Here is a 227,665-nt window from a genome sequence, read left to right on the forward strand (position 1 = left end):
GCGGCGGGCAAAGCTGTCGCCGAAGAAATTCGAGATATCCCGCGCCGGGATCGATGTCGCGATCTCGCCGGTGCCGCTCCAGGGCAGGAGCAGCACAGCCAGCACGACGCCGGCGGCGGGCGCCGCGATGGCCGCTGTCCACACCGTGCGCAGCATCCGGGCGCGGCGCATCGCAATGAGATCGCCGGCCACGACGACCATGGCGAGGCCCGACATAACCAGCACCACGCCGGCACCGCCGACGACGCCATCGAGCCCGAACAGGCCGGAGATCAGGACGCCACCGAGCGCCGGCGCCAGCACGAAAAAAGACGAAGTTGCGCGCCAGCGGCTCGACCGGCGGTCGGTAGATGATCGGCGCCTCCTCGCTCTTGCCGGCGAACAGGGTGTGTTGAGGAAGCTCAGCACCGGGACCGCCACGGCACCGACTCCGAGCCCGCCGAGCAGCCAGGCGGCGTGGAGCGTGCGGGCGCCGAGGTCGGCAATTTGCGGGAGGGCCGGCAGCGCAAGGGCTTCGGCGCGCATCAGCCAGACGGCATAGGGCAGCGCCAGCACAGCGACGACGACGAACGCGAACAGCGGATCGAGCGCGCGCAGCGTACGTCGGCCAGCGGCGGTCGAGAGCGCAAAGACGACGAGCAGTGCGAGCAGGAAGATCGCGGCCGGCGTGGTCAGGAGCAGCAGGCCGGCCTCGATCGACCAGGCGAACCAGGCATTCCCGCGGCGCTGGCCGATGATCTGCCAGGAGTGCAGCAGCAACAGCGCCCAGAGCGGCCGCGCGAGCACAAGGGGGCCGAACTCGAGCGCGGACGAGGAGAAAGCCAGCACGGTCATGGTTAGAAGAACGGCGAGCACGGCCTGCTGAGTCCCGACCACGGCGCGCGCCAGATGATAGAGCGCAATGAAGGTCGCGACCTCGCAGAGCTCGGCCAGGACGTAGACGCCGAACATGTGGCCGCCGGCTGCGCGATAGGCAATATCGGCGAGCCAGACCGACAGCGGCGGGCCGAGATCTGTGCCGACCTGGTATTCCCTGCCGAAAGCCAGCAGGGTCGCGAGGTTGCCGGGCGGACTGCGATAGAACAACAGCGCCACCAGCAGCCACATCGCGGCCTGCAACAGCACGGCGATCCAGACGATCAGCCGCGGCCGGGCGCGAATGAGCTCGATGACCAGGGAGGTAAACCGCATGCAACGCCCGCAAGATGCAGCCAACCCGTCCAGCCGGCCCTATTCGCTCACGCCTGTTTTGATAAAGGGCGCCACGCGTCGTGGCAACGACAGTCTACGCTAGAGACCTGTTGAAGCATCGATTTCAACGGTGGTCTGCACCTGCATCTCGACCTCGGTGACCTCGAACAGATCCCGCACCGGCTCGACGGTCCAGGGCATGTGCTTGGCGCGGGCGGCCGCGACCGGGGCGAAGAAACTGCGATGGTGGATTGTGGGGCCGAGGCGATCGAGCGCGTCGAGATGCTCAGGCACGCCATAGCCCTTGTGCTGCTCGAAACCGTAGCCCGGGCAGTCCTGCGCCAGCGCGCACATCAGCCGGTCGCGCGTCACCTTCGCGACGATGGAGGCGGCCGCGATCGACAGCACGATGCCGTCGCCGCCGATCACGGCCTCGCACTCGCATGCGGTATCGAGCCGGTCGCGGCCGTCGACGAAGACGTGCTTCGGCGTCTCGGGCAACGCAATCACCGCGCGCTTCAACGCCCAGAGCGAGGCGCGCAGGATGTTGTCGCGGTCGATGCGGGAGCGTGAGGCGACCGCGACCGAGACCTGGGCGGTGGCACAGATCTTATCAAAAGCTTCTCGCGCTCCTCCGCGCTCAGCCGCTTGGAATCGTCGATGCCGCGCGGGATGCGGTCGGGGTCGAGGATCACGGCAGCCGCCACGACTGGCCCTGCCAGTGGCCCACGGCCGGCTTCGTCGCAGCCTGCGATCGGCCAGACGCCGCGCTTGATCAGCGCGCGCTCGCGGCGGAAGCTTGCCTTCGCGGGCGTGGCATTCCTGGCCACATCCTTCCTCGCATCTTTGGTGGACTTATCCCGAATCATGCCGGGGATCCTGCGCAAGCCGACCCGCTCGCGCAACCGGGAACCCCGCGCAATTCCCGCTATTCAGCGGACTGCCTACTCCGCCAGATGCACCCGCCGGTCGTCGCCGACCTCGATGCCGGGCGCGACCACGACATCCCAGGCATGGCTGTCGGGATCGGCAAAATAGCCGGAATAGCCGCCATAATCGGCACACACCTCGTTCGCTCCGCGCCTCAGAACAGGCTGAGCTGCTCGCCGTTCTGGTTCGGCCTGGCAAAATGATCCGTGGTCAGCTTGGCGCGCCGCTTGTTCAACCCGAGCCGGTCGCAGGCGATCTCGAAGCGGCGGCCGATGGTCCAGGCCATCGGTCCCGTACCCTTCATGCGCTCGCCCCATTTGGCATCGTAGTCGCGGCCGCCGCGCATGTCGCGGATCAGCGTGAAGACGTGGCGGTAGCGGTCCGGATAGTTCGCCATCAGCCATTCGCGGAAGAGACCGCGCACCTCCAGCGGCAGCCGCAGCAGCACGTAGGAGGCTTCCTTGACGCCGGCATGCGCTGCGGCATCGAGGATGCGCTCAATCTCGGAATCGTTCAGCGCGGGTATCACGGGCGCCACCATCACCGTGGTCGGAATGCCGGCGTCCGAGAGCTGCTTCAGCGCCTCAAGCCGCTTCGGCGGGGTCGAGGCCCGCGGCTCCATCGTGCGCGCGAGTTTTGGGTCGAGCGACGTCACCGATATCGCGACCTTGGCGAGGTTGCGCTTGGCCATGCGCGCGAGAATGTCGATGTCGCGGACGACCAACGCGGATTTGGTGACGATGCCGACGGGATGGCCGGTGCGCTCCAGCACCTCCAGAATGCCGCGCATGATTTTGCGCTCGCGCTCGATCGGCTGATAAGGATCGGTGTTGGTGCCGATCGCGATCATCCGCGGCTCATAGCCTGAGGCCGCAAGCTCCTTCTCGAGCAGCGCCGGCGCCTCGGGCTTCGCGAACAGCTTTGACTCGAAGTCGAGCCCCGGCGACAGGCCGAGATAGGCGTGCGTCGGCCGCGCGAAGCAATAGACGCAGCCGTGCTCGCAACCGCGATAGGGATTGATCGAGCGGTCGAAGCCGATGTCGGGGGAATCGTTGCGGGTGATCACCTTGCGCGAGGTGTCCACACCCACCGTGGTCTTGAATGGCGGTAGCTCTTCCAGGCTCTGCCAGCCATCGTCGAAGGCGACGCGCGCCTCGGCCTCGTAGCGGCTGCTGGCGTTGGATTGTGCACCCCGCCCTCGCCTGCGCGCGCGGTCGATGGCGACGCCAAGCTCGGGGAAATCAGAAGGCGCACCCGCCGGCTCGGAGGGCGCCGTGACCGGCGGGTGCTTGAGAGCAGAAGACGAAGCTGGACTCATGAAGCCAAGATAGCACGCCGGAGGAACAAATCAAGAACAGAAATGAAAACGCGAAAACAACCCCATGCACAGTAGGCTGCCCAAACTTCGCGCACCGACCTTTGACGTCACGCAACTCCCCGTGACCTCGATCCCGTTTGATGCGGCTGAAGGATCAATCTAGCCGGAACCCGGTTGGTGACGATCCCGGGTGAAGGTCGGCAGCAACATGACAAATCAACGACAATCGGCCGCTGCGCGCAGCGACCTCGATCTTCTCGATCGCTACTGGCGCGCGGCGAACTACCTCTCGGTCGGGCAGATCTATCTTCTCGACAATCCGCTGCTTCGCGAGCCGTTGCGGCCCGAGCACATCAAGCCGCGCCTGCTCGGCCATTGGGGCACGACGCCGGGGCTGAACTTCATCTACGCCCACCTCAACCGCATCATCCGCGCGCAGGACCTCGACATGATCTATGTCTGCGGTCCCGGTCATGGCGGCCCGGGCATGGTCGCCAACACCTATCTGGAAGGCAGCTACAGCGAGATCTATCCCAACATCCCGCGCGATGCGGACGGATTGCGAAAACTTTTCAGGCAGTTCTCCTTTCCCGGCGGCATTCCGAGCCACGCGGCGCCGGAAACGCCGGGCTCGATCCACGAAGGCGGCGAGCTCGGCTATGCGCTGGTGCACGCCTATGGCGCGGCATTCGACAATCCCGATCTCATCGTCGCCTGCGTCGTCGGCGACGGCGAGGCCGAGACCGGCCCGCTCGCGGCGTCCTGGCACTCCAATAAGTTCCTCAATCCCGCCCATGACGGCGCGGTGCTGCCGATCCTGCATCTCAACGGCTACAAGATCGCCAATCCGACTGTGCTCGGCCGGATGCCGGATAGCGAGATCGGCGATCTCTTCCGCGGACTCGGCCACGAGCCGCTATTTGTCGAGGGCGACGATCCCGGATTGATGCACCGGGCCATGGCCGACGCGCTCGATGTCGCGCTCGCCAGCATCCGCTCGATCCAGCAGCACGCCCGCGACGGGCGCACAAGCGTCGAACGGCCCCGCTGGCCGATGATCGTGCTGCGCAGTCCGAAGGGATGGACCGGCCCGAAGCAGGTCGATGGCAAGAAGGTCGAAGGTTTTTGGCGCGCGCATCAGGTTCCGGTTGCAAGCTGCCGCGAGAATCCGGCGCATTTGAAGATTCTCGAGGACTGGATGCGCAGCTACGAGCCGGAAAAGCTGTTCGACGCCAATGGCGCGCTCATTCCCGAGCTTCAGGCGCTGGCGCCCGAGGGTAACAGGCGCATGGGCGCCAATCCGCATGCCAATGGCGGGCTGCTCAACAAGGAGCTGAAGCTGCCGGACTTCCGCAGTTTTGCCGTCGACGTGCCACAGCCCGGCGGCGTCACGGGAGAAGCGACGCGGGAACTTGGCAAATTCCTTCGCGATGTCATCCGGCTCAACGCGCAAGGGCGCAACTTCCGCCTCATGGGTCCGGACGAGACCGCGTCAAACCGTCTCGACGCCGTATTCGACGCCACCGAACGGGTCTGGATGGAGCCGATCGAACCTTATGACGTGCATCTCGCGCAGGATGGCCGCGTGATGGAGGTGCTGAGCGAGCATCTCTGCCAGGGCTGGCTCGAGGGCTATCTGCTCACCGGCCGCCACGGCTTCTTCTCCTGCTACGAGGCCTTCATCCACATCGTGGATTCCATGTTCAACCAACACGCCAAATGGCTGAAGGTGACACGACACCTGGCCTGGCGGCGTCCGATCGCCTCGCTCAATTATCTGCTGACCTCGCATGTCTGGCGGCAGGACCATAACGGCTTCAGCCATCAGGATCCCGGCTTCGTCGACCTCGTCGCCAACAAGAAGGCCGACATCGTCCGCATCTATTTCCCACCCGACGCCAACACGCTGCTGTGGATCACCGACCACTGCCTGCGCACTTACAATCGCATCAACGTGATCGTCGCCGGCAAGCAGCCGGCGCCGCAATGGCTGTCGGTGCAGGAAGCCGCCACGCATTGCGATGCCGGCATCGGCATCTGGACCTGGGCCGGCAACGAGGACGCGGACGGCGAGCCCGATGTGGTGATGGCCTGCGCCGGCGACGTCCCGACGCTGGAAACACTCGCCGCTGTCGGTCTCCTGCGCAAGGCGCTGCCGGACCTCAAGATCCGCGTCGTCAACGTCGTCGACCTCATGACGCTGCAACCGAACGAGCAGCATCCCCATGGCCTGAGCGATCGCGACTTCGATAGCCTGTTCACGCGCAACAAGCCTGTCATCTTCGCCTATCACGGCTATCCTTATCTGATCCACCGGCTGACCTACAACCGCACCAACCATGACGGCCTCCATGTGCGCGGCTTTGCCGAGGAAGGCACCACGACGACGCCGTTCGACATGGTCGTGCTCAACGGGCTCGACCGCTATCACCTCGCGATCGAGGCGATCGAACGCGTGCCGGGGCTTGCCACAAAGGCCGCGCAGGTGAAGCAGCAGTTTCGCGACAAGCTGATCGAGCATACGCGATACGTGCGCGAACACGGCGAGGACATGCCGGAAATCCAACAATGGGTCTGGCAAAACAGTGCCGGCGGCAACACACCGGCTGAAGCCGGTGATTGAAGGCAGCCATGTCCGACACTGTCCTCGTCCTCAACGCGGGCTCGTCGAGCATCAAGTTCGGCCTGTTCGAGATCTCGGGCAGCGAACCCGCCATGCTCTGCAAGGGTCTGCTCGACGAGCACGAGGCCAAGCCCCGGCTGGTGGCAACGAGCCCATCCGGCGAGACGCTGTTCGAGAGGCAGAGGAAACGTCGGACGCGGATGGCGGCCATCTGTTCGCCGATGTGCTCGGCTTCATCGAGGACCACTTTGGCCAAGGCCGCTTGCGCGCCGTGGGGCACCGGATCGTCCATGGCGGTCCCGACTATGCCGGCCCGATCGCGCTGACGGACGATGTCTGTGCGGAGCTGGAAGCACTCACACCGCTGGCGCCGCTGCATCAGCCCCGTTGCCTGGCGCCGGTCCGCGCCGTCACGGTGCTCCGTCCCGCACTGACGCAGATCGCCTGCTTCGACACCGCCTTCCATCACGGCGTGACGCCGCCCGCGAGCCGCTTCGCCATTCCGAGACGCTACGAGGCGCAGGGCCTCCGGCGCTACGGCTTTCACGGTCTCTCATTCGAATATGTCGCGGGCCGGCTCGCCGACATCGCGCCGGAGCTTGCAGCCGGGCGCACGGTCATCGCCCATCTCGGCAATGGCGCGAGCCTCTGCGCATTGCGCGACGGCGGCAGCATCGACACCACGATGGGGCTGACGCCGCTCGACGGCCTCGTGATGGGCACGCGCTGCGGCACCATCGATCCCGGCGTGCTGCTCTACCTGTTGCAGCACGAAGCGATGACCGTCGAGGATTTGCAGCACTTGCTCTATCACGAGTCCGGCCTGCTCGGCGTTTCCGGCATCTCCGCGGATATGCGCAAGCTGCTTGCGAGCCGCGAGGCTTCGGCGCGCGAGGCGGTCGATCTCTTCGCCTTCCGTGCGGCACAGGAGATCGCGGTGATGGCGAACACGCTGGGCGGACTGGACGGCCTCGTTTTCACCGGCGGCATCGGCGAACATGCCAAGCAAATCCGCAGCGCCATTGGCGAGCGGCTCGCCTGGCTCGGCGTGCGCATCGATGCCGCCGCGAATGATGCCGCGCGCGAGCGCATCAATGCCGGCGACAGCACCGTCGAAGTGTTCGTCATCCCGACCGACGAGGAACTGACGATCGCACGGCATTGCGCCGCGGTGCTGCAAGCGATGACCGGATAAAATGCGGTCGACCTTCCCTTCTCCCCTTGTGGGAGAAGGTGGCGCGACGCGCCGGATGAGGGGTTTTCACCGCGCTCGCATGTGCAAATGAGTATGCGGAGACGACCCCTCACCCAAGTGAGTCTGTATCGACCTGCGGTGATGCCCACTCCCACAAGGGGCGAGGGCACAGTCATGCGCAGCTCGCTCGCGGCGCGTTGTTGCGGTCCGCGCTTGTTCGACCAAACCTCACCCTGAATTCAATGAATCCCGGCAAAAATCTGGAAGCATCCGATCGCGACCTCGATCACGATCAGCACCACCACCGCGATCTCGAGGCGCAGCGAGCGCTGGGTGTCGATGATGTCGGTCAGCGCATCGGCCGTCTCCGCGACGACCGTGAGCTTGCGCTCGAGCGTGTCGAGACGCTCCTTCAGCTCGTACTCGTCTTCGAGACGCGCATAGAGCCGGTCGAGCTGCGGCTTTTCCCAGAGCGCGTCCGGTTTTTCGGCGACCGCAACGCGGCCGGCGACGCGCTGCTGGACGAGCAACGCGTTGCCGATGAGCTGCAGGATGCCCTTGCGCCGCCGCGACGTACGGCCTTTCTCGGCGAGCTCGCGGGCAAAAGGCTCGATGACGTCGAAGACCGCAGCGACGCGGCGCTCGTCGCGCGCCAGCGACGTGCTCTTGGCGAGTGCGTCCGCGATCAGCAGCAGCCGCTCGTCGGAAAACTTCGAGAGGCAGATCGGCCCGCCGGGCTGGATCGCCTCGGCGTTTTCGTCGTGACAGAGCTGCGCCTGCGCGGTCTCCTCCTCATAGGGGCTGAGCTCGCCGGTCACGCGCGACTTGAGACCGTCGATGAGGACCTTCTCCTCCGAGGGCAACAGCCCGATCAGCACCACGACGCCGTAGCGAAAGATCACGGCGAGGCCGCCATGGACCCGGAAGGCGGCCGGGGTCGAGGACACCAGCGTGCCGATATCGAGCCCCGACGGATTGATGCGTTCGCCCAGCATCACGGCGCGGATCCGCAAGGTCGGCGCGGCGTCCGGCTTTGGCGAAATCGGCATCGCGCCCATGGGAAGTTGATCGGCGTTCATTGGGCACATCTCGCTTTGCGCAACCGCGGCTGCACGTTTTCCCGTCCGCAAGCGGAACGGCGCTGTCACCTAACGATATCGGCGGAGAAAGACCCCGTTTGAAGCTCACGAAACCGAAAATCGCCCGAAACATTCGGCAATTTGGCCCCCTGCGCGCGACATATTCGGCCGGTCCCGACGCGCACCGGTTTACCATCGCACGCCGAGCGGCTTTCCGAAAAGTTGCACTCGGCAGCGCAGCATGTTTATGACAACATCATAACGCGTTGCGCTTCTCCCGAATTGCGGACATCGAAGTCTCAATCATGCTGAGCGTCATCATTCCGACCGAAGGCGTCGAGCAGACCGCGGTCGCAACTCTGGCCGCGCTGGTCCCCGGTGCCGCGGCAGGCATCATCAAGGAAGTTCTGCTGGTCGACGGCACCGGCAACGGCGTCATCGAGCGCGTCGCCGACGTCGCCGGCTGCCGCTTTGTCGGCTGCGAGGATCCTCCCAAGGCGCAGCGCTGGCGGCCGGCGCGCTTCAGGCCCGTTCGCCCTGGCTGATGTTCCTCCCTGCCGGCGCCGTGCTCGACACCGGCTGGATCGAGGAGACCACCCAGTTCATCCAGGCCGTCGCGGCCAGCGGACGGGATCGTGCGGCCGTGTTCCGCTACGCCCGTTCGCCTTACGCCGATACCGGCTTCCGCGACGTCATGTGGTCCGTCGCGCGCAAGCTGATCGGCCCGCTCGGCGACCAGGGGCTTTTGATCGCGCGCGATCATTACGACCGGATCGGCGGCTATCCGCCCCAGGCCCGCCGGTCCGAGGCGCGCCTGCTCAGGCGGCTCGGGCGCTCCTCCCGGACCTTGTTGCGCAGCCGGATCGTCATGGTCGCGTGAGGCCGCCCATATACTTGCCACAGTCAAATAATTATTTGACAATGGCAAGAATTGAGGTGACCCATGCCAATCGACGGTACCGAGGATCAGATCGCAGCGGTTCGCGCCTTCAACCGCTTCTATACCCGCAAGCTCGGCGTGCTCGACCAGCACCTGGGAAATAGCCCGTTTTCGCTCAGCGAGGCCCGCGTGCTCTATGAGCTCGCGCATCGCGACGACCTTGCGGCAAAGGAGATCGGAAACGAACTCGGACTCGATCCCGGTTATCTCAGCCGCATCGTCCAAAGCTTCGACGAGAAGGGACTGATCACACGACGGCCGCTGCCGGCAGACCGCAGGCAGTACCAGCTCAGCCTCACAGCCAAGGGCCGCCAGACGTTCGCCAAGCTGAGCCTGAGCTCGCAAAACGAAGTCGCCGCAATGCTGGCTCGGCTTTCGCCCAGCGATGCAAGGCGACTGACGCAGGCCATGGCGACCATTGAGACCTTGCTGGAGCAACGTCGAAGCCAGCCCGCTTCCGTCGTGCTGCGCAGCCACCGCGTCGGCGACATGGGCTGGGTCATCTCCAGGCAAGCGGCTGCTTATGCCGCGGACTACAACTGGGACATCAGCTACGAGGCGCTGGTCGCCGAGATCTGCGCTCAGTTCATCAAGAATTACGACGCCGCGCGCGAGCATTGCTGGATCGCGGAAGTCGATGGCGAGCCGGTCGGCTCGATCTTCCTGGTCAAGGCCACGGACGAGATCGCCAAGCTCCGCCTGTTGCAGGTGGAGAAGAAGGCCCGTGGGCTCGGTGTCGGTCGCGCGCTGGTCGAGCAATGCGTCCAGGGCGCGCGCGAGCGCGGCTACAGCCGGATGACGCTGTGGACGCAGAGCATTCTGGTCGCCGCACGCGGCATCTATCAGAGCGCAGGATTCAAGCTGGTCGCGACCGAGCCGCATCGCAGCTTCGGGCAGAATCTGGTCGGCGAGACCTGGGAACGGGATCTCTGATCATTTCGCAGCGAGCGACATGCGCATGAATGTGCCCTCGCGCCTTATCGGAGAGGGCAGCAACCGTGGCGAATACAGGCTCCGCTTGGGTGCGGGGTTTCTCTCTCCGGGTCTGGGATCGTAGGGTGGGCAAAGGCGCGCGAGCGCCGTGCCCACCAATCCAGCATTGCGACAGAAGTGGTGGGCACGCTTCGCTTTGCCCACCCTACAAGACTGTCCGCGCTCACACCGTCGCGCCCTGCGCCTTCGGCCTGCGCAGATGCTCGTCCAGCCGCGGCATGATCTCGACGAAATTGCAGGGACGCGTGCGGTAGTCGAGTTGAGCGGCGAGGATGCCGTCCCAGCCGTCCCGGCAGGCGCCGGGCGAACCTGGCAGGCAGAAAATGTAGGTCGCACCTGTTACGCCCGCGGTGGCGCGGCTCTGGATCGTCGACGTCCCGATCTTGGCGTGGCTCAGCATGTGGAAGGCGATCGAGAAACCGTCCATGCGTTTCTCGAACAGCGGCTCGATCGCCTCCGGCGTGACATCGCGCCCGGTAAAACCTGTGCCGCCGGTGGTGATGACGACGTCGACGCCGGAATCTGCGACCCAGCGCCGGATCACGGCGCGGATGGCCTCGACATCATCGGTAACGATCTCTCGCGCGGCGAGATGATGGCCGGCCGCCGTGAGACGATCGGTCAACGTCTGGCCGGACTTGTCATCGGCGAGCGCACGCGTGTCGGAGACGGTGAGCACTGCAATGTTGAGCGGGATGAATTGTCTGGTTTCGTCGATCGAGGCCATTGCTGTTTCCTCTCGTTCCCGGACGCGCTGCAGCGTGAAACGCTGCTGCGCAGAGCCGGGACCCATTTGGAGGTTTGAGTGACCGGCAATGTGGGCCCCGGCTCTGCAGCGCACCGCTGAAAACGCGCCGCGCCGCGTCCGGGGCACGACTACGGCCCGCCGCCGCCGAACGTGTTACAGGCCTGCAGCGTGCCCTGCTGATAGCCGGTCATGAACCACTGCTTGCGCTGCGCGGCCGAGCCGTGGGTGAAGGAATCAGGCACGACGCGCCCGGTGGCCTGACGCTGCAGCGTATCGTCGCCGATCGCGCTCGCCGTGGTCAGGGCGGCGTCGATGTCGCCGGGTTCGAGGAAGTTCGGACGCTTCTTCGCCTCACGATTGACCCAGACACCGGACAGACAGTCGGCCTGCAATTCGACCTTCACCTGGAGCGCATTGGCCTCGGCCTTGCTGCTGGCCTGCTGCTGCAATCGCGTCACTTTCGGGATGATGCCGAGCAGGTTCTGGATGTGATGGCCGGCCTCGTGCGCGATGATGTAGGCGGTGGTGAAATTGCACGCCGACTTGCCGGAGCAGCCGTGGAACCGCGTCTCGACCTCGCGGAAGAACCCGGTGTCGAGGAAGATGGTGCGATCCGGCGGGCAGTAGAACGGACCCATCGCCGACTCCGCCCGGCCGCAGCGGCCGCCATTGGTGGCGTTGCGGAACAGCACGACCTTCGGGCCGGTGTAGGATTGCCCGCTGGCCTGGAAGATCTCGCTCCAGCGATCGTCGATCTCGCCGAGGATGCCGGAGATCATGCTGCCCATCTCGTCGGTCGGCGCGCCACGCTTGGCCTGGGAAGACGGACGGTCGCTCTGGTAGCTCGGCGCCTGGCCGCCGCCGGTAAGAATCTCGGCGCCGCCGATCAGGATGCGCGGATCAATGCCGAAGGCATAGCCGACCAGGCCGAGCACGATGATGGTGCCGATGCCGAGGCCGCCACCACCCATCGGCAGGCCGAACCCGCCGCCGCCTCCACCGCCGCCAAATCCTCCACCACCATCGTCGCGACGATCCTCGACGTCGTCGCTGCGGCGGAAATCATCGTAGCGCATGGCGGGCTTCCCTCAGGTCGGCGATTGCATGGCGTGGGTAGCGGAAACGCGAAAACCTCAACGCGCCACAGACGTAGAATTTCCATTGCGTTAATCAATATCCCGCTCGGCAATTATTGCCTAGTGCGGCAGCGTGCGACGCCAGCAATTTTTTCCGAGGGCCAAGCATTTTTTTCCGAGAGAAATTTGGAGTCTTTGGCAGCTTCAGCCACTCCCGCAACGCGAAGAAACGCGAAACACACTGCAAAACACGGCAAATGCGCGCATCCGCCCGCGCGCGACACGCGATCGCCGGCCTGCTCACGAAAGCTGCGGGTTAAGTCGATTTTTACTTTGCCGCTTCATTGTAACGGTCAGTCGGTTGTTTGGTCCCGCGTCGCCGACAGCGTCGCCTGAGTCAGAGTTCTTGAGTCATGGTAGTGTCGCGTCGCGGGGCGTCTGCAAGGGCGCCCCGCACAAATTTTGAGTCCGCTTCGCACAGCATCGTCCTCGGTGATTGCGTCGCCGAGATGTCGAAGCTTCAGGCTGGTTCGGTCGATCTGGTGTTTGCCGATCCGCCCTACAATCTCCAGCTCAAGGGCGATCTCAAGCGCCCCGACGAATCCCATGTCGATGCCGTCAACGACGACTGGGACAAGTTCGATTCATTCTCCGCCTACGACGATTTCACCCGCGCCTGGCTGTTGGCCGCGCGCCGCGCGATGAAGCCGTCGGCGACGATCTGGGTGATCGGCTCCTACCACAACATCTTCCGCGTCGGCGCGATCATGCAGGACCTCGGCTTCTGGCTCCTGAACGACATCGTCTGGCGCAAGACCAACCCGATGCCGAACTTCCGCGGCCGCCGTTTCACCAATGCGCACGAGACCATGATCTGGGCCGCGCGCGACGAGAAGGCCAAGGGCTACACCTTCAATTACGAAGCACTGAAGGCGGCCAACGAAGACGTGCAGGCACGTTCCGACTGGCTGATCCCGCTCTGCACCGGCGAGGAGCGCCTCAAGGGCGCCGACGGCAAGAAAGTGCATCCGACGCAGAAGCCGGAAGGCCTGCTCGCGCGCGTGCTGCTGTCGTCGTCGAAGCCCGGCGACCTCGTGATCGATCCCTTCAACGGCACCGGCACGACCGGCGCCGTCGCCAAGCGCCTCGGCCGTTCCTATATCGGGTTCGAGCGCGACAAGACCTACGCCAAGGCGGCTCAGGCGCGCATCGCGGCGGTCGAGCCGCTGCCGGAAGAGAGCCTCGCCCCGTTCATGACCGCGCGCGAAGCGCCGCGCGTGGCGTTCTCCGAGCTGATCGAGCGCGGCATGATCATTCCCGGCACAAAGCTGTTCGACGCCAAGAAGAAGCTTGGCGCGCTGGTCCGTGCCGACGGCGCCATCATGTTCGGCGACAAGGTCGGCTCGATCCACCGCATGGGCGCGGTGGCGCAGGGCGCGCAGGCCTGCAACGGCTGGACCTTCTGGCACGTCGAGACCAAGAAAGGCCTCAAGCTGATCGACGAGCTCCGCGCCGAGATCCGCGCCGGCATGGCGGCGGAATAGCCGAGGCCCGTGCTCTCGTAGAGTGGGCAAAGGCGCGAAGCGCCGTGCCCACCATCTCTCCTACAAACTGATGGAATTGGTGGGCACGCTTCGCTTTGCCCACCTACGGCACTGGCGGGCGTGGGTACGAAAGCGAACGGCCTTTGTTACGCCGGCCGGTCTGCGCCCGGCGCAGACACCATCTGTCAATCTCATCCCTTGTGCGACCAGCTTCACTTCAGGCATGACAAAGGCCGCCGCGCGGCAATGAGGCTGCCTCAGCTCTCGGCCACCGACACTTGCACCAACTTGGGAGACGCCCGATGCTCAAATTCTATTTCAACGGATCGCCGAACCCGACCAAGGTCGCGCTCTTCCTCGAAGAGGCTGGCCTGGCCTACGAGCCCGTGAAGATCGACACCCGCAAGGGCGAGCAGTTCACGCCGGACTATCAGAAGATCAACCCGAACGCCAAGGTGCCGGCGATCGACGACAACGGCACGGTCGTGTTCGACTCGAACGCCATCCTGCTCTATCTCGCCGAGAAGACCGGAAAGTTCCTGCCCGCGAACCGCGCCGAATTGCTGTCCTGGCTGATGTTCGTGGCCACCGGCGTCGGACCGTATTCGGGTCAGGCCGTGCACTTCAAGCATTTTGCGCCGAAGGACCAGAACCACGACTACGCCCACAACCGCTACCAGTACGAGACCGATCGCCATTACAAGATTCTCGACGGTCACCTCAAAGGCCGCAGCTATATGGTCGGCGACAGCTATTCGATCGTCGACATGGCGCTGTGGGGCTGGGCGCGGATGGTGCCGTTCAAGCTCGGCGATGACGCCTTCGCGCGCTACCCGAACGTGAAGCGGCTGATCGACGAGATCTCGGCGCGGCCAGCAGCCGCCCGCGCGATCGCGCTGAAGGACAGGTTCACCTTCAAGGCCGAGATGGACGACGAGGCCCGCCGCAACATGTTCGGGCACATGACGACGAAAGTGGCCTGATCACACCTTGCCACGATGAAAGGCCACGCACATGGGCGTGGCCTTTTGCTTTCAGGCGTTTGTCAGCCCGTCGCCTGCTGCAATCAGCTCGCGGCCCTCACACCCGTTTGCGGAAACGGACCCAACGCCTTCTCGGTCAGGACCGAGTCACAGTACTCGCGGATCTCCTTGATCTTGCCGCCCTCGAGCCGAAACACCAGACAATAGTCGTTGTCGTAGCGCACGCCCTCGGGCGTGACATTGTCGCCCTTGGCCTCCACCACGACGAGGTCGCCATCGGCGATGAAGCGCTCGGCGAGTGTGCGCGTCCGGTCGCGCAGGCGGGTGCGCACATAGCCGTGCAGGTCGTTGAGGATCGCCTCCTTGCCCGAGAAGGTGCGCGACCAGGAATACTGGCCGGTGACGATCCATTTGGCGTCGTCGGCGAGGCTTGCGGCGAATAGCGCGCGGTCGCGCACCGCCGGATCGGGGTTGGCGGCGGCGGCGAAAATATCCTGCATCAGTTTCTTGTTGGCGCTTGCGCTCATGGCGGCATCTCCGTTTGGTGACAACGGGGAGAACATCGCCGCCCCAGCGTAATTCTTCAAATCGATAGTGAATATGATATCTATTCACGCTATGAATTTGAATTCGCTCGACCTCAATCTACTGACCGCACTCGACGCGCTGCTGCGCGATGCCAATGTCAGCCGCGCCGCGATGCGCATCGGCCTGTCGCAGCCGGCCACCAGCCACGCGCTGCAACGCCTGCGCGACATCTTCGGCGATCCCCTGCTGGTGCGCACCGGCGCGCGGATGGAGCTGACCCCGCGGGCGCAAGCGCTGCGCGCGCCGCTGGCGCAGGCGCTCGACCAGGTGCGCGGACTGTTCGTGCCGGAGGAATTCGACGCGGCGCGCAGCGAGCGGCCATTCCGCGTGATGATGCCGGACCTCGCCGTCGAGCTTCTGATGCCGCCGCTGATGGCGAAGGTGACGCGCCTTGCGCCCAACGTTCGCATCGACGTCGTGCCGTGGCGGGGCCCGGCGATCTTCCACGCCGAGTTCGCCCGTACCATCGATCTCGTGATCTCGATCGGCAACGCGTTCAAGGGCTTTCACCGCCAGCTGCTCTACACCGACAGCGATGCCCTGGCGGTGCGGCGCGGCCATCCCATGGCTGCGAAGCTGAAGCGGCGCGAGACCTTCCTCGCCGCGCGCCATGTCGGCGTCATCATCCGCGGCAACAGCGAGGATCTGATCGACACCTGGCTCCGCACCAAGGGCATCGAGCGGCACATCTCGCTGGTGGTGTCAGGCTATCTCGAGGCGCTGCACGTGGCCGCTCGCACCGACCTTGTCGCCTTCGTGCCGCGCCGGCTGATCGCGGCCCTGTCAAAACAGCTCGCGCTCGTCACGGTGACGCCGCCGCTCGACCCCGGGATCGACGAGCAGTTCATGTTCCATCCGACGCGGGCGCAGATGGATCCGGGATCGATCTGGCTGCGGCGGCTGATGCTGGAGACGGGACGGGAGTTGGAGCAAGCCAAACGCTAGCTGCCGCAGGGTGGGCAAAGCGAAGCGTGCCCACCACTTCCTTCATCACGTGGAAAGATGGTGGGCACGGCGCTTTGCGCCTTTGCCCACCCTACCAGACTCTCACGCCTTCTGTGCGTCCATCACCTTGCGCACGGCCGGGCGGTCCGACATGCGCTTGAAGTGATCGGCGATCTTTGGCGTGGCATTGATGTCGACGCTGTCGCCTTGAAGCCAGTGCGAGATCGTGTGGAGGTAGGGATCGCAGATCGTGAACTGGTCGCCCATCACCCAGGGGCCTTTGAACATCTTCTGTTCGATCAGGGAGAAGCAGGCTCCCATGGTCTTCGGGACCATCTCCTTCATGTCGGCGAACGAGCTCTCCTGCGTCGCCCAGCGCGCGCCGCGCATCTTGTGGGCGTGGTTGATGTGCACGGTCGAGCAGAGATAGGAGTTGAACGACTGCACCTGGGCGAAGTCGAAGGGATCGTCGAGCGGCGCGAGTTTCGCCTTGGGGAAGGTCTGCGCGATGTAGGCCAGCATCGCAGGCGTCTCGGTGAGGACGCCACGATCGGTCACCAGCGCCGGCACGCGGCCCTTCGGGTTGATCGCGAGATAGTCCGGGCTGTTCTGCTGGTTGTCCTTGAAGCTCAGCCGTTCAGCCGTGTAGTCCGCACCGGCCTCCTCCAGGGTCATGTAGGTGGCGAGTGCGCAGGTGCCGGTGGCGTAGTAGAGCTTGAGCATGTCGGACCTCATGGGAAAACTGGAAATTAGCGGCTGCGGGCCGCCAGGTCCATAGCACGGCATCCTCGGTGCTTTTGCTGTTCGCAGTTGCCCACCGCGGCCCGCCTATGCCAAGACGCTCGCAACTGGAGGGGCTTGGTCATGACGGTACTCGTCGCCGGGGGCGGCATCGGCGGGCTGACGCTTGCGCTCAGCCTGCACGGAATCGGGGTTCCCGTGAAAGTGTTCGAGAGCGTCGCGGAATTGAAGCCGCTCGGCGTCGGCATCAACGTGCTGCCGCATGCCGTGCGCGAGCTGATCGAGCTCGGGCTGATGGACAAGCTCGATGCCAGCGGCGTGCGCACCCGCGAGCTCGCCTATTTCTCCAAGCACGGCAAGCCGATCTGGAGCGAACCGCGCGGGCTGGAAGCCGGCTACAAATGGCCGCAGTTCTCGATCCATCGCGGCACGCTGCAGCAGCTCCTGCTCGACACCGCGATCGCGCGGCTCGGCCGCGACAACATCATGACCAGCCACCATCTGGCCGGCTGGACCGAAACGGCCGACGGCGTCCGCGCCGAGTTCATCGACCGAGCTACCGGCAAACCGGCCGGGACTTACGAAGGCGCCATCATGATCGCCGCCGACGGGATCCATTCCGCCGCGCGAGAAAAGCTCTATCCGCATGAGGGCCCGCCGCTCTGGAACGGCCGCATCCTCTGGCGCGGCGTGACGCCCTCAAAGGCCTTCTTGACCGGCCGCACCATGATCATGGCCGGCCACGAGATCCTGAAATTCGTCTGCTATCCGATCTCGAAAGAACCTGACGCCGCGGGTAACCATCTGATCAACTGGGTCGCCGAGCGCCACATGCCACCGACCTACCAGTGGCGGCGCGAGGATTATAACCGCACCGCCCGGCTGGAAGAGTTTTTGCCATGGTTCGAAAGCTGGCAGTTCGACTGGCTCGACGTGCCCGGCCTGATCAAAAACTGCCCGCACGCCTACGAATATCCACTGGTGGACCGCGATCCGGTGTCGCAATGGACTTTCGGCAAGGTCACGCTGATGGGCGACGCCGCGCATCCGATGTATCCGATCGGCTCGAACGGCGCCTCGCAGGCGATTCTCGATGCCCGCACCATCACCCGCGAGATTTTGGCCCATGGCCCGACGCAAGCCGCGCTGCTCGCCTATGAAGCCGAGCGGCGGCCTGCGACGACCGACCTTGTGCTGCTCAACCGCAAGAACGGCCCCGAGCAGGTGATGCAGCTCGTCGAGGAACGCGCGCCGGATGGCTTTGAGGTCGTCACCGACGTGCTGTCGCAAAAGGAGCTGGAAGACATCGCCGCGAACTACAAGCGCGTTGCGGGCTTCCAGGTCGAGGCGCTGAACGCGAAGCCGCCGATCGTGAGTGGGAATGCGCGCGCGAGGGCGTGAGCGCCCAAGAAACGAGATGCGCGTTAATGCGCCCTCGCCCCTTGCGGGAGAGGGCAGCTCCGCTGGTAGACACGAACTCGCTTGGGTGAGGGGTATGTCTCCGCGAGTCCAACTGGCTCTGAATTCGCGGAGAGATACCCCTCATCCGGCGCTACGCGCCACCTTCTCCCGCAAGGGGAGAAGGGAAGTGGAGTGCGCGGCTCGGCTATTTGCCCACCACTCTCGCCGCCTCCAGCAACCGTTCGCTCGCGCTGGCCGTCGCCAGCACGGTGCCGTCCTCACTCATGAGCTTGGCCTCGACGAACGCAATGGTCTTGCCGAGTTGCGTCACCCTGGCCTCGCCGATGATCGGACCCGGCCTTGCGGGGCTGAGGAAATTCACGGTCATGCTGATGGTGGTTGTGTAGAGCCGGCCCTCGCTCATCACCAGCACAGCCGGGCCCATGGTGTCGTCGAGCATGGCAGAGAGCAGGCCGCCCTGAATGAAGCCGGCAGGATTGCAGAACTCGGGCTTGCCCTCGAAGCCGAGCTTGATCCAGCCGTCCGCGGGACGGGCATCGAGCAGGCGCCATCCCAACAGCTCGGCGCAGGGCGGTTTCTTGAAATCGTCGAGCGCGGTCTTGACCATGCGAACCTCCGTGACCGTCAAGACCTAGCATAGACCTGCTGACACCCACATGGCAGCAGGCGCGCCGCCTGGGCCTCAGTCCAGCGCGCGTGCGATCACTTTGCGCATGACGTTGGGCAGCGCCTCGCCGGCCAGGGTTGCGATCGGCACCCAGCGCATGCCTTCGGGCGCGCGCGTGCGAGGCTCTGCCCTCGCGGTGTAGACCACGAGCTCCAGCGGGAAATGCGTGAAGACGTGGGTGACCACGCCGAGCTTGCGCTGCCATCGTGACAGCCCTTTTAATTCCGGGGCCTGCTGTTTTGCCGCCGCGTCCTCTTGTCCGGCGCGCCAGTCGGAACCCGGCACCTCGGTCATGCCGCCGAGCAATCCCTTTTCAGGTCGGCTGCGGACGAGCAGTTCGTCACCGCGCGTGACGACGAAAGCGGCACCACGCCGCAGCGTTCCGCTCTTCTTCGGCGCCTTGCGCGGAAACGTCTCCTGCGTACCCAGCGCACGCGCCGTGCAATCCTCATTCAACGGGCACAGCGAGCAGGCCGGCCTTTTCGGCGTGCAGATCGTGGCGCCGAGATCCATCAGCGCCTGGGCGCTGTCCCCGGCGCGCGAGTTGGCCAGCAGCGTCGCTGCCAGTTGCTGGATCAGCGGCTTGGCCTGCGGCAGCTCCTCCTCGACCGCAAACAGGCGCGACACCACCCGCTCGATATTGCCGTCGACGGGCATGGTGTGGCGATCGAACGCGATCGCCGCAATCGCCGCCGCCGTGTAGGGCCCGATGCCCGGAAGAGTTCGCAACCCCTCCTCGGTGTCTGGAAAGACACCGCCATGTTCGCGCGTGACCGCCACCGCACAGGCATAGAGATTGCGTGCACGCGAATAGTAGCCGAGCCCGGCCCACATCCGCAGCACGTCATCCTGCGAGGCATTCCCCAACGCCGTGACATCCTGCCAGCGCGCAACGAACTTCTCGAAATAGGGCCCGACCGCCTTCACCGTGGTCTGCTGAAGCATGATCTCCGACAACCAGACGCGGTAGGGATCCGACGTCTCGCCGGGCGCGGCGCGCCAAGGCAGACTGCGGCGGTGGCGGTCGTACCAGGCGAGCAGCGCGACCGGGCGCGACACGGTCTCGGACTTACTGGATTCCGATTTCGCCTTCAGGGCAGATTTGGGGCTCATGTCCTTACTGTAACGACAATACACTGCCCTCTCCACGTCATGCCCGTGCTCGTCGCGGGCATCCACGTCTTTCTTCGCTGCGAGGAATCTGCGGCTCGCCCGCCGAAGTGCTATAAGGCCCCATGTCCAAATTCCCTCCCAGACCCGGCCCCATCAGCGCCAAGCCGCTCGGGATCCTGCTCAACGACGTCTTTGCCGAGGCCTATGCCAAGCAGGGTTTTGCGGCGCGCGAGCTGGTGACGCGGTGGGAGCAGATTGCCGGGCCTGAGATCGCCGCCCATGCCGAGCCGCTCAAGATGCAATGGCCGCGGCCGGTCGAGGGCCAGCCGCAGGAACCGGCGACGCTGGTGTTGCGGGTCGAGGGTCCGATGGCGCTGGAGATCCAACACTCGGCCGACGTGATCCTGGAGCGGGTGAACCGCTTCTTCGGCTGGAGCGCGGTCGGCAAGCTCGCCTTCCGCCAGGCCCCCCTGTCGCGCCCACGGCGCCCGGTGCGGCCCGGCCCGCCGGACCCCAAGGCCATCGCCAAGGTGGCGGAGAGCCTGGGAGATATCGAAGATGAGGAATTGAAGACGGCGCTGGCGCGGCTCGGGGCCGCCATCAAGCGAAATTGAGCCTCATTTCGCGGCCAATCTGGACCCGCCCCTGTCGTCCGCCATTGCCTCAAACCACGTTTCAAGCTAGCGACAGGCCGCCCGGGAACCTTCATATGCCTCGGGGCGAGACCACGCCAATCCGGGAGCCGACCTTGATCATCACCCGCCGCGCCTTCACCATGATGCTGTCGCTGACCGGGCTTGCCGCGTTCGCCGGACTTTCCCCGCTGCGGTTGATTTCTGAAGCAATGGCGCAGAGCGCTGCCGATGTCGCCAAGCCGGTCTCGCTGCCTGACATGGCCTTGGGCTCGAAGGATGCCCCCGTCACGATCACCGAATACGCCTCGATGACCTGCCCGCATTGCGCGGCCTTCAACGAGCAGGTGTTCCCCAAGATCAAGTCGGAGTACATCGACACCGGCAAGGTCCGTTACATTTTCCGCGAGTTCCCGCTCGACATCAAAGCCGCTGCCGGCTCGATGCTGTCGCGCTGCATCGCCAATGGCGACGCGCCGAAATACTTCGCGGTCACCGACATGCTGTTCCGCCAGCAGAATGATTGGGTGACGAAGAACACCACGGAGACGCTGACGCGGATCGGCAAGCAGGCCGGTCTCACCCAGCAGCAGGTGGAAGCCTGCCTGAAGGACCAGGCGCTGCTCGACAAGATCGCCGCCGACCAGAAATATGCCAGCGACGTTCTGAAGGTCGATTCGACGCCGACGTTCTTCATCAAGGGCGAGAAGATCAAGGGCGAGGCCTCGTTCGAGGAATTCTCCAAGAAGATCAATCCGCTGCTGAAGAGCTGATTCGCTCGTCAAGATCCTGATTCGCATCTCGAAAGCCGTATCTTTCCCGGCAGAAATCCCTTGGGAAAAGCAGCTTTCGCAGGTTGCCCTCCCGGCGCACCGCGGCCATTGTCCGCGGCATGAGGCGCCCCGCGCGACTCGCCCAGACAGCGACATTGCCTTCCATGCTATTGTCCGGGCAGGGGGATTCGCGCCTGCCAACAGAGATGCGTGCTTATGAAAATCACCCGCCTGCGCCTACACGGCTTCAAGTCCTTCGTTGAGCCCACGGACTTCGTCATCGAGCCTGGCCTGACCGGCGTGGTCGGACCGAATGGCTGCGGCAAGTCGAATCTCGTCGAGGCGCTGCGCTGGGCGATGGGCGAGACCTCGTACAAGTCGCTGCGCGCCGCCGACATGGACGCGGTGATCTTCGCCGGTTCCGGCAACCGTCCCGCGCGCAACCACGCCGAAGTGACGATGACGATCGACAATGCCGATCGCACCGCGCCGGCGGCGATGAACGACAGCCAGCTACTCGAAATCTCCCGCCGCATCGAACGCGAAGCCGGCTCGGTCTATCGGATCAACGGCCGCGACGTCCGAGCCCGCGACGTGCAGATCCTGTTTGCGGATGCCGCCACCGGCGCGCGCTCGCCCGCCCTCGTCCACCAGGGCAAGATCGGCGAGATCATCCAGGCCAAGCCCGAGCAGCGCCGCCGCGTGCTGGAAGACGCCGCTGGCGTTGCCGGCCTGCACGCCCGCCGCCACGAGGCCGAGCTGCGGCTGAAAGCGGCCGAGACGAACCTCACCCGCGTCGAGGACGTGATCGGCCAGCTCGCCGGCCAGATGGAAGGCCTGAAGAAGCAGGCCCGCCAGGCCGTGCGTTATCGCGAAGTCGCGGCCAAGGTCCGCAAGGCCGAAGCCACGCTGTTCCATCTGCGCTGGATCGGCGCTCACGCCGACGTCAACGAATCCGGCCATACCCATAACCTCGCCGTGCGCGAGATGGCCGAACGCACCCAGCACCAGGCCGAAGCCGCCCGCATCCAGGCGATCCGTGCCGCCGAAATGCCGGCGCTGCGCGATGCCGAAGCCCGCGCCGCGGCGGGCCTTCAGCGCCTGACCAATGCCCGCGAGCTGCTTGACCGCGAGGAAGAGCGCGCCAAGGAGCGCGTCGCCGAGCTCGAGCGCCGCCTCGCCCAGTTCGAAGGCGACATCTCGCGCGCCCAGCAGCAGACCATGGATGCCGACGTCGCGCTGCAGCGGCTCGACACCGAAGATGCCGAGCTGAAGGAAGAGATCAAATCACGCGTCGAGAAGCGCTCCGGTGTCGACGAGCGCGTCGGCGAAGCCGAGGCGGTGCTGACCGAGACCGAGCAGCAGTTCGCCGAGCTCACCACCGCGCTCGCCGACCTCACCGCCAAGCGCAACCAGCTCGAGGCGAACGTCCGCACCCACCGCGACAAGCTCGCCCGTCTCGACCAGGAGATCGCGAACGTCGCGGCCGAAGAGCAGAAGCTCGCCGCCGAGACCGGTGGCTTCGGCGATCTCGACGAGCTGACCGCAACGGTCGAAACCGCCGAGCAGACGCTGGCCGCTTCGGAAGCCGCGGCACAGGCGAGCGAAGCCGCACATGTCGCCGCGCGCCAGACGCTGGAATCCTCGCGCTCGCCGCTCAATGAGGCCGACAAGCGCGTGCAGCGGCTCGATACCGAGGCACGCACGATCTCAAAAATCCTCAACGGCGAGACCAAGAATCTGTGGCCGCCGATCATCGACGGCATCACCGTCGACAAGGGCTTCGAAAAAGCCATCGGTGCAGCCCTCGGCGACGATCTCGATGCGCCCGTTGATCCGTCAGCGCCGATGCGCTGGACCAATGCCGGCGTCACCGAGGGCGATCCGGAATTGCCCGAAGGCGTCACCCCGCTCGCCAACCATGTTCAGGCGCCGGCCGAGCTGACGCGCCGCCTGGCTCAGATTGGCGTGGTGCCGCGCGAGCGCGGCGCCGAGCTGGTCTCGCAGCTCAAGACCGGCCAGCGACTGGTCTCGCCCGAAGGCGACGTCTGGCGCTGGGACGGCTTTGTCGCCGCCGCTCACGCCCCGACCGGCGCCGCACGGCGCCTCGCCGAGCGCGCCCGCCTCGTCGACATCGAGAACGAGCTGGAGCAGGCCCGCATCGACGCGCAGATCAAGCGCCAGGCGCTGGAGAATGCCGAGTCCGAATTGCAGATGGCGGCCAGCACCGAAGGTGCCAGCCGCGAGGCCTGGCGTGCCGCGCAGCGCGAGCTGAACGTCGCGCGCGAGCGCCACGCCGCCGCCGAGCGCGAGATCAGCCGCCACGCCGCGCGCAAGGCGACGCTGTCGGAAGCGCACAGCCGTCTCGCCGCCGACCGCGCGGAGGCCGAAGCCGCGTACGAATACGCCGAGGCCGGCATCAGCGAGCTGCCGTCCAGCGAGGACACCGAGACCCGTCTCGCCGCCGTCCGCAGCGACATCGAAGGCCATCGCCGCATCGCCGCCCAGGTCCGCGCCGAGGCGCAGGCGCTGGCGCGCGAAGCCGAGCTGGCCGACCGACGCGTCCAGGCGATCCTCGCCGAACGGACCGAATGGCAGAACCGCAAGGAGAGCGCGGCCTCCCATATCGACACCATTCAGGCTCGTATTGCCGAGCTCACGATCGAGCGCAGCGATCTCGAAAACGCGCCCGCCGTCTTCGCCGAGAAGCGCAGCGCCCTGATCACCGAGATCGAATATGCGGAGAACGACCGCCGCATGGCCGCCGACGCGCTCGCCGCCGCGGAAACCGCGATGGCCGAGACCGATCGCGTTGCCAAGCTGACACTCGAGGCGCTCTCCAGCTCGCGCGAGGCCACCGCCCGCGCCGAGGAGCGCATGGAGAGCGCGCGGCGCCGGCTCGAGGACATCGAGCGGGAGATCCGCGACATGCTCGAAGTCGAGCCGCAGGCCGTCGCCGGCCTCGCCGAGCTCGAGCCCGGCGCCGAGCTGCCGCCGCTGCACGACATCGAGGAAGATCTCGAAAAGATGCGCCGCGACCGCGAGCGCCTGGGCGCGGTCAATTTGCGCGCCGAGGAAGAGCTGCGCGAGGTCGAGACCCAGCACACCGGTCTCGTCACCGAGCGCGACGACCTGGTCGAAGCCATCAAGCGGCTGCGGCAGGGTATCCAGAGCCTCAACAAGGAAGCGCGCGAGCGCCTCCTGACCTCGTTCGAGGTCGTCAACAACCACTTCAAGCGCCTGTTCGTCGAGCTGTTCGGCGGCGGCGAAGCCGCACTGCACCTGATCGAGAGCGACGATCCGCTGGAAGCCGGTCTCGAAATCATCGCAAAACCGCCGGGCAAGAAGCCGCAGACGCTGTCGCTGCTCTCGGGTGGCGAGCAGGCGTTGACCGCGATGGCGCTGATCTTCGCGGTGTTCTTGACGAACCCCTCGCCGATCTGCGTGCTGGACGAAGTCGACGCGCCGCTCGACGACCACAACGTTGAACGGTACTGCAACCTGCTGCACGAGATGACCGGCTCGACCGACACGCGTTTCATCATCATCACGCACAACCCGATCACGATGGCGCGGATGAACCGTCTGTTCGGCGTCACCATGGCCGAGCGCGGCGTCTCCCAGCTCGTCTCGGTGAACCTGCAAGAGGCCGTGGACATTCTCGACCAGAACGTGGCGTGATATCTCTGCCATCATCCCGGGCTCGCGGAGCGAGAACCCGGAATGACGGTAGGCAATTATGATTTCCCCAACCCTTCCCGCCGAACTCAAAGCCGCGCTCGACGCGAAGCTGCAGGGCTTCTCCCGGACCGAGGCTGCCCAGCGCTCGCAGAAGATCTCGACCACCTATCGCGCCGGCGGCGGCTCCGGCTCGATCAAGTCCGAGGCCGATGCGCTCGCCTATGCGCTCGCGCGCATGCCGGCGACTTACGCTGCCGTCGCAGCAAGCCTGAGCGCGCTCACCGAGATCGCGCCGGACCTTGTTCCTCAATCATTGCTCGACGTCGGCGCAGGCCCGGGCACCGCGAGCTGGGCCGCCGCGGAGGCGTTTTCGTCGTTGCAGGATTTTACGCTGCTCGACGCCAACGCCACGCTGAGCCGGCTCGCGCTCGAGCTCGCGCGCGACAGCTCGCGGCTCTCTGATTGCCGCTATCTGCCGGGCGATGCGGCCACCAACCTCGCCGAGGTCTCGCTGGCCGATCTCGTCGTCGCGAGCTATGTCATCGGCGAGCTCGGCGAGAGCGATCAGCACAGGCTCGCCGAGACGATGTGGGCCAAAGCGCGCCACGCGCTGGTCGTGATCGAGCCCGGCACGCCTGCCGGCTATGCCCGCATCCTCGCACTGCGCCGGCAACTGATTGCGGCAGGTGCCTTCGTCGCCGCGCCCTGCCCGCATGAAAAGCCCTGCCCGCTCATCGCGCCCGACTGGTGCCATTTCAACCAGCGCCTACCGCGCTCGCAAGCGCACCGCCAGATCAAGGGCGCCGAGGTGCCGTTCGAGGACGAACGCTTCATCTACGTCGCCCTGACCCGGTCGCCGCCTGCGGCCCGCGCCGCGCGCGTGCTGGCGCCGCCGGATGTCGGCAAGGCCGAGATCACGGCCAAGCTCTGCACCGGCGACGGTGTCGCCATCACCAAGGTGCCGCGGCGCGACAAGGCCGCCTATGCGGGCGCCCGCCGCTGGTGCTGGGGTGATGCCGTTCTGTCCGAAAGTTAAGCCCGTTCGGCGCTTTTGCCTTGAACGCGGATGGGCTCCAATCCGACCAAGTCTTACCTTTCCTCCGCGCGGGGCTCTTCCCCGACCCGATTTTGGTTTACGCTGCCCACCCCAATTCCCTTCAGGAGTTTTCCATGTCGACCGGCTGGATCGTTCTCGGCGTCATCGTCGTCCTCGTGCTGTTCGCCTTCAGCGCCTACAACCGGCTGGTGGCGCTCGGCCAGCGCGTCGGCCAGGCCTTTGCCGATGTCGACGTGCAGCTCAAGCAGCGCCACGATCTGGTCCCGAATCTGGTCGAGACGGTGAAGGGTTATGCCTCGCATGAGCGCGGCACGCTCGACGACGTCATCAAGGCGCGCAATTCGGCGATGTCGGCGCAGGGGCCCGCGCAGGTGTCCGCCGCCGAGAACCAGCTCTCCGGCGCGCTCGGCCGGCTGATCGCGCTCTCCGAGGCGTATCCCGACCTCAAGGCCAACACCAATTTCCAGCAGCTCGCCAGCGAGCTCTCCGATCTCGAGAACAAGATCGCGGCGAGCCGCCGCTTCTTCAACAACGCGGTCCAGGAATACAACACCGGCATCCAGCAGATGCCCGCCGCTCTGTTCGCCGGCATGTTCGGCTTCACCAAGAAGGACTTCTTCGATCTCGGCGCGAGCCGTACCGAGGTCGAGGCTGCGCCTCAGGTGAAATTCTGATCTGAGCCAATAGGCCGGCAGGGCAACGCGTCATGGCCGCGTATGGTCTCTACACGCACATCGCCTCGAACAAATTTCGTTCGATGCTGCTGCTCGCCGGCCTGTTCGCGCTGGTCTATGTGCTGGTCTACGCCGGCGCGCTGGTCGCCGAGGTCGTCATCAACGGCAACGAGACCGTCGCCTATTACCTGAGCCGCGCCTTCACCGATTTGCTCAAAGCCGCACCCTTCGCGACGGTCGCGGCAATCGCCTGGATCATCATCGCCTATTTCTTCCACCAGTCGATGATCGACGCGGTGACCGGCGGCCACGATGTCACCCGTCAGGAAGAACCGCGGCTCTACAATCTGCTCGAAAATCTCTGCATCTCGCGCGGCATCACCATGCCGAAGCTGAAAATCATGGACTCTCCGGCGCTAAACGCGTTCGCGACCGGCCTCAACCCGCGGCAATATGCCGTTACTGTCACGACGGGTCTGCTGAAGGCGCTGAACGACCGGGAGATCGAGGCGGTGCTCGGCCACGAGCTCACCCACATCAAGAACGGCGACGTACAGCTGATGGTGGTCGCTGTCATCATCGCCGGCGTGGTCGGCTTCTTCGGCGAATTGTTCTTCCGGCTGTTCACGAATTTGAGCTGGAGCTCCGGCGGCTCGTGGTCGTCGGGCTCCTCCTCGTCATCGCGGTCGTCCTCGTCCTCGAGTGACAGCAAGAGCTCGGGCGGCGGCGCAATCGTCGTTATCATCATCGCGGTCGTGCTGATCGTGGTCGCCTGGCTGGTGTCGCAAGTGGTCAAGCTCGCGCTGTCGCGCTCGCGCGAATATCTGGCGGACGCCGGATCGGTCGAACTCACCAAAAATCCCGATGCCATGATCTCGGCGTTGCGCAAGATCGAGAACCGCGGCGAGCTGCCGGGCGCGACCTCGGCCGTGATGGAGCTGTGCGTCGACAATCCGCGCGAGGGCTTTGCCGATCTGTTCGCGACCCACCCTTCGGTGCAGTCCCGGGTCGATGCGCTGGTCAAGTTTGCCGGCGGTCACGATCCCGGTCCGCTGCCGGACCCCACTGATGAAACGAAACAGCCCGAAGCACAGGACGCCCCGCCGCCGCTGCCGCAAGGACCATGGAACGATGCAAGCAACCCGGCCAGTCCGCCGCCTGTGCCGGCTCCCAGCCCCTCCGGAACCGCGGCCGGCAACCCGATCGGGAATCCCATGGGCCCGTGGGGCCGCCACTAAACGCAGCCCGCGGCGAGTTTCACGGCGATCTGGAAAAACCTAGGGAATTGGCGCAACCGCTGCCTGTGGAATTGAATTCTCCCTTGTTTCTGCCATGTTCGCGCCCAACAGCAGACTTGGGACATCCTTGGGACATCGATTTGGGGCCCGGCCGATTGCGACCTCGCGATCGGGGGCGCGCGTTAGGGGACAGCAATGGCAAAGCCGGCAGTGGTTGTGGTGGGCGCGGACAAGGGCGGGGTTGGCAAGACCACGGTGTCGCGCACCTTGCTCGATTATTTTTCCGCCAACAACGTGCCGACCCGCGCCTTCGACACGGAATCCCCGCGCGGCACGCTGAAGCGCTTCCACCCCGACATCACCGAGATCGTCGACATGACGACGACGGCCGATCAGATGAAGATCTTCGATACGCTCAATGCGACCAGCCCATCGGTCACCGTGATCGACGTTCGCGCCGGCCTGCTCTCGCCGGCCCTGGCCTCGCTGCGCGACATCGGTTTCCTCGACGCCGCCAAGGCCGGCCAGATCACCTTCGCGGTGTTCCACATCCTGGGACCCTCGATCGCCTCGCTGGACGAAATTGCCGAGACGGCCGGTTTCATGACCGGCGCCAAGTATTTCCTGGTGAAGAACTTCATTAACGACACCCAGTTCTTCCAATGGGACCAGGCGACCTACAATTCCTACTTCCACCGCATCAAGGATGCGACCGAGCTGACCATCCCCAAGCTCAACGAAATGGCCTATGAGCAGGTCGAGGTCTCCTCTGTTCCGTTCCTGAAATTCGTCGCCAACAAGGGCATCAACGACGAGGCCGCGAACTATTCGTTCGTGCTGCGCGGTTATGTCCGGCACTGGCTGGCGAACGTCTGGAGCGAGTTCGACCGCATCCGCCTCACCGACATCGTCGGCTCCAAGCCGGGCGGCCGCAGCAGCGAAAAATAGTTGCAGAGTATGGGTGGATACGGCTGGATTGGGCGGTGAGTTCGCTCAGATAATAGCCCGTGATGCCCGCAACGCCCCTCTACATCATCTGCTCGCCCCGCCCGCAGGTCGGCAAGACCTTGCTGGCGCGGCTGCTCGCCGAACTCCTGCTGCTCAAGAACGGCAATGTCGCGGCCTTCGACGTCAATCTGAAGGAGCCGTCGCTGCTGGATTACCTGCCGAAGGTCACCGAAACCGCCGACGTGATCGACACCTACGGCAAGATGCAGCTGATGGACCGCGTCATCGTCGATGACGGGCTCGCCAAGGTCATCGACCTCGGCTTCCACGCCTTCGACGAATTCTTCAAGATGACCGACGAGATCGGCCTGCTCAAGGAAGCGGCGCGCCGGCACGTCACGCCGATGATCCTGTTCGTCGCCGACACCGACCGCGTCTCCGCACGCGCCCATGAGATGCTGCGCCAGCAGATCCCGCGGATGAACCTGATCACCGTCGACAACGAGTTCATCATCCGCGGCGAGCTGCCGCCCGCAATGGCCGGCGGCCGGCTGTTCCGCCTGCCGGCGCTGCCCGGCTTCCTCAAGACCTATATCGACCGGCTGAACTTCTCCTTCACCGGCTATCTGCGTCAGGAAAAGGACTCCTCGACCGAGCTGCACCAGTGGATCCGGCGGAATTACCTCGCCTTCCGCGAGCTCGAGCTCAGCCTGATCCTGCAACGGTCCTGAAGATTTTATCCGGGTAATATTGACGCTAAACGCCCTTGCTGCTACGCAGACTGCGCAACAGCGTCAGCAAGGCCCCTCCCCGTGAGCATCGACCGGAAAGCAGCCATCGCCGCCTACAAGGAGCGGAAGACCATCGCAGGCATCTACGTGGTCCATTGCGCGGCCTCGGGCGAGGCCTGGGTCGGCCAAGCGCCGAACCTCGAGACCATCCAGAACCGCACCTGGTTCACCCTGCGCCAGGGCAGCCACCCCTGCCGCAGCCTCCAGGCCGCCTGGAACGCGCATGGCGAGGCCGGCCTGACGTTCCGCGAATGCGAGCGTCTGGAGGATGAGGCGAGCGGCTATGTCAGGAGCGCGCTGCTAAGGAGCGCGTGGCGCACTGGCGGACCGAGTTGAAGGCGGAGGCGATCTGACGATCGCAGCGATCGCTCAGTGCCCCTCGAACGTCATCAGCGTGCGCACCGGAACGTCCATGGCGCGGAGCTTGGCGGCGCCGCCGAGCTCGGGCAGGTCGATGATGAAGCAGGCCGCGACGACATTGGCGCCGATCTGCCGCAGCAGCTTCACTGCGCCTTCCGCGGTGCCGCCGGTGGCGATGAGATCGTCGACCAGAATGACGCGCTCGCCGGGCGAAATGGCGTCAACATGCATCTCCATCTCGTCGATGCCATATTCGAGGGAGTAAGCGATGCGCACGGTGGTGTGCGGCAGCTTGCCCTTTTTGCGGATCGGCACGAACCCGGCCGAGAGCTGATGCGCCACGGCGCCGCCGATGATGAAGCCGCGCGCCTCCATGCCGGCGACCTTGTCGATCTTGTTGCCGGCCCAGGGATTGACCAGCTCGTCGACCGCGCGGCGGAAGGCGCGCGCGTCCGCCAGCAAGGTCGTGATGTCACGGAATATGATCCCCGGCTTGGGATAGTCAGGGATGGCGCGGACGCTCGCCTTCAGATCGTGATCAATGGTCATTGGTGCCTCTCAATTGACCGGCGCATCCAGCCGGAATGCATTCTCGACGATACGCAACCCAACCTCGTTGCCGAGCGACATCAGCGATTCCGGGTGGAATTGCACGCCGGCGACCGGCAGGGTCTTGTGCTCGAGCACCATGGCGACGCCGTCCTCGGTGCTGGCGGTGACGGACAAAACCTCCGGCATGCTGTCGCGCTCGACGAAGAGCGAATGGTAGCGGCCGATCACGATCTCGTTCGGCAGATTGCGCATCAGGCGCCCGCCGCGCACCTGCACACGCGAGGGCCGGCCGTGCGCGGGATGGGTGAGCTGGCCGAGTTCGCCGCCGAAATATTCGCCGATCGCCTGGACGCCGAGGCAGACGCCGAACACCGGCAGCTGGTTCTCCAGCGCCGCGTCGATGGTCGTCTTGATCCCGAAATCTTCCGGCCGGCCCGGGCCCGGCGACAACACCAGCAAATCCCACCTCTTCTGCTTGAGCATGTCGAGCGCATGCACATAGCGGACCACGGTGACGCTGGCGCCGACCTGACGGAAATAATCGGCAAGCATGTGCACAAAACTGTCATCATGGTCGATCAGCAGCACGCGCTTGCCCGAACCGGTGGCATCCGGGGCAAACGCCGACAGCGGCTTCGGCGGGTCGCCGCGCAATGCCTGGAACAAGGCTGCGGCTTTGACCTGACATTCGCGATCTTCCGCGGCGGGATCGGAGTCGAACAGACAGGTGGCGCCGACGCGGACCTCGGCGAGACCATCCTTCATGCGGATGGTGCGGATGGTGAGACCGGTGTTGATGCTGCCGTCGAAGTTCACCGCGCCGATCGCGCCGGCATACCAACGCCGTGGCGACCGCTCGTGATCCTCGACGAACTGCATCGCCCACAGCTTTGGTGCACCGGTCACGGTGACGGCCCAGGCATGGGTGAGAAAGGCGTCGAGCGCATCGAAACCGGGACGCAGCATGCCTTCGACGTGATCGACGGTGTGAAAGAGTTTTGAATAGGTCTCGATCTGCCGGCGCGCCAGCACCTTGATGGTGCCGGGGACACAGACGCGCGCCTTGTCGTTACGATCGACGTCGGTGCACATGTTGAGCTCGAACTCATCCTTCTCCGAGTTCAGGAGCTGGCGGATCTGCTCGGCATCGCCGATCGCATCGGTGCCGCGCGCGATCGTGCCTGAGATCGGGCAGGTCTCGACGCGGCGCCCGTCCGAGCGTACGAACATTTCCGGCGAAGCGGAGACGAGGAATTCGCCCTCGCCGAGATTCATCAGCGCGCCGTAGGGCGACGGGTTGATGACGCAGAGGCGCTGGAACACCTCGGCCGGCGAACGGTCGCAAGGCTCGGCGAAGAGCTGGCCCGGCACGGCCTCGAACAGATCGCCGCGGGCAAAGGCCGCGCGCGCGGTCTCGACGGTGGCCTGATATTCGCCGGGCGCGTGATCGGCAAAGCCCTGGCGCCCCGTCTTCAAATATGGGCTCTCGGCCGTCTCGCGCGACAGGCCTTCGGTCGATTTGCCCTTCCACCCGAAATCGTAGCTGAGCACGACGCCTCGCCCCGTAGCGCGGTCATAGGCGAGCAGGCGGTCGGGAACGTAAAGCACGATGTCGCGCTGGTCATTCTCGCGCGGCCGCTTCTGCACGAGGTCCTCGATCTGGAACACGAGGTCGTAGGCGAAGGCGCCGAACAGCCCGAGCAGCCCGTCGTCATTGGCGGAGAAGGCAGCGACGAGATCGCGTACCAGCGACATCACGCTGGCGCGGCGCGTGCGCTGGTCTTCCTCGATCGGCGCATCGCCGCGGATGATGTGCCCGGCAAGGCACGAAGCGGTTTTCTCGGAGACCACCACGCAGGGCTCGTGCAGGACGTCAGCGAGGAACGCGATCAGCACCTCGCCACGTGCGTTCAGCGCTTCCAGCTTGAAATTGACGCCCGTGGTTTCGAGTTTGAGCGGCGGATCGGAGAAGCCGAGGTCGAAGCTCTCGTAGCGGCCCGGCACGGTCGTGCCCGAGGACAGCACCACGCCGCGGCGGCGGTCGAGCAGGCTGACGAGATCGTCGAGCCGGTTGGCGCCGCCGCTAAACTGTTCGGCCACGCGCGTGATCGCGACACCGCCGCGGGTGACGTAGTCGCTTCTGGCCGGGAGGGCAAAGACAGTCCTGTTCATGGTGTCCTCTTACGAAACTTGCCGAGGGAACGCCACACAGGACAAACGATCAGGCCGCCGCGCTGTGCTGGCGACCTTCGACGATTTTGGGAAAAGAAATCGCACCGGCCACCTCTTAGGAGGTGCGCCACCAACGACGGGATGGGCGGGCAGCGGTGCTCATGGGCAGGATACTCACCATGGCGCAGGGACGGCGTCAAGGGTGGCTAGGCGGCCGTAGCCCGGATGGAGCGCAGCGCAATCCGGGGTTCAGTCCCACGATAGACGGCCCCGGATTACGCTGCGCTCCATCCGGGCTACAGGTGATCAGCCCAGATGCTTCCTGAAAAACTCCGTTGCCCTGCCCCAGGCGAGTTCGGCGGCTTCGCGGTCGTGCACGGCCTGGCGCTGCTCGTTGACGAAGGCGTGCTCGGCGTCATAGCGGAACAGCTCCAGCGACTTGCCAGCGGCCTTCATCGCCTTCTCGAAGCCGTTGACCAGATCCGGCGTGCACCAATCGTCCTTGTTGGCGAAATGGGCTTGAAGCGGGATCTTGACGTCGGCGGGCTTGGCCGCCTGCTCCGGCGGGATGCCGTAGAACACGACACCGGCGGCAAGCTCGGGCACGTGCACCGCGCCGATGATGGTGACGGCGCCGCCGAGGCAGAAGCCTGTTAGCCCGACCTTGGCGCCGTTGCGTGACAGATATTGCGTGGCGCCGCGCACGGTCTGGGTGGTGGCGTCCATGAAGTCGAGCGAGTTCATCTCTTTGCCGGCCGCATCCGTGTCATGATACGGCACCACCTTGCCCTTGTAGAGATCGGGCGCCAGCGCATCGAAGCCGGCGAGCGCAAACCGGTCGCACAAACCCTTGATCTGGTCCGACAGGCCCCACCATTCCTGGACCACGACCACGCCCGGCGCGTTGCCGCGTGCGGCGTTTGCAAGATAGCCTGAGGCGTCCTTGCCATCCGGACGCTTGAAGGTGATGACAGTTCCCATGGTAGTCCTCCGATGGGTTTCTGGGGAGCGGTTGGCGGTATTTTGGCTGCTGCGCGCACGATAGGCAATCGCTCCGAACAACACACGCGCGTGTGCAACAAAAAAGCCCCTTGCGGGGGCTTCTTCAATTTCGCCTCGCGCGCGCGGCTCAGTGCGAGTCGGCCCAGACCTTCTTCTTGGTGAAGTACATCAGCAACGCGAAGATGATCAGGAACACGAACACCTGGAGGCCGAGGTGCTTGCGCGCTTCCATGTGCGGTTCGGCGGTCCACATCAGGAACGTGGTGACGTCCTTGGCGTACTGCGCAACCGTCGCCGGCGAGCCATCGTCATAGGTCACCTGGCCGTCGCTGAGCGGCTTCGGCATCTTGATCGCATGGCCCGGGAAGTACTTGTTGTAGTAGGAGCCTTCCGGGATGGTCACGCCTTCCGGCGCCTTGTCCTCGAAGCCCTGGAGCACGGCCGCGACATAGTCCGGGCCCTGCTCCTGATACTGGCTGAAGAAGTCGACGAGGAACATAGGGAAGCCGCGACCATACGAACGCGCCTTGGTGATCAGCGACAAATCGGGCGGCGCTGCGCCGCCGTTCGCCGCACGAGCCGCCTGCTCGTTGGGGAACGGCGAGGGGAAGTAATCAGCCGGCCGGCCCGGGCGCTCGAACATCTCGCCCTGGTCGTTCGGACCGTCCTTGACCTTGTAGTCGGAAGCAAACGCTGCGACCTGCGCCGCCGAATAGCCGGGGCCGCCGGGATCGCCGAGATTGCGGAAGGCAATGAAGGACAGAGCGTGACAGTTGGAGCAGACTTCCTTGTAGACCTTTAGGCCGCGCTGGAGCGCACCGCGGTCATACTTGCCGAAAGGGCCCGCGAACGACCAGCTGTTGCCCGGCGGCTTGGTGCCGCCTTCCTCGGCGCGAGCTTTACCGGCCGATCCCGCGAACAACGCGCCTGCCAGGGCAAGCACAATCGCAGTCGAGACCATCGGCGTCGACCTGCTGCCGGTCTTGGCAAGCACTGCGTCCGAGATCGAGTTCGGCACCGGCCGCGGGGTCTCGATGCGCGCGAGCAGCGGCAGCACGATCAGGAAGTAGGCGAAGTAGCAGACCGTCAGGACCCGGCCGGCGATCACGTAAATGCCTTCCGGCGGCTGCGCGCCGAGGTAGCCGAGCAGGATACAGACCGCGACGAAGATCCAGAAGAACTGCTTGGCCAGCGGACGGTACTTCGACGACCTGGTCTTGGCGGCATCGAGCCAGGGCAGGAAGCACAGGATGATGATCGCCGAGAACATCCCGATCACACCCGCGAGCTTGTTCGGGATCGAGCGCAGGATCGCGTAGAACGGCAGGTAATACCATTCCGGCACGATGTGCGGCGGCGTCACGCCCGGGTTCGCCGGAATGTAGTTGTCGGCGTCGCCGAGGTAATTCGGCATGTAGAAGATGAACCAGGCGTAGAGCAGCAGGAAGCAGGCGACGCCGAAGCCGTCCTTGATGGTCGCATGCGGCGTGAACGGCACCGTGTCCTTTTCCGTCTTCGGCTCGACGCCGTCAGGATTGTTCTGGCCGGCCACGTGCAGCGCCCAGACGTGGAGCACGACGACGCCCGCGATCAGGAAGGGCAGCAGGTAGTGCAGCGAGAAGAAGCGGTTCAGCGTCGGGTTGCCGACCGAATAGCCGCCCCACAGCAGCGTCACGATGCTCTCGCCGACATAGGGAATGGCGGAGAACAGGTTGGTGATGACGGTGGCGCCCCAGAAGCTCATCTGGCCCCACGGCAGCACGTAGCCCATGAAGCCCGTCGCCATCATCAGGAGGTAGATGATGACGCCGAGGATCCACAGCACCTCGCGCGGCTCCTTGTAGGAGCCGTAATAGAGCCCGCGCAGCATGTGGACGTAGACCGCAAAGAAGAACATCGACGCGCCGGAGGCGTGCATGTTGCGCAACAGCCAGCCGTAATTGACGTCACGGACCAGAAGCTCGACCGACTTGAAGGCGAGATCGGCATGCGGCGTGTAGTGCATCGCCAGGATCACGCCGGTCAGGATCTGCATCCCGAGCATGAAGGAGAGGATGGCGCCGAAGGTCCACCAGTAGTTCAGATTACGCGGGGTGGGATAGATGACGAAGGAGGAATGGACGAGACCCAGGATCGGCAGACGCCGCTCGATCCATTGCAGGGCCGGATTGCTCGGCTGGTAGTCGGATGGTCCGCTCATGATGCGATCCTGAGGAAATAATACGACGAGACGGTTCGAGGCTTCGGACGCGGGTCCGAAGCTCAGCCGATCTGGATTTTGGTGTCGGAAACGAACTGATACGGCGGCACTGCCAGGTTCGCGGGCGCGGGCCCCTGGCGGATGCGGCCGGACGAATCGTACTGCGAACCATGGCAGGGGCAGAAGAACCCGTCGTAATTGCCTTCATGGGCGATCGGGATGCAGCCGAGATGGGTGCAGATGCCGATCACGACCAGCCACTGGTCATGGCCGGATTTGACCCGGGCTTCGTCGGACTGCGGATCGGGCAGGCTCGCTACCGGAACGGCGCGCGCCTCGTCGATCTGCTTCTTGGTGCGGTGGCTGATGTAGATCGGCTTGCCGCGCCAGAACACCTTGATGTCCTGCCCCTCGGCGACCGGGCTCAGATCGACCTCGATCGGCGCACCGGCGGCGATGGTCGAGGCGTCCGGATTCATTTGGGAGATAAAGGGCCAGAGCGCGGCTGCGCCCCCTACTGCTGCAGCTGCCCCCGTGGCCACGAATAAGAAATCACGGCGTGTCGGATGGTCCGCCGAAGACGCTGTCGTCACGATTCCAACCCTTTCTTCTTATGCTGCCAACGGAACCGTTCCGGGAGCCCCCAAGGTCCCCGGAACAGTCTGCCGGCGCCCGCGGCCCCCCGCGGCGGCAGAACTTGGCTAGTCTCCACCAAAACAAGGCGAAAACAGCAGTCCAGAATCGTTCTATTGGCACCCTTGCAAGGCGAGCGCAAGCCCGCTAACCGCGCGGGAGCGTGCAATGCACGAATTCCGCGGCCGGCGATGTTTTATTGAGACATTCCCGGCCCACAGCTGACCGATCACCGCCCATGCAGATCGCACTTTTCCAACCCGACATCCCGCAGAACACGGGCACGATTCTCCGCCTGTGCGCCTGTCTGGGCATCGCCGCCCACATCATCGAGCCGGCCGGCTTCCCGGTCTCCGACCGGCATTTCCGCCGGGCGGGAATGGACTACCTCGACCATGTCAGCATCGTCAGGCACGATTCCTGGGCGACGTTCGAGGAGTGGCGGGCCGGCCAAGGTACCCGCCTGCTGCTGTTCACCACCAAAGCCGCGACCGACTACCGCGATTTCCGTTACCAGACGTCGGACATCCTGCTATTCGGGCGCGAGAGCGCCGGCGTCACCGATGCGGTGGTCGATGCCGCGGATGCGCGGCTGGTGATCCCGATTACGCCCGGGCTGCGGTCGCTCAACGTCGCCATGAGCGCGGCGATGGCCGCAGGCGAAGCGTTGCGGCAGGTCCGGAACCCGCTCGGTTGATATGACGAGGAGAGAGCAGTGAGTTACGCGGTCAAGGAAATCTTCCTGACCCTGCAAGGCGAAGGCGCCCATGCCGGGCGCGTATCCGTGTTCTGCCGTTTTGCCGGCTGCAACCTCTGGAGCGGCCGCGAGGCCGACCGCAGCGAGGCCATATGTCAGTTCTGCGACACGGATTTCGTCGGCACCGACGGCACGCTCGGCGGCCGCTACGCCACGGCCGTGGAACTCGCCGACACCGTCGCCGCGCAATGGACCGGATCGGCCTCCAACCGCTACGTGGTGCTGACCGGCGGCGAGCCCCTGCTCCAGGTCGATGACGCGCTGGTCGAGGCGCTCCATGCCCGCGGCTTCGAGATCGGCGTCGAGACCAACGGCACGGTCGTGCCGCCGGAGGGACTCGACTGGATCTGCGTCAGCCCCAAGGGCGGCAGCGAGCTGGTGCTGCGCCAGGGGCACGAACTGAAGCTGGTCTATCCGCAGGCCCTGGCCGCACCCGAAACTTTCGAAAGCCTCGCCTTCGAGCGCTTCTCGCTGCAGCCGATGGACGGACCCGAGGTCGCAGAGAACACCGCGCGCGCGATCGACTATTGCCTGCGCCATCCGCAGTGGCGGCTCAGCGTACAGACGCATAAATCGCTCGGCATCAGATAGGACGGGTTGACGGACAGATGTGGGAATTGACGAAATCGTTCCGCTTCGAGGCGGCGCATACGCTGTCGGGAACGACCTTTGGTGCGGCGAGCGAAGAGATCCACGGCCACTCCTTCCGCGCCGAGGTGACGGTGCGCGGCACGCCGGACCCTGCGACCGGCATGGTGGTCGACCTCGGCCTGCTCGAGCGCGCCATCGAGGAGGTGCGCCTGACGCTCGACCACAAGTTCCTCAACAAGATCGAGGCACTGGGCACGCCGACGCTGGAAAACCTGTCGCGCTTCGTCTGGGAGCGGCTCGCGCATATCGGCAAGCTCACCCGTGTCAGCATCCATCGCGACAGTTGCAACGAGAGCTGCGCCTATTACGGTCCGCAAGCATGAGATCTCGTGGGGCGGGCAAAGCGCAGCGTGCCCGCCATTCAAGACGACAGTGAAAGCTGGTGGGCTGCGCATGGCGCCTTTGCCCACCCCTACGGCAGGTTCGTTCGGGAATAGAATATGGACGCAGCGACGATCGAAGACCGCAAGGCCCGCGCCCGCAGCTGGTTCGAGCATCTGCGCGACGACGTCTGCGCGAGCTTCGAGCGGCTCGAGGACGAGGCGCCGCAAAACCTCTATCCCGGCGAGGCCGGCCGCTTCGCGCGCACGCCCTGGCAGCGCACCGATCACAGCGGGGCCGCCGGCGGCGGCGGCGTCATGTCGATGATGTCGGGCCGCCTGTTCGAGAAGGTCGGCGTGCATTGCTCGACCGTGCACGGCGAGTTCGCGCCCGAGTTTCGCGCGCAGATCCCGGGCGCGGCTGAGGACCCTCGCTTCTGGGCCTCCGGCATCTCGCTGATCGCGCACATGCGCAACCCGCACGTACCGGCGGTGCACATGAACACGCGCTTCGTCGTCACCACCAAGGCGTGGTTCGGCGGCGGCGCCGATCTCACGCCGGTGCTCGATCGCCGGCGCACGCAGGAGGACGCGGACGCCCTCGCCTTCCACGCCGCGATGAAGGAAGCCTGCACAGGGCCGAACGGCGTTGCCGACTACGACAAGTACAAAAAGTGGTGCGACGAATATTTTTATCTGCCGCACCGGAAAGAGGCGCGCGGCATCGGCGGGATCTTCTACGACTGGCACGACAGCGGCGACTGGGAGGCCGACCTCGCCTTCACGCAAGATGTCGGCCGCACCTTCCTGAAGATCTATCCCGACATCGTGCGGCGCAATTTCGCAACAAGCTGGACCGCTGACGATCGCGAGGAGCAGCTGATCCGCCGCGGACGCTATGTCGAGTTCAACCTGCTCTACGACCGCGGCACCATCTTCGGCCTCAAGACCGGCGGCAATGTGGATTCGATCCTCTCGTCGCTGCCGCCGGAGGTGAAATGGCCATGACGACGATCAAGCCCGCGATCAGCCCGCTTCCCCGCGCCATGCTGATCGATATGGACGACACCATCCTGTCGGCCTATGGCCGGCCCGAGATCGCCTGGAACACGATCGCGGAAGAATTCGCCGAGGAGCTCGCGCCACTGCCGCCGCGAGAGGTCGCCGCGGCCGTGCTCGCCTATGCCAGGCAGTTCTGGTCGACCGCGGAGGCTGCGTGGCGGATGAAGCTCGGCGAGGCGCGACGGCTCACGGTGCGCGGCGGCTTCGCCACGCTCGAAGCCCGCGGCCACCGCGCCCTCTCCGACGATCTCGCCGCGCGCCTTGCCGACCGCTTCACCACCTATCGCGAGGAAGCGATCTTCGTTTTCCCGGGCGCGCATGATGCGATCGATGCGTTGAAGGCGCGCGGCGTCAAGCTCGCGCTGGTCACCAACGGCGCCGCCGACATGCAGCGCGCCAAGGTCGAGCGCTTCGAGCTGACCCATCGTTTCGATCACATCCAGATCGAGGGCGAGCACGGTTTCGGCAAGCCCGAGGAGCGCGCCTATCTGCACGCGATGGAGGCGCTCGGCGTCACCGCCGAGGACACCTGGATGATCGGCGACAATCTGGAATGGGAAGTCGTGACGCCGCAGCGGCTCGGCATCTATGCGATCTGGATCGACGTGCACGGCGACGGCCTGCCCGCAGGCTCGACGGTCAAGCCCGACCGCATCATCCGCTCGCTGACTGAGCTCGTGCCGGGATGAAATCTCCAAAACAACCCCATGCACAGTAGGCGTCGCTCGCGAATTCGACGGCCAGCCGCAAAACACGTCGGGACTGCTGATTTTACGAAATCATTTGACGCGTCGGGCAAAACAGGCGCATGATGCCATCATCGCCGCGCCTGGGACGGAACAATCCTGAAGCGAATATCGAGCGATCTCCCACGCGAACTCTGCCATCGACGTTTCGCAGTCTACGCAAGCCGGCGCAATTCACGGGTCACGCAGCCCGTGATCGGCGTGTCATCACGGCTTGCCGGCGTACGCTCCCGTCGATCAACCCGAAAGGATCATCCATGGAACTGAAAACCGGCGACGTCGTGATGCTGAAATCAGGCGGCCAGCCGCTGACCGTCGCAGAGGTGAAAGGCGACGACATCGTCTGCCTCTGGATGGGCTCGGAGGGCGATCTGTTCCGCGAGACGCTGCCGCTGGCGACGCTCGAGCGCCTGGAAATCGACGACGAGGACGACGAAGACGAGGAAGAAGACGACGAGGACGACGACTAGGCGCACCTAGCATCGCATCGTCGTTAGATCGGAGCGCTTCGCTCCGCCCCCGATGTCCGCTTCTCTGCCAACAACGGTGCGATAGCGGACATCGCTGGATGTCGCAGGAAGGGCGCGAGCAGAATCTCTGCAGGTCTTATGCGGCGTCTGTCGCGCTACGCATTTGTCCCTGATGACGCATCTGCCTGAGAATGGCGTGCGATACGAGGACGAGCACGGCGAGGAGCGCTCCCCCGAAGCGGCCCCCTGGAGAGACCGTCCCACACTGCTGCCGGGACTTCCCGCAAGGAGCGCGGTTTGCAGCAAGCCCCAGCCGCCGGCAAATCCCAATAGTCCATACGTGAGGCCACGCTCCCGCAAACTTGCGCAGGCGAACAGGTCCGGCAACAGCAAGGCTAAAGCGATTCCCACAATGGGCAGGTCGTAGTCATAAGCGTAAGGACTGATCATGACGGATGCAAGAACGGCCACCCCCAGCGCGAACCGGGGCGACGGTCCTTTCACGACGCTGAGCGTGAGTATCCCCATGGCGAAGCAAGCCGTCAGCGCCTGCCCCCAGGCGGCAGCGGTGCTCGATCCTCCGATGGGATAGAGCAGAGCGTACGTCGAAATCATCCGGAACAACGGATACCGGCCTTCTTCAAGAAAGGAAGCAGCTTCCTTCACGCCCTCCAACCAGGCGCCCCAAATTGGTGGGCCAAAAAGCATCGTACAGACAAGTGCACTTAGAATGAACGTCACACCGGCTGCAGCGACCAGCGTCCATCGCCTGGTCAAGAGCATGTAAACTCCGGCAGCAATGGCCAGATGGGGCTTGATGATCATCGCCCCGAGCGCGATTCCGGCAACAAGCGGCCGTCTCTCGATATTGATGCAAACAAGCCCCATCAATGTGCCGGTTAGAAAGCCGTTCTGTCCGCTGCCGATCGTTACAACGATGGCCGGAAAGGTAACGATCAGCGCGAGCGCGAAATTTTTTGCCGCGAGCACCCGCAGGGTCGCCAGATAGGCTCCCAACGTCAGAGTCGTGAACATGAAATAAGCCGCCCAATCAGGCAGGAGAGCGAGCGGCGCCAGAAGCAGATCAAATTGTGGCGGGTAAGTCCATGGCATAAAGCTGGTCGCGCCGGCAGCCAGTTTGGCCTGCATCGCGGCAAACGATTGAAACCGATAGGTCAGATCGACTTCGCCCAGCCACACCTTTTGCGCGACAATGTAGAACGCAGAAAAATCGGTGCCCTGGTCCACTTCCCAAAATCCGTGTTCAAAGAAACGGAAGGTTTTGGAAAGGACAATTGCAGCAAATCCGGCGACTATGATGCGCACATAGGCCGCTTGCCTTTGCGGGGCAAAGGTTTGAATCCGCTCCAACGTTGTGGCGAGCATTCGGCACGACCTCCGACGATCACTCCCGTTCAATTTTCCCGATCCAGGCTGCCGTCTGAATCTCAGCGGCGGTGACGAGAATACCGAATCTATCGAACAGCATCAGGAGCGCATCTACGCTCGGCACAGCTGGAGCGACCTCTGGGATGTGGCCTCGCCCAACTATCCAGTTCAATGCTTTACGGGTAATTAACATATCTGAGATGCGGAGCCCTACGTGTAGCTCCAGTGGGTCCTCGATCGAACCACCTCATTCCCTGGTCGCGAGGTGATCAACAGACCGCAAAGGGAGGCGCACCGAGAATTCATCAGCGATAAAAAATCAAAAATCGTGCTTCAGGTTGGGGTGCACGCTGGCGTTGTGAATCTATTAACAGTTGTGATGCCATTTCCATTCCCGCAAGGCAAGGAGGGGCAAATGGAGCTGGCTTCTGATGCGATGTCGTCAAACACCAAGCGCAGGAACTTGACGCGAGACGAGATTGTCTGTCTCCGGCTGTTCCAGCTGAATTGGGCTCTCATCGCCGTCGCCTTGGTCAGCTTCTGTTTCAGCCTTTTGCTTACCGACTTCCGCATCGCGTGCGGCAGCTATCTCATCATGCTCGGTGTGGCTGCTCTCTACGGCATCGTCGGACATCTCAATGAGAGGTCCGGGTCCAGAGATCCGCGGATCTACGCCACCTTCACGATGCTGGCGCAGATCATCTTCGTGATCGTGCTGATCACGTCGCTTGGTTACGTCGCGGCTGCGGCAAACCTGCCCATGCAGGAGGCCAATCTACTCGCGCTCGATCGCAAACTGGGACTTGATTTTCGTGCCTATCTCAATCTCGTAAACGACTGGGTTTCACTTCACTGGCCGTTCATGCGAGCCTATAATTCCATTCATCGACAGCTCATCGTCCTAATTCTGATCTTGCCGCTGTTTGGCCACCATCGACGCGCGGCAGAGTTCGCCCTGGCCTTTGCAATCGCGCTAATCGTAACGACCATCATTTCCACGCTGGCCCCTGCAACCGGCGTCTATCACGCTCTCGGGATCGCACCGGCCGAGCATCCTAACATCGATCCGGTCGTCTACTACGATACCTTGAAAGAGCTTCCGCTTGTGCGCGACGGAACGACGAGACTGCTCGATGCCCTTTCCCTGGGGCCGCTTCTGACGTTCCCGAGCTTCCACGCAATCTCCGCGGCCCTCTACATCTGGGCCATATGGCCATTCCGCTGGCTTCGCATCGCTGGATTGTTATTGAACGTCGTCATGCTCGCGGCGACCCCGATTTGGGGAGGACATTTCTTTGTTGATGTCGGCACCGGGCTGTTCGTAGCCGTGGCCGTGATCTACGCAGTGCATCTGATTGGAAAACAGCTCGCGGGTGACCCGCAGCCCTTGCGAGAGGATCTGGTAGGGGCAGTTCCTCTGAACTCACCGGTTTGAACGCAAGGAGCGCCTCCCCCGCCAAAATTGCAAGGAATGCGTCCGGTGATGCCACTGTTCAGCTGGATCAGATCGGCTATTGCGGTGACAATGCTGGACTGCACCCCGGCCTGCCAATGTGGGTGGATCCAGATGTGTTTGCCGAGATGGTCGTAGAGCGGCAGTCCGGCATATTGGTGCAGCGCCAACACCGGACATTAGCAACGCAACGCCGCCGAGCGTTGAAACGATCGCTGGCGGCGCTGAATCTCTTCCCGGAAGGAACTAACAAAATCCCGGATGTGCATAGGTCGCGACGGGCGCTGCAAAGGTTCACACAGATGCGACGGTTGGCAACCCGAAAGCTGAGCCTGCCTGAGACCTCCTCATTCCTCCCTTGTTTCGGAATGAAGCGCGGCTTTTTCCCCTATCATTTTTCGATCAGCCCTGAGATCCGTCCTGGGCAAGCTGCTCGCTGATTTGATATGCGATGCGCTGGTAGCGCACGATCCTCAGTTCGATGTCGTCGCATTTTCTGCACATAGGCCACCCGTGCTTCAGGCAGGCGGCAGCCAACCGGGCCGCCTGAATCTAACAAAGATACGGTCAGGAATTTGGTTCTCCCGCGCCATAGAACGCCATAGGCCCGCAGTCAGATCAGCTTGGCCGGACGGTACGGGCGGCAGCCAGAACCGCACCAAGGCGCTTGCGTGATTTGGGATGTCTAAGGTCGCCAACCGGAGCGGCCTTAATCCGCGCCTAGAGTGGTGCGCGCAAGCCCGGTGACGAAAGCCATTCGTTGGTTTCCGCGGCGACACCAAGCTGACGAAGCTTCTGCAAAAGCGCGTCGCGTTTCGGTCCGGGTGCGAGAAGGGCCATCGCCGCTTGAATACGCTTCTGTTCAACAGCAAGGCGTTCGTGCAGTGTTGGGGATTCGTTGATAAGCCAGGTCATAGTCACTCCTTCCAAGCGTTGGGCGGGAGCATTACCGGACTCTCAGTCACCGATATGAGCCATAAGGCAGCGCGGTGATGGCGGCACTAGGCGCCTATTGCGTTGCGATGTCCATTCAATTCGTTCGCTCTGCGAATGTCTCCCAGCGGCGCTCAGCTGTGTGGCCCGACATGGAGCTCCAAGAACAATGGTCGGGGGGCAAAACAAATACAAGTTGCTCTCCCGGAACCATCATTCATCATGGTTGTTGTCATGTCGGCCCCCGAAAGTGGCGGGACCGAAGATCAAAAAGTCAGCAGCCCAAAATGATCAGATTACTCTCGGCGATGGCGATGTTCTCGCTCCTCGGAGCTTTGGTTGTCGCTCTACCGGGTTTTACCCCACGGTGCAATCGAGTGAGGTCGTCGCGATGGCGAAGGGTGACCGGCTTGAAGTCCGGGCCGCAGCTTCGCATTGCTCAACACAGATCTGGCCCGATTTCTCAGCTCCTTGTTTGCAAGGCAGGAGCTCGGGAGGCAAAATCGTGGAAGCTCGTCTTGTGACAGCCCGCCGATAGGCCGGAGTCCTCTCATCCCTTCATCGAAGAGGACGCGGTGAGGGAATCCGGGAACGCTTCTTGTTCTCGTGTCAAGGACGAAGCGGACCGTGCCGTGCCGCTGAGTGGCCTTGCAAATCGTCTGCGGCGTTCGCGAAACATTTGCGGACCAATCCATCCGCTCCCCTTCGAATGAGTGAGGCCATCCATGTCAGCAGATCCAGGTTCGTTGCCGAATGTGCTTGTCGTCGAGGATGAGATGGTCCTGCGCATGCGCGCGGTCGACATCGTGGAGGATGCCGGCTTTCATCCTGTCGAGGCCGTCAACGCCGACGAGGCAATATCGATTCTCGAGTCCCGCTCGGACATCTCGCTGCTATTCACAGACATCCAGATGCCCGGAAGCATCGACGGCCTGAAACTCGCGCACGCGGTGCACGAGCGCTGGCCTTCGATCAAGATCATACTGGTTTCGGGTCAAGTGAAGCCATCTGACGCGGAAAGGCCGGAGAACAGCCGCTTCTTCGGCAAACCACTCGGCGTCGCGGAAATGATTGCCGAATTGCAGAACATGGTTGGCGCGGGTGCACTCAGGATCGTTCCGGGGCCTACCGCCTGGGCGGCGGATCATGCGCTTCACGGCCCAGCGACGGCTGATTCGGCGTCCCGAACCGCGCAGGATGCCGTCCTTTCCGCGGAGAACGACAGCCTCCGCCTGCTACTCGAACAGGCCGGAATTGACGCGCAGGCGCTCCTTGTCCAGGCCGGGATCGATGCTGAGCAGCGACAGGCCGCAGACAAATTGCAGAAGCTGATCCTCGGTGAGCTCCATCATCGGGTCAAAAATACTCTGGCGATGGTCAGTGCTATTGCGTCCCAGAGTTTCCGCGCAGCGCCCAGTATCGAGCACGGACAAAAGGCAATGGAAGGCAGGCTTGCTGCGTTGGGACGAGCCCACGACCTGCTGATGCAGGTCAGTTGGGCGGATGCCAGCCTTACTCACACGCTGAGCAGCGCGACGGAGCCCTACGACGGTCAGGGCGACAGACGCTTTCATTTCAACGGGCCGGATATCAGGATCACCTCCGCAGCGGTCATCGCGCTTGCAATGACCTTCAACGAGCTGTGCACCAACACCACGAAATTCGGCGCGTTGTCAGTCCCCGCAGGCCGCGTCGAAATTGCATGGACCATAGACGAGCTGAAGCAGCGACTCCGCTTGGTCTGGACGGAAAGAGGAGGTCCAGCGGTCGAGCCCCTTCGAGGCGAAGCTTCGGCACCCGAATGATGGAGTCGCTCGGCCAGCAACTGACCGGTCGGGTGCAACTCGCCTACCAACCGGGTGGATTCATCTATTCTTTGGATGTGCCGCTTAGCTCAATCGCGGTGCCGCCGGAAGCACTCCTCCTGCGCTAGCGGCAACAAAACACGATCTTGTCCGAACGGGAACCTGATTAGCATCACGGCATTACGGTGCCAGGGCTGCACCGTAATTCCGGCCCTCTACATCTGGGCCACACGGCCATTCCGCTGGCTTCGCATCGCTGGACTCCGGTGGTGCCGCTGTTCAGCTCAGCCGTAATCCAGAGACGGGCTTATTGCAGACTTGGCGATCAAGAAGTCTCCTGTGGTGCCGCTCAAGATGTGAAGAAGAGATAGTTCAGCCAACTATTGGCCCTTATCACGGCCATCCTGATCACGCCCGCAATTTGGACTCTGCCACTGAATACGGCGGCGCTCCCTTGTGTTCCTGCAGGCAATCGCAGCTCGTCTGCGTCGTCGAGCTTGATGCGCACGGTAAAGCGTGCGTTGTGCGGGGCATCGATGCCGGGAAACAGGCCCGTGGCCACTAATTGGCCCTCGGCCGCGAGATCGATGGTGGTAAGCACCTTGCCCGGAAACACCCGGCCCGGATACATCGGAAAGACAACCTCGGCATAGGCGCCGGGTCTGATCGCGAGATACGGCCCCTGCATGAACGTCGCGACGACGACGCCGCGGTTGCTGTCATCACGGTCGCAGACGAACGGCATCACGGCCGCAGCGGCGCTGACGACGGCGCCGGGCAGGAGCTGCAGATTCGTCACGTAGCCGTCGCAGGGGGCGCGGACGGTGGCCTCGTTGAGATTGTACTTGGCCTGGTCGAGCTGCTGACGCGCCTGGGCCACAGTGGTGTTCTCGTCGCCGATGTTCGATTCGTAGGCGAGCCGCGCCTTGGTCTCGACCGCCTTCGCGCCCGTCACTGCCTGTTGGGCAGCCTCGACGTTGCGCTGGTACTTGTCGAGCGCGGCCTGTGCGACGTCGCCCTTTGAAAAGAGTTGATTCTGACGGTCGAAATCGGCCTGCGCCAGGTTGAACTGCGCTTCCGCCCGTTCGACAGCGGCGGAAGCCTGCTGCAGGGCCGCCTTCAGTTGCGGGACCGACTGGTTGGCGGCCGCGAGCGCGGCCTCGAGGCGATCAACCTCAAACTGGAACGGCCGGGGATCGATGGTGAACAGGACGTCGCCCTTCTTCAAGGGCGTATTGGGCTCGGCCACCACGCTTTGGACGCGGCCCGGGATGGTGATATGCGGCGTGATCTGGACGACTCGCTGGAACACCCGGGCATCGGTCGACGACGGGTGATAGTTGTTCATCGACAGGATGACATAGAAGGCGAACAGCGGGCCGACGGCGGCCAGCACGGTGGCGACCGGCAATGTCAGGCGGACGAGCTTGAGCTTGGCGAAGACGAGCCAGACGAGCGCGGCATATCCTCCGAAGATCGCGGCCATCATGATTTGGCGCCTCCGCCGCCTGTGCCGGCGATCCTGTCTTCCAGCTTGGCAATCTGCGCGGTCAGCGCCGCGATCTCGGCTTCGACCGTGCCGGCGGGGGCGGCTCCGGAGCGAGGCGTTCTGGCGGCTTTCAGCTTGCGGTAGAGATAGAGGATGAAGACCGAGCTTGCGATGGCCCAGAGCATGTCACAATCCCACGTGCCGCTGCGGCAGTCGCTCTTGAAGTATCACGAGCCGCTGCCGTGCCTCCTGCAACTCGGCGATCAGCGCCGCGTCGCCCGCCGCCGGACCGCCGGCCACTGGCCTGTCCGTCCTGAGATAGGCCCAAACCAGCGCCAGCGGCCACAGCACCAGCGTAAGCAGGCCCATCCAGCCGCAGATGTTGATCGCATCCGCTTGAGGATGGTTGCGCGCACGTGCGATCGCGCCGGGAAGCCCGCCGAGGCGATAGAGCGCGTAGGCCGCCACGATTGGCATAACGCAGAGGACGATCAGCGTCAACCAATGCAGGAATGGCCCGAACGCCTGAAGCTTGAACTCCATTCCATCTCTCCGCTCGCGCCGTCAGGCGACCAACTCGAAGTCCGGCAGCTTGAACGTCTTGTCGTTCAAGGCTGCCGTCGGTCCGTAGCAGCGCATCGCCGGCAGCGGCCGCTTGCCCGCTGTCGGAATCCAGTTGGACTCGAGGCCATCCGGCGCCTTTGGGCCGGTGTAGATGGTGACGCCGCCATCAGCGTTCCTCTTCATCTTGTCGAGATCGTAGGACGACAGCGTGGTGCGGTTGGAGTTGCTGTAGATAAAGGAGCACGTCGCGCGATCATAGACGGTCAGGGCCCAGAATTGCTTGACCGGCATGTCCTTCGGCACGTCGATCTTGTAGGTCCTGCCGGCCTCCAGCAGCTTTCCGTCCTTGTCGGCCAAGGCCATGAAATATTGCGTGCCGGGATTGTCGGTCAGCACCTTCGGCATATAGGTGCACCAGAAATATTCGGCGGCGCGTTCGGTGAGGTCGATGCGATCGTCGTAGGTGAAGGTGAACGTCCTGTTGTCGTCGGCCTGCAGCAGCGATGCGTAATGTCGATCCGGCCAATAGAGCTTGTCAGCCGGAAAATTGTCGTACCACCATTGCAGGTAATACCAGGCGTCGATCGCGGCTTGCCGCATCGCGCGTTTTGCCGTCCCGTCCGGCGCGAAAGGCTTGCCCTTCTCGATGCCGAGCGACTTGATCATGCCCATCATGACCTTGTCGTGCTCCCTCACCGGCTCGACGCTCAGGATGGCATGCATGTCTTCGAAATGCCGCTCGTCGTAGAACGGTAGCGTCGGATAGCGCTCGTTCGCCGGATCGACGAATTTCTGCTGGGGCGGATTGGCGGCCTCGGAGAGATAATACATCCGCAAGCGCTTCGAATATTGGTAGGCGTCGGCCGTGGTCTTACCCGGCGCGGGAATCGAGCGGAACGCGAAGGCGACGCGATAGTTCGGCGACGGCACATGAATGTAGCCGTCCGGGACCATGCCTTTGAAGTCAGGCGCCGTGAACAGCATCTTGCCGCCTTGGCCCTTGTCGAGACCGGTGGGGCCGACGTCGGCGATGGTGAACTGCCAGGCATCGACCACCTGGCGTAGAGGCTGCCGTCGGGTCCGGCGACCGGAAGTTCAAGGACGACCGGTCCCTTGCGCAGGTCCGTAAAGGCGGTGATGTAGGGCGTGGTGCTGTTCGCGGTGATTGCCTCCAGCTTCGGCGTGGCGGTCGCCGAATAGGCGATGATATCGTTGTCCTTCATGCCGAGATCGGCGAACGCGGCACGGCGGAAGGAATAGATTGCCATCGCGGGCATGTTCCACAGCACCGCCTCGAAAGCGCGTTGATGCTTGATCTGATAGTCGAAATCTTTGATCGAGCAGGTTGCGCCCTGCGGCGGCTGCCCGCCGAGCGGCTCCCGCCCGTCCTGAGCGAACGAGGCGGTCGGCCCAAGCAAGGAAGCCGCGTAAGCGGAAGCAAGCGCGCCCGCCGCCGTCGGAACGAAAAATTCCCGTCGGTTCATCGAAACCTCCTGCCTGCACTATTTCACCTTCCGCAACTGCGGCAGCTGGTAAGTGCCGTTCAGGATCTCCTCGCTGGGCTGGTAGAGGCGCAGGATCACGTAGAAACTGCCCTTGGGTGACGGCAACCAGTTCACCGCGTCATCGCCCTGCGGCGGATCGGCCTGGATCGGAATCGTGATCGAACCATCGGCGGCGTGCTTCAATCCCTTGGTGTCCGTTCCGACCTTGTAGCGGCCAATGGAATTGGGGACCAGCATCTTGTCCGCGTCATCGTACATCGTCAGGGACCAAAAGGCATCGACCGGCGGATCGCGATCGAGTTTCACGACGTAACGGTTTGCGCCGTTCAAGGCATTGCCGTCGGCATCGGTCGAGCGAATAGGATACATGGCTTCGCGTTCGCCGTTACCGCCGAGATAATCTCCGGCGACCACCGCCCGCGGCGGATAGTTGAAACCAAAGTTGTCGAGTCCGTTCGCCCAGGTCCATCCGTTGCGATTGACGCTGGTGCTCGGGAGCGACGAGACGACGACCGACGGTGCATCAGCAAGTCCACGCAGCAAGCCCTTGCGTGCCTGCTCCGACAGCTTGGATGGATCGAAGCCGTCCTTGGTCAGGCCGATTCGAGCGAATTGGCCGAACAGCGCCGCATCCACTGGTTTGACCTTGTTGTCCTTCAGCGCGAAAAGAGATGCTTGAAGAAACCCAATTCGTCACCCGAGATCGAGGGCAGCGGCGGCAGGCTTGCTTCTTTGTCTTTGGCGGTAAAGCCCCCGAGCGGTTCGAGCTTGAACTCCTTCTGCAACGCCAGGACTGGCCCCTCCGGCTCGCCCTGCGCGATCCTCAGGCGCCCCCAAAGCCAAACCTTGTCGGTGGTCACATCAAGGCGCTTGACGTCTGCCGGGAGTTCACCCTGCCATCCCGGCGGAACGATGGCGTAGCGGCCTGCCTTGGTGCCGGTGGTGCGGCGACCGATATAGTGCTCCAGCTCCTGCCACATGTTGAAGACGTTGACGACGTAGTAGCGGTCGTGCGTGTCGGGGACCGAGAGGATATAAGGCCGATCGAGCTTCACCACCGCGCTCATGTAGAACGTATCGTTGTTGGCCGTCGGCATGTCCTTGGCCTCGGGCGTCGCGAGCTGGGACGCCCAGCCGATCTGGTTCAGCGGCGCGCGGTAGCTGGTCGGGGGCTTCGGGCTCGGCACGTCGATGTACTGCCTGGCTATGCGCTCCATGCGCACAAGCGGATAGCCCCAGGCATACGCCGATATGCCGAGCTGATATCCATCCGCTTCCAACCCCTTGGCGACGACGTCGAGCGTTGTGGGAGTTGTCAGGAGCCTGTCGGGAAACGCTTCTTCGGCCTTGAGGGATGGTGCCAGGAAGATCGCGGCAACGGCGATGAAGCAGGGAGTCGAAACCGGGCCGTCATCGGATGTCTCCTGACATTTTGGCATCCCTGCGCCGGATCGTCGTGGTCGGGGATGAATGGGTAGCTGAACATGAAGTCTGGAAATTGGATCAGGACACCCGCCGCGGGCCAGACCTCGGCGGGCGTTCTGAGTCGAAAACGATGGTGCTCAAGTCGAGTCCGCTCGCGCGGCGAGCTTGGGGCGGAAACCTCCGCCCCAAGCGATACGATCATTTGCCGCTCGGTTCGGCACTGATCATCTGCTGGATCATCTGATCGACCGAGAGTGAGGATCCCCTCTGTGTCGGCGGATACTCCTTCAACGTCTGCAAGTGCGCGCTTAGCCGGGCGAGGATGGTATTGAACGTCCAGGATTTGTGCTGAGGCAACTGGCCTAGCGTCCGCGGAAACTGGTCGTAGCTTTCGAACGGATCCTGGTGGAGGTTATAGAGGCGAACGATCTCCATCTTCTGCTTTGTGCCGTAATAGCCGTCACGCTCGGAGAAATGCGCCTTCCATTGCTTGACGCGCAGCGCATCGATCGAGGACTCGTTCCAGTAGATGTACTCGTCGCGGGGGGACTCCTTGGCCTTGCCCGTCCAGTAGTCGAGGCTGTTGAGACCGTCGAGATGGACCTTTTTCTCGGTGTCGGTCCCGAGCTTGTCGCCCGCCATCAGCCGCTTCTTCAGGTCCTCGTAATCGACACCCGCCGCGACGCTCAGCGTCGCAAAAACGTCCATCAGCGTCTGAATGCCGTTGATCTCCGTTTTCGCGGGAATCTGGCCCGGCCAGCGGACAAAGAACGGGACGCGCGGCCCGCCCTCCCACGTAGTCATCTTCTCGGAGCGGAAGGGTGTCGTGCCGCCATACGGATAGGTGCTGTGCTCCGGCCCGTTGTCGGTGGTGTAGACGACGATGGTGTTATCCGCGATGCCCAAGCTGTCGAGCTTGTCCAGCACGGTCCCGATATCTTCGTCATGCTGGATCATGCCGGCCCCGTGCGGATCGTCGTAGCTCGTGTACTCGCGTGCCTTCTCCTTGTATTTCTCCGGCACGAAGGAAAAGACGTGCATCCGCGACGGGTTCAGCCACACGAAGAATGGCTTGTTAGCCGCGACCGCCTTCTCCATGAAACCGAAGGCCTTCTCGTTGAAATCCGTATCGAGCGTCTCAAATTGTTTTTCGCTCGGGAGACCGGTGTCCTCGATCTTCTGCTTGCCGACCTCACCGAAACGTTCATCGGGAATGCTCTTATCATACGTGTCGGTGGCGACGCTGTGTATGATGCCGCGCGGCTTGAACTTGGCCTCGAACCGAGCGCTCCTGGGATAGTCGTTGTCGAGCGGCTCCTGGAGCACGTTGAGATGGTAGAGGAAACCATAGAACTCGTCGAATCCATGGACCGTCGGCAGATGTTCGTTTCGGTCGCCGACATGGTTCTTGCCGAACTGGCCCGTGGCGTAGCCTTGCTGCTTCAGCACTTCGGCGAGAGACGGCACGTCCGCCTGCATTCCCTGCTTGTCGCCCACCATGCCGACTGTCGTCAGGCCGGAGCGGATCGGATACATGCCGGTGATGAATGACGCGCGGCCCGGCGTGCAACTCGGCTGGCCGTACATCTCGGTGAAGAGCGCGCCCTCGTTCGCAATCCGATCGATGTGAGGCGTCCGGTAGCCCATCACGCCACGGTTGTACGCGCTGAGATTCCAATAGCCGATGTCGTCCGGCATGATGACGAGAATATTTGGCTTGCGGCCGGTCGCCGGTGCTGCGGCACGTTGCTGTGGTGCAGTAGGGGGCTGCTGGGCCTGTGCGATCGACGCACCGGTGCCTAATGTTGACGCCGCTGCAAGTATCGTGCTGCCCAGCAGGATCTTGCGACGGTCCAATCCAGCGTTGTCACCCGTGATGTTGTTGCGGTCGCTCTCGTCGTTCATGTCTTACTCCCTTTCTAACGACACATCGAAACCCGACATGACTCGTCGACGTATCTACGGCCTCGGCATGACGCGCGGCCGGGCGATAGCGCCGGCAGTAGTTCGGCGCGCACAGATGCGAGCCGCCCTTGATGACCTTGCGGGGAATTTTGATCTGCGGCTGACGAGGATCGAAGCTGCTCTCCTCGCGCCCGCCGCGCGGATTTTCCGGAATGCAACAAGCCTTCGGCGCGTCCGCCTCGTGCTGCGAAAACCAGTCGGTCGTCCATTCCCAGACATTGCCGATCATGTCGTGGACGCCGTAGCCGTTCGGCGGAAACGCGGTCACCGGCGAGGTGCGCGAAAAGCCGTCCTCGTTGAGATTGTGCCGCGGGAACTCGCCCTGCCAGGTGTTGGCCATGTGCTTACCGCCCGGGGTGAACTCATCCCCCAGGCGTACTCGGCGCCGTCCAGCCCGCCGCGCGCCGCGAACTCCCATTTGGCCTCGCTCGGCAGATCCTTGCCGGCCCATTCCGCGTAGGCGAGCGCATCGTTGAATGCGACATGCACAACCGGGTGATCGTCGAGGCCATCGATGTCGCTGTCGGGACCGTAAGGATGCCGCCAGTTTGCGCCCTTCTTGAAGCTCCACCATTGGCTCCAATTGCGCAGGTCGACGGCGTGGGACGGCGGGGTGAACACCAGCGAGCCGGCATAAAGCATGTGCGGAAGCGCGCCCGGGTAGTCTTTTGGATCGGGCGGAATCTCGGCGAAGGTAACGTGGCCGGTCGCTTGGACAAATTCCTTGAACTGCCGGTTGGTGACCGGCGTGCGGTCGATCAGGAAATCGTCCACCGCGACGCGGTGCACCGGCGCCTCTTCGCGATAGTGCCTGTCGGAGCCCATGCGGAAAGTGCCGCCGGGGATCCGGACCATGTCATCTGTCCGATCGGAGTTCCCCGGCCGACGCTGGATTGAACGTCACAGTTCGACATCGTGCCTTTGCTGGAACCTGCAGGGGACGCTGCAGCTTAGGCGTGTCAGATGGCTTCGTGTATCTCGATGCAATTCCACCTCACGGGAGAGGCAATATGAATCGCTCGGCAGTCAGGATGGTGGCGTTAACGTTGGGCCTCACGATTTCCGCTGTGATCGCACCGAAGACGTACGCTCAAGATGCGGTGGCGAGCGACCAGGCCGATGAGAACATCGCTTACGCGATCGGTATGGACGCGGTGTTTTACGGCTTGGCGCCCGTGCTGATGCAACTTGGTCTTCGAAGCCAGACTGATGCCGACAAACCTTATGACAATGGGCAGGCGCCCGTGAATCAGATGGGGCACGCCCGGCGCCTGTACGGCGCAAAGGGCGGCACGTTCGCCATCGTCGGCCCCGGTTGGAAGGGAACGTTGCCGCCCGAAATGGTGCAGATCAATTCGCCGACACGGCAGGTCTACGTCATTGGAAGAACCGGAGTGGATAGACGATCGCTGACCACGACTTCCCGGGAATTGTTGAGAATCATAGCGGTATCATCACCGTCGACAACGACGGCACCGTCTACGGCAACGGCATGTACGACGGCCGCTTCAACACAGACCTAAAGTCCGATCGCAATGGCATCATCCGCCCCTATGCGCTGAGTCTCTTCCACCCCGCACCACGACGGGTTCTGATGATCGGTCTCTCCTCCGGTTCATGGGCCCAGGTCATTGCCAACAATCCCGACGTGGAATCGCTCACTGTCGTCGAAATCAAGCGCGGATATCTTGAGTTGATCGCAAAGCACGACAACGTGAGGTCGATCTTGAACAATCCCAAGATCAGAATTGTTGAGGATGACGGACGCCGTTGGCTCCGCAATCATCCCGACGCGCATTTCGACGTGGTGGTCTCCAACACGACGTGGCATTTCCGTGCCAACGCCACAAATCTGCTTTCGTCGGAATTCCTGGGCCTTGTGCAGCAACACCTGGAGCCCGGTGGAATTGTCTTCTACAGCACCACCGATTCGCGGCGCGCGCAGCGCACCGGCTGCATCGCATTTCCCTACGGGGCCCGGTTCTTGAACCACATGGTGCTGTCGCAGACCCCGATTGTCTGGGATCATGCTCGCTGGCGACGAACGCTGGAAACTTACAGCATTGACGGCAAACCCGAGTTTGCTTCCGATGACACTGACCGCGCTCGGCTCGACGCACTGATGGCCGACTTCGGTCAAGATGGCCCCACGATTGAACCATGTCCTCAGCTTCTGAAGGCTACCACCGGCCAAACGCTCGTTACCGACGACAATATGGGCACGGAGTGGCGCTACTTTCTCGGCTTGAAGTGACTTAGCCGTCGGTGTTAGGAGCCGCCAGATCGAGACCTCTGGTGCCCTGGCATCGGCAACATTGGCAACAACATCGGCCAACGTGCTTTTATCAGAGCTACCGTATTGATACTGTGCGGCCGCAGGTTCAGTCATTTGAGCCACCGATCTTGGTGCTCGTTGTCATGACGAATGGAATTCTATTGTGAAGGTTTTCGGATGCCGGCCCCATGAAGGTGACGCCGCGGGCACGGAGCCGGCATCCGAAAACCTTCACAATAGCCGACATTGCAACCGCTCCGCCCTTGTTCTGCGAAGGGCCCCATGAGCTGCCTTGAAAGCGACGACCTGAATTGCCTCCTTGTCCTCGGGTTGCAGACCGAGGACCGAGGATTGAACTACTGCGCCTCGGCGATCTCAGGTCCAGGTGACAGCATCTGCGCGTTGGTTGCCGAAGGCCGGTTCGACCGGGATGCCGGGTCCGGCGACCGGAATGCGGCGTCGGGCGGCGCCTCCCGGGATGGCCGACGGGCGGCGGTTGCCGGAAGCACGATCACTTTCGCTCCGACTTTCACGCGGTCATAGAGGTCCACGACGTCCTCATTGGTCAGCCGGATACAGCCGGACGAAACCCGCCTCCCGATCGTATCGGGCTTGTTGGTGCCGTGAATTCTATATTCGGTCTCGCCCAGATACATCGCCCGGGCGCCGAGCGGGTTGCCGGGACCGCCTGCCATGAACCGCGGCAGATAAGGCTGACGCACAAGCATCTCTGCAGGCGGACGCCAATCCGGCCATTCTGTCTTGCGAGCGACAGTCTGTTCACCGGACCATGTGAAACCTTCGCGGCCGACGCCGATGCCGTAGCGCAGTGCCTGGGTGTCGTTCAGAACGAGATAAAGGAATGTGTTCTTGGTATCGATGATCACGGTGCCCGGCGTCTGGTGGCTGGCGTAGTCGACCACCTGCCGGACAAACGCTCCGGGAACGTCAGCGGCTTTTGGTGTTTCGACCGAAGGCACCGGGACAGACATGGCAGCCGGAGCCGGAGCCGGCGCCGATGCATGAGCTGGCGTTGACACGTAAACCGGAGTTGACGACGCCAGGGCCTGGTGCGCGGGGGACTTTCGCGTCGGTTGCACGCTCGCCGGGCGAGACAGCAAACCGTACCCCAGTGCGGCGACGGACACAGCGCCGATTGCAACTCTCCCGACCATTGGGAGCGCGAGCGTCTCTGCCTTTCCACGTTTGGCCCGCTTACGCATATCTTTTCCCCCAGATCACTGCCTGGAAGACGTACCCAGCAAATTTTAACAAACTTCCAAGCGATGCCGCTCAGACTGGAATGGTTAAGCGCCGTTAACGCCAACCCTTGTTCGATCGAACAAAACTTGACAGTCCCGGTCCGAATGCAAGGGCGGCCAGCCGACCCGGTGTCGCGGATTTCGGCTGCGCCAAGACCGCCAGCGGACTTGCAACGACGACCGCCGTCAGGCCTTTCGACGTCTGGATCGTCAGCGCAGCCACCGACACGCCAGCGATCACATCCACGAAGTAATGCCCCCCGACCAGCGGAGTGGCGACGAGCATTCCCGCATTCAGCATCAGCAAGGCGGGACGCAGCCACCAGATGCTCCATAGGCTCCAGATGGTGAGAAGCGCCGTGGCGGCGTGCAAGCTCGGGAAGGTGAGGATGCCGCCGAGCTTGAGGAGGTTGAGAGCTCGCAACGTGCCATCGCGCAGCATCGGTATGTCGTGCGCCTGTCCTCCATATCCGTTCGCGTTGAACAGCTCGGTGTCGAAGGGCAGTCCGAACTCGAAATAGGTGCCGATCGCCGGAAGCAGGGAGGAAACGACGATCACCACGCACAAAGTCAATGTCGACGCCATCACGAACTGCTGCAGACGGATGAATTGCCCCGTCAGCCCCAGTACGACCGGAACGCCAAAGGCCGGCACGATGATCATTGCGTAAAAGAACTTGGCGTAGACCAGCAATTCCGGACGGGCCATCGCAAAATGGAAATATGCAGGCCAATCCAGGCCGAGCAATCGGTCAAGCTCGGCAAATCTCGCGTCCTGCAGCGGCATCGCGGCGCCCAGGCCGATATACGACAGCGGGCCCGCGCAGATCGCGACAAAACCCATCTGCGCAAATGCGAGCATGGTGAACGCCGGCCGCTCGCCCCAGCCCCGCCGCATGAGCCACAACCCGGCAACCGCCAGAGCCGGCGCTGTGACGGCCTCCGTCGTCATCAAACCGTCCAGCGTGAAGGTTGTCACGGCGAGCCCGACGCAGAGCGCCAGCGCCCATCCAGCCACAAGACTCCAGTTGACCAATTGCAGCCTGGTCGCAATGCGTCGTTCCGTGCGACCGACCAAGCGCCGCTCCTCCTCGACAGCACAATTTGCTGTCGCAAAAGGCGGCGCACCGAACATTCCCATTCCCATTCCATCGCACGTGCAGTTTCGAACAGTACTCCCGGAAGTTTAGCTCTCGCGCGGTCCGGTTGCATCTCATGACGGGTGCTATCGTTATTGTTGGTGAAAACTTCGTTTCCAAATGTTGCTGGCAGCGTTCCAATGAATTGGTTTGGCCGAATTGAATGCACCATCACCGTAGTTCCGCCCGGCGATACCGACCCGCCTGCCGCCATTGAGGTCAAACGTATAGAGGTCCGTGTGGTGGCATGGCCAATCCTCCGCACGTCGAGCCCGTCCATCCCGCTTCAGTCTGCGAACGATGTCGCCGTCAGGATCGAGCGCGCAAACGTCCGGTACGGACTTGAACTCGAGTTGCTTCTGTCGTCTTGCTTCGCGAAGCAGGGCTCCTGCCTCGAATACCGAAGCCGCCGCGGAGTTCTTGTTGTCGAGAATCGGAATACCCATACTGCGCAACCGGAGGAAGCTGGAGGAGGACCGGCATGTCAGCCGTGGATCGTGAGGCGCATTGGCAAAATGTCTACATCACGAAAGGCGAGAAGGAAGTCAGCTGGTTTCAGGAAAAGCCCTCAAAATCGCTTGAGTTGATCGCACGTTGCGGTGCGGATCCGGAGACTGCCATCATCGACATCGGTGGCGGCGCGTCCCGTCTTGTAGACGAATTGCTGAACGCGGGATATCGCAAGCTGACCGTCCTGGATTTGTCGGAGGCTGCACTCTCTGCATCGCGAGAGCGGATTGGTCCCCGATCGGAAGAGGTCACCTGGATCGCAGCGGACGTGACGACCTGGCAGCCTTCCGAGCAGTACGACATCTGGCATGATCGGGCCGCGTTTCACTTTTTGACAGGAGCGCAAGAAAGGCAAGAGTACGTCGCGCGGCTCAAGTCGGCCCTTCGCGGTGGCGGAAAAGTCATCATCGGCACATTTGCGCTGAATGGCCCCGAACGGTGCAGCGGACTTCCGGTGCAGCGCTATGACGGTGACAGTCTGGCCGCCGTGCTCGGTCCCGATTTCCGCCTAGATTCGCACAGCTTGGAGGAGCATCGGACGCCCTCGGGGGCCTTGCAGATGTTCCAGTTCAGTAGCTTCTGGTTCAGTCCTCAGGGAGGGGATCGCGCTTGCAGCTCGAATCGACCCTGACATGCCCCCATTGCGGCTACAGCAGCCTGGAACTAATGCCCCGGGATGCCTGCCAGTTCTTCTACGACTGCAACGCCTGCGGGATCCGATTGAAGCCGAAGGCCGGCGACTGCTGCGTGTTCTGCAGCTACGGGTCGGTCCCGTGTCCGCCGGTCCAATCCGGAGATGCGGACGGCGGGGCGTGCTGCGGTTGAAGTCCGGCAGGTTGGGCTGGCGAACATGTGAACCCGGCGGGCTTCCATAGTTCCGCCGTCCGTGGGATGGTCGCGGCATGCGGCGACTGCTCAAAATCGCGTTCGCGGTCTTTGTGACCCTCGGCTTGGTGTTGGCGCCCTTGACGGCGCCGGCAGCTGCCGCGCAAGTTCGCGCGGACGGCATGAGCGACATGTCGATGTCGACCGACATGCCCTGCTGCCCCGACCAGCAAAAGAGCACGGACTGTCAGGACTGCCCGCTCGTGGCAATGTGCATTCTGAAGACGGCGCAGGCTGGACCGTCCATGGCCGCCGCCCTCCCGCTGCGGTACGCGATCCGTACCGCTCATCTCGTCACGGACGACGTGCCCGGTGACGACCTCGACCGTCCACCGCCCGAGCAGCCCCCTCGAACCCTGGCCTGAACGGCGCTTGACGCCGATTGTGTCCGTGCGCTCGCGCGTGCGGATGACGCACGCCGCCTCGGCGGCGGATTCCAGGACATCGAGGACACCGAAAAAATGAAGCCTTTCACCTTCGCGCGCGCCGTTCGGGCGGCGCTGATCGCTGCCGCTGTCGCCGGCACAAGCACAGCCGCATTGGCCGACATCAAGGATTACAAGTTCGAGCTCGTCGACCAGTCGGTCCAGACCGGGCCTGACAAGGTCATCACCGTCAGGCTCGTGAACACGAAAACCGGCAGGCCGATACCGGATGCCGTGATCTTCGCCAGCCGTTTGGACATGGCTCCGGATGGCATGCAGGAAATGGCGACCAAGCTCACGGCCATGCCGGGGACCGAGCCGGGCACCTACCGCTTCAAGGCGACCTTGAGCATGGCGGGACGCTGGCAGCTCTCTCTGGGCGCCAAGGTTCAGGGCGAGACCGGCACCGTCGAAAACAAGCTCGTCATCACGGCGCAGAAATGACCCGCGCCCCCGCTGCAAGCCTGGCCGCCGCGTTGATCGCGGCGGCTGGCATCGCATTCGTCGCCGGCCCGCAGCGGCCGGCGGCGCGAGCGGTCGTGATCGGCCCCGCCGCGGCAGAGCAGAGCGGCGCCGCCCCGATTTACTACAGGGATCCGGACGGCAAGCCGTCGTACTCGCTTCTGCCGAAAAAGACTCCCGACGGCCGGGACTATCGCCCCGTGCCCGCTGGCGCCGACATCAACTTCGAGGGCGAGCAGACGGCAGCCGCGCCGCCGGAGGCAACCGCCGGCGGCGAGCGGAAGATCAAATATTACCGGAATCCCATGGGCCTGCCGGACACCTCCCCGACACCGAAGAAGGATTCGATGGGGATGAACTACATCCCGGTCTATGAGGGCGACGACAGCGACGACGGATCCGTCAAGCTGTCGCCCGGCAAGATCCAGCGGACCGGCGTCAAGTCGGAGCCCGCAGCGAGGCGGGTGATCCGGACCATCGTGAGAGCGCCGGGAACCATCGCGCTGGACGAGCGGCGAATCTCGGTGATCGCCATGCGCTCGGAGAGCTTCATCCTCAAGGTCGCAGACGTCACGACGGGTTCGCATGTGGTCAAGGGCCAACCTCTGATGGAGGTCTACAGCCCGTCGGTTTCCTCGGCGGCGGCCGAGTACCTCACCACCCTCACCTCGAAGACGACCAGCGGCGATGTTCAGTATGGACGCGGCTCCCGGCAGCGCCTGATGAACCTGGACGTGCCGGATGCTGCGATTGCGGCCATCGAGAAGAGCCGAACTGTGCCGACCTCGATTGAGTGGACTTCGCCGCGCGACGGCATCGTGCTGGAGCGTAATGCCATCGAGGGCATGCGCGTGCAGCCGGGCGGCGTCCTGTTTCGGATCGCCGACCACTCCGTCGTCTGGGCTCTGATCGACGTCGCCGAACGCGATCTGGGCCTGATCTCCACGGGACAGCCAGTCACGGTGAAGGCACGGAGCTTTCCCGGACGTGATTTCAGCGGAAAAGTTCAGGTCATCTACCCGGAGATCAACAAGGAGACGCGAACGGCGCGCGTCCGTGTCGAGTTGCAGAATCCGGATCTGATCCTGCTGCACGACATGTACGTCGACGCCGAGATCGACACCGGCAGCGGTGAGGCCGTTCTCAGCGTGCCCGAGAGCGCCGTGATGGACACGGGCAGCCGGCAGGCCGTTTTCGTCGACAAGGGGCAGGGTCGGCTGGAGCCGCGCGAGGTCAAGCTCGGCAATCGCGGCGGCGGCTTCGTGGAGATCAGGCAGGGCCTGGCGGAGGGCGACGCCGTGGTGGTCTCGGCGAACTTTCTGATCGATGCCGAAAGCAACCTGAAGGCCGCACTGAAGGGCTTCGCGGAGGGAGCGCAGCAATGATCGCCCGTCTCATCGGCTGGTCCGCCCGCAACCTGCTGCTGGTGCTGTTCGGGACCGGCTTCGCCGCCGCTGCGGGGCTCTATGCGCTTCTGCATCTGCCGCTCGATGCGATCCCGGATCTCTCGGACACCCAGGTCATCGTCTACACCGAGTACCCCGGCCAGGCACCGCAGGTGATCGAGGACCAGGTCACCTATCCGCTGACGACGGCCATGCTGACCGTGCCGAAATCGAAAGTTGTCCGCGGCTTTTCGTTCTTCGGCGTCTCTTTCGTCTACGTCATCTTCGAGGACGGCACCGACATCTACTGGGCGCGCTCGCGCGTGCTGGAATTCCTCAACGGCGCGAGCGCACGCCTGCCGGCCGGCGTGACACCCACGATCGGTCCCGACGCGACCGGCGTCGGCTGGGTCTACCAGTACGCCGTGATGTCCAAGGAACTGAACCTCGCCGACACGCGCACGATCCAGGACTGGAATCTGAAGTTCGCCCTCGCCAAGGCCGAGGGCGTCGCGGAAGTCGCCAGCGTCGGCGGCTTCGTCAAGCAGTACAACGTGATCCTCGATCCGCAGCGGATGCGCGACCGGGGCATCACCATGCAGAAGATGCGCGATGCCATCCGCGCCAGCAATGCCGATGTGGGCGGCCGGACGGTCGAATTGTCCGAGTTCGAGTACGTCATCCGCGGCAAGGGCTACATCAAATCGATCAACGACCTCGGCGACATCGTGCTGAAGACGAACAACGGCACGCCCGTGCTGCTGCGCGACGTCGCACGGGTCGAACTCGGCCCCGACGAACGGCGAGGCATCACAGAGCTGAACGGCGAGGGCGAGGTCGCCGGCGGCATCGTGCTGCAGCGCTTCGGTCTCAACGCGCTGGAGGTCATCCAGAACGTCAAGAAGCGCTTCCAGGAGATCGCCTCGAGCCTGCCGAAATCCGTCGAAATCGTGCCGGTTTACGACCGCTCCAACCTGATCTATGCGGCCATCGACACCCTCAAGCACACGCTGTTCGAGGAAAGCGTGGTGGTCGCGCTGGTCTGCATCGTATTCCTGCTGCACGTCCGTAGCGCGCTGGTCGCCATCCTGATGCTGCCGGTCGGCGTCTTGATGGCGTTCGGCGCCATGAAGCTGCTGGGCCTCGGCTCCAATATCATGAGCCTCGGAGGGATCGCGATCGCGATCGGCGCCATGGTGGACGCGGCCATCGTCATGATCGAGAACGCGCACAAGCATCTCGAACGCGCCGAACCGGGCAAATCCCGGATCGACGTCCTAATTGCTGCAGCTTCAGAGGTGGGGCCGGCGCTGTTCTTCAGCCTGCTGATCATCACGGTCTCGTTCATGCCGATCTTCACGCTGGAATCGCAGGAGGGCCGGCTGTTCAGCCCGCTGGCGTTCACCAAGACGTTCTCGATGGCGGCCGCCGCGCTGCTGTCGGTGACGCTGGTGCCGGCCCTGATGGTGATCTTCGTGCGCGGGCGGATCGTTCCGGAGCACAGGAACCCGATCAACCGGTTCCTGATCTGGATCTACCGCCCGGTGATCAAGGGCGTGATGCGGGCAAAGATTCTGGTGATCGTGCTCGCGCTGGCGGCCCTCGCGGTGAGCATCTGGCCCGCCCGACAGCTCGGCACGGAGTTCATGCCGAACCTCAACGAAGGCACGCTGCTCTACATGCCGACAACGCTGCCGGGCATCTCCGTGACGAAGGCGGGCGAACTGATGCAGGTCCAGGACCGGATCATCCGGTCGTTTCCGGAAGTCGCCTCGGTCTACGGCAAGGCGGGGCGCGCCGCGACCGCCACCGACCCGGCCCCGTCCGAGATGTTCGAGACAATCGTCAACCTCAAACCGAAGGAGGAGTGGCGGCCCGGCATGACCATCGACGGTCTGATCGCCGAGATGGACAAGGCGCTGCAGTTTCCGGGCGTTTCGAATGCCTGGACCATGCCGATCAAGGCGCGCATCGACATGCTGTCGACGGGCATCCGGACTCCGATCGGCGTCAAGGTCATCGGCACCGATCTGGTCGAGATCGACAGGCTCGCCAAGGAGATCGAGCAGGTCCTCAAGGCGGTGCCGGGCACCTCCTCTGCGTATGCCGAGCGCGGCATCGGCGGCTACTATCTGGAAATCACGCCGGACCGGACTGCGATGGCTCGCTACGGCATCATGATTCAAGACGTGCAGGATACGATCGCGACGGCGCTCGGCGGACAGACGGTGACCACGACGGTCGAAGGCCGGCAGCGCTTCACCGTCAACATGCGCTATCCGCGCGATCTGCGTGACAACCCACAGGCCATCGCCAACGACGTGCTGGTGCCGATGCCCGCCGGCGGCGCGGTGCCGCTCGGCGAGGTCGCGAAAGTCGCGCCGGCACGCGGGCCGACCTCGATCCGGACCGAGAACGGCCAGCTCGCGACCTACATCTACGTCGACATTCGCGACCGCGACCTCGGCGGCTACGTCGCCGACGCGAAAACTGCCGTGCAGGCCAGCATTCACTTCCCGCCCGGTTACTACGTCATGTGGAGCGGCCAGTACGAATACCTGGAGCGGGCCACCGCGCGGCTGAAGATCGTCATTCCCGTGACTCTGCTCATCATCTTCCTGCTGCTGTACCTGAACTTCCGATCTATGACCGAGACGATGATCGTCATGCTCTCGCTCCCGTTCGCGCTCGTCGGTGGGCTGTGGCTGATGTGGTGGCTGGGCTTCAACCTCTCGGTGGCCGTGGCGGTCGGCTTTATCGCGCTCGCGGGCGTCGCCGCCGAAACCGGCGTCGTCATGCTGATCTATCTCAACCAGGCGCTGGCGGAAATCAGGTTCGAGTGCGACATGGAAGGCCGGGCGCTTACCCGCGGCGACCTTTACGACGCCGTCATGGAAGGCGCGGTGGAGCGCGTCCGTCCCAAGATGATGACGGTGGTCGCGATCATGGCGGGGCTGCTGCCGATCATGTGGAGCACCGGGACCGGCTCGGAGATCATGCAGCGCATCGCGGTGCCGATGATCGGCGGGATGATCTCCTCCACGCTGCTGACGCTGATCGTGATCCCGGCGATCTTCGGGCTAGTGAAGGGCTTCGGATTGCCGCACGGCGACCATCGGCCTCCGTCGCAGCTACGCAAGCGGATCAAACGTCTCGAACCTGTTGCGGAGCCAGCTCAATGAGGTTCCGGCGATCATGCCGGCCGGCATGATGGGAGACCGCGCCGCGCGTGCTGCTGCCGCGCATCACAACTGGCCCGGCAAGACGCCATCGTAGGAAAGAAGCTGCCGAGCGGGGCTCGGCAGCCTCCTTTTTCTTGTCAGGGCACGAGGCATGGATGTCAGCGACCGGTGGGATCGTTGCTCCTGCCGGGACGAAGTGTCTGGGGGCCGCCCTGGCCGCTGCCGGCGGACCCACTGGATCCGGCCCCGGCACTGCTACCGCCAGCGCCGCCGCCCATGCCGCTCGTGCCGCCAGCCGATCCCACGGACCCGGCTCCCCCCACGCCAGCGCCACCTGCTCCAGCGCCGGCACCTGCGCCCGCTCCTCCAGCGCCACCCGCCCCTCCACCTGCACCGCCGCCCGCCTGCGCGTGGGCGAAACCGATCGAGGCACCGGCAAGCAAGGCGCACACGGCCACCGAGAAAATTGTCTTTCGCATTTTGCAACTCCGTTTGAGGTTGAGCGTGCCGGTCAACCGAAGTTGCATGTTGGCGTTCCTAAAAGCTGACGATAAGCTTCCCGAAATTCGTCAGGAACGATGTCGCGCAACGACGGATTGGTGCTTGCCGAGGGGGCAACAACTCGTTAGCCAAAGTCAGCGATCGGCGACCGCCGTTCGGCTGACATGCTGGAGGATCTCATGCGAATCGCCGCGCTGGTTGTCTTGATGGTGGCGGGACTTGCTCCCGCAGCGCACGCTGAGGCTGACTACCCCTGGTGCGTCTTTGGCGAGCAGCTCGGCGCTTCCGGCGAGTGCATGTATTCGACGCGAGAACAGTGCCTGGCCTCGGCATTTGGGCGGTGGAACACCTATTGCGATGTAAACCCGCGCGTGAGGTTCAAGCAGCAGTCGGCTCCGCCGCGGAGGCGCGGAACGGCGCAATAGCTGAGATCGCCGGATCTCGGCCAAACACGACGTCGCATCGGGACCGGCGGGTCATACGCCGACAACCAGCCCTGCGAGGTCGACGAGCGAGCTTTGCCAAATCGCACGATCGCTCGCCCCAAGGCGCGTCCTTGATGCCGGGGATGTGACCAGCCGTGAAGCCGACACCGGTTGGGGCTCTGCCGCCGAGCCTTAACTAAGGAGCCGGGGACAGCTGGAGAAGAAGGCGATGCGTTCCATTTTGGCTTTGAGCGTTTTGATCGCTCTGTGCGGTGTTGCGAACGCGGCGCCGGCGCACCACGCCCACCGGCACGCTGTGGTTCGCTCAATCAGGGCACGTTCGCACCAGGCTCCGCCTCGAGCTTTGCGTACGCGCCCCCTCGGCCGCCCGCCGAGATCCCGGTCCACCTCCTCCTGTGACCAACCAGAAGCGTATTACGGCGCTTGTCAGGGTTATGCCCCTGGCGAAAAGGAACACTTTCTCCACAGCCTGTTCAGCCCATAAATGACGCTCGAGCGACGCCGTCTGGCTTCGACCGTCAATCCAGCGGCACGTTCAGACTGGTACCTTTGGTGATAATGCCACCACGGTTGCCGATCTCGATCGAGCCATAGCGTTGCCTGAAGCAATCGGGCAGCGGCCGGTCCTTTTCCATGCTGAGCCAAAGGCGCAGCAAATGACGTTTTTGGCTCGCATTGGGCCAATCACGAAATCCGGTCCGGTCATGCAGCAAAGCATGGTTGTAGACGAACTGCATGTCGCCCGGCTGAAGCCGCATGCCGAAATGCAGTGCGGAGTCATTTGCGAGCGCGTCAAAGAAATCGAGCGCCTCGACGTGAGCCGGCGTCAGTCTCGGCGCATCGGCAAAACGCTGCGCACTGTCGATATACTGGCGCTGATAGAACCCGGTCAGGAATCCCGCGTGCCAATTCAGCACCGGGATTTCAAGATACGGCTTTTCATTCTCCGGCACCTCGCCGCGCCGGTCCGTCGCGATGGGATCAAACAGGAGCGCGGCAAGATCAGGGCGTCTGTCGAACATTTCGTTGTAGATGGTCGTCGTACTGACGAGGAGGGAAGCGCCGCCCTCCATGGCTTCGCGAATGCATAGCAATCCAACCACGTCGCAGGAATCCGTGTGGAAGGTTTGCCGTTCCGACGTTTGATAAATCCGGGTGTTCGGATCGCTGGCATCGGCGCCGGTGTCGCGGACGTGACCGAGAATGTGCCCCGCCGCATTCTGGGACCGCGCCGATCCCAAATGCGCGCCCACCCCGCAAAAGATCGTGGCGGCGAACTTCTGGCTGTAATTTGCCACCGGGAGGCCGCGGATCACTTCAAAGCCAAGGCCAGAAAGCAGCCTCGTCTTGAGCCCTTCCAGATGCGCGCCGAAGCGGGGAAGCGGAAAGCTGTCCCTGGTGATCCCGGCGATCTCTTTGCCCCGGCTAAGATAGGATTCAGCCGCGTTCTCAAGCTCCGTGATCTCGCTGGCCGCAAGCGATATCAGCCATCGATCGGGATTGGCCTTCATCTCAGCGCCCAGCCAGGCCGACGGGATGTCGATCCTGCCTGGAGGGCGATTGATCCCGCTGCGCGCTGAGACCACGTTCATGTTGATGGCTCCAGAGGATGGGTCGTTAGACAGGGCGTCAGACCGTCAACGATATTGTGCCGAGCAATTGTTTGCAACTTGGCGGAGCCGGATGCTCGGAGCTGAGCACGCTCTTTTGGTCGGAGTTGCTCCTCGAATGGTTCATCAGCGAGCGTTGCTACGCGACGAGTTGCCTCGCCGCCGCCGAGATCATGACCAACCCGCCGGTGATCACGGCGACATCGAGGATCGCGGTGTGGATGTGCACCGGCATCCGCTCGACGAAGGCCTTTGCCAGGAACGCGCCGGGGATGGCGATGCCGCCGATCAGAAGCGCGAAGGCGAGCACCTGCGCGGTCACGACGCCGGCGAGGCCGAACACCGAAATCTTGATCAGACCGGTGCCGAGCGAGATCATCGCATCGGTCGCGATCACGGCGGCGCCTTCGAGGCCCGCGGTCATCAAGAGCGAGAGCAGGATCACGCCGGAGCCCGACGTGCCACCGACCAGCGCGCCGTAGCCGACCGATCCCGCGGCGAGACCGGTGTCGCCGATCTTGACCTGGCGGCGGCGGAGCGCGCGCCGCAGCGGCACGCTCAGGATCAGCATGGCGCCGATCACGAGCGCAGCTCCGACATTGGTGAGGCGCGAGTAGCCGTAGGCGCCGAGCGCGGTCGTCAGCGCCGCGCAGGCCAGCACGATCAGCGCGCGGCGGCGGTCGGCATAGCGGAGATAGGCGACCGCACGGCTGGAATTGGTGAAGAGCGCGGAGATCGCGATGATCGGCACCACCGGCTCGGCGCCGACCAGCGGCACCAACACCAGCGGCATCAGCGCGCCGGTGCCGTAACCGGCGAGACCACCGATGACCGAGGCAAACAGCGCCATCAACGCGACCAGCAGCAGCTGCAACATCGAGATGTCGGCGAAGCCTGAGACGATGGTCACGTTCTCTCGTCGCGGCTGATGCGTGCCGCAGCTTGATCGGCGATGAAAGCGAGTGCGGTTTCCTCTAGTGGAAAATCCGCCGCAAGCCAAGCGTCCTCGGCCAATGTCAACACATGTCCGAGCGCGGGCCCTTCCGCCATGCCGCGCGCGATGAAGTCGGCGGCGCGCAGCGGGAATTTCGGCGCTGTCCAGCGCTGTGGCAGCTCCGCGAGATCGCGCCAACGCGGCGACGTCACGTCGCCGCCCGCCCTCGCCCAGCCCAGCAACACACGGTCGTGATAACGCTCGGGCCCCAGCCGATAGAGGAGCCGGCGCGCAGTGGCCTCGTTCTTGGTGGCGAAGCGCCACCAGCGATGCCCCATCGAGTCCAGCGCTTTGGCCTCGGCATTGGAGAGCCTCAAACGCGCGGCGACACGCTTGGCGTCTTCGGTGACGGCCACCGTCAGCGCAGCGAGACGGCGCGTTACGCTCGCCGGCAGGCCAAGTTCGCGCTCAATCGCGATCATCGCCGACAGCGGACCGGTGTAGGCGACACCGCCGATCAGCGCCTGCAGCAATCCGGCATCGGCCATCGCAAGCGTGGCTGCGGATGCGCCACCCGCCACCAGCAATTTCAGCATCTCCATGCGCACGCGCTCGGCCGACAGGGCCGCAAGGCCCGCGCGCCCGCGGATGCAGGCGAGATAGCCGTCGCGGTCGGGCTCGCCGGCGCCGAACGCGGCATGGATGCGGAAGAAGCGCAGGATGCGCAAATAGTCTTCGGCGATGCGCTGGTCGGGGTCGCCGATGAAGCGCACGCGCCGCGCCCTGGCATCCGCGATGCCGCCGACATAGTCGTGGACGACGCCGTTGGCGTCGACCGACAGACCATTCATGGTGAAGTCGCGCCGCTCGGCGTCCTTCACCCAGTCGCGGCCAAAGGCGACCTTGGCCTTGCGGCCGAAAGTTTCGGTATCCTCGCGCAGCGTCGTGACTTCGTAAGGCACGCTGTCGATGACCAGCGTGACGGTGCCGTGGTCGATGCCGGTCGGCACGCTCTTGATACCGGCAGCCTTCGCGCGCCGCACCACCTCCTCGGGGCGCGCCGTGGTCGCGATGTCCATATCGCCCGGCGGCAGGCCGAGCAGCGCGTTGCGGACGGTGCCGCCGACCACGCGCGCCTCCTCGCCATCCGCATTGAGCAATTGCAAGACGCGCGCGGTCCCGCCCGAGGTCAGCCAGGGCGCATCGGCAAGAATCGGTTCAACAATCGGCTCGACAATCGGCTCCGCGCTCATCGTCCGGTCCCTATTTTTCCGTGCCCGGCACGAGCTTGCCGTTCACGACATGGGCGGGAACGTAGGTCGAGTTCGGTGCGGCGCCGGAGAAATGCGCCAGCCCGATCAACCCCGCGATGACAAGCACCAGCGCCACCAGGATGAGGCGCGCGACGACGGTGATCGGCCACGACGATTGCACGAACAGGCCCGATCGCGTGGCGGCCAGGAACAGCGCATAGACGGCAAAGGGAATGAGGAAGATTCCGATCTCGGTCAGAACCGGCCGGATCATGACGAGTAGATCCGCTCATACAGCACACGCAGCATCCCGGCCGTCGCACCCCAGATGTAGCGCTCTGCAAACGGCATCGCATAGTAAAACCGCTCCAGCCCGCGGAATTCCTTGCTGTGCACCTGGTGGTTCGCCGGATTCATCAGGAAGGACAGCGGCACCTCGAATGCGTCATCAACCTCGGAATGGTTAATCGTGAGCTGAAAGCCCGGCCGCACCCTGGCGACCGTCGGCAGGATGCGGAAGCCGAACGCGGTGCCATAGAGATCGAGATAGCCGATCGGGTCGACGAAATCGCGCGGCAGCCCGACCTCCTCCTCGGCCTCGCGCAACGCGGCGTCCAGCGGCGAGGAATCGGTCGCGTCGATCTTGCCGCCGGGAAAGGCGATCTGGCCGGCGTGGTCGTTGAGATGCGCCGAGCGCTGCGTCAGCAGGATGGTCGGCTCGGGATGGTCGACCACCGCAATCAGGACCGCTGCGGGACGCACCGGCTGCTCGCGCGCGACGATCTCGAGCATCTTGTCGGTGCCGGGATCGCCGGAGGCCGGAATGATGTTCGGATCAAACAGGCCCGGCGGAACGTCGAAGCCGAGCTTCGCCCTGGAGCGGGCGAAGAAATCCGCCGCACTGATCGCGACGGGCTCGCTCTTCTCGCTTTTGGAGACAGGCTTGTTCAAAGCGCGGCCCTCACCTGCTCCGCGTCCGCCATGGCGAAGAATTCGCGGGCCGACTCGACGCCGAACATCAATTGGCCATCGACCATCCGCTCCTCGCCCATGTCAACCAGATCGTAATAGAGCGCGCGGGTGACCTTGGCCCAGAGATCGGCGCGGACATGCAGGTAGGGCGTCAACCCGCCGTCCTTCGCCTGCTCGAAGCGCAGCCGGTGCGCGGCATCGCAGGTGATCCAGTCGTCGACATTGGTGCGGAAGCTCAGCACGGGATGGTTGTCCTCGCTTCTCTTTTGCATCTCGACCGCCATGAACGGCGCGTCGTCGACGCGGATACCGACCTTCTCCACAGGCGTGACGAGGAAATGCTTGTCGCCCTCGCGCTTCAGGATAGTCGAGAACAGGCGGACCAGCGCGTGACGCCCGATTGGCGTGCCCATGTAGAACCAAGTACCATCGGACGCGATTCGGATGTCGAGATCGCCGCAAAACGACGGATTCCACAGATGCACCGGAGGCAGGCCCTTTTTGGCACCTTCGGCATTGGCAGCAGTTTTGGCAGCGGCAGTCAGCCCCTCAAGACCGCGATCGGCGCTCTGCCCTTGGTTCGCCATGGTTTGCCCTGACTTTGTCATTTCGCGTATGTCATTTGGCACGATTGGTGCAGGTCTGATTTGTAAATCTACGTTGTAGATCGGTGCGCGGTTCCATCCCGCATTAGTCCGGTGTGGAGGTCGCCACTTCGTGATGCCCTACATAACCCTAAGCCGATAAGGTGGGGATAGGTTAATTCAACGAATACATGGCCTTCCTGCAAGTCTAGCATGGGGCCCGAGATGACGTGACGACAGACTATTTGACGACGCAAGATAGCCGCGTGGCAGGCTTAAGGAGCTAACGGATGGCGGAAAGTGTCGAGAAGCTCGAAGACGGCATCGTCCGTTCGGCCGAGCAGGTGTCGAGCCAGGTGCGCGCGGCGAAAGAAGCGATCGCATCGGTGATCTTCGGCCAGGATCGCGTGATCGAGAACACGCTGGTCACCATCCTCTCCGGCGGCCACGCGCTCTTGATCGGCGTGCCCGGCCTCGCCAAGACCAAGCTGGTCGAGACGCTCGGCGTCACGCTCGGTCTCGATGCCAAGCGCATCCAGTTCACGCCTGACCTGATGCCGTCGGATATTCTCGGCGCCGAAGTGCTCGACGAGAGTACCGCCGGCAAGCGCTCGTTCCGCTTCATCTCCGGCCCGGTCTTCGCCCAGCTGCTGATGGCCGACGAGATCAACCGCGCCAGCCCGCGCACGCAATCGGCGCTGCTGCAGGCGATGCAGGAGCAGCACATCACCGTGGCCGGCGCGCGCCACGATCTGCCAAAACCGTTCCACGTGCTCGCGACGCAGAACCCGCTGGAGCAGGAAGGCACTTACCCGCTGCCCGAGGCGCAGCTCGACCGCTTCCTGATGGAGATCGACGTCGATTATCCCGATCGCGATGCCGAACGTCGCATCCTGTTCGAGACCACCGGCGCCGAAGACACGCTGGCCAAGGCCTCGATGACCGTCGATGCGCTGATCACCGCGCAGCGACTGGTGCGCCGCCTGCCGGTCGGCGATTCCGTGGTCGAAGCGATCCTGTCGCTGGTGCGCTCGGCCCGTCCGGGCGAGCAGAGCGGCGAGGCCGGCAAGTTCATCGCCTGGGGCCCCGGCCCGCGCGCCAGCCAATCGCTGATGCTCGCCGTGCGCGCCCGCGCGCTGATCGACGGACGTCTCGCGCCATCGGTCGACGACGTGCTCGACCTCGCCGAGCCGATCCTGAAGCACCGCATGGCTCTGACGTTCCAGGCGCGCGCCGAGGGACGTACGATTCCGGACGTGATCCGGCAATTGAAGACACGGATCGGTTGATGGCCGCAGAGACCGGGCACACAGCAAAGGAGGTCATCGCGATCCGACGTGCCGATGGCGAAAGCCGTACGCTCGCCGCTTCGCTGCCGCGCCTGGTGCTCGAAGGCCGCCGCATCGCCGCCAACGTCATCCACGGCCTGCACGGCCGGCGCCGCGCCGGCTCCGGTGAAAATTTCTGGCAGTACCGCCGCTTCGTCTCCGGCGAGCCGGCGCAGCGGGTCGACTGGCGCCGCTCGGCGCGTGACGACCATCTCTATGTCCGCGAGCTCGAATGGGAGGCCTCGCACACGGTCTGGATCTGGCCTGATCGTTCGCAGTCGATGGCGTTCGCCTCGAAGACCGCGCGCGAGTCCAAGCTCGAGCGCACGCTGATCGTTGCGTTCGCGCTGGCCGAGCTGCTGGTCGCGGGCGGCGAGCGCGTCGGCATCCCCGGATTGATGGCGCCGACCGCAAGCCGCAGCGTCATCGACAAGATGGCTCAGGCGATGCTGCATGACGATGCCGACCGGCTCAGCCTGCCGCCGTCCTTCGTTCCTGCCGCGCTGGCCGAAACCATCGTGCTGTCGGATTTCTGGTCGCCGATCGCGGAGATCAGGACCACGCTCGCAGGGCTCTCCGGCTCCGGCGCGCATGGCACGCTGGTGCAGGTGGTCGACCCCGCCGAGGAGAGTTTTCCCTATTCGGGCCGCGTCGAATTCGTCGAACCGGAAGGCTTTGGCGTGATCACCGCCGGCCGCGCCGAGAGCTGGGCGGAAGATTACACCGCGCGGCTGGCGCTGCATCGCGACCAGATCCGCGCCGAGACCAACAAGCTCGACTGGCTGTTCACGACGCACGCGACCGACCGCTCGGCCGCCGAACTCTTGCTGTTCCTCCATGCCGGCCTGCAGGTGAGCAAGTCGGGTGCCCGTACCACTGCGATCAAGGCGGGGCCGGCCGCATGATGGGACTGCCGCTCGCCTTCACCGAACCGCTGCTCCTGATCGGTCTTGTCAGCCTGCCGGTGCTGTGGTGGCTGCTGCGCGTGATGCCGCCGCGGCCGCGCCGCATCGAGTTTCCGCCGACACGCCTGTTGTTCGACATCGCACCCCGAGAAGAGACGCCCGCGCGGACGCCGTGGTGGCTGACCGCGCTGCGCCTCCTCGCTGCGGCGCTCGTCATTTTCGCCGCCGCCGGCCCGATCTGGAATCCGCAAACGGGCCTTGCCTCCAGCAAGGCGCCGCTGATGATCATGCTCGACGACGGCTGGAGCGCTGCCTCGAACTGGGACACGCGGATCCGGGCCGCCGACGAGCTGATCGCCAATGCCGACAATGATCGCCGCGCGATCGCGCTTGTGCCGCTGTCGGAGCCGAACCGCGACATCACGCTGATGCCGGCGGGCGCCGCGCGCGTTGCGCTGCGGCAGATCGCGCCAAAGCCCTATTCGGTCGAGCGCGTTGAAACCCTCACCGCGATCGATCGTTTCCTGAAAGCGACCGGCGACTGCGAGATCGCCTGGTTGTCTGACGGCGTCGACACCGGCCGCGGCGAAGAGTTCGTGCAAGCGCTCGGCAGGACCTTAGGGGATCGCAGCTTGACGGTGTTCGAAGGCGGCACCTCCTCCCCGCTGGCACTGGTCGCGGCGGAAAACGCGGCTGCGAAGATGACGGTGAAGGTGCTGCGCACCGACAGCGGCATTGCTGCCGGCACCGTGCGGGCGCTGGACCAGAAAGCCTCGCCGATCGGCGAGGCGCACTTTACCTTCGGCCCGCAGGACAAGGAGGTCGAGGCGGCGTTCGACCTGCCGGTCGAGCTGCGCAACGACATCTCGCGCCTCGAGATCTCCGGCGAGCGTTCGGCCGGCGCGGTGCAGCTACTCGACAAGCGCTGGCGCCGGCGCGCCATCGGCATCGTCTCGGGCGCGAGCAGCGAGACCGCGCAGCCGCTGCTGGCGCCGAGCTTCTACCTGACGCGCGCGCTGGCGCCGTTCGCCGACGTGCGGCTCGCCGACAAGGGATCGCCGCAGCAGGGCATCACCCAGTTCCTCGACCAGAAGCTGCCGATGATCATCCTCGCCGATGTCGGCACGGTTGCGCCCGAATTGCGCGAGCGTCTCAACGCCTGGATCGACCAGGGCGGCGTGCTGGTGCGGTTCGCAGGCCCCGGCTGGCGCAGGCCGAAGACGATCTCGTTCCGGTCAAGCTGCGCAAGGGCGGCCGCACGCTCGGCGGCAGCCTGACCTGGGAGAAGCCGCAGCATCTCGCATCCTTCGCCGCCGACGGTCCGTTTGCCGGGGTTGTCGTGCCCAAGGATGTCACCGTGAGCCGGCAGGTGTTGGCCGAGCCGGACGCGGTGCTCGCGACCAAGAGCTGGGCGTCGCTCGAAGACGGCACGCCGCTGGTGACCGGCGAGCATCGCGGCAAGGGCATCGTCAGCCTGTTCCACGTCAGCGCCGACATGCGCTGGTCGGATCTGCCGATGTCCGGCACCTTCGTCGAAATGCTGCGACGGGTGGTCGACATGTCCGGCTACACCGCCAAGCCCGGCGCCGGCGTTGCCGGTGAAGCCAGCACCGAAACGCTGGCGCCATTGCATCTGCTCGACGGCTTCGGCGCGTTCGGACCGCCGCCGGCCACCGCCAAACCGCTGACGGCTGATTATCGCGACCGCGCCACGCCGGATCATCCGCCCGGCTTCTACGGTCCGGCAGAAGGACCGCTCGCCGTGAACACGCTCGCAGCCGCCGACCGCATCGCAGCCCTCAATACCGCGGGCCTGCGCGCCCGGCACGCCACCTACACCAACGCCGAGCCGCGCGATCTGCGCGGCTGGCTGCTGTCGACGTCGCTGGCGCTGTTTCTGGTGGACGCCATCATCGTGGCGCTGCTCGGCGGCGGCCTCGCCGCAGTGCTGCGCCGGCGCGCCGCGCCTGCCATGATCCTGCTTGGCTTCGTGCTCGCAGGCATCGCCGTGCTTGCGCCGACGCCATCGCGCGCCGACAGTGCGTCCGACGAGTTCGCGATGAAGTCGACCTCGCAGACCCGCCTCGCCTACGTCGTCACCGGCAATGCCGACGTCGATTCCATCGTCAAGGCCGGCTTGTCGGGCCTGACGCTGTTCCTGGCGCAGCGCACCGCACTCGAGGCCGGGGACCCCGTCGGCATCGATCCCGCGCGCGACGAGCTCGCGTTCTTCCCGCTGATCTACTGGCCGATCGTGCCGGGCGCACCGAAGCCGCCGCAGGACGCCATCAACAAGATCGACGCCTATATGAAGCAGGGCGGCACCGTGATCTTCGACACCCGCGACGCGGTCGAAGCGCCGCCCGGCGAGAACGGCGCCTCGCAAACACCGGGCATGCAGGCCTTGCGCGAGATCCTGTCCTCGCTCGACGTGCCCGAACTCGAGCCGGTGCCGCGCGAGCACGTGCTGACCAAGACCTTCTATCTCTTGCGCGACTTCCCCGGCCGCTTCAACTCGGGCCAGACCTGGGTTGAAGCGCTGCCGCGCGAGGACGACGACGAGAGCGCGCAGCGGCCCGCGCGCGGCGGCGACGGCGTTTCGCCGATCATCATCACCTCCAACGACCTCGCGGGCGCCTGGGCGCTTCGTCCCGACGGCCAGCCGATGCTGCCGCTCACGCCCGGCGAGCCGCGCCAGCGCGAATTCGCCTACCGCGCCGGCGTCAACATCGTGATGTACACGCTGACCGGCAACTACAAGGCCGACCAGGTGCACGCGCCGGCGCTGATCGAGCGACTCGGGCAATAGGATCAATATGAATTACGGCATCGCGTTCACGCCGCTGGTTCCCGCGATCGTCCTGTGGATCGCGCTCGCTGCCATCGTGGTCATCGCGATCGTGCTGCTGGTTGCGCGGGCGCGCGGCGCTGCGGTGCGCGTGGCGGCGCTGGCGCTGTTTTTGCTGGCGCTCGCCAATCCCTCCTTCACGCGCGAGGACCGCGATCCCCTCACCTCGGTCGCCGCCGTCGTGGTCGACAAGAGCCCGAGCCAGAATTTCGGCAAGCGCAACCAGGAAGCCGCGAAGGCGCAGGAGGCGCTGGTCGACAGCCTGAAGAAGATCAAGGGACTCGAGGTACGCGTCGTCGATGCCGGACAGGCCGACGGGGAGACCAACGGCACGAAGCTGTTCGGCGCGCTGGCCTCCGCATTGTCGGACGTGCCGGTCGACCGTGTCGCCGGCGCATTCCTGATTACCGACGGCCGCGTTCACGATATCCCCGCGAACGCCGCCGCGCTCGGCTTCCAGGCGCCGGTGCAGGCTCTGATCACGGGACAGAAGGACGAGCGCGATCGCCGCATCGCGATCACGGCGGCGCCGCGCTTCGGCATCGTCGGCCAGAATCAGACCATCAGCTACAAGCTCGACGACCAGGGCGTCACCGGTGAGCGCGCCAAGGTCACGGTCCGCCGCGACGGCGAGGTCATCAACGAGCGCACGCTCTCGAGTGGACAGAGCGCCAGCGTCGACGTCGAGATCAAGCATGCCGGTCCGAACATCGTCGAGATCGAGGCCTCGCCGCTCGAGCGCGAGCTGACGCCGGTGAACAATCGCGCCGTCGTCGCCATCGACGGCGTGCGCGACAAGCTGCGCGTGCTGCTGGTGTCCGGCGAGCCGCATTCCGGCGAACGCACCTGGCGCAATTTGTTGAAGTCCGACGCCAGCGTCGACCTCGTGCATTTCACGATTCTAAGGCCGCCGGAGAAGCAGGACGGCACGCCGATCAACGAGTTGTCGCTGATCGCGTTTCCGACCCGCGAGCTGTTCCAGCAGCACATCAACGAATTCCAGCTGATCATCTTCGATCGCTACGCCCGCCAAGGCGTGCTGCCGATCGCCTATTTCGACAACATCGCGCGCTATGTGCGCGGCGGCGGCGCCGTGCTGGTGTCGGCCGGCCCCGACTATGCCTCGACCACCAGCATCTGGCGCACGCCGCTCGATACGGTGCTGCCGGCAGAACCCGTCGGCGTCACCGAGAAGCCGTTCTATGCGCATCTCTCCGATATCGGCAAACGTCATCCCGTCACGCGCGGGCTGGAGGGCTCGGGGTTCGAGCCGCCGCACTGGAGCCGGTTCTTCCGCACCGTCGAGACCCGTAACTCGGTCAACCCGCCGGTGATGACGGGTGCGGACGGCAAGCCGCTGCTGTTCCTGTCGCGCTTCGGCGAGGGCCGCGTCGCGCTGCTGCTGTCCGACCACATCTGGCTGTGGGCGCGCGGCTATGAGGGCGGCGGCCCGCATCTCGATCTGCTCAGGCGGATGTCGCACTGGCTGATGAAGCAGCCCGACCTCGACGAAGAAGCGCTGCGTCTTCAGGTCCAGGGCAAGAATCTCGTCGTGGTGCGCCAGACCATGGGCGACAGCGTCCAGCCGGTGACCGTGACATCGCCCTCCGGCGTTGCGCATGATCTGACGCTCAGCCCCGGCGATCCCGGCGAATGGCGCGCGAGCCTTCCCGCCAGCGAGCTCGGGCTGTGGCAGGCGACCGACGGCACGCTGAAGGCGCTGATCAATGTCGGCCCGACCAATCCGAAGGAATTTTCGGAAGTCACCTCCACCACCGAGACCTTGAAGCCGCTGACCCAGGCGACCGGCGGCAGCGCCGTGCGGATCGCGGACGGCGGAAGCGTCGAGTTGCCGCGCATCGTCCCGGTGCGCTCGACCAGCGTGTTTGCCGGCGACGGCTGGATGGGCGTGCGGATGCGCGACGCCAGCGTCGTCAAGGGCGTCGGCGTGCTGCCGATCTTCGCCGGCCTGATCGGCCTGCTGCTGCTGCTCGGCGCTTTCGCCGCGACCTGGGTCCGCGAAGGACGCTAGTTGCAGGAACGACACATCGCGCGATCACACCGCGCGATGTGGTGCTCCTCAGTTGACATCCATGAACCGATCGGGCGATGTTACAATGTAACATCGCGGCGCCCGGTCGGCGCCTCGCGCTGCGGGGTGGCGTTTCCAGATGAAGTGGTTCCGGTCGAAGATCAGGCACGGCGCCCGGCTCGCGTTGTTCGCGATGCTGGTGCAGTTCGCGCTGACCTTCGGTCATGGCCACTGGTTCGCGCAGGCTGCGCCCCTCGCCCAGTCTCAGCTGAACGACAGCGCCAAGAGCGTCGCGTCGACCGACCGCGCGGCGATCCAGAAGCAGTCGCCGACAAATCCCGATCGCGAACGGCCGGGCGAGGACAATTGCGCGATCTGCGCATTGGTCGCGATGGCCGGCACGGTGACGTTCGCGACGCCGCCCCTGCTGTTGCTGCCGCAGGCAGTCGAGTTGCTCTACCGCGCCACCGACGCCGAATTCATCCACCTGGAATCGGCCACCACCGCGTTCCAGCCGCGCGCTCCTCCCGTCTCCTGATCCCCATCGATTGAGCTGCCTTCGGCATCGGCCGTACGCATAAGCCGATCCCGCAAGGCTATCGAAATTGATCCGTCGCGTGTCGACGGCGCGCATCGTTCGCAAACCCTCCAAAAATGAGCGGCGGTGCGCGATCGGAAAATCAGGACAATGGTGTCTTCAAAAACAATATTGGCGGGCTCGAGCCTCGCCGCACTCACGCTGTTCCACGCCGGCGGCAACGCCATGGCGCAGACGACGGCTCCCGCCACGACGCTTCCCAGCGTCGAAGTCGATGCGCCCAAGCAGAGCCAGGCGCCGCGCCGCCCCAAGGTTCGCGTCGCCGTCGCCAAGCGGCGCGCGGCGCCGCAGGCGCGGCCGCAGACCGAGGCGCCCGCCGCCGTCGAGGGCCCGAGCGAGCGGTTCGACGCGGCGCGCCAAAGCCTGCTTCCGCCGGGCGGCGCTACAGCCCATACGCTCAATCACCAGGCCATCGAGGCGCTGCCCCAGGGCGCCAACGCCTCACTCGACAAGGTGCTGCTGCAATTCCCCGGCGTCACGCAGGATTCGGCCGCGAGCGGCGATCTGCACGTCCGCAACGAGCACGCCAATCTTCAGTACCGCATCAACGGCATCATGCTCCCCGACGGCGTCGGCGCGTTCGGGCAAATTCTCGACACCGGCATCGTCGGCAGCCTCAGCCTGCTCACCGGCGCGCTGCCGGCGCAGTACGGACTGCGAACGGCGGGCGTACTCGACATCACGACCAAGGCGGACGCCTTCAACAATTCCGGCGTCGTCGGCGTCTATGGCGGCAGCCACGGCACCATCTCGACCAACGTGGAATATGGCGGGACCGCCGGGCAGACCCAGTATTTCATGTCGGGACGCTTTCTCCAGAACAATCTCGGCATCGAGAACCCGACCCCGTCCGTCAATGCGATCCACGACCGCACCAACCAGGAGAAGGGATTTCTCTATCTCTCGACGGTGCTCGATCCGACAAGCCGCCTCACCTTCATGAGCGGCGTATCGAACGGCACGTACCAGATTCCCAACAATCCAGGCCAGACGCCAAGCTTCACGGCTTTCGGTATATCGGACTTCAACTCGACGCAGCTCAACGAGCATCAGAACGAGTTCAATCAATTCAACGTCGTCACCTACCAGAAATCGGTCAACGACATCGATTTCCAGGTCTCGTACTTCAACCGGTATAGTCAGTTGCACTTCTACCCCGACCCGATCGGCGATCTGGTCTTCAACGGCGTGGCGTCGAACGTGTACCGTCAGAGCTTCGTCAATGGCATCCAGGAGGATACGGCCTGGCGCGTCGGCTATTCCCATACGCTGCGGTTTGGATTCTCCGTCAGCGCCGAGCGCTCCCTGGTCACCAACATCTCCACGGTTCTGCCGCTCGTCGATCCGACCGATCCACGGCAGGCACTATCGATGCGCCGTTCTCCATCTTCGATTCCAGCGCCAAGACCGGTTGGCTGGTTGGCAGCTATGTCCAGGACGAGTGGAGAATCAACAATCAATTGACCCTGAATGCGGGTTTGCGTTTCGACCAGATGTACCAATATGTCGATGCGAACCAGCTCAGCCCGCGGATCAGCCTGACCTGGAAGCCCTTCGATGGGACCACGTTCCACGCCGGCTATGGGCGCAATTTCACGCCACCTCAGCAGGTGATCGCGGCCCCGACCAACCTCGCTTTGGTGCAGGGCACCTCACAGCAACCCGCCGTATCGACCAACGATCCGGTGCTGCCGGAACGTTCTCACGTGTTCGATGTCGGCGTCGTCCAGAAGATCTACCCCATCCCCGGCCTCGAAGTCGGCGTCGACGGCTACTACAAGAAGGCGCGCGACCTGCTCGACGACGGCCAGTTCGGTGCGGCGTATGTGCTGAGTGGCTTCAACTACGAACGCGGCGAGAACGTCGGCGTCGAGGTCAAGGCGAACTATACCAACGGCAATTTCAGAGCCTATGCCAACCTCGCCTGGGCGAAGCAAATTGCGACCAATGTCGTGTCGAACCAATATCTGTTCGATCCCGATGAACTGGCCTACATCGCCAGCCACTATATCTATACGGATCACGCCCAGATGCTGACGGGGTCGGCCGGCGCCTCCTATCTCTGGGAGGGCACGCGCTACAGCGTGTCGATGATTTATGGCAGCGGCCTGCGCGCGGGCTTTGCCAACACCGATCATCTGCCCGGCTACACACAGGTCAATTTCGGCCTGTCGCACGATTTCAACATCGTCGCGCCGAACAAGCCGACGACAGTGCGCTTCGACGTGGTCAATGCGTTCGACACGATCTACCAGATCCGCGACGGCTCCGGCATCGGCGTGTTCGCCCCGCAATACGGACCGCGGCGCGGCTTCTATTTCGGCGTCTCGCAGCGATTTTAGCCGCTCGGCTTGCGTGCGTCGGGGCCTGCGCGGCGCCGACGCACGCATCGGCGATGCAGGGGATTGGTCTCCGCATCGGGCCGCCCGTACAGATGCACCCCGAAATGCGGCAGCGCTTCCAGGAGATCGATGGTCCGATCAATCCCGTTCTGGCGTTCCGCGGGCAGAGCTTATAGTCGGGGGCCGGTCAGGAGCCCTGCATATAGCGAACGGGGTTTTCAGGATCCGCTTTGAAGATGCCGGCAACCTCCGCGAAGAGGGTCGATACAGCATCGTGCTTGAGAGCATCGAACCGCTCGAAACTGAAGTTGTTGCCTCCCATCCGTAGTTCACCGAGCTCTCCCGCATAACGGGAGACGATCGGCGCACTTTGCCTGGTCACCGCCACGTACACGCTGATGTAGTTCTTCTGAAGCGCAACACCGATCACCGGCCAATCCGTGCTTTTTCCCGATTTGACGGCGTAGCGAAACTTGCCATAGCCGATCATCTTCATGCGCATTCCAGCCTCTCCCGCGGGCGTTCCTCGATGGAAATAGCGCTTGAGGGTCGGCGCAGCCGAGACGACCAGCTTGTGCAACTCTGTCAGATCTCGCCTGCGCTCCGGATCGAAATCGAGGTAGGCCTGCAATGTGTCGGCAGTCACCCGGAACATGTGAGCCTACCCGCGCGCCTTGCTCCAGTCGGGAGCGACTTTGCCCGAGACGCCTTCGAAGGCGCCGTCGACGAGGTCGAACACCAGGATGCGAGCGGCATCGACCGGGCCCGGCATGGTCACGCGCCCCTTAGGGACAAGCTTGAAGCCGACGCGGCTGTAATAGGGCTCGTCGCCGACCAGCAGCACGAGGCGATGGCCTTTGTCCCTGGCGTCCTTCAACGCCCGCTCCATCAGCATACGGCCGATGCCGCGGCTGCGAAACGGCGGCTCCACGGTGAGCGGCCCGAGCAGCAGCGCCGGCGTCTCACCGATCATGATCGGCAATTGCCTGACGGAGCCGACCAGCAGCGTTCCGATGCGGGCGGTGAAGGAGACGTCGAGCAGATGGTCGACGTGCTCGCGGATGCGGTAGGCGCTGAGCACGAAACGGCCGGGGCCGAAGGTGCGCTCGTGCAGCCGCTCGATCGCCTGGGCGTCGCCCGGGGCTTCGGGACGGATGGTGATTGAGAGATCGTTCATGTCATTTCGCGGAGTAGCATCTGGACGTTCGGCAGTCCATGGGAGCGCCCGACTTCAGCTCTTTTTCGGCACCGGCTGGGACAAATAGGCCAGCATCTTCATCTCCCGCCGCCCCCGGGTCACGGTGTCGAGCACGAGGCCCGACGAGACCGACAGCATCGCCACGATCGTCAATCCCATCGACAGCACCGCAGTCGGCAGGCGCGGCACGAGGCCGGTTTCGATGAATGTGAAGACAATCGGGATCGCAAGGATGATCGCGGCCAGCGCCAGCAGGATCCCGATCACGGTGAAGAAGCGCAGCGGGCGCTCCGAGCGGTACAGCTTCAGCATGGTGCCGAGAATGCGAAAGCCGTCGCGCCAGGTATTGAGCTTCGAGAACGAGCCTTCCGGCCGCGCGTAATAGGGCGTCTCGACCTCGGCGACCGGCAGCGACAGCTCCAGCGCGTAGACCGCGAGCTCGGTCTCGATCTCGAAGCCATCTGACAGCACCGGGAACGATTTGACGAAGCGCCGCGAGAACACGCGGTAGCCGGACAGGATGTCCTTAAAGGCGTGGCCGAAGGTCGAGGACAGAAAGCCGGTCAGCATGCGATTGCCGGTGCGATGACCGAGACGGTAGGCGGCCTGCGACTGGTCGATGCGCAAGCCCACCACCATGTCGAGATGCTCTTCGAGCAGCTTGTCGATCATGCGGCGGGCGCTCGGCGCGTCGTAGGTGGCATCGCCATCGACCAGCACGTAGATGTCGGCCTCGACATCGGCGAACATGCGGCGCACGACGTGGCCCTTGCCCTGCCGCCGCTCGCTGCGCACGATCGCGCCGGCCTCGCGCGCGGCGGCAGCGGTGCGGTCGCGCGAATTGTTGTCATAGACATAGATCTCCGCCTCGGGCAGCGCCTTGCGGAAGTCGGCGACGACCGTTGCGACCGCCGCCTCCTCATTGTAGCAGGGCACCAGCACGGCGATGCGCGGTTGAGCTGATGTCATCGCGGCAGAGCTCCCAGACTGGCCGGCTCACGCCGGACCGGTGCAGCCTCGCGCATCTCGGCCGGCCGAAGCAACCAGGCAAACGACAGCGTCCACAGCGACAGCATCGCGATCGGCACGACGTAGTATGGCGTGAAGATCGGATGGCTCAGGAAGAAGCCGAGATTGACGACGAGGTTGCCGGCAACGATGAAGGCAGCCTGCCGCACATGCTCCTCGCCGGACCACAACAGCGAGAGCATCGCGCCGATCGCAAGCACGATCAGCACGATCTGCATGTCGCGCAGATACTGGCCAAGTACGGCGAAGTCCAAACCCGGCGCAACCAAATCGGCGCTGCCATAGGTCGTTCCCAGCGCACTGCCGGCATTGACGGCCTGGGCGGCCAGCGTCGGCGCCATGCCGACGAGCACGCCGGCACCAAAGGCGAGGCCCTGCATGAAAGTTGAAAGCGAGCGGGTCCACAGAAAGGGAACGCCGAGGAAGAGAAAATAGCCGGCCGCGAGCAAGACATTCGGCAGTCTCAAATTGACGGATGCACCGAGCAGGAGACCGATCAGCGCGATCAGCAGGACGCTGCGCTTCTCCCTGGCCAGCCACAACGCCGTCAGGAAGCCCGCGACCGCGCAGAGCGCCATGGTCGGCGCAACCGAATAGCTCGCTTTCGCCGGATTGATCATGAGATAGAGGGCAAGCGCGCCGAACACCCCGGCGCCCAGGACCGACGGCAGCGTCCGCGCCATGGCAATGCCTGACAGCGCAAGGCCGCACACCATCAGGCTCGCGGCAATGTAGAGCGGCACGACCTGATGGCCTTCCGGAAACAGCGCCAGCAGAAAGCCGGTGCCCGGTGGATATTGCAGCACGATCTTGCCGCCCGGCATTGGATTGTGGCAGGGCCAGCGGATCGGGGCCTGCCATTCGCCGAAAGCAATTTCCTTCAACTTGCCTTCGAAATAACGGTCATCGTCCCTGACCGCGTCGGTGTCGAGCCCGCCGGCGCCGAAGCGCTGGAACAGATGCGCCTGCCGGAGATAGCAGATGTCGTCATACACCCCGCGTACCTCGCTCCAGCGCGACATCGTCGCAATGTTGCTGGCGAGGATCGCAAGGCAGATCAGGCCGAAGGCGAGTTTTGCGGCTTTCATCAGGTTTCCGTGGCGCCCGTTCGGACTGGTACTAGCATAGCCCGCCCTCAGCGCCACGTCGCAGTCAGGGGCTTGCCGTGCAGCACTTCCGCAATCCGCAGCCGCGTGCCGGGGGTCGTCTCCTCCGGCAGCGCGGCGGTGTCGAAGAAGCCGCATTCGATGATCTCGCGGTTGGGCGCCGGCAGCCGGTCCTGCCGGAAATGCCTGACCACGTAGACCGCGACATGGTCGCGGCGGGAGACGTGGCTGTTGAGGAAGATGCCGTGCAGCACGGCTTCTCCGGTGAGATCGATATCGCCCTCCTCCTTGAGCTCGCGGCGCATCGCCTGTTCCATGGTCTCGCCATGATCGACGCCGCCGCCCGGCAGAAACCAACCCGAGACGTAGCTGTGCTTGACCAGAAAGACCTTGTTGTCGGCATCGAGCACGACGGCGCGGACGCCGAGCGTCATGCCGCGGACCAGCAGGAAACCGGCGTGGAAGACACGCTGCCGCAGCGGCTCGAATATCCGTCGGATCTTGTCCAGGCGCTCCCCCATCAGGCTCTCCTGAAGCGCCCTTTCAAGCGTCCCTTGCACGTTGCCGGCGACCTTGCCATTACAGCAAGCGAATAGCGAGGCAATCGCGCGTCATGGCACCTTTCACGCTCGCCCATCTGTCCGACCCGCATCTGCCGCCGCTGCCGAAGCCGCGGCTGAGCGAGCTCGCCGGCAAGCGCGCGCTCGGCTACATCAACTGGACACGCAACCGTCATAAATACCACCGCCGCGAGGTGCTCGACGCGCTGGTCGCCGATATCAAGGCGCAGGCGCCCGACCACATCGCGGTCACAGGCGATCTTGTCAATCTGGCGATGGAGGCGGAGTTCGCGCCGGCGCGCGCCTGGCTCGACGGGGTCGGGCCGCCCGATCGCGTCACCACGATTCCCGGCAATCACGACGCCTATGTCCGCGCCACGCGCCATCGCTTCGGCGAGACATTCGCACCCTATCTTGCGAGCGACGACGGCAGCGCCGGCTTTCCCGGCGTGCGTCGGCGCGGGCCGCTCGCGCTGATAAGCCTCTCCACCGCCGTGCCGACGCCGCCCTTGATGGCGACGGGCACGCTCGGGCGCGATCAGCTCGACGCGCTCGCGCAGGTGCTCGAGCAACTCGCGGCCGAGGACGTCTTCCGCGTGCTGCTGGTGCATCATCCGCTGAAGTCCGATGCGCGCCAGAAGCGGCTGACGGATTCCGCCGCGCTGCTGGCGCTGCTCAAGCACCACGGCGTCGAGCTGATCCTGCACGGGCACGACCACATCCATTCGACGATGTGGTTCGAAGGTCGGAACGGCAAAATTCCCGCGATCGGCGTGCCATCGGCCTCGGCGCTCGCGCACGGGCGACATCCGGCGGCGGCCTACAATCTGTTCGCGATCGAGAGGACAATGCCGGCTGGCGCTGTGAGCAGATCGTGCGAAGTATCGATCATGGCCTGCAGCTGCGAGAGATCAAGCGCGCCCGGGTGGTTTAGTTTCTTCGTCATTGCGAGCGAAGCGAAGCAATCCAGAAGCTTCCGGCAGTGACAGCCTGGATTGCTTCGTCGCTTCGCTCCTCGCAATGACGAAATCTCACCAGCTCCGCAACGCCGCGAGCACGGCGACGCCGAACAGCGCGGCGGCACCGAGGATGAAGCCGAACACGAACGGCCACACGCGCGAGCGGCGGGGCGGCTCGGCGCCCTCGGGCTTCGGCTCGGGCAACACCACCATCGCCCGCTCGCGCTCGATCATGCGGCGGGCGACATAGTCGGTCACGGCGTCCACGATCACCGCCGTGTCGTGGGATTCGGCGAGCACGATGCGACCGAAGCGGGTGTCCTGGACGAATCGGTAGAGCCGCTTGTCGCGCCCCATCATGATGTGGGCGACGACGTCGATCCAGAGACGCGGCGTATCGCCCTGGCTGATGCCGCGGTCGAACAAATCGATGTTGTCGGGCACCTGGGCGAACAGCGGGTCGAGCGTGTCGTTGAGGATCTCGAGCCGCGCCACCTCGGCATCCCTGAGGTCGACGACGACGCCGGTCCGGTCGGCGGCCTCGATCCGCGCGCGCAACAGCGCATCGCGCAGCCGCACCGGGCGCGGCTGGCTGGGATGGGTCCCGCTGGTCTCGGGCTCTGACATTGTCGGCCTGGTCCTCGACTTTCCTCCATTAACCTATCAGCAACCTAAGCGTCCGCAAAGGGCCTATCATTCCAGATACTTACGGCGCCCACAGGCGGTCGATGTGTGCCAAAAACAGACGATCCCACCCGGCTTGCGCCGGATGGGACCCTCCGTCCTTGGACGTCTTCTTGGATTTGTCAGGCAGCCGTCAGGCCGAGACCCGCGACGGCTCTTCCACGATCGAGAAACGGACGCCGGCCTTGTGGCGGTTCTCTTCCGAAACCGAGCGCCAGGCGTCTTCGGCTTCCTTGCGGGTCTTGAACGGACCCTGCACCTGGGCCGAGCCTTCGACCAGCTTGTGGAAGTTCATCGAGCCGAACTCGCCGCCGATCACCCAGAAATTGCTGCCTTTGGTCATTGTCAGTCTCCTGTTGCGTGGCGTTAGCCGAACTGGTTCATCGTGTTGTGGGCGCCGCCCGCCTTCAGGGCAGCTTCACCTGCGAAGTATTCCTTGTGGTCGTCGCCGATGTCGGAGCCGGCCATGTTCTGGTGCTTGGCGCAGGCGATGCCCTGACGGATCTCCTGGCGCTGCACGTTCTTGACGTAGCCGAGCATGCCCTGCTCGCCGAAATACTCGCGTGCGAGGTTGTCGGTGGACAGCGCGGCCGTGTGATAGGTCGGCAGCGTGATCAGGTGGTGGAAGATGCCGGCGCGCTTGGCCGAATCCGCCTGGAAGGTGCGGATGCGCTCGTCGGCCTCAATCGCCAGCGGCGTATCGTCGTATTCCGGCTTCATCAGCTCGGCACGGTTGTACTTGCTGACATCCTTGCCGGCTTCCTTCATCGCGTCGTAGACCTGCCAACGGAAGTTGAGGGTCCAGTTGAACGACGGCGAGTTGTTGTAGGCGAGCTTCGCGTTCGGAACGACCTTGCGGATGCGGTCGACCATCTTGGCGATCTGCTCGATATGCGGCTTCTCGGTCTCGATCCAGAGCAGGTCGGCGCCGTTCTGCAGCGAGGTGATGCTGTCGAGCACGCAGCGGTCTTCGCCCGTGCCGGGGCGGAACTGGTAGAGATTCGAGGGCAGCCGCTTCGGACGCAGCATCTTGCCGTTGCGGTTAATGATGACGTCGCCGTTGCGGGCGTTCTCAGCGGTGATTTCCTCGCAATCGAGGAAGCTGTTGTACTGGTCGCCGAGGTCACCCGGCTTGTGGCTGACGGCGATCTGCTGCGTCAGGCCTGCGCCGAGCAGGTCGGTGCGGGTGACGATGACGCCGTCTTCGACGCCGAGTTCGAGGAAGGCGTGGCGGCAGGCGCGGATCTTCGCGATGAACACCTCGTGCGGCACGGTGACCTTGCCGTCCTGGTGACCGCACTGCTTCTCGTCGGAAACCTGGTTCTCGATCTGGAGCGCGCAGGCGCCCGCTTCGATCATCTTCTTGGCAAGCAGATACGTTGCCTCGGCGTTACCGAAGCCGGCGTCGATGTCGGCGATAACGGGCACGACGTGGGTCTGGAAGTTGTCGATCTTCGCGATCAACTCCTTCTCGCGGGTCTTGTCGCCTTCCTTGCGCGCCTTGTCGAGGCTACGGAAGATATCGTTGAGTTCACGGGAATCCGCCTGACGCAGGAAGGTGTAGAGCTCCTCGATCAGCGCCGGCACCGAGGTCTTCTCGTGCATCGACTGGTCGGGCAGCGGTCGAATTCGGAGCGCAGCGCCGCGATCATCCAGCCGGACAGGTACAGGTATTTGCGATCCGTCTTGCCCCCGAAGTGCTTCTTGACCGAGATGAGCTTCTGCTGGGCAATGAAGCCGTGCCAGCAACCCAGCGACTGGGTGTACTTGGTCGGATCGGCGTCATAGGCCGCCATGTCGCTGCGCATCAGCGCCGCGGTGTAGCGGGCGATGTCCAGACCGGTCTTGAAGCGGTTCTGGATGCGCATGCGCGCGACGGCCTCGGCCGACACCCCGTTCCAGGTCGGCTGATTCTTGAGGAGCGCCTGGGCCGCCTCAACCTCGTTCTGATACGAGGCTGGGGCCTGAAGGTTGGTGATGCCACGGGGCTGGTAGTTCATGTGCTGCTCTCTCTTCTCGACATTTGTGACAATGCAATGCGAAACGCGCGTCATGAGCTAAACGCGAGAAAGCGAAGTTCGTATAGAGGCCTTGTATCTGAATGGTGATGTCATGTAACATCGGAACATGTGTGAGATGTTATTTTGTCAATCTTGTAAATACAGGTCAGCAAGACTGCCCTTAGCCCCTGGAGATGTGAGAAATGCCCGCCGCATCCGCTGTTTTCTCCCTGTCTCCGTTCTCACCGGGCGAGGGTTGGGGTGAGGGGCTCTCTCCGCGAGCTCATCTCTCAGCTTCCCCGCGGAAGCCCCCCTCGCTCGCCACGCTTCTCGTGTCGGCCTCTCCCCGCATGCGGGGAAAGAGGAGCGCCGCTAATGCCCGCGCAGTCCGGGAAAAAGTTATTCGTCGGTCCACGCTTCCGGCGGATCCGGCAGCAATTAGGGCTGTCGCAGACGCAGATCGCCGAGGGGCTCGGGATCTCGCCGAGCTATGTCAATCTCATCGAGCGGAACCAGCGCCCGGTGACCGCGCAGATCCTGCTGCGGCTGGCCGAAACCTACGACCTTGATCTGCGCGATCTCGCCACCGCCGACGAGGACCGCTTCTTCGCCGAACTCAACGAGGTCTTCTCCGATCCGTTGTTCCGCCAGATCGAAGTGCCCAAGCAGGAGCTGCGCGACCTCGCCGAACTCTGTCCCGGCGTCACCCATGCGCTGCAACGGCTCTACGCGGCCTATACCGAGGCGCGCCAGGGCGAGACGCTGGCGGCAGCGCAAATGGCCGACCGCGACGTCGGCACGCGCTACGAGGCCAATCCGGTCGAGCGCGTGCGCGAGCTGATCGAGGCCAACCGCAATTATTTCCCGGAGCTCGAGCAGGCGGCCGAAAATCTGCGGGACGAATTGAACGTGCCGGCCGAAGAGCTTTATGCCGCGCTCGCCGCGCGCCTGCGCGAAAAGCATTCGATCCAGACCCGCATCATGCCGGTCGACGTGATGCGCGAGACGCTCCGCCGTTTCGACCGCCACCGCCGGCAGCTCCTGATCTCGGAGCTGGTCGACCCTCCAGGTCGCGCCTTCCAGCTCGCCTTCCAGCTGGGCCTCGCCGAATGCACGCAAGCCCTCGAGGCCATCATCGGCCGCGCCGGACCGCTCGACGACGCGCCGCGCCGGTTGTTCCGCATCACGCTCGCCAACTACTTCGCAGCGGCCGTGATGATGCCCTACCCAGCCTTCCTGGCGGCGGCCGAAGCGCTCAATTACGACATCCACGTGCTGGCGCAGCGCTTCAATTCCGGGTTCGAGCAGGTCTGCCATCGTCTCACCACGCTGCAGCGGCCGAACGCACGCGGCATTCCGTTCTTCCTGCTGCGCGTCGACAATGCCGGCAACGTGTCGAAGCGCTTTTCGTCGGGTACGTTCCCGTTCTCGAAATTCGGCGGCACCTGCCCGCTGTGGAACGTGCACTCGACCTTCGACACGCCCGATCGTCTGCTGAAGCAGGTGATCGAGCTCTCCGACGGCACGCGGTATTTCTCGATCGCGCAGATGGTGCGCCGGCCCGTCGCGCCGCACCCGCTGCCGCAACCGCGCTTCGCCATCGGCCTCGGCTGCGAGATCCGCCACGCCGCGCGCCTGACTTACGCCGCCGGCATCGACCTGGAGAAGACGGAAGGCACGCCGATCGGCGTCAACTGCCGGCTCTGCGAGCGCGAAAACTGCGCCCAGCGCGCCGAACCGCCGATCACGCGCACGCTGATCCTGGACGAAACGACGCGACGGGTGAGCTCGTTCGCGTTCTCGAATGCACGGGAGTTGTGAGGGGCGTCCGTTTGACGGAAACCGCACGCCACACCCAATGCTATCATGCTCCGCGAAAGCGGGGCATCCAGTACGCCGCGGCCCATCGGTTCAATCACGGCCGACTCGGAGTGCTGGATCGCCCGGCTCAAGCCGGGCGATGACAGCTCAATACGAGGCGACAGCCTGACGTCTACGCCAGCGTATGCACGATCACCGGTCCCGCCGCGGCACTCGCATGTCCTGCCAGCAACGACCCCAAATCCTTCTCGATCCAGGCGATGGCGCGCTTGTTCGCTTCCTCGGCCTGCTCGAACTTGTCGAAGATGGAGATCGCGGTCACCGTGTCATCGCCGGCATAAACGACGTAATAGGCCCTGAAGCCGTCGACGTCGCTAATGATCGGAACGGCACCGTCCTTGATGCGGCGCGCCAGCTCTTCGGCGCTTCCGCTCTTCGCCTTGGCCTGACGGATGGCGGCATACATGGCATCCTCCCTTCGGCTTCTGATCCGGGCTTGACGCCCGAGCGGCATGGTACGCCCAAGCGCGCGGCCGATCCACCGCTTGGTTAATCCCGACCTAATCCGCCTTCGCGATCTGCAACCAAGGATTAAGCACGCCTCAACATCGCTGCCTTACTGTCGCCCCACTCACTTTTCGCAAACAAGGGCAGCCTATCCTGCCGCGTGAAGTGACATCAGGGGGTTCATCATGCGCATTGCGTTGCTGCTGACCGCGACCATTGCCGGCGCGCTGTTCGCCAATCCGTCCACCGCCGGCTCGCTCGACGCCGCGTCCGCCGATGCCGCCAAGGCGCTGCCGCCCGGCTTCCAGAGCTACCGCGGCTACATGTTCGACGTGTCGGAGAATTCCGAGCGCAAGGACGTCGACAAGCTCACCGAGAACCTCAAGCAGCAGATCGACGTCGTCGAAGGCGCCGGATTCTCGCCGCGCGTGCTGCGCTTCTTCCGGACCGTCCCGATCATCGCGAGCGAGTTGGCCTGCCTCGATGAAGGCGCCGCAACCGCCTGCTACGGCCGGGTCACGCCGGATATCCAGCGCACCACCCCGCGCACCCTGACGGTGTGGGACCACGACAAGCAGCGCTGGACCAACCCGAACGCCGTCGACCTCGCGGTCGATTCCGGGCTCGGCGTCATCATGGTCCGGCCGGACATGATGCGTTACGAGAAAGAGGCCGTGCTGCTCCACGAGATGCTGCATGCCTATCACGCGCGGCTGTTGCCGGACGGCTACGCCAACAAGGGCGTGATCAGCTATTACGCCTATGCCAAGTCCAAGGATTTCCTGCCCAAGGAATCCTATGCGCTGAAGAACCACATGGAGTTCTTTGCGGTCACCGCCAGCATCTTCCTGGCCGGCAAGAGCGAATTCCACGATCCCAAGACCCGCGAGGCGCTCAAGGAGAAGATGCCGGATTATTACAAATATCTGGTCGGCGTGTTCGGCTTCGACCCCGATCCGGCAGCAAGCTCAAGCGGACCGGTCGCCTCGCTGAAATAACGCCGACACGGCGCACCTCGCGCCAAGCCAATGCCAAAAGCCGCGCGAGATGCGCGGCTTTTTTGTTTTGATAACCGGAAGCTGCGGATGACGCCCGGGCGGGAATTGCCAAGGCGGGGCCTGATCTGCATAGTCCCGCCGCATCGAGTGGGACTGTTTCGAAGAGGATAGAAGACATGGCGGACGCCGACCTGGATGTCGTGATCCGGCAACTGGCCAGACAGCTGCAGACGGGCCTGATGACCCGCGCCAAGCAGCGGCGGGATCGCTTCAGCGGCCTTGCGGCCAAGGCCAAGGGCAAGGAGACCGGCGCCCGCTTCAAGATGATGGCCAAAGCCACCATGGAGCAGGCCAGCGCCGCTGCAAAGCGCCTCCAGATGTCTGCCGACAACGTCGCCGACAGCTACGCGCGCGCCATGCGGCTGGCCGCCAGCACGCCTGTCGAGGCGAAGGCCGAGAAGCCGGCCAAGGACAAGCCGGCGAAGAAGGCCGCGAAGGCCAAGAAGGCCAAAGCCAGGAAGGCGAAGTAGCCGGCTTTCCTTCTCCCCTTGTGGGAGAAGGTGGCGCGAAGCGCCGGATGAGGGGTTGCTTCCACGAATTCAATGCAAGAGATTTGCACGCGGTGAGATACCCCTCATCCGTCTCGCCGCCACGCGGCGAGCCACCCGCTCCCACAAGGGGAGAGGGGAAAAAGCACGGGAATTTCACCGCCGCGGCGTCGACACCCGGGTCGGCTCGGCGCGGGCAAGCTCGTCGAGTCTCTCGCGCGCGGCGTCGCGTGTGCGGCCGTTCTTGCCGGACGGCAACGCAACGGCGGCCTCGAAATCTGCACGAGCATCGTCAGCCTGGCCGCGGGCGAGGAACGCAAGGCCACGGTCGAGGCGGGACTGCGGGTCCGTCGGGTCGAGGCGGACCGCCGTGCTGTAGCTCAAAATCGCGCGGTCAAGATCACCCTTGGCAGCGAGCGCGAGGCCGCGCTCGCGATAGGGCACCGCCGGCCTGGGATCGAGCGCGATCGCCTCGTCATAGTCGGCAATCGCGAGGCTCAGCTCGCCATTCTGACGGTACGCCTGTGCGCGATCGCGATAGAGCGAGGCGCGGTTGGGATTGAGATGGATGGCCTCGTTGAAATCGGCGATCGCCCGGCCGTTGTCGCCGTGGCGCAGCGCGATCCGTCCGCGCCCCTCATAGGCGAAGGCGATCAGGGAGCCGCGAAACGGCGAGAAGCCGATCACGGCCGAGCAGATGTCGGGCTCGTCCTCGTCGCCGCAATTCACGACCGTATGCGTGGACAGGCCAATGGCCACGCCCAGGACGATCAACAATGGCACGGCAGCTCTGGTCATCTTCGACGGCGACCGGCGACGGGCCGGCCACGCATCCCCTTTCGAAGGAACACTCTCCGTGAGGTGTTAACACCGGCGAGGCCGGCCCTGTGTGCGCCAGGTCACAACGCCAGCCAAAATCCGGCGGATTCCGCATCAGCCCCAAGGGCCGCGCGGGGATGAGCGGCCCCAGGGCCTCGCGGCGGATAATTCTCGTTGGCGCCGACCGACGGCGTCGCTCGCGTGCCGAGTTCGGCCGCGAGCTGCTGGAGCGCCGCGATGCGGTTCTGCGTCGAGGGATGGGTGGCGAAGAGGTTGTCCATGCCATGGCCCGACAGCGGGTTGATGATGAACATATGTGCGGTCGCGGGATTTCGTTCGGCGTCATAGTTCGGCACCTGATGCGCGGCGCCCTCGATCTTCACCAGCGCCGAGGCCAGCCACATCGGCTGTCCCGCGATCCGCGCGCCGAGATTGTCGGCGGCGTATTCGCGAGTGCGGCTGATCGCCATCTGCACCAGCATGGCTCCGAGCGGCGCCAGGATCATCATCAGGATCGAGCCGACGACGCCGGGGCCGTTGTTGTCGCGGTTGCCGCCGAAGAACATGCCGAACTGCGCCAGCATCGAGATCGCGCCCGCGATGGTCGCGGTGATGGTCATCAGCAGCGTGTCGTGATGCTTGATGTGCGCGAGCTCGTGCGCGATCACGCCGGCAAGCTCCTCGCGGCTGAGCTGGTTCATCAGGCCAGTGGTGACGGCGACGGCGGCGTTCTCGGGATTGCGGCCGGTCGCGAACGCGTTGGGCTGTGCTTCGTCCATCACGAACACGCGCGGCATCGGCAGGCCCGCGCGGCTCGCAAGCTCGGCGACGAGCCCGACCAGCTCCGGCGCGCTTTGACGGTCGACCTGATGGGCACCGTACATCGACAGCACCGCGCGGTCGGAGTTCCAGTAGGTGAAGAGATTGGTCGCCGCCGCAATCACGAGCGCGATCATGGCGCCTGAGGCGCCGCCGATCAGATAGCCCACGCCCATGAACAGGGCGGTGAGGCCTGCGAGAAGCATTGCGGTACGAAAATAGTTCATGGCCGTCTCCAAGCCGGCCATGGCCGCTGGGGCACTGCTGACCGGCAAGGGTGAAGTAGGGATGACCCGGGCCCGGATGCAAGGTTTCAGGGTGCGTCGCGGAGCCGCGGCACTTGACCCGGCCCGGAACAGCCGGGCACGATCGAAGCCATGCAATTCGAGATTCTCGGCGACATCACCGAGGTCGAAACCTTCGCCAGCGCTTCGGGCATCCGCGAGATCGCACGGCTGCGGCGGATTTATGGGCGGGGACGTTGCCGCAAGCGCAAGGGCATCGCACGGGTGCGATTATCCGATGGCTCTACCCACCTTGCTGAGATACATTGGTATGAGGCTGCCGGCATCGGCCGCAAGGAATTCAAGATCAAGAGCCTGCTCTGACCAACATGACGAAATCGCGAAATAAGCAACTGGTGATCTGCGTTGACAATGAGGGCTACGAGGCGTCCCTCGAAAAGCGCAAGATTTACGTGGCGCTGCGCGATCCGGCAGCCGATAAACTCGACATGCTGCGGATCGTCGATGAGTCCGGCGAGGACTACCTCTATCCGAAGACATTCTTCCGCGAGATCGCCCTTCCCCTCGCTGTGAAGCGCGCCGTATTGGCGGCCTAGCAGCCCTCCGACAGCACCAGAGATATAGATGCCGATGAACTGCTTTGGTTCTCGCCTTGCGGTCGCAACGATCGCGATCGCGCTCTCGCTTCCCGCCTCCGCCCAATTTCTGCCACCACCCGCCAAGCCCGCAGCCCCCAGGGCGACCACGCCCTCGCCGCGCGCGGCCTCGTGCCACAATGGGCAGAACTTCGATCGCTTCCTCGCCGACGTGAAACAGCAGGCGGTTGCGGCGGGCGTGTCGCAGCGAACGATATCGGAGGCTTCGCCCTACCTCGTCTACGACCAGGGCATCGTCAATCGCGACCGCGGCCAGCGCGTTTTCGGCCAGCTCTTCACCGAATTTGCCGGCCGCATGGCCGCGCCCTATCGCATGCAGAACGGCCAGCAGCACATCAAGAAGCACGCGGCGGCGTTCGCGCGCGCCGAAAAGGAGTACGGCGTTCCGCCGGCGGTGATCGCCGCGTTCTGGGGCCTGGAGAGCGACTTCGGCGTCAACATGGGCAATCTGCCGACGCTGAAATCGCTGGTGTCGCTCGCCTATGATTGCCGCCGTTCGGAAATGTTCGTGAACGAGACCATCGCCGCGCTGAAGGTGATCGACCGCGGCGATCTCACGCCCGACGAGATGATCGGCTCCTGGGCGGGCGAACTCGGCCAGACCCAGTTCCTGCCGACGCATTACGTCAACTATGCCGTCGACTATGACGGCGACGGCCGGCGCGACCTCCTGCGCAGCGAGGACGACGTGATCGGCTCGACCGCGAACTACATCGCCAACGGCTTGAAGTGGCGGCGCGGCGAGCCGTGGCTGGAAGAGATCAAGGTGCCGCAGAACCTGCCATGGGATCAGACCGATCTCAGCGTGCAGCTGCCGCGCTCGAAATGGGCGCAGTTCGGCGTCACCTATCTCGACGGCCGTCCGCTGCCGAACGACAATCTCGCGGCGTCCGTGCTGCTGCCAATGGGACGCTTTGGGCCGGCCTTCATGGCGTATGCGAATTTCGCGGCCTACACCGAATGGAATAACTCGCTGATCTATTCGACCACCGCGGGCTATCTCGCTTCGCGCATTGCGGGCGCGGCCCCGATGCGCAAGCCGGCCGGGCAGGTCGCACAGCTGCCGTTCAACGAGCTCAAGCAATTGCAGCAGCTTCTGGTCCAAGCCGGCTTCAACGTCGGCAAGGTCGACGGCGTGCTGGGCCAGCAGAGCCGCGCCGCCGTGAAGGCGATGCAGATCAAATACGGCCTGCCCGCCGATTCCTGGCCGACCGCGGAGCTTCTGGCCCGCATGCGCGGCAGCACGGCACAGGCGCAGCCCCAGGCGACGATCCGGTAGAATTTTCGCACCGCACAAGCCGCTTCGGCGATTGTATTATTCCATGAGACTCCCATGTGAGTGGCTCAGGTTTTCTCCTGATATCTCCCACCATTGAAGCGAGCATCACATGTCCTTCCACGACGCCGTCGTCCCCGCCTATCTGCAAATGCTGAACAGCCTCATCGGCCTGCTCACCAAGGCCGAGGCGCATTGCGCGGCCAAAAAGATCGACCCGAGCGTGCTGCTCGGCTCGCGCCTGTTCCCGGACATGCTGCCGCTATCGAAGCAGATCCAGCTCGCCAGCGATTTCGCCGCCAAGGGATGCGCCAGGCTGACCCATAGCGAGGTGCCGTCGATGCCCGACACGGAAAAGACGTTCGAGGAGCTGAAACAGCGGCTCGCCAAGACGATCGACTACGTGAAATCGTACAAGCCGGAGCAGTTCGAAGGTGCCGACACCAGGGACGTGACCTTCCCGGCGGGCCCGGACCGGACCATGACGCTCAAGGGCCAGCAGTTCTTCAGCGCCGTCTCGCTGCCGAACTTCTATTTCCACGCCACCACGGCGCACGGCATCATGCGTCACAACGGCGTCGAGATCGGCAAGCGCGATTTCCTCGGCGCAAGCTGACTTTGTCAGTTCGCACGCCGGGCAGTGAATTCGCGCTGCGGCAGCCGAAAATGCACATCAATTATGCTGCGCGGGCCCTGCCGCGCAGCATGCCTGCACTTTCCGTATGGCTCATCCCTTGCGCCTGATATCGCAATGCACAAGTGTTCCGGACCTCATAACCGCTGGAAGCACCCCAATGAGCCGTCCGACCAAATTGTTTGAGACCTACAAGCTCGGCCCGATCACGCTGGCGAACCGTTTCGTGATGGCACCGCTGACGCGCAACCGCGCCGCGCCCGGAACCTTCGTCCCCTCTCCGCTCGCCGCCGACTATTACAGCCAGCGTGCCTCTGCGGGCCTGCTGATCACGGAAGCGAGCCAGGTCTCGCAGCAAGGCCAGGGCTACCAGGACACTCCCGGCATCTATTCGAAGGATCAGGTCGCGGGCTGGCGCAGGGTCACCGACAAGGTGCATGAGCGCGGCGGCAAGATCTTCATCCAGCTTTGGCATGTCGGCCGGATCTCGCATGTCGACCTCCAGGCTAACGGCGCGGCCCCGGTGGCGCCGAGCGCGATCCGCGCCAAGGGCAAGACTTTTGTGAACGGCACCTTCGCCGACGTCTCCGAGCCCCGCGCGCTCGAGCTCTCCGAAATTCCAGGCATCATCGACGACTTCAAGCGCGCCGCGAAGAACGCGCTGGAGGCCGGATTTGACGGGGTCGAGATCCACGGCGCCAACGGCTATCTGCTCGACCAGTTCGCCAAGGACGGTGCCAACAAGCGCACCGACGCCTATGGCGGCTCGATCGAGAACCGTGCGAAACTGATGCTGGAAGTCTCCAAGGCCGTCGTGGCCGAGGCCGGCGCCGACCGCACCGGCATCCGCATCTCGCCAGTGACGCCCGCCAACGACATTGCCGATTCCAACCCGCAGGCGTTGTTCGATCACATCACCGACGGCCTCAGCGCGCTGAAGCTCGTCTACCTCCATGTCGTCGAAGGCGCCACCGGCGGCCCGCGCGACTTCGCGCCGTTCGACTATGCGAGCCTGCGCAAGCGCTTCTCGGGCGCCTACATCGCGAACAACGGCTACGATTTGGATCTCGCGACCAAGGTGCTCGACGCGAACGCGGCCGATTTGATCGCCTTCGGCAAGCCTTTCATCTCCAATCCCGACCTGGTCGAGCGGCTGAAGAAGGGTGCGGCGTTGAACGATTGGGACAAGAACACGTTCTACGGCGGCGGCGCCAAGGGCTACACGGACTACCCGACGCTCGCCACCGAGCCGGCGGAGTAGTCTCCTCCCCGCTGCCCACTTCCGGAAGAAATGAAGAAGGGAAAAAGGTCGGGATCGCTCCCGGCCTTTCGTTTTGGCAAGAGCAAGCGAGCGTCCACGCTTGCCGTAGCGTCCGTCACGAGACTGGCGGCGTGACCGCCCTGTATTGCTGCCTCGTCGCATCCTTGCTCTAATGCGGCGATGGATGACACTGAGACACTCGTTCGCCGCGCGACTGAAGCGTTCAATTCGGGCAAGCCGGATGAGGCGCAACGTCTGTGCGAACAAGGCCTCGCACGCGTGCCCGGCGATCCGATGCTGCATCATCTGCTGGCCGCGGTGTTGTTCTCCAGGAATGCCATCGCCCCAGCTCATGCGCATATCGACGTGAGCCTGGCCAAGCGCCCCGGCAATGCCGCAGCCCGGCTGCTTGCCGCCCGCATTGCACGCAGCGAAGGCAGCTTCGACGTCGCGCTCGCACATCGATTCCGCAATCGCTATCAGCCCGCAACGCGAATTCTTCGTCGAGAAGGCGAGAACGCTCGATCAGGCTGGCATGAGGGCTCAAGCGCGCAGATCCTGGCGAGCGATCCTGAAGGTCATTCCCGGCCACCAGGAAGCCGCAGCACGACTCGGTCGGCTAGCGTGGGAGGATGGCGATCCCGCCACCGCCGCAAGTCTGCTGGCGCAAGCGGCAGCACCGGGCGCGCCCGCTTCGGTGTGGTTCGATCTTGGCGTCGCGCGACAGGATTTGCGTGACCACGCCGGCGCCGCAAGCGCCTACCAGAAGGCGTTCGAACTCAGGCCCGATCATGCCGAGGCCGCACTCAATCTCGGCATCGCCTTGCAGGAGAGTGGAGACGTCGACGCCGCCATGCGCGCCTTTGCGCAAGCCTACCGCCTGCGCCCGCAGCTCATCGGCTCCATTGCGATGGCGTTGACCTCGGCGTCGCACGGCCGGCTCTGGCTGGACGAGGATGGATTGCGTCGCGCTTTAGCGAGTTAGCCGCCCACGCTTCGCGCGAAACTGCTTGCGGTAGACGTTGGGCGCAGCCAGCACTTCGGCAACGACCTTCGCATAAGCTTGCTGGTGGGCGTCATCAAAGCCCTCGAACACGAGCTCGGGCGCCTCACGCGGCACCGCAAAACACTGCGCGACCGGCGTGCCCTTTTCGAGGACGCCCGAAAAATCGGGCCGGGTCCATACGGCCGGAAAATTGATGCCGCCGTCATGAAACCGGTCGGCATCGACCAAACCCGACACGAGCCGGAATGGCAGATCATCGCGGTTGACGGGATGCGTCGCGAACAGCGACCAGCCGGGTTCGAGCTCGATGGTCCAGAAGCTGTTGAACTTGATCGCGGACCGTCCGTTCGCGAACGGCGCAGCAGCGAATTGCGCTGCGGGGTGAAAGCTCAGAGGCGCACGTGGATGTCCCGACGTCGCCGGCTCGGGAATGTCCCAATCCACGTGAATCGTCCAGCCTCAATCCTGATGTCGCACGGCAAGGGAATCATGATCCCATAAGCCATCGCATCGACAAACGGCGGACATTGCTTGACGGTGCGGATGTCCCGGCCGTGGATCTCCGAATGCGCCTTCGCGGGCATCGCGCGCAACCAGTCGGGCAAGGCCGTGCGTGCGGGATAGGGCCGCGCCAGACGGTCGGCCAGATTGGGATCGCAACGGAACATCATGCGCATGGCGAAGTCTCGCTTCCGGATCTCGGCTCGCCAATTCAGATCAAGGCCGCCGATAAGGCAATAGGCCAACAAGACAAAAGGCCGGGATCACTCCCGGCCTCCTGCTTCTGGGTGGCCGGGACGAACCCGGCCATCATGACGTCCGCGAATTACTTCGCTTCAGCACGCTTCGGCGGAGAGGCCGGCCACGACTTGATCAGCGTGTCGTAATCGACGGTTTCGCCCTTCGGCTTTTCGTTCGCCAGCTTGCGCTGGGGCGCGATGTTGCCGTCCTTGGCCGACTTCGCGAACCAGTACTCAGCCGTCTCCTTCTTGTTGAGCTTCGGTCCGCAAGCGCCTTGCACGCCGGATTTCTCCAGACGCTCCATCACCGAGTCCTGGGCAGCAGCAAGCGAGTCCATCGCAGCCTGCGGCGTCTTCGCACCGGACGACGCATCGCCGATGTTCTGCCACCACAATTGCGCAAGCTTCGGGTAGTCAGGCACGTTGTTGCCGGTCGGGGTCCACTGCACGCGCGCGGGCGAGCGGTAGAACTCGATCAGGCCGCCGAGCTTCGGCGCACGTTCGGTGAACGACTTGTCCCAGATGTCGGATTCACGGATGAAGGTGAGACCGACATGGCTCTTCTTCGCGCTCACCGTCTTGGAGACGATGAACTGGAGATAGAGCCAGGCTGCCTTGCGGCGATCGACCGGGGTCGACTTCAGAAGCGTTGCCGAACCCACGTCCTGATAACCGAGCTTCATGCCTTCCTTCCAGTAGGAGCCGTGCGGCGACGGAGCCATGCGCCATTTCGGCGTACCGTCCGCATTCATCACCGGCAGACCGGGTTTCACCATGTCGGCGGTGAAAGCGGTGTACCAGAAGATCTGCTGGGCGATATTGCCTTGCGACGGCACCGGACCGGATTCGGAGAAGGTCATGCCTTGCGCCTGCGGCGGGGCATACTTCTTCATCCAGTCGAGATACTTGACGATCGAATAGACCGCCGCCGGGCCGTTGACGTCGCCGCCACGTTCCACTGACGAGCCGACCGGCCGGCAGCCCTCCATGCGGATGCCCCATTCGTCGACCGGCAGGCCGTTCGGTAGACCCTTGTCGCCGTTACCGGCCATCGACAACCAGGCGTCGGTGAAACGCCAGCCGAGCGAAGGGTCCTTCTTGCCGTAATCCATGTGCCCATAAACACGGACGCCGTTGATTTCCTTCACATCGTTGGTGAAGAACTCGGCGATGTCTTCATAGGCCGACCAGTTCACGGGAACGCCGAGATCGTAGCCATATTTGGCCTTGAACTTGGCCTTGTAGTCCGGGTTGGTGAACCAGTCGTAGCGGAACCAATAGAGGTTCGCGAACTGCTGGTCGGGCAGCTGATAGAGGTGACCGTTCGGCGCCGTCGTGAACGACTTGCCGATGAAGTCGTTGATGTCGAGCATCGGATCGGTGACGTCCTTGGCGTCCTTGGCCATCCAGTCCGTCAGATCGACGGCTTGGCCGTAGCGGAAGTGCGTTCCGATGAAGTCGGAGTCGTTGATCCAGCCGTCATAGACATTCTTGCCGGACTGCATCTGGGTCTGGATCTTCTCGACGACGTCACCTTCCTGGATGATGTCGTGCTTGACCTTGATGCCGGTGATTTCCTCGAACGCCTTGGCGAGCGTGCGGGATTCGTACTCGTGGGTCGTCAGCGTCTCGGAGACGACGTTGATCTCCATGCCCTTGAAGGGTTCAGCGGCCTTGATGAACCACTGCATTTCCTTCATCTGGTCGTCTTTCGACAGGGTCGACGGCTGGAATTCGCTGTCGATCCACTTCTTGGCAGCGGCTTCGTCCGCGCGCGCCGGCGCGGCAATCGTCATCGAAGCCGCGATCAGCGCCACCGCGCTGGTCATGGTCAGAAGACTGTCCTTGGTCGTCAAGTGTCGCATCTAATTTCCTCCGGTTGCAGCGACAAACTAAATCCAGGCCCGGGTAGACCCCGGATCTGCTCTTTCTCGCCTGCCTCAGACGGTGCGAAAAATCACCGCGCCTGAAACAAGCGAAATCACGGTTGCGAGCCACAGGCTCGATATCTCAATTCCCTCTCCTCCGACCGGAATCGTCGCGATCGGATCGGTGCCGACGAGGCCAATCCACAACAGGTGGATGACGGCGGCCATGATCAGCGAAATGAACAGGCGGTCGCCGCGCGTGGTCGGGATGCGCAGGATCCCGACGCGCTCGGCCTCGGGATAGGCAGCAGCGAGCCAGGTCATGACGGCCAGCGTGCACGCGAGCGCCGCAAAGAAGATTGCGGTCGGCAGCGTCCAGGCCATCCATGCAATGGAGTCCATGAAAACCTCCTACACCCGGCCGAGCGCGAAGCCGCGCGCGATGTAGTTGCGGACGAACCAGATCACGAGTGCTCCCGGAATGATGGTGAGCACGCCGGCAGCCGCCAGCAAGCCCCAGTCCATGCCGGCCGCCGACACCGTGCGCGTCATCACGGCGGCGATCGGCTTGGCGTTGACCGAGGTCAGCGTACGCGCGAGCAAGAGCTCGACCCAGGAGAACATGAAGCAAAAGAACGCCGCGACACCGATGCCGCTCGCGATCAGCGGCACGAGGATCCTGATGAAGAAGCGCGGGAAGGAATAGCCATCGAGGAAGGCGGTCTCGTCGATCTCGCGCGGCACGCCGGAGACGAAGCCCTCGAGGATCCACACCGCCAGCGGCACGTTGAAGATGCAATGCGCGAGCGCCACCGCCCAGGGCGTATCGAACAGGCCGATCGCCGAATAGAGGTTGAAGAACGGCAGCGCATAGACCGCCGCCGGCGCCATCCGGTTCGACAGCAGCCAGAAGAACAGATGCTTGTCGCCGAGGAAACGGTAGCGCGAGAACGCGTAGGCCGCCGGCAGCGCCACCGAGATCGAGATAATGGTATTGATAACGACGTATTCCAGCGAATTGACATAGCCGGAATACCAGCTCTCGTCGGTGAAGATACGCCTGTAGTGCTGAAGCGTCGGGGCGTGCGGCCACAGCGTCATCGTCGAGATGATCTCGCCGTTGGTCTTGAAGCTCATGTTGACGAGCCAGTAGATCGGCAACAGCAGGAAGATCAGGAACAGCCCCATGATGAAACGGCGGCCGGGGATCGAGTGCATCACGCGGCTCCTTCCTGGGGTTTCCGTTCGTTGCCGGCATTTGTCATGACGGTGTAGAAGATCCAGCAGACGATCAGGATGATCAGATTGTAGACCAGCGAGAGCGCGGCAGCCTTGCCGAGGTCGAACTGGCCGAGCGCGATCTTGACGAGTTCGATCGAGACGAAAGTGGTCGAGTTACCGGGCCCGCCGCCGGTGACGACGAACGGCTCGGTGTAGATCATGAAGCTGTCCATGAAGCGCAGCAGCACCGCGATCAGCAGCACGCGGTTCATCTTCGGCAACTGGATCGCCTTGAACACGGCCCAGCGCGAGGCGCCGTCGATCTGGGCGGCCTGGTAATAGGCCTCCGGGATCGACTTCAGGCCGGCATAGCAGAGCAGCGCGACGAGGCTGGTCCAGTGCCAGACGTCCATCACGATGACCGTGACCCAGGCGTCGATGTCGTTGGACACGTAATTATAGTCGATGCCGATGGCATTCAGCACGTAGCCGAGCAAGCCGATGTCGGGACGGCCAAAGATCTGCCAGATCGTGCCGACGACGTTCCACGGAATCAGCAGCGGCAGCGCGAGGGTCACGAGGCAGGCCGCGACCGTCCACCCCTGGCGCGGCATCGACAGCGCCACCACGATACCGAGCGGCACCTCGATAGCGAGGATGACCAGCGAGAAGAACAGATTGCGGCCGAGCGAAGCCAGGAAGCGACCGCCGAGATCGGTCGAGGGATCGAGCAATTCCTTGAACCAGCCGACGCCGTTCCAGAAGAACTGGTTGTTGCCGAAGGTGTCCTGCATCGAATAATTCACCACCGTCATCAACGGCAGCACCGCCGAGAAGGCGACGACCAGGAAGACCGGCAGCACCAGGAACCAGGCTTTTTGGTTGACGGTCTTGTCCATCAGGCGGCTCCTTCCACCAGAAGGCTGTCGGCATAGACGTGGATGTGCGCCGGATCGAGTTTCAGCCCGGCCGTGCCGTCGGAGCTGGTGAAGCCCGCAGGCGCCCGCGCCGCGAGCTTGGCGTCGCCGAGACGCGCGCGCGCAAAGCGGATGCGGCCGAGATCGTCGATGCGCTCGATCTTCGCGGTGAGCAGGCCGGGTGTCGGCGCGACGACGTCGACGAATTCCGGACGCACGCCGATCTCGATCTTGGCGTTTGCCGGCAGATTGTCGTAAGCGCGGTTGAGCGCGATGACGTGGCCGCCGACCTTGGCCTCGCGTCCTTCACTTCGGCCGGCAGGATGTTCATGCCGGGCGAGCCGATGAAATAACCGACAAAGGTGTGGGCCGGCTTGTCGAACAGCTCGGCCGGCGTGCCACTCTGCACCACGCGCCCGTCATGCATGACCACGACGGTGTCGGCAAAGGTCAGCGCTTCGGTCTGGTCGTGGGTAACGTAGATCATCGTGAGGTCGAGCTCGCGATGCAGCGCCTTCAGCTTGGAGCGGAGCTGCCATTTCAACTCGGGATCGATCACCGTCAGCGGCTCGTCGAACAGCACGGCGGCGACGTCGGAGCGGACAAGGCCGCGGCCAAGCGAAATCTTCTGCTTGGCGTCGGCGGTGAGCCGCGTCGCCTTGCGGTTCAGATAGGGCTCGAGGTCGAGCAGGCGGCCGATCTCGGCGACGCGCTTGTCGATCTCGGCCTTCGGCACGCCGCGGTTCTTCAGCGGAAACGCCAGGTTCTGCCCCACCGTCATGGTGTCGTAGATCACCGGAAACTGGAACACCTGGGCGATGTTGCGCTTCTGGGTTGACAGGGGTGTGATGTCCCGGCCGTCGAACAGGATTTTCCCCCTCGACGGCGTGATGATGCCGGAGATGACGTTGAGCAGCGTGGTCTTGCCGCAGCCGGACGGGCCGAGCAGCGCATAAGCGCCACCCTGCCGCCAGGTCATGGTCACCGGCTTCAGCGCAAAGCTTTCCTGCGGCGCATCATTGCCGCCGTAGGAATGAGCGAGATCGACGAGGTCAATGCGAGCCATGGCGCACCTCCCTCACGAGCTCGGCGCAGCGACCAGACGGTCGGCCGCGTCGAACACGAAGACATCGTTGGGATCGAGCACGGCATCGATGGTCTGGCCGGGCTCGAACTCGTGCACGCCGTGCAGCACCGCAACCCAGTTCGATCCGTCACGGGTCAAATGCACGAAACTCTCCGAACCGGTGATCTCGGTCACCGTCACCGTGGCATGGAAGGCATGGCGGTCAGTCTCGCCATTGGCGAGTGCAAGCTGGTGCGCGCGAAAACCGACACGATAGGCACCGTCGGCGAGAGAGGAATAAAGACCAGACGCCGGCGCGGCGATGCCTCCCGCATATTGTACGGAACCGTTCTTCTTCTCGATGCCAACGAGATTGAGCGGCGGATCGGAAAACACCTGCGCGACGCGTAGCGTCTGCGGACGGCGGTAGACCCCGGGCGTTTCGCCGATCTGGAGCGCCCGGCCCTCCCACATGCAGACCGTGTTGCCGCCGAGCAGCAAGGCCTCGGTCGGTTCGGTGGTGGCATAGACGAAGATCGCGCCGGAGGCCTCGAAGATGCGCGGCAGCTCGGTGCGCAGCTCCTCGCGCAGCTTGTAGTCGAGATTGGCGAGCGGCTCGTCGAGCAGCACGAGATCGGCGCCCTTGACCAGCGCGCGGGCCATGGCGGTGCGCTGCTGCTGGCCGCCGGAGAGCTGGAGCGGCGTTCGCTCCAGGAACGGTTCGAGCCGGAGCAGCCGGGCGGCTTCCGCCACGCGCGTCTCGATCTCCTGGCGCGGCTTGCCCTGCACGCGCAAGGGCGAGGCAATGTTTTCATAGACCGTGAGCGAGGGGTAATTGATGAACTGCTGATAGACCATCGCGACCGAACGCTGGCGCACGTCGACGCCCGTGACGTCCTTGCCGTTGACCAGCAATTTGCCCGTGCTCGGCTTGTCGAGGCCGGCGAGCAGCCGCATGATCGACGTCTTGCCGGACAGCGTCGGCCCGAGCAGCACGTTGAGCGTGCCACTCTCCAGCGTCAGCGAGACGTCGCGGATGTGCTCGATGCCATCGACGGTCCGGGTCACGTGATCGAGTGTCACGCTCATGAGCGTCCTCCTGCTTCCAGCAGAGGACTTTGCGATACAATGTGGGTCCTGATCCAGTCGTCCAGGGCGGCAATTTCGTCGGCAGATAGCCGCAGTCCGAGCTTGGAGCGGCGCCAGACGATATCCTCGGCGGTCACCGCCCATTCGTTGGTCATCAGGTAGCGAACCTCACGTTCGCTCAGAGTTGCGCCAAAGGCCTGGCCGAGATCCGCGGCCGATCTGGCGTCGCCGAGCAATTTGATGGCGCGGGTGCCATAAGCGCGCGCGAGACGTCGCGCATGCTCATGGCTCAGGAAGGGATAGCCGCGCTGGAGCTCGCCGATCAGGCCCTCGACGGCCGACACATCCATGTCGCCGCCCGGCAGCGGCCATTTGCCGGTCCAGCCTTCGCGCGCTTTCGCACTGCGAAGATAGGGCGCGAGCCGTTCCAGCGCCTCTTCGGCGAGGCGGCGATAGGTCGTGATCTTGCCGCCGTAGATCGACAGCAGCGGCGAACCGCCGGGCGTGTCGAGCTCGAACACGTAATCGCGGGTCGCCGCCTTGGCCTCGCTGGCGCCGTCGTCATAAAGCGGCCGTACGCCGGAATAGGTCCAGACCACGTCCTCTGATGTCACCGGCTTGGCGAGATACTCGCTGGCAGCAGCACAGAGATATTGGATCTCTTCCGCTGTCGCCTTCACCTTGGAGGGATCGCCGTCATAGTCGCGGTCGGTGGTGCCGATCAGCGTAAAATCGTCCTGATAGGGAATGACGAAGATGATCCGGCCGTCGGCGTTCTGGAACATGTAGGCGCGGTCGTGGTCATAGAGCTTCTTCACCACGATGTGCGAGCCCTGCACCAGGCGCACCTTTGCTTTCGCGTCGACGCCGGCGCCGCGGCCGAGCACGTCCTCGACCCAGGGGCCGCCGGCATTGACCAGCGCGCGGGCCTGAACCTGCGAGCGCGCGCCGGTCAGCGTGTCGACCATGCCGACGGTCCAGACGCCGTCGGACTGCTTGATATCCGTCGCACGGGTGCGGGTGCAGATCTCGGCGCCCTTGTCGGCGGCGTCGCGCGCATTGAGCACGACGAGGCGGGCATCATCGACGAAGCAGTCGGAATATTCGAACGCGCGACTATAGCGATTCGGGATCAGCGGGCGGCCGACCTCGTCGCGCCGGAGATCGACCGAGCGGGTCGCCGGCAGCAGATGACGACCGCCGATGTGATCATAGAGAAACAGGCCAAGGCGCAGCAGCCAGGCCGGGCGCAGGCCCGCGTGGTGCGGCAGGACGAAACGCAAGGGACGGATGATGTGGGGCGCGATGCCCCAGAGAATCTCGCGCTCGATCAGCGCTTCACGGACCAGCCGGAACTCGTAATATTCGAGATAGCGCAGGCCGCCATGGACCAGCTTGGTCGACCAGGACGACGTCCCGCTGGCCAGATCGCTCATTTCGCACAGGAAAACAGTGTTTCCCCGGCCCACGGCATCGCGCGCGATGCCGCAACCGTTAACACCGCCTCCGATGATGGCGAGGTCGAAAATTCGCTCCAACAGACGCTTCCCCCGGCGACCACTCGTTCCGTCGAGTGGCTACTTTCGTTTTTGATTAGATCATACCGAAAAACGAAAGCAAGATGAAAGAGGGGCCAAGCGAAGCGAAAGTGGAACTTTTTCCTCGCCAGAATGGGGAAGAGATCGGCAGGCTAACAGGGGGGATTTCAGCGCGATCGGCGTGATTGGACGGCATGCCGACAGGACCGCCCCAACTCACGCACCAGCAACCTTGAATGTAGAAACATATCTACATATACTTTGCCTGCATATGACGCCGCCCGCAGCGAGGAGGGCTGACAATGGTGACCACTCTCACCAGCCGAGAATTCAATCAGGACACCAGCGGCGCGAAAAAAGCTGCATCGCAAGGACCAGTCTTCATTACGGATCGCGGCCGCCCGGCCCATGTGCTGCTGACGATCGAAGATTATTTGCGTCTCAGCGGCGGACACATGAGCCTTGCCGAAGCTCTGGCGCAAGCAAGCGCGGACTTTGAATTCGACCCGCCTCGCGTGTCCGGCGGGGTCTTCAAGCCCGCCGATCTCGATTGATGTTTCTGCTGGACACCAATGTCATTTCCGAACTCAGACGACCGGAAAAAGCCGATCGCAATGTCGTCGCTTGGGCCAATGCAGTTCCGGCGACGAATTTCTTCATGTCCGTCATCTCGATTCTCGAGATTGAACTTGGCGCGCGTCTGATCGAGCGCAAGGACGCTGCGCAAGGTGCCATCTTGCAAACGTGGATCAACACTCAAATTCTGGTTCGCTTCGAAGGGCGGATCCTGGTGATCGATACGGCCGTAGCGCAGCGCTGTGCCCAACTTCAGGTTCCCAATCCGCGGGCTGAACGCGACGCTCTCATCGCAGCAACCGCGCTTGTTCACGGCCTGACGGTCGTGACGCGCAATGTGGGGATTTCGAACCTACGGGCGTTGCGCTGCTCAACCCGTGGGACGGCGCATAGCGTCCTATCGCAGCCGCACCACAGGTGCCGCTTCAGGCGCGGCGTCCTGCGCTTCGGCCTGAGCATCATCGATATCCGCCGCTCCTTTCGGCATCGCCGCCACCACCTCGATGCCCTTGCTGTGGCAGAGGGTGGAGAGGCGATCCGGCAGTTCCTGGTCGGTGACGAAGGTCTGGATTTGGCTGATATGGGCGATGCGGACCGGCGCGCTGCGGCGAAGCTTTGTGGAATCAGCCACCAGCATGACGCTGCGGGCGTTGGCGATGATGGCTTGCGCCACCTGCACCTCGCGATAGTCGAAGTCGAGCAGCGCGCCCTCCTCGTCGATCGCGGACGCGCCGATGATGGCGTAGTCGACCTTGAACTGGCCGATCAGCTGCGTTGCGGTCGAGCCGACCACCGCGCCGTCGGCCCGCCGCACCGTGCCGCCGGCGACCACCACCTCGATGCGGGGATGGCGGTAGAGCAGCATGGCGACGTTGAGGTTGTTGGTGATGACGAGCAGGTCCTCGTGCGAGGTCAGCGCGCTCGCGACCTCCTCCGTGGTGGTGCCGATGTTGATGAAGAGCGAGCAACCGTTCGGGATCAGCGAGGCGGCGGCCGCGCCGATCGCCTTCTTCTCGTCGGCGGCAACGAAGCGGCGCGCCTCGTAAGCGAGATTCTCGACGCCCGAGGCGATGATTGCGCCGCCGTGGACACGGGTCAGCGAACGGCGCTCGCAGAGGTCGTTGAGGTCCTTGCGGATGGTCTGCGCCGAGACTTCGAACCGGCGTGCCAGCTCCTCGACCATGACGCGGCCGGAGGCGCGGGCGATATTGAGGATTTCGGCTTGGCGATGGGTCAATCCGGTCACGGCAATGGCCTCAAATCAGAACGATGCATGGTGCGGCGGTTCGCGCGCGCGGTCAATGCGCGCGCCGATCACGGTTAATGGATGAAGTCCTCACCACGCCATTGCAGCTGCGAGCCGCCCGAGCAACTCGGGATCGTCAAAGGCGCTCGCGGAGGCAACCGCGCCGGCGCCAACAAGGTCAGCGTCGCTGAGGCTGGTCCGGATGCCGATGGTGGGAATGCCGGCCGCGGTCGCCGACTGCACGCCGGAGCGGGAATCCTCGAAGGCGATCGAGGCAGCCGCGCTGGCGCCGACGAAGCGCAGCCCCTCCTGATAGGGCAGCGGATGCGGCTTGCCGTGCGGCAGCTCGTCGCCGATCACCAGCGCCTTGAACCGCTGCCTAATGCCAAGGCCCGACAACAGCAGCTCGGCATTGAGACGCGGCGCGTTGGTGACGGCCACCATCGGGATGCCGGCGGCATCCGCGCGGTCGAGCAGCCCCATCAGGCCCGGCAGTGGCTCGATCTGCCCTGCGACCAGCGTGCGGAACACTTCTTCCTTTTCACCGAGGATCGCTGCGCGCCGCTCCAAGGTTTCATCGGGCAGAAAACGCTCACCGATCGACACGTTGGCGAAGCCTTGCAACTCCTTTGAGAAACGCGCGTGGTCGAAAACATGACCGCGAGGACCGAGCACCTGGTTGAACGCCTTCAGGTGCAGCGGGTCGGTGTTGGCAAGCGTACCGTCGATATCGAACAGCAATGCCCTGCCGAGAGTCTCGATCATGTCCGTACCTTCCCGAATGCGCGCCGCATCAATGCCGAACACGTATCAATAGAGCCTCGCGCGCGCAATGACGCATGCGCATGACCATCGCGCGCCACTCGACAAAGCCGCGTGCGGCTGCAACACTCCACGCAAGATCAAAAAGGAGGAAACGATGACGATCAATCGACGCGATCTGGCTCTCTCGACTCTCGCTGTCTCCGCGCTTGCGCTCTCGACACCGGCGCTCGCTGCTTCGGCGGACGAAGAAGCCGTAGCGAAGCAGGTCGAGGCCTTCCGCCTCGCCCAGATCGCGGCCGACCCCAAGGCGCTCGCCGCGCTATGTTGGGACGATCTGAGCTACAGCCATTCCAGCGGCAAAGTCGAGGACAAGGCGACCTTCATCACCAACGCCACCGACGGCAAATCGAAATTCCTGTCGATTGCCTATCAGGACCCGACCATCAAGGTCGTCGGCCCCGCCGCGATCGTGCGCTTCCACTGGGTCGCGGAACAGGAAATGGCGGCCGATGGGAAAAAAGTGCCGACCAACCTTCACATCCTGATGAACTGGCTGAAGCAGGGTGACGAGTGGAAGCTCTTGTCGCGCGCTGCGACGAAGTTGTGACCAACGCGGTCATTCCGGGACGCGCCGAAGGGCGCGGGCCGGAATCCATCGATCGACTTGTGCTCAGGCGAAATGGATTCCGGGCTCGCGCTTTGCCCGACCCGGAATGACGAGGCTACGCCGCTTCCTTCACATCGCCGTTGACCAACTTGCGCGCAGCGCGCTCGGCTTCGCGCGCGTTGCGGAAGAGCTGGCCTTCGAGGCGATTGAACTGGTGGGACGAGGCGAAGAAGCAGTAGCCTCCGGCGCCGCGAACGACGATGCCCGCGGTCTGAGAATTAACTTCGATGATGTAGCTGTCCGGCATGGCCCGTGGATTCCTCAGTGCGGGCAAATAACGACGATTTTGTCCAAAGGTTCCAAGGGCAAATCGGCCGTTTCCACCCAGATCGACGCGCTCTTGAGTACGCCGGGACCTCATCCGTTTTATGACTGGTTGTTGGCAAAGCCGCGGCACGCTCGCCCGCCTGCGCCACGTTTCACGGTGCTGCAAGTTTTGTGATGGGACAAGGCGCCGCGCGAAATTATGTCGCGATCGACGACGCGTCTCGCTGGATCGCTTGCGGATGACCGTTATCGTCGATCGAAACATAGGTGAAATTGCCGTCGGTGACGAGGATCGGCTGCAGCTCGCGCCGCCGGAGCGCCCAGGCTTCGAGATGGACGGTGAGCGAGGTGCGGCCGACGCGCACGAGGTTGGCGTAGACCGAGACGAGATCGCCGACATAGACAGCTTTTCGAAAATTCATGGCCTCGATCGCGACCGTCACGGTGCGCGACTTCGCGAGCTTCGACGCAAACACGCCACCGCCGACATCCATCTGGCTGAGCAGCCAGCCACCGAAGATGTCGCCATTGGCATTGGTGTCGGCGGGCATCGCCAGCGTGCGGATGCAGAGATCGCCGCTCGGCTCGGTAGTCCCCTGTTCGCTCATGCTTCTCTCGCGTGACATCTGCTCACTTGAAATTGTCCCAGCCAGGATCGGGTGCGAAGCGTTCGCCGAATCGTTCGGCCAGCGCGCGCATGGTGGATACGACATTCTCCACGCCGCGTGCACGCGCATAGTTCAGTGGCCCGCCGCGGAACGGCGCGTAGCCGGTGCCGAAGATCATGGCGCCGTCGACCGCATCGGCATCGTCGACGATGCCTTCACGCAGGCACGCAACGCAGACGTTCGACATTGGCAGCACCAAGCGGTCGATCATCTGGTCGGTCACGCGCGGACCGGTCTCGGGCAATGGCGTCTTCTCTGCCTTGCCGTCCTTCCAGGTATAAAAGCCCTTGCCGGTCTTGCGGCCGAACTCACCCTTGGCGACCTTGTCGCGCAGCCAGGCCGGCGTCGGCGGCAGGAGATCGCCGAACCTGGTGCGCAGCATGTCGCCGACATCGAGACAGATGTCGAGGCCGACCTGGTCGGCCAGCTCGATCGGCCCCATCGGCATGCCGAACTGTTCTGCGGCAGCATCGATCAGGCGCTGGTCGATCTTCTCGTCCAGCATCACCATGGCTTCCAGCATGTAGGGCGTCAGCGCGCGGTTGACGAGGAAGCCCGGCGAGCTCTTCACCGAGAGCGGCAGGCGGTCGATCGTGCCGACGAAGGCGAGCGCTTCCTTCAGCACTTGCGCGTCATTGCCGTCATGGCTGACGACTTCGACGAGCTGCAGCCGCGACACCGGATTGAAGAAGTGCAGGCCGACGAGCCGCTCCGGCCGGGCCAGCGTCGTGCGGAGGTCTTGAAGCGGAATGCTCGACGTGTTGGTGGCGAGAATCGCGCCCGGCTTCATCTTCGGCTCGAGGCCGGCATAGACCTTCTGCTTGAGCTCGAGCTTTTCCGGCACCGCCTCGATGATGAGATCGGCATTGCGAACGCCCTCCCCATCCATATCGGGGATCAGGCGATCGAGGGCATCGCGCACCTCGGTCGGCTTGCGGATGATCTTGCCGTAGAGATCGGCAGCGCGCTTGACCGCAGCCGCAATCGGCTCGGCTTTCATGTCGGCGAGCGAGACGCGGAGCCCCTGCCCTGCACACCAGGCCGCGATATCGCCGCCCATGGCGCCGGCGCCGATGACGTGGACGTGCTTGACCGCGTTGCCGGAGCCGGTGGCCTTCTTCATCTGCTCGCGCAGGAAGAAGACGCGGATCAGATTCTGCGCGGTCGGCGTCACCATCAGTTTGGCGAAGGACGCTTGCTCGGCCTTCAGCATCGCGGACTTGCTGCCGCCATGGGTTTCCCAGAGATCAATCAGCGCATAGGGCGCTGGATAGTGCTCGCGGGGCGCGGCCTTTGCCGCCTCGAACGCATGCGCCTGGCGAGCAGCCCGCGCACGGGACCGATATTGGCCGCGCGGGTGAGCAGGCCAGGCCTGGCTCGCTTCAGGCGGCCGAACAGCACGTCCTTGACGGCATTGCGGACGTGGCGCTCCTGCGTCACGGTGTCGACGAGGCCGAGCGATTTGGCGCGACGTGCATCGATGGTGCGGCCGGTCAGCATCAGCGCCATCGACTGGGTCGGATTGACCAGCGCGGTGAAGCGCGCGGTGCCGCCGAGACCGGGATGCAGGCCGAGCATCACCTCCGGGAAGCCGAAGCGCGCGCCTTCGATGGCGATTCGCGATTGGCAGGCCAGCGCGACCTCGAGCCCACCGCCGAGGCAGAAGCCGTGGATGACCGCGACCGTCGGCAGCTTGAGCGCTTCCAGATGATCGACCACCGCATGCGCGGCGCGGATGCGGGTTTCCACCATCGCGGGATCGGTAGCGCCACGGAATTCGTTGACGTCAGCGCCCGCGATGAAGCCGGACCGTTTTGCGGAGCGGATCACGAGGCCCGCGGGCCGTTCGGTCTCGATCGCCGCGAGCACGGCATCGAACTCCTCCATCACGTCGGCCGATAGCGTGTTGGCGCTGGCGTCGGCGCGATCGAACAGCAGCCAGGCGACGCCGTCGGCATCGCGCGTCAGCTTGAAGTTGTTGTACGGACTGGCAACCGCGGGCTGAGGCCCGAGCGAGAGCACGCGGTCGCCGAGCGCGGTCATGATCTTGGAATCCATGGTCACATCGCCTCGATCAGCATGGCGCCGCCGAGTCCGCCGCCGATGCACTCAGTGGCCACACCACGTCGCGTGCCCAGCCGCTTCATCGCGTTGACGAGATGCAGCACGATACGGTTGCCGGAGGTGCCGACGGGATGACCGAGCGAAATCGCGCCGCCATCGACGTTGAGTTTTTCACGGTCGATCTCGCCGGCGGCACCGTCGAGGCCAAGAATCTCGCGGCAGAAGGTGTCGTCGTTCCAGGCGGCGAGGCAGCCGAGCACCTGCGTTGCAAAGGCTTCGTTCAGCTCCCAGGTCTCGACGTCCTGGAGTGTGAGGTTGTTGCGCTGGAGCAGCGGCGTGGCCGACATCACCGGACCAAGACCCATGACAGCAGGATCCAGCGCAGCCCAGTTGCTGTCGACGATCGCAGCCTTCGGCCTCAGTCCGTGCTTTGCGACGGCCGCATCGGAGGCGAGGATCACCCAGGAGGCGCCGTCGGTGATCTGCGAGGAATTGCCGGCCGTGACCTGTCCCCAGGGACGTTCGAATACCGGCCTGAGTTTTGCCAGCGTCTCGGTCGTGGAGTCCGGTCGCACGCCGTCATCATGATCGAAGAATTTTCCGTCGCGGGAGAAGGCGGTCTCGACCTCGCCCTTCAGAAAGCCCTCGGCCTGTGCGTGCGCAAGGCGTCGATGGCTCTCGGCCGCATAGGCATCCGACTGGGCGCGGGTGATGCCGAAGAGATGGCCGACGACTTCGGCGGTCTGCCCCATGTTCAGGTCGGTGATGGGATCGGTCAGCCCACGTTCCAGCCCGATGATCGGCTTGAGATAGCGTGGACGCAGCTTGAACGCTGCGGCGAGCTTCGCGGCCACGCCCTTGGCACTGGCAAGACCGGCGAACCAGCGCACACCGGAATTCGGCCAGACCAGCGGCGCGTGACTGAGCGCCTCGGTGCCGCCGGCCAGGATCATGTCGGCATGGCCTTCGCGGATGTAGCGGTAGGCGGTGTCGATCGACTGCATGCCGGAGCCGCAATTGATCTGCACAGTGAAGGCGACCATGTCCTCACCCATGCCGAGCCGGAGCGCTGCGACGCGGGCCGGGTTCATCTCGTCGGCGATCACGTTGACGCAGCCGAGGATGACCTGATCGAAGTCGGTTGGCGAGAACGGCTGGCGTGCCAGCAGCGGCCGACCGCATTGCACGGCAAGATCGACCGGCGTGAACGGGCCCGGCCCCGAGCGCGCCTTCAGAAACGGCGTCCGGCTGCCGTCGACGATGAATACCGGTCGTGCCATCAGCTCGCCGCCCTCTGTTCACCGAGTTCCTGGAAGAACTGATGCACGTCACCGGTTTTCTTGTAAATCGGCGACAGCGCCTCCGGCGCAAAATCGTCGACCTCGATGACTTTTGTGACGGCTTCATGAGCAGCCGCGAGCTGCTCGCCTTCGGCCTGCGTGATCACGCCCCTGGCGACGGCGTCCTTGGCGTCGCGGATATGCGCAGCGCGCATGCGCTTGGCGATGGCATCGCTGCTCGTGACCAGCTTGAACGCGCGCTCCAGCCGAGCAAAGCCGCTGTCGTCGTCGACATGGGCGAGATCCGGCGTGAGACGCTCCCGCGCGGCCGACGGCTCCAGCACGAGGCTCGCGCATTGGTGCACGACGCGGTCGGACGGGCCGAGCACGCGGGCACCGAAGGGCTGGACGATGAGCTTGAGAATCACCGCAACGAAGCGGTTCGGCAGGTTGGCGAGGATCTCGGCGAACCGGTTCTCGATCGTCCGGAAGCCCGTCGCCATGCACCATTCCAGCGCGGCAAAGTCTTCCTTCTGCCGGCCCTCGTCCTGCCAGCGCTTGAGCGCGGCCGAGAGCAGGTACAGCTCGGAGAGGATATCGCCGAAGCGCGCCGACAGCATCTCCTTGCGCTTGAGCGCGCCGCCGAGCGTCAGCAGCGCCATATCGGCGCAGAGCGCGAACGCCGCGGAGTAGCGCGAAAGCTGGCGATAGAACGGCGTGGCGTCGCCTGCATCAGGCGCAAGCGCAAAGGCGCCAAAGGTCCAGCTTCGGCCGAAGGCGCGGAACAGCGTCTGAAAGCTATGCCCGACATGCTTCCAGAACGCCTTGTCGAAGGCGCCGAGACCGCGTTCGCGATCGGGGTCGGCGAGCGCATTCATCTCGTCGAGCAGATAGGGATGGGCGCGGATTGCGCCCTGCCCGAACACGATGAGATTGCGGGTGAGGATGTTGGCGCCCTCGACCGTGATGCCCACGGGCACGGCGCGGTGGAGATTGCCGAGATAGTTTTGCGGACCGTCGATCACGGCCTTGCCGCCGTGGATGTCCATGGCGTCGTCGACTGCGGTGCGCATCCGCTCGGTCGCATGCAGCTTCATGATGCCGGAGATCACGGCGGGATGAACGCCGGCGTTGAGCGCGGCGCAGGTCAGCCGCCGCGCCGCATCGAGCTGATAGGCGGTGGCGACGATGCGCGCCAGCGGCTCCTCGACGCCTTCAAACTTCGAAATGGAGATGCCAAACTGCTCGCGGATGCGGGCATAGGCGCCGGTGGTGCGCGCCGCGTAGGCCGCGCCCGCAGCGGAGAGCGACGGCAGCGAGATGCCGCGGCCGGCGGCGAGTGCCGTCATCAGCATCTTCCAGCCCTGCCCCAGCCGCTCCTGGCCGCCGATGACATACTCGAGCGGGATGAAGACGTCGCGGCCCCGGTTCGGGCCATTCTGGAACACCTGCATCGATGGCAGATGGCGATGGCCGATCTCGACGCCAGGCAGATTGGTCGGGATCAGCGCGACGGTGATGCCGAGTTCTTCCTGATCGCCGACGAGATGGTCGGGATCGTAGGCCTTGAAGGCGAGACCCAGCAGCGTCGCGACGGGACCAAGCGTGATGTAGCGCTTGTGCCAGTTCAGCCTGAGGCCCGTGACCTCGCAGCCCTCGAAGTTGCCCTTGCAGATGATGCCGGTGTCGACCATCGAGGCGGCATCGGATCCAGCCTCCGGGCTGGTGAGACCGAAGCAGGGAATGTCGCGGCCGTCGGCCAAGCGCGGCAGCCAGCGCTCCTGCTGCTCTTTAGTGCCGAAGCGCATCAGCAACTCGCCAGGGCCGAGCGAGTTCGGCACCATCACGGTGACGGCGGCGGCGATCGAGCGGGTCGAAATCTTGCGAACCACTTCCGAGTGGGCATAGGGCGAGAAGCCGAGGCCACCAAACTCCTTCGGGATGATCATGCCGAAGAATTTCTCGCGCTTGATGAAGGCCCACGCCTCCTGAGGCAGGTCACGCCATTCCCAAAGATCTTCCACTCGTCGAGCATGGCGCAGAGTTCGTCGACCGGACCGTTGAGGAAAGCCCGCTCCTCGTTCGTCAGCGTTGCCTGCGGAATCCTCAGCAGCTTGGACCAGTCGGGATTGCCGGTGAAGAGATCGGCGTCCCACCAGACGTCACCGGCCTCCAGCGCTTCGCGCTCGGTGTCGGACATCGCCGGCAGCACGCCGCGCGCCCAGGAGAAGATCGGCTTTGTCAGCGTGTCGCGGCGGAAGCTCATGGCGGACCTCTTGCGTCGGCGTGGGTATCGGCATTTTAGCGGAAAGTGGCCGGCGGAAGTGAACACTTCGCCTGCAAAATGATGCGAATTGACGCGGCCGGGCGGCCGCCCCGGGGACCATAACGGCGGGGGTGTCGGGGCGGTTCCGGGGTCGCAGGCTTCGTCCGCCCCTCACCGTCATTCCGGGGCACGCGACGCGTGAACCCGCAAATCCATGTATCCGCGGGCGCATGGATTCGGGCTCGCGCCTGACGGCGCGCCCCGGAATGACGTGTGGAGAGAGCGGGGTTAGATCAATCCGGCCGGACCATCTCGAACATGTTTTCCGGCTTGATCTCGAAATAGTCGCCGCGGCGGCCGGCGCGCACAATGGGGCGGGCGGCGGCGGTCTGGTAGACGCCGTCCTTGATCATGGCCTTGTCGATGTGGACGGCGACGACCTCGCCCAGCGTCAGCCAGGCGTCGGCCTCCTTGCCGTCGGCACCCTTGAGGCGGACGATGTCGGACACCTTGCACTCGAAGGCGACCGGGCTCTCAGCCACGCGCGGCACGTTGACGAGCTTGCCCGGCTCGGCGGCGAGACCGGCGATCTCGAACTCGTCGACCTCAGGCGCAACATGCGCGGCCGTCGCGTTCATGTGCTTCGCGAGATCCATCGTCGCGAGATTCCAGACGAACTCGCCGGTCTGCTGGATGTTCTCGACCGAGTCCTTCCAGTTGGTGGAGGAGAAGCCGATGATCGGCGGCACGTAGCAGAAGGCGTTGAAAAGCTGTAGGGCGCCAGATTGACGTGGCCCTTGCTGTCGCGCGAGGAGATCCAGCCGATCGGCCGGGGCGCGATGATGGCGTTGAAGGGATCATGCTTGAGGCCGTGGCCCTTGGCGGGCTCGTAGAAGTACAGGTCTTTGTCGGTCACGCGCTGCTTCTCCTGATCGTCGTTGCGAGCGCAGCGAAGCAATCCGGAATCCCTTCGCAGGACGCAGACTGGATCGCTTCGCTGCGCTCGCAACGACGGAGATTATTGATCCGTCCTTGCCCGTCATCGTCTCGCGAGGGCCGCAGATCTACTTATAGGAGAGATTCCAGGGCCCGTCAGTGGCGCGGCGACAGACCCGCGATGACGAAATCGATCATCTGATCGATGCTCGGGCCCGGCTTGGTGGCGCACTGGGCTATCATCTGGGGGTGGAAGAACCGCATCATGGCGGTGCAGGCACACAGCGAGGCCAGTTGCAGGTCAGGCGCGTCGAACTCACCGGTGGCGGCGCCCTGGGCGATCATCTGGCCGATGACCCTGGCAATGCACTCCATATGGGTGACGCAGACGTCCCAGTCCTCCTGCATGGCGATCTCGACCATCTCATGCAGCTTGGAATCCCCGACATAGCGCTCGGTGTTCATGCGGTTGATGGTGGTGAGCAGTTCGCGGAAGCGTTCGGGCACCGGACCGGGCCTCGCCACGATCCGCTGCGCCTCCAACTCGACCTCACCCATCAAGCTCCGCGCCACCGCCTGGTGAATCGCCTTCTTCGATTCGAAGAAGCGATAGACGTTGGCAGGGCTCATCCGGAGCTCTTTGGCAATGTCCCCGACCGTGGTCTTCTGGTAGCCGATGACGCGGAACAAACGCTCAGCCACCTCGAGAATACGATCCCGGGTGTCGCCTTCGATATGTTCCGCAACCAGTGTCATGTGTCAGGACTCGTCCGTCAGTAGTCTTCTCATTTATTCAGCCGCTTCAGCAAGCGGAATTGCGTCTTGGTCATCGCTCCCATGCTGCGGCGCGGCAGGCTGCTCGGGGGTACCTGCCTCGTCGAGGCTCTTGCGGAACCACAGGGCGTAGAGGCCCGGCAGATACAGCAGCGTCAGGAAGGTCGCGACGAACAGGCCGCCCATGATCGTAATCGCCATCGGGCCCCAGAAGGCCGAGCGCGACAGCGGGATCATGGCGAGGATGGCGGCGAGCGCCGTCAGCACCACCGGGCGGGCGCGGCGGACGGTTGCTTCCACGATCGCCTCCCGCCGGGTCAGCCCGTGCGAGACATCGGTCTCGATCTGGTCGACCAGGATCACCGCGTTGCGCATGATCATGCCGGCAAGCGCGATCAGGCCGAGCAGCGCCACGAAGCCGAACGGCGCGTTGGCGACGTTGAGCCCCAACGAGGCGCCGACGATGCCGAGTGGTGCGGTCAAAAACACCAGGATCAGGCGCGAGAAGCTCTGCAGCTGGATCATCAACAGCGTCAGCATCACCATGACCATCAGCGGGAAGAGGATGAAGATCGAGGCATTGCCCTTGGCGGACTCCTCGAACGCCCCGCCCGGCTCGATCCGGTAGGCCGGCTCGAGCTGGTCCTTGATGGCTTCCAGTTTCGGCGCGATCTGCCCGGTGACGTCGGGCGCCTGCACGCCGTCAACGACGTCGGAGCGCACGGTGATCGCCATGTCGCGGTTGCGCCGCCACAGGATCGGCTCCTCGTGAGCATATTCGATCTTGGCGATCTGCTGCAGCGGTACGGCGACGCCATTGCGCGAGGTGATGGTGAGATCGCCGACACGGCCGAGGTCGAGACGCTCGGACGGGATCGCTCGCGCAACCACGCCGACCTTCTCAATGCCGTCACGCACGGTCGTCACCTGCGCGCCGGAGATCAGCATGGACAGCGCCTGCGAGACGTCCTGCGGGGTCAGGCCCATGGCGCGGGCGCGATCCTGGTCGACCACGAGCTTGAGATAAGGCGACTGCTCGTTCCAGTCGAGCTGGACGTCCTTGACGTTCTTGTTCTCGCGCATGACGTCGCGGACCTGGTAGGCGATCTCGCGCACCTTGTTGGCGTCGGGACCGATTACGCGGAACTGGACGGGGAAACCGACCGGCGGACCGAAGTTGAAGCGGTCGACGCGCACGCGCGCTTCCGTCAGCATGCCGTCGGCGACCGCACCCTCGATCTTGTCCTTGACCCGCTCGCGCGCCTCGACGCCCTTGGCGACGATGACGATCTCGGCAAAGGCCTCGTTCGGCAGCTGCGGGTTGAGACCGAGCCAGAAGCGCGGCGAGCCCTGGCCGACATAGGACGTATAGGTCTCGATATCCTTGTCGTCCTTGAGCAGCGTCTCGGCCTTCTTGACCGCCTTCTCGGTGACGTTGAAGGCGGTGCCCTCGGGCAGGCGAAGCTGCAGGAACAGTTCAGGCCGCTCCGACAGCGGGAAGAACTGCTGCTGGACGTGGCCGAATCCGACGATAGACGCGATGAAGACACCGACGGTCGCGACCACCACGGTGATGCGGTGATTGACGCACCATTGCACGATGGCACGCAGGCCGCGGTACATGCGGGTCTCGTAGACCGCGTGCGGATCGTGATTGTGATGCACCTTGATGTTGGGCAGCAGCATGACGCCGATATAGGGCGTGAAGATCACCGCCACGAACCACGATGCGACCAGCGCGATCGCCACGATCCAGAAGATGCTGCCGGCATATTCGCCGACCGCGGAATTGGCAAAGCCGATCGGGAGGAAGCCAGCGGCCGTGACCAGCGTTCCCGTGAGCATCGGAAACGCAGTGGATTCCCAGGCAAAGGATGCTGCGCGCATGCGGTCCCAGCCCTGCTCCATCTTCACCACCATCATCTCGACCGCGATAATGGCGTCGTCGACGAGCAGGCCGAGCGCGATGATCAGCGCACCGAGCGTGATGCGATGCAGGTCGAGCGACATCGTGTTCATGACGATGAAGACGATGCCGAGCACCAGCGGCACCGACAGCGCGACCACGACGCCGGTGCGCCAGCCGAGCGCGAGAAACGACACGAACAGCACGATCACCAGCGCCTCCATGAAGGAGTGCACGAATTCGCTGACGGCGTGCTCGACCACCTTGGGCTGATCGGCGATGAGCTTGACGTCGACACCCTGCGGCACGGCCTTCATGAATTCGTCGGTTGCCTTCTCGACCTCCTTGCCGAGCTCGAGGATGTTGGCGCCCTTGGCGGTGACGACGCCGATGCCGATCGCCGGCTTGCCTTCCTGGCGCACGATGAAGCTCGGCGGATCGACATAGCCGTGGGTGACGGTGGCGATATCGCCCAAGCGGAAGACGCGGCCGTCGCTCTCGACCGAGGTCTCGGCCACGGCCTTGGCGCCGTCGAGCGCGCCGGTGACGCGCAGCGGCACGCGCTGCGACGAGGTTTCGACCGTGCCGGCTGGCGTCACGTTGTTCTGCTTGGCGAGCGAGTCGAACAACGCCTGCGGCGTGATGCCGAGCGTCGCGAGCTTCGCATGCGAGAATTCGACAAAGATGCGCTCGTCCTGGTTGCCGTAGACGTCGACCTTGGTCACGCCCGGCACCTTCAGGAGGCGCTGGCGGAATCCTTCGGAGATCTTCTTGAGCTTGGCATAATCGGCGCCGTCGCCGGTCATCATGTAGAGGATGGAATCGACGTCAGAGAACTCGTCATTCACGACGGGGCCCAGGATGCCCGAGGGCAGCTGGCCCTGCACGTCGACCAGCTTCTTGCGCAGCAGATAGAAGAGATAGGGCACGTCCTTCGGCGGCGTGGAGTCGCGGAAGGTGACCTGAAGCGCGGTGAAGCCGGGCTTGGAATAGGTCTGCACCTTCTCGAAATAAGGCAGCTCCTGGATCTTCTTCTCGATGGGGTCGGCGACCTGCGCCTGCATCTCCTGTGCGGTCGCGCCCGGCCACATCACGGAGACGTTGACCACCTTCACCGTGAAGAACGGATCCTCGGCGCGGCCGAGCTTCTGATAGGAGAAGAAGCCCGCGACGCCGAGCACCAGCATCAAGAACAGGACCAGGGTCGGATGGCTGACGGCCCAGGCCGAAAGGTTGAAGCGCTTCATCGCACTCTCCGGAAAAAACGATCCAATTGCCAAAAACGACAGCCGCTCTGTTCAAGGCGTCGTCGCGAGGCAGCGAAGCAATCCAGGGGGCTGGGCAGGTTCTGGATCGCTTCGTCGCTTCAGCCTTTGCGTAGGGGCACAGGGCGAAACTCACCTCACACGACGTAACTCGCAAACTCTAGAAAGACAGTGACGACACGACCCGCACCTTCTGGCCGGGATCGAGCTTCTGCACGCCGAGCGTGACGATCTTGGCGCCCTCGTCGACACCGTTGGTGATGATGACGTCGTTGCTGTCGTAGGACTTCACCGCGACAGGCTTCAGCGTGACCGCGCCGTTGTCGTCGACGACGAAGAAGGACGGCTTGCCGCCCTCGTTGAAGAGCGCGGACAGCGGCAGCCGCGCGACGCGCTCGGTGGCGGCGTCCGACAGCGTCAGCGTCGCGGTCATGCCGAGCGAAACCTTGTCGTCGGCCTCAGGCAGCGAGAATTTTGCGAGATAGGTGCGCGTCGCGGAATCCGCGGTGGGCGCGATCTCGCGCAGCTTGGCCGTGTACCTCTTGTCCGGCTCCGACCAAAGAGTGACGCTGGCGGCGCCCGACTTGGCACGTCCGACCAGCGTCTCAGGAATCGCGACGACCGCCTCCTTTTCGGCAAAGCGGGCGACACGGATCGAGGTCTGGCCTGCGGCAACCACCTGGCCGGGCTCGATCAGCGTTGCGGTGACGACGCCATGGGCGTCGGCGTTGAGCGTCGCGTAGGAAAGGGAATTCTTGGTCAACTCGACCGAGCGGACGGCGCGGTCCAGACGCGCGCGGGCCTCATCAGCGGCGGCGCGGCTCGAATCCATCGCCGCATCCGTGGTCCAGCCCTTAGCCTTCAGATCCTTGGCGCGCTGCTCGGCGGCGGCAGCCTGGGCCAGCACGCCGGTGGCAGCGGTCTGCTCGGCGACGGCTTGCTCGGCCTGGAGCTTCAGGTCGACCTCATCGAGAGTGGCGAGCGGCTGGCCGATCTCGACGGTCTGGCCGACTTCCACCAGGCGTTTTGCGACTTTGCCGGCGACGCGGAAGCCGAGGTCGCTCTCGATCCGGGGCTTGATGGTGCCGACGAAGCTGCGCTCCGGGGTCTCGGCATCATAATGGGCGGTTGCGACCAGGACGGGCCGCGGCGGCTCGGCCTTTTGCGCCACGGTATCGTTGCATCCGGCCAGCGCGGCGGCCATCAGGACCAGCGACACACCCGCCAAGAGCTTGGAATAGCTGGACAAAACGGACCGAACGAACATCGGAGGACACTCCTGCATCTCTGATGAGAGGAATGTCGACTAATCACTGATGAAAGTCAATAATCGTCAGTCATCAGGAATATGTGATCGGGGTGATAACCCTTCCCGTCGCCTTGGCAAAAGCCAGGGCTCGTTCCCCTGAATTCGGTTGCTAGAAGAATACGTCTCCCCGCGTGCCCCAAGAGGAGCCGCAGGGCATGGGCCCTGCTTTCGCCAGGGCGACGTAGATTCACCGCCCCTGTTCGGCGAACTCGTGCTTGGTCTCGTGGCCGCCGACGAAGACCAAAATGCCGGCGAGCAGCGGCAGCACCGCGAGCACCAGCAGGCCGGTCGAGGTCTGGCCGGTGGCTTCCTTGACCCAGCCGATCAGATACGGGCCGCCGAAGCCCGCAAGATTGCCGATCGAGTTGATCAGAGCGATAGCGCCCGCGGCCGCAGTGCCCGACAGCCATGAGGTCGGCAAGGTCCAGAACACGCCGAAGACGCAGAACACGCCGACGGCGGCGAAGGTCAGCGCCACCATCGTCATGGTGGGATCGCTGATGTAGCTGGAGATGGCGAGCGCGACCGCGATCAGGATCATGGGCGCACCGACATGCATCACGCGCTCGCGCGTGGCGTCCGAATGTCGTGCCCACAGGATCATCGCGACCGTCCCGAACAGGTACGGGATCGCGGTGACGAAGCCGGTCTGGGCGTTGGTGAGGCCGAACGCCTTGACGATCTGCGGCAGCCAGAACTGCATGCCATAGAGCGCGCCAACGAAGCCGAAATAGATAAAGCTCAGCGTGATCACCTTCGGCGACGACAGCGCTTCACCGAGCGTCATATGCTTGGCCGCCTGCTTGACCGCGATCTCGGAATCGAGCCGCGCCTTCAGCCAGGCCTTCTGCTCGGCCGAGAGCCAGTCCGCCTTCTCCGGCCTGTCGGTGAGATAGAACCAGGTGACGATGCCGAGCAGCATCGAGGGGATGCCCTCGAGAATAAACAGCCACTGCCAGCCCTTCAGACCCATCGCGCCGTCGAGCCCGAGCAGCAGGCCGGAGATCGGCGCGCCGATCACGGTCGAGACCGGCACGGCGATCGCGAAGGCCGCGAGGAAGCGGCCGCGATATTCGGCCGGGTACCAATAGGTGAGATAGAGGATGATGCCGGGGAAGAAGCCGGCTTCCGCAACGCCGAGCAGGAAGCGCAGGACGTAGAAGCTGGTCACGCCGTTCACCAGCGCCATCAGCGCCGAGATGATGCCCCAGGTCACCATGATGCGGACAATCCAGCGGCTGGCCCCGAACTTCTCCAGCGCCAGATTGCTCGGCACCTCGAAGATGAAATAGCCGATGAAGAAGATGCCGGCGCCCCAGGAGAAGATCAGCGGCGTGAACTTCAACTCGGCGTTCATGGTCAGCGCGGCGAAGCCGAGATTGACGCGATCGAGATAGGAGAAGAAATAGGCCAGCACCAGGAACGGGATCAGGCGCCAGGAAATGGCGCGGATGGTCGAAGTCTCGATTTCGCTCCTGGTGGCGCCGGCGGAACCGGCGTAGCTCGTGGTCTGGCTCATGGCTTCCCCCGGGGTTGTTGCTTTTATGGGCTAGAACGCCGTTTTCAGCATCGCGGGCAAAGAGTCAATGGAAGCCATGCACCGAGCGCAGCCGATCAACACCATTGCGCCGCGATGGAGATCGCTGCCGCGGCTGACACGGAGCCAGCTTGCGGCCATCGCGATGGCGATTGCGATCGTGGTCGAGTTTTTGCGGCTGGTGCATATGCCGTGGCTCGATGCGTTCCGGCTCACCGCCGCCGGCGCGTTGCTGTTGGGGGCGGATCTTCTCGCCGGGAATTTGGTGGCATATGCGGTCGGGATCGCATTCGGCGTTTGGATCGACCGGCTCGCTGCGAATCGCGGTCTGGTAGGGTGGGCAAAGGCGCCTTAGCGCCGTGCCCACCATGTCCTTCACGTAACGTCGATGTGGGCACGCTTCGCTTTGCCCACCCCGCGAGACCGACGGTTTGGCGCACGCCTTCACTCCGCCAGTTGAAACCGCTCAAAGCGATCGAGCTCCTCCTCGATCTTCTGCTTCAGCTCCTTGCGCCCGGCCGTCTTCCTGCCCGCACCGACCCAGGTCCATTTCTGCATCAGCAGCTTCTTCGCCTGCCGATCGGTCTTGAGATCGAGCGCGGCGACGATTTCGTCGCCGACCAGCACCGGCAGCGCGAAATAGCCAAGCTTGCGCTTCGCTTTCGGCACATAGGCCTCGAACAGATGGTTGTAGCCGAAGATAAGATTGGTGCGCTTGCGCTGGATGATCAGCGGATCGAACGGCGACAGGATGTGGACGAGATCCGGCGACACGTCATGCGGCTCCAGCGCGGACGGCTGCGCCCAATGCTCCTGCTTGCCGGCGCCCTCGACCGCGACAGGCATGAGCTCGCCGCGGCGGACGCGCGCGGCGATCAGGCTTGCCACCGCCTTCTTGCTCGGCGCATCGAGATGGCAGATCGAATCCAGGCTGACGACGCCTTGCGACCGCAACGCGCGGTCGAGCAGATGGGCCGTGATCTCCTTCGCCGAGGCCGGCTTCGGCAGCTTGTCCCAGCCGAAATGCCGCGTCATCAGGTCATAGGTCTTGAGCATGCCCTGGCGCTCACTGACGGTCGCAACGCCCGTGTAGAACGCGAGCTGCAAGGCCCGCTTGGACGGTTTGCGGCTCTGCCAGAGGTGCTCCTTCTCGGTGAGCACGTCGTCCTCGATGTCGCGGATCGTCAGCGGGCCGGCGCGCAGCAGCCGCATCACCTTGCGCGTATCGGCCGGCGTGACCGAGGCATACCATCTGTGCCCCTCGCGCTTGTGCTCCCGCATCGCCGGCAGGAAGAAGCGAAAATCGTTCGACGGCACATAGGACAGCGCATGGGTCCAGTATTCAAACACGCTTTTGTCCATGCTCTGGGCATGCCGCAGATCGGCGCGGCTGTAGGACGGGATGCGGCTGAACAGAATGTGGTGATGGCAGCGCTCGATCACGTTGATGGTATCGATCTGCACATAACCGAGATGAGAGACCGCATCAGCCACGGCCTGGGCGCCCTCCCCGAACGGCACGCGCGTGTCGAGCCGCTGGGCCCGCAGCCAGATCTGCCGGGCCTGTGTCGTTGGGAGCGGGAGGGATTTTGGCGCGCGGGACATTGCGAGAGGCAATGTAACGAGATTCGCGCCAGGAGAAAGAAGCAGACCGTCGAGGAAAAAGCCGCGCTGCCATCTGCGAACGCGACAAAGGCCGCGGCGGTGAGCAAGGTCTCTGGCGAGAACGTTTCGCGGAGAAGACAATTTTCCTGCTGCGATGCAAAGCGAACCGGCCTCAGCGGCCGTCCTTCGGCGCCCTGGGCCGGTCACCGAGGCTGCCGGTGGCGATATCAGGCTCGCAGGAGGCCCTGCCGCGGCCCTCGGCCTGGCAGCGATAGACGCTGCCGGTGAGGCGATCGACCAGCCACATGTTCTCGTCGGTCGGAGCTTCGAGGCCAACATAGCGGGAGGTCACCCCGTGATCAGCGTCGAGAGCAGGATCGCCACGGCAATCATCGCCGCGCCGATATAGATCGGCATGGCGTTCAGAGACACAGTCCGATCCGGCGGGCCGCTGCGATAGAATTGATAGTCACTTGGCCTCGGCACGGGATGGAACTCGGTTCTCTCGCTTGCGATGTCTGATCAAGGGTGTCTGCTAGGCGCGCATCTGGCCGATTTCTTGTTCGGGAGCAGGCCATGGGGCGACGGCTTTGCGACGAGCGGGCAGCTTTCCAAAGCAAAAGCGACCCGGATCCGGCCTGCGCCGAAATGGGCTGGAGGTCCTTGCCCACCAACGTGACGAGGATCACATCCGCGCCCTTGAACCTTCCCTATGCTCGCAGCATCAAATCGCCAACAGGCCTCGCAGCGAGGATACGACAATGACCCATTTCAATAAGTTTTTTGGACTGAAGGCGATCACGCTCACGGCCGCGCTGTCGTTGACGGCAGGCCTGGCTTTCGCCGGTGACACCAACGTCTCCACCAACCAGATCCTGGATGCGTTGAAGCCCAAGCCGATCACACGCGGCCTCTCCGCCGGTTCTCAGGCCGATCCGACGGCGCAAGCCAAGGAAGCAAACTTCCTCAACACGGTGCGCAACCGGCAGACCCGTTCGCTCTCGATGGGCGAGCGCGATCAGATCGCTGAGCTCGCATCGACCAAGCCGAACATCGATCTGGAGATCCAGTTCGACTACAACTCGGCCGACATCGCCAGGACCTCGGTGCCGTCGGTGCAGGCGCTCGGCAAGGCGCTGTCCGATCCGTCGCTGAAGGGCTCGACCTTCGTCGTCGCCGGCCATACCGACGCGATCGGCACCGAAGAGTACAATCAGGGCCTCTCGGAGCGCCGCGCCGACACCATCAAGAAGTATCTGGTGCAGAACTACGGCCTCAACGGCAGCGATCTCGTCACCGTCGGCTATGGCAAGACCAGGCTGAAGGACACCGCCAACGGCGCCGACTCGATCAATCGTCGCGTTCAGGTTGTGAACATGGAGACCAAGACCGCATCGAAGTGATTCCGAGAAGCAGTTGCAAGCAACCGACAAACCGCCTACCGCAAAAACGGCAGGCGGTTTTCTGCGGTCAGATCCAGCTCTGGAACAGCATCAGCCGGTTGAACGTCTGCATCGATGTACCGATGAAGGCGGCTGATATCGGCAGCATCACCGCAAAGCCGATCGCGGCGATTCCGACGTAGGCCCACAACAGCCAGTGCGGCAGGCCGCCTCTGCGCAGGACATAGACCAGCGCGAGCGAGGCTGCGGTTGCAGCCGGTAGATAATAATAGATGAAGCCAAGCGTGCGCGGCAGCAGCGCCCAGGCGAGCCAGAGGCCGAAATAGAACGCCGCGATCAGGAACGCATCCCAGCGACGCGTGACCATGAAATCGCGCACCACCAGCGCGAGCGCAAGCAGCGCCGGCCAAGCGACCAGCGGATTGCCGAGGAAAACGACCGCCGCGACGTTGTCGTCCGAAGTCTTGTCGAACAGGAACCAGACGGGCCGCGCCAGCAACGGCCAGGACGGCCACGAGCTCATATAAGTGTGGCCGGCGATCGCGGTGGTGGTGTTATCGGCAAAGATGCGGCGCTGTGCTTCGATCAGATCGGGCAACGACATCCCGTAGAGCGGAACAAAAGCAGCGAGATAAGTCACGGCCGGCAACAGCGCGAAGCAGAGCGCAGCGTGATGTGCCCGGAGCCCTGGCCATAGATCGGGACGATACCAGTCGCTTGGCTTGGCGTCGGCAAACAATGTGTGCCAGCCCTGCATCAGGCGGATCACCGCAACAATGATGATGCAGACGCCAAGCGGAAACAGGCCGCTCCACTTGCAGGCGGCGGCGAGACCGAACAATGCACCCGCGAGTGCGAACAGCGATTGCGGCCGCTCCCGTCGAAAGCCGTGCATGAAGGCGGCGATGGCGAGCAGACCGAAGCCGAGTGCGAAGATGTCGAGCATCGCGATGCGCGCCTGCACATAGAGCATCTGGTTGAACGCCGCGATCAGCGCCGCTGCGACCGCGGGCCCTTGCGATCCGAACAGCGCGAGACCGCAGAGATAGATCGCGACGATCGCGAGCGCACCGAACAGCGTTGCCGGATAGCGCCAGCCCAGCGCATTGTCGCCGAATGCCGCGATCGAACCCGCGATCAGCTCCTTCGCCAGCGGCGGATGCATCGGATTGAGCATCGGCTCTGACGTTCCGAAGCCCAACATCTGCCGTGCAGCCGGCACATAATGCACCTCGTCGAACACGAATTTATCCGGCGTCACCAGCCCGATCAGCAGCGCGAAATGCGCGGCTAGGAAGATCGCGACAGCGATCACTGCGCTTCGCGACAAGTTCGGAACCGCGTGTGCTTCAAGCGACTGCTGTGGGGCTATTTTGCGTGGCAAATCTGCGTCACCGCGAACAAAAAATAACTCAGCCGATCCATTGAACGCATTCTGCCGCAACTGTCACTAAGCTAACGCTCGTCTCGCGCGGCTTGTGAACAATTCTACCACAACATGGGCGGGCGCGATCAGGGACTTCGATCGGGTACAACATGAATTTTCGTTTTCTGTTTTTCCCTGCGCTGCTGTCAGCCACACTGTGCACCGTCGCTTGCGCGCAGGCCCAAACGCGCGTCGGTGAAGCCGTCCTGGTTCAGAACGAAGTGGTGCGCGTCGCCGCGACCACCTCGCCGATCAGCGTCGGCGACAGCATGATGCGCGACGAGACTGTGCGCACCGGCACCGACAGCGCGGCCCGCTTCGTCATGGCCGACAGCACCAATCTGTCGCTCGGACCGGGCGCCACGCTGAAGCTCGACCGCACCGTCTTCAACGACGAGCACAGCTATCGCGACGTCGCGATCCGCATGGCCACCGGCGCCTTTCGCTTCGTCACCGGACATTCGGAGAAGACCGCCTACAAGATCACGACTCCGCTCGCGACCATCGGCGTTCGCGGCACCACGCTCGACATCCTGTCGCAGCGCGGCCGCTCGGTCGTCGTGCTTCAGGAGGGCGCGGCCAGCGTCTGCACGTTGAACTTCCAGTGCATCCAGCTCACCCAGCCTGGCGATACCGCGGTCATCACCTCGACCGGGGGGAAGATCTCCATCACCAAGACCAACACGCCTCCCTGGACGTTCGCCGCCAATTGCGCCGCAAATGCGGGGCTGTGCTCCGTCAACCAATATGCCGACGCCTCGACGACCATCCTCCTGCCGCCTATGACGACGGCGTGCTGTGCGGGCGCTGACGATGGCGCAACTCGGCCTCAAAAGGCTTGTCCTGGCCGGCGCATTGGCTGCGGGCGCGGCGCTTGCACTATTTGCTTTCGACACCCGTCCGGCCTCAGCCGCGAGTACCTGCGAGTTCGAATGCGGCGAGCCGAACCCCTATCCGTCACCAAGCACCTACCCGTCGCCAAGCCCCTCTCCTTCGCCAAGCCCGTCGCCGTCGCCAAGCCCGTCCCCGTCGCCGAGCCCGACGCCGACCGGCTCCGACTCCAGCGGAAACTCAATTGGCGGCCTCGCCAACCAGCGCTTCAACCAGATGATCACCAACCGCGTGCTCGGTACCGTGCTGCTCGGCGTCAACGAGCAGGTCAATTGCAGCGACTGCATCAGCGCGTTCGGCTCGGCCGGCTCGTTCTCGGCCGGCATTCACGGCCGCAAGGAGCTGACGCCCAACCTGTCGCTGCTCGCAGGCCTCGCCTACACGCAATACAGCGAGGGCGGCTATAACATCACGAGTGCACCGATCGGCGCCTTTGCGCTGCGCTATGACTTCACCGATTGGGGCTCGTCGCGTCCATTCTTCGACGTCGGCACGATCCTGACGCCGTGGGAGAGGGCGCGCTACACCCACAGCTACAACACCAGCCTCGGCCCGGTGAGCGTGACCGGTTCGACCAACGCCGCGAACTACGCGGTCTATGGCCGCGCCGGCTGGATGGGCCGGTTGTCGCCGCGCGACGAGATCGCGGCCTCAGTCGAAATTTGGCAGCTCTGGCAGCGCGTATCGGGCTATTCGGACGGCGCGGTCGCGTTCAATCCGTTCGACGTTAGCCTTGCGACCGGCACCGATCGCACCAGCCTGGTCAAGATCGGTGGCCAGTGGACCCATCTGTTCGCCGGCAACATCGAGACCAACATCAACGGCGGCTGGGTGCAGTCGTTTGCCAGCCATAGCGGCATCGTCGCCACCGTGACCGGCGACGGCATGGTGTTGCCGACGATGGGCAATCAGGGCTGGTTCGAATATGGCGGCCGCCTCGGCTTCCGCATGCAGAAGGGCTGGATCGTGGACCTCTTCGCCAATGGCACGCTGGGCCCGCAGCCGGTCGGCAACACCATCCATGGCGGCGTGGGGCTGAGGATTAATTACTAGCGGCGAGCACGGTCTCGTAGGGTGGGCAAAGCGAAAGCGTGCCCACCACTGCTCTCTCAATCGCAGACAGACGGTGGGCACGGCGCTTACGCGCCTTTGCCCACCCTACGGCACCTGTGTTGACGTCACGCCGCCGACTTGCCTTCGAACGCCCGACGCAAGACATCCACATCCAGCTTCACCATTTTCATCATGGCCTGCATCGCGCGTGCGGCGGCTGCCTTGTCGGGGCTCGACAGGAATTCGAACATCACCTTCGGCACGACCTGCCAGGACACGCCGTAACGGTCATAGATCCAGCCGCATTGCTGCTCCTTGCCGCCGTTGGCCAGGAAGGCGTTCCAGACGCTATCGACCTGGGCCTGGTCGTCGCAATGGATCATCAGCGACAGCGCGTGGGTATAATCAACCTTCATGCCGCCGTTGAGCGCGACCAGCGGCTGGCCGGCCACCGTGAACTCGACGACGAGCACCGAGCCTTCCTTGCCGGACGGGTTGTCCGAAACGTTGCGCTGGACATGCGTGATCGCCGAATTCGGCACCAGCGAGACGTAGAACTTCGCGGCTTCCTCGGCGTCGCCGTTGAACCACATGCAGGGCACGAGCTTGGACATCAGAATGCTCCTCTCCAGGTTTCGATCAGGCGTTCGCCATCGCGGGCTTCGGGGGAACGGCTGCCATATCCAGCCAGTTCACACCCCACATATGACCGTCCGGATCCTCAAAGCTGCGGCCGTACATGAAGCTGTATTCGTCCTTCGGGCTGGGATCGGCCACTCCGCCCGCGGCCTCGGCCTTGCCGACGATATCGTCGACCTCGTTCCGGCTATCGGCGGACAGGCAGAACAGCGCCTGGTTTGAGGTCTTTGCATCCGCGATCGGCTTCGGCGTGAACTGACGAAATTTGTCATGGGTCGTCAGCATCGCGTAGATGGTCTCGGAAAAGATCATGCAGCTCGCCGTATCGTCACTGAATTGCGGGTTCCTGGTCGCGCCGATCGCCTCATAAAAGGCCGTCGCGCGCTTGAGGTCGGTCACCGGCAGATTGAGGAAAATCATTCTGGCCATCGAAAGCTCCTTGGGCGGGGTTCTTCCCAAGGACGGAGGGCTGGACCGCCATCCGACACGGCTTCCGAAATATTTTCCCGCCCGCCGGGTGCGGGGTTCTGTCGCACCGAGCCCCCGCGCACTTTTCGGCCTTACTTCTTCTGGTTCGGATCCCGATGGATCGGATCGATCCAGAGCACGGTCTCGGGCTTCTCGACCGGCTCGATATCCAGATTGATCGCGACCGCCTCGCCGTCGCTGCGCACCAGTACGCATTCCAGCACCTCGTCCGGGCTGGCGTTGATCTCCTGGTGCGGCACGTAGGGCGGCACGAAAATGAAATCGCCGGGGCCGGCCTCGGCGGTGAACTGCAGGCTCTCGCCCCAGCGCATCCGCGCCTTGCCCTTCACCACATAGATCACGCTTTCGAGATGGCCGTGATGATGCGCGCCGGTCTTCGCATCCGGCTTGATGCTGACCGTGCCCGCCCACAATTTCTGCGCGCCCACGCGCGCGAAATTGATCGCGGCCGCCCGGTCCATGCCCGCGGTCGACGGAACGTTGGTATCGAGCTGGTTGCCGGGAATGACGCGCACGCCGTCATGCTTCCAGCGGTCATCGTGATGATCGTGGTCATGGTGGGAATGCGAATGGTCATGGCCGGTCATGTGACTTGCTTTCTGTTGGTTCCGTGCGCGCAAAACTAACCAAAGCCGCGGCGTCAAGCCATACCAAAATCGGAACTCTCAAAGCCGCCGAGCGTTGCCATTCTGAGCAATCTCGAAGGAGAGTTTCATGGGTAGCACGAGCGACAAGATCAAGGGCACCGCCAACGAGACCATCGGCAAGGCCAAGCAGGGCATCGGTGAAGCCACGGGTTCGGAACGCCTGCAGGGCGAAGGCGCGGTCCAGGAGGTGAAGGGCAAGGGCCAGAAGGCCATGGGCGACGCCAAGGACGCCGCGAAGGGCGCGGTCGATCGCGCCGCTGCGGGCGCAAGGCGCGCGACCGAATAACGCGCGTCAGACTGAAAACGAAAAGACCGGCCGAGAGGCCGGTCTTTTGCTTGTGCGGTCACTTCACCGCGAGCAATTCCACATCGAACATCAGTGTCGCGTTCGGCGGGATCACGCCGCCGGCGCCGCGCGCGCCGTAACCGAGCTGCGGCGGGATGATCAGAGTACGCTTGCCGCCGACCCTCATTGTGGCAACGCCCTCATCCCAGCCGCCGATGACGCGGCCCTTGCCGATGGGGAATTCGAACGGCTCGTTGCGATCGACGGACGAGTCGAATTTCTTGCCCTTCTGGCCGTTCTCATAGAGCCAGCCGGTGTAGTGCATCACGCAAATCTGGCCAGGCTTCGGCGAAGCGCCGGTGCCGACGACGCTGTCGATAGTCTGCAAGCCTGAAGCTGTGGTCATGGGTTTTCCTGCGGTCTGGGCCGACGCGGCGGTGGAGACGAATGTCGACACGTTGGCGATCACAGTGATCGCGAGAGCCGACACGATGGCGAGGAGCATGCGCTGGAAACGCTGCATAAGACACCTTCCGTTTGAGGCGGGAGGTGTCTAGCGCAACGAGCATGCGGTTTCCACCCCTCAGACCTCGATATTTTCCAGCCGCACCGGCAGCTTGCGGATGCGCTGGCCGGTGGCGTGATAGATCGCGTTACAGATCGCTGCATTGGTGCCGACATTGGCGAGCTCGCCAAGCCCTTTCGCGCCGGCCGGATTGATGTGATCGTCCTGCTCGGACAGCAGGATCACCTCGACCCCGGGCACATCCGCATTCACGGGGACGAGATAGTCGGCGAAATTGTCGTTGACGTAGCGCGCGGTACGCTCGTCGATCTCCGTGGCCTCCAGCAGCGCCGAGGACATGCCCCAGATCAGACCGCCCATCAGCTGGCTGCGCGCCGTCCGCGGATTCATGATGCGGCCGGCTGCGAACGCACCGACCAGCCGGGGCGCGCGGATCTCGTGTGTGAAGCGGTTGATCCTGACCTCGACGAACTCCGCGCCGAAAGCGTAGGCGATCTTGTCCTTCATGGCGGCACCGCCGACGAGGCGCGCGTGGCCGCTATGCATGGCCTTGAAAGAATCCAGCGGCGCGCCATCCGGCTTCCACTCGCCATATTCTTCGACCACGCTGGCACCGAGCGCGTCGAATGCCTTCTCCAGATCAAGCGGTCGGTCACTCTTCGCTGCCTGCGTCGTGGGCGTCTGGCCGATGCCGACCGTTTCCTTAGCCCTGTCCGTGAAACTCTCGTTCGGCATCACCGCCTTGAACAATCTTTGGCGGACCTGGTCACACACCATCATCACGGCCGAGCAGGTGCTCGCCGTCGAGTTCGAGCCGCCCGCTACCGGCGCCGGCGGCAGATCGCTGTCGCCGACAAAGACGGAGACCTTCTCCAAGGGCACGCCGAGCCGCTCCGCGGCAGTCTGGGCGATGATGGTGTAGGCGCCGGTGCCGATCTCGTGGCCGGCGATCTCGACCCGGGTGCGGCCGTCGCGCTGGAGGCGCACGCGCGCCGCCGACGGCGCCATCTGCGTCGGATAGCAGGCGGCGGCGCAGCCATAGCCGATCAGCCAGTCGCCATCGGACATCGATTTGGGCGCCGCTGAGCGCTGCGACCAGCCGAAGGCTTTGGCGGCCTCGTCGAAGCAGGCCATCAGCGATCGCGAGGTATAGGGCTTGCCGCCGATCGGCTCGTTGGTGGTGTCGTTGACGCGGCGGAGCTCGACCGGATCCATGTTGAGCTTGACCGCGAGTTCGTCCATCGCGCTCTCGAGCGCGAACAGATACGGCACCTCCGGCGGCGATCGCATGAATCCGGGCGTGTTGCGGTCGGCGCGCACGATCGACACGAGGCTGTCGACATTGGGGCAGGCATAGAGCCGCGTCGTGGTCTTGGTGCCACCGACGCAATAGGGGTCCGCGCGCGAGGATATTTCTGCACCCTCGTGCCTGAGCGCAACCAGCTTGCCGTCGCGGCTGGCGCCAAGCTTGATCTCGTGGCGAGTCTCGGCGCGATAGGTTGCGATGGTAAAACCCTGGTCACGGGTCGGGACCAGCTTGACCGGCCGGTTCAGCCGCCTGGCAATGGCGGCGATGATCGCGGTGCGCGGCGTCATCGAGCCGCGCGAGCCAAAGCCGCCGCCGACATACGGATTGACCACTCTCACCTTGTCGGCGTCGAGGCCGAGCTGCTCGGCCACGCCGTTCTTGAGGCCGTAGACGTATTGGCTCGGCTCATAGATGACGAGGTTGTCGCCCATCCAGGCGCAGCTGGTCGAAAATAGCTCCATCGGATTGTGATGCTGTGTCGACGTTTCGTAGCCAGCGGTGATCTTCACCTCGGCCCCCTCGAACGTCTTGGCGAAATCGCCGACCTGCGGATCTTCCTTGAATTGCGCGTTCTGGCCTTTCGCGGCGGCTTTCGTGGTCCCCGGCGAGTCGAAGCTCGCAGTTGGAGTGGCCGCTGAGTAGCTCACCTTGACGCGATTGGCGGCCTCGCGCGCAGCCTCGTAGCTCTCTGCAACGACCACGGCGATGATCTCGCCGTCATGCGCAACGTCGGCCGATTTCAACGGCTGAATTGTGGTCCCGGCATAGCCGCCATTGCTGAAGAGCTTTGACTCCTTCAGCTTCGGCGCATTCTCGTGCGTGACAATGTCGATCACGCCACGGACACGCCTGGCGTCGCCGAGATGAAAGCTATCGATGCGGCCCCTGGCAATCGCGCTGGTGACCAGGAACGCATAGGCCGGATTGTCGAGCGGCATATCGGATCCGTAGGTCGCCCGCCCCGTGACTTTTGCCGTTGCATCATAGCGCGGCACGGGCTGGCCCATATTCGCTTTGGGCTCGGGAGCAGCAGCGGTCATGGTCAGATCTCCATCGTTACGGCCTGCTGGAGCGCGTGCGCCACCACGCGCTTGCCGAGCGCGATCTTGAAGCTGTTGTGCTGACGGCCCCTGGCGTCGGCGAATGCGGCCTCCGCGGCGCGCTGCGCCAGACCGTCATCGAACTTCTGGCCCTTGAGCAGCGCCTCCGTCTCGCGCGCGCGCCATGGCACCGTGGCGACACCACCCAACGCGATACGCGCATCCCTTATCGTGCCGTCCTGTACATCGAGCGCGACGGCCGCCGACGAAAGCGCGAATTCATAGGACTGTCGGTCGCGGGCCTTCAGGTAGACGGAGCGCGGCCAGCGGCCGGGAATGACAAAGGCGGAAATCAGCTCGCCCGGTTGGAGCGTGGTCTCGATCTCGGGTGTATTGCCGGGGGCCTTGTGCAGCTCCGCAAAAGGCATGCTGCGGGTGCCGGAGCTGCCGGTGACCTCGACCGTGGCATCCAGCGCGATCAGTGCCTGGGCGAAATCACCGGGATAGGTCGCGATGCACCGCTCGGAGGTGCCAAGCACGGCATGCATGCGATTGACGCCATCCATCGCGGCACAACCGGAGCCCGGATTGCGCTTGTTGCAATTCTCGTAGGAAACGTCACGGAAATAGCTGCAACGCGTCCGCTGCATCACATTGCCGCCGAGCGTCGCCATATTGCGCAGCTGCGCGCTGGCGGCGAGCTTCAGGAATCCGCGACGACCGGATAGTTGCGGTGGATGCCGTCATGCGCGGCGACATCGGACATTTTTGCGAGCGCACCGAGCCGCAGGTTCTCACTTCCGAGCTCGACCGTCGACCAGCCCTGTGCGAGCGGGTTGATGTCGACGATCGCGGCGGGCCGCATCACGTCGAGCTTCATCAAATCGATCAGCGTGGTGCCGCCGGCGAGTGGCTGTGCCGTGGCCTGGGTCAGGGGATTGTTGGCTGCCGCGCCGGCGCTCAGCGCCCGCACGGCCATGCCCGGGTCTGTTGCCCTCTGATATGAAAACGGTCGCATGCGCCTAGCCTTTCATGATTTCCGGCGCGGCCTGCTTCACGGCGGCAACAATGTTGGGATAGGCAGCGCAGCGACAGATGTTGCCGCTCATGTATTCGCGGATGTCGGCATCGGAACCGGCATGCCCCTCCTTCACGCAGGCAATCGCCGACATGATCTGGCCGGGCGTGCAATAGCCGCACTGAAAGGCATCGTTGTCGACGAAGGCCTGCTGCATCGGATGCAGGCGGTCGTTGGTCGCGAGTCCTTCGATGGTCGTGATCTCCTGCCCTTCGGCCGCGAGCGCAAGCGTCAGGCACGACACGACGCGCCGATCGCCGATCAGCACCGTGCAGGCGCCGCACTGGCCGTGATCGCAGCCCTTCTTGCTGCCGGTCAGCTTGAGATGCTCGCGCAGGGCATCCAGCACCGTGGTGCGTGCGTCGAGGCTGAGGCGCTTGTCCTGGCCATTCACCCGCAGCGTGACATCGACGGGAAGCGCCGGATCCTGCGCCACGGGCGCTCGTGCATCCTGCGCGGCCGCGCGCGCTACCAGCGGAACAAGCGCGCTGCCGGCAGCACCCGCCATGAAAGCGCGCCGGTCAGATCCGGATGGTCCGGAACCTGAATGATCGGACATGGGCGACCTCCGCCGCATCGAAAGGAAGGCAGCGCACGCCTGCACCGCTCATCGCCCCTTAACTTGGAGGAATGAGCTCAGTTCCGAATAAGAAAAGGGCGGCCCAGCCTGCGCCGCGCCGCCCTTCGTCAACTTTTCCTGATCCTGTGCGCGGAACCTCGCGAAGGCTCAATAGCCCAACGCGCAGCCGTCCTTGCGCGGATCAGAACCGCCGGTGAGCGTGCCCTTGTCCCAATCGATCCAGATCGCCTGGGCGCCGCCGAGCGGGCCGACCACGCTGGTGGTCTTGTGGCCGAGCTTCTTGAGGCCTTCGACGATATCAGGCGGCACGCTGTCCTCGAGCTGATACTGGCCCTCATAGTGCAGGCCGCGCGGCATATCGATGGCCTCCTGCACGTCGCAACCATAATCGAGGATGTTGGTCACCACATGGGTCTGGCCGACCGGCTGATACTGACCGCCCATCACCGCGAACGGCATCACCGAGCGGCCGCCCTTGGTGAGCAGGCTCGGCATGATCGTGTGCAGCGGACGCTTGCCGCCGGCGATGCAGTTGGGGTGGCCGGGCTGGATGCGGAAACCGCCGGCGCGGTTCTGGAACAGCACGCCGGTCTTGTCCGAGACGATCGCCGAGCCGAAGGAATGCGCGATCGAGTTGATGAACGAGCAGACGTTGCGGTCCTTGTCCACGACCGTGATGTAAATGGTCGAGGGATTCATCGGCGGTGCGACGTTCGGCAGGTCGAGCATGCCGTCCATGCGGATCTTCGCGATGTGCTCGTCGCAGAACTCCTTGGCAAGGATCTTCGACACTTCGACCTGCATATGGTCGGGATCGGCGACATGCAGCTCGCGATGCATATAGGCGATGCGCGCAGCTTCCGCCTCGAGGTGGAAGCGCTCGATGCTGAGCGGTGCATACTTGGTCAGATCGAACCGCGACAGGATGTTCAGCATCAGCAGCGCGGTGAGGCCTGGGCCGTTCGGCGGGCACTGCCAGACGTCGTAGCCCTTGTACGTGGTGCCGATCGGTGTCGTTGTCTCGGTGGTGTGCGCGGCGAAATCGTCGAGCGTATGCAGGCCGCCGATCGAGCGCAGAGTCTCGACCATGTCCTCCGCGATCGGGCCCTTGTAGAAGGCGTCGCGGCCGTCCTTGGCGATCGCTCGCAGCGTCTTGCCGAGCTCGGCCTGACGGATGACGTCCCCGGCGATCGGCGGCTTGCCGCCCGGCAACAGGTAACGCACGGTGTTGGTGCCACCCTTTAGCTTTTCGAACTGGTTTTTCCAGTCGAACGCGATGCGAGGTGCTACGACATAGCCCTCCTCCGCCGCCTTGATCGCGGGCTGCAGCAGACGGTCGAAACCGAACTTGCCATGGTCGCGCAGCACGGTCGCAAACGCATCGATCACGCCGGGGATCGAGACCGCATGCGCCGAGGTCAGCGGCACGAAATTGATCTTGCGCTCGAGATACCAGTCGGCGTCGGCGGCCTTCGGCGCGCGGCCGGAGCCATTGTAGGCGATGATCTTGCCCTCGCCGCGCGGCTGGATCAGGGCAAAGCAGTCGCCGCCGATGCCGGTCGATTGCGGCTCGATCACGCCGAGCAATGCCGAGCCCGCCACCGCCGCGTCCACTGCCGTGCCGCCCTCGCGCAGCACCTCGATCGCGGCCAGCGAGGCCTGCGGATGCGACGTCGCCACCATCGCATTGGTGGCGTGGACCGTAGACCTGCCGGGGAAATGGAAGTTTCTCATCGAATTCTTGCTCTCTTGGACGTGTAGACCAACTCTCTGGGCGCGGCGCGCCATCTCGGAAAATCCGGGCCTTCATGACACATTCAGGCCGGGCTGGGCAATGCTGGCATACCAGGGAAATGGCTGCCATTCCCTCGGAATAGAGCTATCGGTTGCGGGTTTTCTGGGCGGCGGGCGCCTGCTAAACGGGCGCATGATTTACAAGGTCTGCGCCTTCTACCAATTCGCCGCCCTGCCCGATTACCGCGAGCTGCGCGAGCCGCTGCGCGCGCTCTGTGCCAGCCTGTCCCTGAAGGGCAGCGTGCTGCTGGCGCAGGAGGGCATCAACGGCACGATCGCGGGCGCACCTGCGGCGATCGATGCCTTCGCGCACGAGCTCGCGCACGGGGCGATGTTCGGTGGGCGGCTGAACAATCTCGAACTGAAATGCTCGACCGCGGAAGCGATGCCGTTCGGCCGGCTCAAGGTGCGGCTGAAGAGGGAGATCGTCACGCTTGGCGATGCGGCCGCCGATCCGACCCGGCAGGTCGGCACCTATGTCGAGGCCGCCGAATGGAACGCGCTGATCGCCTCGCCCGACACGCTGGTGCTCGACACCCGCAACGCCTTCGAGGTGGCGATGGGCACGTTCGAGGGCGCGGTCGACCCTGACATCAAGAGCTTTGGCCAGTTCAAGGATTTCGCCGCCGAGAAGCTCGATCCTTCAAAGCACCGGCGGATCGCGATGTTCTGCACCGGCGGCATCCGTTGCGAGAAGGCGAGCGCGCATCTGCTGGCGCGCGGCTTTGCCGAAGTTTACCACCTCAAGGGCGGCATTCTGAAGTATCTGGAACAGGTGCCGGAGGCGCAGAGCCGCTGGCGCGGCGAATGTTTTGTGTTCGACGAGCGCGTGGCGCTTGGTCACGGATTGCGCGAACGGGGCCTGCGCGAACGAGAATCGGGGCACGCAAGTGACGAATGAGATCAAGACGCTCGCCGAGCGCATCGACACGCTGGAGATGCGTCTCGCCTATCAGGACGACACCATCGAGACGCTGAACCAGACCATCACCGCACAATGGAAGCAGATCGACGTGCTGACGCGACAGCTCGCGCAGCTCAACGAACGATTGCAGGAGGCCGAGGCAAGTGCGCCGGGGCCCGCCAACGAGCCTCCGCCGCATTATTGAGCCCTTTTATTGACCAGAGGCTTTCAGCAGATTCATGACCTCGCCTGACATCATCAGGCGATCGCGGCCGGCGTCCTTGGCGGCGTAGAGCGCACGGTCGGCGGCCTCCACCAACGATCCCGTACCCGCAGTGCGCTCCAGGGCCGGCCGGCAGGCCGCACCACCGACCGATACGGTGACGCATGGCGCGATCGGATTGGAAGCATGAACCAGACCCGCATCGTGGACGGCGCCGCGGATCCGCTCGCCGATCCGAGCACAGCCGGCGGCATCGGTATTCGGCAGCAGCATGGCGAATTCCTCGCCGCCGTAGCGGGCCGCGAGATCGCCGACCCGCTGCATCTCGGCCGCGATGATCTTTGCAACCACGCGCAAGCAGGCGTCGCCGGCGGGATGGCCATATTCGTCGTTGTAGGACTTGAAGTGATCGACGTCGATCATCAGCAAGCCAAGGCTGGAGCGGTCGCGATAGGCGCGCGCCCATTCCTCCTTGAGCCGCTCGTCGAAACGGCGGCGGTTGGCAAGCCCGGTGAGGCTGTCCTCGATCGCGAGCGTCTCGAGCCGGGTCTCCAGCTTCTTCTGCTCGGTGATGTCGCGCGAGATCGCGACCACGCCGTCGACATTGCCGTTATCCTTGCGCGTCACGCGCATGGTCGATTCCAGCCAGACCTCGGACTTCTGCCGGTGCACGTTGCGGTAGGTGAGCCGCGCTTCGTCCGTGTCGCCGCGCTTCATGGCGTCGACGATGGCCTGCACATGCGGCCGGTCCTCCGGATGGATTCCAGCGAGCGCGTCGGTGCCGATCAGCTGATTGGGGCGCCAGCCAACCACGCGGTTGGACGACGGCGAGACATAGCGCAGCCGCTCGTCGAGCCCGATGCGGGTGACCATGTCGCTGGAGCCTTCCGCCAGCAGGCGGAAATGCGCCTCCTTCTCGATCAGGGCCGCGGCCATGCGCTGGCCGCGCTGCAACTGCCGCACCAGCAGCGCGCCGATCACCGCGATCAGCATCACCAGCGCGACCACGTAGAGCATGCGGGAGATCGCAGCAGCCCGCCACGGCATCAGCAGTTCGTCCTTGTCGACGGTGGCGAGCAGCACTAGCGGATAGCGGGCGCTGCGCTTGAAGAAGCTGACGCGCTCGGCGCTGTCCAGCGGCGACTTGAAATGGTGGGCGCCGCTCGGCTGTTGCAGGTTGGCATCGCGGAACAGCGCCGTGTCGGCGACGCTGCGGCCGACGAACTTCTCGTTGCTCGGGTTGCGCGCGATGATCCTGCCGTCGCCGTACATCAGCGTTACGGAGCTGTTGCGGCCGATCTCGAACTGCTCGTAGAAATGCGACAGGTATCCGGAGCCGATGGCCGCGAGCACCACGCCGCCGAAGCTGCCGTCCGGCTTGTTGAAGCGACGCGACAGGGTGACGACCCATTCGCCGTCGAGGAGGCTCTTCACGGGGCGGCCGATATAGGCCTCGCGCTTGGGCGAGAGCTGGTGGTGGCGGAAGAACGTGTCGTCGCTGAGCGTCGAGGCGATCGTGCCGGGCGAGGTCAACCAGTTGCCCTGGTCGTCGATGATGGCGAGGCTGTGGACGCGCTCCATCGCCTTCTTGCGGGCCTCCAGCAGGTTGCGCAGCTTCGCGATCGTGGCGGGATCGGCGCCATCCATCTCAAGCCGGCTGACGACGCCGACGACGCCGGAATCGAGCAGATCAAGGCTGTCCTCGGCATGCTGCGTCAACGAGCGGGCGACGTTCGCCATCTCGGTTTCGGCGCCCTTGAGCACCGCGTCCCGCGCGGCCCATTCACGCCAGCCGCTGACGCCGAGGATTGCAACGCAGGTAAGCACGACGAATGCCGCCGCGCGCAACGGCAGGCGGCTCCATCCGGCTCTCTGTGGGGCGACGTTCATGCGGAAGAAATCTCCAATAGCTGGAAACTCTGCCGCTTCTCTTATTGAACCCTGAAGCGCTTGCCGGAATTCGCATTCATCTACGGGTTTTCCCGTACTCCTACGGATCGGGGCTTCCGCAGATCACTAACAAGGCCTTATCGAGCCTATCGGAAACCGGCGGCCCTAGCTGAAGATCGACTTAACCTTGTCCCAGAGCGAGGGATTGTCGGCATCCGCATCGGCCTTCGACGGCGTCGGCTGCGTGACGCTCACGGGATCGGAGGCGGGGAAGGTATCTTCCAGCCCGGTATCGAGCTTGGCGTGGCGGTCGGCCGCGAGCGCCTCGTGCGGATTGTCGGCGTGCTTGTCATGCGGCGCGGGATTGAATGTTTGAGCCATGGAATTCCTCCTCCATTGCCGGGTCAACGCGGCGCAATTGCGCTGGTTCCCCTGTTCCGCTCGGGCCTCGCCCGGTGTATCAGGAACCCCAACTCTGCGTCAGGAACGTTCGTGCCCCAGTCTGCGACAAAGCCCTTCATCGACGTGCTCTCCGGCCAGCGGCAAGCCGTCCCGCCCATGTGGATGATGCGGCAGGCCGGCCGCTATCTGCCGGAGTACCGCGAGGTGCGCGCCAAGGCGGGCGGCTTCCTCGATCTCTGCTTCAATCCGGAGCTGGCGGCCGAAGTCACGCTGCAACCGATCCGCCGGTTCGGCTTCGATGCCGCGATCATCTTCTCCGACATTCTGGTGATCCCCTACGCGCTCGGCCGCTCGGTGCGCTTCGAGATTGGCGAAGGCCCGCGGCTCGAGCCGCTGGATGATCCGGCGAAGGTCGGAACGCTCGCCACGCAGGCCGATTTCGGCAAGCTCGAGCCGGTGTTCGAGGCGCTCAGGATCGTGCGCGGGGCGCTCGAGGCAGAGATCGCGCTGATCGGCTTCTGCGGCGCCCTTGGACGGTCGCGACCTATATGGTCGCGGGGCGCGGCACGCCCGACCAGGCGCCGGCGCGGATGATGGCCTACCGGCATCCGGACGCCTTTGCGAAAATCATCGACGTGCTGGTCGAGAACTCGATCCACTATCTGCTGGCGCAACTCGAAGCCGGCGCCAACGCCCTGCAGATTTTCGACACCTGGGCCGGCGTGCTGCCGCCTGCCGAGTTCGTGCGCTGGTCGGTCGAGCCGACGCGTCGCATCGTCGAAGGCGTGCGCGCAAAAGTGCCGGATGCCAGGATCATCGGCTTCCCCGCGGGGCCGGCGCGCAATTGCCCGGCTATGTCGAGGCGACCGGCGTCAACGCGGTCAGCATCGACTGGACTGCCGAACCCGCCTTCATCCGCGAGCGGGTGCAGAGCCGCGTCGCCGTGCAGGGCAATCTCGATCCGCTGGTGCTGATCACGGGCGGCACAGCGCTCGACTGCGCGGTCGACAATGTGATGGCGAATTTTGCGCAAGGCCGCTTCATCTTCAATCTCGGCCACGGCATCCAGCCGGAGACGCCGATCGCCCATGTCGAGCAGATGCTGAAGCGGGTGCGCCGGTGAAAAAATTCCGCCCTCTCGGAGGGCGGAAACAAGACCCTTTAAAACAACCCCATGCACAGTACAAATCCTTGACGAATTCTGCCTGGCGCAACCACAGGCCTTGCGGCTGCGAGGTTTGACACGTCGGGCAAAACAGGCGCACGATGGCATCATCCCGCCTACCTCCCCGGCATCCGGTACCAGATCGCATGACCAAAGCGCGCGCCGTGCCGATGCCGAGCAACAGCGTGCTCGCGCCGCTCTACGCAGGCGCGGACCTTTTGGATGCGTTTGCAATTCAACTGCCGGCCGGGGCCAGCGATGAGGTAGAGGTGCTGGCACGCGCCGCGCTCGAGCGACAGGCGTGGTGGATTCGTGCGCTCACGCGTATCCGCGATGTGGTGATGGCGACAGTCGCCGTCAAATCGTCGCGCGCCGTCGGTCTTGCCGCAGCGGCGCGTGGGCCGGTTATCGGCTTCTTCCCGGTGCTGTCAAAGAGCGCGACGGAGCTGGTACTGGGCGCGGATGACCGGCATCTCGATTTCCGCGTCAGCATCCAACTTCGCGCCGATGCAGCAAATGGGCGCGAGCTGGTCGCGGGGACCGTCGTGCATTGCCACAACCGACTTGGGCGTATCTATCTCAGCACGATAGCACCGTTTCATCGCGTGATTGTGCCGGCCAGTTTAGAACAAGCGGCAAGAGCAATAATATCCCAGTCGAACAGCCCACGCGCTCCAAATTGGCGAATAACCTGAACACCGCCAAGGCGCTCGGCCTCACCGTTCCGCCTTCCCTCCTGGCGACCGCCGACGAGGTGATTGGGTGAGCGCTCCCTTCCGCTTCCGACCCAACCTGGAAGTCGGCCCTAGCTGAGCGGCCCGCTGATGTGCTTTGATGCGCAGCACTGAAATTGCGACCATGGGGCATTTCCTTGACCTTCGAGCGCGTAGACCGGCGCCTGGCAGCGGTCCTGGCGGCTGATGTTGCCGGATATAGCCGTCTTATGGGGGCCGACGAGGAAGGCACGCTGGCACGGCTGAAGGCGATCAGAAGGGGTCTTGTCGATCCCACCATCGCCACGCATCGTGGCCGCATCGTCAAGACGACCGGCGACGGCATGCTCGTGGAGTTCGCCAGCGCCGTGGATGCAGCGCGAAGCGCGGTCGAGATCCAGCGCAATATGGCGGCGAAAAACGCCGATGTTTCAGAGGGCGTCCGGATCGAGTTCCGCATCGGCATCCATGTCGGTGACATCATTGTCGATGAGAACGACATTTTCGGCGATGGCGTCAACATCGCCGCTCGACTCGAGGGGGATTGCCGAGCCCGGAGGCGTTTGCGTCTCCGACGACGCCCATCGGCAAATTCGCGGCAAGGTCGATATCGTTTTCGACGATATGGGACCGCAGGCCTTGAAGAACATCGCTGAACCGATGCGCGCGTGGCGTTGCAGGATTGATGAGAACGCACCTTCGGCGGAGCCGGCAAAGCCGCTCGTCGAGATTGCCCAGCCTCCGACCACCGGCAAGCCGTCCATCGCCGTGCTGCCTTTCACCTGTCTTTCCGACGAGCGCGAGTTCAAGTTTCTGACGGAGGCGATGACCGAGGATCTGATCACGATGCTGGCACGGATTCCCGGCTTTATCGTCATAGCCCGGCAATCCGCCTTTGCTTACCAGGGCCGCTCGGTGGACAGCCGCCAGATCGGGCGCGAGCTTGCTGTTCGCTACATCGTCGAGGACAGTTTGAGGCCCGTCGGCCGGCAACTTCGTGTCGGCACGCAGTTGATCGAGGCGGCCACCGGCGCACAGCTATGGGCCGACCGGTTCGACGGTCAAGCCAAAGACGTCCTTGAACTGCAGGATCAAATCGCCCGCGCGATCGCCAGCCGGATCGAGCCGGAGCTGGTTCGTGCCGAAGTCGCCTTGATCAGGCGTCGCCGCGACGCCAACCCGAACGCCTGGTCCTGCTTCCGCGAAGGAGCCGGGATGATCAGCCTCAAAGGCTGGAGCGAAGAAACCCTGAGCCAGGCGACCGCGCTGTTGCGTCAAGCGGCCGTTGTGGATCCCGGCTTTGCGCTCGCGCGGGCTCAGCTCGCGCTTTTTTGTCGTTGGGCGCGCGGCTTGGCCTGGCCGGGGACGCAGCAGCGGCCGTCACGGAAGCGCGCACAGAAGCCGAACGGGCGGTGACAATCGAGCACGATGCTTCCGAGGTCCTCGGCTATGCCGGGTGCGCGCTGGCCGAACTGGGCGATTTGGACAGAGGCACCGAGCTGCTGGAGCGGGCGATCGAGAACGATCCCAGCAATGCACAAGCATGGGTCGCGCTCGGAACTGCGCAATGTTTTGCCGAAAAGATGGATGTCACGGGACTCGAGAAACTGCAGCACGGGATGCGGCTCAGCCCGCGGGATCATCGGCTGGGCTTCTGGGGTACATTCTACGCACTGGCTCTGGCGAGGCAACGTCGGATGACAGAGGCCCACGAGGAAGTCCGGGCAGCCTGTCGCCGCGATCCACAGTTCTATGTCGCTCGTGTCGTCCTGGCGGTCATTGCGGCAGGACTCAGCAAGAAGGAAGAAGCGGTTGCGGCGCTAAACGAAGCACGACGCTTGCGCCCACGGCTGTCGCTCGACGAGATCGAGTTTCTGGTGGGACGTCGCGCAGCGCTTCTCGCTCCTCTCTGGAGTGAGATTTCCAGATCCTCGGAGTAACCGCCACTATTCCGGTGCAAGCATCGCATGCTTAAACCTGTCTCTTGACCTGTCCTTTCCCCATATGCGGGTCAGCTTGCTGGAGACCGGGCGGTTCATCACGGTTTTCCCGTCCTCTGCACTGAAATTTCTCACCAGGGGGCAGCACTCAAGGTCTTGCCCGTTGAACTGCCGGCGGCACGTCGACCGAGCGGGATGGTCACCGTCAGGGATCGCGCCGTCAGCCCGGTTGTGCAGCTTGTCCTGGACAGCGCCCGTAAGCTCGCAAGGCCAATAGCGAAATGAAAGCGACAAACCGGATGTCTGATTGTGTGAAGGTTTTCGGATGCCGGCCCCATGACGGTGTTGCCGCGCACACGAGGGCCGGCGTCCGAAAGCCTCCAAGGGAGGAAACCGCGGGTGAGGCATGTGGGTGGCGCGGCGTGGGCTATGGGGATTTGCGTGCCGCGGATGATGTGTTTGATTGGAATTGAGCCGGTTCGGCGAGCTGGCCGAGGGCGGAGCAGCTCATGAATGAGGGGCCTGCCGCGTTGAACGGGGTGGATTGGCGGACGATTTGCGGCGGCTGGCGGATATCTGGGCGCGCTCTGCCATGGCCGGTCGAGAGGCAGCGCGCGCGATAAGCCGTTTTGCGGGATTGTGACGCGGTCATGAGGTGTCGATCCTGATGCGGTTCGTTGGAGCTGTTGGCCGATGTCGTGGCGTAGCACCGCGCTCGAAGACCTCGATGACGACCATGCGACCGCCGCAGCAGGGCAGCTCGGCTTGGTTTGATCGGCGGCGGCAGTGATGGGCTGACCTTCAGAATTTGCAGCGGCGAGCAGCTCACGCGCGCGAGCGATGTTATCGGCGCGGGTGCCACTGGCGAGCAGGCCGTAGTGACGGATGCGGTGGAAGCCTTGCGGCAGGACGTGGATGAGGAAGCGGCGGATGAACTCGCTGCTTGAGAGTGTCATGAGCTTCTGGCGGTCGCGACCCTCGGCGCGATAGTCCTTCCATCGGAAGGTGACGCCGGTGCGGTCGCAGGCGATCAGCCGGCTGTTTGCGATGGCGACGCGGTGGGTATAGCGCGATAGATAGGCCAGCACAGCCTGTGGCCCGCCGAACGGGCGCTTGGCATAGACCACCCATTCGGCTCGGCGCAGCGGCGCCAGATAGGCTGCGAACGCCTGCGGGTCGGCGAGAGCAGCATGGTTGCCGAAGAATTGGAGGCGGCCGGCGTTGTGGGCGGCGATCAGCTTCTCCAGCAACAACCGGCGGAACAGGCGCGAGAGCACGCGCACGGGGAGGAAGAAGCCCACCCGGCACGCCACCCAACGCTCGCCGTCGAGCGAGATGCCGCCGCCCGGCACGATCATGTGGACGTGCGGGTGATGGGTCATGGCCGAGCCCCAGGTATGGAGAACCGAGGTGACGCCGATGCGGGCGCCGAGGTGTTTTGGGTCGGCCGCGATCGTGGTCAAGGTCTCGGCCGAGGCTTTGAACAGCAGGTCGTAGATGGCGGCCTTGTTGTGATAGGCGATGTCGGCGATCGACGCCGGGAGCGTGAACACCACGTGATAGTACGGCACCGGCAACAGCTCCGCCTCGCGGTCGGTGAGCCAGTCCTTCGCGGCGGCGCCCTGGCACTTTGGGCAATGGCGGTTGCGACAGGAGTTGTAGGCGATGGTGGTATAGGCGCAGTCCGCACAGCGCGCGACATGGCCGCCGAGAGCGGCCGTGCGGCAGCGCTCGATTGCTGACATCACCTTCAATTGCTGGAGGCCGACATGACCGGCATGGGCTTTGCGCCATGCCGGGCCATGGTCGCGGAAGATATCCGCAACCTCCAAGGCCGGGCGCGACATGCGCGCCAGGTCAGCCGGGCGGCCGGTCCTCCTTCAGTTTGATCGCGATGTGCTCCAGCGGGCTCATGACCTCGCTGATCGTCTTGGTGGCGACGCGGGTATAGAGCGCCGTGGTGTCGAGCTTGGCGTGACCGAGCAGCACCTGGATCACGCGGACGTCGATGTTCTGCTCCAAGAGGTGGGTGGCGAAGCTGTGCCTCAGGGTATGCAGCGACACGCGCTTGTGGATCTCGGCCATTTGGGCGGCGGCATGACAGGCGCGATTGAGCTGCCGTGTCGTCATCGGCTGGGCCGGATCGCGGCCTGGAAATAGCCAACCCCGGGGCCGCGCCGCCCGCCACCAGGTGCGCAGCAGATCGAGCAGCAGTGGTGAGAGCATGACGTTACGGTCCTTGCCGCCTTTGCCCTGCTCGACGCGAATGATCATTTGCTTGCTGTCGATGTCGGCGACCTTGAGCGAGATGACCTCGGTGGCGCGCAGGCCGGCGCCGTAGGCCACGCTCAGCGCCGCCTTGTATTTGAGCCCGGGTGCGGCATCGAGCAGCCGCGCCACTTCCTCGGGGCTCAGCACCACCGGCAGCTTGCGAGGCTCGTGAATGACATGCGTATGCTCAACGATCTCGTGGCGCCTCAGCGTGACCCGGAAGAAGAACCGCAGTGTCGAAACCGTCTGATTGATGGTCGGCACACCAACGCCGCTCGCGGCCAGGTGCAGCTGATAGCGGCGCACGTCTTCGAAGCTCGCCGTATCCGGCGAGCGCTCGAGAAATGCGGCGAAGTTCTTGACCCTTTGCACGTAGTCATGTTGGGTCTTCGGGGCCAGCCTGCGGATCGTCATGTCTTCGATCATGCGCCGGCGCAACGGGCTCATTGCCTCGTCGGTCATGGGGATGCTCCTGTCTTGAGTGAGGTTGTTGCAACCCCTCATCTCAAGACAGGACGCCTCGTTGCGCTATCCCTCAGCCGTGCTGCCGGCCGTCGTGCCCTACCGCGCGAGCGGTTTAGTCCACTGGCCCTTAGCACAGCAGCGGCGCACCCTGTTGAAGTCGGCTTTTTGAGGCACGGCGGACTAGATTTTGCTCGCGCTGAGTTCTTCGCGTTTGACCCAAAGTCGACATCATCCCTTGGTTCAACTGTTCATTGTGGCGGTCCTCTGACGCCGGGAGCCAAGAATGCTTCGTGCTTTTTTATTGTTTGCTTTCTGTTTGTCCCTTGATCTGTCAATGGCGAACGCCGCGGGGTCAGAAATTTTGACATTCCTGGTGACGCAAAGGGACCGGGGATCAGGCTGCTCGTTTGGACACCTTGCTCGGAGTCCCCACGAGAAATGGATGCCCGTGGTGCCACTTTCTTCGCCGTCCCCGGATGCGCAGTAACGGGTCAAAAGCTTCCTCTCATCGTGATATCGCATGGCAGACGGGGATGGTTCGGCGGCCACCATGACACTGCGGCGGCGTTGGCCGACGCGGGCTTTGTCGTCGCTGCACTCAATCATCCCGGTGACACCTGGCGAGACACTAGCCGTACCGACAGCCTTTCGGTGCTGGTCGAGCGCCCGGACGATATTAAGCGGCTGATTGACTACATGCTCGATGGATGGCCCGACGCGCCGCGCGTCGATCCCCGGCGTATTGGTCTCTACGGTTTCTCGTTTGGCGGATACACGGGTCTTGCTGTCATCGGGGGCAATCCCGAGTTGCGAAAGGGTTTGGCCAATTGCGCGACGTCCGGCCTGTTGGCCTGCAAGGAGCTTGAAAACGGTGAGGCGCCCAGTCAGCCGGTCACGTCCGATCCGCGCGTGAGGGCCGCTGTCATCGTCGATCCATACCCCGCATTTGTATTCCCCGAGAAGAACCTGAAGGAGGTAGCGATCCCGATACAGTTGTGGAGTTCCGATCCTGCACAAAACGCCGACGGCTTGTCAGGATGCTGTGCGGCAGTCATCAAACAACGGCTTGCAATGCCGGATTATCACTTCGTGACAAACGCTAAACACTTCTCTTTCCTTGCCACCTGCACCCCGAAGGAAGCGCAGGCTAACCCGGCGGCTTGCACCGATGCGCCGGGTTTCGACCGCATCGAATTTCATCGACACCTCCACGCCGAGATGATCGCGTTTTTCCGCAAGCATCTTCCAGAAAGTCAGTAGCATATCGCAGAGACTAGGCCGGCGGCTCTACCAATGTCGCTTATTGGCCCATCAGCGAACTGGCGGACTATCCGCGAGATCGCCCGATGCGGAGACGCTCGCAAACGTGATCAACGCTCTCTTCGATTGAAATCTTCGACGGGTCCAACAACGCAAACCCGCCCGCCTCAGCTTCGGCTCGAAGACATTTTGCCCAATTCGTCATATCGGGATCGGCCAAATCCGGCTGGTTGCGTTCGTTACGCAGGCCATCAAGACCGAATATTTGCGCCCGCCTTTGGGCGGCCACAAGCCGCGTTTCTGCACTGGATTGTGAGGAACCTTGATATTGACCATCCGACGCCTCCCGCACAGTCCGAACCGTAGCGCGATACGCGCCGGCCACGACAGCGAAAGAAATGAAGTTTCGCCGGCAACATCGGAATGGCAACACGTCGGCGACGCGCCGGGTATGATCTATCTCACATTTGCTCTGGCGCCAGCCGCTCGCGGACAATGTCGACCCTCGGCGCATCGCTTCCGTTGGCGTGGCGCAGCTTTATGTCGACTCACAGGGGTAGACCGGACGTTTGCATCCGAGCGCCAAAGCGACGCTTCTGTGAAGGTTTGCGGATGGCGGCCCCATGATGGTGGCGCGGCGCATGCCGGGGCCGGCGTACGCAAACCTCAAGGGAAGAAACCGCGGGAGGTTTGGTGGGCCGCGCGTCAGACGCTATGGGGATTTGGCGCTGGTGGTCTTTCGCCGGGGAGCGTCGAGCAATTGTTTGGGGAGTGATCGCAGTGGCGACGAACCTGGCCGGCCGATAGGGATAGGCAGAACTGGTATCGCGCAGTGGCGATCGAAACGAGAAAACGGCATTGCCCTGGCACGTGGGCGAGACCGTTGATTACCGGTCGAGGGCCGGCGAACCTGACACGCAGGTTTTTGAGTTTGAGGCGCGCCGAGCATGATCATGAAGTGTCGATCCTGATCACGGCGGTGGATGCTGCCGGCCGGTAGCCCGGCGAGGTGCCGCGTTGGAACGTCTCGATAATGATCATGCGACCGCCGCAGCACGGACACTGGTGCTCGGGCGGCTTGGGATCGTCGGCCTCGGCGCAACCGCTATCCGCGGCCTCGGGCTGTACCGCCGGCATATCGAGCAGGCGGCGCGCTCGGGCGATATTGTCGGCGCGCCTGCCGCTGGCGAGAAGGCCATAGTGGCGGATGCGGTGGAGGCCGTGCGGAAGGACGTGGATGAGGAAGCGGCGGATAAACTCGCCGGTTGAGAGCGTCATGAGCTTCTGGCGATCGCGACCATCGGCACGATAGTCTTTCCACCGGAAGGTGACACCGGTGCGGTCACAGGCGATCAGTCGGCTGTTGGCAATGGCGACGCGGTGGGTATAGCGCGACAGATAGGCCAGCACCGCCTCAGGTCCACCGAACGGACGCTTTGCGTAGACGACCCATTCGGCTCGCCGCAGCGGAGCCAGATAGGCCGCGAACGCCTGCGGGTCGACGAGTGCAGCGTAGTTGCCGAAGAACTTCAGCTGGCCGGTCTGATGTGCAGCGAGCAGCCTCTCCAGCAACAGCCGTCGGAACAGGCGCGAGAGGACGCGCACCGGCAGGAAGAAGCCGGGCCGGCACGCCACCCAGCGCTCGCCGTCGAGCGAGATGCCGCCGCCCGGCACGATCATATGCACGTGCGGGTGATGGGTCATAGCCGAGCCCCAGGTATGGAGAACCGAGGTGATGCCGACGCGGGCGCCGAGGTGCTTTGGATCGGCCGCGATGGTGATCAGGGTCTCGGCCGATGCCTTGAACAGCAGGTCGTAAATGACGGCCTTGTTCTGGTAGGCGATATCGGCGATGGCCGCCGGCAGCGTGAACACCACATGATAGTACGGCACCGGCAGCAGATCGGCTTCGCGGTCGGCGAGCCATTCCTTCGCCGCGGCGCCTTGGCACTTCGGGCAGTGCCGGTTGCGGCAGGAGTTGTAGGCGATGGTGGTATAGGCGCAGTCCGCACAGCGCGCGACATGGCCGCCAAGGGCCGCCGTGCGGCAGCGCTCGATCGCCGACATCACTTTCAACTGATCGAGGCTGACATGGCCGGCATGGGCCTGACGCCAGGCCGGGCCATGGCGGCGGAAGATATCCGCAACCTCCAGCGCCGGGCGCGACACGGGAGTCGCGCGTCAGGCAGGCGGCTCGGCCTTGGGCTCGTTCTTCTTTGGAAGCAGCGGCGCGAGACGGTCCAACGGGCTCATGACATCGCGGATCGTCTTGGTCGCAACCCGGGTGTAGAGCGCCGTGGTCTCGAGTTTGCCGTGGCCGAGCAGGACCTGGATCACCCGAATGTCGATGTTCTGTTCGAGCAGGTGAGTGGCAAAGCTGTGGCGCAAGGTGTGCGGCGCCACCCGCTTCGCAATCTCCGCGATCTCGGCCGCGGCATGGCAGGCGCGCGTGAGCTGGCGCGTCGTCATCGGGTTGGCCGGGTTCTGGCCCGGAAATAGCCAACCCTGCGGCCGTGCGATGCGATACCACTCGCGCAGAAGATCGAGCAGCACCGGAGAAAGCATGGCATGGCGATCTTTGCGGCCCTTGCCCTGCTCGACGCGCAACATCATGCGCTGGGAGTCGACATCGGACACCTTCAGCGAGATCACCTCCGAAACGCGCAGCCCGGCGCCGTAGGCGACGCTCAGCGCCGCCTTGTACTTGATGCTCGGCGCAGCCTCGAGAAAGCGCGCAACCTCCTCGGGGCTCAAAACAACCGGCACCTTGCGCGGCTCGTGCATGAACGCCAGCTGCTTGGCAAGGTCGGGACGATCAAGCGTCACATTGAACAAGAACCGCAGCGCCGAGACGGTGGCGTTGATCTTCGGCGTGCCCGCGTCACATGATGCCAGATGCAGACGGAAGCCGCGCACGTCCTCTGCTCTGGCCGCATCGGGTGATCGCCCGAGAAACGCGGCGAACTCCTTGACCCTTTGCACGTAGTCATGTTGGGTCTTTGGCGCGAACTTGCGGATCGACATGTCTTCGATCATGCGCCGGCGTAACGGGCTCACGGCCTGGTCGGTCATGGAGGTGCTCCTGCCTTGAGTGAGGTTTGCAGTTCCTCGATCTCAAGACAGGACGCTTCCGCACGCTACGCCCTCGATAGTCGCTAGATGCCCGCCCCAAGCGCCCTACCGCGCGAGCGGTTTAGTCCTTTGACCCAAAGCGGACATCCCTGCCTCGCGAGAACCGCACTGCGTGACAGGCGTGCCACCAATGGTGAAGCAAAGGCCAAGTTTTAAGCTATGCCATGCGCGGCGCCGTCTATCTCGTCGCTTTCTCTTGTGCGAGAGTTGCTTCAAGCCGCGAGATGTTTTCCTGGAGGCGCTGGTTGTTTTCCAGGAGACGCTGGCTGATCAGGACGAGGATATAATAGCCGAATTGCTGATCACTTTGAAAATAGATCTCAAGCAGCCTTTCGTAAGTTATTGTCAGGACTTGGCCGTCTTCTATGCACTCGACCGTTCCGGTTCGTCGGTTATTGGGCGTAAAGAAGCCAAGTTCTCCCATGAGACGCCCTGGCGGAAGCTCGACGCTGATTTCTTTGACGAGAAACTTCCCGGTGACGGTGAGAAACATTTCTGTAGCGGCATCACCCTTCTTGAACAGTCTGTCGCCCCGGCGATATCTACGTTCGGTCATGAATGGTTTGAGCCATTCCATCGACCTGTCACCCTGCGTCGCGTTACGTGCCTTCTCAACGAGCTTGAGCAGTTGCCGGAGGCGAACGGCATTAACTGGCAACAGCAGCAGATAAAGCAGAAAGGTGGCGACGCTTCCGGAAAGCGCGCCGGAAATTGCCAAGAAAGTACAGCCGACCATATTCGCGACCCGCAGCGGCACCATTCTCTGCATCAGCAAGGTAGCGACCAGGAAGATGGCGCCAACCAAGGCGAACATATTGGCGAGCGTGATATTAGCTAACACAATTTCAAACAGCCGATTAAGCAGTGCGCCGTAGGTGATGTTGTCGGGATCTAGCCCCATTTGAACGAGAATCTTTGCGATCCTGAGATTATCCGTGGCCGTATCAAGGATGCGGTTTAGAATTGTCGAAAGATCTGCACTGGAACTCATCGGATCACCCCATGCAAAGCAGTCGGTTATTTTTTCGGACCTCGCGGATACTGATAATCGACGTCTAACAAGCGCAAGCGGTGTTGATCCACGATCAACTTTGCCCGGCGTTGTTGTTTTCGACAATCGCAGGCGCGTGGCCGGTAGCGTATTGGCGCTCACACCGGACATGGCTCCGGCTGGCTTCGACCCGCGATGCAAGAGTTCGAATTCAACTGGTCAGCCTTACATGGCCCGACAGTCACGGAATGTCGCCTTTATTGCCCATCAACGAACTACCGGCGCACCTCGTTGAGGTCCGCTCAGCGAGCCATAACGGACCAGGTTTGCAAACGTTAAGTGCTTCGCATTTTGACCCGATGCGACATCTGTTTTTCTGTTGAATCGGTGCTATCATACAGCCTGGGATGGTACTTCGCTATCCCGTCATTGGGAGGAGATCGTCATGAGAGCGCTGCTGCTACTTGCCGGCCTGATCGTCCTGTCAATTGCCTCGGCGAACGCGGCGAACACCCGGTCTACCCTCGCGGACGCCGGGTTGCCGCGCTGCAATTCCATGGGTTGGCCACGCTTTTCGGCGGTACCTTGCAGAAACGTGGCCAATTTTGCGAACTACGGTGACTGCGCCGACAAGGTCAGGGCTGCGGGATGGAGCGGCACTGACATATGGTGGTATTGTAGCAACGTAGACTTCAAAAAGTGAATTCCGCGCTGACATCAGGAGGCCGCCAACGAGGCGGCCTCTTTCATTTCGTCGCTCGACTGGACTTATGGGCACACGGATTAGCGCGGCCGGCTGCGCTCGATGATCTCGGCGGCGCCCTTGCTCAGCAGATCCAATGCCACCGCGCGGCCAAGCTCGCGCGGGCGATCAGCCGGGCCCCTGCGCGAGGCTTCGATGATGGTGTTGCCGGAGAGATCGAGCACGGAGGCGGCGAGAGACATCTGATCGTCTGATATGGTCGAAAAGCCCGCCACCGGCGAATTGCAGTGGCCGTTGAGCACCCAGAGCACCTCGCGCTCGGCATCGGCGCAGGCATGGGCCGAGGGATCGTCGATCGATGACAGGATTGTTCGCGTTTGCCAGTCCTGCGCCGCGCATTCGACGGCGACGATGCCCTGCCCCGCTGCGGGCAGCATTTCGGCCGCGCTGAATTCGTACGCGATGCGGCTGGACAGACCAACGCGATCGAGGCCCGAGCGCGCCATGATCAACGCGTCTGCGGGACCCACCGCGCCGCCATCCGGCAGCTTCTGCTTCTCGCCATTGTCGAGTTTTCGCACGCGCGTGTCGGCAGCGCCGCGGAAGTGGATCACTTCGACATCGGGAAACAGTCGCCGCGCATAGGCCGCGCGGCGGACGGCGTTGGTGCCGATCTTGAAGCCCTTGCCCCGCGACTGCCGCAGCGCTGCCAGCGTGACGCCATCGCGCAGCACCAGCGCATCGCTTGCGGGATCGCGCGACAGGGTGGCGCCGATGACGAGGCCGGGCGTGTCCTCGTTGCCAGGCATGTCCTTCAGCGAATGCATCGCGGCCTGGAGTTCGCCGGACAGCACGGCAGCGCGGATCTGCGCGACGAAGGCGCCGCCCTTGCCGCCATGGGGCAGCAGCTTGCTGGTCTGGTCGAGATCGCCCGTGGTATCGAACTTGACGATCTCGACATCGAGATCCGGCATGGCGGCGGTCAGGCGGCGGGCAATCTCCTCCGTCTGTGCCAGCGCCATTACGCTCTTGCGGGTGCCGATCTTGAATCGCGTAGCCAAGTTCAATTCCTCTCAAGACGCGTCGTTTTTTCGAGCATGATCTTATCGGAAAACCGGTCTCCACTTTTCCAGATCAAGCTCTACCGCGCATCCTCCAGTATCATATCGGATGCCTTCTCCGCGATCATGATGATCGGCGCGTTGGTGTTCCCCGAGACGAGGTCCGGCATGATCGAGCCGTCGACGATGCGGAGGCCTTCGAGCCCCCTCACCTTCAGCCGCTGGTCCACCACCGCGAGCGCATCATTGCCCATACGACAGGTCGAGGTCGGATGGTAGATGGTGCTGCCGCGCTCGCGGCAATAGTCCAGAAGCTCGGCGTCCGTGGATACCTTCGCGCCGGGATCGTACTCGCTGACCACGAAGGGCTTTAGCGCCGGCGCGTTCAGGATCTTGCGCAGGATCTTGAGGCCCTCGACATTGGTGGTGCGGTCGGTCTCGGCGGACATGTAGTTGATGCGGATTTCCGGGGGCACGGTCGGGTCCGCACTCCTGATGCGCAAGCTGCCGCGGCTCTCGGGCCGGAGCTGGCAGACCGAGGCGGTAAAGCCCGAAAAATCATGCAGCCTCTCACCCATCTTGTCGGTCGAGAACGGCAGGAAGTGCACCTGGATGTCGGGTGAAGCCAGCCGCGGATCGGTCTTGAAGAACGCGCCCGCCGTGCCGGCCGCAATCGTCAGCCAGCCTTTCCGGAACAGCGCATAACGCGCGCCGGCCATCGTGCGGCGGAGCGGGTGGTTGACGGTGTCGTTCAGCGTGATCTTCTGCGAGCAGCGCATCACGATGCGGACCTGCATGTGGTCCTGGAGATCGTGACCGACGCCCTGCGCGTCCATCACGACATCGATGCCGTGCTTGCGCAGGAGATCCGCAGGCCCGACGCCGGAGAGCTGCAGGAGCTGCGGCGAGTTGTAGGCGCCGCTCGACAGCACGATCTCCTTTCGCGCCGCGCGCGCGGCGCAGGTTCGCGCCCTGCCGGTACTCGATGCCGACCGCGCGGCGGCCTTCGAACAGCACGCGCTGGCCGAGTGCCTCGGTCTCGATCTTGAGATTGCTGCGTTTCTTCGCAGGGCCGAGATAGGCCACCGCCGTCGAGGCGCGGCGGCCGTTGCGCGTGGTGGTCTGGAACAGGCCGACGCCTTCCTGCGTGGCGCCGTTGAAATCGGGATTATAGGGCAGACCGGTCTCGACCGCGGCGTCGATGAAGGCTTTCGACAGGGGATCGGTCACGACCATGTTGGACACCGGCAGCGGCCCGCCGGTGCCGTGATATTGATCGGCGCCGCGCGTCTGGTTCTCGGCCTTCCTGAAATAGGGCAGCACGTCGTCATAGCCCCAGCCGGCATTGCCGTGCTGGCGCCAGCGATCGTAATCCTCGTGCTGGCCACGAACATAGAGCAGGCCGTTGATCGAGCTCGATCCGCCCAGCGTTTTGCCGCGTGGCTGAAATACCTGGCGGCCCTTCAGCTCGGGCTCCGGCTCGGTCTGGTACATCCAGTTGACGGTCTTTTCCTTGAACAGCTTTCCATAGCCGAGCGGCACGTGGATCCAGATGTTGGAATCCGTAGGTCCCGCCTCCAGCAGCAGCACGCGGTCCTTGCCGTTCGCCGACAGCCGGTTGGCGAGCACACAGCCGGCGGAGCCGGCGCCGACGATGATGTAGTCGAACTCGGGATCAGACGGCGCGAGAGTGGAATTTGCGGTCATGCGCGATTGTTCTTCTTGTTGGTGTGGGCGTTTCCAGTTCGTCACTAGCACAATCATGGCTTGACGCGCAGCGCCTCGACCAGCGACTTGAACGCACGGGCATATTCCGCACCTGCTCTTGCGATATCGGCGCGCCCGGCGCAGGCGACCGCGGCCTCCGTGACCGCGCCGAGCAGAAGGCGCGCCAGCGGCTCGACTGGCTGCTTTGCGATCAGGCCGGCGTCCATGGCCACCGACAGTGCGCGCGGCATCTTGCCGCCAAAATGCCTGGCGTCGATCTCGCGCCAGCGCTCCCAGCCGAGCACCGCGGGACCGTCGCGCAGAATGATCTGGCCGGTCGGGCCCTTTGCAGTCGCGGCAAAATAATGCTGGGTGCCGGCGACCATCGCGGCCAGCACGTCCTTCTCGGCGCGTGCCGCGCTGTCGATCTCGACCACGAGATCGCGCGAGACCAGGTCGAACACGGCTTCGAATACCGCCTCTTTGGTCTTGAAGTGATGATAGACCGCGCCCTTGGCGATGCGGGCCCCTTCCGCGATCTCGTCCATCGTCGTCGCGGCAAAGCCTTGCGTCCCGAACAACCGGCGCGCCGCCGTCAGGATCGCCTCCGTCGTCGCCGCCCGCCGCTCCGCCTGTTTCGCCATGCGTCCTCGTCTAGTCGAATTTGGCAGAGGCGGCCAGTTGACTTTTCGACTACCGGTCGGTATTTACCGACTAACAGTCGGTTTTAATCGTGAGGTGATCCATGCCGAGCCGTGACATCGTCGAAGCCTTTGCAAAGCGGCTGGAGGACGGGAAGTTTGTCGAAGCAATCGAGCAATTCTACACGCCCGATGCCGCGACCTACGAGAACAACGCCGCGCCGGTTGTCGGCCGCGACAAGCTCGTCGCCAAGGAGCGCGGGGTGCTGGCGGCCTTCAAAGAGGTCAAGGCCGTTCGTGTCGGGCCGAGCCTGATCGAAGGCGACCATGTTGCGACGCGCTGGACATTCAGCTTCACAAATGCCGACGGTGTGACGCGGACACTCGACGAGATTGCGTGGCAGACCTGGCGCGGCAATCAGCTGATCGAAGAACGGTTCTATTATGACCCGAAACAGATGGGGCGATGAACGAGGTCTCGCCTTGCGGCGGGATTTCGAATCCTCGTGGTGAGGAGCGCCGCCATGCGGCGCGTCTCGAACCATGAAGGCCAAGCTGCCGCCGTCAGACCGCATCCGCCCGCAGCAGCGTGTCCACCGTGATCGTGCCCCGCGCGCGCGAAACGCAGGCGCAGATCTTCTGGTTGCTTTGCTTCTGGTGGTCACTGAAGAAGACGTCGCGATGGTCGATCTCGCCGTCGACATCGACAACGTCGATGGCGCAGAGGCCGCATTCGCCGCGCTTGCAATCGGATATCACCTCAAAGCCGCTGGCGTTGAGGACGTCAAGCATCGAGCGCTCGCGCGGAATCTCGAGCTCGACATTGGAGCCCTTCAGGCGCACGCGGAACGTCTCGGTTGGCAGCGTGCCGCTGGAGCCGAACGTCTCGTAGCGGAGATCGGGGAGCGGATGACCCGCGCCGATCCAGGCGTGGCGGGCGGCATCGAGCATGCGCATCGGGCCGCAGAACAGCGTCAGCGCGCCCTTCGGCAACGAAGCGAACAGGCTGTCGAGATCGAGCCGCTTGCCTTCATCGCTGGCATGGACGACCAGGCGGTCACCGAGCAGGCTGGAGAGATCGTCGAGATAGGCGGCGTCAGCGCGCCCGCGCACGGCATAATGCAAGGTGACATCGGCGCCGCGGCGCGCCAGCACTTGGGCGGCGCCGACGATCGGGGTGATGCCGATGCCGCCGGCGATCAGGCAATAATTTTCGCGCGTCCAGTCGATCGCGACGAGCGATGAGGGCCGTGTGATATCGAGCCGTGCGCCCGGCGCGAGCTGCCACATATAGCGCGAGCCGCCGCGGGAATCATCGGTGCGGCGCACCGCGATCCTGAAGCCATGGGACGAGGCTTCGCCGACCAGCGAGTAGGACCGCGTCTCGGGCTGGCCATCGATGGTGACGCTGACATTGATATGGCTGCCGACGGGATAGGCGGTGCCATCGAACTGGTCGGGCCGGATCAGGAATTCGCGGATGCCGGGCGCAAGATCGCGGGTCGAGACGAGCGTGGCCGGAATCCAGGTTTCGACGAAGCGCATAGTGCCCTCAATCGGTTGCGGTCTTGATCAGCGCGAGCGCCGGCAGCAGGTCGAGATGGGTGCGGTTGCGCAGCGCGAGCCTTAAGTTGCGCACCGCCAGCCGGGCGTGCTCGCGCATCACGGCCTCGGCGCGCGCGCCCTCGCGGTTCTCGATCGCGTCGATCACGACACGATGATGCTCCTGCCCGATGATTAAAATCTGCTGCGCCTCGGGCAGTGCCGACTGCGCCATGACGAAGGCGCTGGGCGAGGCGAACGGCAGCGCCGAGGCACGGTCGATCTGGCGAACCAGCTTCGGGCTGCGCGACAATTCGGTGAGCAGCGCATGAAAGCGCGCATTGAGCGCGACATAGGACGAGAAGGCTTCGATCGAGATCGGCACCTGCCGCAGCAGCTCGTCGATCGCGGCGAGGCACTCCTTCAGCGGCTCGAGCTCGCGCGCGGAGACGCCGCGCTCGGCGGCGAAACGTGCGGCGAGGCCTTCCAGCGTGCCGCGCAGCTCGATGGAATCGGAGATGTCGCGCTCCGAGAACGCCTTCACCATGAAGCCGCCGGAGGGGATCGCCTCCAGCAGGCCCTCCTCCTCCAGCCGCACCAGCGCCATGCGCACCGGCGTGCGCGACGCGCCGGTGGTTTCCACCGCCTGCAGCTCGGAAATGCGCTCGCCCGGGCGCAATGAACCCGACAGGATCTGGTCGCGCAGCGCGAGTTGCGCCTTCACGGTCTGCGAGACGGAGCGGTCGACCTCACGCTCGGCCATCTCCTACTCCGCGGCCTGGAGGTGCTGCGGCGCGTTTTCCTTCGCCACCATTTTGTCGATCAGCTTGCGCGTCCACATCGCGCCGGCGTCGATGTTGAGATTGTAGAAGATGCGATCCGGGTTTTCGTCCATCGCACGCTGCTGCGCTTCGAGGATCAGCTCGTCCTCGTGGAAGATGCCGGAGACGCCGTCGCGGATCTCGGTGGTGATCCGCTGCTCGCCGAGCTGATAGTTACGCACGAACGCCCAGAAGTAGTGGCAGGTCTTCTCGGTCTCGGGCGTGATGGTGTTGAGCACGAACCCGTTGACGCCTTGCGAGCGGTCGCCTTCGGGCGCCCCGGTGCCGGTCGGCGCCACGCCGACGTCGATCGCGATGGTGCAGGGTGCCTCGAAGCGGATGATCTGCCAGCGGTCGACGAGGCCGGGCTTGCCGAGTTGCTTGGCCCAGAACGGCGGCGCCTCGATGCCGCGCATCCAGCGCGTCACCGTCACCGTCTTCTCGCCATGGGTGACGTCGAACGGCGCCTCGGCGACCGCGTCATTGCCGATGGAGGAGCCGTGCACGAAGGTCTCGTGGGTAAGGTCCATCAGATTGTCGAGCACGAGGCGGTAGTCGCAGTTGACGCGGATGGTCTTGCCGTCGCCGGCCCAGGCCGGATCGTGATTCCAGTGCATGTCGGGCACGAGCGCGGGATCGGCCAGCGCGGGATCGCCCATCCAGAGCCAGATGTAGCGGTGGCGCTCGACCACGGGATAGGCGCGTATGCAGGCCGACGGGTTGATGGTCTCCTGCGAAGGCATGAAGGTGCAGCGGCCCTGCGCATTGTATTTCAGGCCGTGATAGCCGCAGACGACGGTGTCGCCTTCGAGCCGACCCTTCGACAGCGGCACCAGGCGATGCCAGCAGGCATCCTCCAGCGCGGCCACCGAGCCGTCGGCCTTGCGGTACATCACGACGTGCTTGCCACAGATCGTCCGCGGCAACAGCGCCGGCTTCACGTCGGCGTCCCAGGCGGCGGCGTACCAGGCGTTCATGGGGAAGGGTTTTATCATTGGGCGATCTCCCAAGACTTATGTATGCGTTGTGTATACAATAGCAGCGGGAAAGATCGGGTCAACGCGGAATATGGCCTACTATAATACCTAATCGGCGCTTCATGTATACAGCATGAACTTCGCTGTCATTCCCCGCGAAAGCGGGGATCCAGTACGCCGCGGCCGCCACTGGTTCATTCAACTGGCGCCACGGAGATCGGGATAGGGGAGTCTCGCGACTCCTCCTCCCACACCACCGTACGTACGGGTCTCGTATACGGCGGTTCGATGGATTATGCAGGCCGCTGTGCCGCGATGGAAGCCAGACCGAGCGAACCGAAGAGAGCTTTTGGCACGGCAAATGTTGAGCGCGGGGCTGTTGCTGAGCCGCCAAGGGCCACGTGGGCTGCCGGCGGTCTTTGCCGCCAGAACCCGGCCGACGCCGCGGCGTCGCAGCTCGGCGAAGCGAGCCGGTCCACGCTTCCACTGCTTCCAGGCGATGGCGCGCAACCGCCGCCTGATCCATTCGTCAAGTGCGCGCATCACCGACGGCGTCTGGCAGAAGCCAAAGTAGCCACGCCATCCGATCAGATAGCGTGACAGCTCCTTGACAGTCTGCGCAAGGCTTTGGCCACACGTGCGTCGCGTCAGCTCCCGAACTCTCGCCTTGAAGCGGGCGATCGCCTGCGGCGCAATGCGCCGTCGTGGCAGCGGCTCGCGGGTAAAGCTGAAGCCCAGGAACTTGCGGATGCTCGGCTTGGCCACCGCACTCTTGGCCCTGTTGACCTTCAGCTTGAGGCGCTTTTCGAGGAAACGTTCGATGCCCGCCAGCACCCGCTCACCCGCCTTCTGACTGCGCACATAGATGTTGCAGTCGTCGGCGTAGCACACGAAGCGATGGCCGCGCTTCTCCAGTTCCTTGTCCAGCACATCCAGCATCAGGTTCGACAACAGTGGCGAGAGCGGTCCACCTTGCGGCGTGCCCTCCTCCGTCGGACTGACCAGCCCTCCCTCCATCACACCCGCATTCAGGAAGGCGCGGATGAGCTTCAGGAGATGCTTGTCAGCAACCCGTTTGGCAATGAGCCCCATCAGGATGTCGTGGTTGACCCGGTCGAAGAACTTTTCCAGGTCGATGTCCACAACGAAGGCGTACCCGGACGCGATGTACGCCTGCGCCCGTTCCACCGCCTGATGCGCCGAGCGGTTCGGCCGGAAGCCGAAGCTCGCCTCGGAGAACGTTCCGTCCCAATCTGCCTGCAGCACCTGCAACACCGCCTGCTGAATGAAGCGGTCAAGCACCGTCGGGATGCCGAGCGGCCGCAGGCCACCCGACGCCTTCGGTATCTCCACCCGCCGTACCGGCTGTGGCTTGTAGGTGCCGCCAAATAGCTGGGTCCGGATCGCGAGCCAGTGCTCCTTCAGATAGGCCGGCAGTTCGCCGACGGTCATCCCATCGACGCCTGCCGCGCCCTTGTTGCGCGTCACTTGCGCCAACGCTTTCTTCAGGTTCTCACGCTCGACAACTGCTTCCATCGACGGTCCTGCGACCGCCGGGTGTTCGAGGCTGGCCTTCGCCGCACTTGCTTCGGTCTCTCGGGCGGCGGCGGTCAGGGCTTCACCCTTCGCTCCGGTGCCCGAGTTCAGTTCAATCTGATTCTTCTGCCGCATGGCTCGCACGAGATCGACCGCTCTACTGACCACTTCCAGCGTTCGGGCCTTCGGCGGCGCGCCGCCGCCTACTATGCCCTCTGCTGACTTCTGCGCGGCGATCAGGCCGCCTTGCGGCGACCTCAGTCCCGTTGCCGGGACACCGTGCAGACCTCCCGAGGTAAGACCGACCGCCTTCGCCGCACGCCCGCCGGATCTACCACCCCGGCCCTTGATGACCGTGGACTTCGCGATCAACGGCTCGCTCGTCCGGCCGGGTAGGCCTCGTTATCCGGTGTTTGTCCATCGAGCCGCGGCTTTGCTCCACGCTGTCTTCAGACCCCACCTCACGATGACGCCCTTGCGCTTCGCTAATCCTTCGCCGTCATCAGGCTGGATAGAGGACTTCCACCTCCAAGCTGTCGTTCATACTCGGCACACTACTGGATCACCCGCTTTCGCGGGTGATGACAGCGGAGGATACGGCGAGACCTCCCTGGGAGGCCAAGCGTCAAGGCAACTTGGCCGGCGCCCTACGCCCCAAACACCTTCGCCAGCCCGGCCTGCGCCTCTTCCTGAATCCGCTTCAGGTGCTCGGTGCTGCGAAAACTCTCGGCGTAGATCTTGTAGACGTCCTCGGTGCCGGATGGACGCGCTGCGAACCAACCGAAATCGGTCTCGACCTTGATGCCGCCGAACGGCTGGCCGTTGCCGGGCGCCTTGCTCAGCGTGGCGCGGACGGGGTCGCCGGCGAGATCCTTCAGGCCGAGTTGCTCGGGCGTGACTGACTTCAGGATGTTCTTCTGCGGTACGGTCGCGGCGACATCGATGCGGGCGTAATGGGGCACGCCGAGCTCGGCGGTGAGATCGCCAAAGAGCTGGCTCGGATCGCGGCCAGTCCTGGCCATGATCTCGGCGGCGAGCAGGCCGAGGATGATGCCGTCCTTGTCGGTGGTCCACACTTTGCCGTCGCGGCGCAGAAACGAGGCCCCTGCGCTCTCCTCGCCGCCGAAGCCGAAGCCGCCCGTGAGGAGCCCGTCGACGAACCATTTGAAGCCGACCGGCGTCTCCACCAGCTTGCGGCCGAGTTTCTTGGCGACACGGTCGATGATCGAGCTCGACACCACAGTCTTGCCGATCGCAGCGCTCCCGCCCCAATTCGGGCGGTGCGCGAACAGGTAAGAAATCGCGGTCGCCAGATAATGGTTCGGATTCATCAACCCGCCGGTGCGCGTCACGATGCCGTGGCGATCGGCGTCGGTGTCATTGGCGAACGCGACGTCGAAGCGATCGCGCATCGCGATCAGGCTCGCCATCGCATAAGGCGAGGAGCAGTCCATGCGGATCTTGCCGTCCCAGTCGACGGTCATGAAACGGAACGTCGGGTCGATCGCCTCGTTCACGACATTGGCCTTGAGCCCATAGCGCTCGATGATGGGGTGCCAATAATGCACGGCAGCACCGCCGAGCGGATCGATACCGATATTGATGCCGGCGGATTTGACCAGATCGAGATCGACGACATTGCCGAGATCCGCAACATATGGGGTCATGTAGTCGTAGGCGTGGACGTTCGACGACTTCAGCGCCCTGGCATAGTCGATGCGCTTCACGCTCCTGAGGCCGTCGGCGAGATAGGCGTTGGCGCGCTTCTCGATGACGGAGGTCGCGTCGGTGTCGGCCGGGCCGCCATGCGGCGGATTGTATTTGTAGCCGCCGTCCTCCGGCGGGTTGTGCGAGGGCGTGACGACGACGCCGTCGGCCAGACCCGAGGTGCGGCCCTTGTTGTAGGTGAGGATCGAATGCGAGATCACCGGCGTCGGCGTGTAGCCGCCGTCCTTGTCGATCATCACCTCGACGCCGTTGGCCGCGAACACCTCGACGGCGCTGACCAGTGCCGGCTCGGCCAGCGCATGGGTGTCGATGCCGATGAAAAGCGGACCGGTAAGCCCCTTTTCCTGTCGGTAGTCGCAAATGGCCTGCGTGGTCGCGAGGATGTGGCCCTCGTTGAAACTGCTCTTGAGCGAGGTGCCGCGGTGACCTGATGTCCCGAACGCCACCCGCTGGGCCGGGTCCGCCGCATCCGGTCTGTTGGCGAAATAGGCGGTCACCAGCCGCGGAATGTTGGCGAGCGCGTCCGGCGAAACCAGCTTTCCCGCCGCGGGATGAATATCAGGCACTGAAATATCCTCGTCGTTGAAAGATTATGGTCCGGTCACACCATACCATTGGGCTTGCACCCGCCAACCCAAAAGCCCCAGCTCAACACCGGCAACAAATGGCCGCATTTGGAGCCGTGAATAGAAACATGACCATTCTCGCAACGGCCCTGCTGCTCGCCAGTTCCTTGGCGCTGTCGTCTCCGGAACATGCCAGGGCGGCCAACGTCGAGCCCAATCCGATGCTGCGCAACGCGGCCGTGGATCACGACCTCGCCAAGGTGAAACGGCGGATCGAGCGGGAGCTCCACATCAACGCAGCCAATGCGATGGGAGCACCCTCCCCTCCGCACACGGTGCGCTGACGGTCACGCGTCGGCCCCGGTTCCCGGGCTGCCCGCGCTATTTGCAGACTCGTGCTATGGTCTGAGGCGTCCCGGCTCCTTGAATCGGCTCATGGTCCTCTCGCGCAAGTTGCTGCCCCTCTTCGCCGCCTGGCTTGCCGTGGCCGGCACGTCGTCGCGCGCCGTCGCCGCAGAATTCTACACCGAGGACCTCCGCATCCCCATGGCCGAGGCCGGCCCGCAGGGCCTGGAGGCCTTTCTGGTCCGCCCGGCCGGCACGAAGCGCTATCCGCTCGCCCTGCTCAGCCACGGCTCGCCGCGCAGCTTTGGCGATCGCGCGACGATGACAGCGCACCAATATTACGGCATCGCGCTCGAATACGCCCGGCGCGGCTTTGCCGCGCTGATCGTGATGCGGCGCGGCTACGGCACCTCGCCCGGCGGGCGCGTCGACCGCATCGGCGGCTGCGCCAACGCCGCTTATTTGCCGGCGGCTTCCGTTGCGGTTGCCGACTTGCGCGCCGCGATCGATGCGATGGCGCGCAGGCCCGACGTTACGACGGCAGGCATGATCGCGGCCGGACATTCCGCCGGCGGGTTCGCGACCGTGGCGCTGACTGCGCAGGCGCCGCCCGGTCTCGTGGCTGCGATCAACTTCGCCGGCGGCCGCGGTTCACGCGACGATGACGACGTTTGCAACGAGAATGGCCTGATGCAAGTCTTCGCCAGCTTCGGCAAAACTTCGCGCGTGCCGATGCTGTGGGTCTACGCGGCCAACGATTCCTATTTCGGTCCTGACCTGGCGCGCCGCCTCTACGAGGGGTTTCGCGCCAATGGCGGTACCGCAAAATTCGTCTCGGCACCGCCTTACGGCGACGACGGCCACTATCTCTATTCCGTGGCGGGCGGCCCGTAATGGATGACCTATCTGGACGCCTTCCTGCGCGAGCGCGGGCTCGCCCGCGAGATGCTGAGCCCGCCCGATCCGCTGCCGCCGCCGAGCCATTTCGGTGACGCCGCGAAAGCCGAGTTTGCGCGCTATCTCGCCAGCACCGCGCCGCACAAGGCTTTTGCGGTGGCGTCCAACGGCGGTTACGGCTGGCGCTCGGGGCGCAGCACCGTGGATGATGCGCAACGCGACTCGCTCGCGGCGTGCATGAAATGGTCGCCGACCTGCACGCTCTATGCAATCGACGACCAGCTCGCTGGCCAGCGCCCAACGGACATCGACGGACCAGAGCTCGCGCGCGCGATAGCGCCAGTGGCTTTCGGCACAAGCGGGCCGAGACGGTTACAAGCGGCAAATCGGTTGTTAACTCGGAAGATATATGAGGTTCCCTATGCTGTGGGATCCGGCACACTTCAAACGCAGTGCGACGTGGAGACACGCAGCTATCGCCGTGCTTGTGTTGGCCTCGACGTGCGCGCATGCAGAAGATGGCGCTTCGGATAAGGCGAACACGACGTCAGCCATTGGCCTCGGCAATACTGAGCTCGGCGCCGGCGAGACGCCCACGTCCCGCGCCGAAATCCGGAAAATCATCGAACGGGAAACGGCGAAAACCACTCTTCCTGCCGACATTGCCGAGGCCGTCGTCTTCGTCGAAAGCGGATACAACGCGGCCACCATTGGCAGCGTCGGCGAAATCGGCCTGATGCAAGTACGGCCCGAAACCGCAGCGATGCTCGGATTCCGGGGAAACAATGCTGAGCTCGCAGAACCCGACGTCAACATCCATTACGGAGTGCTCTATCTCAGCCGCGCATGGCGCCTGGCAGGCGGAGACCTTTGCCGCGCCCTGATGAAATATCGGGCTGGCCATGGCGAGGAGTCCATGACCGCCCGTTCGCAAGTCTACTGCAATCGTGCCCGTAACCGTCTTGTCGCCATGAACTCGACGGTGGTGGGAGACGTCGCGGCAGCCATCCCGGATGTGGCGCCGGCGCCGATCTCGGTGCCGCCGCCAACAGCGGTGATGACAACGACAAAATCAGCACGCAATGGAAAAGTGCTGGCACAGCCGAAGGAGGTTTACGCGCGCTATCGTCAAGGCACGGCGGCCGCAAGCCGGGCCTATTGGGCCGCGCAGGAAGCCCGCGTCGCCCTCATCAAAACCCGGATCGAAGCAAGGTGGAAACGAGTCGCATCGCGTTGATATAGTTGCTCGCCGTTAGGCGGGCAGCCATTGGACGAACAACCCATTTTCAGAAACGAACCCGATAGAGATCATGCACAACAGTTTGAGAGTTTTGTTTGCAATCTTAGCAACAGCGGCCGTGGCCACGTCGACCTTCGTCGCCATCCGGTTCGTCGTCGGCTTCAGCGGCTGAACCGGACCATGCCGGTCAGCGGCTTTGGCCTTCGCTGCATGGCCTGAGGCCGACGCGCCTAGAGCCGCTCGCTGAGCGCGAGCTTGTAACCGACACCGATGACGGTGACGATGACGGGCGTGCCGCTGCCGACGAGCTTGCGGCGCAGCCGCGCCACCAGCGCATCGACCGTGCGGATGTCGACCTCGGCCTGACGGTTACTGATGACCTCGATCAGATAATCGCGGCTGAGCGGCCGTCCGTCCGCACCGACGAGCGCGGCGAGCAGATCGAACTCGGCGCGCGTCAGCACCACCGGCTTGCCGTCGCTGCCGAGCAGCTCGCGCCGCGTCAGGTCGATGATCCAGTCGCCGAAGGCGATCGAATTGTAGTTGCGCGCCGCCTTGCGATCGATCGAACGCCGCCGCAGCACGCTGCGCGCACGCGCCAGCAATTCGCGCAGATTGATCGGCTTGGTGACGTAATGATCGCCGGCGATCTCGAGACCGAGGATGCGATCGACGTCGGTGTCGCGGCGGGTCCCGAAGATGATGCCCGCATTGCTGGTCGCCTGGATCTCCTTGGCGAGCTCGAAACCGTCGCCATCGGGCAACTGCAAATCGAGGAAGACGAGATCGGTGCGCGCGCGCAGTGCCTGGCGGCATTCCGCGCAGCTACCGGCGCCGACAACGTCGAAATTGTTCTCGCTGAAGTAACCGACCAGCATCGTTCGCGTCACGGGATCGTCTTCGACGACGACCAGCCGTTCGCGCCCGCTGGGACGCAATTCCTGACGTGCGGAATCAGCCACGATGTTGGATGTCCTGTGTGCGTTTGAGCCGCCCTGAAAATTCAGGCCGCCGCGCGATGCGGTGTCGTGTGAACGAACATTCACGACTTGTTCGAGCCCCGAAACTGTCTGCTGAAACATTAGGCGGCTTGTGTCGCCCAAACAATATGGGCCACGGTATTGACGTATTAACTATGAACTGCCCCACACTTCTCATTGAGCGCATCAATGCGCGCGGCACCAACAATCCTTCTCCAAACCGTCACTGCCCCGCGACAGGCGTGCACTGAACCGTGCTCCCGCAGGACGGGGCGGCTTGCCTCGCTGCTGCCTTCGAACCTAGTGTGATCAAATCGACCGGCTTCACACTGGAGCAGACGCCATGGAAGTCATTCTGCTCGGCACCGGCCCACGCCGGACCCGCGCCGCATGGCGACGACCACGCTGATCAGGCTCGGCGAAGAGAACATCCTGTTCGACGCGGGCCGCAGGGTCATGCTGCAGCTAAGCAAGACCGGCGTGCCGCTCGGCGCCATGAACACGGTCTTTCTCACGCATCACCATTTCGACCATATCGGCGAGCTCTAAGATGTGATGCTGAATTCGTGGATGCATGGGTGCAAGGAGGATCTGCCGATCTTTGGGCCTCCGGACACCGAACGGCTGGTCAACACGCCGGTGACGCAGGTTTACGATAAATCGCCTGGCGCCATCAGGGCGAGCCGACTTTTGGCGGCTGGAAGCCGGTGCTCGCGATCGACATCATGCCCGGGCGCGTCCTCGACAGCCCGCTGGAAGATCTGCGCCGAGCTCGTTTCGCATGGCGACGGCCTCGACATGTCACCGGCGTTTCTCGCGCGCTGGATGTGCCTCGGCTACCGCTTCGAAGCGGACGGCAAAGTCATTGCCATTTCCGGCGACACCGTCCCCGGCGCGGGCGGCTGGCTGAGGGCGCCGACTTGCTCGTGCAGGTTTGGTTTCTGGTTACGCCGGAAATCAACAACGAGCATTTTCGAAGGCTGGCGAAGTACACGATCGCGTGCGGCGACACGGTCGGCTAGGTCGCAGCCAAGGCCGGCGTCAAAAAGCTGGCGCTCACCCATTCCCGTCCCCGCACCGACGATGCCAGGCTGAACGCGCTGCTCGCCGACGTCAAGCAGGACTATTTGGATCCCGTCGTGCTCGGCGAAGACCTCACGCGTATCGAGGTATAACAGCTTGGACGTGCCAACCTCGATCCGGAACGACAGCTGCTCCTCCGCACCGGGCGCGATGTGCATCAGGCCCGGCTTGTCGGTGAACTCGCCGTCAAAACCAGCTGGGCTCGCATAACCGCGCCAGGGCTCGATGCAAACGAACGGCGCGCCCGTCGGCTTTGACCAGACACCGAGTGCGCGAAAGCCGCGCCAGGACATTTCGAGCCAGGCCCCGCTGCCATCCCTCGCCGCAAAGCGGACCGCAGTGCTGTTGACGGGATTGAGGATCACCGCGTCGTTGGTGAACAGGGCTTCCGCCAGCGGGAGCACGGTGCCTCGGACCGGGCTCGGATCTGTTGCTGCGAGCAGCAGGCCGCCCTCGACGCGGCGAACCGGAGACGGCTCCTCGTTCGTGAACGTCAGGGCGTAGCTCTCCTTCGGCACGCCCGCCTGAAGCGGCCAGTTGAAAGCGGGATGTCCTCCGAGCGATGCCGGCAATGTCTCCCTACCGATGTTGGCGACGGTGAGCGAGAGATCGAGACCGGACTCATCGAGCGCATAGGCCGCCGTCAGCCGAAACGCGAACGGATAGAGCGCGCGCGTCGCCTCGCTGTCTTCGAGCACCAGCGTGCAGCGGCGCCCTTCACGTGCCGCCCATGCAAATCGGCTGTCGCGCACAAAGCCGTGCTGGGTCATCCGGTATGACTTGCTCCGATGCCGCAATTCGTCATTGACGAGACGCCCGACGATCGGAAACAATAATGGCGCGTGACGCGGCCAGGCCGGTCCGGCCTGCCAGACGAATTCGGTACCATCATCGTGCTTGAGCGAGCACATCTCGGCGCCTTGCGCCTTGATGGTCGCGGTGATGTTTCCGCTGTGGAGGGAGTGAGTGTCTTCACGCATCTCCGACATCTACACGGCGGCTACAGGGGCAGCAAGGCAACTCCGGGCTGTGCGCTGTCTGCGTAGCTGCCTTGGCTCCATCCATCATCCCACTCTCCAGGCCCGACCTGTTCGCGCGCGTCGAACGCCTGAAAGTCGTCGCCTCGCTTGCGGATCGGCGAGGGGGGTCTGGCCGCATAGGTGGGAAGGCTCAAATCGGCCAAGGCGCAATCCTGGGGAAATTAACGATATTTCCGATTATGCGCTGGCGCAACGCCACAATTTGTTCTATGTTTGTGCCGCCTGAGCGATGACCGCAAGGACGGCCGCCGCCGATGTACCAGATCGAACGGCGACCTAACCACCGCAGACTAGAAAGGAGTTCACCAATGGCTACCGGCCAGTATATTGCCGATCTGTCGGCGTTTCCCGCTTTTGATCTTCCTGTTCCCTCGGAAGTGGCTATCCCGTCCCGCCTTGCGCGCCCGCAGCTCACGAGCTCGTCGGGCCAGCTGACGCGCACGGCCGGCGACCATTCGCTGTCGCCGATCGCGATCCACTAGCCCCGCTCCACCGAGCTCTCCGAACGGCACACCTCTCGGCACGCAGATGCCGGCGTCAGCATGTCGTTCGGATCTCAACGGGCAATAAATAAACAGGGATCTTCAACATGTCGTACTTCAAGGACCAGCCGCTCATCAGCACGCGGACCACGAGCCATGTGTACCGCCCCTATGGGCGCGTTGCCGACGTTCGCGAGATCATCGACCGCGCCGCCCACGTCCGGGTGCTGGTGTTCCCGATGAGCCTCGCCTCCAGGCTGGTGGCGAGCGAGCTCGCCTGCCCGGCGTTCTACGCCATGACCGGCGACGCCGCGGACGGCTCCGTTCCGATCTATCTCGGCGAGACGAACTGCTTCAGCCGGCGGCTCGGCGAACATCTCGCTGATCCGCAGAAGGCGTGGGCCCGCCTGATGGTCGTGGTGCGCGGAACCTCGCGGGAGGTGCGCTTCACGAAGGAGACCGCGGCCTACCTGCAGTTCTGGCTGACGCATGCGGCCGATCGCTGCGGCGTCATGAAGGTGGTCGCCGGCAGCCCGCCGCGGATGCCCGAGATCGATCCGCTGGAGATGCCGCTCCACGAGCGCATGCTCGAAGACGCCAAGCGCTTGTTGTTCGATGCCGGGGTGACCGCCTTCGAGCCGGTGCCGGGCGGCGTACCGCAGGTGGACGCGCCGGCACTGTCGCCGGAGACGGCCGACGACGCCGAGAGCGGCCCGATGGAAATCGACGTGCACCTGCCGCCGGGCGGCGCCGAGTTCGAATTGCGCTATGATGAGACGATCTGGGCGCGCGGCTATCCCGCCAACGACCGTTTCGTCGTGGCGGCCGGCTCGGATTTCCGCATCGCCACGAACCCGAGCGCGAGCCCGGTGACGCGGGCTCGTCGCGCCGCCCTGTTCGAGGCCGGCGTGCTGACGCCGATCCCGGGTGCCGTCGATCGCATGCGTATCACCGTCGACATCGCCTTCCCCTCGATGGCGACCGCCGCCAAATCGGTGTGCGGGGCGCATGTCGATAGCTCGAAGTGGCGGCCGGTCGATCCGCGCCCGGTGATGCAGCTCTAGACCAACCGCGACTCGACGCCGCAGGAAGTCTCCTGCGGCGTCCCTGTTCGTCCATCGCATTCGGCGGAGGCTGGCCCTCGTCCGCGACGGCAAGCACGATCTGCAATTTTTACAATAGGACCGACCGTCGCCGCGCTTTCCGGCGTCGCCGCGAGCCGAGCAACCTCATGATTGATGATCTGGATGGCCCGCCACTGAGCGCCTTCGATGAGGATCTCATCGAAGGCGCGGCCGAAGATCCGCATCCGGCGAGCAAGCCACCGCCGACTTGCCGCGCGTGTTACGCTATGCGGTGCTGGCCTCGCGCGCCGATCATTCCATCTACCAGCGCCTTGCCGCCGAGATCGAGACGGTCTGCCCCGGCATCGCCCTGACTGCGATCTGGATCGACATGCCCGATGCCGCAAGCGGATGCGCGCTCGCCATCGAACTCGACCACCGGGCCGTCTGCGAGGACAAGTCGGAGTGCCGGAGCCTTGCCTATTGCGTCCGGCTGATCTCGCTCGCGTTACCTCGCGACAGGGCGCTCGCTGAGGAACACCGCCGTGTCGCAGGCGCGCTCGTCGCCGCCCTTCGCAAACTTCCGAAGTCCATTCCCGTCGCCCTCGCCGCCGAGGTCGAAGCCGTGGTCTATGGCTGGGCGGCGCTGCACGTCTGCACGCACGAGGTGGTGGGAGCCTTCCATACGCCGGCAATCCGGGCAGCGGCGATGCTCGGCGCCCGCATGGCCCGGCGCAGGATCGATGAGGCCGAGGAGAAAGCATGCGCCCGCTCGCGGGAGCGTTTGCGCAAAGCCGACGAGCGGGAGGCAGCGCGGGGCGACATCGATACGGCGAAGCCGCTTCCGGCCGTTTCCGACGGCTATGTCGTCGTGGTGCGGACGGATCCCGGTCACCATGCTAACGGCCCCGGCCCGGAGCAGGGTGCGTGTTCGACTTCCTTGCGATCCGTGATCTCAACGTCCGTGCGGTCAGGCGAGATGTCCTGCGCCGCCGAGGTGACGATCTGCTCGGCGGCCCGCATCAGTTCGAGCTCCGATCGGGCCATCCACCTCGCATCCTGCCACAGCAGCGAAATCGCTTCTTCCAGAATGGACTCAGCCCGAGCAAGACGACGGGTGCGGGTGACGATCTCGTCCTGAAACTGCTCGCGCGAGCCTGCGTGGCCCGGCTGGTAGATCAGGGATAGCCGTTCCGTCTTCAAACCGGCCAACTGCCCCTCGATCGCATCGATCCTCTTCTGCAGATCGAGGCGGGCGCGCCGCTCGGCATCCGACGGCTTCAGCAGCTCAGCCCAAGCGTGTGATGGGGCAGCATCGTGTGCAATGCTTTCATCGGCCTCGAGCAGCCGGGGGATCCGGCGCTGAGCCTCTTGATGAACGACCAAGGCCGCCTGCCTGAGAATGCGGTGCAACGATCCGACGGACAGCTTTTCATGGTGGAACGCGATAACGTTCGCCGCATTCCCGCGTCTCACCACCACGCCGTTTCGATACAAGAACAAGGCGATTTCCGCCTCCGTCGCCGCGCTCTTCCATAGACGTTCGAGCTGCGACTGAAACCCGGCCAGCGGAAAGCCGGCCGCCTGAGCCGATCGGCGCATGGAATCGGTCATGCGCGGCGCATTGATGACCGGCACGACCCCAAGCTCGTCGATCAGCCAGTCGGCAACGTGATCTTGGCCATCGGCGCGAAGCGTCTCGACAATCGACTTTTGCCAACGGCTCGGGACGGCCTTGCCCTCGATCAGATAGGCCGCGAGCGCCATGACTTTGTGAAGCCTCGGCGCATGGTGGCGCATGTCCAGCGCCCGAAAAGTTATGGGGGAGACGTGCCCCATCAGCAGGTGCAGATGATTCGCACCCCCGCCCGCCCGCGGCTTGTCGTTGTGAGCGAACACCATCAACGGGTGGTCATGCGCCTTGAATTCCGTGACAACAAGCTCGACCGCCTTCGCCGCTTCGGCCGCCGTCAGAGTCTTCCGGGGCGAAACATAGAGATGCCAGTACGCAATCTCGGCGCGGGACGCCGCCGTCAGGGCCGCCATGACTTGCATGCCATCGATGGTCTGACGGACGCAGAGATTGCGTATCTCGACCAGTTCCGGACGCTGATCCTTCTCCTTCCAAAGATGCGCATCGAGACGACGGGCGTCCGTCAGCGACCCCCGATATGAAAAAGGCGCGCCCGATCATCACCGCGGCCCGATCGATCGGGCAAGCAGCAGCAAGGCGGCCACTGCATCCTGCAGCAAGGTGATCATCTGCCCGTCGTATTCGGCATCCGTGACCCGACCGCGGCTCTGCTTGACCTCATTCGCGCAGCCAATGATGGCTGCGTGGATTTCAGCTAGTTTTTGTCTTATTCCGTCGTATTTGGCGCGCCTCCTGCGCGGACGCGTTCCGGACAGATCGGCTTCGATCAGATCCCTGATGTATTGACTGAAATCGGTCTCCATCAAGGCCGCTCGCGCAATGGCTGCGTCCTTGAGGGCTTTCGGCAAGCGCACGGAAGATGAAGCGTTGGTTGCGTTTGGCGTATTACAGCCAATCTCTGGATGCTTCGCCAATGGCTCTTTCCGGCCCTGCTTGGAGCTGCCCCCATTCATTTGATTTCGCTCCAGACGGCATCCATCCAGCGGCCGAGCCGCCGCAGCGTGTGCTCGCACGGGCCGATCCGGGTCCGCTGGATATGGGCCCGCAATCTGAGGACTTGCTCGCGTTCGGCCCGTGTCAACAACTGAAACTCCCATGGACGGTCGCGGATCAAGGTAAGATGGCTGGTCGATCGGGCGAGGCGCCGGATCAGCATGCGAGCGGCCTCGTCTCCGCGCTGCTCGGCTCTTGCGAAGGTCGGGGCCAGCCTAATCGGGCTGGGGAAACCTGAGGCCGCGCGAGGCCTCCTCCATCATCTTTGCGATCCAGCTCGCGATGCGCCGCTGCACAGCCGCCGCCGACAGCCGATCGAGCGGCCGGCCCACGGCATCAACCCACAACGCGGCGAGTTTTGCCGGATCGGCGGTCACGAAATCGATGAGGTTCAGTCCGGTACGGTCCACGGGCTGCCAGAGACGATCATCCAGGCGCGGCAGCACGATCTCCGACACGCCCGCACGCATCTTGGCGAAGTGGTCCGGCTCCAGGTCGAGGAGGCCGGGGTCGAAATCGGCTGGGAAAACGGCGCCGACCCGTTCATTGAGCACCCACACCGGCTGCGCGAGCGGCAGCGCCGCGCGCACCAGGTCGGTGGTCGTCGCCAATGCGCGCATGGCGTCGCGATTCGAGGTGGTCACGAGCGCGACGATCATCTGTCCGCCACCGTCGGCTACCAACTTGTCGAGGCCCATATCGCACAGGAAACGCACGACCGGCTTATCCCATGTGGCCGCGGTGTCCAGCACGATGCTGCCGCCGCTCTCCGCCGCCTGGTCGATGGCGCGAGACAGGGGCGAAAATGCCCGCAACAGGGCAAGGGGGTCGTCGGGTGCGTCGAGCAGATCGATGTCGATCATGGTGACACCGCCGCCGAGTTTGGCAGCCAACCGCCCCTGGACGTCCGCAGAAAAGACCTGAACCGTGCAACCGAGCGAGCGCAAGATCAGCGCCACGAGCTCGGAAAACAGGGTCTTTCCTGGCCGCCGATGGCGGACAGAATGACGATGAAAAACCACCCCTGCATCAGTTGCTTCTCCTTTACCGGTGAGAAGCCGAATAAGGCATGGCTTGACGAACAAGGCTCCCACGAACCCTGCGTAGGAATTGTCGTAGAATGTCGTCATCTGTCGGAGAAACGGTGTCTATCGTCTGAGGACGTCGGGCTCGGCTTGCGGGTGGAGCTGGGGCGCGCAGGCTTTTGCAAGGATGCGGAGAAATGGAAAAGTCGTCTCGGCGGTCGCCACGGCGGCGAGATCGAGGGTTGGCACCGGCAATCCCGTCGCGCGGCCTTTGGGCGTGCTGCCCCCGGCGCGCGAGGCTGACCTCCTATCGAGGGGCTTGGGACCGCCGCCAAGCTGCGCGACATGGTGATGGTCGCCCATGCACGCACGGCGCCAGAGTTCGGCGGCCGAGTCACGCACGACGCAATGGCAGGCGATCCAGAAGCCGCGTCGACGCCGGCGGCGCGGCGTCTCCGCTTGCCCCGGCGCTCCGTCCAGCATTCCCGACAGACGTCTTGCCACGATGTGGTGCTGGCAGCTGGCGACCCAGATGGTCAACATCGCCGAAATGACGTCGAGACGGATGCCGTCTGCGGCAATTGCCCCCGCCAGCAGATCGACGATCCGAACGATGACGTCCTGAACCGGCGCCGTCGGCCGCTCCGTCGCCGGCTGCAGGACCGCCTCGAGCACGTCCCATACCAGACGGGCTTCAGGCGACGGCTCGGCCCAATTGTAGAGCGTTCGCCGTCCCGGGTTTTGCTGCTCCGGATCCCGTGTCGCAAGACACACGCGATCGCGTACATGTTCAAGAAAGCCCGGCGCGACATCCGTCATTCGAACAATGAAATCTCCGAGCCGCCTTCGCAGATCGTCCAGTGCGGGCTCGGTCAGGCCTTCGAAGAAGTAAGTTCTTGCCGCGTCGAATGGGAAAGGTGTCGATCGGACAGCCACCAGATGCGGCTCGCTCGGCAATTGGCGCAGCGCCGCGTTCACCACATGGGGCGCGACGGGCGCAGCGATGACGGCCGTCCGGTAGGAACCCGTGCGACCGCCCGCGCTCTGCAGCGCTTCGGCCGTAACCGGCGCCATGTCCACGTTTGAGAACGGATAGCGCCCGACCAGCGCGTCGAACGTTTCGGGCAATATCTCGAACGGGACGGAGGCCGACCCGGTGCGAGCCGCCTGACGTGCCGCGTCCAGGAGCGCGGACAATTGCGAGATCACCTCCCCGGTACGAGCTGAAGTTCTGCGCCGCGCACTCCGCTGTCGAAACGATGACGCGGCCTGCTCGAGAGCTTCGAGCTGAACCGCGAGGTCGATCGCGGGATGGCGAGCTCGGAGCAAAAGCCTCTCGACCTCGGCACGGTCCTCCTCGGCAAGCATGCCCGCTAGCCTAACTTTCCGCGGCGGAACAGAATCTCGTCCATTGCGGCGTGGGTCCGGGCCTGGCTGATGCGGTGCCTGAACTGCTCGAGTTCGGGCGAAATCGGCGAGTTCTGCGCCCCGCTCGGCTGCGGCGGCGAGCCGAAATCGGTTGGTCGAGCGGACAATCGCCTAGTTGCCGATGCCGACGAGCGATCCTTCCTTTCCCTGGCCCGCCTAATGACGTTGTAGAGCGATTGCTCGGTGAATTCCGCCCCCGTCCGCCCCCGAGCTCCCCGGTGGTTCAGACCCTCGGCAATCTGCTTGTAGGTTAAGCCACGCTCCAACATCGCCTCGAACGCGTCGAGATGTCGGTCAATGACCGCTTGTGTTTTTGAGGGCCCAGCTCGGTCGCGGCCAGCGCGTCAACAATCGGTTGTAGCAATTCGTCGAGGATCATCGCCAACCCTTGCCCTGAAACTATGAACGATGAACATGCCGTTCGACTGCCGGACGTCACGCGTTGGAATGCCCGATCAGGGTGCGGGCAGACTGACGATCACGGGCGTCACCCGTGCCGCGCGGCTCCTGCGAACCTTCGCGGTTGTACGCTCGGCAAGATCCGCCATGAACTGGCGAGCCGACGGCCGCCCATCAAGAAAAGCCAGCAAAAGCCGGCAATGGCGGACGTCCAACAGCTCCGTGATCATGGTCGCGATCTGGATCGATTGAGCCTGATCGACCTCCATTTTGGCGGAGCCCCCTTGTCGCGGCGGATTGTCTGATCGACCCACTTGACCGTCACGCGCTCGCCGCGCCGCACACGCGCGAGCACCTCGATCACCGTATCCTCGCTCACTGAAGCAGCACCCAGATCCTGCGCGGCGGTCAGCGGCAGCAGGCACACAACCTCGCCGTGGCGCTGAAACAGATGCGCGGCATTCATATAGAGTTGTGTCCTCCGCGGCTCGAATCCGAAGACCACACGACACCACCGCAAAAACAGGCCGTGCCTCAAATGTTGCTTGGCCTCGTTCAGCGCGGCGCCGATCACCACCCCGCCGCAGGTCTGCCGCTTCTCGCCCTCTAGGATGACACTCTCGAGCTCCCCCAGCCTGTCCCGCACCTCGGGCGAAATCTGACCATAGTCGAACTGCTCGCCGCCCGTCATGGTCGCGCGCTCCAACGCTCTCTCGTTTAAGTGTATCTTCAACAAAGATACACGAAAACGGAAAAACGTCAATCTTTTCCGAATGATGGCAACTTGGCACACCTTGGAAAGCAAAACCAAATGCGAAAAGTTTTCGCTTTTCGATACGCCAACGGCGTGGGCTCGTTGGACGGTGCACTCACCACTGCGCCGCCGCCGAGCCAGAGAACGAGAACAAGGAACGGGGCAGCTTGAGATCGAAAGGCAATCCGCCCAAATTATAGGCAGAGCCGGATAGAGCTCGTTTGATCACCTGACGTGGATTATGCGTTGAACACGATTCATCGATTGCGAGCCCACGAACAGCGCGGGAGAGCGGCGGGTGGCGCTTCGGAAGCCAAGCGCTCTCCAACGCAAGCCGCACCACTGCCTGGCGCGAAGCCGCGACTCCAGATGGGTCCTGCCGGCCCTTGTAAACGCTGCGCTTTGCCGACAAATCGCGCTTCTGCCATGTCGTGTGCTTGTCGAGCCAGCCATCCTTCAGGCGAGCGATGGCGCAGGCCGGCGACCCGGCAGCATACTTGCCGAGCAGCGCAGCCAGCGCCTCTGAGAAAGTCGCCGATAGAGATCCCTCCAGGCAAAGAATCCGAAGCAGCGTCTCGATCAACTTCGAACAACGCATGTAAGGTTGTAAGGTGGCAGGATCGATCGATGGAAAGAACCGAATGCGGATCGGTGACGACCACCTCGCGATGACGCAACGTGGCTGGGTCGATACCAGTCATAGGGCCGCTTAGGTACTGAGAGAAGGCCCTAGCCGCTGGCTGGGATGGCACCTTCTGCGCTGCTCTTCTTGGCCTTGCCGAATGCCTTTGGCTATAGCGTGACGAAGTCGAGATTGCGGCCGGCATTGCCACCGCACTAACCCAAGGCTCGCAGCCTCCGCCTTGCTGTATTCGTCCAGCAGCAGGGCCGCCGGGAACTGAAGTCGCCGATGTTCTAGAGAAGCCCAACTTGATGTGCTCGCTAACCTTCACCGCATCCGACCTCTCGGTCCGCGCCACAGCATGCACCTTGCGGAAATCGCTCTCGCGGCACAGCCCGGCTTGACGCCGTAGAACCCGACGCGGGCCGAACTTGCCGCAACGAAGGCCTCGTCGCAAGCGCATTGTCCTGCACAACCTGGCAGACGGCGGCGCCCCAGCACGATCGCTCGACTGGTGCGGTTCTGCGCGCCGGCAGCGATCGTTGGACCCGAGTTGCGGCGCATTGGCTCGAGTACACGTCGGCCTCGATACTGATCGGCGAACTGTCCCAGCACCACAAAGCGACTAGCGCCGTTGGTTGATGACAATCGGACGAGGGAAGCAGCGATGCATCGAGACGCAGCAACATGCCCTGGAAGCTCGAGAGGTTGCTAAACAGCGGCAAAGTGCTTCAGGCGGAGTTCGCGCGAGGTCTTTAGACAGGTGCGACTACTCATTGAAGAGATTATCACCACGACATGTCTCGATACGACAAAGCAGCCCAATTCATCGACGTCGAAGCCGAATTTTGCGAACTGGCTTAACGCAGGACAACGGTGACGTCGCGCGCATCTAAGTACGGCGCCGGACGCCTGAACGTGATCCCACCGTCAGGATTGACCTGAGCCGCCGAATCCTGCGTGGAACGCCGAGCGGCCTGCGCGATAAGCTAGGCACTGCGGATTCCGATTTATCCCGGCCGGCATTCCGACTTGAAGCCGGCCGGGGTTTTGGAACTCGGCGTTTTCGTTTGGGTCAGTCCCTCAGGCATCAAGTCCCTCGTCGATCAACGGGGGAAGCGGATGCCGGCCAAGAGAGAACTGACCATGCGACAGATACGACAGATGCTGCGGCTTGCCCGTGATGGGGTGAGCGCCCGGGAGATCGGGCGCACGCTCGGCGTGGCGCGCAGCACCATTCAGGACAATCTCAAGCGCGCCTCGACTGCCGGGCTGGCGTGGCCTTTGGCGGGCGATCTGACCGACGCCGTTCTTGAACAACGTCTGTTTGCCCATGCCGGCGTCAGGCGCGGCTTCCGCCGGCGAGCTGAGCCGGATTGGGCCTCGCTGGCCTGTGAGCTGAAGCGGCCTGGCGTCAATCTGATGGTGCTGTGGGAGGAGTACCGGGCGGTCTACCCGGAAGGATATGGCTACAGCCGGTTCTGCGATTTATTCCGGGAATTCGAGCGGCGGCTGTCGCCGACGATGCGGCAGGACCATCCGGCCGGCGACAAGGTCTTCGTCGATTACTCCGGCAAGAAGATCATGATCGTCGATCGTGCAACCGGGGTCGTGCGTGAAGCGGAGATCTTCGTCGCCGTGCTTGGCGCCTCCAAATACACCTACGCCGAGGCGAGCTGGACGCAGACACTGGCGGACTGGATCGAGGCCCATGTCCGCATGTTCCGGTTTTTTGGCGGGGTGCCGCGGCTTGTCGTCCCAGACAATCTGAAGTCGGGCGTGCACCGGGCCTCATTCTACGACCCTGAAATCAATCGCAGCTACGGGATGATGGCGTCCCATTACGGCGTGGGTATCCTTCCGGCACGGCCAAGAAAGCGTTTTGCCCAGACCTATATCCTCGGGCGACTTCGCCGGCAGACCTTCTTCTCCCTGACCGAGGCGAACGCGGCAATCGCCGCCGCGCTGGAGCGCATCAACGCGCACGTCATGCGCCGGATTGGCGTCAGCCGCCGACAATTGTTCGAGACCGTCGAGAGGCCTGTCCTGGCGCCGTTGCCGGATGCCGACTATCAGTTCGCGGAATGGCTCTTGGCCCGCGTCTCGCTCGATTATCACGTCGAGGTCGACGGCTTCTTCTACTCAGTTCCACACGGCCTGATCCGGGAGCAGGTCGACGTTCGCGCCACCACCCGGACCATCGAGTTGTTCCATCGGGGTTTGCGTGTTGCGGCTCACCAGCGCCGTTATGGTGGCCGCCGGCACGGCACCGACCCCGATCACATGCCCAGTGCGCATCGGCGTTATGCCGAGTGGACTCCCGATCGATTCCGGCGTTGGGGGCGGTCAATCGGGCCCAACACCGAGGGGCTCGTCCTCGCCATCCTGGCCAATCGGCCTCATCCCGAACAGGGATTCCGGACCTGCCTGGGCGTGCTTCGGCTGTTCAAGGATATTGATCCCGAACGCGCCGAGCTGATCGCGGCCCGCGCGGTTGCGGTCCGCGCACTGACCTACAAGAGCATCGCCTCCATCATCGCCAACAAGCTCGAACGCGGCTCTCGCGATACCGAGGACGCGGTCATCGAACATCCCAATCTGCGCGGCCCCGGTTACTTCCATTGAAAGGATTACCCAGCATGCTCATCCATCCCACCCTCGACCTGCTGCATAGCCTCGGTCTCCACGGTATGGCCAAAGGCTTCAAGGACCTCGATGCCCAGTCCGAAGCGCGCAGCCTCGAACACGCTGAATGGCTGGCGTTGCTCCTCGAACACGAGAAAACGCTGCGCCAGCAAAAGCGGTTCGAAACCAGAGCTCGAGCCGCAAAGCTGCGCCATGCCGCCTGCGTCGAGGATGTCGATTACCGCGCTATCCGCGGCCTCGACCGCGCGCTCTTTCTAAAACTCGCCGCCGGCGACTGGATCCGGGCACGACATAATCTCCTTGTTACCGGGCCGTGCGGCGTCGGCAAGAGCTGGCTCGCTTGCGCCCTTGGCAACAAGGCTTGCCGAGACGACTCCTCAGTTGCCTACCATCGTGGACCGCGACTGTTCGCCGCGCTCGCACTCGGCCGCGCCGATGGCCGTTACACCAAGATGCTGCGCGCTATCGCACGACTCGATCTGCTGATCCTGGACGACTGGGGACCAGAACCTCTCGACGCCGACCAACGCCGTGATCTGCTCGAAATCGTCGAGGATCGATACGAATCCCGCTCGATTATCGTCACCAGCCAGCTGCCCGTCGATCGCTGCTACTCGATCGCCTCGTCCACAATGCCTACCGCATCGAACTCAAAGGAGAGAGCCTCAGAAAGCAGAAGCAAACCGCTCAAGATCAACCGGTCTCTCGACCTTCCCAGCCCTCAACGACATCATGAAATTGACCCATGCGAACGACGCCGCGGGTGGCCGGCTTCAGATCGGAATACCCGGCCGGCTTCGAATTGGAATGCATGGCCGCCTTCGTCGGAATCCGCAGATTTTGGTCCAACATTCTCATTAGCGAAGCCGGTGTCTGCGGGAAGGTAGACCGCTGCGGCTTGGTCGACAACACCGGCGAGGAGATATTTGCCGACAAGGCCGGCGTGATGCTGGCGCGCGACATGTCGCGATCCACAAGGATGCGGAGTTCATCGTCGACGTGAAGTCGATCGGCCTGTTCATCACCGATCCGGTGTTGCACAAGTAGGGCGCCAAGACTGCCTACTGGAAGACCGGCCATTCCTACATGAAGCACCGCACCAACGAGACGGGAGCGCTTGCGGGCTTCGAGAAGTCCGGCCACTTCTTCTTGAACAAGCCGTATGGACGCAGCTATGACGACGGCCTGGTGTCGGGCTCGCGATCTGCTCGACCGCGCGCCCGGCAAGTCGATGGCCGATCTGAAGAACGCGCTGCCGAAGAAGTGGTCGTCGCCGACCATGGCGTCGTTCACGCGCAAGCGGCCGTCGCGCCAACCGTTCCCGGAGCATCTGCCTCGCGAGCGGTGATCGTGCCGGGGCCTGTGGCGTGCGCGTGCTGTGGCGGCGCGCGGCGATCCAGGCTCGGCGAGGACATCACCGAGAAGCTGGAGGTGGTCCCGAAATCCTGGAAAACCGGATCGATCAAAGCCCCGACCTTTGCCCGGATCACATCGGTGCCAACCGATTCCCTGCAATCAGGGAAATAAACAGCGAAAGCATGGCACACGGTCGGGCGTCTCCAAGTCGAAAGACCCGAAAACCTCGACAAAAACACAAGGCTCGACGATGCTCGCGCGTGAAAAGCAGGGAATTTTTCAAAGCAGACCAGGGAAAGAGCAGGTTAATGACTACGCCCGGCAGCGAGAAACATGTACCGCGTGTGCAATGGCGGCCGGCGAGAGATCCCGCGAACTGATACATGGGCGCCGGCCTCAAGAGGAGATTTTTGAGGGGAAGCCTAGCTCGGCTAGCAGCCGTTCCAGGGGTTAGGAGGAACGATTGGGCGGCAGGACCAAAGGGCGGTTGAGGATGCGTTGAGCCGCTTTCTTCCACCTTCAGTCAAAGGTCGTAGCAAAACCATGCGTTTCAAGAAACTGAGCGTATGTTCGTGCAATCCCATCGTTCAACGTGGTGCTCGCGCGCCAGCCCTGATTTGTAAGGCGGCTGACATCGAGCAGCTTGCGCGGGGTGCCGTCGGGGCGCGAAGTGTCGTAGGAGATATCGCCGCGATAGCCGACGACCTCGGCGACGACACGGGCAAACTCGGCGATGGCGATGTCCTCGCCGGTGCCGATGTTGATCAGGTCCGCCTCGGAATAAGTCTTCATCAGGTGCACGCAGGCATCCGCCATATCATCGACATAGAGGAACTCGCGCCGCGGCGTGCCGGTGCCCCAGACAACCACGTTCTTCACGCCCGCCACTTTCGCCTCATGAAAGCGGCGGATCAGCGCGGCAACGACGTGACTCAGCTCGGGGTGGTAATTGTCGCCCGGGCCGTAGAGATTGGTCGGCATCACGCTGATGAAGTCGCTGCCATACTGGCTGCGGTAGGCCTCGGCCATCTTGATGCCGGCGATTTTGGCAATGGCGTAAGGCTCGTTGGTCGGCTCCAGCGGGCCGCTCAGCACGGTATCCTCGCGCAAGGGCTGCGGTGCGAGCTTTGGATAGATACAGGACGAGCCGAGAAACATCAGCTTCTCGGCGCGGTTCACATGCGCGGCGTGGATCACATTGGCCGCAATCGCGAGGTTGTCGTAGATGAATTCGGCCCGGAGCGTGTTGTTGGCGACGATGCCGCCGACCTTGGCAGCGGCCAGGAACACGACTCGCGGCCGCGTTTTTGCAAACCAGTCGAATACGGCGGCCTGGTCACAGAGATCGACCTCGCGCCGCTCCACCGTGACGAGCTTCACGTCCTCGCGCGCCAGCCGGCGCACCAGCGCCGCACCGACCATGCCGCGGTGGCCGGCGACGTAGACGCTCTTGCCCTTCAGCTCAAACGGTACGCTTGCCATTTTCGATGTCCCGTTTGGCCTCGACCAGATCGCTCGTCATCATCTCTTCGACGAGCTGCGCAAAGGTCCGCTTCGGCTTCCAGCCGAGCACCTCGCGGGCCTTGCTGGCGTCGCCGACGAGAAGATCGACTTCAGTCGGGCGGAAATAGGTTGGATCGATTTTCACCACCGTCTTGCCGCTCTCGGCGTCGACGCCGGTCTCGTCGACGCCTGTGCCGCGCCACTCGAGGCCACGGCCGACCTGCGCGAAGGACAGCTCGACCAGTTCGCGCACCGAGTGCATCTCGCCGGTGGCGAGCACGAAATCGTCAGGCTTGTCGGCTTGCAGGATCTTGTGCATGCCCTCGATGTAATCCTTGGCGTGGCCCCAGTCGCGCTTGGCCTCGAGATTGCCGAGATAGAGCGTCTGCTCGAGCCCAACCTCGATACGGGCCACCCCGCGGGTGATCTTGCGGGTCACGAAGGTCTCGCCACGGATCGGGCTCTCGTGGTTGAACAGGATGCCGTTGGAGGCAAACATGCCGTAGGCTTCGCGGTAGTTCACGGTAATCCAGTAGCCATAGAGCTTCGCGACACCGTAGGGAGAACGTGGATAGAACGGCGTGGTCTCCTTCTGCGGGACCTCCTGCACCAGGCCGTAGAGCTCGGAGGTCGAGGCCTGATAGAACCGCGTCTCCTTTTCCATGCCGAGGATCCGGATCGCCTCGAGCAGCCGCAGCACGCCGATTGCGTCGGCGTTGGCGGTGTATTCGGGGCTTTCGAAGCTGACGGCGACGTGGCTTTGGGCGGCGAGATTGTAGATCTCAGTCGGCCGGATCTGCTGCACCAGGCGGATCAGATTGGTCGAATCCGTCATGTCGCCGTAGTGCATCAGGAACGGCACGTCGCCGACATGGGGATCCTGATAGAGGTGATCGACGCGCGCGGTATTGAACGAGGACGAGCGCCGCTTGATGCCGTGCACGACATAGCCGAGCGACAGCAGATGTTCGGCCAAATAGGCGCCGTCCTGCCCGGTAATGCCGGTGATCAGAGCGATCCGCTCGCGCATGGCTGTGCACTTTGTCAGAGGTCAAAGGTCCGGCAAACGGGATAACCACCGTTGCTGCCCCTGACAAGCTCGGCGGCAACGGAAAATGGCACAAACCGGTCCTTTCCGGAGGATTGGCATGCGTCGGATCGGGCGATCACATCCATTGGTAATACTTGCGATACGATTCGACGACGTGGCCGAGGCCGTCTGCGAAGGGGGATCGAAGGCGCGAGGCCAACGGCGCGCAGCGGCTTTCTGCGTTCTATGGATGCACAGCCGCTGGTTCGCAAAGTCATGCGGGGAAGCCGGGCATCTTGCCCGGGGGCCCGCAATTCGTTATGGGCAAACGCATAGAGCGCGCGCGTCGCGTCGCTGTCCTCAAGCACGAGCGCGCAACGGCTCTCGCCACGCTCCGCCAGGCAAAACGACTGTCGCGCGCAAAGCATGCTGGGCCATCCGGTAGGTCTTGCCCCGGTGCCGCATGTCGTATTGGCGAGACGCCCGACGATCGGAAACAGCAGCGGTGCATGGCGCGTCCAGGCGGGACCTGCCTGCCAGACGAACTCAGTGCCGTCCTTGTGCTTGAGTGAGCACATCTCGGCCCCATGGGCCTTGATGGTCGCCCGTAAGTTAGCGCTGTGGATCGTGTGGGTGTCTTCCTCCATTTGCTCATTTCCTCCTCAGGCGATCATAAAACATGCAAAGATAGCGGTCGACACAACACAGCCTCTCATTTATTTGCGCCGCGCAAACCAAAATGCGGTGCCCAAATCCAACTGGCGAACGCACTTTTTGAGAAAACCGGCGCCGGTCCAATGGACCCAACAAAATACCCAATGATTTCATCTTCTTAAGAGAATACTCCCCGACCTCGATACTGTCCATCGTCGTCAAAAACATGGGAGCAAGTGGGCTGCACCCTGTAAGTGAGACACGGTAATTTCTGTCCACAAGAGTCACAATAATTGGGAGGCGATATTCGACAAACTGGGAGCGAAACATCTCGATCTGGGGTGCAATCTCCTCAGAATCCGATCCAAGGATGATCGTGGTCGAGTAGCTCAGCCATTTGGCTCGCCCTCACAGATCCGGGCTGGCGGCTTTCCCGCACCCGGCTCTTCCCGAGGGTAACCCGCGTCATATCCGCGCCTGCGCCCAATTGCGAGTGATGCGTGGAACGGGCAGACGGAAGCGTGCCGTCAGGGTCTCGAACTCCGACCAGCCCATGCGCCGACTTTTCTGACTGCGCCGTCTCAGACAGCGCACCCAAGTCCGACGCACTTCGCGATAGAAGCCGTTGAGCGCTGGATAATTGTGCGGCCTGCCGTAGTAGCCGTAGTGTCCACGCAGCACTGCGGCGAACCACTCGTGCTGGGTGGCCAGTGACTCGTGCATGAGCCGCCAGGCGTCCTGGCGCAACGCCGTCAGCTTGCGCGTCAGGCGTTTCCCTTCCGTCTTGTGCTTCACGATGAACCGGCCGTCCCGAGTCCGCCCGCAATAGTGGGTGAAGCCGAGGAAGGCGAAGGTCTCGGGTCGCCGCTCGCCGCGCCGCTGACGCGAGAGGGCCGCAAATCGACCGAACTCGATCAGCCGCGTCTTGCCCTCATGAAGCATCAGGCCAAAGCTGGCCAGCCGCGCCTTGAGGGCCAAGAGCATCTCCTGCGCATCCGCCTTGCTCTCGAAGCCCATGATGAAGTCGTCCGCATAGCGCACGGCCACAACGCGACCGCGTGCGCGGTGACGGCGCCATTGGTGGACCCAGAGGTCAAGGACGTAGTGCAGAAAGATGTTGGCGAGGAGCGGACTGATGCCCGCCCCCTGCGGGGTACCCCTGTCCGTTTCTTGCTCTCGCCGCTCTCAAGAACGCCGGCCCGCAGCCACAGCTCTATGAGCCGCAAGATGCGAGGATCGGCGATCCTGTGCGCCACCATCCGCAGCAGCCACTCGTGGTCGACCGAGTCGAAGAAGTTGCGTATGTCGGCATCGAGCACCCAGTTGACGCGCTGGCTCATGATCGCCGTGTGCAAGGCGTCAAGCGCCATATGAGGATTCCGCCCCGGCCGGAAGCCGTAGGAGAACCCGAGGAAGTCGGCCTCATAGACGGCGCTCAGCACCTCGGCGACTGCGCTTTGGACAATCTTGTCCTCTAGCCCGCATTTCTCACAGTGTTGAGGCGCATCGGGGCGCGAATCAGCGAAAATTCTTTTGCGAGAAGGACTTCGCGGTGATTCAAGGAATGCCCCGATGCCGGCACAGTGTAGCGCAGAACGGTTTGATTTTGGAGAGGTGGAAGGCCGCATCGTGGAAGCGGCTTTTGATGGTGGGCTGGTGACGTCGGATGCGGGCGCGCTGCTGCTGGGCGCGTCTGATCGGGCGATTGATCTGGTGGGGCGCTTTGCCGATTGCTTTCGCGATCATCGCCGGGTGGACTTGATCGAGCACGCAGTCGGAACGTTGGTCGGACAGCGGGTCTTTGGCATCGCACTTGGCTACGAAGACATCAACGATCACGACGAGTTGCGGCACGACCCGCTGATGGCGGTGCTGGCGGGCAAGCTTGTTGCCAGGCGCGAGGACTGCGCACCGGTGGCCGGCAAGTCGACGCTGAACCGGCTGGAACTGGGCCGGGAGGAACCTTCGCGCTATCACAAGATCGCCTACGACGCGGCGGCGATCGAGGCGTTGCCGGTGACGCTGTTCCTGGAGGCGCACAAGCGACCGCCGCCGCAGATCATCCTCGATCTCGACGCCACCGACGATCCTCTGCACGGGCATCAGGAGGGGCGCTTCTTCCACGGCTATTACGACTGCTACTGCTATCTGCCGCTGTACGTGTTCTGCGGCCGGCATCTGCTGGCGGCCAAGCTGCGGCGCGCCGACATCGATGCCAGCGCAGGCAGTGTCGCGGAGATCGCGCGGATTGTCCGGCAAATCCGCGCCCGCTGGCCGTTCGTGCGCATCGTGCTGCGCGCCGACAGTGGCTTTGCGCGCGAGGCGCTGATGGCGTGGTGTGAGCAAAACCGCGTGGATTATCTGTTCGGGCTCGCCCGCAACACGCGCCTGGTCGCCATGATCGAGGAGGAGCTCGCCGCGGCGAGAGCCACAGCCGAGACGACCGGCCACCCGGCACGCCGCTTCAAGGACTTCCAATGGCGTACGCGCGACACCTGGAGCCAGGAGCGCCGCGTCGTCGCCAAGGCGGAGTGGACGCAAGGCGAGGCCAATCCGCGCTTCGTCGTCACCTCGCTCAAGCGCAGCGCGGCGGGCGTGCGGCAGCTCTATGAGGACATCTACTGCGCCCGCGGCGACATGGAGAACCGCATCAAGGAGTGCCAGCTCGATCTCTACGCCGACCGCACCTCGGCCGCCACCATGCGCGCCAACCAGCTGCGGCTGTGGTTCGCCTCGATGGCCTATGTGCTGATCTGTGCCCTGCGGCGCATCGGCCTTGCCGAAACCACCTTTGCGGACGCCACCTGCGGCACCATCCGCCTCAAGCTCCTCAAGATCGGCGCACTGGTGCGCATCAGCGTCCGCCGCATCAGGATCGCCATGGCCTCGGCCTGCCCAGCCGCTCAGCCGTGGGGACACGCGGCTCGTCGCCTGGCCGAAGCCGCCAAGGCTCGCGCCTCGCCGGCCTGACACGCGACGCTGCGACGCGCTCAATCGGCGGCATCACCAACAGGCCCAACGGAGACATTCAAAACCAAATCGCCGGCTGCGCCTTCAGCGCCACGGCTCCCCGTTGCCTTGCCAAATCCTCCTATCCTCCGTCGCTGAGCAATCGGTCGTGTGAGAAATGCGGGCTAGCGCCGGCACACCGAGAGGCCGCTTACCGCCATCGGCTTTGGGGATGTAGACTCGCCGTACCGGCTGTGGCCGGTAGCGACCCGTGTGGACGCGTCGGCAGAGCTCGCGGAGGTTATCCGTGAGCCTCTCTTCGTACTTCGCCACCGTTACCCCATCGACCCCCGCGCTGGCCTGCCGCTTTTGTCGTCGAAACGCCCGAAGCAGAGCGTCCTCGTCGACGTGATGCAGCAAGGCTGTGAACCGGGTTTGGGCAGCCTGCTTGGCCGCCGCGTTCACCCGTTCGAGGTTCGGCGGCAAGGCAACCCGGCTCTGTGTCCGGACCCTGGCCTTCTCGCGCGGGCTCCCTCGGGCTGGCCCCTTCCCTCCATGCGTCTCGTTTCCTTCGACGACTTCACAGGTACTATGAACCAGTCCGACTCCCGACCTCAGCTCGGACCGCGGCTCCGGCACTGCCTTGCCGCTGCCCCCCGTTGGAGACCAATCCAACGGACCCGGTCGGGCCTCTCATGTTCCGATGATTACCTTCCATACGTGATCCGGCCATCGACCCCGACGGAGTGGCATCGTCTCGCATAACGACGATGCTCATGCTGCCTTCGTGTTTAGGGAACACACTCGGCCTCCGCGAACATCCACCTTTCGAGGCTCATTCCCGCACCCCGCATGGCTCCTGTCTACACTTCGAACCCCGCGTTGCCGCGACGCCCGCAAGACTCGGTCCCGGCCTGCCTGCTTCGGCTTTGGCCGGATGGGACTTGCACCCACAAGCAGTCATCAGCTTGGCATCGTACTCCCCGGTGGTGGTGTAGCTCGGTAGAGCAAAGCCGCCCGGACGCGCGCCCTCAAATAGCGCCGTAGCGGGCGGGCGGCTTTGCGGTGGCCACCGGCAGTTCTCCGGTAGGATCGGGTTGCGACACGCCAACGCAACCGAGGAACCACCGATGACCGACGACATGATGAACCTGCGCACGCTCGTAGAGAAGACCCCGGACGCCGATCTGCTGCGCGAGATGATCGGCTTTGCCGCCCAGCGCCTGATGGAGCTGGAAGTCGAAGGCCAGACCGGGGCGGCCTATGGCGAGAAGAGCCCCGAGCGTCTGGCCCAGCGCAACGGCTACCGCGACCGGATCTGGGAGACCCGTGCCGGTGCGGTCGAACTGCGCATTCCCAAGCTGCGCAAGGGCTCCTACTTCCCGGGCTTCCTGGAGCCGCGCCGCATGGCCGAGAAGGCGCTCACCGCCGTGGTGCAGGAGGCCTATGTGCAGGGCGTTTCGACCCGCTCGGTCGACGATCTGGTCCAGGCCATGGGCATGACCGGCATCTCCAAGAGCCAGGTCAGCCGGCTCTGCGCGGAGATCGACGACAAGGTGAAGGCCTTCCTCGCCCGCCCGATCGAGGGCGACTGGCCGTATCTGTGGATCGACGCCACCTACGTGAAGGTGCGCCAGAATGGCCGCATCGTGGCGGTCGCGGTGATTGTCGCGGTCGGCGTCAACAGCGACGGCCGGCGTGAAGTTCTCGGCATGGATATTGGTCCCTCCGAGGCCGAGACGTTCTGGACGGCGTTCCTGCGCAAGCTCGCTCGCCGCGGCCTGCGCGGCGTCAAGCTGGTCGTCTCCGACGCCCACGAAGGCATCAAGGCCACTGTCGCCAAGGTGCTCAACGCCAGCTGGCAGCGCTGCCGCGTCCACTTCATGCGCAACGCGCTGGCGCATGCCGGCAAGAGCGGCCGCCGCGTCGTCTCGGCCTTCATTGCCACAGCATTCGCACAGGACGATGCCGAGGCCGCGCGAACCCAGTGGCGCAAGGTCGCCGACCAGCTCCGCCCGAAGCTGCCGAAGCTTGCCGGCTTCCTCGACGAGGCCGAGACCGACGTGCTGGCCTACATGACGTTCCCGCCGCAGCACCGGACCAAGCTGCACTCCACCAACCCGATCGAGCGCCTCAACGGCGAGATCAAGCGGCGGACCGAGGTGGTCGGCATCTTCCCCAATGAGGACGCCATCGTTCGCCTCATCGGCGCGATCCTGCCCGAACAGAACGATGAATGGGCCGTCCAGCGCGCCCGTTACATGACACTGCAAACAATCGCGCCGTTGAGCGATGATCCGAGCGTCAGCCTCACGGCTATCGCCAGCTGACCAGCCCGGCTCTCGCCGGCGAACGCGGTGATCCACCGCCAGCTACACCACGCCACGGGACACGATCCGCCGACAACATCGAAGCACTGGTCTGCATCGCCTTCCGCACAGGCAAGCCCGCTCATGGATTGAAAACTTCTGACGTTGGGGGCGACTAACCTTCGACGCCAGGTCCGGCCGGTGGAGTCGTTTAGGCGGATCGCTTGAGCTTCCGGCAGCTTACAGCAGGGCTGCCGGGTGAATCTTCCCGTCAGGTTCGTGCGGTAGCCGTCTTGACGACACTGACAAATCCGAGCTCGAAAGATTTGACTTGCCGGAATATACCGACGACGTCTGACTACCTGCCCTCAGTCCGTCCCTGGATGGTGTCCGTATGAACCCGATCTGGCATCGATACCATTCCACCAAGCTCGTGCCCAATTCGTAAGGCTAAACATTCAAACAAGCGATTACTCTGCCGAGCAGCCCCACCCTGAATATGCTCCATCTGGCGAGCCTCAGATTGATGTCACGCGAACTCCAAGCGCAGTTCTCTATTCCCTGCGACGTGAAGACGTGGCACCGATGCAACACCTCTTCTGTTCCGCTTAGGAACAGTCGTTTTGGACTCCATCCGTGAACCAGGTTCTGGAATCATTGCTGCCAGCCGGGGCTGGAAGTGCTCATTCCGTAAACATTCAATTTTCCCGGACACGCCGCAGGATCCACTTAGATCCTGCGGCTCTTTTTCATGTCACCCGCGCATGGGCGGGCATGGGAAGCAGGTTTTGCAAGTGGAGGAGACAAAAGGTCGACCGAGGTCGCGCCTGCGGATGGGCCTCGCCGGCCTGTGTTAAACATTAAGATCCTTGATGACAGGCCCGCAAGAAGACGCGTTGAAGTTGCAGCGCTCGCGACCGACCCGCAGGCCGCCGCAGGGACTCCTCCGGCATGTGTTCAGTCAACGGCGCATCCTGGATACTCGCTTTAGAGGTTGCAAGCTCTCGACACAGCCAAGCAGTTAACGATAGCAAACCGGATCCACCGTGCTCATCCTGTGTGAAAATGGGGAGCAGCCAGCAACGCTGGATTCTCCAAGGCGCCGATCGGATTGAATGTCTGGCGGACCGGGCCAGAGGCGTCTCCGAGCAGCCCGGCCGCCGCGAATTGATCCATCATGGCCGCAAGGCGGCCGATATGCCCCGCATCCCAGCTCGAAGCGCCATTCGGGCCAGCCAATGAAGACCCTGCCGCACCACCCGACGTTGCCGCCGGAGGATCGGTCACTTGCATGGTCTGCGCCACCGACGTGGCGGATTCGCCCGAAGTTGTGTTGCTCGCTGTCACCGTGAACGTAGCGACCGGGTGGTCGGTGCCCGTATAGTTCGACGATAGCATCAGCCCGGTGAGTGGATTGCCTATCGTGGAGGAACCCTCGGTAATGGACCAGGTATAGGTTCCGTTCGATTGAAGGCTGCTCGTAATATTATTTCCGGCAGGAGCTGTGATCGATTCGTAACTGGGCAAGCCGCTGATCGTCAGCGACAGTTTGTCGTCGGAGTCGACGGGAGTCGCGGTGATGCCCAACGCCACGGATCCTCCGGCCTGCACGGTCAGCGAGGTGTTGCTGATGGTCAGTGCCGGGACCTCGGGCCCCGCGTCCTGATCCACCGCCGCCAGCGCGGCCCCACCGGCAGCTGTCCCAAACACTTGAATGGGCGGCGCTGTCGCGGCGTTATTGGGAGCGGTCAAGCCCAACGAAGCAGTGATCGTGCTCAGAACATTGTAGTGGTTGTAGGCGGTGCTGTAGTTTCCCGGGACCACGTTGGCGCCATACAAGAGAGTTGGAACCGTGTTGGAAGCAGCCTCTGAGGTCGAATCGTCATTTTCGTCCCAGGTCACGATCAGCAGCGAGTTGTTGTTGACCGCCCACTGAGCATAGGCACCCAAGTTTTGCTGAAGCCATGTATCACCTTGCGCGATTGTCCCGTTGTGCATGTCGTTACTCACGCTGGGAATGACGAACGAGACGGTCGGCAGGCTGGAATAATTGCCGTTGGCAAAAAGCGCTGGGAAGCTGGTGAAATCTGTTTGAACAGTGCGGCCCTCCGGGAATGAAACCCAGGGGTCATGATTGAAGTCACTGCCACTTCCGCCCTCGTCCACATAGCCCGTGAACGAGAGACCCGCGTTTTTCAGCACTGTGTACAGCGTTGGATCCGGAAGGCTGTAGGAGTTGTCATCGGTGGTGCCGAATGTCGAGCCGGCATATGTGACGAAATAGTTCGGTTGGCTCGGATGAGCCTCCGCCGTCATGTTGGTGAGCGATGCGCCGCCGGCCATGAGGCTGTTGATGAAAGGTGCCTGGCTATTGCCGGCGATCTGATCATAGTTGTGATTTTCTTCGACGACGACGACGATGTGGCTGTACTTCGGTACGCCAGTGGTGGTCGTGGTCGGGTTGACCTGCAGGGTGCCGGTGGGATTGTAGTTGGCGGCTCCTGACAAGTTGGCGGCGTTGCCGGGTCTGTCGTTGATCGCCCCACCGTTGAGGTTCAACGACGAGATGGCGAGATCGGACGTGGTCTGGCCTGCCGCCACCGTGTAGCTGAAGGTGAGCGCGGTGCCGCCGGAGCCACCGGTGTAGCTCGCCGTGCCGCCATCGTTGAGGGTGAGCGTCGGCGTGCCGCCGGTGGTGCTGACTGTGACGGCCTCACTGAGGTTGACGGTCAAGGTGACGAGCTGACCGGTGTTCACGCTGCCGCTGCCATTGGTGATGCCGGTGCCGGAAGCGACGATCGAGGCAATCGTCGGAGCCGTCGTGTCAATCTGCAGGGTGCCGGCCGGATTGTAGTTGGTGGCCGCCGACAGATTGGCGGCATTGCCGCTGCCATCGGTGATCGTCGCGCCGTTGAGGCTGAACGATGAGACGATGAGATCGGCGGTGTTCTGGCCTGCCGCCACCGTGTAGCTGAAGGTGAGCGCCGTGCTCCCCGAGCCGCCGGTGTAGCTTGCCGTGCCGCCATCGTTGAGGGTCAGCGTCGGTGCGCCGCCGGTGGTGTTGACCGTCACGGCCGCACTGAAATTGACCGTCAGCGTGACCGCCTTGCCCGCGTTGAGATCGCCGGCGCCGCTGGCGATGCCGGTGCCCGAGGCCGCGATCGAGGCAACCGTCGGTACCGTCGGGTTGACCTGCAGGATGCCGGCGGGATTGTAGTTGGTCGCGCCGGCCAGGTTGGCGGCGTTGGCGGCGCCGTCGCTGACGACCGCGCCATTGAGGTTGAGCGCCGAGATGGCGAGATCGGACGTGGTCTGGCCGGCCGCCACCGTGTAGCTGAAGGTGAGCGCGGCGCTGCCCGAGCCGCCGGTATAGCTCGCCGTGCCGCCATCATTGAGGGTCAGAGTCGGTGCGCCGCCGGCGGTGTTGACCGTCACCGCCTCGCTCAGATTCACCGTCAATGTGACGACCTGACCGGTGTTCACGCTGCCGCTGCCATTGGTGATGCCGGTGCCGGAAGCGACGATCGAGGCAATCGTCGGCGCCGTGGTGTCAATCTGCAGGGTGCCGGCCGGATTGTAGTTGGTGGCCGCCGACAGATTGGCGGCATTGCCGCTGCCATCGGTGATCGTCGCGCCGTTGAGGCTGAACGATGAGACGATGAGATCGGCGGTGTTCTGGCCTGCCGCCACCGTGTAGCTGAAGGTGAGCGCTGTGCTCCCCGAGCCACCGGTGTAGCTCGCCGTGCCGCCATCGTTGAGGGTGAGCCTCGGGGTTCCCCGCGGTATTGACCGTCACGGCCGCGCTGAAGTTCACCGCCAGCGTGACCGCCTTGCCCGCATTGAGATCGCCGGCGCCGCTGGTGATGCCGGTGCCCGAGGCCGCGATCGAAGCAACCGTCGGTACCGTCGGGTTGACCTGCAGGATGCCGGCGGGATTGTAGTTGGTCGCGCCGGCCAGGTTGGCGGCGTTGGCGGCGCCGTCGCTGACGACCGCGCCATTGAGGTTGAGCGCCGAGATGGCGAGATCGGACGTGGTCTGGCCGGCCGCCACCGTGTAGCTGAAGGTGAGCGCGGCGCTGCCCGAGCCGCCGGTATAGCTCGCCGTGCCGCCATCATTGAGGGTCAGAGTCGGTGCGCCGCCGGCGGTGTTGACCGTCACCGCCTCGCTCAGATTCACCGTCAATGTGACGACCTGGCCGGTGCTCACATTGCCGCTGCCGTTGGTGATGCCGGTGCCGGAAGCGACGATCGAGGCAATCGTCGGCGCCGTGGTGTCGATCTGCAGGGTGCCGAGCGGATTGTAGTTGGTGGCCGCCGTCAGGTTGGCAGCAATGCCGTTGCCACCGGTGATCGTCGCGCCGTTGAGGGTGAGCGATGAGACGATGAGATCGGCGGTGTTCTGGCCTGCCGCCACCGTGTAGCTGAAGGTGAGCGCTGTGCTCCCCGAGCCACCGGTGTAGCTCGCCGTGCCGCCATCGTTGAGGGTGAGCCTCGGGGTTCCCCCCGCGGTATTGACCGTCACGGCCGTGCTGAAGTTCACCGTCAGCGTGACCGCCTTGCCCGCATTGAGATCGCCGGCGCCGCTGGTGATGCCGGTGCCCGAGGCCGCGATCGAGGAAACCGTTGGTGCTGTTGCCGCGGAACCCTGGAGGGCGATCTGAGCGACCACCGTCTGCCACCAGCCGTTGGCGACATATTCATTCGATATCCAGAACCCGCTTGGGTTGTTCGGATCGGCGACTGCGGTCGAATAGGTCCCCCAGCGCTGGTCGTTCAGGCTGCCGGAATCGAGATACGTGGTGCTCGCCTGGTAAAGCGTCGGCGCGGTGAAGGCGGAAGTGCCGGCGCCGAGCACCATATAGTAGTCGGAAGGATACATGTTCGGCCCCGAGGCCGAGAAATTGATGAGCACGTCGCCGTTCTTGTCGACCGCAATCGAAGGATCGAACACGGCGACACCCGTGCCGATGGACGCGCCGGAAATGACGTTCCCGATGACAAATTGCGGATTCGTGGGATCGGTGACATCGAGCTTGAACCACTCGATTTGAGCGAGCCCCCTGCGGTCGGCATGGCTTCGCTCACGCCGTAGACGTAATTGTGTCCTCCGGAGGAAGTGTAGGCAAGGCTTTGGATACGCCCGTCATTAATGTCGATCCTCTTGGTCGTGCCCAACTGCGCGGCGGTGTAATTGCTTCCGCCCCTCCCACATCGGCGTCGCCGAGGAAGAGCGTTTGCGTCCCGCTGAAGCCATGCGTCGGATCGTACGTTTGATATGCGAGCGCGGTTTGCCTCGCGGTTGAATGGGCGCTCAAATAGTAGGTCACCCCATTGTCTCCGGCGACATTGCGCATGATGCCGGCGGTCCCAGGTACGCTACTGCTGGCGTCAGGCGTGATCGCGGTGTTTGCGGCGGCTATTACGCTGCTTTCGTTGACGACGAATTCGCCATTGTTGTAGCCGCCTCCCGCGTCGATAAATTCGGGCGTGGAGATGTAGATCTTGCCGTTGCTGACCGACAGATAGGGCATGTCCGACTGGGTCGTGCTGCCGTTGGACGTGTCGATCGAAGCCAAATACCAGCCGTCGTTCGGATTACTATCCACCGACACGGCGATATCGATATTGGTGGCGAAGTTCCCGCCTCCTGGTTGAAAATTATCCACGGTGACCACATAGCGGCCGGTTGAACTGTCATAGGCGGCGCGCGCATCGAGAAGGGGAGTTGTCAAGCGTGCCGCCAAGCGACGCGAACAAGCTATACAATGATCCGTTGGATATAATTGGATTGCCGCTAAGGCCAGTTATCTCGTAGTGCGTGGTCTCCGCAGTGAAAATGTAATTTGGCCCTACCGCTAACGCATTTTGGGGCGGATTGTTGGTCGGGTCGGACAATCCGGAAAATGAGCGAGTGACCGAGGCGGACGCCCTCGCCGGCGTCGACGAGTAGAAGTTGAGTGCCGGTACCCCGGCGCTGGCGCCGATCGGCGCAGCGCCGTAAAGGCTTTCGATCGTGGCGAGCAAGGAATACGGACCAGCCGGCGAGTCGTTGACGACCCCGGCCGGGACCCCGCGCCGACGACGATCGCCGCAACGTGATCGGGGTAGGTCACCGCTGGATTGGTGTTGTTTTCGTCGAAGGTGACGATCAGCAGCGAATTGTTGGCCTGCGCCCACGCAGCGTAGGCCGAGAGATTGGCTTGGACCCAGGCGTCGCCCGCCGGAATCCCACCGCCATTGTCGCTCGTCGGCGTCATGTTGTCGGCGTCGTTGGGCGAAGCATAGGAGACCGTCGGAAGGTTGGCGAAGCCGGCTGCAGTCTGAGGGAAAGCGCTGAAATCGTGAGCGTCGCTGGCCGAATTGGCGAAGTGGATCAAGGTTGGCGTTCGGGATCCGCCGTGGTTTCGGCGTAACCGCCGAAGGTGTAACCGCTCGCGGCGAGCGTGCTCGCCAGTGTCGGGACGCTGGCCGGAAGCTGGGGAAAGGTGCCGTTGTTGGTGATGCCCTGCGTCGAGCCGGAAAACAGGGCAATGTAATTGGGCTGGCTCGGATGGGTCACACCGTAGTAGTTGGTGAGCAGCATCCCCTGAGCGATCAGCGAGTTCAGGTAAGGCGCCTGGGAACTACCTACGATGTCAGAATAGTTCTCGTTTTCCAGGGAAAGGACGACGATGTGGCTAGGCTTGGCGGCGGTGGTTGGGTTGACCTGCAGGATGCCAGTGGGATTGTAGTTGGCGGCTCCTGACAAGTTGGCGGCGTTGCCGGGTCTGTCGTTGATCGCCCCACCGTTGAGGTTCAACGACGAGATGGCGAGATCGGACGTGGTCTGGCCTGCCGCCACCGTGTAGCTGAAGGTGAGCGCGGTGCCGCCGGAGCCACCGGTGTAGCTCGCCGTGCCGCCATCGTTGAGGGTGAGCGTCGGCGTGCCGCCGGTGGTGCTGACTGTGACGGCCTCACTGAGGTTGACGGTCAAGGTGACGAGCTGACCGGTGTTCACGCTGCCGCTGCCATTGGTGATGCCGGTGCCGGAAGCGACGATCGAGGCAATCGTCGGAGCCGTCGTGTCAATCTGCAGGGTGCCGGCCGGATTGTAGTTGGTGGCCGCCGACAGATTGGCGGCATTGCCGCTGCCATCGGTGATCGTCGCGCCGTTGAGGCTGAACGATGAGACGATGAGATCGGCGGTGTTCTGGCCTGCCGCCACCGTGTAGCTGAAGGTGAGCGCCGTGCTCCCCGAGCCGCCGGTGTAGCTTGCCGTGCCGCCATCGTTGAGGGTCAGCGTCGGTGCGCCGCCGGTGGTGTTGACCGTCACGGCCGCACTGAAATTGACCGTCAGCGTGACCGCCTTGCCCGCATTGAGATCGCCGGCGCCGCTGGTGATGCCGGTGCCCGAGGCCGCGATCGAAGCAACCGTCGGTACCGTCGGGTTGACCTGCAGGATGCCGGCGGGATTGTAGTTGGTCGCGCCGGCCAGGTTGGCGGCGTTGGCGGCGCCGTCGCTGACGACCGCGCCATTGAGGTTGAGCGCCGAGATGGCGAGATCGGACGTGGTCTGGCCGGCCGCCACCGTGTAGCTGAAGGTGAGCGCGGCGCTGCCCGAGCCGCCGGTATAGCTCGCCGTGCCGCCATCATTGAGGGTCAGAGTCGGTGCGCCGCCGGCGGTGTTGACCGTCACCGCCTCGCTCAGATTCACCGTCAATGTGACGACCTGGCCGGTGCTCACATTGCCGCTGCCGTTGGTGATGCCGGTGCCGGAAGCGACGATCGAGGCAATCGTCGGCGCCGTGGTGTCGATCTGCAGGGTGCCGAGCGGATTGTAGTTGGTGGCCGCCGTCAGGTTGGCAGCAATGCCGTTGCCACCGGTGATCGTCGCGCCGTTGAGGGCGAGCGATGAGACGATGAGATCGGCGGTGTTCTGGCCTGCCGCCACCGTGTAGCTGAAGGTGAGCGCTGTGCTCCCCGAGCCACCGGTGTAGCTCGCCGTGCCGCCATCGTTGAGGGTGAGCCTCGGGGTTCCCCCGCGGTATTGACCGTCACGGCCGCGCTGAAGTTCACCGCCAGCGTGACCGCCTTGCCCGCATTGAGATCGCCGGCGCCGCTGGTGATGCCGGTGCCCGAGGCCGCGATCGAGGAAATAGCCGGACCTGCTGCGGAACTCTGAATGGCGATCCGAGCGACCGCCGTCTGCCACCAGCCGCCGGCGACATATTCATTCGATATCCAGAACGAGTTCGGATTGTTCGGGTCGACCGTGGCCGATGAATTGGAGCCCCAGGGCTGCACGCTGCTTCCATCGCCCGAGTTGAAGAAACTGGCACTCGCCTGATACAGGACCGGCGCGCTGAAAGAGCCCGCGGGATCGCCGCCGCCCTGGAAAACGTAGTAGTCCGCCGGAAACATGTTCGGACCACTGGCGGTGAAATTGATGATCACGTCGCCCGATGCGTCCACCGCGATGGACGGATTGAAGGTCACCACACCGGTTCCGATTGCGGCACCGGAGATGTCGCCCTGCGCCACGAGAGACGGAGCACTGGGATTACTGACGTCGATCTTGAACCAATGGACCAGCGGTACGCTCGACCCGCTCGGCTTCATCTCGGCCACTCCATAGAGGAAGCCGTTGGCATAGACCACGTTGGCAACGCGGTTGTCGCCGGCATCGAGCAGAAGGCTGGTCCCCTGCTGCTGGGCGGTGTAGCTGCCGCCCTGGTCGATATTGCCAAGGGCGATCGTGCTGGTGGCGCTGAATGTATCGGTGGTCTTGTCGTAGGTCTGCAGGCCAACGACGACCTGGCCTCCGCTGGAGAACGCGCTCGCGTAGTAGGTCTTGCCATTGGTGCCGGCTGCAACGGCAAAGATGTCCTGCGTCGACGGCATGACTTCGCTTGCGGTCACGCTCAACGTGCCTCCGCCATAGATGCCACCGCCCGCACCCGCCGTATCGCCGATCACCCAGTTTTCCGTGCCGGCGTAACCGGACACGTTGCTGTTGTACTGAGCTGCCGAGATGTAGATGTTCGAACCGTCGACCGCCAACGTCGGGCGGTCAGAGTCGGTCGACTGACCGTTGATCGTGACGGTCGTATTGAGCTGCGAGAAGGTCCAGCCATCGTTCGGATTTGAGTCCTTGGAGACCGCAATATCCATGGAGGTGGTGGTGCCGTCCGGCGCCAGGTACTCCATCATCGCGACAAAGCGCTGATTGACGCTGTCGTAGACGACGCGCTGATCGAAAAGCCCGCCGGTCGGCGACAGCGATGAGAAGAAGCTGTAGACCGATTGCTGGGTCGGCGACCCGCCGGTCAAGTTCGTCCATTCGATCAGCGATCCCTCGATCATCACAACGAAGTTCGACCCGACGGCAAGACCGTTGTGCGGCGGATAGGTGCTGGCGGTCGATGGCCCGGAAAACGATGTCTGGATGGTCGAGGAATAGGTCACCTTAATGCTCCCTCTGTCCGAGTCTACACATCATTTTTGAACATTCACGTTGCCGCGAAACATTCGGCCGGGCCGCGGCGAAATTCAGTGAAGTTCGCAAGTCAGCGCTTGGCGGAGCTTTGCAATCCAGGTTTTCCTCCCGGATGCGTCAATGCGCACGCCGGCCGCACAGAAAAATGATCTCTGTCCGCCTTCGGCGCTAACGCTGTCGTTGGCGGTTGTTCGATATTGCACGACGTATCAGCAGGAATTTGTAGCAGGACGACGGACTATTCTCTCGACCCAAAGGGAGTACTCCCCCCATGCGATCCGAGTGTTGGCTGCACTTTCGTTGCGTTAGCGGCGACGCCGGCGACCGCGGGACACTGTGCCGCAAGGGACTTTCGCTGCTTATTCGACCGTCACCGATTTAGCGAGGTTGCGCGGCTGGTCCACGTCGGTGCCCATGATCACGGCCGTATGATAGGCGAGCAACTGGATTGGAACGGCGTAGACGATCGGCGCGAAGGTCGGCACCATCTCCGGCAGCAATATCGTGGCTTCAGGCTCGACGGCCGCCTCCGCCGCTCCCCTGGCATCCGTCATCAGGATGATCCTGCCCCCGCGCGCGGCGACCTCTTGCATGTTCGACATCGTCTTTTCGAACAGACGGTCGAAGGGCGCGATGACCACAACAGGCATGTTCTCATCGACCAGGGCAATCGGGCCATGTTTAAGTTCGCCTGCGGCATAGCCTTCGGCGTGGATGTAGGAGATCTCTTTCAGCTTCAGCGCCCCTTCGAGCGCCAGCGGATAGCTGGTGCCGCGGCCAAGATAAAGCACGTCCCGCGTTTTCGCGATGGTGCGAGCAAGATTCTCGATCTGCGGCTCGCTGGCGAGAGCTGCCGCCATCAAACGCGGCACTTCGATCAGCGCTCTGACCAGCCTCCTCTCCTCGCTCGCGGAGATCTCGCCGCGCGCTGCTCCCGCAGCGACCGCGAAGGCGGCGAGCGCCATCAATTGACATGTGAAGGCCTTGGTGGAGGCGACGCCGATTTCCGGACCAGCCAACGTCGGCAGCACTATATCGCTCTCACGCGCAATGGTGGAAGTCGGCACGTTCACCACGGAGACGGTGTGCGCCCCCTTTTCCCTGGCATGGCGAAGTGCTGCCAGCGTGTCGGCGGTTTCACCGGATTGCGAGATGAAGATCGCGAGATCGCCCTTGCGGAGTGGCGCTTCGCGATAACGGAACTCGGAGGCAATATCGACATCAACAGGGATATTTGCCAGCTGTTCGATCCAGTACTTCGCAATCGCGCCGGCATAGCTTGCGGTGCCGCAGGCCGCAATCGTCGCGCGCCTCACGTCGCTGAAGTGGAACGGCAGCCTGATCGGCAACGCCGCCCGCTCGCCCCTCATATCGACATAATGGGCCAGCGTGCGGCCGACCACGTCCGGCTGCTCGCAAATCTCCTTGGCCATGAAATGGCGATAGTTGGCCTTGTCGGCGACGAACGAGGCCCCACCCGAATTCAGCACCTCGCGGGCAACGACGGCGCCATTCGCGTCCCGGATCACCCCCTTCTCACGCGACAGCTCCACCCAGTCACCGTCCTCGAGGTAGCTGATGCCATCGGCGAAGGGAGCGAGCGCAATCGCATCGGAGCCGAGATAGGTCTCGCCTTTGCCATACCCCACCGCCAGAGGCGACCCCCTACGTGCTCCGATCAGAAGATTGCGATATCCGTTGAAAAGGAACACCAACGCAAAGGCGCCACGCAGCTGCGGCAGCGACGCCCACACGGCTTCCTGAGGCGAATAGCCCATCAGCAGGTAGGAATGAACGAGATGTACGACGACTTCCGTATCGGTATCGCTCGTGAAGGTGGCGCCCTTGTCTTCTAGCGTCTGGCGCAGTTTCCTGAAATTCTCGATGATGCCATTGTGCACCACGGCGACGCGCTCGGTCGCATGTGGATGGGCATTGTGCTCGGTCGGCTTGCCGTGCGTAGCCCAGCGCGTGTGACCAATTCCGGCATCACCGCTCAGTGGATCTGCAAGCAGCCGCGCCTCCAGGTTCTTGAGCTTGCCTTCGGCCCGACGGCGCTCGAGACGACCGTCATTGAGAGTTGCCAGGCCTGTTGAGTCATACCCCCGATATTCGAGCCGCCTGAGTGAATCGATCAATCGCCCCGATACCGCGGTTCGTCCTAGAATACCGATAATTCCGCACATTTGTCAGATCTCTCGCCTCGCCGATAATCAGAAATGCACGCGCACGATGATCATCATCGCCCAATACACGGTTGGCGCAAATTGGGGCGGTCGAATCGGGAGAATTGCAGCAACGAACGCGGGGTACTCCGCACGGGCGAGCGAATGCGGCAAGCGCCCTTCTCTGTTCTGTTCGAGGAGGCGCTCGCGGCGCAGACTGATGTTGTGAATGCAATCACGGCGAGTGGATGCGTGATCCCGGCCCCGCCCGGGCTGCCAGGCGCGCCTCAGGCGAGCCGGTCCAATGATCGCGGCCCGAGAGCTGGCGCGAACGCGTGCAAGTGAATCAGCAACGCCTGCGCAGTCGCCATACCTTCGATGAAGAGATCGCGGCCCCGGCGCGGGGCTGATTTGCAGGGAAGCCGGGGCCGCCGAACACGCCGAATTGGGCAGTTACGGCGCAACGTGAGCTTAGAGCGCAAGAAGCAACAGTCCATGTCAATCACGAGAATCCGGTTCGAGGTTGAGGTACTCAACAATGATCATGGACGTGGAATGGCAGCTCGTCGTAGGTCCACTCGGGGACGCTACCGCGACGTCCGCTAGGTTTTGTCCCGGGGATGCACTCGTTTTCCGGAAGCGCCAATGCCTCGCTATTTTCTCCACGTTCACGACGGCGGCGGCTTAGTACCAGACGACCTCGGCTTGGATCTCCCCGACATCGACGCCGCGCGGACGGCGGCCATTGAGTTGAGCCGCGAGATCCTGCGAAGTGACGTCGTCGGACCATTTCAGGACTATCCGTCCTGGCGGATCGAGGTGAGCGACAGCCCTGAACCGACCAGTCTGCCACTGTTTGTCCTCCATTTTTCGGTCGAGCAATAGCCTGCAGCAAGCACCTGCTGATAGAACCCCGCGGGCGTCGGATTAATTCCGATCGAACGTCAGTTGCCCTCGGCAGAGCAGCGTTCGCGCACGGGACTGGAAGCAAGAACGGCTTTCAGAGCTCTCCGCCGATTCATTCCGTCGACTTGGCCGGAGTGCCCCAATCAACCCGCGAAATGGCCAAGGCCGCGAGCGCTGTCCGGTTGCTGATCTCCAGCTTCTGGAAGATGTGGTGAAGATGGACTTTGATTGTGCCATCCGCAATGTTCAAGCGGCGTCCAATTTGCTTGTTTGATAGTCCTTCCGAAACCAGGCGCATGATCTGACGCTCTCGGTCCGTCAGCACAGCCAGCGCATTCTCTGAATTCACCTCATGCCCCGCCGGCACAATCTGATCAATTGAGGATTGCGGCACGATTCTTTCACCGATTGCGATTTTCCGCAAAGATTGCACCAGCGCTTCGGGTAAGGTCTCCTTCAGGATCACGCTGCAGCCATCAAACGCGTCCGGCGAGACGAGCCCGTAGACTTCTGATGGGATGAAAAACACCAGGCGGATCGAGCGATCGACTGGATTGAGGGCGGAGGAGCTCAGTGCGATCAGCTCGGACATCGTTGAATCGAGAATTGCGATATCGGGCGCAAGACTGTCGATCGCCTGCACGCAGCTCGCAGCATCACCACAAGACGCAACGATTTCGAAGTCATCTTCCGCGCCGAGCACGCTGGTCAAACCTCGCAAGACCACCGGATGCCGGTCTGCAATCACTATTCTCGTGCAATTCATTGGGCTTCTCAATCAGTCGCCCCCGCTTCTCAATCAGTCGTCCCCGTTTCTCATCAGTCGCCCTCAATATCAATGTTCACCCACCTCCCATTGTTTCACGTCTCCGCCAGCCATGCGACTCCGCGGGATAGCTTACCGCAGAGCTACGGTCATTGTCTCAGGGCGCCTCGCCCGTAGAACCCCGGTGCGGACGCCACATTCCGTTCTCGCGACGAAAGATTCCCGTAACGACGCCCCAGAAACTCACATTCCTACTTCTGGCAGCTTCATCAATACACCTCTCTCCTCTGTCCGCGAGAGCGTCGATCGGCGGTATTTCAGTCCGGCCCGCAGCTCTAGGGATTGCGCAATGTGCGGAAACATTTCGATGTTTGCTCATCTGCAGATTGCGTAGATCGCGCTACGCGAGGCCGGTGCATTCTGCAAGTGCACCTATAACGAACGGTATATATGGAAATCTAGAATCCGGATTTAACGTTCATAAAACCTTAATAAACAAATTAAGGGCCAAGAACCTGCCAAATAGCGGCAAAGGCTGGAAGCACACAGCCGGGGTAGCACAAAAGAGTAGCGCGCCGAACAAAACCGATCAAATGAGCGACCTGCATGGAGGCAGGCGGAATGATCGGCGCAGTTCGCTTTGACTTCATGATTTTTCGAAAATGCTTCATTGCAGTCGTGTCATATGCGTAGCGTAGGTGCTGGAGGGTACAATGCCGAGGCGTCAGTCTTATGAAATAGTTCTTATTGGAAAAAACATTTTAGTCAGGAGGGAATTTCACGGATTCTACATGCTGCAAATTTCAAGATCGTGCTCTCTGCTTCGAGCGCTGATGAGCTGCCAAGCGAAGTCCAATCACATCAGCTGCTGTTTCTCATCATCCACAACGGCGATAGCTTCGATGTCGCATTGGACCACATCCGTTTCGTCAGAGCTCGAAGCCCTGACGCTCGTATCGCAGTCGTATCGGATCATTATCGTCCTAGCGACCTTGTATCGGCACATCGGGCCGGAGCGAGTGGCTATTTCGTGAACGTCAATTCTTGCGATGCCTTTATCAAATCCATCGAGCTCGTGACGATGGGAGAGGCTGTCTTTCCTCCAGCATTCCTGTCGTTCGCGCTTGACGGCATTCTCGAGCGCGAAGGAGCACCGACCGAAGAGGTCGAGCATGGCATCGAGTTCACCGCGGAGGAGCCGGTTGCACCACATCTTTCTCCACGCGAGAAAGCAATCTTAGCTTGCTTGATCGAGGGCAGTTCGAACAAGTCCATCGCTCGAAAGATCGACATAGCTGAGGCGACCGTGAAAGTTCATGTTAAGGCGATCCTGCGCAAGATCCGGGTTCAGAACCGAACCCAGGCTGCGATCTGGGGAATGAACAATGGGTCACGGGTGCACTCCGCAAATGGACACACCTTGCCCTCGATCATCCCTCAACCCGTAGGCTTCAGCGCGTTGCGATCCAATCGTCGAGATCACGCCAATCAGAATCCGGGCGGTATCAAACTCGACTAGCGGCCTTGGCCGCGTCTACCACCTCATCGCAACGGCGTCTCCGGCGTGCGATAAAGGACTAATCCCGCGGTACGGCAACCATCACGCGGCCTGCAATCTTCTCAACGCGCCACAGCAGCTACGCTGCTGTGGCGCTCGTCTGTGATGCAGACCTCGACCGTCCCGATCCACCCACAGCGCATTGATAGTACTTTGATTTCCGCGTGCTCGAACGCGCCAATCGGCGCGGCTACGTAGCGATCGCCTTTCGCAGTCCCGCGCCTGCGCGCCGCAATTAAATCGATCACGCTCGCATTGAATGCACTTCATCGTGTCCGCATACCCAAATCGTCTCATGCAAATGCACGAAGACGCGCCAGCTGAATTGCGCCTACGTTCTTTACACGCTCCTGCCAGATCGAAACGCTGAGATCGGACTTATGCGGGGCGAAAAGTACATAGTTGAACGATTGTAAATTCTAGCAATGCGGAGGGTCTTATGAAGGCGGTTATTCAATGCGGCGGCAAAGGAACTCGCTTACGCCCCCACACCTCAATTTTGCCGAAACCTCTGATGCCGATCGGTGCGCGTCCTGTACTTGAGCTCGTCCTCAAATGGCTCAGGCGGAACGGGATCAGGGAGGTCTACGTCACGACCGGATATCTGGGCCACCTAATCCGCAGCGTCTGCGGAGATGGTAACCAGTGGAACATGCGCATCAACTATACCCAGGAAATGGAGCCGCTCGGAACCATTGGTCCATTGTCGCTGCTGCGCGACCAGCTCGACGAGCCGTTTCTCGTACTCAATGGCGACGTGCTGACGGATCTTAATCTCAATCAGTTCGTGAACCGCCATCGGCGCAGCAACTCTCCGCTCTCGATCGCCACGTCGATCCGCCCGACCAAGATGGACTTTGGCGTGATCGAGGAGATGGAAGGGCGCGTGAGCGATTTCCGTGAAAAGCCCGAGCTCACTCATCTCGTCAGCATGGGGATCTACTGCATGGACCCGTCTATCCTCGAGCGGATCCCGTCAGGCGTTCCCTTTGGGTTTGATGATCTGATGTTTCAGATGCTCAACGAAGACGTGCCAGTCAATGTCTTCAAGCACAGCGGCCTCTGGCTCGACATCGGGCGCGTCGAGGACTTCCTGAAAGCACAGGACGTCGCATGGGATGAACAGTCCGCTGCACTCGCTAGTTTCGCAGCCGCCTGATTCCGGCTCTCATCCTGCAGTGATCCCAACAGTCGCGCACGCGGCGCGCGAACTCATGGCCAGATTGGAGATGAACACATGTTATTGGTATCAGAGCCGGTCCTCGGAGACGAGGAGAAGGTCGCTCTCGCCGCGGTCATTGAAAGCGGCTGGGTGACGATGGGAGATCGAGTTCGCGAGTTCGAGCAGGCGTTCGCCCGCCTGCACGAGGCCGAGGATGCGGTCGCCGTCGGCTCCTGCACTGCGGCCCTCCACCTCATCCTGCACGCCCTCGGCATTGGCCCCGGAGACGAGGTCCTCGTCCCCTCCCTGACCTTCGTAGCGACCGCCAACAGCGTCCTCTATGTCGGTGCCAAACCAGTCTTCGTCGATATCGGCTCGGCAGAGGTTCCACTGATGTCGCTGGACGAAGCGGAAGCAAAGTGCACTTCCAGGACCAAGGCCATCATCCTCGTCCATTTTGCCGGCTACCTTGCACATCGCGATGCCTGGCAATCCTTTGCACGCCGGAAGGGGCTTCTCTTGATCGAGGACGCCGCTCATGCGCCTGGACTGCCCGAGGTCGGCAGCTATGGCGAGGCGGCCGCCTTCAGCTTCTACGGAAACAAGAACATGACCACAGCCGAAGGAGGCGCGATCATTGCGCGCAGCCGGGCGCTGCGCGAGACCATCCGGCAGGCCCGCGCTCATGGGATGACAAGCGGTACACGGCAACGCCTCTCCAGCCGCCGTCCCGACTACGACGTGACGGTTCTCGGCTTCAACTACCGGATGGACGAGTTGCGGGCTGCGCTTGGCCTCGTGCAGCTCAAGAAGCTGCCGGAATGGAACGACATCAGGCGGCGGTTGTCGGCCAAATACCGTGAGCTCATGGCGGAACATTGCCCATCGATGATGATTCCCTTTGAAGATCCCTGGCCGTCGACCCACCATTTGATGCCGGTCGTGCTGCCGCCGGCAACCAGCCGGCAGCGGGTCATCGATCGCCTGCGCAAGCACGGCATTCAGACCACGGTTCATTATCCGCCCGTTCACCGCCTGACCTTCTACAGAGATCTCTATCCAGAGATTCTTCTCCCGCGCACTGAAGATTTTGCTCGACGCGAACTGACGCTGCCTCTGCATCCGCGAATGACGACGGCGGATGTCGAGAAGGTGGTGATTGCGCTGACGACTGCACTCGCCACCGATTTCCCAGTGGGGGCAGTGGCATGACCCTGCCCGAGGTAGCGAACCGATGGGGCGCGCAATCTCGTTCATCTCGTTTGAGTGCACGGCGCGCAATCGATGTTCTCTGTGCCGGCACCGCGATGGTATCGCTTTCACCCGTCTTCGTCGCTGTCGCGTTCGTCATTTGGCTCGAGAGCGGGCGGCCACTCCTGTTCTCGCAACTCCGGTTGGGACAGGGCGGCGAACCGTTTCGTATGTACAAGTTTCGCAAGTTCGGGCCGAACTGCGGCAGCGGCGGCTCGCCCCTGACGCTGCAGGAGGATGAACGTTTGACGGCGGTCGGCCGAATCCTCGCCGCGACCAAGCTGGATGAGCTACCGCAGCTCTGGAACGTCCTGCGAGGCGATATGTCTCTTGTCGGCCCTCGACCGGAGTCTCTCAGCTTTTCCGATTGCTTTCGCAACGGGTTCGAAAAGCTGCTCGACTACAAACCAGGTGTGTTCGGCCCGTGTCAGGTCCTGTTCAGACACGAAAACAGGATGTATCCCACCGACGCGCCGGCGGCGGAGTACTATAGAGAAGTGCTGTTTCCAGCCAAGGCGAAGATCGACCTTGCCTATTTTCCGCGACGGACTCTTGTATCGGATTTCGGCTGGATCGCCCGTGCCGGGCACGTGATCGCCGTGGAATGCTGGGCTGCGTTAGCGCGGAAACTTCGATCAAGATGAGAGAAAGAGAGGCGCGATGATGACTTATCTTGGAGCAAAAGTTCTCGTGACAGGAGCCGACGGCTTCATCGGATCGCACCTGACGGAGCACCTCGTTTCGGCAGGAGCTGACGTAACTGCGTTGGCGCAATACAACTCTTTCGACAGCCATGGTTGGCTCGATGATATCCCCCAATCAACCCGACACAAGCTCAACCTCGTGCGCGGCGACATTCGCGACGCGGCCTTCGTCGGCCGACTTGTGCAGGGCCATCACTATATCTTTCACCTCGCAGCGCTGATCGCCATACCCTATTCCTATCTCGCGCCGCAATCCTATGTGGAGACCAACGTACTCGGTACATTGAACATCCTCGAGGCCACACGGCAATACGGCATCGAACGGCTGGTCGTGACGTCAACGAGCGAGGTCTATGGTACGGCGATGAAGATGCCGATCGATGAATCTCACCCGTTGCAAGGGCAATCGCCCTACTCCGCCTCCAAGATCGGCGCAGACATGATGGCGGAGGCCTTCGCGCGCTCGTTCGGCGTTCCCGTCGTGATCCTCAGACCGTTCAACACGTTCGGACCTCGGCAAAGCGAACGTGCGATCATCGGCACGATCATCCGGCAGGCCCTGGATCCGGAATGCGGTGCGATCATGGTCGGCGATACGACCACCGTCCGCGATTTGACATTCGTCACGGATACAGCCGCGGCATTCATGGCGGCCGGGCTCTCGGACGGTGTTGAATATGGCCATGCCTACAACGCCGGGAGTCAGCGCGCCATCACAATTGGTGATCTGATCGACAACATTCTCGAGCTGACGTCCAGTCACAAGCCGGTTCTTCGCGACGAAAAGCGCCTGCGGCCGACAAATTCGGAAGTGCGCGCGCTCCTAGCCGACTCGACGCGGTTCGTACGGGCAACCGGCTGGACGCCGAAGGTAACGCTGCGCGAAGGACTGGAGCGAACCGTGAATTGGTGGCGTGGTCGTCTCTCCACCAAGAACATCCGACAGCAGACGGATTTTATTACATGACGAGCCCACGCAACCGTCAGCGCATTCCCGGACAGGCTCTCTTCGGGATTGCGGAGCCCCTACGGAGTGTAACAACCTCCTCCTCCGGAATAAACCACGCCGTGCTGCGTATGCTTTATCGGTGCAAGGAGATCGCCATGGACGGCAGCACGAGCGTCAGGACATTCAGCCACATCTCGATTGCCGGCTGGATGGTGATTATTCTGCTCGCCAGCAGCCCATGCTTCGCAGCACAGTACAGGCTGGCGGCGGGTGATACCGTCGAAGTGTCGATCGGAGTTGCGTCGGAACAACGTCACCGCGCGCAAATCCAGATCGACGGCACGATCGCTCTTCCCGGAATCGGCACGGTCGAGGTCGCGGGCCTGACCACGGCCGAGTTGCAGAGCCGGATGGAAACGTTGTTACAGTCGAAGATACTGCGGCAACGGCTGCCAGACGGGCGAGAACAGGCAATCGTCGTCGTGCCTGGGGACGTTCTCGCGAGCGTGGTGGAGTACCGTCCTATCTACGTCACCGGCGATGTTCTGACGCCCGGACAGTTGGCATACAGGTCCTCAATGACCGTGCGCCAGGCGGTCGCGGTTTCCGGCGGTTACAGCCTGTTGCGTTCCCGCAATCAGCCTGGCACCAATGATCCAGCGGATCTTCTGCGTGACTATCAGTCCCTTTCTGCGGAGTACGTGAAGGAGTACTTCCATATCCTTCGTGTCGATGCCGAACTCGCAGACAAGGACACCTTCGATCAGACCGCACCCCAGGACATATCCTTGCCGTCATTTGCGATCGTTCCGATCGTGCAGGCTGAGGCAGAGTCGCTAAAGACCACCCAACGCGACTATCGCAAGGAGCGCACGTTTCTGGAGAACGCCGTAAAGCAAGCGGACGGACAGTTCGCGGCTCTCAGTAAGCAGCAGGAGGGCGAAGAGAAAGGCGTGCAGGCGGATGAGGAAGAACTCGACCGCGTCGTGAAGCTGTTCGGTTCGGGCTCCCTACCGAGTCCCCGCGTCACCGAAAGTCGACGCGCCCTTCTGCTTTCGTCGACGCGACGTCTGCAAACCACCGTCGAACTTATGCGTCTCCAACGCCAGCGCGAAGATTCCGCTCGGCAGATCGATCGCGCCGCAAGCCAGCGCACGATCACGTTGCTTCATGAGCTGAGGGACTCCAACGTCCACATAACCGACCTGCGCATCAGAATGAGGTCGTTAGCGCAGAAGCTGCAGCCCGTAAGCGGAAGCGCGGCGATACCAGCGGGAACGGGTGACCTAAAGCCGCAAGTCACCGTCGTACGAAAGTCCGGCCAGAGTTGGGAAAAGATCGTCGCATCCGAAGATTTCGACCTAGAACCAGGCGACGTTATCGAAATCACGTTGCGGGCGCCCGGCGGCTCGTAACGCGACCAGCTCAATGCGTCGCACTGATCCGCAGATCCTCCCCACTGGGCACTCAACAAGCGATCTCCGGCTACCCCGCGTGAGCCTGCTCGGCTTCACGAGAACGTCGGCTGGATTACTCCCAAGTAGACCGCCTAACTCCGATTCAATGTTTACAACGCGCCTGCCAATTGGAGAATGGTGGTCAGATGTCGTTCACTTGAACGAGCCGGTAAACGAAAGGCGCGCATCGAATGCTGAACCTGACCCAGAGCAGCTCGGTTGCATCACTTTACCAATCCAAGGAATCCATTTTCAACATTTCCAACCGTGCTCCCCCAATCCTCTCCGAGGACCGTCGGTTCGACGTGCGCGATGAAATGCACGCAGCCCTCGGCCGTATTGGCTGCGTGCACATCTTGCTCAAACACGGCCGTGTGGTCGAGGTGAGCCCGACGGGCCGGGCGATACTGGAGCGCCATTGTGGATCCGCTCTGGATACAAAATCGCTCTCTGTCGCTGTAAGAGACATCGTAAAGCGCGCGGGCGTCGAAGTTTCCGCGGGTTCGATGGCATGGCTGGCGACGTCGCCCCGCGAAGGCATAACGAGCCTCGTCAATGAGATCGCCAATGTCTGGTCGGACGACACCTGCGCCATCGTCCTGCTCGACCTCGATGCTCGTCCGGAGCCGTCACCCCGAACGCTGCAACGCTTGTTTGGCCTCACGACCGCCGAGATTCATGTCGCCATCGAATTGGCACGCGGCGGCAATTTGCTCGACATTGCCCGCTCTCAGCGGCTGAGCCGAACGACAATCCGCTCCCATCTCGCCTCGCTGTTCGTCAAGACCCAGACGCGACGCCAAGTGGAGCTTGTCTCCCTCTTGGGACGTATCGCCCTTATACCTTAAAGACCTGACGTCCGTTTCCGTCCCTGCAACGGCCCGGGGCGCCGCCGCCGGGAGGCCAAGAGGCACGCTCTCCCTGCTCAAAGCCCCTGGCCATTATCTTTCTCGTAATATTTCCTGATTGTACCGCGTCAACGGTGAGAGCAGATAGCTGATGATGCGTCGCGAACCCGTCCTGATCTCGACGGTCACCGCCATTCCCGGCGACAGTTGGACGGTCCGACCCTCTATGTCCATCGAGGTACGATCGAGGCTGACGCGGGCCGCGTAAATCAGCTCCTGCCCCTTCGGCTCGCTGGACGCGATTTCCGTTCCGCCGGACTGATCCCTCGCCCCGTCCTCACGTCGATCACGTATGATCGCATCCCTTGAAACGCTGAGCACCCTACCATTCAGCAGGCCGTAGCGGGTAAAATTGAAAGTGTCGATCTTGATTGCGACGGTCTGCCCCGGAACGACAAAGCCAATATCTCGGTTAGATACCAGCGCCTCAATCTCGAAATCCGGCTTCAACGAAACTACGGACGCCAGTGTTTGTGCCGGTGTTACCACGCCACCGATCGTGTGCACGGCGAGCTGCTGCACGACCCCATCGACCGGCGCGGTGAGAATTTGCAGCTTCGCCTTTTGCTCCGCCTTGATCATGTCCTGAGCGAGACCGGCAGCCCGCTGTTCGGCCTTGGACAGATCGTCATAGAGCGCTCGTCGGAACTCCGCTTCCGCTTTGGATCTGGTCTGCGCGAGACTCGCCGTCGCGGCTTCCGCTTCGCGGAGCCGGCTCTGCTGGACCAGAACGTCCTGCTGTTGACCGACCAGTTCCTGAGCCTCGGTGAGATAGGTGATCTTAGACCCGATAGCCTTATCGTAGAGATATTTGCGAACGTTCACACGCTCCTCAAGGAGGGGGATTGTTGCATCGAGCTTGGATATCGTCGCCGCGATTGTCTCACTCTCCGCCTTTTTCTGTCCCAACTGCCTATCGAGTTCCGACAACCTCGTGCTGTGCTCTGCCATCTGGCTGGCCAGGAACTGACGATGGAGGTCGATCGCCTGCTGGCTCGCTCCTATCGGAGGGGCGAACGTCGCCATCGGATCGCCGGGTCCCAGCGCCGCGCGCAACCTGGCAGTGTCAAGCTGCGTAGCAACCAAGTCGCTCCTCACGTGATCAAGTTCGGCGGCAGTGATAGTTGGATCCAGTTCGATCAACACGTCTCCCGCCTTGACCACCGCGCCGTCCCTGACGTGAATCGCGCGCACCACTCCCGTTTCCGCGGGCTGGATCACCTTGGTTCGGCCATTCACCACGATCTTGCCCGGCGCGGTCGCGACAACATCGACCCTGGAGAGCGTCGCCCAGACCATTGCGACGCAAAACAGCAAGATAATGATCATTCCGATAGCGCGGCCGACCGGCGACGGCGGCCTCTCGAGGACCTCCAGCGCGGCCGGGAGAAAGGCCGTCTCCTCTTCGCGGCGCCGGCGGCGATCCGGGAACGGAACGATGCTTCTAGCGATGGTCATTGATCCCTGCCTGGAGCAAGTGCAAATTTGCGTAGCGTCCGTTCGAGCGGATCAACTCATCATGGGTGCCGTCCTCAACGATCCGCCCGTGATCGATGGTGATAATCCGATTTGCTCGTCGCACCGTGGAGAGGCGGTGGGCAATGATAAAGACGGTGCGCCTTTCGCAAATGCGTCGCATGTTGTCCTGGATGATCCGTTCGCTCTCATAGTCGAGCGCGCTGGTGGCCTCATCGAAGATCAAAATACGGGGATCATTGACCAGAGCGCGAGCAATCGCAATGCGCTGCCGCTGGCCACCCGAAAGGCTGCAGCCGCGCTCACCGACAATGGTATCGTAGCCCTCAGGCAGTTCGAGTATGAATTCATGTGCGCCGGCAAGGATGGCCGCATCAATGATCCGCTGCATCGGCATGGCGGAATCGGCAAGCGCGATGTTCTCGGCCACGGTTCGGTTGAAAAGCACGTCCTCCTGCAGAACGACGCCGACCTGCCGTCGCAGCCAGGCGGCATCGGTCAAGGCAAGATCGACACCATCGACGAGGACACGGCCACTTTCCGGCACGTACAGCCGTTCAAGGAGCTTGGTCAGCGTGCTCTTGCCCGAGCCGGACGGACCAACAATCCCGACGACTTGGCCTGCCGGAACATGGAATCGAATGTCGTGCAGCGTCTCGGGTCCGTCCGTGCGATAGCGGAATGTAACGTGATCGAATGTGACGGCGCCGGTGATCGGCGGGAGCACGGTGCGCCCTAAGCCGACAGTCGGCTCCGGCCGCGTATTGAGGATATCGCCCAATCGATCGATCGAGAGACGAACCTGGTGGAAGTCCTGCCAAATCTGGGCGATGCGCAAGACAGGCATGTTCACGCGGTTTGCCAGCATATTGAAGGCCACCAATTCGCCGACGGTCAGGCCACCTTCGATCACCAACTTCGCGCCGAAGAACAGGATGGCAACCGTAACCAGATGGCTCACCAATTGCACTGCCTGACTTGCGACATTTCCAAGGCTCACAACGCGAAAGCTCGCGGAAACATAGGCAGCGAGCTGTTCCTCCCAGCGCCTGTTCATCTGGGGCTCAACGGCCAAGGCCTTCAACGTCTGCACGCCCGTTATGCTCTCGACCAGGAAGGCCTGATTTTCTGCGCCTCGACGGAATTTTTCATCCAACCGCTGACGGAACAGCGGTGTCGCGATGGCCGAAATGCCGATGTAGAACGGAAACCCTCCCAGAACGATCAGCGTGAGCATCGGCGAGTAAACGAACATCACCGCAATGAAAACTGCGGTGAACATGAAATCGATAATGAAAGTCAGTGCGGAACTCGTCAGAAAGTTGCGGACATTTTCCAGCTCCTGAACGCGGGCGACCGAGTCGCCGACCCGTCGGGTTTGAAAATACATGAGCGGCAATGACGCCAGATGGCGGTAGAGGCGGGCGCCTAGCTCGACGTCGATGCGGTTGGTGGTATGAGAAAAGAGGTAAGTGCGTAACGCGCCCAGCACTGCTTCGAACACGGCGATCACGGCCAAACCGATCACCAAGACTTCCAGCGTACTGATGCCGCGATGGACGAGCACCTTGTCGATGACCACCTGAAAGAACAGCGGGCTGACGAGGGCGAATACCTGGAGGAAGAAGGAGGCGAGCAGAACTTCTCCGAGGAGGTGGCGATACTTCCGAATTGCACCAAGGAACCAGGTGAAGTCGAATCGGCGAGACAGATCGGAAAGCGACGCCCTGCGCGCCATCAAGACCATGCGGCCATCCCAGAGCGTCTCGAATTCGGCACGACTGAGTTTGCGCGGACGGGGGTCCGAGGGACACTGAACCAACACCTCGTCCCCGTCCGCCTTGCCGACCAGGAGGAAGCCGCCTTGATTGAGCACGGCGATTCCCGGCAACGGTATGCGCGCAAGCCGCGCCCAGCCGGTCTTAATCGTGCGCGCCTTGAGGCCGAAAGCCTTCGCACAGCGCACCATCTCCGTCACGCCGATGTGACGGGTACCTAGTCGATGACAGAGTTGCTCCTCGTCGGCTGCAATACCGTGCAACCTAAGCAACAGGACGAGGGCAAAGGGCGCCGACTTCTCTGGAGACACCATTTCTTGGATATTCCGCATGTGGTCCGCCAACATCTCGCGATCAATAACATCAGATCCGGACAGCAACCCGAGCGGTCCTTTTGTCGTCCTCGTCTCGCCCTCGATCCTGCGAGCGCTGGTTGCTCGTGAGGCACGTCTTGCCGTGAAGTCGCCTCCTGCGGTCGCAACTCTAACCGGGCTCTCGGGATACCCGAGCGGCAAAAACGCAGTACATGCGCAGTTTCATTTGGCCCTAATAGGTAGCTCAGAAGGTCAGAAGCCCGCACCGAGATGGCGTCATCGACGGCCTCCGCTAGGTGTCGCAGCGGGAGACCCTGCGGCGAGCAATGGCGCGGACACAGAGGTGAATGGAGAGGTAATCCAAAGGGGGTACTGGAAAGAGGGGCCGCCTCATATGGCCTCACCCGCCGGCCGGACATCGATCGAGCATCGTCCTTTCAAATCCATTCTCGCCGCGAACGCGCGATCCTAGCGCAGCATCGCAACGCGCCGCCGCCGATTGCGCGAGTGGATCGTGTGATTACTCCTTTATTCAGATACGATCGCGAATGTGCCGTGTTAATAGTGGATTCCCGACAACTCTCTCGGTTGAATGTGAAGTTCACGCATCCCTGAGCGTGTTGGCGCTTTCCAGCGGATACCGCTTTGCGGTTTCCGATGGATGGTTGGGCAGCGGCGCCGTTCAAGTGGGCTGCGATCCAACGGACAATTTGACGAGATCCTGTCTCCGCGGACGGGCTGCCGGCATTTGCCAAGACGTGGGCGATCAAGGCATGCGCGATAGGGAATAAGGGAGCTTTGCGAAAATGTTGAAACCGGGGCTGAGCGGCGATCAAAGAAACGGTTCTCGTCTCGCTGACAACCATCCAAGAGAGGCATCGAGGGATCGATGCGATCCGCCGCAGCCCCATCTTCTTTATATCGGGGGCGAAGATCATCATCTCCGCATTCCGGCGATGTGCGCGCTGCGCGACCGCGGCTTTCGCATAACAGCCGTGGCGAGCGGCGACCCAGCTCCGTTTGCGCAAGCAGGTATCCGCTATCGAGACTTCCAGTTCAACCGGTTCGTAAACCCGCGGGCCGACTGGGCGGCCATCAAAAGCCTTACGAAAATCCTGGTCGAGGAGCAGCCTGATCTTGCGCAAAGCTTCGACACCAAACCCTCGATATTTCTGCCTTTGGCTGCGCGAAGCGCTCCCGGTGTGTTGGCCATTCGAACGATTAATGGACGAGCTTTTCTCTATTCATCTCGCTCTCCTCTCGCCCTGACGCTACGTCCGGTCTATCGCGCGCTCCACAAGCTTGCAGCTCGCACCGCCGCCGCTACTGTATTTGAGATCGGTGACGACCGCGCGTTTTTCGAGCGTCACGGGATCGCAGGAAACATGCCCGTTCTGATCCGAGGTGCGGGCGTCGATGTCGAGGGGTTCGATCGAGCACTGAGCTCAGGCCCCTCGCCGGCTCAGCTTCGCCAAGAGCTCGGGCTTGGCGACGCCGAAGTCGTGATTACCGTGACGCGGATGACCAGGCAGAAGGGCATTCCGGCCCTGCTCGACGCCGCTGCCCGGGTGCACGAGGTGCGTCCCGATGTACGGTTCCTGCTTGTCGGGCCGCGCGAATCCGAAGGCCCCCTCGCCATCCTGCAGGCCGAGATTGATCGGCATTCACCCTATGTGAAGGCGATCGGGCCGAGATCGGACGTCCCGTCCCTGCTCAGGCTCGCAAACGTATTCGCGTTTCCGACTGAGTACCGTGAAGGCGTGCCTCGGGTTCTCCTCGAGGCCGCGCTCGCCGGCCTGCCAATCGTGACCACGACCATGCCAGGTTGCGCGGAAGTCATCCGCGACGGATGGAACGGTTTGCTGGTGCCCCGGGAGCGCCGCCCGCATTGGCCGCAAAGATTCTCCACTTGCTCGCCAATCGAGAGAAGGGCCTGGCCATGGCAGATCGCGCCGCCGAGTATGTCAGGAAGGAGTTCTCGCTCGCGACCGTTGTCGCTCATCATGCCAATCTCTACAGGCAGTTGATCGATCGTGCGTCCCCAGTCCGGTTCAAGGACGGCAACCTCGCGCCGGCGAGGGAGGATACATGCAGCGTCCTGTAGGGAGAGGCGTCACGTACGTTACGTGGTTCGCGGTAGCAGTGCTGCTGGGGGTAGTGCATTGCTCCTGCAGGGCTTCGTGTTCGACACGCCCACGCACGCGCAGGCCACAACCACGTTGCATTTCGCCTCCAACGGAAATTTCGACCCGGCCGGCAACTATCTTCCCGGTGCAGCCGGCTTCAATGTGGCGGACGTCAGTAGCCTGGCCCAAATGGACTCTCTGCCGGAGGGTGTGAGAGGCCTAGTGTGGGTCGGTCAATGCAGCGGCGCGGACACTAAATTCGTGGATACCGTCCGCCCATACATCGGCCACGCCAAACTGTTCGGATTCTATTTGATGGACGATCCGGATCCGACGGGACAGCACTTCCCGCTTTGTGCGGCTGACAATCTGAGGGCGGAATCGGACTGGATCCACGCCAACGTGCCCGGCGCAAAGGCTTTCATCCTGCTCATGACGATGACGTCGTCACGAACGCCGTCCTTCAAGAACACCTACAACCCCGCTAACTCGCATGTCGACCTGTTCGGCATCGATCCCTACCCTTGCCGGACGGAGTTGAACGGCTGCGATTACCACCAGATCGACCGCTATGTCGCGGCGGCCGAGGCCGCCGGAGTGCCGCGCGACAAGATGGTCCCGGTCTACCAAACATTTGGCGGCGGCCGCTGGATCAATGACGGCGGAGGCCGATACGTGCTGCCGACCGCAAGTCAGATGCAGCTGATGTTGGCTCGCTGGGACGCGCTGCTGCCGAGCCCCGTTTTCGACTTCGCCTACAGCTGGGGACCGCAGAATGGAGACTGGGCCCTCGCCGGTTCACCGGAATTACAGGCAGCGTTCTTGAGCCGCAATCGAAACCCAATAGCTTTGAACCGAATGAATTGAAGTCCGATGGACGCCGCCAGAACGTGTCGCAACCGAAAGACATGCCAGCCGGACGACATTCATGTGCGCCCCGAGATAAGAAGGGCGGACAGGAGGTCTGGACTCCTTTCTGCTGTCCCGCGAACCATCGCCATGTTTCGGATCATCACTCAAAGGCTGCCGTCTTCGGTCGAACGCCGGTTACGGAATCAATCGACGCAGCGCGAGGTACGTCTGTGATCCTCGACTTCCTGTTCGCAGTCGGGCTGCTGCTGACGCCCGCGTCCCAATTGCGGCTTGCAGGCTTGCCAGTCGGACCGGGCGAACTCTGTCTATTTATGTGGGTGATCCTCGTACTCGGTCGCGAAGCAGCTCGCCTTCGCTTGCTCCTGACGCCTGCGCTGTCGCGGCTACTGGTGTTCTGGTCGCTGTTTGTCCTTGCGCAGAGCCTCGGAACCCTGACGGCAAAGCTCATCGGCGACCAGCACGATTCCGAATGGTTCATACACGATGTCATGGCCTATCCTCTATTGGCCGCCATCAGTTGCCTGAGCGTGTTCGGGCCGCACCCCGAAGCCAGGTTGCGGCGCATCACCTGGCTTCTGTGCGGACTCGGCACGCCGGTTATTGTCGCACAACTGGCCGACGCCTGGGGTCTCTACGATCTACCTTCGGTCGATCCGATGTGGTGGGATCAATTCCGAGGCTGGTCGTCGAATCCGCATCAACTTGCAGTCCTCTGCATGGTGCTGGGATTTCTATCGCTCCATCTTGCCGAAACGTCCACCAGGGTCGGCCCGAGGATGGGCGCTCTCGCCTGCGCCATCATCCCCGTCTACACGGGCCGGATCACCGGGAGCGATTCGTTTACGCTCATTTTTGTGCTGGCCGGCCCGATCTTCCTGGCGTTCAAGTGCCGAACCTGGCTGTTCTCGCGAGCGCGGCAGATCAGCTTCCGTTCAGCGGTCGCCTGGGTGATTGTGCTGGCCTTGCCCGGGCTCGTGATCTCGATGGCGCCGCTGGCCTATTCGATTGCGGTCGAAGCCAGCGACCTCGCCAAGTCGATGGCACGGGACAACCCCGAGCAAACCAAAGAGAAGACGGAATTGCGATTTGAGCTTTGGAGCCAGGCGGTCAGGCGGGGTGTCGAATCCGGTATGCTCGGCCTGGGCCCCGGTCCGCATCTCGACATCCCGAACTCCATCGTCTCGGCGAGGAAGCTGGATACGGTCCATCCCGACTTTGTCGAACACCCCAAGCCCTCGTTCGTGCCGAATTTTGAGGCGCACAACACGATTCTCGACCTATTTACCCAGGGCGGGCTCCTGATCGTCTTGAGCTTCGTCTGGCTCGTGGCAACGGCTTTCCGGTCCGCCTACGCGACCGGTCAAGCAGGCTTGCCGACGTTACTGTGCGGTCTCTGCATTTACGCCATCGCCACCTTCCTGCTTCGGCATCCGATCTTCTGGTTTGTAATCGCAGTCTGCCTGACCGCAGAGCCGATGCCGGCGGGCCAACTACGATCGATCGCCAGAGGCAACGCACTTCGTGGCCATGCTCGCCTGGCGAACGCATGGGATCGATTTCTTCGCCCGCGACCGGCATATGGCACGAGCCAACCGAGCTCGAGGCTAAGCTGATTGCGAGGATGGGCCGATGGCAGGGAGGTACTGATGCAATTGATGGATAAGACCGGTCTCATAGCCGACAGCATACCAATAGGGCCTGACTTCGAAGCTCTGCAGCAAGACGATCAGACCACGATCGCACCCGAACCCGGCTTCCAGCAGGTGATCGGGACTCTTCGTCGGAGGAGCAACCTCATCCTCACCATCGCAGGCGTGGGAACGATGCTGGCCGGCATCGCCGGTGTACTCATCACGCCCAAATATACGGCGACCGCGCAGGTCGTCCAGGTTCAGGGCGGCACTCCCCTAAGTCCCGAGGCGCTCCAGCAGGCCGTGGACACCCAGGTGACCATGCTGACATCTCCCTATCACTTGCGCCACGTTCTTGACAGCTTTCGAAACGACCCAAAGTTTCGCGGGCTGGCACCCGACGTCGCCGTGGATCCGGCCATCACACCGAAACCTGCTCAGGCCGAGACGAGCGAGGCCGGCCCGCTGGGCCTGAAGGAGCTCAAGCGAAGGCTGGGTGTCTGGATTGGACCGCTATTCCATCATAGGCGAGCCGACGCAGGCCTGCAATTCGACGATCTCCAGCGTCGTCTGCAGGTTCTCCAGGAACGCCGCTCACGCATCATCAACGTCACCTTCCAGTGGACGAGCCCCGAGAGGGCCGCCGACATCGTCAACCGGATCGTCGAGCTCTACGTTCAGAGCAATGCCGAGCAGCAACGAGCTTACACCACTGGCGAACTGGCCCGGCTTGATGAACGAATGGCGACGGTCAAGGCCGACATCGAGCGGACCAGCGCAGCACTGCACCAAGCAACCCAGCGGCGCGCCGATGTGGGCCGCAATGCCGGCGGCGAAGAACAGGAGCTAACGCCGACCCACGCGAACTCGAACGCCGAACCGCCGCCAACGCACAGCTTTATGCAAGTCTTCTCCAGCGCCAGAAGGAGATCCGCGAACAGGAAGAGCTCGTCAATCCGGACGTCAGCATTCTTTCACTTGCCTCTCCGCCGTCACGACCGAGTTCTCCGAATCCTATCCTGTTCATGCTCCCTGCCCTGATCGTCTCGCTCATCTGTGGGAGCTTCGTCGCCCTCGTCCAGGAACGCCTCGACAAATCGCTTCGCAGCGAGAAGGAAATCACCGACGCGTTCGGACTCTCCTGCATCGGTCTGGTCCCGCAAATGCCCGCGGGCCGCCTGACTGACGCAGGAGACTATGTTCGGATCGAGCCATTCTCTCCGTACGCGGAAGCGCTTCGGTCAACGGCTGCGACATTACGCCTGGTCGAGCCAGGTCATGTGAAAACGGTCTTAATCAGTTCCAGCATCGCCGGCGAAGGGAAAACCACGCTCGCACGCGGACTCGCGGCTTATGTCGGCCTCCTCGGACGGCGTGCGCTCCTGATCGGCATCGACCTTCACAGGGGCATGCGCGTTGGCGAGTTCGACAGCGCCGGCGAGCGACGAATCGTCGGTCTACAGAACCGATCGCTGGCGGACTCGATCCGGCACATTCCGCAGGCCGGCTTCGACTATCTCCGGATACCCGGCTATCGGCTCGACCCAATAAGTGCCATCGAACAGATGGCCGAACTCGTTCGCCAGCTGCGCGAACGCTACGATTGCGTGATCATTGATGGTCCGCCAGTCCTTGCAGCGATTGAGGCGCGATTGCTCCCGTCGATCGCCGACAAGCTTCTCTTCGTCGTCAAATGGGGGAGCACGAGGCGGGAGGTCGCTCAGAACGCCGTGGGCCTCCTTCGCGGCTGCGGGCGCTTCGACAACGAGCGCGGCGATTTTGCAGCGGCCATTGCGACACAGGTCGATCTCAAGAAGCATGCGCAATACGGCTTTGGCGATGCGAGCGAATTTTCCGCCGGGGGTGCAGACGCGGCTCGCGCCGGCATACGTCAACGCTTCCACGCGATCACCTCTTCCCCGTTTCAGCGGATGCAGGAGATCGGACTTCAAGCGCTGGACATTGCAAGATCATTCGGGCGGAAAGGGCACGAAAGATGAGACAGGGTGCCCTGCACAGGACAGACCTGACCGGCGGCTCGACCGCCGAGAGCGCGATATTGCCGCTTATTCTCATGGTCTTGAACGACTTTGATCGACACGACATCACCTACTTTTACTGGAAGAGCAGCAATCGAGTTTACCGCGGCCTCACCGGCGACGGAGATCTCGATCTCCTTGTGGCAAATCGGGATCAGCACCGCGCTCAGGCGATCCTCCTCGAGCGCGGTCTCAAGCTCTTTCCGGCCGTCCCCTATCGTGACCATCCGTCGGTCCTGAGCTATCTCGGCCATGACGAACCGAGTGGCCGGATCGTGCATCTTCATCTGCATGTCCGGCTGGTCGCCGGCGCCAGCCTGCTCAAGAACTATCACCTACCCTGGGAAGAGGTCCTGGCGAAACGAGCGATTGCTCACCCGGAGCTACCGATCCGTATTCTGGAGCCCGTCGACGAGGCATTGCTGCTGATTGTACGCGGCTCCCTTGAACTGCGGCGATCGGATCCTGTCGTGCTCCGCAACTGGCAGGCAATGACACGCAAATTCGCACTTGATCGCGCGGAACTCGCTGGCCGAATTCCTCGCGCGGCGCTCGGAAGGCGAGCGGCTGAACTACTGGGCGACGATCTGGCCGACATGGTTGCGGATGCGCTTTATTGCCAACCTGCGCTGGAGCATCAGCGACGTTTGCGGCGGCGCATCCGAAGGCACTTCGCGCCCTATCGTACCTACAACGATCTTGAGGCAGGACTGCGGGGGCTGACACGTGCCGCGCACCTGGTCGCCGGTTACCTGAACAAACGCTTTATCTGGGCACCCCGGCCGTGGAGTCGACGGGCCCCAGGTGGTGGGCACGTTGTGGCCGTCATCGGCGTCGACGGCAGTGGGAAGTCAACCATCGTCGCGACAATCCGGCAGTGGCTCGGCGAGGAGGTGGATGTCATTCCGGTCTATTTCGGTACCGGCGCGGGACGCCCTCCTCGTCTTATGGCCGCTCAAGCTGATGGTGCCTCTGATCGCGCCGTTGTTTAAGACCAAGCCCAAGGGCTCGTCGCATGGCAAGATCTCGGATCGCCCTCCGAGCCGGGTGTACAGTGCTCTGATGGCGATCTGGGCGACGGCCACGGCCATCGAAAAACGCTCCAAGTTGTCGGCCGCGCATCGTGGGGCCCGCCGAGGCCTTGTGGTGGTCACCGATCGATACCCGCAGAACGAGATCGCCGGCTTCAACGAAGGTCCGCTGATGCCGCGCCTGGTCGGGATTCCACTCTGGCTACGTCGCTTTGAAGCCAAAGCCTATTCACTTGCCGAGCGCCTCCCACCGGATATCGTGATCAAGCTGGTCGTTCCGCCGGAGGTTTGCGCCAGGCGCGAACCCGACATGGATCCTGCCGTGATCACGCAACGTATCGCAGCTATCCCGCGCCTCGCGTTTTCCGGCGCACGCGTTGTCTCGATCGACGCCCAACAGCCTCTAGCCGATGTCATTCGCGCGGTGAAGAAGGAGGTGTGGCGGATACTCTAGGGCAGGCGACAGAACGTCTCATTGAATCATTTCATTTGTCTGAGTTCGGATATGATCATCGAGTTTTTCGGTCCTCCAGGTGCAGGCAAGACCACTCTTGCACGTACCCTTGCGGCACGTCTGCGCGAGCATGACTACACCGTGGACCTCGTACTCAGCCATCGGCCGGCCGAGCGCTCGCCAACCGTCACGCTGTCAACACCCCTTCGGAGGATATCCTTCGCGACGCGACGCTTGACGCGTCCGCTGGCGGAATTCGCGTCCATGATATTCCGACCGCGGGGGATTTCACGCGATCTCAGGACAGCGTTGAATCTGATCAAGATACTTCCACCGTCCAACCCGCTTTCTTCGCTCAGGCTGCTGCAATATATGTCCAGGTTGTCGCACGCCTGGTTTCGCAGATCCGCGATTGCGCACATCGTCTTGTTTGACCAAGCATTCGTCCAGGCGATTTGCTCTCTCACATTGCTTTGTGGCATTGCCGACGAAGCGTTGATCTCGTATGCACTGGATCTTGTGCCCGAGCCCGATATCCTGATACGCCTCGACGCGCCGACCAAGCTCCTCGAGGAGCGGCTCCGCGACCGGCATCATCTCGGGGGCAAGATCGAACAGCTGCTTGAGCTGGACGTGGAAACCAGCCTCAGTTCGCGCAGCATTGTCGACCTTCTGCACGAATTGCTGCGCAGAAAAGGCCGGAACATCGTGAGCATCTCGTCGGTCAATCAAGCGTCTCTCGCCACGGCCGTCGAACAGATGGAACGGCAGATCGTGAGCATCGTCGACCGACAGAAGCGCGCCAGGACCAAACCAGCACATGTTCAAACCAGCACATGTTGAAGCGGAACTCTAAGGCCATTCCCTGTTCAATCATTTTCCTTGAATCGTTTTTCGACCTAGATCTTGGGGCGTTCGATAGAACCAGTACTGCAAGGACAGAAAATGGAAATGCATGACCGGACCGTCGGCAACGCACGGATCAGACGAGTGGTGATCGGAGGAGCTGCAGCATTCTCGATCTACATTGCCAGCGCCGGCGTAACTGCCTGCGCGCAGCTCCTGATCGCCAGAGTTGTCGGCGCCCACACTTACGGCGTCTACGCCTATGTCATTGCCTGGATAACCATCCTCGCATATTTCTGCGCGCTCGGCTTCGACATTGCACTGCTGCGCTTCGTGTCCGCGTATCAGACCATGGGAGCCAGCGGCCTTGCGCGGGGCGTCATCCAATACGCGGAGCGACGTTCACTTGGCATAAGCCTTCTGGTCGCGTCCATCGGGGCAGGCATTATCGGGATCTGGCCTAGACCATTCTCGATGGAGTTGACGAACACCTTTCTGGTCGGCTTCGTTCTCATTCCCGTTCTGGCGCTGCTATGGATACGCTGCTCGATTGTCCGCGCTTTTGGCGGCGTGGTGCCGGCACTGATACCCGACCGCGTGGTGCGGGACGGATTACTCGTGATCATC

Annotated in this window: 188 protein-coding genes and 33 pseudogenes (2 of these 221 only partly in view); 100 read left to right on the forward strand and 121 right to left on the reverse strand. The window is 63.4% G+C overall.

Features of this window, described 5'->3' with window-relative positions:
- From ACTGJ9_RS34645 to ACTGJ9_RS34660, 4 genes and pseudogenes are all read right to left on the reverse strand, one after another.
- Nucleotides 1–1,191 (reverse strand): annotated as a pseudogene (locus tag ACTGJ9_RS34645) (glycosyltransferase family 39 protein) (it extends 315 nt beyond the left edge of the window).
- A gap of 99 nt (nucleotides 1,192–1,290) precedes the next feature.
- Nucleotides 1,291–2,060 (reverse strand): annotated as a pseudogene (locus ACTGJ9_RS34650) (ribonuclease HII).
- A 75-nt stretch (nucleotides 2,061–2,135) separates the two neighbouring features.
- A pseudogene (locus ACTGJ9_RS34655) lies at nucleotides 2,136–2,249 on the reverse strand (VOC family protein); the annotation flags it as partial.
- A gap of 26 nt (nucleotides 2,250–2,275) precedes the next feature.
- Nucleotides 2,276–3,439, reverse strand: a complete 1,164-nt coding sequence (locus tag ACTGJ9_RS34660) for a PA0069 family radical SAM protein (RefSeq protein WP_456674700.1) — start codon at nucleotides 3,437–3,439, stop codon at nucleotides 2,276–2,278.
- A gap of 208 nt (nucleotides 3,440–3,647) precedes the next feature.
- On the opposite strand from ACTGJ9_RS34660, the gene ACTGJ9_RS34665 reads away from it, so the two are divergent.
- Together ACTGJ9_RS34665 and ACTGJ9_RS34670 are read left to right on the forward strand one after the other, a co-directional pair.
- Nucleotides 3,648–6,062, forward strand: coding sequence for a phosphoketolase family protein (locus ACTGJ9_RS34665; RefSeq protein WP_456674701.1), 2,415 nt, complete (start codon nucleotides 3,648–3,650; stop codon nucleotides 6,060–6,062).
- 8 nt (nucleotides 6,063–6,070) lie between these two features.
- Nucleotides 6,071–7,257, forward strand: a pseudogene (locus tag ACTGJ9_RS34670) (acetate/propionate family kinase).
- 239 nt (nucleotides 7,258–7,496) lie between these two features.
- Here the strand turns inward: ACTGJ9_RS34670 and ACTGJ9_RS34675 are convergent.
- A complete protein-coding gene (locus tag ACTGJ9_RS34675) occupies nucleotides 7,497–8,336 on the reverse strand; it encodes an RMD1 family protein (RefSeq protein WP_456674702.1) in 840 nt (279 codons plus the stop codon).
- Between the two features lie 305 nt (nucleotides 8,337–8,641).
- Between ACTGJ9_RS34675 and ACTGJ9_RS34680 the strand changes: the two are divergent.
- Both ACTGJ9_RS34680 and ACTGJ9_RS34685 read left to right on the forward strand, forming a co-directional pair.
- Nucleotides 8,642–9,216, forward strand: a pseudogene (locus ACTGJ9_RS34680) (glycosyltransferase family protein).
- 63 nt (nucleotides 9,217–9,279) lie between these two features.
- A complete protein-coding gene (locus ACTGJ9_RS34685) occupies nucleotides 9,280–10,209 on the forward strand; it encodes a bifunctional helix-turn-helix transcriptional regulator/GNAT family N-acetyltransferase (protein WP_456674703.1) in 930 nt (309 codons plus the stop codon).
- Nucleotides 10,210–10,432: 223 nt separating this feature from the next.
- Here ACTGJ9_RS34685 and moaB read toward each other — a convergent pair whose 3' ends face one another.
- Both moaB and ypfJ read right to left on the reverse strand, forming a co-directional pair.
- The gene (gene moaB, locus ACTGJ9_RS34690; protein WP_456674704.1) at nucleotides 10,433–10,996 is read right to left on the reverse strand and encodes a molybdenum cofactor biosynthesis protein B; all 564 of its coding nucleotides are present in this window, start codon (nucleotides 10,994–10,996) and stop codon (nucleotides 10,433–10,435) included.
- A 149-nt stretch (nucleotides 10,997–11,145) separates the two neighbouring features.
- Entirely contained in the window at nucleotides 11,146–12,093 is a 948-nt protein-coding gene (gene ypfJ, locus ACTGJ9_RS34695) for a KPN_02809 family neutral zinc metallopeptidase (RefSeq protein ID WP_456674705.1), read from the reverse strand.
- A 413-nt stretch (nucleotides 12,094–12,506) separates the two neighbouring features.
- Between ypfJ and ACTGJ9_RS34700 the strand changes: the two genes are divergently transcribed.
- Together ACTGJ9_RS34700 and ACTGJ9_RS34705 are read left to right on the forward strand one after the other, a co-directional pair.
- A complete protein-coding gene (locus ACTGJ9_RS34700; RefSeq protein ID WP_456674706.1) occupies nucleotides 12,507–13,637 on the forward strand; it encodes a DNA methyltransferase in 1,131 nt (376 codons plus the stop codon).
- A 302-nt stretch (nucleotides 13,638–13,939) separates the two neighbouring features.
- Nucleotides 13,940–14,620, forward strand: coding sequence for a glutathione S-transferase family protein (locus ACTGJ9_RS34705; RefSeq protein WP_456674707.1), 681 nt, complete (start codon nucleotides 13,940–13,942; stop codon nucleotides 14,618–14,620).
- 83 nt (nucleotides 14,621–14,703) lie between these two features.
- On the opposite strand, the gene ACTGJ9_RS34710 is transcribed toward ACTGJ9_RS34705, so the two are convergent.
- Nucleotides 14,704–15,147: a nuclear transport factor 2 family protein gene (locus tag ACTGJ9_RS34710; RefSeq protein ID WP_456674708.1), complete on the reverse strand. Its 444-nt coding sequence runs from the start codon at nucleotides 15,145–15,147 to the stop codon at nucleotides 14,704–14,706.
- A 91-nt stretch (nucleotides 15,148–15,238) separates the two neighbouring features.
- Here ACTGJ9_RS34710 and ACTGJ9_RS34715 point away from each other — a divergent pair, with 91 nt between their 5' ends.
- Entirely contained in the window at nucleotides 15,239–16,153 is a 915-nt protein-coding gene (locus ACTGJ9_RS34715) for a LysR family transcriptional regulator (RefSeq protein ID WP_456674709.1), read from the forward strand.
- A 102-nt stretch (nucleotides 16,154–16,255) separates the two neighbouring features.
- Here the strand turns inward: ACTGJ9_RS34715 and ACTGJ9_RS34720 are convergent, their stop codons facing one another.
- Nucleotides 16,256–16,876 carry a glutathione S-transferase family protein gene (locus tag ACTGJ9_RS34720; protein WP_456674710.1) on the reverse strand — a complete coding sequence of 207 codons (621 nt, stop codon included), beginning with the start codon at nucleotides 16,874–16,876 and terminating at the stop codon, nucleotides 16,256–16,258.
- A gap of 141 nt (nucleotides 16,877–17,017) precedes the next feature.
- On the opposite strand from ACTGJ9_RS34720, the gene ACTGJ9_RS34725 reads away from it, so the two are divergent.
- Nucleotides 17,018–18,295, forward strand: coding sequence for a flavin-dependent oxidoreductase (locus ACTGJ9_RS34725; RefSeq protein ID WP_456674711.1), 1,278 nt, complete (start codon nucleotides 17,018–17,020; stop codon nucleotides 18,293–18,295).
- 205 nt (nucleotides 18,296–18,500) lie between these two features.
- On the opposite strand, the gene ACTGJ9_RS34730 is transcribed toward ACTGJ9_RS34725, so the two are convergent.
- Together ACTGJ9_RS34730 and mutY are read right to left on the reverse strand one after the other, a co-directional pair.
- On the reverse strand, nucleotides 18,501–18,923 hold the full coding sequence (locus ACTGJ9_RS34730) for a PaaI family thioesterase (protein ID WP_456674712.1): 423 nt from the start codon (nucleotides 18,921–18,923) through the stop codon (nucleotides 18,501–18,503).
- Nucleotides 18,924–18,998: 75 nt separating this feature from the next.
- Nucleotides 18,999–20,096, reverse strand: coding sequence for an A/G-specific adenine glycosylase (gene mutY / locus ACTGJ9_RS34735; RefSeq protein ID WP_456674713.1), 1,098 nt, complete (start codon nucleotides 20,094–20,096; stop codon nucleotides 18,999–19,001).
- A gap of 122 nt (nucleotides 20,097–20,218) precedes the next feature.
- Between mutY and ACTGJ9_RS34740 the strand changes: the two genes are divergently transcribed.
- The 9 genes and pseudogenes from ACTGJ9_RS34740 (at nucleotide 20,219) to ACTGJ9_RS34780 (ending at nucleotide 30,243) form a co-directional block, all read left to right on the forward strand.
- Nucleotides 20,219–20,710 (forward strand): DUF721 domain-containing protein, encoded by a 492-nt coding sequence (locus tag ACTGJ9_RS34740; RefSeq protein ID WP_456674714.1) that lies wholly within the window; start codon nucleotides 20,219–20,221, stop codon nucleotides 20,708–20,710.
- 134 nt (nucleotides 20,711–20,844) lie between these two features.
- On the forward strand, nucleotides 20,845–21,501 hold the full coding sequence (locus tag ACTGJ9_RS34745; RefSeq protein ID WP_456678721.1) for a DsbA family protein: 657 nt from the start codon (nucleotides 20,845–20,847) through the stop codon (nucleotides 21,499–21,501).
- 216 nt (nucleotides 21,502–21,717) lie between these two features.
- Nucleotides 21,718–25,182 carry a chromosome segregation protein SMC gene (gene smc, locus ACTGJ9_RS34750; protein WP_456674715.1) on the forward strand — a complete coding sequence of 1,155 codons (3,465 nt, stop codon included), beginning with the start codon at nucleotides 21,718–21,720 and terminating at the stop codon, nucleotides 25,180–25,182.
- A 58-nt stretch (nucleotides 25,183–25,240) separates the two neighbouring features.
- On the forward strand, nucleotides 25,241–26,218 hold the full coding sequence (locus tag ACTGJ9_RS34755; RefSeq protein WP_456674716.1) for a small ribosomal subunit Rsm22 family protein: 978 nt from the start codon (nucleotides 25,241–25,243) through the stop codon (nucleotides 26,216–26,218).
- Nucleotides 26,219–26,352: 134 nt separating this feature from the next.
- On the forward strand, nucleotides 26,353–26,913 hold the full coding sequence (locus ACTGJ9_RS34760) for a LemA family protein (protein WP_354083569.1): 561 nt from the start codon (nucleotides 26,353–26,355) through the stop codon (nucleotides 26,911–26,913).
- Nucleotides 26,914–26,945: 32 nt separating this feature from the next.
- On the forward strand, nucleotides 26,946–28,151 hold the full coding sequence (locus ACTGJ9_RS34765) for a M48 family metallopeptidase (RefSeq protein WP_456674717.1): 1,206 nt from the start codon (nucleotides 26,946–26,948) through the stop codon (nucleotides 28,149–28,151).
- A 195-nt stretch (nucleotides 28,152–28,346) separates the two neighbouring features.
- A complete protein-coding gene (locus ACTGJ9_RS34770) occupies nucleotides 28,347–29,099 on the forward strand; it encodes a hypothetical protein (RefSeq protein ID WP_456674718.1) in 753 nt (250 codons plus the stop codon).
- Nucleotides 29,100–29,161: 62 nt separating this feature from the next.
- The gene (locus ACTGJ9_RS34775; protein ID WP_456674719.1) at nucleotides 29,162–29,830 is read left to right on the forward strand and encodes a hypothetical protein; all 669 of its coding nucleotides are present in this window, start codon (nucleotides 29,162–29,164) and stop codon (nucleotides 29,828–29,830) included.
- Nucleotides 29,831–29,911: 81 nt separating this feature from the next.
- Nucleotides 29,912–30,243 (forward strand): annotated as a pseudogene (locus ACTGJ9_RS34780) (GIY-YIG nuclease family protein).
- 16 nt (nucleotides 30,244–30,259) lie between these two features.
- On the opposite strand, the gene ACTGJ9_RS34785 reads toward ACTGJ9_RS34780, so the two are convergent.
- The 5 genes from ACTGJ9_RS34785 to petA form a co-directional block, all read right to left on the reverse strand.
- Nucleotides 30,260–30,799 (reverse strand): adenine phosphoribosyltransferase, encoded by a 540-nt coding sequence (locus ACTGJ9_RS34785; protein ID WP_456674720.1) that lies wholly within the window; start codon nucleotides 30,797–30,799, stop codon nucleotides 30,260–30,262.
- A 9-nt stretch (nucleotides 30,800–30,808) separates the two neighbouring features.
- Nucleotides 30,809–32,974 (reverse strand): anthranilate synthase component I, encoded by a 2,166-nt coding sequence (locus ACTGJ9_RS34790; RefSeq protein ID WP_456674721.1) that lies wholly within the window; start codon nucleotides 32,972–32,974, stop codon nucleotides 30,809–30,811.
- 306 nt (nucleotides 32,975–33,280) lie between these two features.
- Nucleotides 33,281–33,955 (reverse strand): dienelactone hydrolase family protein, encoded by a 675-nt coding sequence (locus tag ACTGJ9_RS34795; protein ID WP_456674722.1) that lies wholly within the window; start codon nucleotides 33,953–33,955, stop codon nucleotides 33,281–33,283.
- A gap of 148 nt (nucleotides 33,956–34,103) precedes the next feature.
- Complete coding sequence (gene fbcH / locus ACTGJ9_RS34800; RefSeq protein WP_456674723.1) at nucleotides 34,104–36,176, reverse strand: cytochrome b/c1; 2,073 nt, start codon at nucleotides 36,174–36,176, stop codon at nucleotides 34,104–34,106.
- Nucleotides 36,177–36,238: 62 nt separating this feature from the next.
- Nucleotides 36,239–36,769 (reverse strand): ubiquinol-cytochrome c reductase iron-sulfur subunit, encoded by a 531-nt coding sequence (gene petA, locus ACTGJ9_RS34805; RefSeq protein WP_456674724.1) that lies wholly within the window; start codon nucleotides 36,767–36,769, stop codon nucleotides 36,239–36,241.
- 278 nt (nucleotides 36,770–37,047) lie between these two features.
- On the opposite strand from petA, the gene ACTGJ9_RS34810 reads away from it, so the two are divergent.
- The 6 genes from ACTGJ9_RS34810 to ACTGJ9_RS34835 all read left to right on the forward strand — a co-directional run bounded on the left by ACTGJ9_RS34810 (nucleotide 37,048) and on the right by ACTGJ9_RS34835 (nucleotide 40,815).
- Entirely contained in the window at nucleotides 37,048–37,506 is a 459-nt protein-coding gene (locus ACTGJ9_RS34810; RefSeq protein ID WP_456674725.1) for a tRNA (cytidine(34)-2'-O)-methyltransferase, read from the forward strand.
- A gap of 18 nt (nucleotides 37,507–37,524) precedes the next feature.
- Nucleotides 37,525–38,157 carry a 7-carboxy-7-deazaguanine synthase gene (gene queE, locus ACTGJ9_RS34815; RefSeq protein ID WP_456674726.1) on the forward strand — a complete coding sequence of 211 codons (633 nt, stop codon included), beginning with the start codon at nucleotides 37,525–37,527 and terminating at the stop codon, nucleotides 38,155–38,157.
- A 17-nt stretch (nucleotides 38,158–38,174) separates the two neighbouring features.
- Nucleotides 38,175–38,540, forward strand: coding sequence for a 6-pyruvoyl trahydropterin synthase family protein (locus ACTGJ9_RS34820; protein WP_456674727.1), 366 nt, complete (start codon nucleotides 38,175–38,177; stop codon nucleotides 38,538–38,540).
- A 117-nt stretch (nucleotides 38,541–38,657) separates the two neighbouring features.
- Complete coding sequence (hemF, locus tag ACTGJ9_RS34825) at nucleotides 38,658–39,545, forward strand: oxygen-dependent coproporphyrinogen oxidase (protein WP_456674728.1); 888 nt, start codon at nucleotides 38,658–38,660, stop codon at nucleotides 39,543–39,545.
- The gene (locus ACTGJ9_RS34830) at nucleotides 39,536–40,288 is read left to right on the forward strand and encodes an HAD family hydrolase (protein WP_456674729.1); all 753 of its coding nucleotides are present in this window, start codon (nucleotides 39,536–39,538) and stop codon (nucleotides 40,286–40,288) included. The genes hemF and ACTGJ9_RS34830 overlap by 10 nt, the downstream gene beginning before the upstream one ends.
- A gap of 314 nt (nucleotides 40,289–40,602) precedes the next feature.
- On the forward strand, nucleotides 40,603–40,815 hold the full coding sequence (locus ACTGJ9_RS34835; RefSeq protein WP_456674730.1) for a YodC family protein: 213 nt from the start codon (nucleotides 40,603–40,605) through the stop codon (nucleotides 40,813–40,815).
- Between the two features lie 6 nt (nucleotides 40,816–40,821).
- Here the strand turns inward: ACTGJ9_RS34835 and ACTGJ9_RS34840 are convergent, their stop codons facing one another.
- Nucleotides 40,822–42,201, reverse strand: coding sequence for a glycosyltransferase family 87 protein (locus ACTGJ9_RS34840; RefSeq protein WP_456674731.1), 1,380 nt, complete (start codon nucleotides 42,199–42,201; stop codon nucleotides 40,822–40,824).
- Nucleotides 42,202–42,469: 268 nt separating this feature from the next.
- On the opposite strand from ACTGJ9_RS34840, the gene ACTGJ9_RS34845 reads away from it, so the two are divergent.
- Both ACTGJ9_RS34845 and ACTGJ9_RS34850 read left to right on the forward strand, forming a co-directional pair.
- Nucleotides 42,470–43,639, forward strand: a complete 1,170-nt coding sequence (locus ACTGJ9_RS34845; protein ID WP_456674732.1) for a phosphatase PAP2 family protein — start codon at nucleotides 42,470–42,472, stop codon at nucleotides 43,637–43,639.
- Nucleotides 43,636–44,097 carry a hypothetical protein gene (locus tag ACTGJ9_RS34850; RefSeq protein WP_456674733.1) on the forward strand — a complete coding sequence of 154 codons (462 nt, stop codon included), beginning with the start codon at nucleotides 43,636–43,638 and terminating at the stop codon, nucleotides 44,095–44,097. Before ACTGJ9_RS34845 ends, ACTGJ9_RS34850 begins: the two co-directional genes overlap by 4 nt.
- Nucleotides 44,098–44,377: 280 nt before the next feature.
- Here the strand turns inward: ACTGJ9_RS34850 and ACTGJ9_RS34855 are convergent, their stop codons facing one another.
- Nucleotides 44,378–44,572, reverse strand: coding sequence for a hypothetical protein (locus ACTGJ9_RS34855; protein WP_456674734.1), 195 nt, complete (start codon nucleotides 44,570–44,572; stop codon nucleotides 44,378–44,380).
- A gap of 743 nt (nucleotides 44,573–45,315) precedes the next feature.
- Here ACTGJ9_RS34855 and ACTGJ9_RS34860 point away from each other — a divergent pair.
- Nucleotides 45,316–46,395 carry a sensor histidine kinase gene (locus tag ACTGJ9_RS34860; protein ID WP_456674735.1) on the forward strand — a complete coding sequence of 360 codons (1,080 nt, stop codon included), beginning with the start codon at nucleotides 45,316–45,318 and terminating at the stop codon, nucleotides 46,393–46,395.
- A gap of 349 nt (nucleotides 46,396–46,744) precedes the next feature.
- Here ACTGJ9_RS34860 and ACTGJ9_RS34865 read toward each other — a convergent pair whose 3' ends face one another.
- From ACTGJ9_RS34865 to ACTGJ9_RS34905, 9 genes and pseudogenes are all read right to left on the reverse strand, one after another.
- On the reverse strand, nucleotides 46,745–47,884 hold the full coding sequence (locus ACTGJ9_RS34865; RefSeq protein ID WP_456674736.1) for an HlyD family secretion protein: 1,140 nt from the start codon (nucleotides 47,882–47,884) through the stop codon (nucleotides 46,745–46,747).
- Nucleotides 47,881–48,069: a hypothetical protein gene (locus ACTGJ9_RS34870; protein WP_456674737.1), complete on the reverse strand. Its 189-nt coding sequence runs from the start codon at nucleotides 48,067–48,069 to the stop codon at nucleotides 47,881–47,883. The genes ACTGJ9_RS34865 and ACTGJ9_RS34870 overlap by 4 nt, the downstream gene beginning before the upstream one ends.
- Nucleotide 48,070: 1 nt before the next feature.
- Nucleotides 48,071–48,427: a DUF3302 domain-containing protein gene (locus tag ACTGJ9_RS34875; RefSeq protein WP_456674738.1), complete on the reverse strand. Its 357-nt coding sequence runs from the start codon at nucleotides 48,425–48,427 to the stop codon at nucleotides 48,071–48,073.
- Nucleotides 48,428–48,448: 21 nt separating this feature from the next.
- Nucleotides 48,449–49,504, reverse strand: coding sequence for a DUF1214 domain-containing protein (locus tag ACTGJ9_RS34880; protein WP_456674739.1), 1,056 nt, complete (start codon nucleotides 49,502–49,504; stop codon nucleotides 48,449–48,451).
- Between the two features lie 80 nt (nucleotides 49,505–49,584).
- Nucleotides 49,585–49,932 (reverse strand): annotated as a pseudogene (locus ACTGJ9_RS34885) (hypothetical protein); the annotation flags it as partial.
- An 18-nt stretch (nucleotides 49,933–49,950) separates the two neighbouring features.
- On the reverse strand, nucleotides 49,951–50,589 hold the full coding sequence (locus ACTGJ9_RS34890) for a DUF1214 domain-containing protein (protein ID WP_456674740.1): 639 nt from the start codon (nucleotides 50,587–50,589) through the stop codon (nucleotides 49,951–49,953).
- A 20-nt stretch (nucleotides 50,590–50,609) separates the two neighbouring features.
- Nucleotides 50,610–51,392, reverse strand: a complete 783-nt coding sequence (locus ACTGJ9_RS34895; RefSeq protein WP_456674741.1) for a DUF1254 domain-containing protein — start codon at nucleotides 51,390–51,392, stop codon at nucleotides 50,610–50,612.
- Between the two features lie 184 nt (nucleotides 51,393–51,576).
- On the reverse strand, nucleotides 51,577–53,283 hold the full coding sequence (locus ACTGJ9_RS34900; protein ID WP_456674742.1) for an arylsulfatase: 1,707 nt from the start codon (nucleotides 53,281–53,283) through the stop codon (nucleotides 51,577–51,579).
- Between the two features lie 79 nt (nucleotides 53,284–53,362).
- A pseudogene (locus ACTGJ9_RS34905) lies at nucleotides 53,363–54,198 on the reverse strand (formylglycine-generating enzyme family protein); the annotation flags it as partial.
- Nucleotides 54,199–54,353: 155 nt separating this feature from the next.
- Here ACTGJ9_RS34905 and ACTGJ9_RS34910 point away from each other — a divergent pair.
- Nucleotides 54,354–54,866: a DUF1254 domain-containing protein gene (locus ACTGJ9_RS34910; RefSeq protein WP_456674743.1), complete on the forward strand. Its 513-nt coding sequence runs from the start codon at nucleotides 54,354–54,356 to the stop codon at nucleotides 54,864–54,866.
- Entirely contained in the window at nucleotides 54,836–55,597 is a 762-nt protein-coding gene (locus tag ACTGJ9_RS34915; protein WP_456674744.1) for a spermidine synthase, read from the forward strand. The genes ACTGJ9_RS34910 and ACTGJ9_RS34915 overlap by 31 nt, the downstream gene beginning before the upstream one ends.
- Nucleotides 55,598–55,974: 377 nt before the next feature.
- Here ACTGJ9_RS34915 and ACTGJ9_RS34920 read toward each other — a convergent pair whose 3' ends face one another.
- From ACTGJ9_RS34920 to ACTGJ9_RS34930, 3 genes are all read right to left on the reverse strand, one after another.
- Nucleotides 55,975–56,841 (reverse strand): L,D-transpeptidase, encoded by an 867-nt coding sequence (locus tag ACTGJ9_RS34920; RefSeq protein WP_456674745.1) that lies wholly within the window; start codon nucleotides 56,839–56,841, stop codon nucleotides 55,975–55,977.
- A gap of 94 nt (nucleotides 56,842–56,935) precedes the next feature.
- Entirely contained in the window at nucleotides 56,936–58,015 is a 1,080-nt protein-coding gene (locus tag ACTGJ9_RS34925) for a phosphatase PAP2 family protein (protein WP_456674746.1), read from the reverse strand.
- Nucleotides 58,016–58,111: 96 nt separating this feature from the next.
- Nucleotides 58,112–58,465 (reverse strand): hypothetical protein, encoded by a 354-nt coding sequence (locus ACTGJ9_RS34930; RefSeq protein WP_456674747.1) that lies wholly within the window; start codon nucleotides 58,463–58,465, stop codon nucleotides 58,112–58,114.
- 35 nt (nucleotides 58,466–58,500) lie between these two features.
- Here ACTGJ9_RS34930 and ACTGJ9_RS34935 point away from each other — a divergent pair, with 35 nt between their 5' ends.
- The 7 genes from ACTGJ9_RS34935 to ACTGJ9_RS34965 all read left to right on the forward strand — a co-directional run bounded on the left by ACTGJ9_RS34935 (nucleotide 58,501) and on the right by ACTGJ9_RS34965 (nucleotide 65,794).
- Nucleotides 58,501–59,160: a class I SAM-dependent methyltransferase gene (locus ACTGJ9_RS34935; RefSeq protein WP_456674748.1), complete on the forward strand. Its 660-nt coding sequence runs from the start codon at nucleotides 58,501–58,503 to the stop codon at nucleotides 59,158–59,160.
- Nucleotides 59,139–59,354 carry a GDCCVxC domain-containing (seleno)protein gene (locus tag ACTGJ9_RS34940; RefSeq protein ID WP_456674749.1) on the forward strand — a complete coding sequence of 72 codons (216 nt, stop codon included), beginning with the start codon at nucleotides 59,139–59,141 and terminating at the stop codon, nucleotides 59,352–59,354. The genes ACTGJ9_RS34935 and ACTGJ9_RS34940 overlap by 22 nt, the downstream gene beginning before the upstream one ends.
- 77 nt (nucleotides 59,355–59,431) lie before the next feature.
- Entirely contained in the window at nucleotides 59,432–59,779 is a 348-nt protein-coding gene (locus ACTGJ9_RS34945; RefSeq protein ID WP_456674750.1) for a hypothetical protein, read from the forward strand.
- A 96-nt stretch (nucleotides 59,780–59,875) separates the two neighbouring features.
- Nucleotides 59,876–60,283 (forward strand): FixH family protein, encoded by a 408-nt coding sequence (locus ACTGJ9_RS34950; protein ID WP_456674751.1) that lies wholly within the window; start codon nucleotides 59,876–59,878, stop codon nucleotides 60,281–60,283.
- Nucleotides 60,280–61,686 carry an efflux RND transporter periplasmic adaptor subunit gene (locus ACTGJ9_RS34955; protein WP_456674752.1) on the forward strand — a complete coding sequence of 469 codons (1,407 nt, stop codon included), beginning with the start codon at nucleotides 60,280–60,282 and terminating at the stop codon, nucleotides 61,684–61,686. The genes ACTGJ9_RS34950 and ACTGJ9_RS34955 overlap by 4 nt, the downstream gene beginning before the upstream one ends.
- Nucleotides 61,683–64,868 carry an efflux RND transporter permease subunit gene (locus ACTGJ9_RS34960; RefSeq protein ID WP_456674753.1) on the forward strand — a complete coding sequence of 1,062 codons (3,186 nt, stop codon included), beginning with the start codon at nucleotides 61,683–61,685 and terminating at the stop codon, nucleotides 64,866–64,868. Before ACTGJ9_RS34955 ends, ACTGJ9_RS34960 begins: the two co-directional genes overlap by 4 nt.
- A 707-nt stretch (nucleotides 64,869–65,575) precedes the next feature.
- Nucleotides 65,576–65,794, forward strand: coding sequence for a DUF3551 domain-containing protein (locus ACTGJ9_RS34965; RefSeq protein WP_456678722.1), 219 nt, complete (start codon nucleotides 65,576–65,578; stop codon nucleotides 65,792–65,794).
- 539 nt (nucleotides 65,795–66,333) lie between these two features.
- Here the strand turns inward: ACTGJ9_RS34965 and ACTGJ9_RS34970 are convergent.
- The 6 genes from ACTGJ9_RS34970 to ACTGJ9_RS34995 form a co-directional block, all read right to left on the reverse strand.
- Entirely contained in the window at nucleotides 66,334–67,407 is a 1,074-nt protein-coding gene (locus ACTGJ9_RS34970) for a TauD/TfdA family dioxygenase (RefSeq protein WP_456674754.1), read from the reverse strand.
- Between the two features lie 157 nt (nucleotides 67,408–67,564).
- Nucleotides 67,565–68,335 carry a TSUP family transporter gene (locus ACTGJ9_RS34975; RefSeq protein ID WP_456674755.1) on the reverse strand — a complete coding sequence of 257 codons (771 nt, stop codon included), beginning with the start codon at nucleotides 68,333–68,335 and terminating at the stop codon, nucleotides 67,565–67,567.
- On the reverse strand, nucleotides 68,332–69,612 hold the full coding sequence (locus ACTGJ9_RS34980) for a CCA tRNA nucleotidyltransferase (protein ID WP_456674756.1): 1,281 nt from the start codon (nucleotides 69,610–69,612) through the stop codon (nucleotides 68,332–68,334). The genes ACTGJ9_RS34975 and ACTGJ9_RS34980 overlap by 4 nt, the downstream gene beginning before the upstream one ends.
- A gap of 10 nt (nucleotides 69,613–69,622) precedes the next feature.
- Nucleotides 69,623–69,886 carry a DUF6111 family protein gene (locus ACTGJ9_RS34985; RefSeq protein WP_027529215.1) on the reverse strand — a complete coding sequence of 88 codons (264 nt, stop codon included), beginning with the start codon at nucleotides 69,884–69,886 and terminating at the stop codon, nucleotides 69,623–69,625.
- Nucleotides 69,883–70,518 carry a CoA pyrophosphatase gene (locus ACTGJ9_RS34990; protein ID WP_456678723.1) on the reverse strand — a complete coding sequence of 212 codons (636 nt, stop codon included), beginning with the start codon at nucleotides 70,516–70,518 and terminating at the stop codon, nucleotides 69,883–69,885. The genes ACTGJ9_RS34985 and ACTGJ9_RS34990 overlap by 4 nt, the downstream gene beginning before the upstream one ends.
- Before the next feature lie 41 nt (nucleotides 70,519–70,559).
- The gene (locus ACTGJ9_RS34995; protein ID WP_456674757.1) at nucleotides 70,560–71,171 is read right to left on the reverse strand and encodes a DUF1285 domain-containing protein; all 612 of its coding nucleotides are present in this window, start codon (nucleotides 71,169–71,171) and stop codon (nucleotides 70,560–70,562) included.
- A 287-nt stretch (nucleotides 71,172–71,458) separates the two neighbouring features.
- Between ACTGJ9_RS34995 and ACTGJ9_RS35000 the strand changes: the two genes are divergently transcribed.
- From ACTGJ9_RS35000 to ACTGJ9_RS35030, 7 genes and pseudogenes are all read left to right on the forward strand, one after another.
- Nucleotides 71,459–72,457 (forward strand): AAA family ATPase, encoded by a 999-nt coding sequence (locus ACTGJ9_RS35000; RefSeq protein ID WP_456674758.1) that lies wholly within the window; start codon nucleotides 71,459–71,461, stop codon nucleotides 72,455–72,457.
- Complete coding sequence (locus ACTGJ9_RS35005) at nucleotides 72,457–73,401, forward strand: DUF58 domain-containing protein (protein WP_456674759.1); 945 nt, start codon at nucleotides 72,457–72,459, stop codon at nucleotides 73,399–73,401. The genes ACTGJ9_RS35000 and ACTGJ9_RS35005 overlap by 1 nt, the downstream gene beginning before the upstream one ends.
- Nucleotides 73,398–76,210: pseudogene (locus ACTGJ9_RS35010) on the forward strand (DUF4159 domain-containing protein). The gene ACTGJ9_RS35005 and the pseudogene ACTGJ9_RS35010 overlap by 4 nt, the downstream one beginning before the upstream one ends.
- A 7-nt stretch (nucleotides 76,211–76,217) precedes the next feature.
- Nucleotides 76,218–78,281: a hypothetical protein gene (locus ACTGJ9_RS35015; RefSeq protein WP_456674760.1), complete on the forward strand. Its 2,064-nt coding sequence runs from the start codon at nucleotides 76,218–76,220 to the stop codon at nucleotides 78,279–78,281.
- Between the two features lie 139 nt (nucleotides 78,282–78,420).
- Nucleotides 78,421–78,819: a DUF2946 domain-containing protein gene (locus tag ACTGJ9_RS35020; protein ID WP_456674761.1), complete on the forward strand. Its 399-nt coding sequence runs from the start codon at nucleotides 78,421–78,423 to the stop codon at nucleotides 78,817–78,819.
- A gap of 150 nt (nucleotides 78,820–78,969) precedes the next feature.
- On the forward strand, nucleotides 78,970–80,343 hold the full coding sequence (locus tag ACTGJ9_RS35025) for a hypothetical protein (protein ID WP_456674762.1): 1,374 nt from the start codon (nucleotides 78,970–78,972) through the stop codon (nucleotides 80,341–80,343).
- Nucleotides 80,265–81,221, forward strand: a complete 957-nt coding sequence (locus ACTGJ9_RS35030; protein ID WP_456678724.1) for a TonB-dependent receptor domain-containing protein — start codon at nucleotides 80,265–80,267, stop codon at nucleotides 81,219–81,221. The genes ACTGJ9_RS35025 and ACTGJ9_RS35030 overlap by 79 nt, the downstream gene beginning before the upstream one ends.
- A 187-nt stretch (nucleotides 81,222–81,408) precedes the next feature.
- Here the strand turns inward: ACTGJ9_RS35030 and ACTGJ9_RS35035 are convergent, their stop codons facing one another.
- The 5 genes from ACTGJ9_RS35035 to ACTGJ9_RS35055 are packed head-to-tail and all read right to left on the reverse strand — an operon-like array spanning nucleotide 81,409 to nucleotide 85,075.
- Nucleotides 81,409–81,876, reverse strand: a complete 468-nt coding sequence (locus ACTGJ9_RS35035) for a hypothetical protein (RefSeq protein ID WP_456674763.1) — start codon at nucleotides 81,874–81,876, stop codon at nucleotides 81,409–81,411.
- A gap of 6 nt (nucleotides 81,877–81,882) precedes the next feature.
- A complete protein-coding gene (locus ACTGJ9_RS35040; protein WP_456674764.1) occupies nucleotides 81,883–82,398 on the reverse strand; it encodes a GNAT family N-acetyltransferase in 516 nt (171 codons plus the stop codon).
- Between the two features lie 54 nt (nucleotides 82,399–82,452).
- Nucleotides 82,453–83,388: a glycosyltransferase family 2 protein gene (locus tag ACTGJ9_RS35045; RefSeq protein WP_456674765.1), complete on the reverse strand. Its 936-nt coding sequence runs from the start codon at nucleotides 83,386–83,388 to the stop codon at nucleotides 82,453–82,455.
- Nucleotides 83,385–84,536, reverse strand: a complete 1,152-nt coding sequence (locus ACTGJ9_RS35050; RefSeq protein WP_456674766.1) for a hypothetical protein — start codon at nucleotides 84,534–84,536, stop codon at nucleotides 83,385–83,387. The genes ACTGJ9_RS35045 and ACTGJ9_RS35050 overlap by 4 nt, the downstream gene beginning before the upstream one ends.
- Nucleotides 84,537–84,583: 47 nt before the next feature.
- Complete coding sequence (locus ACTGJ9_RS35055; protein WP_456674767.1) at nucleotides 84,584–85,075, reverse strand: NUDIX domain-containing protein; 492 nt, start codon at nucleotides 85,073–85,075, stop codon at nucleotides 84,584–84,586.
- Between the two features lie 92 nt (nucleotides 85,076–85,167).
- Between ACTGJ9_RS35055 and ACTGJ9_RS35060 the strand changes: the two are divergent.
- Nucleotides 85,168–86,048: pseudogene (locus ACTGJ9_RS35060) on the forward strand (metallophosphoesterase family protein).
- A gap of 97 nt (nucleotides 86,049–86,145) precedes the next feature.
- Here the strand turns inward: ACTGJ9_RS35060 and ACTGJ9_RS35065 are convergent.
- From ACTGJ9_RS35065 to ACTGJ9_RS35075, 3 genes and pseudogenes are all read right to left on the reverse strand, one after another.
- Nucleotides 86,146–86,700, reverse strand: a complete 555-nt coding sequence (locus tag ACTGJ9_RS35065) for a hypothetical protein (protein ID WP_456674768.1) — start codon at nucleotides 86,698–86,700, stop codon at nucleotides 86,146–86,148.
- Between the two features lie 190 nt (nucleotides 86,701–86,890).
- Complete coding sequence (locus ACTGJ9_RS35070; protein ID WP_008137787.1) at nucleotides 86,891–87,100, reverse strand: DUF4170 domain-containing protein; 210 nt, start codon at nucleotides 87,098–87,100, stop codon at nucleotides 86,891–86,893.
- Nucleotides 87,101–87,123: 23 nt separating this feature from the next.
- Nucleotides 87,124–88,757: pseudogene (locus ACTGJ9_RS35075) on the reverse strand (isocitrate lyase).
- Nucleotides 88,758–89,132: 375 nt separating this feature from the next.
- Between ACTGJ9_RS35075 and ACTGJ9_RS35080 the strand changes: the two are divergent.
- Nucleotides 89,133–90,578: a helix-turn-helix domain-containing protein gene (locus ACTGJ9_RS35080; RefSeq protein ID WP_456674769.1), complete on the forward strand. Its 1,446-nt coding sequence runs from the start codon at nucleotides 89,133–89,135 to the stop codon at nucleotides 90,576–90,578.
- Nucleotides 90,579–90,750: 172 nt separating this feature from the next.
- On the opposite strand, the gene ACTGJ9_RS35085 is transcribed toward ACTGJ9_RS35080, so the two are convergent.
- Nucleotides 90,751–91,044, reverse strand: coding sequence for an antibiotic biosynthesis monooxygenase (locus ACTGJ9_RS35085; protein ID WP_074120044.1), 294 nt, complete (start codon nucleotides 91,042–91,044; stop codon nucleotides 90,751–90,753).
- A gap of 226 nt (nucleotides 91,045–91,270) precedes the next feature.
- Here ACTGJ9_RS35085 and ACTGJ9_RS35090 point away from each other — a divergent pair, with 226 nt between their 5' ends.
- Entirely contained in the window at nucleotides 91,271–92,083 is an 813-nt protein-coding gene (locus ACTGJ9_RS35090; RefSeq protein ID WP_456674770.1) for a hypothetical protein, read from the forward strand.
- A 176-nt stretch (nucleotides 92,084–92,259) separates the two neighbouring features.
- Entirely contained in the window at nucleotides 92,260–92,613 is a 354-nt protein-coding gene (locus ACTGJ9_RS35095) for a hypothetical protein (protein WP_456674771.1), read from the forward strand.
- A 174-nt stretch (nucleotides 92,614–92,787) separates the two neighbouring features.
- On the opposite strand, the gene ACTGJ9_RS35100 is transcribed toward ACTGJ9_RS35095, so the two are convergent.
- Both ACTGJ9_RS35100 and htpX read right to left on the reverse strand, forming a co-directional pair.
- Nucleotides 92,788–93,429, reverse strand: a complete 642-nt coding sequence (locus tag ACTGJ9_RS35100) for a tetratricopeptide repeat protein (protein ID WP_456674772.1) — start codon at nucleotides 93,427–93,429, stop codon at nucleotides 92,788–92,790.
- 135 nt (nucleotides 93,430–93,564) lie between these two features.
- A pseudogene (gene htpX / locus ACTGJ9_RS35105) lies at nucleotides 93,565–94,496 on the reverse strand (zinc metalloprotease HtpX).
- A gap of 150 nt (nucleotides 94,497–94,646) precedes the next feature.
- On the opposite strand from htpX, the gene ACTGJ9_RS35110 reads away from it, so the two are divergent.
- The 7 genes and pseudogenes from ACTGJ9_RS35110 (at nucleotide 94,647) to ACTGJ9_RS35140 (ending at nucleotide 99,326) form a co-directional block, all read left to right on the forward strand.
- Nucleotides 94,647–94,877 (forward strand): hypothetical protein, encoded by a 231-nt coding sequence (locus ACTGJ9_RS35110; protein ID WP_456674773.1) that lies wholly within the window; start codon nucleotides 94,647–94,649, stop codon nucleotides 94,875–94,877.
- Between the two features lie 32 nt (nucleotides 94,878–94,909).
- A complete protein-coding gene (locus tag ACTGJ9_RS35115; RefSeq protein ID WP_456674774.1) occupies nucleotides 94,910–95,110 on the forward strand; it encodes a hypothetical protein in 201 nt (66 codons plus the stop codon).
- Nucleotides 95,111–95,138: 28 nt separating this feature from the next.
- Complete coding sequence (locus ACTGJ9_RS35120) at nucleotides 95,139–96,449, forward strand: lytic murein transglycosylase (RefSeq protein WP_456674775.1); 1,311 nt, start codon at nucleotides 95,139–95,141, stop codon at nucleotides 96,447–96,449.
- Between the two features lie 109 nt (nucleotides 96,450–96,558).
- Nucleotides 96,559–97,062: a DUF1993 domain-containing protein gene (locus ACTGJ9_RS35125; protein ID WP_456674776.1), complete on the forward strand. Its 504-nt coding sequence runs from the start codon at nucleotides 96,559–96,561 to the stop codon at nucleotides 97,060–97,062.
- Nucleotides 97,063–97,240: 178 nt separating this feature from the next.
- The gene (locus tag ACTGJ9_RS35130) at nucleotides 97,241–98,341 is read left to right on the forward strand and encodes an alkene reductase (protein WP_456674777.1); all 1,101 of its coding nucleotides are present in this window, start codon (nucleotides 97,241–97,243) and stop codon (nucleotides 98,339–98,341) included.
- A gap of 180 nt (nucleotides 98,342–98,521) precedes the next feature.
- Nucleotides 98,522–98,704, forward strand: a pseudogene (locus ACTGJ9_RS35135) (tetratricopeptide repeat protein); the annotation flags it as partial.
- A gap of 28 nt (nucleotides 98,705–98,732) precedes the next feature.
- The gene (locus tag ACTGJ9_RS35140) at nucleotides 98,733–99,326 is read left to right on the forward strand and encodes a tetratricopeptide repeat protein (RefSeq protein WP_456674778.1); all 594 of its coding nucleotides are present in this window, start codon (nucleotides 98,733–98,735) and stop codon (nucleotides 99,324–99,326) included.
- Here the strand turns inward: ACTGJ9_RS35140 and ACTGJ9_RS35145 are convergent.
- From ACTGJ9_RS35145 to glpD, 9 genes and pseudogenes are all read right to left on the reverse strand, one after another.
- A complete protein-coding gene (locus ACTGJ9_RS35145) occupies nucleotides 99,315–99,791 on the reverse strand; it encodes a hypothetical protein (RefSeq protein ID WP_456674779.1) in 477 nt (158 codons plus the stop codon). The genes ACTGJ9_RS35140 and ACTGJ9_RS35145 overlap by 12 nt on opposite strands.
- On the reverse strand, nucleotides 99,737–100,024 hold the full coding sequence (locus ACTGJ9_RS35150; protein WP_456674780.1) for a hypothetical protein: 288 nt from the start codon (nucleotides 100,022–100,024) through the stop codon (nucleotides 99,737–99,739). The genes ACTGJ9_RS35145 and ACTGJ9_RS35150 overlap by 55 nt, the downstream gene beginning before the upstream one ends.
- Nucleotides 100,025–100,173: 149 nt before the next feature.
- Complete coding sequence (locus tag ACTGJ9_RS35155; RefSeq protein ID WP_456674781.1) at nucleotides 100,174–101,952, reverse strand: ABC transporter substrate-binding protein; 1,779 nt, start codon at nucleotides 101,950–101,952, stop codon at nucleotides 100,174–100,176.
- A gap of 75 nt (nucleotides 101,953–102,027) precedes the next feature.
- Complete coding sequence (locus tag ACTGJ9_RS35160; protein WP_456674782.1) at nucleotides 102,028–102,357, reverse strand: DUF2160 domain-containing protein; 330 nt, start codon at nucleotides 102,355–102,357, stop codon at nucleotides 102,028–102,030.
- 9 nt (nucleotides 102,358–102,366) lie between these two features.
- Nucleotides 102,367–103,173 (reverse strand): carbohydrate ABC transporter permease, encoded by an 807-nt coding sequence (locus tag ACTGJ9_RS35165; RefSeq protein ID WP_456674783.1) that lies wholly within the window; start codon nucleotides 103,171–103,173, stop codon nucleotides 102,367–102,369.
- Complete coding sequence (locus ACTGJ9_RS35170) at nucleotides 103,173–104,075, reverse strand: carbohydrate ABC transporter permease (RefSeq protein ID WP_456674784.1); 903 nt, start codon at nucleotides 104,073–104,075, stop codon at nucleotides 103,173–103,175. Before ACTGJ9_RS35170 ends, ACTGJ9_RS35165 begins: the two co-directional genes overlap by 1 nt.
- Nucleotides 104,075–105,159 (reverse strand): annotated as a pseudogene (locus tag ACTGJ9_RS35175) (ABC transporter ATP-binding protein). The gene ACTGJ9_RS35170 and the pseudogene ACTGJ9_RS35175 overlap by 1 nt, the downstream one beginning before the upstream one ends.
- Before the next feature lie 12 nt (nucleotides 105,160–105,171).
- Nucleotides 105,172–106,248, reverse strand: a complete 1,077-nt coding sequence (locus tag ACTGJ9_RS35180) for an ABC transporter ATP-binding protein (protein WP_456674785.1) — start codon at nucleotides 106,246–106,248, stop codon at nucleotides 105,172–105,174.
- Complete coding sequence (gene glpD, locus ACTGJ9_RS35185; protein ID WP_456674786.1) at nucleotides 106,245–107,786, reverse strand: glycerol-3-phosphate dehydrogenase; 1,542 nt, start codon at nucleotides 107,784–107,786, stop codon at nucleotides 106,245–106,247. The genes ACTGJ9_RS35180 and glpD overlap by 4 nt, the downstream gene beginning before the upstream one ends.
- Nucleotides 107,787–108,088: 302 nt before the next feature.
- Between glpD and ACTGJ9_RS35190 the strand changes: the two genes are divergently transcribed.
- Together ACTGJ9_RS35190 and ACTGJ9_RS35195 are read left to right on the forward strand one after the other, a co-directional pair.
- Entirely contained in the window at nucleotides 108,089–108,340 is a 252-nt protein-coding gene (locus ACTGJ9_RS35190; protein ID WP_456674787.1) for a type II toxin-antitoxin system Phd/YefM family antitoxin, read from the forward strand.
- Nucleotides 108,340–108,755: pseudogene (locus tag ACTGJ9_RS35195) on the forward strand (PIN domain-containing protein). The gene ACTGJ9_RS35190 and the pseudogene ACTGJ9_RS35195 overlap by 1 nt, the downstream one beginning before the upstream one ends.
- A 4-nt stretch (nucleotides 108,756–108,759) precedes the next feature.
- On the opposite strand, the gene ACTGJ9_RS35200 reads toward ACTGJ9_RS35195, so the two are convergent.
- Together ACTGJ9_RS35200 and ACTGJ9_RS35205 are read right to left on the reverse strand one after the other, a co-directional pair.
- A complete protein-coding gene (locus ACTGJ9_RS35200; protein ID WP_456674788.1) occupies nucleotides 108,760–109,608 on the reverse strand; it encodes a DeoR/GlpR family DNA-binding transcription regulator in 849 nt (282 codons plus the stop codon).
- Between the two features lie 90 nt (nucleotides 109,609–109,698).
- Nucleotides 109,699–110,373 (reverse strand): HAD family hydrolase, encoded by a 675-nt coding sequence (locus tag ACTGJ9_RS35205; protein WP_456674789.1) that lies wholly within the window; start codon nucleotides 110,371–110,373, stop codon nucleotides 109,699–109,701.
- Between the two features lie 154 nt (nucleotides 110,374–110,527).
- Here ACTGJ9_RS35205 and ACTGJ9_RS35210 point away from each other — a divergent pair, with 154 nt between their 5' ends.
- Nucleotides 110,528–110,980 (forward strand): nuclear transport factor 2 family protein, encoded by a 453-nt coding sequence (locus ACTGJ9_RS35210; RefSeq protein ID WP_456674790.1) that lies wholly within the window; start codon nucleotides 110,528–110,530, stop codon nucleotides 110,978–110,980.
- A gap of 115 nt (nucleotides 110,981–111,095) precedes the next feature.
- Here ACTGJ9_RS35210 and ACTGJ9_RS35215 read toward each other — a convergent pair whose 3' ends face one another.
- From ACTGJ9_RS35215 to ACTGJ9_RS35260, 10 genes and pseudogenes are all read right to left on the reverse strand, one after another.
- Entirely contained in the window at nucleotides 111,096–111,287 is a 192-nt protein-coding gene (locus ACTGJ9_RS35215) for a hypothetical protein (RefSeq protein WP_456674791.1), read from the reverse strand.
- A gap of 217 nt (nucleotides 111,288–111,504) precedes the next feature.
- The gene (locus ACTGJ9_RS35220) at nucleotides 111,505–111,915 is read right to left on the reverse strand and encodes an acyl-CoA thioesterase (protein ID WP_456674792.1); all 411 of its coding nucleotides are present in this window, start codon (nucleotides 111,913–111,915) and stop codon (nucleotides 111,505–111,507) included.
- A 22-nt stretch (nucleotides 111,916–111,937) separates the two neighbouring features.
- Nucleotides 111,938–114,033 (reverse strand): annotated as a pseudogene (locus tag ACTGJ9_RS35225) (3-hydroxyacyl-CoA dehydrogenase NAD-binding domain-containing protein).
- Between the two features lie 2 nt (nucleotides 114,034–114,035).
- The gene (locus ACTGJ9_RS35230) at nucleotides 114,036–115,319 is read right to left on the reverse strand and encodes an acetyl-CoA C-acetyltransferase (protein WP_456674793.1); all 1,284 of its coding nucleotides are present in this window, start codon (nucleotides 115,317–115,319) and stop codon (nucleotides 114,036–114,038) included.
- Nucleotides 115,319–117,585 (reverse strand): annotated as a pseudogene (locus ACTGJ9_RS35235) (acyl-CoA dehydrogenase). The gene ACTGJ9_RS35230 and the pseudogene ACTGJ9_RS35235 overlap by 1 nt, the downstream one beginning before the upstream one ends.
- 293 nt (nucleotides 117,586–117,878) lie before the next feature.
- Nucleotides 117,879–118,501, reverse strand: a pseudogene (locus tag ACTGJ9_RS35240) (flavin reductase family protein).
- A 176-nt stretch (nucleotides 118,502–118,677) separates the two neighbouring features.
- The gene (locus ACTGJ9_RS35245) at nucleotides 118,678–119,277 is read right to left on the reverse strand and encodes a TetR/AcrR family transcriptional regulator (RefSeq protein WP_456674794.1); all 600 of its coding nucleotides are present in this window, start codon (nucleotides 119,275–119,277) and stop codon (nucleotides 118,678–118,680) included.
- Between the two features lie 33 nt (nucleotides 119,278–119,310).
- On the reverse strand, nucleotides 119,311–122,448 hold the full coding sequence (locus ACTGJ9_RS35250; RefSeq protein WP_456674795.1) for an efflux RND transporter permease subunit: 3,138 nt from the start codon (nucleotides 122,446–122,448) through the stop codon (nucleotides 119,311–119,313).
- 178 nt (nucleotides 122,449–122,626) lie between these two features.
- Nucleotides 122,627–123,733, reverse strand: a complete 1,107-nt coding sequence (locus ACTGJ9_RS35255) for an efflux RND transporter periplasmic adaptor subunit (RefSeq protein WP_456674796.1) — start codon at nucleotides 123,731–123,733, stop codon at nucleotides 122,627–122,629.
- A 229-nt stretch (nucleotides 123,734–123,962) separates the two neighbouring features.
- The gene (locus tag ACTGJ9_RS35260; RefSeq protein WP_456674797.1) at nucleotides 123,963–125,294 is read right to left on the reverse strand and encodes an MFS transporter; all 1,332 of its coding nucleotides are present in this window, start codon (nucleotides 125,292–125,294) and stop codon (nucleotides 123,963–123,965) included.
- 76 nt (nucleotides 125,295–125,370) lie between these two features.
- Here ACTGJ9_RS35260 and ACTGJ9_RS35265 point away from each other — a divergent pair, with 76 nt between their 5' ends.
- On the forward strand, nucleotides 125,371–125,667 hold the full coding sequence (locus ACTGJ9_RS35265; RefSeq protein ID WP_456674798.1) for a DUF2809 domain-containing protein: 297 nt from the start codon (nucleotides 125,371–125,373) through the stop codon (nucleotides 125,665–125,667).
- Nucleotides 125,668–125,756: 89 nt separating this feature from the next.
- On the opposite strand, the gene ACTGJ9_RS35270 is transcribed toward ACTGJ9_RS35265, so the two are convergent.
- Both ACTGJ9_RS35270 and ACTGJ9_RS35275 read right to left on the reverse strand, forming a co-directional pair.
- Nucleotides 125,757–126,917: a winged helix-turn-helix domain-containing protein gene (locus ACTGJ9_RS35270; protein WP_456674799.1), complete on the reverse strand. Its 1,161-nt coding sequence runs from the start codon at nucleotides 126,915–126,917 to the stop codon at nucleotides 125,757–125,759.
- A gap of 172 nt (nucleotides 126,918–127,089) precedes the next feature.
- A pseudogene (locus ACTGJ9_RS35275) lies at nucleotides 127,090–127,334 on the reverse strand (hypothetical protein).
- A gap of 344 nt (nucleotides 127,335–127,678) precedes the next feature.
- Between ACTGJ9_RS35275 and ACTGJ9_RS35280 the strand changes: the two are divergent.
- Nucleotides 127,679–128,320: an OmpA family protein gene (locus tag ACTGJ9_RS35280; RefSeq protein ID WP_456674800.1), complete on the forward strand. Its 642-nt coding sequence runs from the start codon at nucleotides 127,679–127,681 to the stop codon at nucleotides 128,318–128,320.
- A gap of 67 nt (nucleotides 128,321–128,387) precedes the next feature.
- On the opposite strand, the gene ACTGJ9_RS35285 is transcribed toward ACTGJ9_RS35280, so the two are convergent.
- Nucleotides 128,388–129,692, reverse strand: a complete 1,305-nt coding sequence (locus ACTGJ9_RS35285; protein WP_456678725.1) for a phospholipid carrier-dependent glycosyltransferase — start codon at nucleotides 129,690–129,692, stop codon at nucleotides 128,388–128,390.
- 164 nt (nucleotides 129,693–129,856) lie between these two features.
- On the opposite strand from ACTGJ9_RS35285, the pseudogene ACTGJ9_RS35290 reads away from it, so the two are divergent.
- Both ACTGJ9_RS35290 and ACTGJ9_RS35295 read left to right on the forward strand, forming a co-directional pair.
- Nucleotides 129,857–130,557, forward strand: a pseudogene (locus ACTGJ9_RS35290) (FecR family protein).
- A gap of 2 nt (nucleotides 130,558–130,559) precedes the next feature.
- The gene (locus tag ACTGJ9_RS35295; protein ID WP_456674801.1) at nucleotides 130,560–131,690 is read left to right on the forward strand and encodes a hypothetical protein; all 1,131 of its coding nucleotides are present in this window, start codon (nucleotides 130,560–130,562) and stop codon (nucleotides 131,688–131,690) included.
- Nucleotides 131,691–131,815: 125 nt separating this feature from the next.
- Here the strand turns inward: ACTGJ9_RS35295 and ACTGJ9_RS35300 are convergent, their stop codons facing one another.
- From ACTGJ9_RS35300 to ACTGJ9_RS35310, 3 genes are all read right to left on the reverse strand, one after another.
- Nucleotides 131,816–132,304: a VOC family protein gene (locus tag ACTGJ9_RS35300; protein ID WP_456674802.1), complete on the reverse strand. Its 489-nt coding sequence runs from the start codon at nucleotides 132,302–132,304 to the stop codon at nucleotides 131,816–131,818.
- A gap of 25 nt (nucleotides 132,305–132,329) precedes the next feature.
- Nucleotides 132,330–132,758, reverse strand: a complete 429-nt coding sequence (locus tag ACTGJ9_RS35305) for a VOC family protein (RefSeq protein ID WP_456674803.1) — start codon at nucleotides 132,756–132,758, stop codon at nucleotides 132,330–132,332.
- A gap of 131 nt (nucleotides 132,759–132,889) precedes the next feature.
- Entirely contained in the window at nucleotides 132,890–133,405 is a 516-nt protein-coding gene (locus tag ACTGJ9_RS35310) for a cupin domain-containing protein (RefSeq protein ID WP_456674804.1), read from the reverse strand.
- A 127-nt stretch (nucleotides 133,406–133,532) separates the two neighbouring features.
- On the opposite strand from ACTGJ9_RS35310, the gene ACTGJ9_RS35315 reads away from it, so the two are divergent.
- Complete coding sequence (locus tag ACTGJ9_RS35315; RefSeq protein ID WP_456674805.1) at nucleotides 133,533–133,751, forward strand: CsbD family protein; 219 nt, start codon at nucleotides 133,533–133,535, stop codon at nucleotides 133,749–133,751.
- A 58-nt stretch (nucleotides 133,752–133,809) separates the two neighbouring features.
- On the opposite strand, the gene ACTGJ9_RS35320 is transcribed toward ACTGJ9_RS35315, so the two are convergent.
- From ACTGJ9_RS35320 to ggt, 5 genes and pseudogenes are all read right to left on the reverse strand, one after another.
- A complete protein-coding gene (locus ACTGJ9_RS35320; protein ID WP_456674806.1) occupies nucleotides 133,810–134,274 on the reverse strand; it encodes an FKBP-type peptidyl-prolyl cis-trans isomerase in 465 nt (154 codons plus the stop codon).
- A 60-nt stretch (nucleotides 134,275–134,334) separates the two neighbouring features.
- A complete protein-coding gene (locus ACTGJ9_RS35325; RefSeq protein ID WP_456674807.1) occupies nucleotides 134,335–136,626 on the reverse strand; it encodes a xanthine dehydrogenase family protein molybdopterin-binding subunit in 2,292 nt (763 codons plus the stop codon).
- A 2-nt stretch (nucleotides 136,627–136,628) separates the two neighbouring features.
- Nucleotides 136,629–137,644 (reverse strand): annotated as a pseudogene (locus tag ACTGJ9_RS35330) (FAD binding domain-containing protein).
- A gap of 4 nt (nucleotides 137,645–137,648) precedes the next feature.
- Nucleotides 137,649–138,263 (reverse strand): (2Fe-2S)-binding protein, encoded by a 615-nt coding sequence (locus ACTGJ9_RS35335; RefSeq protein ID WP_456674808.1) that lies wholly within the window; start codon nucleotides 138,261–138,263, stop codon nucleotides 137,649–137,651.
- 168 nt (nucleotides 138,264–138,431) lie between these two features.
- Complete coding sequence (gene ggt, locus ACTGJ9_RS35340; protein WP_456674809.1) at nucleotides 138,432–140,018, reverse strand: gamma-glutamyltransferase; 1,587 nt, start codon at nucleotides 140,016–140,018, stop codon at nucleotides 138,432–138,434.
- Nucleotides 140,019–140,211: 193 nt separating this feature from the next.
- On the opposite strand from ggt, the gene trhO reads away from it, so the two are divergent.
- Both trhO and ACTGJ9_RS35350 read left to right on the forward strand, forming a co-directional pair.
- The gene (trhO, locus tag ACTGJ9_RS35345; protein ID WP_456674810.1) at nucleotides 140,212–140,979 is read left to right on the forward strand and encodes an oxygen-dependent tRNA uridine(34) hydroxylase TrhO; all 768 of its coding nucleotides are present in this window, start codon (nucleotides 140,212–140,214) and stop codon (nucleotides 140,977–140,979) included.
- Nucleotides 140,969–141,187 (forward strand): SlyX family protein, encoded by a 219-nt coding sequence (locus ACTGJ9_RS35350; protein ID WP_456674811.1) that lies wholly within the window; start codon nucleotides 140,969–140,971, stop codon nucleotides 141,185–141,187. The genes trhO and ACTGJ9_RS35350 overlap by 11 nt, the downstream gene beginning before the upstream one ends.
- A 6-nt stretch (nucleotides 141,188–141,193) precedes the next feature.
- Here the strand turns inward: ACTGJ9_RS35350 and ACTGJ9_RS35355 are convergent, their stop codons facing one another.
- The gene (locus ACTGJ9_RS35355; protein WP_456674812.1) at nucleotides 141,194–143,095 is read right to left on the reverse strand and encodes a diguanylate cyclase; all 1,902 of its coding nucleotides are present in this window, start codon (nucleotides 143,093–143,095) and stop codon (nucleotides 141,194–141,196) included.
- Nucleotides 143,096–143,260: 165 nt separating this feature from the next.
- Nucleotides 143,261–143,476: a hypothetical protein gene (locus ACTGJ9_RS35360; protein WP_456674813.1), complete on the reverse strand. Its 216-nt coding sequence runs from the start codon at nucleotides 143,474–143,476 to the stop codon at nucleotides 143,261–143,263.
- Between the two features lie 111 nt (nucleotides 143,477–143,587).
- Between ACTGJ9_RS35360 and hemE the strand changes: the two are divergent.
- The 5 genes and pseudogenes from hemE (at nucleotide 143,588) to ACTGJ9_RS35385 (ending at nucleotide 147,315) form a co-directional block, all read left to right on the forward strand.
- A pseudogene (gene hemE, locus ACTGJ9_RS35365) lies at nucleotides 143,588–144,620 on the forward strand (uroporphyrinogen decarboxylase).
- Between the two features lie 188 nt (nucleotides 144,621–144,808).
- A complete protein-coding gene (locus tag ACTGJ9_RS35370) occupies nucleotides 144,809–145,357 on the forward strand; it encodes a DUF2867 domain-containing protein (protein WP_456674814.1) in 549 nt (182 codons plus the stop codon).
- Nucleotides 145,358–145,533: 176 nt separating this feature from the next.
- Nucleotides 145,534–146,031 (forward strand): adenylate/guanylate cyclase domain-containing protein, encoded by a 498-nt coding sequence (locus ACTGJ9_RS35375; RefSeq protein WP_456674815.1) that lies wholly within the window; start codon nucleotides 145,534–145,536, stop codon nucleotides 146,029–146,031.
- Nucleotides 146,015–146,791 (forward strand): hypothetical protein, encoded by a 777-nt coding sequence (locus ACTGJ9_RS35380; RefSeq protein WP_456674816.1) that lies wholly within the window; start codon nucleotides 146,015–146,017, stop codon nucleotides 146,789–146,791. The genes ACTGJ9_RS35375 and ACTGJ9_RS35380 overlap by 17 nt, the downstream gene beginning before the upstream one ends.
- Nucleotides 146,788–147,315: a tetratricopeptide repeat protein gene (locus tag ACTGJ9_RS35385; protein ID WP_456674817.1), complete on the forward strand. Its 528-nt coding sequence runs from the start codon at nucleotides 146,788–146,790 to the stop codon at nucleotides 147,313–147,315. The genes ACTGJ9_RS35380 and ACTGJ9_RS35385 overlap by 4 nt, the downstream gene beginning before the upstream one ends.
- Nucleotides 147,316–147,963: 648 nt before the next feature.
- Here the strand turns inward: ACTGJ9_RS35385 and ACTGJ9_RS35390 are convergent.
- Together ACTGJ9_RS35390 and ACTGJ9_RS35395 are read right to left on the reverse strand one after the other, a co-directional pair.
- Nucleotides 147,964–149,162: pseudogene (locus ACTGJ9_RS35390) on the reverse strand (IS91 family transposase).
- Between the two features lie 10 nt (nucleotides 149,163–149,172).
- Nucleotides 149,173–150,048 (reverse strand): tyrosine-type recombinase/integrase, encoded by an 876-nt coding sequence (locus ACTGJ9_RS35395; protein ID WP_456673554.1) that lies wholly within the window; start codon nucleotides 150,046–150,048, stop codon nucleotides 149,173–149,175.
- Between the two features lie 441 nt (nucleotides 150,049–150,489).
- Between ACTGJ9_RS35395 and ACTGJ9_RS35400 the strand changes: the two genes are divergently transcribed.
- Entirely contained in the window at nucleotides 150,490–151,311 is an 822-nt protein-coding gene (locus ACTGJ9_RS35400) for an alpha/beta hydrolase family protein (protein ID WP_456674818.1), read from the forward strand.
- A 951-nt stretch (nucleotides 151,312–152,262) separates the two neighbouring features.
- Here the strand turns inward: ACTGJ9_RS35400 and ACTGJ9_RS35405 are convergent.
- The 6 genes and pseudogenes from ACTGJ9_RS35405 to ACTGJ9_RS35430 form a co-directional block, all read right to left on the reverse strand.
- Nucleotides 152,263–153,480 (reverse strand): IS91 family transposase, encoded by a 1,218-nt coding sequence (locus tag ACTGJ9_RS35405; protein WP_456674819.1) that lies wholly within the window; start codon nucleotides 153,478–153,480, stop codon nucleotides 152,263–152,265.
- Between the two features lie 12 nt (nucleotides 153,481–153,492).
- On the reverse strand, nucleotides 153,493–154,383 hold the full coding sequence (locus ACTGJ9_RS35410; RefSeq protein ID WP_456674820.1) for a tyrosine-type recombinase/integrase: 891 nt from the start codon (nucleotides 154,381–154,383) through the stop codon (nucleotides 153,493–153,495).
- A 238-nt stretch (nucleotides 154,384–154,621) separates the two neighbouring features.
- On the reverse strand, nucleotides 154,622–155,434 hold the full coding sequence (locus tag ACTGJ9_RS35415; RefSeq protein ID WP_456678726.1) for a Crp/Fnr family transcriptional regulator: 813 nt from the start codon (nucleotides 155,432–155,434) through the stop codon (nucleotides 154,622–154,624).
- Between the two features lie 783 nt (nucleotides 155,435–156,217).
- Nucleotides 156,218–157,198 (reverse strand): hydroxymethylbilane synthase, encoded by a 981-nt coding sequence (gene hemC / locus ACTGJ9_RS35420; protein WP_456674821.1) that lies wholly within the window; start codon nucleotides 157,196–157,198, stop codon nucleotides 156,218–156,220.
- 80 nt (nucleotides 157,199–157,278) lie between these two features.
- Nucleotides 157,279–158,905 (reverse strand): annotated as a pseudogene (locus ACTGJ9_RS35425) (GMC family oxidoreductase).
- Between the two features lie 53 nt (nucleotides 158,906–158,958).
- Complete coding sequence (locus tag ACTGJ9_RS35430) at nucleotides 158,959–159,549, reverse strand: TetR/AcrR family transcriptional regulator (protein ID WP_456674822.1); 591 nt, start codon at nucleotides 159,547–159,549, stop codon at nucleotides 158,959–158,961.
- A 101-nt stretch (nucleotides 159,550–159,650) separates the two neighbouring features.
- On the opposite strand from ACTGJ9_RS35430, the gene ACTGJ9_RS35435 reads away from it, so the two are divergent.
- Nucleotides 159,651–160,016 carry a nuclear transport factor 2 family protein gene (locus ACTGJ9_RS35435; RefSeq protein ID WP_456674823.1) on the forward strand — a complete coding sequence of 122 codons (366 nt, stop codon included), beginning with the start codon at nucleotides 159,651–159,653 and terminating at the stop codon, nucleotides 160,014–160,016.
- Between the two features lie 94 nt (nucleotides 160,017–160,110).
- Here ACTGJ9_RS35435 and ACTGJ9_RS35440 read toward each other — a convergent pair whose 3' ends face one another.
- The 5 genes from ACTGJ9_RS35440 to pgm form a co-directional block, all read right to left on the reverse strand.
- Nucleotides 160,111–161,091: a PDR/VanB family oxidoreductase gene (locus ACTGJ9_RS35440; protein ID WP_456674824.1), complete on the reverse strand. Its 981-nt coding sequence runs from the start codon at nucleotides 161,089–161,091 to the stop codon at nucleotides 160,111–160,113.
- A 7-nt stretch (nucleotides 161,092–161,098) separates the two neighbouring features.
- On the reverse strand, nucleotides 161,099–161,851 hold the full coding sequence (locus ACTGJ9_RS35445) for a GntR family transcriptional regulator (RefSeq protein ID WP_456674825.1): 753 nt from the start codon (nucleotides 161,849–161,851) through the stop codon (nucleotides 161,099–161,101).
- Nucleotides 161,852–161,854: 3 nt separating this feature from the next.
- Nucleotides 161,855–162,904 (reverse strand): aromatic ring-hydroxylating dioxygenase subunit alpha, encoded by a 1,050-nt coding sequence (locus tag ACTGJ9_RS35450; RefSeq protein WP_456674826.1) that lies wholly within the window; start codon nucleotides 162,902–162,904, stop codon nucleotides 161,855–161,857.
- A 180-nt stretch (nucleotides 162,905–163,084) separates the two neighbouring features.
- Nucleotides 163,085–164,794 carry a group II intron reverse transcriptase/maturase gene (gene ltrA / locus ACTGJ9_RS35455; protein ID WP_456674827.1) on the reverse strand — a complete coding sequence of 570 codons (1,710 nt, stop codon included), beginning with the start codon at nucleotides 164,792–164,794 and terminating at the stop codon, nucleotides 163,085–163,087.
- Between the two features lie 275 nt (nucleotides 164,795–165,069).
- The gene (gene pgm / locus ACTGJ9_RS35460) at nucleotides 165,070–166,716 is read right to left on the reverse strand and encodes a phosphoglucomutase (alpha-D-glucose-1,6-bisphosphate-dependent) (protein WP_456674828.1); all 1,647 of its coding nucleotides are present in this window, start codon (nucleotides 166,714–166,716) and stop codon (nucleotides 165,070–165,072) included.
- A gap of 128 nt (nucleotides 166,717–166,844) precedes the next feature.
- Between pgm and ACTGJ9_RS35465 the strand changes: the two genes are divergently transcribed.
- From ACTGJ9_RS35465 to ACTGJ9_RS35475, 3 genes and pseudogenes are all read left to right on the forward strand, one after another.
- Nucleotides 166,845–167,060 (forward strand): hypothetical protein, encoded by a 216-nt coding sequence (locus ACTGJ9_RS35465; protein WP_456674829.1) that lies wholly within the window; start codon nucleotides 166,845–166,847, stop codon nucleotides 167,058–167,060.
- Between the two features lie 91 nt (nucleotides 167,061–167,151).
- Nucleotides 167,152–168,295, forward strand: a pseudogene (locus ACTGJ9_RS35470) (alpha/beta hydrolase family protein).
- A gap of 84 nt (nucleotides 168,296–168,379) precedes the next feature.
- Nucleotides 168,380–169,195, forward strand: a complete 816-nt coding sequence (locus ACTGJ9_RS35475) for a lytic transglycosylase domain-containing protein (RefSeq protein WP_456674830.1) — start codon at nucleotides 168,380–168,382, stop codon at nucleotides 169,193–169,195.
- 233 nt (nucleotides 169,196–169,428) lie between these two features.
- Here ACTGJ9_RS35475 and ACTGJ9_RS35480 read toward each other — a convergent pair whose 3' ends face one another.
- Complete coding sequence (locus tag ACTGJ9_RS35480; RefSeq protein ID WP_456674831.1) at nucleotides 169,429–170,244, reverse strand: response regulator; 816 nt, start codon at nucleotides 170,242–170,244, stop codon at nucleotides 169,429–169,431.
- 324 nt (nucleotides 170,245–170,568) lie between these two features.
- Here ACTGJ9_RS35480 and ACTGJ9_RS35485 point away from each other — a divergent pair, with 324 nt between their 5' ends.
- Entirely contained in the window at nucleotides 170,569–170,727 is a 159-nt protein-coding gene (locus ACTGJ9_RS35485) for an MBL fold metallo-hydrolase (protein WP_456674832.1), read from the forward strand.
- Nucleotides 170,728–171,359: 632 nt separating this feature from the next.
- Here ACTGJ9_RS35485 and ACTGJ9_RS35490 read toward each other — a convergent pair.
- A pseudogene (locus ACTGJ9_RS35490) lies at nucleotides 171,360–172,241 on the reverse strand (aldose 1-epimerase family protein); the annotation flags it as partial.
- Between the two features lie 368 nt (nucleotides 172,242–172,609).
- Between ACTGJ9_RS35490 and ACTGJ9_RS35495 the strand changes: the two are divergent.
- Both ACTGJ9_RS35495 and ACTGJ9_RS35500 read left to right on the forward strand, forming a co-directional pair.
- The gene (locus ACTGJ9_RS35495; protein ID WP_456674833.1) at nucleotides 172,610–172,783 is read left to right on the forward strand and encodes a hypothetical protein; all 174 of its coding nucleotides are present in this window, start codon (nucleotides 172,610–172,612) and stop codon (nucleotides 172,781–172,783) included.
- A 107-nt stretch (nucleotides 172,784–172,890) separates the two neighbouring features.
- The gene (locus ACTGJ9_RS35500; protein ID WP_456674834.1) at nucleotides 172,891–173,847 is read left to right on the forward strand and encodes a hypothetical protein; all 957 of its coding nucleotides are present in this window, start codon (nucleotides 172,891–172,893) and stop codon (nucleotides 173,845–173,847) included.
- 280 nt (nucleotides 173,848–174,127) lie between these two features.
- On the opposite strand, the gene ACTGJ9_RS35505 is transcribed toward ACTGJ9_RS35500, so the two are convergent.
- The 10 genes and pseudogenes from ACTGJ9_RS35505 to ACTGJ9_RS35550 form a co-directional block, all read right to left on the reverse strand.
- Nucleotides 174,128–174,286 carry a hypothetical protein gene (locus tag ACTGJ9_RS35505; protein WP_456674835.1) on the reverse strand — a complete coding sequence of 53 codons (159 nt, stop codon included), beginning with the start codon at nucleotides 174,284–174,286 and terminating at the stop codon, nucleotides 174,128–174,130.
- Nucleotides 174,287–174,355: 69 nt separating this feature from the next.
- Entirely contained in the window at nucleotides 174,356–174,745 is a 390-nt protein-coding gene (locus ACTGJ9_RS35510) for a hypothetical protein (RefSeq protein ID WP_456674836.1), read from the reverse strand.
- A complete protein-coding gene (locus ACTGJ9_RS35515) occupies nucleotides 174,739–175,902 on the reverse strand; it encodes a hypothetical protein (RefSeq protein ID WP_456674837.1) in 1,164 nt (387 codons plus the stop codon). Before ACTGJ9_RS35515 ends, ACTGJ9_RS35510 begins: the two co-directional genes overlap by 7 nt.
- A gap of 138 nt (nucleotides 175,903–176,040) precedes the next feature.
- The gene (locus ACTGJ9_RS35520) at nucleotides 176,041–176,454 is read right to left on the reverse strand and encodes a hypothetical protein (RefSeq protein ID WP_456674838.1); all 414 of its coding nucleotides are present in this window, start codon (nucleotides 176,452–176,454) and stop codon (nucleotides 176,041–176,043) included.
- Nucleotides 176,451–176,657, reverse strand: a complete 207-nt coding sequence (locus tag ACTGJ9_RS35525) for a hypothetical protein (protein ID WP_456674839.1) — start codon at nucleotides 176,655–176,657, stop codon at nucleotides 176,451–176,453. Before ACTGJ9_RS35525 ends, ACTGJ9_RS35520 begins: the two co-directional genes overlap by 4 nt.
- Nucleotides 176,658–176,709: 52 nt before the next feature.
- Complete coding sequence (locus tag ACTGJ9_RS35530; RefSeq protein ID WP_456674840.1) at nucleotides 176,710–177,624, reverse strand: hypothetical protein; 915 nt, start codon at nucleotides 177,622–177,624, stop codon at nucleotides 176,710–176,712.
- An 18-nt stretch (nucleotides 177,625–177,642) separates the two neighbouring features.
- Nucleotides 177,643–178,716 (reverse strand): hypothetical protein, encoded by a 1,074-nt coding sequence (locus ACTGJ9_RS35535; RefSeq protein WP_456674841.1) that lies wholly within the window; start codon nucleotides 178,714–178,716, stop codon nucleotides 177,643–177,645.
- Nucleotides 178,717–179,402: 686 nt separating this feature from the next.
- Nucleotides 179,403–179,615, reverse strand: coding sequence for a hypothetical protein (locus ACTGJ9_RS35540; protein ID WP_456674842.1), 213 nt, complete (start codon nucleotides 179,613–179,615; stop codon nucleotides 179,403–179,405).
- Nucleotides 179,573–180,052: a hypothetical protein gene (locus tag ACTGJ9_RS35545; RefSeq protein WP_456674843.1), complete on the reverse strand. Its 480-nt coding sequence runs from the start codon at nucleotides 180,050–180,052 to the stop codon at nucleotides 179,573–179,575. Before ACTGJ9_RS35545 ends, ACTGJ9_RS35540 begins: the two co-directional genes overlap by 43 nt.
- A gap of 336 nt (nucleotides 180,053–180,388) precedes the next feature.
- Nucleotides 180,389–180,758 (reverse strand): annotated as a pseudogene (locus ACTGJ9_RS35550) (IS256 family transposase); the annotation flags it as partial.
- A 1,086-nt stretch (nucleotides 180,759–181,844) separates the two neighbouring features.
- Between ACTGJ9_RS35550 and istA the strand changes: the two are divergent.
- The 4 genes and pseudogenes from istA to ACTGJ9_RS35570 all read left to right on the forward strand — a co-directional run.
- Nucleotides 181,845–183,347, forward strand: coding sequence for an IS21 family transposase (gene istA / locus ACTGJ9_RS35555; RefSeq protein WP_456678727.1), 1,503 nt, complete (start codon nucleotides 181,845–181,847; stop codon nucleotides 183,345–183,347).
- Nucleotides 183,348–183,361: 14 nt separating this feature from the next.
- Nucleotides 183,362–184,104: pseudogene (gene istB / locus ACTGJ9_RS35560) on the forward strand (IS21-like element helper ATPase IstB).
- Between the two features lie 350 nt (nucleotides 184,105–184,454).
- Nucleotides 184,455–184,517, forward strand: a pseudogene (locus ACTGJ9_RS35565) (hypothetical protein); the annotation flags it as partial.
- 130 nt (nucleotides 184,518–184,647) lie between these two features.
- Nucleotides 184,648–184,820: pseudogene (locus ACTGJ9_RS35570) on the forward strand (IS66 family transposase); the annotation flags it as partial.
- 423 nt (nucleotides 184,821–185,243) lie between these two features.
- Here ACTGJ9_RS35570 and fcl read toward each other — a convergent pair.
- The 5 genes and pseudogenes from fcl to ACTGJ9_RS35595 all read right to left on the reverse strand — a co-directional run.
- Nucleotides 185,244–186,206 (reverse strand): GDP-L-fucose synthase, encoded by a 963-nt coding sequence (gene fcl / locus ACTGJ9_RS35575; RefSeq protein WP_456674844.1) that lies wholly within the window; start codon nucleotides 186,204–186,206, stop codon nucleotides 185,244–185,246.
- On the reverse strand, nucleotides 186,187–187,257 hold the full coding sequence (gmd, locus tag ACTGJ9_RS35580) for a GDP-mannose 4,6-dehydratase (protein WP_456674845.1): 1,071 nt from the start codon (nucleotides 187,255–187,257) through the stop codon (nucleotides 186,187–186,189). The genes fcl and gmd overlap by 20 nt, the downstream gene beginning before the upstream one ends.
- 14 nt (nucleotides 187,258–187,271) lie before the next feature.
- Entirely contained in the window at nucleotides 187,272–187,904 is a 633-nt protein-coding gene (locus ACTGJ9_RS35585) for a hypothetical protein (protein WP_456674846.1), read from the reverse strand.
- Between the two features lie 472 nt (nucleotides 187,905–188,376).
- The gene (locus ACTGJ9_RS35590) at nucleotides 188,377–189,048 is read right to left on the reverse strand and encodes a reverse transcriptase domain-containing protein (protein ID WP_456678728.1); all 672 of its coding nucleotides are present in this window, start codon (nucleotides 189,046–189,048) and stop codon (nucleotides 188,377–188,379) included.
- Nucleotides 189,049–189,122: 74 nt separating this feature from the next.
- Nucleotides 189,123–189,539, reverse strand: a pseudogene (locus tag ACTGJ9_RS35595) (reverse transcriptase domain-containing protein); the annotation flags it as partial.
- On the opposite strand from ACTGJ9_RS35595, the gene ACTGJ9_RS35600 reads away from it, so the two are divergent.
- Both ACTGJ9_RS35600 and ACTGJ9_RS35605 read left to right on the forward strand, forming a co-directional pair.
- Complete coding sequence (locus ACTGJ9_RS35600) at nucleotides 189,484–190,881, forward strand: IS1380 family transposase (protein ID WP_456674847.1); 1,398 nt, start codon at nucleotides 189,484–189,486, stop codon at nucleotides 190,879–190,881. The pseudogene ACTGJ9_RS35595 and the gene ACTGJ9_RS35600 sit on opposite strands and share 56 nt — an antisense overlap.
- Before the next feature lie 1,109 nt (nucleotides 190,882–191,990).
- Nucleotides 191,991–193,190: an IS256 family transposase gene (locus ACTGJ9_RS35605; RefSeq protein ID WP_456674848.1), complete on the forward strand. Its 1,200-nt coding sequence runs from the start codon at nucleotides 191,991–191,993 to the stop codon at nucleotides 193,188–193,190.
- Between the two features lie 1,029 nt (nucleotides 193,191–194,219).
- Here ACTGJ9_RS35605 and ACTGJ9_RS35610 read toward each other — a convergent pair.
- The 7 genes from ACTGJ9_RS35610 to glmS form a co-directional block, all read right to left on the reverse strand.
- Entirely contained in the window at nucleotides 194,220–195,512 is a 1,293-nt protein-coding gene (locus tag ACTGJ9_RS35610; protein WP_456678729.1) for an alkaline phosphatase family protein, read from the reverse strand.
- 1,207 nt (nucleotides 195,513–196,719) lie between these two features.
- Complete coding sequence (locus ACTGJ9_RS35615) at nucleotides 196,720–198,120, reverse strand: hypothetical protein (RefSeq protein ID WP_456674849.1); 1,401 nt, start codon at nucleotides 198,118–198,120, stop codon at nucleotides 196,720–196,722.
- Between the two features lie 130 nt (nucleotides 198,121–198,250).
- Nucleotides 198,251–198,901, reverse strand: a complete 651-nt coding sequence (locus ACTGJ9_RS35620; protein ID WP_456674850.1) for a hypothetical protein — start codon at nucleotides 198,899–198,901, stop codon at nucleotides 198,251–198,253.
- Between the two features lie 123 nt (nucleotides 198,902–199,024).
- On the reverse strand, nucleotides 199,025–199,546 hold the full coding sequence (locus ACTGJ9_RS35625; protein WP_456674851.1) for an alkaline phosphatase family protein: 522 nt from the start codon (nucleotides 199,544–199,546) through the stop codon (nucleotides 199,025–199,027).
- On the reverse strand, nucleotides 199,543–201,099 hold the full coding sequence (locus ACTGJ9_RS35630) for a beta strand repeat-containing protein (RefSeq protein ID WP_456674852.1): 1,557 nt from the start codon (nucleotides 201,097–201,099) through the stop codon (nucleotides 199,543–199,545). Before ACTGJ9_RS35630 ends, ACTGJ9_RS35625 begins: the two co-directional genes overlap by 4 nt.
- Nucleotides 201,003–202,613 carry a hypothetical protein gene (locus tag ACTGJ9_RS35635; protein ID WP_456674853.1) on the reverse strand — a complete coding sequence of 537 codons (1,611 nt, stop codon included), beginning with the start codon at nucleotides 202,611–202,613 and terminating at the stop codon, nucleotides 201,003–201,005. Before ACTGJ9_RS35635 ends, ACTGJ9_RS35630 begins: the two co-directional genes overlap by 97 nt.
- Before the next feature lie 390 nt (nucleotides 202,614–203,003).
- Nucleotides 203,004–204,830, reverse strand: coding sequence for a glutamine--fructose-6-phosphate transaminase (isomerizing) (gene glmS, locus ACTGJ9_RS35640; RefSeq protein ID WP_456674854.1), 1,827 nt, complete (start codon nucleotides 204,828–204,830; stop codon nucleotides 203,004–203,006).
- Nucleotides 204,831–205,454: 624 nt separating this feature from the next.
- Between glmS and ACTGJ9_RS35645 the strand changes: the two genes are divergently transcribed.
- Entirely contained in the window at nucleotides 205,455–205,694 is a 240-nt protein-coding gene (locus ACTGJ9_RS35645; RefSeq protein ID WP_456674855.1) for a DUF6894 family protein, read from the forward strand.
- A 133-nt stretch (nucleotides 205,695–205,827) separates the two neighbouring features.
- On the opposite strand, the gene ACTGJ9_RS35650 is transcribed toward ACTGJ9_RS35645, so the two are convergent.
- A complete protein-coding gene (locus ACTGJ9_RS35650) occupies nucleotides 205,828–206,463 on the reverse strand; it encodes a LuxR C-terminal-related transcriptional regulator (protein ID WP_456674856.1) in 636 nt (211 codons plus the stop codon).
- 829 nt (nucleotides 206,464–207,292) lie between these two features.
- On the opposite strand from ACTGJ9_RS35650, the gene ACTGJ9_RS35655 reads away from it, so the two are divergent.
- The 7 genes from ACTGJ9_RS35655 to ACTGJ9_RS35685 all read left to right on the forward strand — a co-directional run bounded on the left by ACTGJ9_RS35655 (nucleotide 207,293) and on the right by ACTGJ9_RS35685 (nucleotide 214,410).
- Nucleotides 207,293–208,000: a LuxR C-terminal-related transcriptional regulator gene (locus ACTGJ9_RS35655; RefSeq protein WP_456674857.1), complete on the forward strand. Its 708-nt coding sequence runs from the start codon at nucleotides 207,293–207,295 to the stop codon at nucleotides 207,998–208,000.
- Between the two features lie 478 nt (nucleotides 208,001–208,478).
- Nucleotides 208,479–209,198, forward strand: a complete 720-nt coding sequence (locus ACTGJ9_RS35660) for a nucleotidyltransferase family protein (RefSeq protein WP_456674858.1) — start codon at nucleotides 208,479–208,481, stop codon at nucleotides 209,196–209,198.
- 159 nt (nucleotides 209,199–209,357) lie between these two features.
- Entirely contained in the window at nucleotides 209,358–210,413 is a 1,056-nt protein-coding gene (locus ACTGJ9_RS35665) for a DegT/DnrJ/EryC1/StrS family aminotransferase (protein ID WP_456678730.1), read from the forward strand.
- Nucleotides 210,410–211,096: a sugar transferase gene (locus tag ACTGJ9_RS35670; protein WP_456674859.1), complete on the forward strand. Its 687-nt coding sequence runs from the start codon at nucleotides 210,410–210,412 to the stop codon at nucleotides 211,094–211,096. The genes ACTGJ9_RS35665 and ACTGJ9_RS35670 overlap by 4 nt, the downstream gene beginning before the upstream one ends.
- Nucleotides 211,097–211,115: 19 nt before the next feature.
- On the forward strand, nucleotides 211,116–212,123 hold the full coding sequence (locus tag ACTGJ9_RS35675; protein WP_456678731.1) for a GDP-mannose 4,6-dehydratase: 1,008 nt from the start codon (nucleotides 211,116–211,118) through the stop codon (nucleotides 212,121–212,123).
- Between the two features lie 137 nt (nucleotides 212,124–212,260).
- Nucleotides 212,261–213,520 (forward strand): polysaccharide biosynthesis/export family protein, encoded by a 1,260-nt coding sequence (locus ACTGJ9_RS35680; protein WP_456674860.1) that lies wholly within the window; start codon nucleotides 212,261–212,263, stop codon nucleotides 213,518–213,520.
- 233 nt (nucleotides 213,521–213,753) lie between these two features.
- Nucleotides 213,754–214,410 carry a helix-turn-helix transcriptional regulator gene (locus tag ACTGJ9_RS35685; RefSeq protein ID WP_456674861.1) on the forward strand — a complete coding sequence of 219 codons (657 nt, stop codon included), beginning with the start codon at nucleotides 213,754–213,756 and terminating at the stop codon, nucleotides 214,408–214,410.
- Nucleotides 214,411–214,503: 93 nt separating this feature from the next.
- Here the strand turns inward: ACTGJ9_RS35685 and ACTGJ9_RS35690 are convergent, their stop codons facing one another.
- Nucleotides 214,504–215,928: an HlyD family type I secretion periplasmic adaptor subunit gene (locus tag ACTGJ9_RS35690; protein ID WP_456674862.1), complete on the reverse strand. Its 1,425-nt coding sequence runs from the start codon at nucleotides 215,926–215,928 to the stop codon at nucleotides 214,504–214,506.
- Nucleotides 215,915–218,038, reverse strand: a complete 2,124-nt coding sequence (locus ACTGJ9_RS35695; RefSeq protein ID WP_456678732.1) for a type I secretion system permease/ATPase — start codon at nucleotides 218,036–218,038, stop codon at nucleotides 215,915–215,917. The genes ACTGJ9_RS35690 and ACTGJ9_RS35695 overlap by 14 nt, the downstream gene beginning before the upstream one ends.
- 806 nt (nucleotides 218,039–218,844) lie before the next feature.
- Between ACTGJ9_RS35695 and ACTGJ9_RS35700 the strand changes: the two genes are divergently transcribed.
- The 10 genes and pseudogenes from ACTGJ9_RS35700 to ACTGJ9_RS35745 all read left to right on the forward strand — a co-directional run.
- Entirely contained in the window at nucleotides 218,845–220,065 is a 1,221-nt protein-coding gene (locus tag ACTGJ9_RS35700; RefSeq protein WP_456674863.1) for a glycosyltransferase, read from the forward strand.
- A gap of 153 nt (nucleotides 220,066–220,218) precedes the next feature.
- Complete coding sequence (locus tag ACTGJ9_RS35705) at nucleotides 220,219–221,031, forward strand: hypothetical protein (protein ID WP_456674864.1); 813 nt, start codon at nucleotides 220,219–220,221, stop codon at nucleotides 221,029–221,031.
- Nucleotides 221,032–221,246: 215 nt separating this feature from the next.
- On the forward strand, nucleotides 221,247–222,650 hold the full coding sequence (locus tag ACTGJ9_RS35710) for an O-antigen ligase family protein (protein WP_456674865.1): 1,404 nt from the start codon (nucleotides 221,247–221,249) through the stop codon (nucleotides 222,648–222,650).
- Nucleotides 222,651–222,692: 42 nt separating this feature from the next.
- Nucleotides 222,693–222,965, forward strand: a pseudogene (locus ACTGJ9_RS35715) (Wzz/FepE/Etk N-terminal domain-containing protein); the annotation flags it as partial.
- A 629-nt stretch (nucleotides 222,966–223,594) separates the two neighbouring features.
- Nucleotides 223,595–223,693: pseudogene (locus ACTGJ9_RS35720) on the forward strand (hypothetical protein); the annotation flags it as partial.
- A complete protein-coding gene (locus ACTGJ9_RS35725; protein ID WP_456674866.1) occupies nucleotides 223,694–224,668 on the forward strand; it encodes a hypothetical protein in 975 nt (324 codons plus the stop codon).
- Nucleotides 224,665–225,699 (forward strand): hypothetical protein, encoded by a 1,035-nt coding sequence (locus tag ACTGJ9_RS35730; RefSeq protein WP_456674867.1) that lies wholly within the window; start codon nucleotides 224,665–224,667, stop codon nucleotides 225,697–225,699. Before ACTGJ9_RS35725 ends, ACTGJ9_RS35730 begins: the two co-directional genes overlap by 4 nt.
- A complete protein-coding gene (locus ACTGJ9_RS35735) occupies nucleotides 225,671–226,192 on the forward strand; it encodes a hypothetical protein (RefSeq protein ID WP_456674868.1) in 522 nt (173 codons plus the stop codon). Before ACTGJ9_RS35730 ends, ACTGJ9_RS35735 begins: the two co-directional genes overlap by 29 nt.
- A gap of 51 nt (nucleotides 226,193–226,243) precedes the next feature.
- Nucleotides 226,244–227,035 (forward strand): hypothetical protein, encoded by a 792-nt coding sequence (locus ACTGJ9_RS35740; protein WP_456674869.1) that lies wholly within the window; start codon nucleotides 226,244–226,246, stop codon nucleotides 227,033–227,035.
- 102 nt (nucleotides 227,036–227,137) lie between these two features.
- Nucleotides 227,138–227,665: the 5' end (the start) of a lipopolysaccharide biosynthesis protein gene (locus tag ACTGJ9_RS35745; RefSeq protein WP_456674870.1), read on the forward strand. 1,179 nt of this gene lie beyond the right edge of the window; 528 of the gene's 1,707 nt are visible here — the first part of the coding sequence; it begins with the start codon at nucleotides 227,138–227,140; its stop codon lies beyond the right edge, outside the window.

The organism is Bradyrhizobium sp. RDM12 (genome assembly GCF_051917485.1).
In the GTDB taxonomy this organism is placed as follows: Bacteria; Pseudomonadota; Alphaproteobacteria; order Rhizobiales; family Xanthobacteraceae; genus Bradyrhizobium.

What these genes read in the sequence shown, in the direction of transcription:
- ACTGJ9_RS35495 (WP_456674833.1), top strand. Translation starts at nt 172,610, where the DNA reads ATGGCTACCGGCCAGTATATTGCCGATCTGTCGGCGTTTCCCGCTTTT.
- ACTGJ9_RS35055 (WP_456674767.1), bottom strand. Translation starts at nt 85,075, where the DNA reads ATGGGGGAGCGCCTGGACAAGATCCGACGGATATTCGAGCCGCTGCGG.
- ACTGJ9_RS35440 (WP_456674824.1), bottom strand. Translation starts at nt 161,091, where the DNA reads ATGCGCTTCGTCGAAACCTGGATTCCGGCCACGCTCGTCTCGACCCGC.
- ACTGJ9_RS34980 (WP_456674756.1), bottom strand. Translation starts at nt 69,612, where the DNA reads ATGAGCGCGGAGCCGATTGTCGAGCCGATTGTTGAACCGATTCTTGCC.
- ACTGJ9_RS35310 (WP_456674804.1), bottom strand. Translation starts at nt 133,405, where the DNA reads ATGACCGGCCATGACCATTCGCATTCCCACCATGACCACGATCATCAC.
- ACTGJ9_RS35675 (WP_456678731.1), top strand. Translation starts at nt 211,116, where the DNA reads ATGACTTATCTTGGAGCAAAAGTTCTCGTGACAGGAGCCGACGGCTTC.
- ACTGJ9_RS35530 (WP_456674840.1), bottom strand. Translation starts at nt 177,624, where the DNA reads ATGACGACATTCTACGACAATTCCTACGCAGGGTTCGTGGGAGCCTTG.
- moaB (WP_456674704.1), bottom strand. Translation starts at nt 10,996, where the DNA reads ATGGCCTCGATCGACGAAACCAGACAATTCATCCCGCTCAACATTGCA.
- ACTGJ9_RS34945 (WP_456674750.1), top strand. Translation starts at nt 59,432, where the DNA reads ATGCGGCGACTGCTCAAAATCGCGTTCGCGGTCTTTGTGACCCTCGGC.
- ACTGJ9_RS35040 (WP_456674764.1), bottom strand. Translation starts at nt 82,398, where the DNA reads ATGAACGATCTCTCAATCACCATCCGTCCCGAAGCCCCGGGCGACGCC.
- ACTGJ9_RS35475 (WP_456674830.1), top strand. Translation starts at nt 168,380, where the DNA reads ATGCTGTGGGATCCGGCACACTTCAAACGCAGTGCGACGTGGAGACAC.
- ACTGJ9_RS35400 (WP_456674818.1), top strand. Translation starts at nt 150,490, where the DNA reads ATGGATGCCCGTGGTGCCACTTTCTTCGCCGTCCCCGGATGCGCAGTA.
- ACTGJ9_RS34660 (WP_456674700.1), bottom strand. Translation starts at nt 3,439, where the DNA reads ATGAGTCCAGCTTCGTCTTCTGCTCTCAAGCACCCGCCGGTCACGGCG.
- ACTGJ9_RS35415 (WP_456678726.1), bottom strand. Translation starts at nt 155,434, where the DNA reads ATGAGTTCCAGTGCAGATCTTTCGACAATTCTAAACCGCATCCTTGAT.
- ACTGJ9_RS35320 (WP_456674806.1), bottom strand. Translation starts at nt 134,274, where the DNA reads ATGCAGCGTTTCCAGCGCATGCTCCTCGCCATCGTGTCGGCTCTCGCG.
- ACTGJ9_RS34730 (WP_456674712.1), bottom strand. Translation starts at nt 18,923, where the DNA reads ATGGTCAAGACCGCGCTCGACGATTTCAAGAAACCGCCCTGCGCCGAG.
- istA (WP_456678727.1), top strand. Translation starts at nt 181,845, where the DNA reads ATGCCGGCCAAGAGAGAACTGACCATGCGACAGATACGACAGATGCTG.
- ACTGJ9_RS35125 (WP_456674776.1), top strand. Translation starts at nt 96,559, where the DNA reads ATGTCCTTCCACGACGCCGTCGTCCCCGCCTATCTGCAAATGCTGAAC.
- ACTGJ9_RS34665 (WP_456674701.1), top strand. Translation starts at nt 3,648, where the DNA reads ATGACAAATCAACGACAATCGGCCGCTGCGCGCAGCGACCTCGATCTT.
- ACTGJ9_RS34725 (WP_456674711.1), top strand. Translation starts at nt 17,018, where the DNA reads ATGACGGTACTCGTCGCCGGGGGCGGCATCGGCGGGCTGACGCTTGCG.
- ACTGJ9_RS35000 (WP_456674758.1), top strand. Translation starts at nt 71,459, where the DNA reads ATGGCGGAAAGTGTCGAGAAGCTCGAAGACGGCATCGTCCGTTCGGCC.
- ACTGJ9_RS34935 (WP_456674748.1), top strand. Translation starts at nt 58,501, where the DNA reads ATGTCAGCCGTGGATCGTGAGGCGCATTGGCAAAATGTCTACATCACG.
- ACTGJ9_RS35050 (WP_456674766.1), bottom strand. Translation starts at nt 84,536, where the DNA reads ATGAAAGCCGCAAAACTCGCCTTCGGCCTGATCTGCCTTGCGATCCTC.
- ACTGJ9_RS35070 (WP_008137787.1), bottom strand. Translation starts at nt 87,100, where the DNA reads ATGACCAAAGGCAGCAATTTCTGGGTGATCGGCGGCGAGTTCGGCTCG.
- ACTGJ9_RS35690 (WP_456674862.1), bottom strand. Translation starts at nt 215,928, where the DNA reads ATGACCATCGCTAGAAGCATCGTTCCGTTCCCGGATCGCCGCCGGCGC.
- ACTGJ9_RS34810 (WP_456674725.1), top strand. Translation starts at nt 37,048, where the DNA reads ATGCAGATCGCACTTTTCCAACCCGACATCCCGCAGAACACGGGCACG.
- ACTGJ9_RS35130 (WP_456674777.1), top strand. Translation starts at nt 97,241, where the DNA reads ATGAGCCGTCCGACCAAATTGTTTGAGACCTACAAGCTCGGCCCGATC.
- ACTGJ9_RS34740 (WP_456674714.1), top strand. Translation starts at nt 20,219, where the DNA reads ATGTCCAAATTCCCTCCCAGACCCGGCCCCATCAGCGCCAAGCCGCTC.
- ACTGJ9_RS35255 (WP_456674796.1), bottom strand. Translation starts at nt 123,733, where the DNA reads ATGTTCGTTCGGTCCGTTTTGTCCAGCTATTCCAAGCTCTTGGCGGGT.
- ACTGJ9_RS34910 (WP_456674743.1), top strand. Translation starts at nt 54,354, where the DNA reads ATGAATCGCTCGGCAGTCAGGATGGTGGCGTTAACGTTGGGCCTCACG.
- ACTGJ9_RS35165 (WP_456674783.1), bottom strand. Translation starts at nt 103,173, where the DNA reads ATGCACTCGATCCCCGGCCGCCGTTTCATCATGGGGCTGTTCCTGATC.
- ACTGJ9_RS35540 (WP_456674842.1), bottom strand. Translation starts at nt 179,615, where the DNA reads ATGGAGGTCGATCAGGCTCAATCGATCCAGATCGCGACCATGATCACG.
- ACTGJ9_RS35065 (WP_456674768.1), bottom strand. Translation starts at nt 86,700, where the DNA reads ATGTCAGAGCCCGAGACCAGCGGGACCCATCCCAGCCAGCCGCGCCCG.
- ACTGJ9_RS35215 (WP_456674791.1), bottom strand. Translation starts at nt 111,287, where the DNA reads ATGCCGGACAGCTACATCATCGAAGTTAATTCTCAGACCGCGGGCATC.
- fcl (WP_456674844.1), bottom strand. Translation starts at nt 186,206, where the DNA reads ATGGCAAGCGTACCGTTTGAGCTGAAGGGCAAGAGCGTCTACGTCGCC.
- ACTGJ9_RS35370 (WP_456674814.1), top strand. Translation starts at nt 144,809, where the DNA reads ATGACCAAAGCGCGCGCCGTGCCGATGCCGAGCAACAGCGTGCTCGCG.
- ACTGJ9_RS34995 (WP_456674757.1), bottom strand. Translation starts at nt 71,171, where the DNA reads ATGGCGAACCAAGGGCAGAGCGCCGATCGCGGTCTTGAGGGGCTGACT.
- ACTGJ9_RS35230 (WP_456674793.1), bottom strand. Translation starts at nt 115,319, where the DNA reads ATGGCACGACCGGTATTCATCGTCGACGGCAGCCGGACGCCGTTTCTG.
- glmS (WP_456674854.1), bottom strand. Translation starts at nt 204,830, where the DNA reads ATGTGCGGAATTATCGGTATTCTAGGACGAACCGCGGTATCGGGGCGA.
- ACTGJ9_RS35600 (WP_456674847.1), top strand. Translation starts at nt 189,484, where the DNA reads ATGCCGGCACAGTGTAGCGCAGAACGGTTTGATTTTGGAGAGGTGGAA.
- ACTGJ9_RS34700 (WP_456674706.1), top strand. Translation starts at nt 12,507, where the DNA reads ATGGTAGTGTCGCGTCGCGGGGCGTCTGCAAGGGCGCCCCGCACAAAT.
- ACTGJ9_RS34685 (WP_456674703.1), top strand. Translation starts at nt 9,280, where the DNA reads ATGCCAATCGACGGTACCGAGGATCAGATCGCAGCGGTTCGCGCCTTC.
- ACTGJ9_RS35500 (WP_456674834.1), top strand. Translation starts at nt 172,891, where the DNA reads ATGTCGTACTTCAAGGACCAGCCGCTCATCAGCACGCGGACCACGAGC.
- ACTGJ9_RS35335 (WP_456674808.1), bottom strand. Translation starts at nt 138,263, where the DNA reads ATGTCCGATCATTCAGGTTCCGGACCATCCGGATCTGACCGGCGCGCT.
- ACTGJ9_RS35305 (WP_456674803.1), bottom strand. Translation starts at nt 132,758, where the DNA reads ATGGCCAGAATGATTTTCCTCAATCTGCCGGTGACCGACCTCAAGCGC.
- ACTGJ9_RS34770 (WP_456674718.1), top strand. Translation starts at nt 28,347, where the DNA reads ATGGCAAAGCCGGCAGTGGTTGTGGTGGGCGCGGACAAGGGCGGGGTT.
- ACTGJ9_RS35430 (WP_456674822.1), bottom strand. Translation starts at nt 159,549, where the DNA reads ATGGCGAAACAGGCGGAGCGGCGGGCGGCGACGACGGAGGCGATCCTG.
- ACTGJ9_RS35110 (WP_456674773.1), top strand. Translation starts at nt 94,647, where the DNA reads ATGCAATTCGAGATTCTCGGCGACATCACCGAGGTCGAAACCTTCGCC.
- ACTGJ9_RS35730 (WP_456674867.1), top strand. Translation starts at nt 224,665, where the DNA reads ATGAGACAGGGTGCCCTGCACAGGACAGACCTGACCGGCGGCTCGACC.
- ACTGJ9_RS35100 (WP_456674772.1), bottom strand. Translation starts at nt 93,429, where the DNA reads ATGACCAGAGCTGCCGTGCCATTGTTGATCGTCCTGGGCGTGGCCATT.
- ACTGJ9_RS35725 (WP_456674866.1), top strand. Translation starts at nt 223,694, where the DNA reads ATGCTCCCTGCCCTGATCGTCTCGCTCATCTGTGGGAGCTTCGTCGCC.
- ACTGJ9_RS35695 (WP_456678732.1), bottom strand. Translation starts at nt 218,038, where the DNA reads ATGGTGTCTCCAGAGAAGTCGGCGCCCTTTGCCCTCGTCCTGTTGCTT.
- ACTGJ9_RS35360 (WP_456674813.1), bottom strand. Translation starts at nt 143,476, where the DNA reads ATGGCTCAAACATTCAATCCCGCGCCGCATGACAAGCACGCCGACAAT.
- ACTGJ9_RS34765 (WP_456674717.1), top strand. Translation starts at nt 26,946, where the DNA reads ATGGCCGCGTATGGTCTCTACACGCACATCGCCTCGAACAAATTTCGT.
- ACTGJ9_RS35095 (WP_456674771.1), top strand. Translation starts at nt 92,260, where the DNA reads ATGGCGGACGCCGACCTGGATGTCGTGATCCGGCAACTGGCCAGACAG.
- ACTGJ9_RS34985 (WP_027529215.1), bottom strand. Translation starts at nt 69,886, where the DNA reads ATGATCCGGCCGGTTCTGACCGAGATCGGAATCTTCCTCATTCCCTTT.
- ACTGJ9_RS35140 (WP_456674778.1), top strand. Translation starts at nt 98,733, where the DNA reads ATGCCGCAGCCCGGCTGCTTGCCGCCCGCATTGCACGCAGCGAAGGCA.
- ACTGJ9_RS35160 (WP_456674782.1), bottom strand. Translation starts at nt 102,357, where the DNA reads ATGGACTCCATTGCATGGATGGCCTGGACGCTGCCGACCGCAATCTTC.
- ACTGJ9_RS34790 (WP_456674721.1), bottom strand. Translation starts at nt 32,974, where the DNA reads ATGAACAGGACTGTCTTTGCCCTCCCGGCCAGAAGCGACTACGTCACC.
- ACTGJ9_RS35080 (WP_456674769.1), top strand. Translation starts at nt 89,133, where the DNA reads ATGCCCGCGCAGTCCGGGAAAAAGTTATTCGTCGGTCCACGCTTCCGG.
- ACTGJ9_RS34710 (WP_456674708.1), bottom strand. Translation starts at nt 15,147, where the DNA reads ATGAGCGCAAGCGCCAACAAGAAACTGATGCAGGATATTTTCGCCGCC.
- ACTGJ9_RS35515 (WP_456674837.1), bottom strand. Translation starts at nt 175,902, where the DNA reads ATGCAAGTCATGGCGGCCCTGACGGCGGCGTCCCGCGCCGAGATTGCG.
- ACTGJ9_RS34835 (WP_456674730.1), top strand. Translation starts at nt 40,603, where the DNA reads ATGGAACTGAAAACCGGCGACGTCGTGATGCTGAAATCAGGCGGCCAG.
- ACTGJ9_RS34960 (WP_456674753.1), top strand. Translation starts at nt 61,683, where the DNA reads ATGATCGCCCGTCTCATCGGCTGGTCCGCCCGCAACCTGCTGCTGGTG.
- ggt (WP_456674809.1), bottom strand. Translation starts at nt 140,018, where the DNA reads ATGAGAAACTTCCATTTCCCCGGCAGGTCTACGGTCCACGCCACCAAT.
- ACTGJ9_RS35735 (WP_456674868.1), top strand. Translation starts at nt 225,671, where the DNA reads ATGGTGCCTCTGATCGCGCCGTTGTTTAAGACCAAGCCCAAGGGCTCG.
- ACTGJ9_RS35090 (WP_456674770.1), top strand. Translation starts at nt 91,271, where the DNA reads ATGCGCATTGCGTTGCTGCTGACCGCGACCATTGCCGGCGCGCTGTTC.
- ACTGJ9_RS35085 (WP_074120044.1), bottom strand. Translation starts at nt 91,044, where the DNA reads ATGTATGCCGCCATCCGTCAGGCCAAGGCGAAGAGCGGAAGCGCCGAA.
- ACTGJ9_RS34870 (WP_456674737.1), bottom strand. Translation starts at nt 48,069, where the DNA reads ATGCTCTGGGCCATCGCAAGCTCGGTCTTCATCCTCTATCTCTACCGC.
- ACTGJ9_RS34715 (WP_456674709.1), top strand. Translation starts at nt 15,239, where the DNA reads ATGAATTTGAATTCGCTCGACCTCAATCTACTGACCGCACTCGACGCG.
- ACTGJ9_RS35170 (WP_456674784.1), bottom strand. Translation starts at nt 104,075, where the DNA reads ATGGACAAGACCGTCAACCAAAAAGCCTGGTTCCTGGTGCTGCCGGTC.
- ACTGJ9_RS34895 (WP_456674741.1), bottom strand. Translation starts at nt 51,392, where the DNA reads ATGCCAAAATGTCAGGAGACATCCGATGACGGCCCGGTTTCGACTCCC.
- ACTGJ9_RS35205 (WP_456674789.1), bottom strand. Translation starts at nt 110,373, where the DNA reads ATGATCGAGACTCTCGGCAGGGCATTGCTGTTCGATATCGACGGTACG.
- ACTGJ9_RS35190 (WP_456674787.1), top strand. Translation starts at nt 108,089, where the DNA reads ATGGTGACCACTCTCACCAGCCGAGAATTCAATCAGGACACCAGCGGC.
- fbcH (WP_456674723.1), bottom strand. Translation starts at nt 36,176, where the DNA reads ATGAGCGGACCATCCGACTACCAGCCGAGCAATCCGGCCCTGCAATGG.
- ACTGJ9_RS34775 (WP_456674719.1), top strand. Translation starts at nt 29,162, where the DNA reads ATGCCCGCAACGCCCCTCTACATCATCTGCTCGCCCCGCCCGCAGGTC.
- ACTGJ9_RS35315 (WP_456674805.1), top strand. Translation starts at nt 133,533, where the DNA reads ATGGGTAGCACGAGCGACAAGATCAAGGGCACCGCCAACGAGACCATC.
- ACTGJ9_RS35525 (WP_456674839.1), bottom strand. Translation starts at nt 176,657, where the DNA reads ATGCTGATCCGGCGCCTCGCCCGATCGACCAGCCATCTTACCTTGATC.
- ACTGJ9_RS34915 (WP_456674744.1), top strand. Translation starts at nt 54,836, where the DNA reads ATGTACGACGGCCGCTTCAACACAGACCTAAAGTCCGATCGCAATGGC.
- ACTGJ9_RS35120 (WP_456674775.1), top strand. Translation starts at nt 95,139, where the DNA reads ATGCCGATGAACTGCTTTGGTTCTCGCCTTGCGGTCGCAACGATCGCG.
- ACTGJ9_RS35700 (WP_456674863.1), top strand. Translation starts at nt 218,845, where the DNA reads ATGTTGAAACCGGGGCTGAGCGGCGATCAAAGAAACGGTTCTCGTCTC.
- ACTGJ9_RS34760 (WP_354083569.1), top strand. Translation starts at nt 26,353, where the DNA reads ATGTCGACCGGCTGGATCGTTCTCGGCGTCATCGTCGTCCTCGTGCTG.
- ACTGJ9_RS35150 (WP_456674780.1), bottom strand. Translation starts at nt 100,024, where the DNA reads ATGCGCATGATGTTCCGTTGCGATCCCAATCTGGCCGACCGTCTGGCG.
- ACTGJ9_RS34840 (WP_456674731.1), bottom strand. Translation starts at nt 42,201, where the DNA reads ATGCTCGCCACAACGTTGGAGCGGATTCAAACCTTTGCCCCGCAAAGG.
- ACTGJ9_RS35045 (WP_456674765.1), bottom strand. Translation starts at nt 83,388, where the DNA reads ATGACATCAGCTCAACCGCGCATCGCCGTGCTGGTGCCCTGCTACAAT.
- ACTGJ9_RS35035 (WP_456674763.1), bottom strand. Translation starts at nt 81,876, where the DNA reads ATGTTCCGGGTGACTGCCGACACATTGCAGGCCTACCTCGATTTCGAT.
- ACTGJ9_RS35025 (WP_456674762.1), top strand. Translation starts at nt 78,970, where the DNA reads ATGGTGTCTTCAAAAACAATATTGGCGGGCTCGAGCCTCGCCGCACTC.
- gmd (WP_456674845.1), bottom strand. Translation starts at nt 187,257, where the DNA reads ATGCGCGAGCGGATCGCTCTGATCACCGGCATTACCGGGCAGGACGGC.
- ACTGJ9_RS35300 (WP_456674802.1), bottom strand. Translation starts at nt 132,304, where the DNA reads ATGTCCAAGCTCGTGCCCTGCATGTGGTTCAACGGCGACGCCGAGGAA.
- ACTGJ9_RS35410 (WP_456674820.1), bottom strand. Translation starts at nt 154,383, where the DNA reads ATGACCGACCAGGCCGTGAGCCCGTTACGCCGGCGCATGATCGAAGAC.
- ACTGJ9_RS35020 (WP_456674761.1), top strand. Translation starts at nt 78,421, where the DNA reads ATGAAGTGGTTCCGGTCGAAGATCAGGCACGGCGCCCGGCTCGCGTTG.
- smc (WP_456674715.1), top strand. Translation starts at nt 21,718, where the DNA reads ATGAAAATCACCCGCCTGCGCCTACACGGCTTCAAGTCCTTCGTTGAG.
- ACTGJ9_RS35605 (WP_456674848.1), top strand. Translation starts at nt 191,991, where the DNA reads ATGACCGACGACATGATGAACCTGCGCACGCTCGTAGAGAAGACCCCG.
- ACTGJ9_RS35485 (WP_456674832.1), top strand. Translation starts at nt 170,569, where the DNA reads ATGGCGACGACCACGCTGATCAGGCTCGGCGAAGAGAACATCCTGTTC.
- ACTGJ9_RS34705 (WP_456674707.1), top strand. Translation starts at nt 13,940, where the DNA reads ATGCTCAAATTCTATTTCAACGGATCGCCGAACCCGACCAAGGTCGCG.
- ACTGJ9_RS35445 (WP_456674825.1), bottom strand. Translation starts at nt 161,851, where the DNA reads ATGGCCGAGCGTGAGGTCGACCGCTCCGTCTCGCAGACCGTGAAGGCG.
- hemF (WP_456674728.1), top strand. Translation starts at nt 38,658, where the DNA reads ATGGACGCAGCGACGATCGAAGACCGCAAGGCCCGCGCCCGCAGCTGG.
- ACTGJ9_RS35395 (WP_456673554.1), bottom strand. Translation starts at nt 150,048, where the DNA reads ATGACCGACGAGGCAATGAGCCCGTTGCGCCGGCGCATGATCGAAGAC.
- ACTGJ9_RS34970 (WP_456674754.1), bottom strand. Translation starts at nt 67,407, where the DNA reads ATGAACGTGGTCTCAGCGCGCAGCGGGATCAATCGCCCTCCAGGCAGG.
- ACTGJ9_RS34965 (WP_456678722.1), top strand. Translation starts at nt 65,576, where the DNA reads ATGGTGGCGGGACTTGCTCCCGCAGCGCACGCTGAGGCTGACTACCCC.
- ACTGJ9_RS35645 (WP_456674855.1), top strand. Translation starts at nt 205,455, where the DNA reads ATGCCTCGCTATTTTCTCCACGTTCACGACGGCGGCGGCTTAGTACCA.
- ACTGJ9_RS34820 (WP_456674727.1), top strand. Translation starts at nt 38,175, where the DNA reads ATGTGGGAATTGACGAAATCGTTCCGCTTCGAGGCGGCGCATACGCTG.
- ACTGJ9_RS35015 (WP_456674760.1), top strand. Translation starts at nt 76,218, where the DNA reads ATGAATTACGGCATCGCGTTCACGCCGCTGGTTCCCGCGATCGTCCTG.
- ACTGJ9_RS35450 (WP_456674826.1), bottom strand. Translation starts at nt 162,904, where the DNA reads ATGATAAAACCCTTCCCCATGAACGCCTGGTACGCCGCCGCCTGGGAC.
- ACTGJ9_RS35685 (WP_456674861.1), top strand. Translation starts at nt 213,754, where the DNA reads ATGCTGAACCTGACCCAGAGCAGCTCGGTTGCATCACTTTACCAATCC.
- ACTGJ9_RS34865 (WP_456674736.1), bottom strand. Translation starts at nt 47,884, where the DNA reads ATGATGGCCGCGATCTTCGGAGGATATGCCGCGCTCGTCTGGCTCGTC.
- ACTGJ9_RS35325 (WP_456674807.1), bottom strand. Translation starts at nt 136,626, where the DNA reads ATGACCGCTGCTGCTCCCGAGCCCAAAGCGAATATGGGCCAGCCCGTG.
- ACTGJ9_RS35180 (WP_456674785.1), bottom strand. Translation starts at nt 106,248, where the DNA reads ATGAGCGTGACACTCGATCACGTGACCCGGACCGTCGATGGCATCGAG.
- ACTGJ9_RS34900 (WP_456674742.1), bottom strand. Translation starts at nt 53,283, where the DNA reads ATGAACGACGAGAGCGACCGCAACAACATCACGGGTGACAACGCTGGA.
- mutY (WP_456674713.1), bottom strand. Translation starts at nt 20,096, where the DNA reads ATGAGCCCCAAATCTGCCCTGAAGGCGAAATCGGAATCCAGTAAGTCC.
- ACTGJ9_RS35585 (WP_456674846.1), bottom strand. Translation starts at nt 187,904, where the DNA reads ATGGAGGAAGACACCCACACGATCCACAGCGCTAACTTACGGGCGACC.
- ACTGJ9_RS35245 (WP_456674794.1), bottom strand. Translation starts at nt 119,277, where the DNA reads ATGACACTGGTTGCGGAACATATCGAAGGCGACACCCGGGATCGTATT.
- ACTGJ9_RS34675 (WP_456674702.1), bottom strand. Translation starts at nt 8,336, where the DNA reads ATGAACGCCGATCAACTTCCCATGGGCGCGATGCCGATTTCGCCAAAG.
- trhO (WP_456674810.1), top strand. Translation starts at nt 140,212, where the DNA reads ATGATTTACAAGGTCTGCGCCTTCTACCAATTCGCCGCCCTGCCCGAT.
- ACTGJ9_RS35250 (WP_456674795.1), bottom strand. Translation starts at nt 122,448, where the DNA reads ATGAAGCGCTTCAACCTTTCGGCCTGGGCCGTCAGCCATCCGACCCTG.
- ACTGJ9_RS35005 (WP_456674759.1), top strand. Translation starts at nt 72,457, where the DNA reads ATGGCCGCAGAGACCGGGCACACAGCAAAGGAGGTCATCGCGATCCGA.
- ACTGJ9_RS34785 (WP_456674720.1), bottom strand. Translation starts at nt 30,799, where the DNA reads ATGACCATTGATCACGATCTGAAGGCGAGCGTCCGCGCCATCCCTGAC.
- ACTGJ9_RS35355 (WP_456674812.1), bottom strand. Translation starts at nt 143,095, where the DNA reads ATGAACGTCGCCCCACAGAGAGCCGGATGGAGCCGCCTGCCGTTGCGC.
- ACTGJ9_RS34830 (WP_456674729.1), top strand. Translation starts at nt 39,536, where the DNA reads ATGGCCATGACGACGATCAAGCCCGCGATCAGCCCGCTTCCCCGCGCC.
- ACTGJ9_RS35210 (WP_456674790.1), top strand. Translation starts at nt 110,528, where the DNA reads ATGACGATCAATCGACGCGATCTGGCTCTCTCGACTCTCGCTGTCTCC.
- ACTGJ9_RS34855 (WP_456674734.1), bottom strand. Translation starts at nt 44,572, where the DNA reads ATGACCTGGCTTATCAACGAATCCCCAACACTGCACGAACGCCTTGCT.
- ACTGJ9_RS35265 (WP_456674798.1), top strand. Translation starts at nt 125,371, where the DNA reads ATGCACCGAGCGCAGCCGATCAACACCATTGCGCCGCGATGGAGATCG.
- ACTGJ9_RS34930 (WP_456674747.1), bottom strand. Translation starts at nt 58,465, where the DNA reads ATGGGTATTCCGATTCTCGACAACAAGAACTCCGCGGCGGCTTCGGTA.
- ACTGJ9_RS34875 (WP_456674738.1), bottom strand. Translation starts at nt 48,427, where the DNA reads ATGGAGTTCAAGCTTCAGGCGTTCGGGCCATTCCTGCATTGGTTGACG.
- ACTGJ9_RS35220 (WP_456674792.1), bottom strand. Translation starts at nt 111,915, where the DNA reads ATGAGCGAACAGGGGACTACCGAGCCGAGCGGCGATCTCTGCATCCGC.
- ACTGJ9_RS35510 (WP_456674836.1), bottom strand. Translation starts at nt 174,745, where the DNA reads ATGGTGACCGGGATCCGTCCGCACCACGACGACATAGCCGTCGGAAAC.
- ACTGJ9_RS35270 (WP_456674799.1), bottom strand. Translation starts at nt 126,917, where the DNA reads ATGTCCCGCGCGCCAAAATCCCTCCCGCTCCCAACGACACAGGCCCGG.
- ACTGJ9_RS35680 (WP_456674860.1), top strand. Translation starts at nt 212,261, where the DNA reads ATGGACGGCAGCACGAGCGTCAGGACATTCAGCCACATCTCGATTGCC.
- ACTGJ9_RS35155 (WP_456674781.1), bottom strand. Translation starts at nt 101,952, where the DNA reads ATGCGACACTTGACGACCAAGGACAGTCTTCTGACCATGACCAGCGCG.
- ACTGJ9_RS35280 (WP_456674800.1), top strand. Translation starts at nt 127,679, where the DNA reads ATGACCCATTTCAATAAGTTTTTTGGACTGAAGGCGATCACGCTCACG.
- ACTGJ9_RS34950 (WP_456674751.1), top strand. Translation starts at nt 59,876, where the DNA reads ATGAAGCCTTTCACCTTCGCGCGCGCCGTTCGGGCGGCGCTGATCGCT.
- ACTGJ9_RS35465 (WP_456674829.1), top strand. Translation starts at nt 166,845, where the DNA reads ATGACCATTCTCGCAACGGCCCTGCTGCTCGCCAGTTCCTTGGCGCTG.
- ACTGJ9_RS34920 (WP_456674745.1), bottom strand. Translation starts at nt 56,841, where the DNA reads ATGCGTAAGCGGGCCAAACGTGGAAAGGCAGAGACGCTCGCGCTCCCA.
- ACTGJ9_RS35670 (WP_456674859.1), top strand. Translation starts at nt 210,410, where the DNA reads ATGACCCTGCCCGAGGTAGCGAACCGATGGGGCGCGCAATCTCGTTCA.
- ACTGJ9_RS35295 (WP_456674801.1), top strand. Translation starts at nt 130,560, where the DNA reads ATGGCGCAACTCGGCCTCAAAAGGCTTGTCCTGGCCGGCGCATTGGCT.
- ACTGJ9_RS35260 (WP_456674797.1), bottom strand. Translation starts at nt 125,294, where the DNA reads ATGAGCCAGACCACGAGCTACGCCGGTTCCGCCGGCGCCACCAGGAGC.
- ACTGJ9_RS34925 (WP_456674746.1), bottom strand. Translation starts at nt 58,015, where the DNA reads ATGTTCGGTGCGCCGCCTTTTGCGACAGCAAATTGTGCTGTCGAGGAG.
- ACTGJ9_RS34795 (WP_456674722.1), bottom strand. Translation starts at nt 33,955, where the DNA reads ATGGGAACTGTCATCACCTTCAAGCGTCCGGATGGCAAGGACGCCTCA.
- ACTGJ9_RS35610 (WP_456678729.1), bottom strand. Translation starts at nt 195,512, where the DNA reads ATGGCCGGCGGCGCATCGCTCACCAACATGACGGCGGAGGCTCATCCG.
- ACTGJ9_RS34720 (WP_456674710.1), bottom strand. Translation starts at nt 16,876, where the DNA reads ATGCTCAAGCTCTACTACGCCACCGGCACCTGCGCACTCGCCACCTAC.
- ACTGJ9_RS35740 (WP_456674869.1), top strand. Translation starts at nt 226,244, where the DNA reads ATGATCATCGAGTTTTTCGGTCCTCCAGGTGCAGGCAAGACCACTCTT.
- ypfJ (WP_456674705.1), bottom strand. Translation starts at nt 12,093, where the DNA reads ATGCGCTACGATGATTTCCGCCGCAGCGACGACGTCGAGGATCGTCGC.
- ACTGJ9_RS35665 (WP_456678730.1), top strand. Translation starts at nt 209,358, where the DNA reads ATGGGAGATCGAGTTCGCGAGTTCGAGCAGGCGTTCGCCCGCCTGCAC.
- ACTGJ9_RS35520 (WP_456674838.1), bottom strand. Translation starts at nt 176,454, where the DNA reads ATGAATGGGGGCAGCTCCAAGCAGGGCCGGAAAGAGCCATTGGCGAAG.
- ACTGJ9_RS35435 (WP_456674823.1), top strand. Translation starts at nt 159,651, where the DNA reads ATGCCGAGCCGTGACATCGTCGAAGCCTTTGCAAAGCGGCTGGAGGAC.
- ACTGJ9_RS34955 (WP_456674752.1), top strand. Translation starts at nt 60,280, where the DNA reads ATGACCCGCGCCCCCGCTGCAAGCCTGGCCGCCGCGTTGATCGCGGCG.
- ACTGJ9_RS34755 (WP_456674716.1), top strand. Translation starts at nt 25,241, where the DNA reads ATGATTTCCCCAACCCTTCCCGCCGAACTCAAAGCCGCGCTCGACGCG.
- ACTGJ9_RS35660 (WP_456674858.1), top strand. Translation starts at nt 208,479, where the DNA reads ATGAAGGCGGTTATTCAATGCGGCGGCAAAGGAACTCGCTTACGCCCC.
- ACTGJ9_RS34860 (WP_456674735.1), top strand. Translation starts at nt 45,316, where the DNA reads ATGTCAGCAGATCCAGGTTCGTTGCCGAATGTGCTTGTCGTCGAGGAT.